Genomic DNA, 211868 nt, shown 5'->3' on the forward strand with positions numbered 1-211868 from the left:
GGCTGTACCAGATCTGGGCGTTCATCACGCCAGGCCTGCACAAGAACGAACGCCGCTGGACCTTGAGCTTCGTCAGCCTTGCCGTCACGCTATTTGTCGCCGGCGCGGTGATCGCGTATTTCATCGTCGACCAGGGCCTGGAGCTCCTTATGTCGATCGGCAAGGAGTATCAGATCGCCGCACTGTCAGGTCAGCTCTACTACAACTTCGTTCTGGCGCTGATCGTGATCTTCGGCGTGAGCTTCGAGGTTCCGCTCGTGGTCATCATGCTCAACCTGGCGGGTCTTTTGCGCTACGACCAAGTCAAGGACAAGCGCCGCATCATCATCGTGGCGCTGTTCATTTTCGCTGCGGTGATCACCCCGGGCCAGGACCCGTTCTCGATGATCGTCCTTGCGCTGTCGCTGTCTCTGCTCGTTGAGTTGGCTTTCCAGTTCTGCCGCATTCACGATAAGCGCGCGGGCAGACAGACAAGTGAGTGGGCATCGCTTGACGACGAAGAAGCCTCTGGCCCCATCGAAGCGCCCGCCCCAATCGGTGCCGCCTCTGGCCTGGGTACGGCAAGCACGATCGACCGACCGGCACCGATTCGCACTGACGCGGAAGCAGCGGACGGAGGCTATGGGGCGACGTCGATAAGCGGGCGTGCTGATACGCCGAACTTCTTCGACGACGTGCTCTGACCTTTAGGTTAGGGTGGTGGGCATGCACCTCGATGAGTTCCGCGCGAGCAAACCGTTTCCCCTCGACGATTTCCAGATCGAGGCGTGCGAGGCCGTCGAGGCCGACCGCGGCGTGCTCGTGTGCGCGCCGACTGGCTCCGGCAAGACCGTCGTCGGCGAATTCGCCGTGTCTCTGGCGCTCTCGCGCGGCACGAAATGCTTTTACACCACGCCGATCAAGGCGCTGAGCAACCAGAAGTACCACGACCTTGTCAATGAACACGGCGAGGATGCCGTCGGCCTGCTCACCGGCGACAGCAGCATCAACGGCAATGCCGAGATCGTTGTGATGACCACTGAGGTCCTGCGCAACATGATCTACGCCGAATCGCCCGCACTGGACCGTCTCTCGCACGTGGTGATGGACGAGATCCACTACCTGGCCGACCGCGACCGCGGCGCCGTGTGGGAGGAGATCATCCTCAACCTCGACGAATCTGCACGGATCATCGGTCTGTCGGCGACCGTGTCCAATTCGGAGGAATTCGGCGAATGGCTCGACGAGGTCCGCGGTGACACCGATGTGATCGTGTCCGAGAAGCGCCCCGTTCCGCTGAACCAGTTCATGATGGTGCAGCGCAAAATCATGCCGCTGTTCGAGCCCGGTTCGGACAAGGTGAACCGTGATCTGGAGCGCACGATCGAGCGCATCGAGACCGGCGCCGACGAAGGCCGCCGCGATTTCGAGGAAGGTCGCGGTTTCCGTTCCCGCTCGGGTGGTCGCCGAAGCGGCGGGAAGCGCTCGCAGGACCGCGTCCGCCCGGTGGGCCGCCCGGAGGTTGTGGAGGCGCTCAAAGGCCGGGACATGCTCCCGGCGATCGTATTCATCTTCTCCCGCGCTGGCTGCGACGGTGCGCTCTTCCAGTGCCTGCGCTCCCGCAAAGAGCTGACCACTCCGGAGGAAGCGGACCGCATCAAACAGATCGCCGATGAGGGCGTGGAAGGCATTCCCGAAGAAGACCTCGACGTCCTCAATTACCGCCAGTTGCGCACTGCGTGGTCGCGCGGTTTCGCGGCGCACCATGCGGGCATGCTGCCGGCGTTCAAGCACATTGTGGAGCAGCTCTTCGTGGAAGGCCTCGTTCGCGTCGTCTTCGCCACGGAAACGCTCGCGCTGGGCATCAATATGCCGGCGCGCACGGTCGTGCTGGAGAAGATGGTCAAATTCAACGGCGACGCCCACGTCGACCTCACGCCGGGTCAGTACACACAGCTCACGGGCCGTGCGGGCCGACGCGGTATCGATTCGATCGGCAACGCCGTCGTACAGTGGGCACCAGCGATGGATCCGCGCCAGGTCGCAGGGCTCGCCTCCACACGCACGTATCCGCTCATCTCGCTGTTCACGCCCGGCTACAACATGGCGATCAATATGCTGCAGATGAACGGCTTTGAAGACTCGATCAGGTTGATCGAGAAGTCGTTCGCCCAGTTCCAGACCGACCGCAGCGTCGTCGGGGAAGTGCGGAAGATCGAGCGGCAGAAAGGCAGCGTCGATAAGCTGCGCGCCGAACTCGACGCCGCTGTGGCCGAGCTCGGCTTCGGCGACTCTGACGGCGATATTGCTGCAGATCTCGTCGATTACACGCGGTTGCGCCGCGACCTCGCCGACGAGGAGAAGCGCGCGAAGAAGAATTCCATCGAGGAGCGCCACAAGGAAATCCAGAAAATTCTTGGCCGCCTTCAGGTCGGTGAGGTCATCGCGTTGCCGTCCAAGCGCCGCCCGGAGCTCGCTGCCGTCGTCGCGCCCGCCGGCAGAAAAGACGATCCGCGCCCGTGGATCACGACCGAGCGCGGCTGGTCCGGGCGTATCGACGCCGCGTCGTTCGGCAACGCCCCCGTCGTCGTCGGCCGGATCAAGGTGCCGCGCGATATCGCCCACAAACCGCGACGCCACACGCGGCGCGTCGTGCAAGAACTCACCCGCGGCAAGTTCCGCGCGCCGAAGAATTTGAAGGAAAACGCGCGGTCGCGCACGTCGAAAAAAGCGCTTGAGCTTCGCGACGCCATCCGCGCCCACCCCGTCCACTCCTGGCCCGCGGCCGACCGCGAACGGCTCGCCCGCCTAGGCGAGGACCTCGTGCGCGAAGAGCGTGCCCTTGCGAAAGCACAGGCGAACGTGGACACCCAGACCGACACTCTGGGCCGGATGTTCGAGCGCATCATCGGGCTGCTCACCGAAATGGACTACGTCGAGCTTGTCGACGGCGAGCCCACCGTCACCGAAGAAGGCGAGCGCCTCGCACGCATTCACAATGTCTCCGACCTGCTTGTCGCGCAGTGCCTGAAGCGCGGCATCTGGGACGAGCTGGATCCTGCGGAGCTGGGCGGTGTGGCGTCCATGTGCGTGTTCGAAAACCGCAAGGCCACCGGCGGCTACCCGGAAGCGGCCACCGATCGGATGGCCGACGCGATGAACGCCACGCAGCGCATCTACGGCGAGTTGGCCAGTGACGAGCAACGTCACCGCCTTCCTCCAACGAATATGCCCGACCCGGGTTTCGCCCTCTCGCTTCACCAGTGGGCCGCTGGCGCGCCACTCGGCTACGCCCTAGCAGCCGCCGCTGAGTCCGGCGCGGAACTCACGCCCGGCGATTTCGTCCGTTGGTGCCGCCAAGTGATCGACCTGCTCGAACAGATCGTCCAAACCGGCTATTCCGACGAGATCAAGCACAACGCCCGCCGCGCGGTCGAAGCGATCCGCCGCGGTGTCGTGGCGATCGGCAACTAGTCGCTGAGCTCATCTTCGAGGCGCTGTTGCAACGCTGCGGGAAGGAAATTCACTACCGCGAAGTGGGAGTTGCGCCCGAAGGGGTCGACGATGAGCGATTGCACGCCGACGATCTTTCCGTCTGCGAGCACCGGTCCACCGGAATCGCCCTTGATCGCCGGCGTCCGGTTGAAGATGATGCCAGCTGGCCGCACGAACGAACCCGTCCGCGAAATAGCGACAGGAAGCGGCATGATCAGTCTCCCGTCGCGGGCCTGCATCCGTTTCGCGCGTCCGCCGTACCCGAATGTGACCGTCGGAGTTCCAAGCGCCGGCGATGAACTCAACTTGGGAAATTCTCCATTGGTAGCATGCGGGAACGGTCGGGTGCGGACAATGGCGATATCTGTGCCGTCGACATGCTCGACACTGCGGATGGTGCGAATTCTCGCTCCCGCGCGAACAGCCGCGCCCTCGGCGTTCTCCCGGAAGAAGTGGTTGCAGGTCAACACGACGTCAGGCGCGAGCAGCGTGCCGCTGCAATACGCGCCGCGGGCGGAAATGCGTGTCAACGCGTCGGGAAACATGCTCACGATCGTAGGCGGAGAAGATCTAGCATGAAGGCATGTCCGATCCAGACCAGCCAGAGAATCTGCCCACCATCTTCTCGCCTGATGTCTACGCCCAGCGCTTGAGGCGTGTGCAGCTGGAAGTGCGCGAACACGGTCTCGGTGGCGCGATCATCGGCACCGGACCCGAGTTGGCGTATCTGACTGGATCGTGGACATCATCCCACGAGCGGCTCACCGCGTTAGTGGTGCCGCCAACTGGTCATGCCAAGCTCCTCGCGCCAGCGACTGATGCAACCGCCCTGGCCGCGGTAGGAGAGATGAACGGTATTGAGCTGGTCACGTGGCGCGATGGGGACAATCCCTATGCTCTTGCGGAACGCGCCTGCGGCAGCGGCACCGTGGCAGTGGGCTCGTCGCTTACCGCGGACCACGTCCTGCGCCTGCAGCAGACGTGCGGGGAGGTCCTGCTGGCCACCGACGTGCTCGCCGGCGCATTCATGGTCAAGGGATCTGAGGAGATCGACCAGCTTGAATTCGCAGCCCGCGCCATCGATCGCGTCCACGCGGAAGTCCCTCGGCTGCTCGAACCCGGCCGCACTGAACGTGACGTCGCGGCGGAGTTGGACTCTCTGATCTTGAGCGAGCATTCCCACACGGACTTCATCATCGTCGGATCTGGCCCGAATGGCGCCGATCCGCACCACGATTATTCTGACCGCGTCCTGCGCGTTGGCGATCCAGTGGTGGTGGACCTCGGCGGAACCGTGGGAGCCGGCTACCACTCGGACTGCACCCGCACCTATGTCGTCGGCGGCTTCGACAACGCCGACGCGGATTTCGCCCGCGCCTACGACACACTGCGTCGGGCGCAGGCCGATGCTGTGGCAGCCGCACGGCCCGGTATGACGGCGGGCGAGCTCGATGCGGTCGCCCGAGGCCGCATCAACGAAGCCGGTTATGGCGCATACTTCACGCATCGTCTCGGCCACGGCATTGGGATGGCCCTGCACGAGGAGCCGTTCATCATCGCCCGGAACGAGACCGAACTTGCCCCCGGCATGGCGTTTTCCATCGAGCCCGGAATCTACCTTCCCGGGAAGTGGGGCATGCGCATCGAGGACATCGTCGTGCTCGGCACCGACGGTGCGCGCCCGCTGAATACATCCGTGAAATAGCCGCCCGCATATAGTTGGCCACCATGAGCTCGCAGACGAACACGCACGGCACGGTCCTTCTGCTCGGCGGAACCAGCGATATCGGCGGGGAAGTGGCAGAACGCATCTGCCACGGCCGTCACGTGGTGCTGGCGGCACGGAATACGGGGGCGCTGGGGGACGTCGATAAGCGATTGCGCGATGCGGGCGCAACGAGCGTGCGCTCGCTCGAATTCGATGCAGCCGATCTCGCATCCCACCGCCTACTCGTGGAACGCGCCGCGGAATCGGGTCCGATCACCGACGCGATCGTCGCCTTCGGAATCCTGGGCGATCAGACGCGCGCAGAGCACGACGAAGAGCATGCCGCGCACATTGCCGTCATCGACTACGCCGCGCAAGTCAGCATGCTGACAGTGCTTGCCGACGTCATGGATCGCGGCCACATCTTCGCCTTCTCATCCATCGCTGGGTGGCGTGCCCGGCGAGCGAATTATGTGTATGGCTCGACGAAGGCTGGGCTCGACGCATTCTGTCAGGGGCTTGCCGACCGTCTCCACGGCACCGACCTGTCGCTGATCACCGCGCGTCCTGGTTTCGTGATCGGCTCGATGACCAAGGGCATGAAGCCAGCGCCATTGTCGGTGACCCCTGATGTGGTCGCTGACGCCGTCGTCGCGGCAATGGGGAAGGGGAGTCGCACGGTGTGGATCCCGCGCGGGCTTCAGCTCCTCGCGTGGGTGATGCGCTGCGTGCCACGCCCGATCTGGCGGCGGATGCCCCGTTAAGCCCGCACCGGCAGGTAGTCTGTGCGCATGCCGATTATCGCGTATTTCCTGATCGAAGCACTCGCGTTCTGGGGAGTGAGCCAGCTGGTTGGCGTCGGCTGGGCGCTCTTCGGAATTTTCGCGCTCATGCTCGTCGGTGCGCTGGCTGCCTCGCCCGCACTGCGCTCCGAGCTCGCCTGCGCCCAGGCCGGTAACGGGTCCGTCGGGCAGTTCGCCGGCGGCACCGCGCTCGTCGCTGCTGGCTGGGCGCTGGCGATTCTGCCGGGGTACGTCACCTCTGTCATCGGCTTGCTGCTGCTTCTGCGACCCACGCGCGAGCTCGTCCGCCGGTCCTTGGCGAAATCCCTGCAGAAACGTATCGAAGACTTCGGCGTCCAGGTGTACGACGCCTCCCCGATGAAACGCCGCAGTGCTTCCTATGGCACCTTCGGCGACGGTGCTGACGTCATCGACGCTGAACCTGAACCGTCCGATGAAGACATCTCGAAGTGGTCGGAAAATGCACGCCCTGAAGACTTCGGAGACCCGCAGAAATGACGACCGCTGCACGCACCGATTCACCCAGTTTCTCGCCGAGGCTCGCGAAAATCGCCCGTATTCTGCTAGCGGGACTCGGCGGCGTGGCCGTCTATTTCTCGTATGAGCCCCACGGCCTGGCTTTCATGGGCGTTTTGGGCATCGCGCTGTTCTACCTCGCGCTCGCACCGTGGCCGGCTATCCGTCATGGCTCTCACCCTCCCGCTAAGTTCGGCGCGTTGCTCGGTTTCCTCCACGGCTTCTGTGCCTATGTTTTGCTGCTGCCGTGGGTCGGCGAATTCGTCGGGGCGCTGCCGTGGATCGCGCTATCGATCACCCTTGCACTCTGGTCGATCGTGACGGGCCTGTTCGGTGTTCTTGTCGCGCGCTGGCGCTACGGTTTCATCGCTTTCGCCTTCGTCTATTCGGCTGTGGAATTCTTGCTCTCGTCGTTCCCCTTCGGTGGTTTTTCCTGGGTGCGTCTGGCGTGGGGTCAGATCAATGGTCCGTTGGCGAACTACGCCCCGTGGGGCGGACCAGCACTCGTGACCTTCATGACCGCGCTGCTCGGCGCGTCCTTCGGCGCCATCCTGCTGTCCTTTGCCGGCGATGAACGGCTGAAGAAGACGCCAGCGACGGCCACGACCGGAATCATCATCGGTCTCGGTGTTCTGGCCGGGCTGGGCGTGAATACTCCCGGCCCCACGACCGACGAGGTGAAGGTCGCCGCGGTGCAGGGCAACGTGCCGCGCATGGGCCTGGATTTCAACGCGCAGCGACGCGCTGTCCTTGCCAACCACGTCAATGTGACCAAGGACCTCGGCGCGAGCGGGGAGAACCCCGATCTGGTGTTCTGGCCCGAGAATTCCTCCGACGTGAACCCGTTCCGGGACAGGGAAGCTCGGGACTTGATCACTGAGGCGGTCGAGACTGTCGATGCACCCGTCCTCGTGGGCACCCTGACCAAGGACGAAGTCGGCGACCGCAACACCGCTGTCGTATTCGATCCGGACACCGGCGCTGGGGACATGCACCACAAGCGTTTCTTGCAGCCTTTCGGCGAGTGGATGCCCATGCGGGATTTCTTCCGCATCTTCTCCTCGTACGTGGATATGGCGGGCGATTTCAAGCCGGGAGACGGCGACGGAACCGTGCGGATGGGCGATCACGTCGTCGGCGTGGCCACCTGCTACGAAGTAGCATTCGACGCTGCCTACCGTGACGCGGTCAAGGCAGGCGCCCAGATTCTGACGACGCCGACGAATAACGCCACATTCGGCTTTACCGACATGACCTACCAGCAGCTGGCGATGAGCCGGATGCGCGCCATCGAGACCGACAGGGCAGTGGTGGTATCAGCAACGTCTGGGGCATCCGCCATCGTGCATCCCGACGGCGCCGTATCCCAGGAGACCGAGATCTTCACCCCCGCCTACTTGGTCGAGGACCTGCCGCTGCGCGATTCCGTCACTTTCGCCGTCCGCTACGGCCAGTTCATCCAGTGGCTACTCGCAGCAGCCGGCATTGCAGTCATGCTCGCGGCGAGCGTGGGTGCACGGCGCGGGTATGCTTCTATCAGGAGCCAGCAGCTGGCGGACACCGCGCAGGCTGACAACGACAATTAAGTGACCCAGACAGGGCGAAGGAAACGGAGACACACTGTGGCAGAGAAATCGACCGATTCGACTCTCGTGATCATCCCGACCTACAACGAGGTGGAAAACCTGCCTCTGATCATCGGTCGTGTGCGCGAGTCGAACCCGGACGTGGACATTCTGGTCGTCGATGACAATTCTCCCGACGGTACCGGCGATAAGGCCGACGAGATGGCCGCTGAGGACAGCCACGTCAACGTTATTCACCGCGAAGAGAAGACCGGCCTGCTGGGCGCCTACACCACGGGCTTCAACTGGGGGCTCGAGCGTGAGTACAACGTCCTGTGCCAGATGGACGCGGATGGCTCACATGCGCCGGAACAGCTGGTGCGCTTGCTGTCGGCAATCGACGAGGGCGCGGACCTAGTCATCGGTTCCCGCTACGTCGACGGCGGCGAGGCCGTCAATTGGCCGAAGAACCGTTACCTGCTGTCGAAGCTCGGCAACCTGTACATCTCCATGGCACTCGGCGACGATGTGGCGGACATGACCGCCGGCTACCGCGCATTCCGCCGAGAGGTTCTCGAAACGATCGACCTGGACACCTTGTCCAAGAAGGGCTACATCTTCCAAGTCGACCTCGCTGACCGCGCCGTCCAGGAAGGCTTCGATGTGCGCGAAGTGCCCATCACTTTTGTTGACCGCGAGCTCGGCGAGTCCAAGCTCGACGCGAGCTTCGCTGGCGAATCCCTGGCTGAGGTCAGCAAGTGGGGTTGGAAGCGTCGTTCCACTCAGCTCTCTGAGGTAGCCAGCGAGCTTGGACGTCTGGGCCGCTACCAGCTCGACGAGCTCGGCGTGAACAAGATTCCGGGCAAGGTCACTCGCGCTGCAGGTGTGGCCGGCGACCTGTTTGAAGAGGGCACCAAGCTTGCCAAGTACGAGCTGCAGCGCTTCATCAACAACCGCCACTAAGCCTGGCTAGTCCTACCCACACGCACGAAAACACCGGCAGGAAATCTCCTGCCGGCGTTGTGCTTTTCGGGGAAAAGAAGGAACGTCTACTTCGCGTTCTCCTGCGCTTCCTTCTGCTCCTTGGCAATGCGCGCTGCGGTACGGCGGCGCTTGCGCAGCTGCTCCAGGCGCTCCTCGAGCAGCTCGTCGAGCTCCTCAAGGCTGCGGCGTTCACGGAGCATGTCCCAGTGGGTGCGGGGCGGCTTCACCGGCTTGGATTCGACGCCTTCGCCCTCGACGAGGGTGCCCACCTGGCCGTTCTTGCACGGCCATTCTTCGGGAATCTCGGCATCGTCGGCGAACGGGATCTCATAGATCTCGCCGTTCGGGGTGCGGTATTTTGCCATCCTGCGCGGCGCGAGATCGTGGTCACGATCAGTTTCGTAGCTCACTGCGCCCATGCGGCTACCACGTAGCACCCGATCAGCCATGCTGCATCTATCCCTTCGTCGAAAATTCAGTCGCGAGCTTAAAGTATAACGGCCATAATCTCTAACGCGCCGACCGCGTGGTTTGTTCCGCGGAGTGGCTGTCGCGCCGCAGCAACGACTTTAAGTGGGGATATGATCGACAGCGATCATGAATCAGCACACTGACACTCCGCCGACCTGCCAATACTGTAGCAAGGAGATTCAGCTCGCACCGGGACGCGGTCGTCCGCGAAAATATTGCAGTGACTCGTGCAAGCAGCGCGCCTACGAGCAAAGACACCCCATATCGCCAGTTCAGAGGACTGCGCGGACAATTAGCGGGGAATCCTTGCGGGATAGACTCTTTGAGCTCCGGTGCGCTGCCGAGGATATTGCTACAGCATCGAGTGAGGGTGCGGAGCACACTGAGATTCAGTCTCTGTGTGACGAGCTGGTTACCATGGCTAAGAAGCTCGAGAGGCTGCAATAAGGCAATCAGAGAGGAATGCTCATGCGCACGCGCAACCAGAAACTCATTGTCATCGGCGGCGTGGCGGTCATCGTCGTGCTCGCGTTGTTGGCGTTGGTGCCGCTGTTCATTTCGCTCGTTTCGCACCCAGGTGTGAAGACCGACGGCATTGATGCGGACGGTGCGAAGGCAGCGTCGACCGATGTGGACGGCGAGTGGGTCGTCGCGACCAAACCGGGCAAGAACATGACATCGGCCGGGTTCACGTTCTACGAATTGCTGCCGGGCGATGAGCGGACCACATCGGGCTCCACACAAGAAGTGGAAGGCGAAATGACCATTGAAGGCGGCTCATTGACTGCCGGTGAGGTGACCGTGAATATGGGTAATATCGTCACGGATAAAGATGTTCGTGACGAAAATGTGCGTAGGAATATCCTTCACACGGAGAAGTATCCGGAATCCACATTCGTATTGACGGAGCCTGCGGATGTGTCACAGCTCCCGGAAGACGGATCTGCCGGCACAGTGACGCTCACTGGAGATCTGACCATTCACGGTAAAACGAACAGCATCACCCAGGAGTTCAACGCGCTGCGAACCGGAGACAATGTGATCGTCCATGCCGATGTGCCGATCAACCGCCTGGACTACGGAGTGGAGACGCCAGAATTCGTCGCGGCAAAGATCGCTGAGGATGGCGAGATCAATATCCGACTGAAGCTCGAAAAGAAGAATTAGCGCTCAGGCGCGGGCGCAAGAAGTGCTTGCTGCCTGCGCATTATCTATATCAGTCCGATAATGTACATTATGTCAATTAACGTTGAGGGGTGCCTGCCCGACCCTGCGCGGTGCTACGTGCGTGTGCGGATCTGCCTCTCCTACCTCACACCGCGGCGATGGCGATGCGTGAGGGTCAGCTGAACCACATCGAGCATGCCGGCATGGGCCATGGCTTCACGTAGCGCGAGCTGCCACATCCAGAGCCTGCGGTACACGGCATCAAAACCGTCGGCTGCGGCCTCGCGCAATTGGCTCTGGAAGACAGTCCGTTGGTGCTTCAGCGACAACTCCAGATGATCTGGCGCGTGGGTCTGCGCGACGACACGTAGCCCGCTGCGGGAATCCACGGTCTTCCGGATCTGATCCACGGTCTGATAGTTCAGCGTCGGCCAGATATACGCGCGCAACGATTCCAGCGCAGACTGTGCCGCAGGAGTCATCTTCCCCGTCGCGACCACGGTTTGGAGGGCGGCGCGGCCGGAGCGGGCCAACAGGCCGTCAATAAGCGAGAAATAATGCGCTTGAACGCGCGTGGGCATCGTCTCGAGGTGTTCAGCGGACACGACCGCGTCGTAGCGCGCTTTTCGGCGATCCATGCCCCGTGGCAGCCCCTCCACGACATTGAGGTGAACGGCGTCTTCTGCCCCGCCGAGCGTCAACCTTTCGCGCAACGTGCGTACGACTGCCGGGTCGGTGACGATCGAATCGACCGTGGCGCGGCGTCCTGCGGCGGCGATGGCCACAGCCCCGCCCGACGACGGCACTTCGGCGAGGTGTGTGCCGGGGCGGACCACCGCGGCGTCGAGAAGCATGCTCACGCTGCGAGCTTGCGCGTCAGCGAGATCGAGTTTCTCCGTCTCGAGCGGCGCGCTGTAGTTAGTCTCCGAAACAAAATAATTCTTCGGCTCCTTGCCGCGCCCCGCGCTCGGCGAATGTGATGGCACGCTCACCCGCTCCATCGTGGGCACGCCCGTCGCGAAATGACCGGCGAATGCGCTCATTCCGTCACCAGAGAACTTTGCGACGAGCTCCGGTGGCACCTCGCCCCCGCTGAAACGCGCCTCTCGGCCCAGCGTGGTCTTCGGATTGAACCCGACTTCCAGCAGCTTGCTCACGACATGCACAAGCGCATCGGGCGTTTCCGTGCGCCACTCTCCTGCCATGTACCCCTCAGCAAGGCCGATCCACCCATTGGCGGCAATCCGGTCGAACAACTCTGCATGATCAACGACGAGATCGGGCTCATTGTCGGGGTCCAGCTCTAATCCCGCGCGTGCGCACGCTCCCGCGAAAGCGGCCTCCGCCCGGCGGGCGCGCAAACCCATGAAACGTCCCATGGGCACTGATGCGATATTCGGCCACTGCTGAGCATCAACGGTTGTTAAGTGCATGGGGATCGCGGGGTTGTCGGACACGCCGTCTACCATAGACCGACGGCAGCCCGCCTCATGGGAGCCACGTCGCGCGGAGAATAGAAACGGGCGTATGATCTCAAGGCGGATAAGCGTGCAATTGCTACAAAGAGGAGTACAGATACATGTCGGATAAGCCCTACCGCCCCGCAGGAAACCGCCACCACGTCGTCATCATCGGTTCCGGCTTCGGCGGGCTTTTCGCAGCTCGCGAACTAGACGGCGCGGACGTGGACGTCACGTTGATTAGCCGCACCAACTTCCACCTCTTCCCGCCCCTGCTCTACCAGGTGGCCACGGGTCTGCTGTCCACTGGCGAGATCGCTACCTCGACCCGCCAGATCCTGGGCAAGCAGAAGAACACCGACATCGTCCGCGGCGACGTCACCGACATCAACCTTGACTCCAACACCGTCACCTTCGCAGAGGGCGAGTCCACCCGCACCTATGAGTACGACTCCCTCATCGTGGCCGCCGGTGCCGGCCAGTCCTACTTCGGCAACGACCACTTCGCCGAGTTCGCTCCTGGTCTGAAGACTCTGGACAATGCTCTGGAGATCCGCTCCCGCCTCGTCACCGCCTTCGAGCGCGCCGAGATCACGGAGGATCCGGAAGAGCGTGAGCGCCTGCTCACCTTCGTCATCGTCGGGGCAGGTCCGACCGGTGTCGAGCTCGCAGGCCAGGTCGCCGAGATGGCGCACCGCAGCTTCCGCGACGAGTACTCCAACTTCCGTCCGTCCAGCGCCAAGATCATTCTTCTCGACGGTGCGCCCCAGGTGCTCCCGCCGTTCGGCAAGCGTCTCGGCCGCAAGGCACAGCGCGAACTGGAGAAGATGGGCGTCACAGTCCGCCTGAATGCGATGGTGACCAACATCGACGAGACCACGGTCACCTACAAGGACATGAAGACCGAGGAAGAGACCACGATCGATTCCTACACCAAGATCTGGTCCGCTGGTGTGTCCGCTTCCCCGCTGGGCAAGACCGTCGCCGAGCAGGCCGGCCTCGAGGTCGACCGCGCTGGCAAGGTCCCGGTGAACGCCGACCTCTCTGTCGGAGAGCACCGCAACGTCTTCGTCGTCGGCGACATGATGAACCTGGACAAGCTTCCGGGCGTGGCCCAGGTGGCTATCCAGTCCGGCGAGTACGCCGCGAAGGCGATCAAGGCAGGCGTCGAGGAGAATCAGGAGCCGGACCAGCGCGAGCCGTTCTCCTACTTCGATAAGGGCTCCATGGCGATCGTCGGCCGCTTCCACGCTGTTGTGAAGATGGGCAAGGTTGAAATCGCCGGCTTCCTGGGCTGGATCATGTGGCTGCTCGTCCACGTGTCGTTCCTGGTGTCCAAGCGCAACCGCATCGTGTCCATGTTCACGTGGACGCTCAATGCGCTCACCCCGAAGCGCTACAACCTCCCGACCACTCTGCAGCAGATGCACGCGCGCACTGCCCTGCTGAATTTGGGTAAGGTGACTGACAACGACACCGAGAAGTTCTCGGAGTTGCGTGACACCAACGGCGAGAACTAGGCACCTCTTACCTCTCACTCAAGGACGGAGCATGGCGGGCATTGATATTCCCCTCCTGTTATTTATCGGGTTCGTCATTCTCATGGTGCTCACGTTCATTGGTGGGCTGGTGCTCTTAGCGCTCTTGCCCGGGGAATCGAAGGAGGAGCGCCGGCGCAGGCGACAGCGCGCGCGACGCAGGGCCCTTCTTAACCTAGGGTCTGACACACTGCTCGATTTCTACCGAAAGAAGGGGCCGCGTCTCTGATCCCAGTTGCGTGCTCAGCGGGCAGCGACTTGATCATTTTCATGCGCTGCACCTGCGACCGTGTCCAAGGCCACGGATCTCGGTGCACGTTTCACCGCGGGCGGGGCGTATGATCTGTTTAGTTCAAAGCCGGGGTGGCTGGGTTCGTCGATAAGCGAATGCCCGCCCACACTCCGGCTGCCCTGCCGCCGAGAATGTGAAGAAGGGGGTCGCTATGCCGCCGAAACTTCCTCTATCCCGCAATAAAGCCAAGGCGCAGACGAAGCAGGCCCATCGCCCCGTTCCGGTCCCGGTGGAACGCTCTGTCGATTTCTGCCGCGTGTTCGTCGAAGGCAAAGCCTTGCCGGGATCGATGCACTACACCGCCGCGATGGAGCGCGTGAAAGAAGCAGAAAACGGCTATGTGTGGCTGTCGTTGCACGAGCCGAGCGCCGACCAGATGGAGCGGGTCGCGCAAGAATTCGGCATCCACGACCTCATCGTGGAGGATGCGGTTGCCGCACACCAGCGTCCGAAGGTGGAGCGCTATGGCGAACAGCTTTTCTTTGTCATCCGTACTGTCACCTACCGAGACGACGAGGAAGTCTCGGACTTGCGCGAAATCATTTCGACCGGCGAGGTGCAGATGCTCGTTGGCGACGACTTCGTCATCACCATCCGCCATGACACGCAACTGCCGAACCTCACCCAAGAGCTGATCGAGGACCAGGAGATTTCATCACTCGGTCCCGCCGCGGTCGCATGGAAAGTCGCTGACCATATCGTGGAGAACTATATGAAGGTCACCACCTTCCTCTCCAGCGACGTCGACGAACTCGAGAACGAGGTTTTCACGCCGCGTCAGCTGATCAACATCGACAAAATCTACATGTACAAACGTGAGGTCTTGGAGATGCGCCACGCCACCGACCCGCTCGGCCCGGCATTGCGCTCCGGCCTGACCTTGAACAAGGACTTGCTGAGCAAACCGATTCGCTCGTACTTGCGCGATGTGCAGGATAACGCGATGATCGTCAGCGATAACGTCTCCGGATTCGACGAGCGGCTTTCATCGCTTCTCGACGCCTCCGTGGCCAAGGTCTCCATGCAGCAGAACTCCGACATGCGCACGATCTCCGCTGTTGTCGGCATGGCGGCGCTGCCGACCATGATCGCCGGTGTCTACGGCATGAACTTCGAGTACATGCCTGAACTCGCATGGCGGTTCGCCTACCCCGTCGTGCTTCTGGTGATGTTCGGATCGATGCTGGGCATGTACTGGTGGTTCCGCAAGAACCACTGGCTCTAGGCCTGCCGGGCTAAACTGCGCGAAATTGAGACGCTAGGCATCCATCACCATCGTGCGCAGGGAGCACACCGCGACGAGCTTGCCGTCCGAGCGCATCTCGGTGCGCCACAGCTGCGTGCGGCGGCCCACATGCACCGGAGTCGTCTCGGCCTCGATCACGCCGTCGGTGACGCTGCGCAGCAGATCGGTGCTGTTGTTCATTCCGACGACCGGGGCACCGGCGGCGAGGTAGCCGGCGAAGGACCCCATGGTCTCACCGATGGAGCAGAAAACTCCGCCGTTGACCACGCCGGCGGGCTGGTGGTGCTTCGGTTGCGCCTCAACCTCCGCGACGATCTTCTCGGGGCCGAAGGCCGTGAATTTCAGGCCGATAAACGAATCGAATTCGGTGCTGGCGGCGTTGAGTGCGGCGAGTTCCTCATCGTTGAGCTGGCGGTTCTGCAGGTGCTTGAGGTCGTTGATATCCATAGAAACTGACTTTAGCACCGAAACTAGTTCGAAATGCCGGACCAAGAAAAAGCTCCGGAAAATTTAGCTCCCCGGTTAGCTGAACACCCGATACCGCGTGCGTATGCTCAAGGGCATGACTTCGAATGACGCATCCCCCGCTACTGCAGCCACTGACGGAACTCCGACTACCGGCCAGGCACAGATCGGTGTCGTGGGCATGGCAGTGATGGGCTCCAATCTGGCCCGCAATTTCGCTTCCCGCGGCCACACCGTGGCTATTTTCAACCGCTCCCCGGAGAAGACCCGCGCGGTCATGGAGCAGTACGGCGATGAGGGCTCGTTCATTCCGTCGGAGACGATCGAGGATTTCGTCGCCTCCCTGGAGCGCCCGCGCAAGGCCGTGATCATGGTTCAGGCGGGCAAGGCCACCGACGCTGTCATCGACCAGCTCGTCGAAGCGATGGACGAGGGCGACATCATCATCGACGGAGGCAACTCCCTGTTCACCGACACGATCCGCCGCGAAAAAGAGGTCGCGGCGAAGGGCCGCCACTTCGTGGGCGCCGGCATCTCCGGCGGCGAAGAAGGCGCGCTGCGCGGCCCGTCGATCATGCCGGGCGGCCCGAAGGAGTCCTGGGAGACGCTCGGTCCCCTGCTCGAGGACATCTCCGCCAAGGTCGACGGCACCCCGTGCGTGACGCACATCGGCCCGGACGGCGCCGGCCACTTCGTCAAGATGGTCCACAACGGTATCGAGTACGCCGACATGCAGGTCATCGGCGAGGCCTACCACCTGTTGCGCTATGCCGCTGGCATTGAACCGGCGGAGCTGGCAGAGATCTTCTCCGAGTGGAACCAGGGCGACCTCGACTCCTACCTGATCGAAATCACTGCTGAAGTTCTGCGCCAGGTCGACGCGAAGACTGGCAAGCCGTTCATCGACATCATTGTCGACGCCGCTGGCCAGAAGGGCACCGGTCGCTGGACAGTCAAGGAAGCGCTGGATCTCGGCGTGCCCACCACCGGCATCGGTGAAGCGGTTTTCGCCCGCGCATTGTCGTCGGCGCTCGCTCAGCGCGAGGCAGTCAAGCAAACTGGGCTGCCGTCTGGCGAGACGGCGACGCTGGAGTCCCTCGGAGTGGACAAGGCTCAGTTCGTCGAGGATGTCCGCCGTGCGCTCTACGCCTCCAAGCTCGTCGCCTACGCGCAGGGCTTCGATGAGATCAACGCTGGCTCCAAGGAGTACGGCTGGGGCCTTAAGCCGCAGGATCTGGCCACCATCTGGCGCGGCGGCTGCATTATCCGCGCGAAATTCCTGAACCGCATCACCGAGGCATACAACAACGATCCGGAGTTGCCGTCGCTGCTGCTCGACCCGTACTTCCGCGGCGAGCTGGAAAACGGCCTGATCGAGTCCTGGCGTCGCGTGGTCATCACCGCAACGCAGCTGGGTCTGCCGATCCCGGTCTTCGCGTCGAGCCTGTCCTACTACGATTCGCTGCGCTCCGATCGCCTGCCTGCGGCATTGATTCAGGGCCAGCGCGATTTCTTCGGCGCGCACACCTACAAACGCGTCGACATGGAAGGCACCTTCCACACGACGTGGTCGGGCGAGCGCGAGGAAATCACCTACTAAACCGCACACGCCGCGGGGAGATCGGTAGACTCCCCTCGGTGCCTTCTTTTTCTGATTTAGGGCTGCCGCAGCCCATCGTGAACATCCTGGATGGCCAGGGCATTACCGAACCTTTTCCCATTCAGCAGGCTGCGATCCCAGCTGTGATCGACGGCCGCGATGTCCTCGGTCGTGGCCCCACTGGCTCCGGCAAGACGTTTACTTTCGGGCTTCCGATGCTCGCGCTCCTCGCCGGCAAACCTTCTCGCCCGGGGCATCCGCGCGGACTGATTCTCGCGCCGACGCGTGAGCTCGCCGCACAGATCCGCCAGCGTCTCGACGAGCCAGCAGCTGCCGTGAACCTCCGCGTCATCGAAGTCGTCGGCGGAGTGAACATCAACAACCACATTCGTTCCCTCGCCGCCCCCGTCGATGTTCTCGTGGCCACGCCCGGTCGCGCACAGGACCTCATCGACCAGGGGAAGCTCAGCTTCGACGCAGTCGAGATCACAGCTCTCGACGAAGCCGACCAAATGGCAGACATGGGGTTTTTGCCCCAAGTTCGAAAGCTTCTCGACGCCACGCCCGCCACCTGCCAGCGTCTGCTTTTCTCGGCGACGCTCGATGGCGACGTCGATAAGCTTGTGCGCCGTTACCTCGACGATCCCGTAACGCACTCGACTGCGCCCGCCGCTGCAGCCGTGGATTCCATGGAGCACTATCAGCTTCTTGTCGGCGACCGCGAGGCGCGCAATGCGATCGTCCCGCTTATCGCCGCGCGCGATGGAAAGACCATCATGTTCATGCGTACGAAGCACGGCGTCGACCGGCAGGTGAAGAAGCTGCGGCGCGTCGGCATCAATGCGCAGGGCCTGCACGGCGATAAGGGCCAAGGAGCGCGCACACGCGCCATCGAAGGCTTTGCCGACGGTTCCCTGCCCGTGCTCGTCGCCACTGATATCGCCGCACGCGGCATCGACATCAGCGACGTCTCTCTCGTCGTCCACATCGACCCGCCTGCTGAACACAAGGCTTACCTGCACCGCGCCGGCCGCACCGCGCGTGCCGGCACCTCCGGAACCGTTGTCACCCTCGTTATGGACGAGCAGCGCAAAGACGTCGACCAGCTCCTGCGCAAAGCCGGCGTGGAAGCAAAGAAAGTCAAGGTTACCGCCGACTCTGCCGAGCTTGCTAAGATCACGGGAGCGCGTGAGCCCAACGGCGAACCGCTCCCGCCGCCGGGCCAGACCACGGCACCCTCGACCTCGCGCCATCGGCGCGGGCGGCAACAACGCAACGCTCACACTCAGAAAAACCGCAACGGCAACGGTGGGCGCCGCCGGAAAAGGAGTTCCAGGCGCAACGAGCCTTAAACACCCATGGACATATTGATCTCCATTCTCGCCCTGATCGGCTTCGTGCTGCTCACGGCATCCACCGGCCTTTTCGTCGCGATCGAATTCGCGATGACGGGCCTTGAACGCTCCACCATCGAGTCGCACGTCCAGGAAAAGGGCGATAAGACCGCGCGCGCTGTGCAGCGCGACCACGGCAATCTCTCGTTCGTGCTCTCCGGCGCGCAGCTCGGCATCACCATCACGACGCTGGCGACAGGTTTTCTCGCTGAGCCCGTCCTCGCCCGGTTCTTCGGGCCGCTTCTTGAACTCGTTGGGTTGAGCGAATCAGCCGCACGCCCTGTCGCCTTAATCCTCGCCCTTATCGTGGCCACGACGCTGTCGATGGTCTTCGGCGAGCTCGTGCCGAAGAACCTGGCGATCTCCAATCCTTTGCACACCGCACGCTTCGTGGTTCCACCGGTGAACGCGTTCAACACTGTGTGCGCCTGGTTCATCAAGGGACTCAACGCGTCGGCGAACTGGTTCGTGCGCAAACTCGGTATTGAGCCGGCGGATGAATTGGCTTCTGCCCGTTCGGGCCCGGAGCTGGGCGCCATGGTGCGTAGCTCAGCTGAAGCCGGCGGATTAGATGCCGCGACCGCGAAAATGCTCGACCGCTCGCTCCAATTCGGCGAGACCACGGCGGAAGAGGTCATGTCGCCGCGCTCTACGGTCAACTCTCTTGACGTCGAGGACACCGTCAGCGACCTGATCGCCCTGGCCATCGAGACCGGACACTCCCGCTTCCCTGTCCGGCGCGGCGACCTCGACGACACCGTCGGGCTCGTGCACATCAAAGACGCTTTCTCGGTGCCTCGCGACGAGCGCGCCACGACCCTGCTCGGATCATTAGCGAAGCCGGTGTCCTTCGTGCCGGGCACTCTCGACGGCGATGCCGTTCTCAACCAGGTCCGTTCGGCAGGTTCGCAGATGGTTCTCGTCGCGGACGAATACGGCGGTACCCAAGGCCTTGTCACCATCGAGGATGTCGTCGAGGAGATTCTCGGTGAAGTCTACGACGAGCACGACGACCGCGAATCCGAGCGCGACTTCCACCGCTTCGGCTCTTCCTGGGAGGTCTCTGGTCTCGTCCGTCTCGATGAGCTGGCAGAACGCACCACCTACCTCGCTCCTGACGGCCCGTACGAGACATTGGGTGGGCTGTTCATGTCGGCCCTGGGCCGTGTGCCCCAGGTTGGCGACACAGTGCTCCTGCCAGTATCCGATAACGAAGTGCAGGACGATTTCGAGTCCGGTAACGCGGGTCGCTGGCTCGCCCGCGTCTCAGTGATGGAAGGCCGCCGACTGGATAAGGCGATTCTCACGCCTATCTCCGACGAGGATGCAGCGAGGTGGTCCGCATGAGCATTTGGGTAGCTGCACTTCTCATCATCGCGCTGCTTTTGGCCAACGCTTTCTTTGTCGCCATCGAATTCGCGCTGGTGTCTTCCCGCAAGGATCGCCTCGAGTCCATGCTCGCGCAGGGCAAAAAGGGCGCGCGCAGGGCGTTGACAGCGACCGAGAACCTGTCGATTTACCTGGCCGGCGCCCAATTCGGCATCACCATCGCATCGCTGATCCTGGGTAAGGTCGCCGAGCCGGCTATCGCGCACTTCCTCGAATATCCGTTCACGGAGCTCGGTGTGCCGGAGAACTTGCTGCACCCGATCGCATTCGTGATCGCCCTGCTGATCATCACGGTTCTGCACATTATTTTCGGCGAGATGATCCCGAAGAATATCGCGATCGCCGGCCCGGAAACTCTCGCCGTGTGGCTGACCCCGATGATGAATGTGTGGGTGAAGCTCACCCGCCCATTGATCTATGCGCTCAATGAGCTCGCTCGGTTCACGCTCAAGCTTGTTGGCGTGGAGCAGCGCGATGAGCTTGATTCCACTGTGGACCAAGAGCAGCTGGCGAATATGATCCAAGAATCTCGCCAGGAGGGCTTGCTGGACGCCGAGGAGACGGCCCGGCTCGCTAACGCCTTGTCTACGGAGCACCGCAGCTTCAAGGAAGTGATGATCCCCATCGACCAGGTGGTGACCATCCCCCATTCCCGCGGCGGTATTCCTCTTTCCGCGTTGGAGAAGGCTGTCCAGGAAACGGGGTATTCCCGTTATCCGGTGGAAGGTTCCGCTGGTGCACTGGTCGGGTATATCCACGTCAAGGACGTTTTGGACCTCCTGGAATCCGATGCGGCGAACCCGGTGATTCCGCAGAACCGTATCCGCAGGCTCAGCATCGTGGACGGTTCCGGCAGCTTGGACGATGCTCTCACCTCGATGCACCGCCGTTCCGCACACATGGCGCAGGTGCGCGATAACGGCGAGCTGGTCGGTGTGCTGGCGCTCGAGGACCTCATTGAGGAATACGTCGGCACCGTGTCCGACTGGACCCACGAGGACGATTGACCCAGGCTATGCAGCAGCTCACCCGCGCTCAATGGACCGACCGCATGAAGCGGCACGAGCAGCGTGCGCGCGAATGGATCGACCCTCACCTGCAGCGTCGCTCGCGCGGGGAGAAGCACCCGATCTGGGACTTTCTGTTCGACTATTACTCCATTCGCCCGTCGCGCGTGTTGCGGTGGCATCCTGGGCTGGACGCAACGCTTATCGACGCTACCGATGCACCCCACACCCACTGGCGCGATTACACGGTCAAGCAGGACGGCACTGTCTGCGCTGATGTCGATAGCTTCCTTTCGCACCGCGGCAATGCGATGGATAAGGTGCTTACCCTCCTGCGTGCCTCAGAAGATAACCGCGCCCAATTCGACTGTTTCGGCCTGCACGAGTGGGCCATGGTCTACCGCCAAGAAAACCACCGGCACCCGCTCCCCTTGCGTCTGAGTCAGAAGGAGACTGACGCGGTCGTCGAAAAGCACGATATCAAGTGCACCCACTTCGACGCGTACCGATTCTTCACTCCGCCCGCGAAGCCGTTGAATCTGACGGTCCTGAACAACACAATGCGTCCGGCCCACGAACAGGCCGGCTGCCTCCACGTCGGCATGGACCTTTATAAGTGGGCGGCAAAGATGGAGCCACTTGTACCCGGTGAGCTTCTTCTCGATTGCTTCGAGCTCGCCCGCGATATTCGCCTGCTCGACATGGAGGCCTCACCGTACGATTGCCGCGAACTTGGCTACGGCGTCGTGCCGATTGAGACCCCGGAGGGCAAAGCGGAGTACGTCGCCCGGCAGCGCGGTTTCACCGAACGCGCAAAACCCCTGCGACACCGCCTCGTCGCGATCCTTGAAGCGGTTCTTGAGGACTAAACTGGCCGGGAAGATGTCTGCTCGAAAGGGGCCCAAGCCATGGGACGGCACTCCACCGGAAAGAATAACTACTCTCTGTCCAAGGAGGTCATAGCGCTCCTTGTGGCCATCGCTCTGGTGATCGCTGCCGTTGTGGCATGGCTGTTCCTCCGCGATAACGGCGAGAACTCTGCCTCCGACGAGCAGGCCGAATGCGTCTCCGGCGATCTCCGCCTCCCCGTCGCCGCCGCGAGCAAAGCCGTGGGAGAGCAGCTTATCGACGACTACGCCGCCTCCAAACCCGTCGTCCGCGATTATTGCGTGAAACCGGAATATGTCGACTCAATCGAGGAAGCCGCCGCTTATGTCGCACCAGTCTCCCCGGTGACCACCGAAGAAGTCTCCGCTGCCGACCGCAGCTCCACCACTAACGACCCCGTCGCTGTCTACGCCTCGCCCGTCGGCACCGCCGCCGCTGATGCCGCAGCGCCTGCTCTCGAGACTGTCCTCTTCCCCACCGGCGAGCAGCCCGAAACGTCCGCCATCGTCGCACAGGCACTCGCCGAGAACGACGAAGCCGCTGCGAAGGCCCTCACCGAGCAGCGGGTCCAAGCCGTTGCATACGCTGCCACGGAAAAAGATAAGGCTGTGGCCACTACCGAAGACGCCGCACCGGAAGGCTTCACCTTCACTGCTCTCGACGGCAAAGAGCTGGTCTACGCCGCATTCCCTCTGAACACCACCAATGAGGTCAACGAGGAAGAGACCCGCGCTGCTCAGGCGTTTTCCGACTACAGCGGGAAGATGTTTATAGATGCCCACGGCGAAGCCGACACCAATCCGGCAGACGTCAGCGAACCGGTCTGGTCCGCTGCAAAGCCCCAGGGTGGAAAACGCATCACCGACCCGCAGGCCGTCGACGCTGACCAGGACATTGACGACAGTGCTGCAGCCGGCTCCCCAAGTGAACCGAACAAAACTCTCTTCTTGCTCGACACATCTGCCAACATGAGCGAGTTCAACGACCCGGCTGCTGAGGTCATTGACGCTGCCGTCGGCGACATCACCGGCGCAGGTCACGAGGTCGCGCTGTGGAACTACTCCTCACCGCTCACTCCGGGCGTGACCCAGGGTTACCGCACCAACGTCGGTTTCACCGGCGACGCCGACTCTGTCACCGGCACCGCCTCCCGGTTCCTCAACGACGGCCAGCCGCAAACCCGCGAGGCCGTCGGCGCGGCTGTCGACTATGCGGAGACGGAAGCAACCACCGACGCACCGGTACGCATCGTCCTCATCACGTCGGGCTCCGCCGATGCCGCCGACGAGTACGCCGTGCAAGCTCTCGACGAGGCCAAGGACAAGGGTGTATCGCTGTCCATCGTCCGGGTTGGCGACGGCGACACCGACGATCAGCTTGCCGACGCCGCCGAGTTCACCACCGATGCCCCCACCCCAGACGACCTCGACGCTGCGATCCGCGCTGCCGCTGGTCTGAAGTAGCCAAAGCAAAAGGGTGCGACTCCCCCAACTACGGGGAAGCCGCACCCTTAGAAACTAAAGGGAGTACGTGAGGCTCTTAGGAGCTGCGGCGACGACGGCGGTCAGCCAGCTCGTCGAGTGCGACAACGTTGTCGCCTTCGTCCTCGGTAGCGCCACCGATGCGCTCGGACGGGAAGGCGGAAATGGTGCCGGTGAGTTCCTTGACGATCTGCGGGACGGCGATGCCGAACACGCCCTGGCCACCGCCAAGGAGGTCGATGATCTCGTCGTTGCTGCGGCACTCGTAGACGGTGGTGCCGTCGGAGACGAGGGTGATCTCGGAGATCTCGTTGATACCGCGGTCACGCAATTTGTCGACTGCAAGGCGGATATTCTGCAGCGAGATACCGGTGTCGAGCAGGCCCTTGACGATCTTCAGGACCAGGATGTCCTTGAAGGAGTACAGGCGCTGGGAACCCGAGCCTGTGGCGTTGCGGATGGACGGGCGAACCAGGTCAGTGCGTGCCCAGTAGTCGAGCTGGCGGTAGGTGATGCCGGCAACCTGGCAGGCAATCGGCACACGGTAGCCGACCTCGTCGGAGGGCCCAAGGTCGAAGAGGGTCTCCTGAACAGGCGCTTCGGCACCGTCGGCGGCGGTGACGTTATCGATCGTACTCACGTAATTACTCCCATGAAGTTTAGGAAAGAGCCTAATGGCTATTTAAAGGCAAGCATATGCTGCGGTCAAGGGCACGGCGTTCAACACGCCGAAGTTTCAACCTCAACTTTAACTATAGGGTTGGTCTTTCCCACTGTCACCTTGAGTATCACCAGTACTTCCGAACCCCAGATCTTTCTCCTCGACGCCTAGTTCGCGCATGAGGTTTTCGAAGTCGAGGTCCGCCTGCTTATCACCGCTCGCAGAATTTCCGCGGCCAGCGTCTTCGCTTCCGCTGTCGTCTGCGAATTCCGACGTGAATTCGATGTCAAAATAGTCGGCGGCATCCTCCGCACTCAACCACAACGAAGCTTGATTCAGGACGTCCTCTTCTACCTCGAGAGGAATATCGAGCATGAGGGAAAGCACCAGCGCGTCGGTCGGGCGGCAGTCGAATTCGGCGCCGTCTTCCATGGTGACCTGCGCTAGGTACACACCGTTGTAGTAGCTGGTCAGTTCAATCGCAGCGACTCCGGCTGTGGACTGCTCGATGACATCTACCAGCAGGTTGTGGGTGTCGGGGCGGGCTGGTTCCCACTCCCCGATCCGGCCGAGTAGCTGAGCCCCGCCAACGGGTGAGAGCCAGATCGGCAGGAAACGCCGACGTTCTTCCCACAGTAGGACCGCGCAGAGGAAATTCTCGGGGCCGACGGGAAACACCCCGCACAGAGAAACAGGAACAGTGCTCATGATTGGTTAATTCAAACCGCGGCGAAGCTCGTTCTTCACCAGCGCTGCGTGGAGCGAGACGACCAGTGCCGTCATTTGCTGGCTGACCTCGCCGGCTTCTTGCTTGGCGGCAGCCCGACCCGACTTAGCGACGGGATCAGTGACCTGCTCGATCAGGTCCGCCTGACGGCTAGCGGACAGGCGGATGCGCTTCAGGTGACGAGAGTCCAAGCCGAAATCGGTCAACGAGACTGCGGTGGAGACAACTCGGACGTCATCGAGCGTGAACATGCCAGATGCGTCGGGAACAATCAGACCAGCGTCGATGCACTGGGCGACGACCTGCGGGTCGCACTCGGCCTGCTCGGCGATGTCGTCGTCGGTCAGGCGCGTGGCAGCCGGTGCAGCGAATTGCTCTGGGGCGATGAGCGGATCCGCAGTATTCTGGCCGTTCATCACCGCGGTGACCTTACCGGAATCCATGGCCTCGAGCTGTTCGCGGATCACCTTCAGCGGGAGATAATTATCGCGCTGCGTGATAAGGATGTAGCGGAGTCGCTCTACATCGGCTTCGGTAAAGCGACGGTACCCGGACTGGGTGCGCTCCGGGCTGATCAGGCCTTCGGACTCGAGGAAGCGAATTTTAGACACGGTGACATCCGGAAACTCCTCGCTGAGGCACTTGATCACCACGCCGATGGACATGGTCTTCGTGCCCGAGCGGGGTGCCTTGCTCGGCTTGGTCTTCCGGATTGCGCTCACAGTGTTCAACTCTGTCTAACTCTGATCAACAATGGCTAGTTTTAATCAGGATTTCCCTGAAAAACTTTCGGTGCGGGGCGAGAAAACCCCAACTGCTTCTTAGTCCTCGTCAGCGAGGAACACGAGGCGGAATTTGCCGATCTGGATCTCGTCGCCAGTGGACAGCGTCTGAGAGTTGCGCGGCTCGCGGTTGACGTAGGTGCCGTTGAGGGATCCCACATCGACGACCTCGAATTCGCCGTCGTTGCGACGGAATTCAGCGTGGCGACGGGAGACGGTGACATCGTCGAGGAAGATGTCTGCCTCCGGGTGGCGGCCAGCGGTGGTGGTGTCGCGGTCCAGCAGGAAGCGTGCGCCGGCGTTCGGGCCACGCTTGACCACGAGGAGTGCTGCATCTGCAGGCAGGCCATCAGCACCACCGACGTGGTCAGAGGCGGTGCTAGCTCCCGTCTCCATCTCTTTCAGAAGATCCGCACGGAAGACAGAGGTGGTTTCTACCTGTGCCTCCGGTGTACCGGTGTTCTCGCTCATCTCTTCTCCTGACGCTTTCGACGGATACAAGTTCAATTTAAGTCCACGATCATCATACTGACAACTGCCCCCAGCGCGCGGTCGGGACGCGTTTAGAAGGGCCGCGGCGTGGTCAACCGCGACCGCAGAATCAGCGGAAAATGCTGGCTATCCCGGATATTACGGAGTTTCCGCCGCCGGCGAGCGGGTTGTCGGAGACCATGTACGTCCACGTCGCGTTCGGGCGCTTCCATCCGGCGTCTGCAAGGTGTGCGCCGGCGTCGTCGATAAGCACTGCGTCGAAGGTGTCTACGGCGCGCTCGACGGCACGGTTGGCCAGCTCCTTGAATTCGCGGACGGCGATGCGGTGGAACTCGGTGATCGGCGTCTCGCGCGCGATGGCGCGGAGGTGGATCGATTCGCGCACGTCGTCCATGAGCGCGAGGTGTTCGGACCATTCGTCGTCGAGGTGGAACAGCATGATCTCGCGGGCTGCTTGTTCAAGGACGCCCCGATCGATCCCCTGTCCTTCGAGCTCCGCAGCGCGCGCGGGATTGCGTTCGGCGAGCTCGCGCCAGGCTTGATCGGTATCCAGCAGCGACGCACGACGCTTATCGACGATCTCCCTGTGGTCCGCCAACAACTGGTTGTACTTCCAGGTCTGCGCGTGGATCTCCAGCAGCTGGCCCTCGGTCACGCGCTGGCAGTGCTCGATGAAGTCCTGGACGCGTTTCGATTGGATGAGGCCGTTCTCGTCGGGCTGGGCGCTGACGCGCTCATCTGCGCCGCCGGCAGTGACGATATCGTCTTCGAGGGAGACAAAGAACACACTGAGTCCCGGATCACCCTGACGGCCAGCGCGCCCGCGCAACTGGTTATCCAGTCGCGCCGTCCGGTGGCGCGCGGTACCGATGACGGCGAGCCCACCGAGCTCGACGACGGCGTTGCGGTCGGATTCGTCGGCGCCGCCGAGTCGGATATCGGTGCCGCGTCCCGCCATCTGAGTAGACACGGTCACACGGTCCAGATCGCCCGCTTCGGCGACGATGCGCGCTTCTTCCGCGTCGTTTTTGGCGTTGAGGACATTCACTGTGACACCGCGCTTTTCCAGCGCTTCAGAAAGTGCCTCGGACTCTGCGACATCGTGCGTACCGACGAGGACCGGCTGGCCCGTGGAGTTGATGTGCGCAATCTCGTCGACGATCGCCGCGAATTTCTCATCCATCGTGGCGTAGATACGGTCTGCTTCGTCGAAGCGGCGCAACTCCTTAGCACGGTCGATGACGGAAACGTGGAGATCATAGAACTGACGCAACTGATCCGTCGCCTCCACTGCGGTACCGGTCATACCGCACACCAGCGGGTAACGACGCATGAGCGCCTGCAGGGTGATCTGGTCGAGAATGCGTCCACCTTCGGAAACATCCAGCCCTTCCTTGGACTCGACTGCCGCCTGCAGCCCGTCAGGCCAGCGCTGGAGCTCAGCGACGCGACCGCGGGAAGCGTCCACCAGATCGATCTTGCCGTCCTTGACGATGTAGTGGACATCTCGGATCAGCAGCGCCTTGGCATGGAGTGCGAGGTTCACGCGGACGAGGACCGTGCCGATATTCTCGTCGGAATACAGCGAGTCGATACCCAGAGCACGTTCCACTTTGGACGCACCGTCGTCAGTGAGGAACACATTCCGCCGATCGGAATCGATGGTGTAGTCCTTGCCTTCTACAAGGTGCGACACCGCCTCGGTGATCTGGCCGGTGGCTTGCTCCCCCGGTTTGGCGCCGGCGAGGACGAGGGGCACCAAGGCTTCGTCGACAAGCACACTGTCCGCTTCGTCGACGAGCGCGACATCGGCAGCGACCTGGACTGTCTGGTCGCGGTGCGTGATCTGGTTGTCGCGCAGGTGGTCGAACCCGATCTCCGTGACAGGCGCGTAGACAATATCGCTGCGGTAAGCGCGCACGCGGTCGTCGCGCGATGTTGCTTCCGTGACTGAGGCGACCGAGAGACCGAAGAACTCGACGAGCGGACGCATCCAGTCCGCATCGCGCGCCGCGAGGTAGTCGTTGACCGTGATGAGGTGCACACGCTTGCCGGTGAGCGCGAATCCTGTCGCAGCCATCGCACCGACGAGCGTCTTGCCCTCGCCCGTGGCCATCTGGATCACGTCGCCTTCGAGCAGGCGCAGCACTGCCTGGTTTTGCACCTCGAACGGTGTCATGCCGAGCGTGCGTGCCGACGCCACCGTCAGCACCGCCAGAAACTCCGGCTTCTTCTTGATCTGGCCGTCGGCGACCGTCTCCCGGACCGCCTCGACCAACTCCGCATCGCTGCGCTGCTCATAGTCGGCGATCAGACCGTGCGCTTGAGACACGATGCCCTTCGACTTCTTGTCGTTGCGCTCAGAAGATGAGCCCATCGCCTTCCAGAACCAGTCAAACTTGCCCATGGGGCAACTTTACGTGACCAGCCGATTACATCAATCACTCGGCCGTGCGGTAATCTATCCGACGTTCCGCGTACGGCATGCCCCGCACGATGAACAACGGGCTGTGGCGCAGTTTGGTAGCGCACTACACTGGGGGTGTAGGGGTCGCAGGTTCAAATCCTGTCAGCCCGACCATTTTCTCCCGCACTGAAAATCGTGTCGCACGGTTCTGCTAGTGCGGGTTTCGCTTTTTCAAGCGCCCTTGTTTCGAGAACTTCTTTGCGTTCTCGCCCTGTCTCCGGCCGATTCGTGATCAGATTCTCAGCGGCCCGAACAGCTGGTGCATCGCGCCTTTCCTGTTCGGTTCGTTCATCGCCCGGTACCCTCGCGGGGATCTCCAAAACGGTCTGCCCCGGACGTTGACGACCCGGCCCCGTTTTCGTCTCCACGGAGCGTCATCGTTCGTTCTGTTGTGGTACGTGCACAACATGGCCAGGTTGTTCATGTTGGTTTGTCCGCCCCGCGACCACGGCGTTATGTGGTGCACTTCGCAGTGGTCGGCACCACGCCGGCAATCGGGCACGACACACACCGGCGACACCGCACTAGCCAGCATGCGCTGCTTGTCGTTGGCGAATCTTTGGGCACGGTAGGCGTTGACGGGGCCAGCGTGGGCGTCGAAAAGCCCGACGTTCAGCTCCTCGCCGTGTACCCTTTGCAGATACTCGGCGCCGCTCATCGTGGTTCCGTTCGTGAGCGTGAGGATAACGTCATCGCCCTTACCATCGATGATGTCCACGTAGTCCGGCAGCGGGATCAACACGAACGGGCGCGGTGCCTCGGGAGCGACTCCCCCGCCCTTGTACAGCAGATCGATCAACGCGTCATACATCTGCGGGCTTGCAGGTCTCTGCGCGGTGACCTTTCGTCGCAACGCGGCTTCCAGTGCCGCTATGTCGTGCTCGTCACCCACTACCGAAAGTCGCATCTTTCCTTGCTTCGACTTGGAGATCCGCACGGCATTCTTCGGTACCGGCGCATCCTTAGCCGGGACTATCTCTTTCGCCCTGCGCTCAAGAGTGTCGTATTGCCCGCGGACACCGAGCAATTCGAACCGCAACGCCCATTTTTCGCCTTCGTCATCGATATGATTCAGCTTTTTCTCGATCAAGTGGAGCTGATCCGCGGTGAATCCCGCCGCGCGTGCGCACTCCACTGCCTTCCGCTGTTTCGCGGTCCACTTCGTTTTACCGAAGTAGACGTCGTTGACTTTCCCCCACTTCCTGACCATCGCCGGATCCAGGCCAGCATCAAGAGCTTTCTGACGGTCGAACCCCGCCAGAAAGTCCATCGGGCTCGCTAGCCCACTCAGCACCGAATCAAATGAAGTCACGCAACAAACGCTAAACCCATCGCGCAGCACTGCCAACCAGGCAGTTTCCAACCTGTGGAGAACGCGAAATTATCCACAGGGCGATTGGTGGGGTTGTTCGTCGATAAGCGAAATAGCGACGCGCAACGAGGGAAAACAGACACTCTTAGCGTGGTTCCAAAACCGCGAAATTTTTTCGCGTGTGCGGGACCGCGCGAAAGGCGAGGCATACTTAGCCGCCCAAAAGGGCGGAGTATGATTAGAGGTGAAAACCCCCCTTTATGAGGAAGGATCCGGTCATGGTCACCCGGCCGCAGCAAGGCGCGAGAGTGAACAAGGTGCGCTATGTCGCACCCGATGTGGCCCGAGGGCTGGCGCTGCTCGGCATTGTGATCGCGAATGTGCCGACGAATTGGCTGGCGACAAACGACGCGGCGCATTCGGGCTTCTTCGGCGGCACTGGGCCTGATCCGAGCATGCTCGACAAGGTGCTGATCGTCTTCCAGGCGATGTTCGTCCACGTGCGCGGATTGTCGATGTTCTCCGTACTGCTCGGAGTGGGCATCGGCATGATCCTGGGAAGTTTGTGGCGGCGCGGATTCACCAACCGGGCGGCGAAGATGATGATCGCCAAACGCTACTTCTTCTTGTTCTGCTTCGGCTTAGTCCACCTGATCTTCTTTTTCCCAGGGGACATTCTCACGGCGTATGGCATCTGCGGCATAATCATGGCGCTGTTCATCGGATTCAGCGATAGAACATTGCGGATCATCGCTGGAGTCTTGCTCGGCGCGTGGTGTGTGTGGTGCGTTCTCGGTGCATTGATGATCTTCATCAATGGCCCCGGTGCCCCGACGATCTCAATGGATATGTTCTATAGCCAGGCCAGCGCTACCTATATGGATCAGATGCTTAGGTCGCTGGGCATATTGAAAGAAATGGTTGTGCCCACGATTTTCATCTTCCCGATGATTCTCATTGGCTTCGTTTGGGGACGAGAACGGGTGATGGAGGACGTCGATAGGTACGCGAAGCGGTTGTGGGCCTGGGTGGTCGTGACCGTTCTGGTCGTTGTTTTCGTCGGCATTCCGTTCGGCCTGTCGTCGGTGGGCGTCCTCCCCTACGAGTGGGAGCCGGCTTTCGGGATTCTCAACCAGGCTTTCGGCCGACTGACCGGGCCGGGCATCCTCGCCGCGGTCATGCTGGCGATGCGCCCAATCCAGCGCCGCATCGCGCAAGGTGAAGCGATTCCGGGGTGGCTCAGCGCATTCAATGCCTTGGGTAAACGCTCGATGACGGGCTACCTCGGGCAGACCATCATTTTGTTCCCCCTCACGGCGATTTTCTTGCTCGGTATCGGGCACGGCTGGCCCATTGCAGCCCAGATGGCCCTCTCCACGGCCGTGTGGCTGGTGACTCTGCTGGTCGCCTGGATGATGGAGCGTCGTGGCATGCCGGGGCCATTCGAGAAGCTCCACCGGACCTTGTCGTACGGCAAGAACGGGCTCCCGCAGCACTATGAGCTCACGCCAAAAGAACGCGAGCGCGCACCGGAGAAGCTCAAGGTCGGCTACAAGCAGAAGATCAACGGCACTTGGCAGCTGGCACTTCCCTATCCCAAGGTGTCGCGGTAGGAGATACCGAAGAAGTCGAGGATCTGCCGGCTGGCTAGGTCATCGGTGGTGTTGTCGCCTGGGCCCTTGTCGCCGTCGGCACCGGGCCAGATGTGCGTGCTGCCGTCGAGTCGATAATGGCGTAGCTCGGCGTCGCAGCGGTTCCAGATGAATTCTTCGCCGGGGCGGGAGAATTTCTCGGTCGCCGGCTCAGGGGCGCAGTGGTTGCGTTCGGCGGCTTCTTCCATGACTTCCATGACCGGTTTGTAGTCGGCGTCGTGGCGGACCCCGCCGTCGTATTTGATGGTGTTGTCCTTGGTGCCGTGGAAGTCGATCTGCTTGGTAGGAATCGGCGCGCAGCCGTCGAAGACGGTGTTGTAGTAGGCAGCTGAAACAGTGGCGATCCCCGTGAGCTGGTGTGCGCGTTTGCAAGCGGTGTAGGCGGCGAATCCCCCGCCGTTAGAGTGCCCGGCGGCAAAAACGCGCGAGGGATTGATCGGGTATTTGTCGAGCATTTCCTGGCGCACGGCATCGAAAAAGTCGAGGTCTTCCTGCCCAGAGGTGACAGCATACGGCGCAGGGGCCCACGCGGTATTGGCGCCCTGCATGTACACCACGACGGCATTGGCTTTATTGAACTCGGTGATCTTGCGCATGGAGTCGTCGGTCATTTTGTAGCCGTGGAAGACGAAGAGCAGAGGCAGGTTTTCGCGGTCTTCAACCTCGGGCGGCGTCGTCACCATGTACTCGCGTTCGCGGTCGCCGACTTTAATTGTCTGAGCGAAGGTACTGGGGTCGCCGGTGAAATCGCCTTCGGCCTCGGCGATTTCTTCGCGCACTTCGTTGGTGGCGTCGTTGACTTGGAGGTCTTCTTCATTTTCTCCGCACGCGCCGAGACCGGCGATCGACAATAGCGCAACTGCGAGCGCGGCAGCTGGGCGAATGCGACGTTTCACGGGAATGCGAGTCATCTTTCGATCGAGGAGTTTAAAGCGGCGGGGTTTGGGACCCGCACGCGAACCTACGCCATCGTATTAGCGAAATGTGTTTTTCGCGTGGCGCGCCCGAAGGGTTCACACTGAATTCATCGACTGCGAGCAGGTAGATTTCTTCCCATGAACACGCACTCGGAGCCACGGCATTTCACACCGAGCGGCAAGGAAGCGCCCGGTTTCGCGGACGCCGCGGCGCGTGAGTTCACCGCTGGTGCTTTCGCTTCCGGCTCAGATGATTATGACGATGTGCGGCCGACGTATCCAGCAGACGTCGCAGCCCTCGTCAACAACGCACGCACGCTTATCGACGTCGGCGCCGGCACCGGCAAACTCACCTCCACATTGCTCTCACCCGGGCGGAAGGTCTGGGCGCTCGACCCGTCTCACAGCATGCTCGATGTTCTGCGGACTCGTTATCCCGAAGTTCCGGTCTGGCGCGCGACGGCGGAGGCCACCGGATTAGCGGATGATTCCGTCGACGCTTATGTGAGTGCGCAGACATGGCACTGGGTGGACACGAAACAAGCGAGCGCAGAAGCCGACCGGGTCGTCGCCCGCGGCGGGGCGCTCATGCTTTGCTGGAATACTCTCGACGTCTCCCACCCGTGGGTTCTTCGTCTCTCACGCATCAGCCACTCGGGGGACGTGCACCGGGAGGGCTTCTACCCCACGGTTCACGAACCATGGCAGCTTATCGACGAGCTCCGCATGCGCTGGTTCCAACCCGTCACCCCCGAGCATCTCTTCGCGCTGGCTCGGACTCGTTCATATTGGCTTAGGACGAACGAGAAAACTCGAGCTAAAGTCGCCGATAATCTGCGGTGGTATCTCTACGAGCGGCTCGGTTTCGATCGGGGGCAGCCGATCCCTCTTCCCTACCGCACTGATGCTTTCTACTACCGGCGGGCTGGCGAGCACTAATCGAGCATGTCGATTCCGAAGAAGCCAAGTATTTCTTCGGTGACATCGATGCCGCGCCCGCGTGCCCATACTCCCGCTGGCCATTCGTGGCTCATGCCTTCGACTGGAATGTGCACGGCACGGGCAAGATCGCCGTTGCGGCGCTCAAAAGCGTCGGTGACAGCTGTGGCTGCACGAATCAACCCGAGAGAGCCCCGGTCCTGCCCGTTGTAGGGAACGACGTCGTCCCAGGTGCCATGAATATTCAGGTAATCGATGGGTTCTCCGGCTGCGATCTCATCAAGGTCTGTGCGGATGGCCCCAGCGACTGTGGCGACGCCGGCATATTTCTCCGGTGCGCTCACCGCCAACGCGGTGACGAAGCCGCCGCCATTGGAAAAGCCTGCGAGATAGATCCGGTCACGGTCGATGGGATAGGTGGCGGGGAGGTCGGAGGTGATGGCGTCGATAAGCGCTATGTCTTCTTCGAGCGTTGTCACAGCGTACGGCGCGGGACTCCATGCGAGCCCCTGGCCAGTAGGTGCGGCGACGATGGCGTTCGCGGCACCGAGATTCGTGCCGATGAGAAAGTCGAGGCCGTTGTCGCCTTTGCCGTGGATCGCAAGCACGACCGGTAAGGGCTCGTCGAGCGCGACAGGCACGGAGCACTGATACGAGCGCTCGAGTCCGTTGACCGTGATTGTGCGGGCGATCCGGCGGCTGGCGGCCATCTAGCGTCTCCGCGGGTTGCGCTCGCGCACGCGGACAGCGAAGCGGACCGGGGTGCCGTGGTAGCCGAACTGCTCGCGGAATTTGCGCTCCAGGTAGCGGCGATAACCTCCGTCGAGGAAGCCCGTGGTGAACAGGACGATTGTGGGCGGACGGGTGCTCACCATCGTGGCGAAGAGGACCTTCGGCAGACGGTTATTCTTCATCGGCGGCGGGTTCGCAGCGATCGCTTCGCGCATCCAGTTGTTCAGCTGACCGGTGGAGATACGCTTGTCCCAGTTCTCCAGGGCGGTGATCATCTCTTTTTCGAGGCGGTGCAGGCCGCGGCCAGTCTCGGCGGAAATATTGATCTTGGACACCCACGGCAGCTGGTTGAGCTGCAAGTCGAATTCCCGGTCGAAATAGTAGCGCCGGTCCTCATCCATGAGGTCCCATTTGTTGAAGGCAATGACCATTGCTTTGCCCGCTTCGAGCACCATGGAGATGACGCGCTGGTCTTGCTCGGTGATCTCCTGGGAGGCGTCGATAAGCACAACGCACACTTCCGCAGCGTCGATCGTGCCGCGCGTGCGCAGCGATGCGTAGTACTCGTGCCCCGTCGCGTTTTTGACCTTCTTGCGCAGGCCCGCGGTGTCGATGAAGCGCCACAGCCGCTCGTCGAGCTGGATCAACTCATCGACCGGGTCGACGGTAGTGCCCGCGACATTATCGACGACCGCGCGCTTCGACTTGGAGAGCTTGTTCAGCAAGCTGGACTTGCCCACATTCGGCTTGCCGACGAGCGCGACACGGCGCGGCCCCTCCGTGATCGAACTGGCTGATTTCGGCGTTTCGGGGAAGACCTTCACGATCTCGTCGAGCACATCGGCACCGCCGCGGCCGTGAAGTGCGGAGACCGGCCACGGGTCCCCCAGGCCGAGCGAGTAGAACTCGGCGACATCGCCCCACTGGGACTCGGATTCGAATTTATTGGCTACGAGGAGAATGGGGACGTCGGAACGCTGGAGGTTGCGTGCCATGAACGCGTCTGAATCGGTGACACCGACGTGCGCGTCGACGACCATGACGATGACATCGGCGTCCTCCATCGCTGCCTCTGACTGGTGGGCGATAGACGCGTGAATGCCTTTCGCATCCGGATCCCAGCCGCCGGTGTCCTGCACCCAAAAACGCTGGCCATTCCAGTCGGCGAGGTAGCTCACGCGGTCGCGGGTCACGCCGGGGTGGTCTTCGACCACAGCTTCACGACGCCCCAAGAAACGGTTCACCAGAGTGGACTTGCCGACATTCGGGCGGCCGACGATCGCGACCGTCGGCAACGCTTCCTCGATGTGGCCGTCAGGGTTGATGCCGAAGGCCTGGCCGATTTCTTCCCACTCTTCATCGGTGTATTCGTTATCGCCTTCTTCGTCGTCTTCGTCGTCACCGAAGTCCGCAGGACCGAATTCTGACTCGTCGAATTCCTCGAGTTCGCCTTCAAAAGCCTCCTCGTAAGCCTCGTACTCGGAGACGACCTCACCGTCGTAATCGGCGGGATTGAAGTGGGTGTACTCGAATTCGGTCTCGCGCTCCTCGCGCGGTCGATTCTGCTCGCTCATCGCGCGCTCCTTTCAATGAGCGAGATCAGTGCGCCGATGACCTCGTCCTTATCCATGTCGGAGGTGTCGATGATCTCCGCGTCATCCGCCGGACGCAGCGGGCTCGTTGCGCGGGAAGAATCGAGCTCGTCGCGACGGACGACATCAGCCAGAACAGTGTCGTAGTCGACTTCGCGTCCCGCAGCAATGTCCTGGTTGTAGCGGCGCGTGGCACGCACCTCCGGGGAAGCGGTAAGGAAGGCTTTCGCTGGGGCGTCGATAAGCACGACCGTGCCGATATCGCGACCTTCGACGATCGCGCGGTGCGCTTCGCGTGCGAGCTTGCGCTGCAGCTCAACAAGGTTCGTGCGCACGTCGGGGATGGCGGAGACCGCCGAGACAATCTGCGTGACCTCGCGGCCGCGGATCTCGCCCGCGACATTCTCCCCGTCAAGAATGACCTCGGTGGAATCCGGATCATCGGAGATCTCCAACGGAAGGTCGCGTGTGGCGGCGACGACGGCTTCGGTATCCGCCGGGTCAATGCCCGCGCGCAGCACAGCGAGCGTGGCCACACGGTACATTGCGCCGGTGTCGACGTATTTCGCGTCGAGCTGCTTGGCCAAAGCACGGCACGTCGTCGACTTGCCGGTGCCGGATGGCCCGTCGACCGCGAGGATCAGTCCGCCGTCAGGCATATTCACAAGCTTCGCGCTCATTACATATCCACCGCCTTGTAGAGAGCCGTCAGCTCTGAGTCGTTGAGTGCACGCATCGCTCCCGGTTTCAGCTCACCGAGCTGGACCGTGTGGATCTTCGTGCGCACGAGGCGCTGGACCGGGAAACCCGCTGCCTTGAGCATGCGGCGAACCACGTGCTTGCGGCCTTCGTGGATCTCTAGGCGCACCAACGACTGACCCTGGTAGGTATCCACAATCTGGACGTAGTCGGCCTTGGCGATGCCGTCGTCAAGCTCTACGCCCTTCTTGAGCTCGCGGACCAGCGGGGGTTTCGCCTCACCGAGGACAGTGGCGAGGTAGGTCTTGGACACCTCGTACTTCGGGTGCATGAGGCGGTTAGCCAACTCGCCGTCGTTGGTGAGCAGCAACAGACCTTCCGTGTCGGCGTCCAGGCGGCCGACGTGGAACAGGCGCTGACCCGACACGATACGGTCTGCGACGAGATCGCCGACGCAAGGACGGCCGAGGTCGTCCTCCATCGTGGTGTGCATGCCGCGCGGCTTGTTCAGCGCGAAGTATTGGTGCTCTTCGTTGACGTTCACGCGCACGCCGTCGACGCGGATGATGTCCACGTTCGGGTCCACGCGCACGCCCTGTTTGCGGATGATCTTGCCGTTGACCTCAATGCGGCCCTCGTCGATCATCACCTCGGAGTGGCGGCGCGATGCCACGCCCGCTTGGGCGAGGACCTTTTGCAGACGGATACCCTCGCTTGTTTTGCGCTTCGGGGTGCTGCTGGGAGCGTCATCGCCGTCGTCAATCGCTTTGCCAAGCGGCGCGACGGGGTCTTCGCGCTCATCCCACCAATTATCGGCGAGCGGGTGCGGTTCTTGGTTCTGTTCAGCGTTCTTCGCGGCGTTTTCACGCCTATTGCTCAAGCTGACATTCTGGTGCTTAGCGGGCTTGGCGTTGGAGAGAAAGAACTTCTCGTCCTTGCTGTTGTCCGGTGTGCCTTCTCGGCGAGCGGGTGGGGTCATGGCTCCCCAAACTACCAGGCCTCTTCGATGGAATCGACTTCCGGAAGAAGCGGCGCCAAGTCGGGCAAGCGGTCGAGCGAATCGATGCCGAGCTGCTCGAGAAACAGTTCGGTAGTGACGTAGCGGTGCGCGCCCGTCGCCTCGTCCGGGTCGACTTCAGCGATGAGTCCGCGGAGTGTCAGTGTTCGGATCACTCCGTCGACATTCACGCCGCGCACGGCTGCGACTTGCGCACGGGTGACAGGCTGGCGGTAGGCCACCACGGCGAGTGTTTCCATCGCCGCGCGTGACAGTTTCGTGTGCGCGCCGTCGACAAGAAATGCCTCGACAGCGTCGGCATTTTCCGTCCGCGTGAAAAGGCGCCAGCCTTCAGATGTCTCGCGCACGTCCATGCCAGAGCCGCGTTGTTCGAGTTCGTCTGCCCATTGAGTGAGGCAAGCCGTGACATCTGACTCCGCGGCACCTAACGCGCCGCCGATATCTGCGGCGAGCGCCGGAGTGTCAATGACGAGCAAGATGGACTCGACCTGCGAGCGCAACTGACTCACCATCGGCATGGATCCGGATTCAGTCATGATGAAAGCCGTCCTTTTCTACTCCCAGTTCGCGGCGGCGACCACAGCCGGATCGACGTCCTTGCCTGTCCAGGAAATATCGAGCTGCCCCAATGCTTCTTCTTGCTGCGCATCAATAGCGTGCGCTTTGTAGAGTTCCAGCACCGCGAGGAAACGCCCGACCACTTCCATCGAACGCGTGCAATCACGCGTGAGAGCAGTGAACGTCAGCCAGTGCTGCGGCCCAGCGAGCTTGAGCGTGTCCAACAGCTTTCCCGCCTGCTCCGGCACGGAGACCGGCTGGATGTGAAGGTGATCGACTCGGACTTCCTCCGGCGGCTTCGGACGGAACACCGATGCCGCGAGTTCGGCGAAAGAACCAGGCGTGTGCCCCAGCGCGACGGGCGGGAGCACATCAGAGAAGGCCTCTTCCATGCCTACGGCACGCGGATAACGCCGGCGAGCACTCGCCTGCCAACGTTCGAACTGGTCCGCCACTTGCTGGTAGGCGCGGTACTGCAAAAGGCGCGCGAAAAGCAGGTCGCGCGACGACAGGAACTCGAGGTCCTCCTCCTCGTCGTCTCCGTTGCGCGGAAGCAGCCGCTGTGCTTTCAAATTGAGCAGCGTCGCCGCGGTGACGAGGAACTCAGTGATCTCGTCCAGCTCGGCGGTCTCACCCAATTGCTTGACGTAGGCGATGAACTCATCGGTCACTTCCGCCAACGCCACCTCGGTGACATCGAGCTTGTGGGAGCTGATCAAATTCAGCAAGAGATCGTACGGCCCCTCGAAATTATTCAGCACGAGGGTGAACCCGGTGATCTCCGGCTGATACCCCTCGCCCGCAAAGGCGGGGTCGCGCGGATCGATCTTTTCAGCTGTCGTCATACGGTCAGGAGGTGCGCTCGATGACTTCAAGGGCGAGGTTGCGGTACTGTTCCGCGCCGGGCGAATTCGGAGCCCAGGTGATGATGGGCTCGCCGGCCACGGACGTTTCCGGGAAGCGAACCGTGCGGGTGATCACCGTGTCGAAGACCCGGTCGCCGAAGACTTCCACGACGCGGTCCATCACCTCGCGGGCGTGAGTGGTGCGGCGATCGAACATGGTCACCAGAATTCCGACGATGTCCAGGTCGAAATTGATGCGATCGCGCACCTTCTCCACCGTGTCGGTCAACAATGCGAGCCCGCGAAGAGAGAAGTACTCGCATTCCATCGGGATGATGACGCCCTGCGAGCACGCCAGGGCGTTGACGGTGAGAAGCCCGAGCGACGGCTGGCAGTCGATGATGATGAAGTCATATTCCCCGCGCACAGGGCGCAGAGCGCGGCCGAGGGTTTGCTCGCGACCGACTTCATTGACCAACTGGATCTCCGCCGCAGACAGATCGATATTCGCCGGAACCATGTCCAAGCCGGACACATTGGTGTGCTTGATCGCGGCATGGATCGACGAGGTGTTGTCCAGCATGAGGTCGTAGACCGTGACCTGATCCTCGTCGTGGGTGACGTTCAAACCTGCGGACAGTGCGCCCTGCGGGTCAAGGTCGACCAAGAGGACCTTGCGGCCCTGCTCCGCCAAGCACGCACCGAGGTTGATCGAGGACGTTGTCTTGCCCACGCCACCCTTTTGGTTGACCATCGAGATGATGGTCGCGGGGCCGTGCTTGTCCAGAGGTTTGGGCTGCGGGAACTCACGCAATGGCCGACCCGTCAGCCCGACCTCCGGCTCCGAAGCGCTGAAAAGTCCGTCTTCTGTCACCGAGCCACTCCTTCGTTTCCTGCGTCACCCTGCGTCCGCAACGCTGTCAACGCGAACGATGTGCCTTGCTGTTGATGGTCATCTTACACGGCTGTCATTCGCCCGCAGTCACGAACGCGGATGCGAGGAGGTCCACACTTCACGCAAGTTTTCTGGTGTGACGTGGGTGTATATCTGAGTCGTCGTCACAGAGGCGTGACCGAGCAGCTCCTGGACTGTGCGCACGTCGGCACCCCCCTCCAACAAGTGCGTGGCGAAGGAGTGGCGCATCGTGTGCGGGGAGATCTCTTTGTCGAGGCCTGCTCGTGACGCAGCGTCCTTGATGATCGTCCACGCACTCTGCCGCGACAGCGCACCGCCGCGCTTGTTCAGGAACACGGCGTGGGACTTCCCCGCCGACAACGCCGGGCGCCCACGGACGAGATACGCCTCGAGAGCACGCTGTGCGGCGCCGCCTACCGGAACCACACGCTGTTTGTCGCCTTTGCCAGTGACCTTGATGAAATCGCGGGTCTCAGCAATATCGTCCACGACTAAGGCGAGCACCTCAGAGATTCGGGCACCAGTCGCGTAGAGGATTTCAAGCAGCGCCTTGTCGCGCAGTTGGGTGGGGGTCTCGTCGGGGCAGGCGTCGAGAAGCATGCCCACTTCGTCGATGCTGAGCGTGTCCGGAAGCTTCTCTCCGAGCTTCGGCGGGGACACGCCCGCCGCGACATCGGCTGCCACCACTCCCTCGCTCACCGCGAATTTGTGCAGGCCGCGCGCAACCACGAGGGCACGGCTTGCCGACGACGCCGCCAACCCCTTTTTCCCGTCTCCCCCGCGCCGCAGATCTGCGACATAGTCTTCAAGATCCGTCGATGCGACCTCGCCAAGGTCTGTTTTGCCAGTGTCTTCGAGCCAATTGAGGTATCTCTCGACATCGCGGCGGTAATTGCTCAGCGTGTTGTCGGATACGCCCCGCTCAACGGCGAGGTGGTCGAGCCAGAGCTGGCCGACTGTTCGTGCGTCCACACTGGAGACTTTCTATTTGATCTTCTTCATGTCGGGCGTGATCCCTTCCTCGCGGCGACGCCTCGGCATGTGCGTGGGACGCAGGTCGAAAAGCGTATCTGTACTGCGTGCTTCCGCCCTTCCGGCGAGTACCTCGGAGGCGGACAAAATGCCCGCGATGGCGATCGAGTTCGCAATACGGCCATTCATGACATCGGCGCGAGCCTCATCGAGCGGCACCCACGCGAAAGCCATGTCGGCCTCTTCCTCTTCTGGTTCTGGTCGCTCGGTCTCGGTGAGATCTGTGGCCAAGAAAACGCGCACTGCTTCTTCCGCGAACCCGGGAGAGGTGACCAAGTCGACGAGCACCGACCACTTCCCTGCCTTCAGGCCCGCCTCTTCGACGAGTTCACGCTGAGCGGTGACGAGTGCGTTTTCACCGTCGAAGTCGAGCAGGCCTGCGGGCAACTCCCACAGCCGGCGGCCGACGGTGTGGCGGTATTGCTCCACCATCGCGATGCGTTCGTTGGCGTCGACGGCGACCACAGCGACGGCACCGAAGTGTTCCACCACTTCGCGGGTCGCGGTTGACCCGCCTGGCATGGTGACGGTGTCGCGGCGGAGGGCGAGAATCGGGGCGTCGATAAGCAGCTCCGAGTCCGTCACCTCGAAACGGTGCCGCTGCGAATCGGACTTAGGTGCGGAATCAGACATGGTGCCCACGATAGCGCCGAGGTCAGTTCCCGCGACGCGACTCCGGCTTCGGAGCGGGCATATCCGCATTCGCATTCGACGCAGAACCGTACGCGCCGGAACCGCCGTTGATCTGCTCGGCGAGTGCGAGCACAGTCGAGATCCTGCCGGTCTCGGATTCCAGCGAGTCGACGGTGGAGACCTTCGACTTCTCGTCCGAACGCAGCTGCGCCAACGACCCCTTCTCGGCGGCGGCGCCACGGCGGCCGGCAAGCACAACAGAATCGCCCTTCGAATCGAGTGCGCGCGCGAAGTCAGCCATCACGGTCGCGGAGTAGACGCTGCTCTCGTCCTTATTGCCCTCCGCTTCTTCCTCGTTAAGCGTTCCGCCGGTGACCAGGATGATGCCCTGGACCGGCGTGATCGTCCCGTCGGCGTACTCGATGAATCCGGCATCGCGCAGCGCCTGCAGCACCACGGCACGGTCTTCGACGGTGGCGAGCGGCTGATCGCCCTTGGGGTCAAACATCAACGCCGCGCCGAGGGACTCACCGGCGTGCACACCCGGCTCCTGGTTGTCGACGGACAGCTGCGCGCCCGCCGGCAACGTCGTGGCGATAATGGAACGCAGTTCATCTGCACCTTCGGGGGACAAGAATTTATCGGTCAGCGTGATCTGGCCCGACGCGACGCCGCCGGCCTGCTTTGCCAACCAACTGGTCACTTCGACATCGTCAGCGTTGGCGTCCGGGGTACGGATCACCATGAACGGGCGCTGATCGAGCGCACCCTCGACGATCTTCGTCGACGTGTTCCCGAGCAAAGCGTTCGCCGCATCCACCTGACGCTGGGACTCTTCGTCGGCGGCAGTCTTCTTCCCGCCGTCCTCAGACGAACTTCCCGTGATGTGGTTGAAGCTGTTGTCTGCGATCGGTGCCATCGAGGGGGCGACGACGAGCGCGCCCAAAGCGATACCGGCCGCGATGCCCCACGCGAGGCCGCTTGCCACCAAACCCGGTGCTCCGGTCTTCTTCTTCGGCATGTTGAAGCGATTCCTCCCCTTTTAGCGCGAGAACAAGTTCTGGACGGTCAGTGCGAAGTTATTCCAGGTGTCGATGAGGTTGTCGACGAAGGAACCGTTGCCCATCAGACCGACAATGAGGATCACCGTGGCGACGGCGACCAGCAATCCGAGAATCGCCCACGCCCAAGCGATGCCCCTGCCGGAGGAGGACTTTTCGTAGAGATTCTCGATCACCCGCGAATCCACGATGCGGTTGCCCGCCTTCAAACGGGTGAGCATCGCTGCGGGCGTGGCGTCTTCGTCACCGGCGAAGATGCGGTCCAGATCCAGGTTGTCGCCCACGGTGACGATGGTCTCCGCGTCATGGAAGACCGCGAGCAAGATGGCGAGATCAGTGGGCGAATCCGTTGCCGCCGGGAACGTCACGGCACCGACGCCCAAGTCCTGGATCCGCTCCAGGCCTGCGGCGTGGCCGTCCGGGTCTGCCGGGAGAATCACGCGGGCATCTCCACGCAGATTGTCGTTGGAGATATCTGCCGGATCGCCCACGATGAAATCGCAGGAGTAGCCCGCATCCAGCAGGGTATCGGCGGCTGCGCCAACACCGATAATGACCGGCTGGAACTCGCGGATGAAATTGCGCATAGTCTCGATGCGCTCCCGGGTATCACCAGTCGGGCTGACGATGAGGACCTTGCGTCCCGCGATGACATCGCCGAGCTCGGGGACGCCGACGCCGTCGACAAGCAACGGCGATTCAGAATGAATGAACTCGATGGAGTTGCCGAAGTAGGCTTCCATGTGGTCGACCAGGTGCTGCTGCGATTCGTCGAAAGCGCTGTCGACCGTTGCACGGTCAAGCGCGTCAGCCTGCGCGATCGCTTTCTTGCCCGCGCGCACCTCGCCGTCCGCGGTCACGGAGCCCTTCTTGCCGTCGCGGAAAGAACCGCGCGTGGAAGCGCCGGCGTTTTCCAGCAGCGGAATTCCTGCGTCAAGAAGCAGCTGTGGACCATAATTGGGAATATTTCCGGAGGAGAACTTCGCGATATTCACCACCGCGCCAGGACGCTTTTCCACCAGCGCCTGAGCTTCGCGACGGCTCATGTCAGGCGCGTCGACAATCGCGATATCGCCGTCGTTGAATTTGCGCATGCCTTTGCCCTGTGGGGTGCAATCGCGCAAGGAACCGCTAATGGTCTCGGTGATCGCCGTTTTATCGGCGACCTTCTTGGCCGGCTGCTTTTCCAGCTGCTTTTCCGGTGCGTCTGCCTTGGAGGCGGTCACCTTCGTGCTGGTGGACGTGCTTCCGGAAGAGGACGCCTTCGTGCCGTTCTTCTCGGCGGAGGGAGTACGGGAAGTTGAGCTCATGGGTCATGATTCTGCCCGTCGGAGCAGGATATTCGGTGAAGGCGCGCGGAACAGGCGACAGAATTCACAGCGCGCGGCACCCCGCCGGAGTCTAGGCGCGGAACGCCTCCACATCGGCGCGAGCTTTCTCCAGAAGCTCAGCTGCGTGGGCGCGGCCCGATGCGGAGTCATCCATGCCGGCGAGCATCCGGGCGAGTTCGTCGACACGTTCGTCACCGTGCAGCTCTTTCACACCGGACGTCACCGTCTCGTCACCCACATTCTTGGCCACGTGCAAGTGGTTGTCGGCATAGGCAGCGACCTGCGGGAGGTGCGTCACCACAATCACCTGGTTGTTCAGGGCGAGGCGGGCAAGGCGGCGACCAATCTCCACCGCTGCCCGTCCACCGACTCCGGCGTCGACTTCGTCGAAGACCAAGGTCGCGCCACCACGTTGCGCGGAGAGAATCACCTCGAGCGCCAGCATGACGCGCGAAAGCTCGCCGCCGGACGCACTCGACGCGAGCGGCTGAGGTTCGAGAGAATCATTAGGGGCGAGCCGCAACTCAACTGCATCAGCGCCATTGCGGTCGTAGTCCTGCTTGTCGACGTTGACGGTGATCCGCGCTTTCGGCATGGCGAGGCCGCGCAATTCCTCAGTCACAGCTGTGCTGAGCTTTTCCGCCGCCGCAGTGCGCGCCTTGGTCAGTTTCTTCGCCCGCGACACCATGGCTTTGTTGTGCTCGGCGACCTTCTTCTTCAGTTGGTCAAGGGCCTCGGCGGAGGTGTCGATCGATTCAAGTCGGGCCTGCGCCTTGTCGCGCCACTTCAGTACACCGGCGAGATCCGGCGCATACTTCCGGGTCAAGCCTTTGAGTTCCTGCTGGCGCTGCAGGAGACGCTCGAGCTCTTCCGGGTCACTAGGCAATTCGGACAGGTACATGCCCAATTCACCGGACACGGAGGAGAGGACCGAGGCGACGTCGCTGAGCTGCTCCCCCAGCGCGCGCAGTTGCTCGTCGCTCGATCCGGTCAACGCCGCTGCAGCCCGGCCGACGAGATCGGAAGCGGTGTCCTCGTCAGCGCTGAATTCGCCGACGGCGTCCGCGCCGTCAATCGCGACGATCGCTTCCTGCGCTGCCTCACGTAAAGCGTCGACATCCTGAAGGCGGTTGACCGATGCGACCAATTCAGTGTCCTCGCCGACCTCCGGGGCGACATCATCGATCTCGCCCACAGCGAAGGTGAGCCGGTCCACTTCTTGGGCGAGCTCCCGGCGCTTCGTCACCCGCTCCTCGAGATCTCTCGATGCTTTCCGCCATGCGGTGAACGAGTCGCGGTAGCTCTCCTTGAGCGGCCCGATCTTCGGGTCGTAGGAGTCGAGTGCAGCAAGCTGCTCCGCTGGTGAGAGCAAGCGCAACTGGTCGTTCTGACCGTGAATCGTCAACAGTTCGCCGGTGAATTCGCTCAATGTCGCCGCCGGCACCGTACGTCCGCCGAGGTGCGCGCGAGAACGACCAGTGGCTTTCACTGTGCGCACAGCCAAGTATTCGCCGTTCTCGTCGGCGGCGGCACCGGTGTCGTCGATAAGCGTAGCGATTCTTTCGCGCGACTTTTCGTCCAGCGCGTCGGCGTTGAATGCCCCCTCAACTCCCGCCTGCTGTGCCCCGGTGCGCACTTTCGACGCATCCGCGCGCCCGCCGGTGAGCAGACGCAAACCGGTGACCACCATGGTCTTGCCCGCACCGGTCTCGCCGGTGAGCACGTTGAGGCCGCGGGCGAATTCGACATGCGAATGCGGGATGACCCCGAGGTTGTCGATCGAAATTTCTACGAGCATGCAGACCTTTGAGCTTGTCGGGCGTAAATAGCGTGTCAGTGCGCTTCGCGCCTGGTGACAGACTCAGAATACGAGTTATCGTCCTTGACCACGGGGCCGCGCCAACCATTGACCGGCAAGTGCAGCTTGCGCACGAGACGGTCGGTGAACGGGCTGTCGTCGAGACGCACGAGGCGCACCGGACGGTGGCCGTGAACGACCTCCAGGCGGGAGCCCGGCGGCATGTCCACCTGGCGGATTCCGTCGGCGACGACCTTCGCGTGCGTGGTGGTGATCAGAGATTCCACCGCGACCGTCGACTGCGGCGAGACCACGAGCGGCGTGGTGAACAGCGCGTGCGCATTATTGGGCACGACCAAAATAGCGTCGAGCTCCGGCCACAGGATCGGGCCGCCGGCGGAGAATGCGTAGGCTGTCGAGCCTGTCGGAGTAGAAATGAGCACACCGTCGCAGCCAAACGAGCTCACCGGGCGGAAGTCGACCTCCAAGATCGCGTCGAGAACGCCGCTGCGGTCGATATTTTCCAGGCTGGCCTCGTTGAGCGCCCAGCTTTCTCCCACGAGGTCATTATTGGAATCGTGGACGGTCAGATCGATGGTCATGCGGTCGACGACGCGATAATTGCGGTCGATGACGCGCCGGATAGCTGTCTCCAGGCTGTCTTCCTCCCATTCGGCAAGGAAGCCGATGTGGCCCAGGTTGATGCCCAGCACCGGCACGTCTTGTTCGCGCGCCATGCCGGCTGCGCCGAGGAAAGTACCATCACCGCCGAGGACGAGCACCAGCTCGCAGTCCTTCGCGGCGTCCGGCCCCGGGTCGACGGTGTCCAGCCCCGCCAGGGCCGGGTAGTTATCGGTGAACGGGACATCGCGGTCGCCGAGCAGCCGCACCGTCAGACCTGCTTCCAGTAGGAGCTCGGTCGCGCGGTTCGCGGACGCGATATTGCCTTCGCGGCGGGTGTGCGGAACGAGAAGGACAATACGGTCGCTGTTGTCGGCGGCGCCTACTTCCTCGGCGCCGCCTGCGTCGTGAACGACTTCTGCGGCCATTAGTTTTCCGGTCCTTCCTCTACTGCCCGGTGAATGATCCGGGCTAGTTCAGCGTCGCTCGGGGCGCTTGCGCCACCGTCGCGAACGAGCCATAGGAAGTATTCTACGTTCCCGCTCGGCCCGGGAAGCGGGGATGCGGTCGCTGCTCTGCAGCTAAGGCCCAGCTCGAGCGCCTTCCTCGCGACATCGAGCGTGACCTCCTCGCGCAGTTCCGGCGACCGCACCACACCGCCGCTGCCGAGCCGGTCTTTGCCCACCTCGAATTGCGGTTTGACCATGGGCAGAAGGTCCGCACCATCGGTCATGCACTCCGCGATCGCGGGCAGCACGAGTTCGAGCGAGATGAACGACAGGTCGCCGACCATCAGATCAGCGGGCCCGTCCATCAGCTCTGGGGTGAGGTGCCGGGTATTCGTGCGGTCGAGCACTTTCACCCGCTCGTCGTTCTGCAAACGCCACACGAGCTGCCCGTAGCCGACATCCACGGCAACGACCTCGCGCGCGCCGCGACGCAGCAGCACATCAGTGAAACCGCCCGTCGACGCCCCGGCATCCAACGCCCGCTTGCCGCTCACCTTGAGACCTTGCGGCTCAAACGCTTCCAACGCGCCAAGCAATTTATGCGCGCCGCGCGATGCCCAATCATCGTTGTCGTCTTTCGCGACTTTGATGGACACATCCGGCTCGACGATCGTGGCGGGCTTTTTGGCCACGAAGCCGCCGACTTCAACGCGTCCCGCCTTGATCCACTCCACGGCCTGTTCGCGGGAGCGCGCGATTTTGCGGCGGACGAGCTCGGCGTCAAGTCTTCTTCTTGCTGGCGGCATGCGCTACTCCCCGTCCTGTAGGGCCGATGCGAGCACGCCGTACGCTGCTTCGTAGCGCGCCAATTCGACGGCCAGTTCGTCGGTGACGACGACCTCTTCGCCGTTTTCATCTCGTTCCACGAGGTGGGGATCATCGGTGAGCGCTGCCGCGTATTGTTCGCGCACATCATCGACGGAAACGGACGGCGTGCGCGGATCGTGCGGCTTCGGTGCGGACGGTTTCATATCGCTCACCACCAGGCCTGGGTAGCGGCACGCGCAACATCGGAAGCAGGCTTGACGACGACTGAACCGTTGTCTCCCCCGTCTGCCCACACGACGAAGAGAACTGTGCGCAGGGCCTGAAGCGGACTCGACGACTCAGTGCCGCCGTCGAGTGTGACCTCGTCGCCGTTGCGCGTCGCGGTGAATCCGCCCTGCGGTGCTGGGCGGAGTTCGTCCACGTCCACGTCGTCACTGAGCACGCTCAGGTCTTCAGCGATGAACCTCGGCCGCTGAGCTGGCGGTGCAGCGATGAGCGCCAGCGGACCAGACACACCGGTGAGCACGTGGAGCGTGTCCATCTTCGCGGCGACACCGCCTGCGATATCGGTATCCAAACGGTCTCCGACGGCCAAGGGGCGGGATGAAGAGAGATTCGCCTTCGCGAGCTCGAACATCGCGGGCTCTGGTTTGCCCGCCGCCTGCGGGGTCACGCCGGTAGCGCTGGTCACTGCCGCGACCATCGAGCCGTTGCCAACCATGAGTCCGCGGTCCATCGGCAGTGTCGTGTCGAGGTTACTCGCGATATATTTCGCGCCCTGTGCAATGGCGAGAGCTGCTTCGGAGAGTTGGCGCCAACCGTTGTCCGGCGAATGGCCGTGAACAACGACCTTGGGGTACTCATCTGCAGAATCCACCGGAACGAAGCCGGCTTCCCGCACCAGGTCCGCGAACGAGGGCGCACCGATCACGAGAATCTTCTCGCCGGGTTGGGCGTGTTTCGTAGCCAACTGCACAGCGGCCTGCGCGGAGGTCAGCACGTCTGCCGATTCGCTTGGCAGCCCCATCGCAGTCAGTTTTGCAGCGACTTCCGACGGCGGCCGGGACGCGTTGTTGGTGATGTAGGAGGCAGATAGACCGGCATCCTTGGCCGCAGTGACGGCCTCCACTGCTTTCGGGATCGCGTTATCGCCGGCCCAAACGGTGCCGTCCAGGTCGAGCAATAATGCGTCGTAAAGCTGCGTGATTCTCACAGCAGGTCTCTCCCCTTCGTCAGCGCTACTTGAATTCCTTCAGGCGGTCGGCTGCGTCGGTCAGCTTGTCGGAATCGACCTTAGCCACGTGCTCGAACCACTGCTTGGCCTCGTCGGTGCGGCCAACCTGCGCGAGCGCGTCAGCGTACGCATAGGACAGGCGGATGTGCTCGAAGCTGTCGCCCTTCATCGTCGGATTGAGCTGCTGCAGCGTCGCCAACGCCGATTCGTGCTGGCCCATATCGTGGCGTGCGCCAGCCATGACGATGGCGAGCTCGATCGTCGAATCCTCGTCAAGCTCGCGCGCCTCTGGGCTGCGACCGATCTCGAGGGCCTTTTCCGGGCGGCCGAGACCGCGCTCCGCATCCGCCATGACGGCGAGCAGACCCGGGCCGCCACTCATGCGACGTGCAGCGCGCAGCTCGGAAAGCGCTTCCTTCCACTCCCCTGCGTGATACGCGGCGATGCCCGCTGCTTCACGCACGACACCGACGCGGCCAGCCCGGTTCTTCGCCGCGCGGGCGTGGCTGAGCGCCAGCTTCGGATCGTCCGCCATCCAGGTCGCAGCCATGATCATGTGCTTGGCCACGCGGTCGGCATTGTCCTTCGACAGAACACGCAGATCCTGCAGCACCGACGGGTCCAGATCCGCGACATCGATATCGTCCGGGATTGCCGGCTCGTTTTCTTTCTGAGCCATGCGGTCCTCGCGGAAGCCCTGGCGGTACGGGTTAGAGCGGTCGTGGCGCACCTTGTTGCCGCCGCGGCGGTCATCGCGCCGGCCATCACGGCGCCCGTCCCGCTTGTCGCCACCATGTCGGCGGTCGCGGCGATCGTCCCGATCACGGCCTCGGCCGCGGTCACGGTCACGGCCGGAGCCGCCGCCATTTCCACGGCGGTCGTTATCACGGTTGTCGTAGCTCATGCGTTCCACGTCCTCCCTAAGTGCCTGACCGGTTGATTAATTGGCGATCTTCACGCCGGCGAAATTCTTCTTACCGCGGCGCAACACGAGCCACTGGCCGTGCAGCAATTCGTCTGAACCCGGCTCCCAGTCCTCGGACTCGATGCGGGCGTTGTTGGCGTATGCGCCACCCTCCTTGATAGCGCGGCGGGCAGCGCCCTTCGAATCGACCAGGCCGGTGCCGACCATGAGATCGACGATCGTGCGAGGAGCACCCGGCTCAACAGTGAAGACGTCAGTCTCAGAAACTGCGGCGGCAAGTGTCGGCTCGTCAAGCTCGGAAAGCTCAGCGCGGCCGAAGAGTGCCTGGGAGGCGAGCTCCACTGCCTTGGTCGCCTCTGGGCCGTGGACGAGGTCGGTCATCTCGCGCGCCAGGCGCTTCTGGGCTTCGCGCTTGAATGGGCGCTCTGCGACCTCGGTCTCGAGCTCGTCCAGCTCCTCCTTGGTCAGGAACGTGAACCAGCGCAGGTAGCGGATCACATCGGCATCGGCGGTGTTGACGAAGTACTGGTACCACCGGTACGGGCTGGTCATCTCCGGGTCGAGCCACAGCGAGCCGCCGCCGGTGGACTTGCCGAATTTCTTGCCCTCGGAATCCGTCACGAGTGGCACCGTGAGAGCGTGAACAGCTTCGCCGTCCATGCGGCGGTTCAAGTCCACGCCCGCGACGAGGTTGCCCCACTGATCCGAACCGCCGACCTGCAGGGTGCAGTCGAGGCGGCGGCGCAGCTGCACGTAATCGTTTGCCTGCAGCAGCATGTACGAGAATTCGGTGTAGGAAATGCCGTCGTTGTCCAGACGGCGCTTGACGGTGTCACGTGAGAGCATCGTCGCCAACGAGAAGTGCTTGCCCACATCGCGCAGGAAGTCGACGACCGTCATGTCGTTCGTCCAGTCGGCGTTGTTGACCAGGGTGGCGGCGTTATCGCCGTCGAAGTCGACGAAGCGTTTCAGCTGGCCGGAGATGCGGCCGGCCCAGTCGCTGACGGTGTCGGCGGAGTTCATGGTGCGCTCACCCACGTCGCGCGGGTCACCGATCATGCCGGTGGCACCGCCGGCGAGCACGATCGGGCGGTGGCCCGCCTCCTGGAATCGACGCAGCATCAGCAGCGGAACAAGGTGCCCGGCGTGCAGTGACGGCCCCGTCGGGTCGAAACCGGCGTACAGCGTGATCGGCTGCTTCGTCGCCTCGTTGAGTGCGTCCAAATCAGTGGACTGATTGATCAGTCCACGCCACTGCAGTTCATCGATGATCGTTGCGCTGTCAGCCATAAAGCAGTTCCTTCAAGCCTCGTTCACTAAGGGAGTGGGTATTCACTATTCGGATTGGTGTGCCGCGAGAAAGCTAGGCGGCGGGGTACGGCTGCGCTTCGTCGATAAGCAGCACCGGGATGCCATCGTCGATGCGGTACGCGACACCGAGCCGGCGATTGACCAGCAATTGCTCCTCGGAAAGATATTCCAAAGGTCCCTTGTCCTGCGGGCAGGCAAGGATATCGAGAAGCTGCGGGTCAAGCGTCGGAGTGTCGGCCGTCATGGTCGTTCATCGTACCCTGCTTAGGTGTCCTCTAGGCCCGGTAGGTCGCCGAAGGCCTCTCGCAGCGTGCGAGCCTGCGAATCCATCGCCCGCAGATTCTGGTCGAGAATGCCCTGCCTGACTTTGTCCGCCGCCGACGTCAGCGTGCCCAGCGATCCGGACATGACCTTCACCGCCTCCGGGCTGCGGTACTGCGGTGCATCGAGGTAGGTCGTGACCACTTCCGGCAGATAAATATTGATGATGTCCCAGATATTCTGCTGGTGCTGCGGGGCCGAGTTGAGGTCGTCCCAATTTCTCAAGACGAAGCGCAGGGTTTTATCCAGCTCCCGCGCCTGCGGGCCGACAGGTTTCGGCGGGCGCACGTCGTACAGCGGTTTCAAAGCCTCGGTGAGCTTTCCATCCAATTCCACCGGCGCCGGCAGCATTGGCGTGCTGCTCGCACCGAGTTGCTTTCGCTCGGGTGACGGCGTCAACGCGACTCCTGCACCCCACGCCGCCGCTGCCGCGACTGGCCACAGGAAGCCGAGCCCGATAGCGAGGTGCAGCACAATCACTAGGACCGCAAGGGTCATTCCGACCAGGTTCTTGCGGGAGGTGAAAAAGCTCCCGCCACTTCCCTTACCGCTGTCAGAAGGGGAAGTATAAGGGCTACTGGTAACCACGGATCTCCTTGAATGCGTCGCTCAAATCGCCGTTGATCGCGTCGAAGACGGCACCGCCGGTGACGTCGGCAAGCTCTTCCATTTGGTCTGTCTGCGCCTCACCGTAGAGGATGACGAAGACTGGGATGCTTCCCTTGCCATTTGTTGCCGCGGCGTAGTCCTTCTTGAATTGGTCGAAGGAGCGTCCCGCAGTCATCGCGCCGTCGCTGAGTAGAACAATCGAGCTGATGCCGGAAGCCGGGTCGGTCTTTTCGGTGACCTCCATGAGAGTGTCGTAAATATTGGTCTTGCCAGATGCCTTTAGGTCGTCGACATAGGTCTGGAATTTCTGCTTCGCCGCAGCATCAGTGGTGCTGAAGGTGCCCGTGACCGGCTCATGCGGAGTGTCGGAGAAGGACTGGAACGTGACCTGCTCGCCGTCGCGCAGCGCGACGTTTCCGGTGTCCGTCGACGCAGAACCGTCGATGAAGGACGTCATGATCTGCTTCAGCGAATCCAGGCGCTCACCCTCCATCGAGCCGGAAGTATCCAGAACGAACGAGGTCGTGCCACGGCGGCGGTATTCGTTGTTGTACCGCTGCACCAGCGCGGCGACCGTCTCCTGGCTCGCCGGGAACGGCAGCTCAATCACGGTCTGGTCGCCGAGCTCCGCCGGGAGATTGTCGACATCTCCCACCGGACGTCGGAAGGAATCCGCGATCTCCTGCTGGTGATCCAACAGCCAGTCAGCCAACGCCTTGACCTGGTCCTGCGCACCTTCGTGCTTTGCATTAGTCAGCGTGGACAGCGGGTAATCGGCGGAGATGACACCATCGGCGGGCACGATCACCTCGATAGCCGCGCCGTCTTTGCGCATCTGTTGCAGGGTCGACTCGTAGTTCACGATCGCGTCGGCCTTGTCGGGGTCTTCTTGGAAAGATTCAGCGAGCCAACCGGAGGAACCGGAGACCATCGACTGCGCCTGGAAGAGCTCGTGCAGACGTGGGCCGACCTTCGCAATGTCTTCGTCCGACAGCGCCGAGCCCGTATCGGCCATCGCGGTCGCCACAGACACCAGCGCTGAGAAGCCGGAATTCGATGCCGACGGGTCCGTCATGCCGAAGGTGAACTTGCCCTCGCGCGCGGCATCAGCGAATTCGCCCCACGTCGGCTGCTTTTTGTCCCAGCCGAGTTCTTTCGCTTTCGACTCCTGCACGCCGAATGCGACGGGGCTCGTCGCGATCTTGGTCTCGTCAGCGAGTGCACCACGTGCGCCGATCAGATCCATGTAGCGGTTCGTGGCCAGCCATGTCGCGTCGATACCGTTGTCGTATTTGCCGTGTTTGAGGTCCTGCGAATTCTGCAAGGTACCGGCCGGGAACTCGAGACTGATCGGGAAGCCGAGCTCCTCTGACGCCTGCTGAACAAGCGGCTCAAGGTCCTTTAGCTCAGTAGCGGCGAGGATGCTCAGTTCTTCCCCGCTGCCGCTACCTTTCCCGCCACCGAAGCCGCCGCCACCACCGTCGCCGCTGCCAGTCAGCCCGCAGGCAGTGAGCGCAGCTCCGGTCAGAAGTGTCAACAGCAGTGCTAGTAGTTTTCTCATTTCTCCTGCTCCTCCTGGTTGCGGGGCGGCACGGTGCCGTAGCGCATGCCCACGCCTTCGATGAGTGATTCAAGTCGGTCGTAATTGGGCGGATCCACCGACGAGACGTAATTGGACGGCGGCGGCAGTTGTTTCTCTTCCAATGCCGTGGTCAGGTAATCGTTACTGGACGGACGGAAGCCGTGCTGGGCAGCGAGTTTCTGCAGCTGCTCATCGGTAGACAGCAGCCGGCCGAGCTCTTTGCCTTCTGCGCTGATGCCGACGAGTCCGTGGTTGGCCAGCACCGTCGGATCCAACTGCAGCAGCACCATGTCGTCTTTGATGCGCGAATTCGGCTTCATTTTCTCGCCAAGGAATTGCGCCTCGTAGACCAGGACCATGGGCGCTGATCCCATCCCTTGACTCAGGTAGTCGTTGAATGGCCCCGCGGAGGACGACTGGGTGTAGCCCTGGCCGGTGAAATATGGCGAGATTTGTTCAGTCAGCCATTTCACGTCGTTGGCTTTATCAGGTTCACGCTCACCGAACTGCCAAGCCAGGATGGACAGGAACATCGCCGCAGAGTTGGAAGTGCGGATATCCGTCGTGGAGATCTGCACATTGCGCGGCGAAGGGAAGGTATCGCCGAGATCGCGCCAACGCTTCCCTTCCTTGGTCAGGTCGATATAGGCGTTGACGTCCAGAATGTAGCTATCACCGTCGCGGCGCACCACACCTGCGCCTTCGAGCAGTTCCGCAATCGGCTGAAATGTCGCTACCGCCATCGGCGAGAAGAACGGGTAGTCGGTGGAATAGCCGGAGCCTTGGTCGGTGACTTTCTGCGTCGCCGGGCTCGACGACGGGAAGACGAAGTCCTGGTCTTCCAGCTTCACCTCAGTGGCGATTCGGCGCGAACCTGCGGTACTGACATTCACGGTGAAGCCGAGCTCCGCCAGACGCTCCACAACTTCCGGGTCCTCGAAGTACTCGCGTTTCTCGGAACCGATTACCCCGTGGATTTCTTTTGTGCCTTTGGCACCGAGGCCTCCCTCAGCGCCGCCGTCACCGCCGCCGAATCCGGGGATCACACCCCGTCCCATGAGGACCGCGGCAATAGCGACGATCGCCAAAATTATGCCGACGATGACGGAGCATCCGCGCCCACTGCTGTTGGAGCTTCCAGTGGCCTGTTGTGTGGTCATGGGCACAGTTTAAGGTGCCGTTCAGCCCCGCGCAGTGAAACAGACGGTGGCTAGGCGCCGCGCACGGGAGTCTGTGCCCACTCGCGCGCCGCGGCATTGGCGTCGTCGACACGCTTGCGCTGCTCCGCGACGCGAACAGCAGCGGTTCCGCCACGCGTGGAACGGGATGCCACGGCACCATCGATCGTGAGTACCTCACGCACATCAGGGGTGAGACGCTTATCGACGCCGGCGAGCTCCTCATCCGTCAGATCCACCAAATCCACCCCGCGGGCCTCCGCGATGCGGACGCAGGCGCCGGATGCTTCGTGGGCCTCGCGGAACGGCACGCCCTGGCGGACCATCCATTCGGCCAGGTCCGTCGCCAAGGTGAATCCCGCTGGCGCGAGTTCGCGCATGCGGTCTTCGTGGAATGTCAGCGTGGACACCAGGCCCGTCATCGCCGGAAGGAGGATGCGGAGCTGGTTGACCGAATCGACGATCGGCTCCTTGTCCTCCTGCAGGTCGCGGTTGTAGGCCAGTGGCAGGGCCTTGAACGTGGACAGCAGGCCAGTCAGGTTGCCGATGAGGCGGCCCGTCTTACCGCGTGCGAGCTCCGGGACATCCGGATTCTTCTTCTGGGGCATGATTGACGAACCGGTGGACCAGGCGTCGTCAAGCGTGACGTAGCCGAATTCCGGCGTCGACCACGCGATGATCTCCTCAGCCAGACGGGAGATATCCACGGCGATCTGGGCGAGCACGAACGCGCCCTCGGAGACGAAATCGCGTGAGGACGTGCCATCGAGGGAGTTGTCGGTGGCAGAGTCGAAACCGAGTTCCTCCGCGATCGCCTCGGGGTCGAGCTGCAGCGACGAGCCCGCGAGCGCACCGGAACCGTACGGCGAGACAGCAACGCGCCTGTCCAGGTCGCGGATGCGCTCCAGGTCGCGCAGCAGCGGCTGGGCGTGCGCCAGCAATGAGTGCGCGAGCAGGATCGGCTGCGCCGCCTGGAAGTGGGTCTTGCCTGGCATGATGGCATCCGGGTGTGCGCCAGCCTGGTTGGAGAGCGCTTCAACCAGATCACTCACGTCAGCCGCAACGTCACGGAAGGCATCGCGCACCCACATGCGGAACATCGCGGCGACCTGGTCGTTGCGGGAACGACCCGCGCGCAGACGACCGCCGAGCTCCGGACCGACGCGGTCGATCAGGCCACGCTCCATCGCGCCGTGCACATCCTCGTCGGTCGGAAGCGGGCCGAAGGAGCCGTCGGCGACGTCGCGGCCGAGCTGCTCGAGCCCGTCTAGCATCGCTTCAAGATCGGAATCGGTCAGAAGGCCCGCGCGGTTGAGCACCTTGGCGTGCGCCTTGGAGGCCAGCACGTCATACGGGGCCAGAATCCAGTCGAAGTGCGTGGACACCGACAGGGCGAACATCGCCTCCGACGGGCCGCCGGAGAAACGTCCGCCCCACAGGGCGCCTTCGTTCGTGCCGTGCTGCTTCATCTTTACTTCTCCTGGGCAGCTGCGTTAGCTGCTGCCCTGTCGCGCTTGTTGGCGATCTGGGAGGACAGGCCGTGAAGCTTGACAAAGCCCTTGGCGTGAGTCTGATCGAAGGTGTCGCCGGTGTCGTAGGTGGCCAGGTTGAAGTCGTACAACGAGTGGTTGGAGCGACGGCCGTTGACAGTGATGGAGCCGGCGTGCAGCACCATGCGGATATCACCGGTGACGTGCTCCTGGGTGGACTCGATGAAGGCATCCAGGGAGCGCTTCAGCGGGGCGAACCAGAGGCCGTCGTAGACCTCCTCGGACCAGCGGGCGTCGATAAGCCTCTTGTAACGGGCGAGCTCGCGCTCAACCGTGACATCCTCGAGCGCCTCGTGCGCGGTGATGAGTGCGACTGCGCCCGGTGCTTCGTAGACCTCGCGGGACTTGATGCCCACCAAACGGTCCTCGACCATGTCCAGACGACCGATGCCCTGGGCGCCGGCGCGACGGTTCATCTCTTCGATGGCCTCAAGGACAGTGACCTTGCGACCGTCGATCGCGACCGGCTTGCCGCCTTCGAAGGAAATGATGACCTCGTCCGGAGCGTTGCCCAGCGCCGGGTCCTCCGTGTAGGCGTAGAGGTCCTTTGTCGGCGGGTTCCACAGATCCTCGAGGAAGCCGGTTTCGACGGCGCGGCCCCACACATTCTGGTCGATGGAGAACGGCGATGCCGCGGACTGCTCAATCGGCAGATCCTTGCCCTCGGCGTACTCGATGGCCTTGTCGCGGGTCCACGCGTAATCGCGGGCCGGAGCGATGATCTCCAGGTCCGGGTCCTGGTTGACGAAGCCGACTTCGAAACGGACCTGGTCATTGCCCTTGCCGGTGCAACCGTGCGCGACGTGCGTGCCGCCGTGCTCCTTGGCTGCGTCGACGAGGTGCTTGACGATCAGCGGGCGGGAGATCGCGGAGACCAGCGGGTACTGCTTCATGTACATGCCGTTCGCCTTGATGGTCGGCAGGCAGTATTCCTCGGCGAACTCGTCGCGGGCATCCACGACGATGGACTCGACAGCGCCGCAATCCAGCGCGCGCTGGCGCACGGACTCCAGGTCCTCGCCGCCCTGTCCCAAGTCGAGGGAGACAGCGACGACCTCGCCGTCGGTCATTTCAGCCAGGTACGGGATGGCCACGGAGGTGTCCAGGCCGCCGGAATACGCGAGAACAACGCGGTTGGTCATGACAGTCAATGCTCCTTAATTCAGCAGTGTGAAATTCCAGGTCTAAAAATTCAGTTATCTAGCGTGGGGTTTCCAGCTAATCCTCATCGCTGGGCTCGTTTTGCACCTCGCCCATGAATTCAGCGGCGAGGTCGGCGCCAGTGAGCGGTTCGCGCGCGAGAACGAACACCGTATCGTCGCCCGCGATTGTGCCCACGACTTTTTCTAGTGCCACTCGGTCAATGTAGCTTGCCAGGTACTGTGCCGCGCCCGCAGGGGTGCGCAGCACGGCGATATTGCCGGTGTGGTCGATGGACACGACGAGCTCCGCGAGCATGCGGCGCAGCTTGTCGCGCGGGCCTTTCGGGGAAGCCTGGAAGGACTGGGCTTCCTCCCCCACCGCGTAATACGAGCGCCCGCCACCCGTGGGGCGCACCTTGCGCGCCCCGAGTTCGTCGAGGTCGCGCGACAACGTCGCCTGGGTGATGTCGATGCCCTCGTCCAGCAGCAGCTCGGAGAGCTGCACCTGCGACGACACACGCGTGTGGTCGAGAATGGCCAGGATCTTCGCCTGGCGCACGGCGCGTGAATTCGGTGTTGTCATCGTGTCTCCTCCACACACTCGTTCAGCGTCGCCTCAAGTGCGGCGACAGCGCGGTCAAGCTCCTCGTCCGTGATCGTCAGCGGCGGAGTCAGGCGCAGCACATTATCCGTCGGCGCATTCAGTATCACGCCATGCTTCAAGCCGACGCGCACCGCGTCTTTCGCCACCGGCGCCGACAAGACGACGCCCAGCATCAATCCGCGGCCGCGCACATGGTCGACGCCAGCAAGCTTATCGACGGCTCCCGCCAGCCCCTCGCCCTTCTCTTTCACCGCCACGCAGAATGCGTCGTCGACGCTATCCAGCACCGCATTGGCTGCCGCGCAGGCAATGGGGTTACCGCCGAATGTCGTGCCATGCGCGCCGGGGGTGAACAGCACTGCTGTTTTCGCGTTGGCGACCACCGCGCCGATCGGCATGCCGCCAGCCAGGCCCTTTGCCATGGTGACGATATCCGGCTGCACGCCCGACTGCGTGAACGCGAAGAAATCTCCGGTGCGGCCGACGCCGGTCTGCACCTCATCGACGACCATGAGAATCCCGTGCTCGTCGCACAATGCGCGGACATCCTTAAGGAAGCCTTCCGGCGCCGGAATCACTCCCACTTCGCCCTGGATCGGTTCCATAAAGATCGCCGCGACATCGCCCGCATGCTTGTCGACGAGCTCGCGCACATGCTCGATATCGCCGTAAGCGTAGTACTCGACTCCGGGCACCAGCGGCGCGAAAGGCTCGCGCTTGCCCGGCTGGCCGGTGAGCGACAGCGCGCCCATCGTGCGTCCGTGGAAGCCGTTCTCGGCCGCCAGCACCGTCGTCCGTCCGGTCAAGCGGGAGAGCTTGAATGCCGCCTCATTCGCTTCACCGCCGGAATTGCAGAAGAAGACTTTGGCCTCCGGGTCACCGAACTTCTCGCGCAGCCGCGCCGCCGCAGTCAAAGCCGCATCCGACCCGAAGAAATTCGAGATGTGTCCGAGCTGGCTCACCTGCGTCGACACTGCGTCGATAAGCGCTGGATGTCCGTGGCCCAGCGAGTTGACCGCAATGCCGGCCAGCATGTCGACGTAGTCGTTGCCGTCAGCGTCTGTCACCGTCGCGCCGTTTCCCTTGACGAGGTGGAGCTGCGGTGTGCCGTACGTATTCATGAACACGTCGGTCCACTTGTTCAGCGCATCCTGGTTGCCCATCACTGCGGATCATCCTTCCTGAACACAGTTCCGTCCGGATAGTTCTCTTTCTCATAATCGTCCGGCAGCACCATTGTGCCCACGCCGCCCATGGTGAGCAGCTCCAGAAGCACCGAGTGCGGTATCCGCCCGTCAATGACATGCGCTGCGTTGACTCCGCCTTCCACCGCAGTCATGCAGGCTTCCATCTTCGGGATCATGCCCGAATCCAGATCCGGCACCATGCGGGCGAGCTGACTGAACGTGATCTTGGACAGCAGCGAATCCTTATTCGGCCAGTCGGTGTAGAGGCCCTCTACGTTGGTGAGCACGACGAGACGTTCTGCTTTGAGCGCCGCGGCGAGCGCACCCGCCGCCGAGTCTGCGTTGACGTTGTACACATTGCCGTCATTGCCCGGGGCGATGCTGGACACGACTGGAATGCGGCCGGCTTCGATGATGTCCATGACCGCCGACGGGTTCACATCGACGATCTCGCCGACCAGACCGATGTCTTTCTTCTCACCATCGACCTCGACATAGCGTTTCTGCGCCGTGAACAGACCGGCGTCTTCGCCGGAGGTGCCCACCGCGTACGGACCGTGCGAGTTGATGCGTCCCAACAGGTCGCGGCCGACCTGGCCGAAGAGCACCATGCGGACGACATCGAGGATCTCCGGCGTGGTCACGCGGAAGCCGCCGATAAACTCACCGCCGTCGAGTCCCAACTGCCCCAGCATCGCGGTGATCTGCGGGCCGCCGCCGTGGACGACGACCGGCTTCGCGCCGACGGTGCGCAAAAAGACCATGTCCGCGGCGAAAGCGGACTTCAAGTCATCGTCGATCATGGCGTTGCCGCCGTATTTCACCACGACGATCTTGTCGCGGTAGTGCTGCAGCCACGGCAGCGCCTCAGCGAGGACGTGCGCGCGGTCCTGATTGCTCAAATTCAACAGTGAACCTCCGCTCCTACGTCGAGTATTCCGAATTGATTTCCACGTACGAATACGACAGATCCGTGGTGCGCACGCTCGCGCGTCCCGGCCCGCCGGTCCCAAGATCCACAAGGACCTCGATATCCGCGCCGCTGAGATCGACATCGCGCGCACCTGGAGCGCCGGTGCTGTCGACGCATACCGGGGTGCCGTTGAAAGACACAGTGATCTTCTCCGGGTCCATCTCAGCGTCCGCCATTCCGACAGCGGCGAGCACGCGCCCCCAGTTCGGGTCGGAACCGAACATGGCGCATTTGACCAAATTGTCGCGCCCAATGGTGCGCGCTGCATTGAGAGCCTGCGTGTTATCGGCGGTGCCTTCCACCGTGATGACGACGCGCTTGGTCACACCCTCCGCATCAGCTTGCAACTGGCGTGAGAGCTCCTCGCACAGCTCGATGACCGCCTCGGTGAACTCCTGGGAGGTCGGCTGCACACCCGATGCGCCCGACGACATCGCAATGACTGTGTCGTTGGTGGAGGTCGCACCGTCAATATCGAGCGTGTTGAAGGTTTCACCGGCCGCTTCACGCAGAGCCGAATCCAGCACAGCCGAACTCACCACAGCGTCGGTGGTGATGCATGCGAGCATGGTCGCCAGCGACGGCGCCATCATGCCCACGCCCTTCGCCATGCCGCCGACACTCCATCCATCGCGTGTGACAATGGCTTCCTTAGACACCAGGTCTGTCGTCAGGATCGCCTCCGCCGCGAGATGACCGTGATCGCCCAGGTTCTCCCCCAGCTTCGAAATGCCGGATCGGATCGTCTCCATCGGGAGCAGATCGCCGATCAGGCCCGTGGAGCACACCGCGACCTCAGACGGTTTCACACCGAGCTCGCGCGCCGTGGCCTCTTGCATCTCCACTGCGTCCCGGTCGCCCTGTGTGCCATTGCAGGCATTCGCATTGCCGGAGTTATAAACCACGGCGGAAAGCGTGCCGTTATTCAGTGCGTTGCGAGTGACCTTGACTGGGGCCGCAACGACCTTGTTTCGGGTAGTCACCGCAGCCGCGTCAAAGCGCGGGCCGTTGTTGACCACCAACGCCATATCCGGCTTGCCGGATTGCTTGATTCCTGCCGTGACTCCAGCCGCCGAGAACCCGGCGGGGGCTGTCACACCTGTCGTAGCCATGTCACATTCCTTTACTTCAAAAGCAGCCGCGCGATGAAAGGCGTCGACCCGTCTATGGCGCTACCGCCGCCAAGGGAAGACCGTCCGTCTCGGTGAATCCGAGGGCGAGGTTCATGCACTGCACCGCTGCCCCGCCGGTCCCCTTGGTGAGGTTGTCGATCACCGACGTGACCAGCAGAACACCAGCCGATTCATCGACCTCGACCTGCATCAGGCACATATTCGTTCCCACGATGTGCTGGGTCTGCGGCTGGCGCCCTTGCGGAAGCAGTCGCACGAATGGTTCGCCCGCATAGAACTCCTCGTAGGCAGCACGCGCATTCTCCTCAGTCACGCCCGGTTTCAACGGCGCGGTGACGGTGGAGAGAATGCCGCGCGTCATCGGTGCCAACACCGGTGTGAAACTCACCGACACCTTCTCGTCGGTCACCTCGGAGAGGTTTTGCACCATCTCCGGGGTATGGCGGTGCTTGCCGGCGGTGTTGTACGCCTTCACCGATCCCATCGTCTCAGCGCCAAGCAGGTCCACATTGGCCTTCTTTCCCGCGCCGGACACACCGGTCACCGAGACGACGTTGAACTTCGGCTCCACCAATCCTCGGGCAGCCGCCGGCAACGCCGCGAGCGTCGCACCGGTGGGAAAGCACCCGGGGATGGCGATCCGTTTGGCACTCGCAATCTCCTCGCGGTGCCCCGGCATTTCCGGAATTCCGTAGGGCCAAAATCCGGCGTGATCGGATCCGTAATATGCAGTCCAGTCTTCCGCGTTTCGGAGCCGGAAATCCGCGGCACAGTCCAGCACGAGTGTGGACTCCGGCAACACAGCGCCGATTTCAGCAGAGAACCCGTGAGGCAGTCCGAGGAAGACGACATCGTGCGCGCCCAGCACCTCGACGGCGGTCTCCTCGATCACGCGGTCCGCCAGTTGCGGAACGTGCGGAAGCACGTCAGCACCTAATTGACCGGCATTCGAGTTTCCGGTCAGTGAGCCGATTTCAAAGGTTCCATCGAGAAAGCGCGGGTGCCCGACGAGCAGGCGGAGGATCTCCCCGCCCGCGTAGCCAGTGGCTCCTGCGACTGCGACTTTGATGGTCATAGCGTCAGGCTACACAGCACCCGCGCCCTTTGCAAATAATTCAGCGCAAATAATTTTATGCGCGCATCTCTGCGCCGAATTCCTTCTTCGCTGCCTCTGCTGCGGCAAGCCGGCCTTCGGATGCTTCGTCCTCGGTAAGCGTGCGATCCGGCGCGCGGAACACGAGCCCGAATGCGAGCGACTTCTTTCCTTCACCCAGGGACTCGGAGCGGTAGACGTCGAAAAGCGTCACGCTCTCGATGAGGTCGCCGGCATTGTTCTCCAGCGTGCGACGCACAGACTCAGCTGGGATCTCCTCGTCCACGACCAGCGCGACATCCTGATGCAGCGCCGGGAAGGACGACAGCACCGGCGCAGGAAGCTTCTCCGCCAACGGCAGTGCGGTCAGGTCGATCTCCATCGCGCACGTGCGTGCGGGAAGGCCCAGTGCTTCGAGCACCTGCGGGTGAAGCTCACCGGCGTGGCCGACCACGAGGTCGCCGCCGTCGACCGCCACAGACAGTGCGGCACAACGGCCGGGGTGCCACGGCAGCTCTTCGGCGGAAGAGATCTGGAGATCTACTCCCGCGGCCCGTGCGACGACCTGGGCGGACTCGACGGCATCCGACCACGTGTAGGCGCGGCCGTCACCCCACGGGCCTTCGAGCTCCGTATTGCCCGTCGCCACAGTCGCAGCGTGAAGGTGCTGCAGCGGCAGCGAAGCGATGAGCTCTTCGATCTCGGCATCAGCCGGACGCTGAGCGACGCTCGGCATCGGCGAAGAAGCAGACGACTTGTAAGCGACCTGTGCGACGGAGAACAACGAAAGGTCGTTGCGTCCGCGCGCGACATTGCGGCCGACGGCTTCGAGCATTGCCGGCAGAAGCGTCGTCGCCAAGACTCCATAATCAGCGTCGAGCGGGTTCTGCACCGTGACAACGCGGCGACGGTCGTCGTCAGCCTCCAGGCCCCAGGTGTCCAGCACAGTATTGGACATGAACGGCGTCGGGATGACCTCCGCGTAGCCGGAGTAGGCCAGCGCGTGAGTGACAGCACGGCGACGGCGTTGCAGCGGCGAGAGGCCACGGCCTCCGCGCGGGGTCGGCAGCTCAAGCGGAATTTCGTCGAGGCCCCCAAGTCGGACGATCTCTTCGATCAATTCCACCGGCTCGTTCAGGTCGGTGCGCCACGTCGGCGGAGTCACGGAAAGAACGGTCTCGCCATTTTCCTCGGTCTGCTCGACAGAGCAGCCGACCTCCTCGAGGCGCTTGACCACGGTCTCAACCGAGTAATCCACGCCGATCAGCTCCGACGGCTGCGCCGCGCGCAGACGGATCGCGTCGGGCTGCGGTGCATCGCCGACGATCGTGCGCTTGTCGGTGACAGTTCCGCCCGCAATCGAAACGAGCAGCGCGCATGCCAGATCCAGGGCTACCTCGACGAGGGCGGGGTCGACGCCGCGCTCGAAGCGTCGAGAAGCTTCCGAGCTCAACTTGTGGTGGCGTGCGGAACGCGCGACGGTGAGCGAATCCCACGTCGCGGCCTCGAAGAAGACGTCGGTGGTGTCGTCGCCGATCTCGGAGGTCGTGCCGCCCATGATCGCGGCGAGCGACTGGATGCCATTGTCATCGGAAATGACCACATCACCCGGGGTGAGCGTGCGCTTGACGTGGTCGAGGGTCTCGAATTCTTCGTCACCAGAGGCATTGTGCACCCGCAGACCGCCAGCGATCTTATCCGCGTCAAAGGCGTGCATCGGCTGGCCGAGCAGCAGCATGATGTAGTTGGTCACGTCGGTCGCGGCGTTGACGGAACGGATGCCAGCGAGCATGAGCGCACGCTTCATCCAGAACGGCGCCTGCGCAGCCGGGTCGATGCCTTCGACCTTGCGAACACCGAAACGCAGCGCCTTCGTCGATTCTTCGACGGTGATCGGCAGAGCGTCGCCTGTGGGCTCCGGCACGGCAGACAGATCAATACCGCTGATCTGCGGCTCCACTGCCACGTCCTTGTACTCCAGCCCGAAGGCGGAGGCCACTTCCCTGCCGAGCCCGCGTGCCGAAAGCGCGTAGCCGCGGTCGGGAGTGACGTTGACCTCGAAAACAGTGTCGTCGAAACCGCCGAGCACCTCGCGGGCATCCTGGCCCGGAACACCTGCGTCCTCCGGCAGGACGATGATGCCGTCGCTCTTGGACGTGAATCCGAGCTCCGCCTCGGAGGCCATCATGCCGTTAGAGATGTGGTCGTAGGTCTTGCGCGCGGAGATCTCGAACCCGCCCGGCAGCACTGCGCCCGGCAGGGAAACGACGACGAGATCGTTCAGTGCGAAGTTGCGGGCGCCGCAGATAATCCCCTGCAGCTCGCCCGTGCCGTTGGCGTCGCCGACGTTGACCTGGCAGTAGCGGATCGGCTTCTTGAACCCGGTGAGCTCCTCGATCTCCTCGACCCGACCGACAACGAGCGGGCCAGTGACTTCCGGGAGCGGCTCGTAGCCCTCGGTTTCAAAGCCGACGCGCACGAAGCCAGCATCGAGCTCCTCGGAGCTCACGGACCAACCGGGGTTACCGGCGTTATTCAGCAGGGACGTCAACCATTTCTGAGAAATCAGCATTTTCTACTCTCCTTCAACCTTCCCTGTTACGCCTGAACACCGAATGGCAGCGTGAAGCGGACATCACCTTCGACCATGTCGCGCATATCCGTCAGACCGTTGCGGAACTGCAGCGTGCGCTCAATGCCCATGCCGAATGCGAAGCCGGAGTATTCCTCCGGGTCGACGCCAACAGCACGGAGCACATTCGGGTTGACCATGCCGCAGCCGCCCCACTCGATCCAGCCGGCGCCGCCCTTCTTATTCGGGAACCACACGTCCACCTCCGCGGACGGCTCGGTGAACGGGAAATAGTTGGTGCGGATGCGCGTCTTGGTTTCCGGGCCGAACAGCACCTTCGCCAGGTGGTCAAGCGTGCCGCGCAGGTGCGCCATCGTCAGGCCCTTGTCCACGGCGAGGCCTTCCACCTGGTGGAAAACCGGGGTGTGCGTGGCGTCGAGCTCATCAGTGCGGAATACACGTCCCGGGCACGCAATGTAGATCGGCAGTTCGCGCTCAAGCATCGTGCGCACCTGAACCGGCGAGGTGTGGGTACGCATGACCTGGCGGGAGCCTTCCTCGCCGACGTAGAACGTGTCCTGCAGGGTGCGCGCCGGGTGGTCCGGGATGAAGTTCAGCGCGTCGAAGTTGAAGTACTCGGCCTCGACCTCCGGGCCTTCGGCGACTTCCCAGCCCATGCCGACGAAGATGTCGGCGATCTGCTCGCTCAGCGTCGTGATCGGGTGCATCGCACCAGCCTGCGCACGCGACGTCGGCAGTGTGACATCGACCTTTTCCTCGCGCAGCTGCTGCTCGCGGTGCTCCGCCTCACGCTCGGCGTGCAGTTGGCTGTAGCGCTTCTCCGCGCGACCGCGCGCCATGTTCACGAAGCGGCCCGCGTCCTTGCGCTGCTCTTTCGGAATCGACCCGAGTGACTTGCGCGCCTGCATGATCGGCGACTGCTCGCCCAAATGCCCGCGCTTCGCCTCCTCCAGCGACGCCAGGTCCGGCGCCGCCTCAAAAGCAGCGATTGCCTCGTCCGCAGCCTTGTTCAGGGCGTCCTCGGTCAGTTCAATTTCGGTGCTCACTACACCCGCACCTTTCTTTCCCGGCAGCGATATAGAACGGTGACAAGCATACCTGCGCGGTCCCGCGTACCCCGCAGTGATCTCGAACAGCCAACTCGCAGTTGAAACATTGCCTAACTGTGGCCATGTTTTGCGCGTACTTACACATCAACCGGGGTGCCACCACAGAAATGTTTTTTAAAGTGCCTTTGCCGGTATCCCACGAGGGACAAGACATCCCCGGCTCCGCCCAGTACAGAGAAGGAAATTGAAATTGGGCACCCGTGAAAACAACACAGTGAATGGCGTCAATGAAGTTCCGAGAACTTTCGAGGGCCGCGTGCTGCCAAACCAAGCAGAGGATCCCGAAGACCAAGGTCTGATCTTCGACATCGCCACGATTGAGAACCGCTTGTCGCGGCGCAGACTGTTGGGCATCTTCGGCTTGGGCGCCGGAACGGCCGCGCTTGCGGCATGCGCCCCGAGCGCGAAGAACAACGCATCCTCAACTACGACATCGCCGACAAGCGCGTCGTCGGCCACGGCCACCAGTACAGCTGAAGACCTCACCGAGATGAACAGCGAAACGGCCGGGCCATATCCGGGCGACGGTTCCAACGGACCAGACGTTCTAGAGAAGGTCGGCGTTGAGCGCAGCGATATCCGTGGCTCGATCGGTGGTGGCGCAACCGCAAGTGGTGTGCCGCTGAAGTTGCGGATGAACATCGTCGACATGGTCAACAACAACTCCCCGATGGTGGGTGCCGCTGTCTATATTTGGCATTGCGACGCTGCCGGCCGCTATTCCATGTATTCATCCGGTCTAGAAGACGAAACGTACCTGCGTGGTGTCCAGGTCACCGGCAATGACGGATTCGTCGAGTTCACGACCATCGTTCCGGGGTGCTACGAAGGTCGCTGGCCCCATATCCACTTCGAGGTATTCCCCTCAGTGGACGATATCGCCGACAGCACTAACGCGATTCTCACTTCGCAGATCGCTGTTCCGGCAGAGGTCTGCGACGCGGTCTACGGGACTGACAACTACACCGATTCCGGAACGCCCTATTCCCGAATCACGCTGGAGACCGACAACGTCTTCGGCGACGGCTGGGAACAGCAAACCCCTGCGGTATCCGGGGATGTCCAAGCTGGCTACAACGCGACCATCGATGTCCCCATCGACACCACGACACCGAGTTCCGGCGGCGCTGTACCCGGCATGGGCGGCGGCCCCGGCGGTTCCGGTGGCCCCGGTGGCCCGGCAGGATCTGGTGGTGCCGCGCCGAGTGGTGCCCCCGTCCCGCCGAGTGCCTAATCCTCTGCGAGCGCCTTCGCCGACTCCCACAAGCAGATCGACGCGGCTGTGGACAGGTTCAGCGACTCGGCGGAACCCTGAATGGGAATGGAAACGGTGTAATCGGCGGACTCGAGGACGTCCCCGGGCAGCCCATGGGCTTCGTTGCCGAACAGCCACGCAGTGGGCTGGTTTAGCGCATCACCGGAATCGGCAAGGTTCACCTCGCCGTGCATGGTGGTCGCGAACGTCGATAAGCCTGCTGCCCGCAGTTGGCCGAGCACTCCCTTGATGTCGCGCTCGCGGGCGACCGGCACGTGGAACAGCGAGCCAGCCGAGGACCGAACGACTTTCGGCGACTCCGGGTCGACGGTGTCGCCGGCGAAGACGACGGCGTCGGCGCCCAGCGCGTCGACGAGGCGAATGATCGTGCCGGCATTGCCCGGGTCGTTCGTCTCCACGCACACCGCGACAAGCTTCGGGCGCCCTTTCAAAATCGCGCCGAGCGTCCACGTCACCGGCTTGCACACCGCGAAAATCCCCGTCGTGTGCACCGTGTCCGTCAGCGCCTGCGCAGCCTTGTCCGTGATCGCGTGCGTGAACACGTCCATGTATCCCGCCGCCGTCACCACATCCGCGAAACGGTCCGCCGCCGCCTCCGTCACAAACAGGTCCGTCGCAGCACCCGTCGCCACAGCCGCCTCGACGGAGTTCTCCCCTTCCGCCAAAAAAGCTTTCGCTTTACGACGCCCCGCCGCCCTGTTCAACTTCCCCGCGTTGACCACCCGAGGAGTGCGTTCAGTGAAAGGCTGAGAGAAATCGAGGCTCATGCTGACCCAGCGTATAAGCAGCATCACGCAAGCGCTATTACGCTATCCGTGTGACATCGTTGCGCCAGTGGATCAAGGCGTTCCCCGAGTCGCCGGCACCACGCCGGTGGATTATCGCGGGGAGCGCCGTTGTCGTGTGCGTTGTTCTCGGCGTTACCCTGCTCGTTCCGGAAGGTCGCGCCGACGAAACAACCCAGACACTGTTCCACACCGCCGTCGTGATCGTTGCCGCACTCGCTGTCATCTCGCCCCTCCCCGCGGCGATTGGATTCGGCTTCCTGCTCCAAATATCTGCGATGCACGGAACCTTCCAGAGTCCGCTCATTTTCTTCAGCACCCTGGGCATCGTCTCGATACTGGCCCTAGTCGAAAGACCTCCTGTCAGCGGTGTCAGCGCCGCCATCCTCTGGTACTTGGCACTCACTGGTTTCGGCAACGGCCAATTCCTACCCGACGATGCGGAAACCGCCGCAATTCTCGGCGGTCTACTCTTCGCCGGATGGGTCGGCGGGTTCACTATCCGCGAGGCACTAGCAGGAAAGAGACAAGAATCCCGGCGGTTCAAACGTCAGCTCGCGGAAGAACGCGAGCGCGCCGTACGAGCACTTCACGGCTCTGTCGCTGCTTCATTGACATCAGTAGTCCTGCGAAGCGAGTCAATGGCGATGAACAGCAGCGAAAAATCACGCGAGTCCTCGTTGCTCATCGCTGAGGATGCACGTCGGGCCATGCGCGAAGTGCGCGAACTCATTCGGTTCATGCGCACTGATGAGGCCGCTGCCTCCGACAACCCACTTGCGAACGGCCCTGACGAACTGATTGAAAGCATCTCCGCCATCATCAACGTGATGCGCAGCCACGGGTTCACCGTCATTGAGTCGGGTATTAACGAGCAGGTACTCGACGGAGCTTCGTTGCACAACGGATACACGGTTCTCCGCGAAATCAATACCAACGCCCTCAAATACGCTGAGCGAGCGAAGCCGATCATCATCGCAGCAGTGCGTGACGACGACACCCTCACCCTCGCCATCCAAAACACGGTTTCCGGCCGTGAACGAGACGTCCAGATGACATCCGGCATCGGATTGGACGAAGCGATCAGCTTAGTGAAGCGAGAAGGCGGGAAGCTGACCTTCAACCAAACTGGCGACCAATGGCGGAGCGAGCTGACTCTGCCCTTGGGCAAAAACTCGCACTAAAGGAACGAAAGTATATTTCCCCAAGTCACAGGTGGATACTTTCGTCCACACTTTCGTTCAGTACCCGGAATATAGTTGTATCCTGCGTGGTCCAGACGGATAATCAAGGCCTACGCCGAATACACTGGGCCGCCAACCAATAAATTCACTGTCATTTTCCTGGAAGGACATCAACTCATCATGAAGAAGATCTCTACCACCACTGTCGCAGCCATTACCGCCGCCGCCGTCGCTCTCGCTCCGGCGGCTTCCGCAACCACGTCCACCGCTATCGTCGACACCCCAGAGACCACTACCGTCACCCCGATCAACGACGATGCCGAGCCGACCCTTGGCTTCTACTCCGGCGCCATGGGCAACATGTTCAAGTGCGGCGGCGCCATCGCCAAGATCTGGTGCCGCACCAAGTAAGCACACGTTCCCATTTTTGATCACGTTAGGTTTCTATGAGTAGTGGTGATGACCAGAACATCCGCATCTTCCTCGTCGACGACGACCCGCTCGTGCGCGATGTCCTGAACCGCTACCTCACTTCCGCTGACGGCATTGATGTCGTCGGCACAGCATCGAGTGGTCCGGAGGCCCTCGAGCTCATCGACCCGGAGGTGATCGACCTCGTTCTCTCGGATGTCTACATGCCCGAGATGGACGGGCCGAGCCTGCTCGGTCGCCTCAATCAACTTCCGAAGACGCCGGCCTTTCTCGCGATCACCTCGCTGGAGAACGACCGGAAGATGCTCGATGTTCTGGCCCAAGGCGGGCGCGGATACATCCTGAAGAGCCAGCCGCCGGAAGAGATCGTTCTTTCTGTGCGCCAGGCCGTCACCGGCGGAACAGTCGTGTCCCCTGCCGCGATGACGAAACTCGTGCGCTACATCTCTCCCGAAGACACGCCCGTCGAATCCGCACCACAACAGCGGACCTACCCCGACGGCATCACCGACGGTGAAATCGATGTCCTGGAGCTCCTCTGCGAAGGGTTGAGCAATTCCGATATCGCACGCCGTCTCAACTACTCCGAATCGACGGTGAAAAAGCACGTTTCGCGCTTGCTCACTCTCTACGGGGTGTCATCGCGTCTCGATCTCGTCGTGCACGTTCTCGGCGGCAAATAACTCACCCGTATACACGGGCCGTCTTCTACTTACACTTTCGTTCCTTTCCGCAGGTCGCTCCGCAGCCCCGCGGAACGAAAGTCCCTGACCTGCAAACTTAGGTACCAAGAGGCTTGTTTTTCCTTGTTTGTGCTCTGTGCACGGCTTAGGTTGAACGTCATCAGCGTCCAACCGATCACTGACAACGATCACAGCCGGGGAACCATCCCGGTATGCGCTGCCGAAGTATTCAACACGAGAAAGGAAGAACCTGTCATGGCCCGCTACACCCGCCGTGCAGCTGCTGCCGCACTCGCAGCACTGATGACCGCAACCGCCGCTGCAAACCCCGCAACCGCTGCGACCCTCGAAGAGTCCGCTCCGGAGACCCCGGCAACCAACGCCAAGCTGCCGATCATCCACACCTACCGTGGCAGCGACCACCTCAAGGCAAACGTCCTCAACCCGCGCCCGGTGTGCAACTCCACCGAGGACTACCGCACCGTCGTCTACAAGGTGACCGATAACTTCCTGCCGGTTGGCACCATCTCCACCACCAACCTGTCCGACAAGTCCATCCCGCTGCAGCAGGAGCTGTCCCGCACCCAGAACATCTCCGCAAGCATCAACGGCTCCAAGACCGAGACCCTCGAGCTCGGCGGCCAGGCTTCCAAGAAGGGTATGCAGGGCAGCATCGGCTACTCCCTGGCTAAGTCCCTCGGCTGGGATGTCTCCGGCTCCCTGAGCTGGACCGTCGGCCAGCAGATCGGCCCGTACGACGTCCCGGCTGGCAACACCGGTGAGGCTTCCTACGGTTTCCGCACCGTCACCATGACCGGCACCCAGCAGCGTTGCAAGCCGAACGGCACCTGGGCTACCCCGACCGCTTGGGTTGCCAACATGCCGGTCAAGAACGAGGTCCGCGTCAAGAATTACGACACCCCGGCTGACTCCTGGGCACCGAACAAGGGCGCACAGGTCACCAAGCCTGTCGACAACCCGAACCCGGCATACCACTCCGACGTGGAGAAGATGAACGAGGGCGAGACGCTCGACGACGTCAACAAGGTCAAGGACAACGACTCCGAGGACGTCACCAACAAGAAGATCGACGTGAACGCTCCGAAGCCGGAGGCTGACAAGGACGCTAAGGCTGACAAGGACGCCAAGGCTGACAAGGAGAACAAGGACGCCAAGGCGGACAACAAGGACGTTACCGTCGAGGCTGTCGCCGACACTGAGACCAAGAAGGTCGAGGACTCCAACAAGCCGGCAGCTGATGCCCAGAAGCTCGACATCGAGCCGTACTTCACCACCTCCAGCTCCAAGGCTGAGGGCTTCGCAGGCTCCGTCGCTCTGCGCGCTAAGAACGTCGGCACCGACCGCTACTGGGGCGAGTTCCCGGCGATCACCTTCCGTGTCGAGGTCCGCACCGAGGACGGCCCGAAGGGCGTTGACCGCCTCATCACCACCACCAAGGCTAACGGCGCTCACATCCGCGACATGGGCTACAACCACGACAAGGGCGTCCGCACCTTCGAGGTCACCCTGTCCAACCCGGTCAACGCTGGTGACGACGTCCTGCTCGGTGCCTTCTCCTTCGGCGACGGCAACACCAAGGAAGGCCGCCTTACCAACTACATGACGGTCACCCAGACCGGTCGTCTCGCCGGCGACAACTCCACCGGCAACGACCAGAACGTTGACTCCCGCAAGGCCACCGTCAACGACTTCGGCAAGCCGCATAACGGCCTGTTCTAAGGGGAGCACAACCCCGCGAAGATTGCTTCAACCTGTCCGCACGCACTGCGTGTGGGCAGGTTTTCGCGTTATTGATGGCTAGTCGTCTGGTATGGGCGTCCGGTCCAAAATCTCGGCGATGGCCGTAGCGGGCACGACTGTCTTTTTCGCGTCTAAATGAATGAGCTCGCCCATGGCTTCTGTCCATTCCGCAACCACGACCCGGTGGCCCTTCATCGTCGTTTCAATCAGGCCTCCATCGACATTTCCTCCGGCGACAATCACGAGCACAAAAGCGATGTCCCCTTCGTTGACGAACCGCGCCGCTTCCGCCAGAGCATTGATCGAACGGTGGCGGGACAGCTCCTTCAGACCGAGGTTGTGATCCACAAACGTGCCCTGCTGCGTCACACTCAAAGTGCCGTTCCAATATTTAATGTCCGCGACGACGACTCCGCCACGGGTGGAGATAATCTCGCCCACCTGAAGGGATTTCTCCTTCTCGGCTTGCTCGATCAGAGAGCCCAGAAAACGGTTCCTTTCCCGCGCCTGCGGAGTGGAAAAATCCAAACCGGAGAAGATGACCGGTTTGACCGCCCGCAATTCATTTTCCCGCACCCGCGTCAACGAAGAGCTTTTCCCCGGGCGGATATCGACATCGTGGGCAATCTGCACCTCGAATGGAAGCGCATTCTCCAGATCCAATCCGACCTGCTGTCGGCGGTAGAACGCCTCAGCGTACGTCTTCATGTGTGGGTGAGCATCAAGCCCATTGAATGTTCCGCGCCGAGCTTGCTTCACCAGCGGACTCAATTTCTCGACGCTTCGTGCATTCCGTGCGCGCTTTTTCACCCACCAGAATTGAAACCGCAGAATGAAGCCGAGGGCGACAATCGTGACCACAGCCATGAATCCACGAGAAAGCCAGTGCCCCCACCCGGCATCGACGATCACGGCAATGACATTGACTATCAGCGCGAAAGAAGCCCACAGCCCTAAAACGGCGAGATGGTATTTGACGTTGAAGCGCAGAGACGCTTGTGCGGCTTCAATGCGGCGCCACTTCTCGGCAGGATCCGCCGGATCGAACCTCTCTGGATCACGCGAGGAGGCCTGGACCGCACGCTCAAAGAAAAACCACGCACCAGACGACGGCGGTTTCCCTACGCGCAACGCCATGAGTGCCCCAACCTTTCCCGCCGCCGCTCAAAAAATCGCTAATCGGCCCGCCCCACGGCAGCACGCTGAGCCGAGCACAGACAATTACAGCACAACGCCCCGCTGTCCCGGGGTGAAACCGGGAGCAACGGGGCGTCGATAAGCGAAAAGCTCTTAGGCGGCCTTCGGAGCGTTGACGTCCTCCGGCAGAGCGTTCTTTGCAACCTCGCAGATAGCGGAGAACGCAGCGAAGTCGTTCACAGCCAGGTCAGCGAGAATCTTGCGGTCCACCTCGACCTCGGCCAGCTTCAGGCCGTGGATGAGACGGTTGTAGGTGATGTCATTCATGCGGGCCGCAGCGTTGATACGCTGGATCCACAGCTTGCGGAACTCAGACTTACGGGCGCGACGATCGCGGTACGCGTAGGTCTGGGAGTGCAGCCACTGCTCCTTCGCCTTGCGGTACAGGCGGGAACGCTGGCCGCGGTAGCCCTTAGCGGACTTCAGAATGTCGCGACGCTTCTTCTTGGCGTTAACTGAGCGCTTAACACGTGCCACAGTGATACTTCCTTACTTGTGAGAGATGTAGGTGTTTATTTCTGAAGGCAGGCGCTCTATTAAGCCTTGCCGAGGAGACGCTTGGTGCGCTTGACATCGCTCTTAGCGACGTCGGTGGTGCCGGAGAGCTTACGACGACGCTTCGCCGACAGCTTCTCGTTCAGGTGGCGCTTACCAGCCTGCTCGCGGCGCAGCTTGCCGGAACCGGTGACCTTGATGCGCTTTGCGGTGCCCTTGTGGGTCTTCTGCTTCATAGTGGTAAATCCTTTAGCTTTACTCGTTACGCTGGCTGGGCCAGCGGAACTCTACTTCTTACCCTTGCGAACGGGCCCAAGAACCATGGTCATGTTGCGGCCGTCCTGCTTCGGACGGGACTCGACCTGGCCGACCTCCTGGATGTCCTCGGCGAGGCGCTCCAGCAGGCGGTAGCCCAGCTCCGGACGCGACTGCTCGCGGCCGCGGAACATGATGGTCACCTTGACCTTGTTGCCCTTCTCCAAGAAGCGCTCAACATTGCTCTTCTTCGTCTGGTAGTCGTGCTCATCGATCTTCGGACGGAACTTCTGTTCCTTGACCACCGTCTGCTGCTGGTTCTTACGGGACTCGCGGGCCTTCTGGGCCTGCTCGTACTTGTACTTGCCGTAGTCCATGATCTTGCACACCGGCGGCTTCGCGTTCGGAGCGACCTCGACCAGATCGAGGTCGGCTTCGTACGCGAGCTTGCGTGCATCATCGGTACGGACAATTCCAACCTGCTCGCCGGACGGGCCGACAAGACGAACTTCCGGAACGCGGATGCGTTCGTTGATCCGAGCTTCAGCGCTGATGAGAACTCCTAGGGGTGAGAAAGACGTGTGCTGTTCGCTACCGAATCGCTTGTGCAGCGCTCCCTCACAACAAAAACCCACGTTCCATCAGCTTTGCTGTGGGACGTGGGAGTTTATCCTCAACACGGCAGTCAGCGCACATCTCGTGCGTTTCGTACCGTTGTTTTGACCCTTAGCCTTCCATCACTGGCGGCATCAGGTGGGAGAAACTCCACTTGCAACCCGCGCGCTTTGCGGCGCGTCAGGCGGTAGTGCGTTAGACGATAGCACTCTTGTATCGCTGGTCAAAATCTTCGTAAATTTCAAGGTGAGCCGGGAACCTTTTGCCCCACTCGCACCGTCTAACAGATACATATTTAACTGCGAGGAGGATCATGAATATCAACGACCAGCGCATCGCCCATATCAAGAACTCACTAGTCGAGTTGCGCTCCACCACAGTCCACGCGCAACAGCTTATCGACGACATCTCTCTCACCCTCACCCACCTCAACTCCCCCGTCACGCCTGATCATCCCGGCGGCGGAGCTCCGCCCGGCCCATCACGTCCACCTACTCCACCGGGACCGCGGGGCCCAGCCGGTCCCCCTGCCCAACAGGGCGGCTCAACTTCGCTGAAGGCCTTGCGTGGCGGGCCACGTCCTGCTCACCCCGGTCCCGGTCCGGCTGGTCACTCTCCTGCCCAAGGTCCCGCTGGCCCTGGCCAGGGTCCCGCCGGGCCCGCCGGCCCACGTCCGGTTGGCCGCCCACTTCCCGGTCACGCGGCTCCACGGCAGGATCTGCCACCTAACCCTTACCGGCCACCGCAGGTGGGTCCACCGCCGCAGGGTCCGCGTCCAGGTCCTCGCCCGCGGCCACAGCAGGGTCCGCCGCAGCAGGGCCCGCGGCCACAGCAGGGTCCGCAGCAGGGCCCGCCGCCTCGGGGTCCGCAGCAAGGTCCGCCACCACAGGGTCCGCGTCCGGGTCCGCAGCAGGGCCCGCCGCCTCGGGGTCCGCAGCAAGGTCCGCCGCCTCGGGGTCCGCAGCAAGGTCCGCCACCACAGCAGGGCCCACCGCAACAGGGTCCTCGCCCGGTTCCGCCGGTGAACCCGAAGCAACATCCGCGGCAGGGCCAGCAGGAAGGCCCGTCGCAGCAAGGCCAGCAGGAAGGCCCGTCGCAGCAGGGCCAGCAGGAAGGCCCTTCGCAACAGGGTCCTCGCCCGGTTCCGCCGGTAAACCCGGACCAACAGCCGCAGCAGAGTCCGCCTCCACAAGGCGTTCAACTAGCTCCGCAGCCAGCTCCTCCGCATAGCCAGCCACCCGCGTTCGTTCCCCGGCAGCCGTTCAAACCTGTGACCCCGCCTTTGACCACCGAACAGAAGGTCATTCGCGCGGCGGCCGTGCTCGGTTCGATCATCACATTCATCGGCGCGTGCTTCGGTGTCGCCCTCGCTATCCAGTCCGGGCTCCTCGGCCCTATCGGGCGGACCGTGGGTGCGTTCCTCCTCGCGCTCGTGCTCCTCGGTATCGGTATCAGGATCGATCTCCGCCGAGGCGCACAGCCGGGTGTCACTGCTCTCTATGTGACGTCGTATCTAATCATCGTCGCCGACTTGCTTTATATGACCGGCTCACAGCAGTGGCTATCATTCACTGGCTTATGTTTCGCGGGCGTGACAGTGTGGACAGCATTCCTTGCGCTAGCCATGTGGCGGAGGAACCTGTGGCTCGTGCTGAACATGTGCATTGCATATTTCTTCTATGGAGTCCCGATTTTCGACGGGGACGTCATCAATGTCCTCGCCTTCGTCCCGCCGTTGTTAGCTCTGGCCTTAACGTGGTTCATTCCTTCGGATAGGACTCCAAAACTAGCGCTGTCCACTCGATTTGCCACGGGCATTCTGATGTTCCGCGACCTCGTGATGCTTTCGTTTCTTTCCTCGTTGGACTATGACGTGACATTCGCGGGCCTTGTCGTTTACGTCGGTGTCTTTCTTTTCATTCTTAGCGAGCGCTACTTCCCGATCCGATTTTCAGGGCAAACTGAACGCATTTCGATGGCCGTCCTCGCTCCTGTATTCCTGATTGTCACTTCCTACTTCGTGGTCGGACAGGTATCCCTGTGGATACCCGTAGCGGTCACGTTCGCCGCGACGGTTACCGTCGCAGTGCTCTGGTTCGACGTCAAAGACCAAGAGCAAATGCGCCTTGGCAATATTTTCCTTGCTTCGTGGCTGGGGTTTTTCGCCTTCACGTTCTTGCCGGTCGTCCTAAGCACTTCCGGCCGCTACTCACACCTCGGCAGTACGCAAGCGACCGGGGTCGTCCTCTTCCTTCTCGCGTTCACCGCGGTGCTGGTACTACTGCGCCTTCGCCCTCTTCTGCCCCGCGTTCCGCTTCTCTCAACTTGGTTAGCCAGCCTTTTCTGCATCACCGCATATCTGCTCCCGGGCATTTTGAGTCCAAAATTTGCGCGCGGGACAGTAGTTGCAAACCTAATTGTCGGGTTGGCCCTGCTCGCTTTCCTTGCTTTCGCAGCCATTTACATCTGGAAGTGGCGCGAGATCGAAACTGTCGAAAGAAGAGTCTTTGCCGGCGCAGCTCTTTGGTTCTCCACCATGGCTGTCGTAACAACGTCCACCGCCGTCGGCGAACTCATCTCCCCGAGCTGTGTCCGCAGCATTTTCCAGGGAACCTCGGATGTATCCGATAATTCATGTTCCTTCCCGGAGGGGTACGAAGTCGGTTTCTTTGTGGGCCACATGATCGTTTCGATCTCCTTGATGGCCCTTGCATCCTGGTTGCTGATCAAACGTCCGAAGCCAGGCTCTGACTCGAAGGCCGCCCGCGTTACCGGTCTCGTCTTCGCGGGCGTGGCGACAGGAAAACTCGTCCTATTCGATATGGCCTCGCTCAGCGGTATCCCGCGTGTCATCGCATTCGTGGTTTGCGGTCTTCTGCTCATCGCGGTGGCTGTCCTCGGAGCGCAGCGTAACAGCAACGGTAACGGCGGACACGCTTCCGGCCCGAGCGGTAGCTTCCCCCCGTTCACGGACGGTGCTCCGATTCCGCCGGCTGGCCCCGCCGGAGATCCGCAACCTGTTGGTGCCCCGGCTCCCGTCGACTCTCACGGCCAGCACACTCCGATCCAGGTGAGCACCGAGCCCGGGCCTGAAGTGCAAAACGAGCAGCAGACCGCACCGGAGGCAGAACAGCGACAGCCGGACCAAGCTCCCGACCAACAGCCCGCACCGGAACCAGTGCAGCAACAGCCGGATCAAACTCCCGAACAGAAGCCTCCGCAGCACCCTGCACCGGAACCGGAGCAGCAAGAGCCGCAGGAATCCGCGGCAACGAACAACCCGGCAGACAAGCAGGACGGTCAGCCGAATTAACGGGGCGGGGCTACTTCCCCGGAAGGACGTCGGCGAGGAACTGGCCGGTGAAGGAACCGTCGACCTTCGCGACGTCCTCCGGGGTGCCCTGGGCAACGACGGTTCCACCGCCGGAGCCGCCCTCGGGACCCATGTCGATGATCCAGTCTGCGCATTTGATCACATCGAGGTTGTGCTCGATCACCAGCACTGAGTTGCCCTTGTCGACCAGGCCGTTGAGAACGTGCATCAGTTTGCGGATGTCCTCGAAGTGGAGGCCGGTCGTCGGCTCATCAAGGATGTAGATGGTGCGACCGTTGGAGCGCTTCTGCAGTTCGGCGGCCAGCTTCACGCGCTGAGCTTCGCCGCCGGACAGAGTCGTGGCGGACTGGCCGAGGCGGACGTAGCCCAGGCCGACGTCGCAAAGCGTTTTCAGATAACGGTGAATCGAGGTGATGGGCTCGAAGAATTCGGTGGCCTCGCTGATGGGCATGTCGAGGACCTCGGAAATGTTTTTGCCCTTGTAGTGCACCTCGAGCGTCTCACGGTTGTAGCGCGCGCCGCCGCACATCTCGCACGGCACGTAGACGTCTGGGAGGAAGTTCATCTCAATCTTGATGGTGCCGTCGCCGCGGCACGCCTCACAGCGTCCGCCCTTGACGTTGAACGAGAAGCGCCCGGCCTTGTAGCCGCGGACTTTCGCCTCTTGTGTCTCAGCGAAAAGGGTGCGGATCTTGTCGAAAACGCCCGTGTACGTCGCTGGATTCGAGCGCGGGGTGCGGCCAATCGGCGACTGGTCGACCTGCACGAGCTTGTCCAGGTGCTCGAGCCCGTCGACCTTCTTCACGCGTCCCGGAACCTGGCGGGCGCCGTTGAGACGGTTCTGGAGAGTCTTCGCCAGAATCTGATTCACCAGCGTCGACTTGCCGGAGCCAGACACGCCAGTCACGGCAGTCAGCACGCCGAGCGGCACATTCACGGAGACATTATCGAGGTTGTTCTCGCGCGCACCGACGATCTTCAGCATTCGTTGCTTATCGACGCCGCGCCTTTCCCCCGGCACCTCAATCTCCTTGCGGCCCGACAGGTAATCGCCGGTGAGCGAGTTCTTGGCTTTCTCGATGCCTTTCGGCTCACCCTGGTAGACGATTTCGCCGCCGTATTCGCCGGCGAGGGGGCCGACATCGACGAGCCAGTCGGAGGCGCGGATGGTGTCCTCGTCGTGCTCGACGACGACGAGAGTGTTGCCGATGTCCCGCAGCTTCTGCAGCGTCGCGATCAGGCGCTGGTTATCGCGCTGGTGCAGGCCGATCGACGGCTCATCCAGCACGTAGAGAACACCCGCAAGGCCAGATCCGATCTGTGTGGCCAAGCGGATGCGCTGCGCTTCGCCGCCGGACAGGGTTCCCGCGGAACGCGACAGGGTCAGGTAGTTCAAGCCGACGTCGAGCAGGAAGTGCAGGCGCGCCTGGATCTCACGCAGCACGGCGCCGGCGATCATCTCCTCGCGGTAGCCGAGCACCAGGTTGTCCAGGTACTCCGAAGCGTCTTCGATGGACAGCTCCGTCAACCCCGCGATGGACTTCTCGCCGTGAGTGGTGGAATCCAAGCGCACCGCGAGAATCTCCGGTTTCAGACGCGTGCCCTTGCACGTCGGGCACGCCACTTCACGGGTGTACGCGAGGTAGCGCTCCTTAGCGTGCTCGGATTCAGACTGCTCGATCTTGCGCTGCAAATACCCCTTCACGCCTTCAAAGGCGGAGGTGAAAGAACGCTGCCGGCCGTAGCGGTTCTTGTAGCGGACGGAGACTTTGGTTGACGTGCCGTCGATAAGCGCCTTGCGGTGCTTCGCGGGCAAAGACGACAACGGCTCGTGCGGATCGAATCCCTCCGCCTTCGCCAGCGCAACGACGAGCTTTTCGAAATAGCCCTTATTCGGCGAGGAATTCCACGGCTGGAACGCATCGACCGCAGGAGCATCCGGGTCGGGAATCACGAGGTCCTCGTCGATCTCGGAACGCGTACCTAGGCCGTCGCATGCCGGGCACGCGCCGAACGGCGAGTTGAAGGAGAACGCGCGCGGCTCGTACTCCTCCACCGACAGCTTGTGGCCATTCGGGCAGGCAGTCTTCTCGGAGAAGACCTCGACGCGCGCTGGGTCGTCCTGCTCGCGCTCGACCCAGTCGAAGGCGACGAGCCCGTCGGCGAGCTTCAGCGCAGTCTCGACAGAATCCGTGAGGCGCTGCTTCTGGCTCTCTTTGACGGTCAGGCGGTCGACCACCACGTCGATATTGTGCTTGACCTGCTTCTCCAGCTTCGGCGGATCAGACAGCTGATGCGTCTCGCCGTCCACCGTGACGCGCGCGTAACCCTGCGCCGACAAATCCGCGAACAGGTCGACGAATTCGCCCTTGCGCTTGCGCACGATCGGCGCGAGCACCTGGAATTTCGTGCGCTCCGGCTGCTCCATCACCCGGTCGACGATCTGCTGCGGCGTCTGGCGCTGAATCACCGCGTCGCACACCGGGCAGTGTGGCGTGCCGGCGCGTGAATACAGCAGACGCAGGTAGTCGTAGATCTCCGTAATTGTGCCCACCGTGGAGCGCGGGTTGCGGTTCGTCGACTTCTGGTCAATGGACACGGCTGGACTAAGCCCGTCGATGTATTCCACATCCGGCTTGTCCATCTGCCCTAAGAACATGCGCGCGTACGAGCTCAGCGACTCGACATACCGCCGCTGCCCTTCCGCGAAGATCGTGTCGAACGCCAGAGACGACTTGCCGGAACCCGACAGCCCCGTGAACACCACCATCTTGTCGCGCGGCAGCTCCACGTCGACACCTTTGAGGTTGTGCTCGCGCGCACCGCGCACCGTCAATTTCTCAGCCACGTTCAATCCTTCCCACGGCGTCTCTTCGAACAAACCTACCAACACCATTCCAACTACTCTTGGGTGCCATGAATTCCCTCAAGCTCCACCACGTTTCCGTGTCCAGCATGGACAACAATTGCTACCTCATCAGCTCAGGTGACCAGGGCTTGCTTATCGACGCCGCCGCCGAGCCCTCCACCCTTCTTTCCTTGGCCGAATCCGCCGGGGTACAAATCACCGACGTTCTGACGACACACCGTCACTGGGATCACGTCGGCGCCTTGGAAGAGGTGCTCGCCAAGACTGGGGCGACGCACTGGGCGTCCCACCTCGACGCCCCTGCCCTACCTGTTCCACCGGATGAGGAGCTCAACGAAGGCGACGAGCTTTCGTTTGCCGGCCACGCGCTGCCCGTCCACATCCTCCGCGGGCACACCCCCGGCGGCGCCGCAGTCGTCGCGGAGATCGACGGCGAAATCAACCTGTTCGTCGGCGACTCGCTCTTCCCCGGCGGCGTCGGCAAGACCCACAGCGAAGGTGATTTCGTGCGCCTGTTCAACGACGTCAAGGAACGGCTTTTCGACGTCTACCCCGATTCCGCCATCGTCAGGCCCGGCCACGGCGATCCCACCACTCTCGGTGCCGAACGCCCCAACCTGGATGCCTGGTGGTCACGCCGCTGGTGAAAATTCCAGCACCACTGACTCTCCACAATGTCTACAGTGGAGGGGGAACATCCGCTGATTGAAGTAAGGAAAAAGTGAGTATGATCCGCAAACTTGCTCGTCCAATGCTCGCCTCTGTGTACATCGCAGACGGCGTGAAGACGGTGACGAATGCGTCCGAGTACGCAGGCGACGCCGAGCGTGTCGTCGACACCCTTAAGTCCGTGCTGCCCAGCCAGTACGCGCAGTACATTCCGTCTGACCCGGAGACCGTAGCCAAGATCAACGGTGGCCTGAAGATCGGCGCCGGCAGCACCTTCGCCCTGGGCAAGGCTCCGCGCCTGTCCGCTGGTCTGCTCGCGGCCTCCACCGTGGGCACCCTGCTGGGCCGCAATGCTTTCTGGGAGGCCAAAAACGAGGACGACAAGCAGCGTCGTCGCAACGGCGCGATGACCAACGTCGCTCTCCTTGGCGGTGTCCTGCTCGCGAGCGCGGACACCGAGGGCAAGCCGGGCCTGGCATGGCGCGCGCAGGATGCTGCGAAGCGCAGCAAGAAGAATATCCAGCAGGCACTGCCGACCCAGTCCGAGACCGACAAGGCCAAGAAGAAGGCTTCCGAGTGGTTCCAGGACACCGCTGAGACCGTCTCCGAGCGTGCTCAGGAAGTCGCCGACCAGGTCACCGACTACGTCGACGACAACAAGGACGACTGGAAGAAGACCGCCACCAAGTTCGCCGACAAGGCAGCTGACCGCGCATCTTCCCTCGCAGACGATGCCACCAACTGGGCCGAGGACACCTACAAGGACGCCAAGCCCTCCAAGATCGAGAAGGTCAAGACCAAGCGCAAGGTCAAGGGCCTCGTGGGCGACCTGCAGGACAATGTCGAGGGCGGCCTCGACGACCTGCTCCCCTCCAAGATCGAGAAGTTCAAGGCGAAGCGCAAGGTCAACAGCGTTGTCAGCGATCTGCAGGACAACCTCGACGATCTGGGCCCCTCCGAGTGGGAGAAGTTCAAGGGCAAGCGCAAGGTGAACAAGGCTGCCGACAAGGCACAGGACAAGGCTCAAAACGCCATCGACGTCCTGCAGGAGGCCTTCGAGAAGCTCGACGCTTCCCCGTCCTGGTGGCAGAAGCGCAAGTGGAAGAAGAAGGCTAAGAAGGCCGAGAAGAAGGCCAACAAGTTCGTGAAGAAGGCAGAGAAGAAGCTCAGCTAAGCCTGGCGTTCACTGACCTTCAGCGTTCGGGCCCCGCGGCAGGGAATACTCCCTGTCCCGGGGCCGTTCGTTATTTGGGAACGCACAACCCGCGGTGAAAGGAGATTCAGGTTGCCGCAGATGGGATCAGCGCCGGACACACGTGCCGAAGAGCAACGCCACGTGGACACGCTCTTCGCGCATTTGGACCGTGAAGTCGCCGCGGCCAGTGCACGGTTGGAGGAAGTTCAGCGCGCCGTCGACCCCGATAACCCGGACGCGGACGCTCTCGTGCGCCGCGAGACCGAGTACCACGCGCTCAACGCGAAGCTCGACGATCTCAATGTCGCGGAAACCGGCCTCGTCTTCGGGCGTATCGACATTGCCGACGACGACCCTGAAAACCCCGTCCCCAGCCGAGGCGACCTGGACCGTCGCTATATCGGACGCATGGGCATCGATGACCGCGCGGATAACTACCGCACTCTCCTACTCGACTGGCGCGCACCCATGGCTCGCCCTTATTACTTGGCGACGACGGCGCATCCGGAGGGCGTCGAAAAGCGCCGCAATATCCGCATGCGCGGCCGGACGGTCGAAGCTGTCGACGATGAAATCCTCTCCGGCGACCACGCCGACACAGCAACCCGCACTACCGACGTCGGCAGCGAAGCAGCTCTGTTGCGCGCGATGAATTCGCCCCGCACCGGCCACATGCAGTCGATCGTGGAGACCATCCAGCGCGAGCAAGACGAGATCATCCGCGACCCGACACGCGGCGTCCTCGTTGTGGGCGGCGGTCCCGGCACCGGCAAGACAGCTGTAGCGCTGCACCGCGTGGCGTATTTGCTGTACACGTGGCGCGACCAGTTGGCCCGCACGGGCGTGCTCGTCGTCGGCCCGAACCGGACATTCCTGGACTACATCTCACGCGTCCTGCCTGAACTCGGCGAGACGGGCGTGGTGCTCAGCACCGTCGCCGACCTCGTCCCCGGCATCACGCCGACTGGCTCGGACTCGCTCGTCGCACGTGAAGTCAAGGGAACCGAAGAAATGGCGATCATCCTCAAACGCGCCGTGCAGAACCTCCAGACGGTCCCCGAGAACGATATTGACCTGCGCATCGACGGCATTGACATCGCCGTCACGCCCGCCATGATCACCGCCGCACGCACTCGTGCGCGCCGCTCGCGCAAACCGCACAACGAGGCGCGCGCATATTTCGCGGATCACCTCACCCAGCTCATCGCGGAGGCGCTCGCCGAGAAGATCGGTGCGGATCCCCTGGGCGGGACCAACCTTCTTTCAGAGGCAGACGTCGACCAGTTGCACGACGATCTGGCGGAGGAAGGGCAGGTTGCAGGGATTGTCGACAAGCATTTTCCTGAACTCGACGCTCCTGCCGTTCTCGCAGGTCTGTTGGGCTCCCGCGACGCGATCGCGGCCGCCGCGCACGACTACGACGACCTCACGCGCGACGCGTTGTTCCGCACCGACGGGTGGGCTTTCACGCCCGCGGACACAGCGCTTATCGACGAGCTCTACACCCTCACCGGCCTTCCCACCCCCTCCGACGAAGCCGAAAAAGCCGACAAAAAGTGGCGGGAACTCGTCGCGGACGCCGAAGACGCGCTGGACATCCTCGCGTCCTCCGCCAACACCGATACCGACGACGAATTCGAAGCCGAGGTGCTCTCCGCCCACGACATTATCGACGCTGAGACCCTAGCCAGCCGCCAACGCGAAACCGACGTCCGTTCCACCGCTGAGCGCGCGCGAGCCGATCTGAGCTGGGCGTACGGCCATGTCATTGTCGACGAGGCGCAAGAACTCACCCCCATGGAATGGCGCATGGTGTTCCGGCGCTGCCCGTCCCGGTGGATGACTCTGGTGGGCGACCCCGCGCAAACGTCCTCGCCCGCCGGTGTCGAGAGCTGGGCCGAAACCCTGTCTCCCTTCATCGGCGGCCGGTTCCGTTTCCACGAGCTCACCGTCAACTACCGCACTCCCGCCGAGATCATGGAATACGCCCACGATATCCTCGCCGAAATCGACCCCGGCGCCGCTCCTGCCGTGACCGTCCGCTCCACCGGCGAACCCGTGCGCCTCCTGCCCGCAGGAACCGATCCAGGAGCTGTCCGCTCCGAACTCGAGTCGCGGGGCGGGCTGACCGCTGTTGTGACCGTCGATAACGTCGGCGCCGTCAAAGGACTCGAATACGACCACGTCGTCGTGGTGGATCCCGACACCATCATCAACGCCTCGCCCCAGGGGTGGCAAGACCTCTACGTCGCAGTCACGCGCGCGACGCAGACCCTGACGCTCATCGGATAGCGCGCACCCTTTTCCCAGTTCGGCTCGGCTGCAGCCGGCGAAACGCGCGGGATAAGCGCGCGGCTGTACTCGCCGTCGCGCGGGGCTAGCTAGGCGACAGTGTGGACGATCATCACGTCGCAATCCGACTGGCGGGCGACATCAGCAGGAACGGAGCCGAGCAGACGACCGGTCAGGGAGTTGATGCCTCGGTTGCCCACGACGAGCAACTCGGCGTCGTAATCGGTGACGATACTCATCAAAGCTTCAACGGGAGTGCCGGGGCGCACTGCGGTCTCGACGTTGTCCAGGCCAGTCTCCTTCGCGCGCTCGACTGCGGAGGACAGGTTCTCGCGTGCAGTGTCGTCGCCGAGGATGGTGTTGGAATCCTGGCGCAGAGCGGACGAGGCCTCTTCTTCGGACTCGTAGTAGGCGCAGCCGATGACGAGCTTGGCGCCGAATGCGCCGGCGAGCTCAGCCGCGCGCTCAACGGCGAGCAGGGAGGACGCAGATCCGTCCGTACCGACAACGACGGTGTTGTAGTTCATAGCCATGATGCACCTTCCGGATTGACACGTTGTCCTCGCCTTTCGTGGTCCGGCTGCGCCGTGTTCCCGAAGGCGGTACTCCAGGCCACTATATACCGGCTTCTTTCACGCCGCGGAGCTCCTTGCGCAGATCGGCGATCTCGTCGCGCAGTCGCCCGGCCAGCTCGAATTTCAGCTCGCGGGCGGCGCTGGTCATCTGGGTGGTGAGGTCGTCGATAAGCTGTTGAATCTCGTCTTGCGCCATGGACGATGTGTCGCGGCCTTCGAGCATGGATGTCTCGCTGGAGCTGGACGCCTCCTCGTCGTCGCTGCGCTCGTAGACCTCGTCGAGGATGTCGGCGATCTTCTTGCGCAGTGGCTGCGGGTCGATGCCGTGCTCTTCGTTGTAGGCGATCTGCTTGGCCCGGCGGCGTTCGGTCTCGTCGATGGCGGCCTGCATGGATTCGGTGATGTCGTCGCCGTACATGATGACTTCGCCGGAGACGTTGCGGGCTGCGCGGCCGATAGTCTGGATGAGCGATTTCGTGGAGCGGAGGAAGCCCTCTTTGTCGGCGTCGAGGATGGCCACGAGGGAGACCTCCGGAAGGTCGAGGCCCTCGCGAAGGAGGTTGATGCCCACGAGCACGTCGAATTCGCCGAGGCGGAGCTGGCGCAGCAGCTCCACGCGATGCAGCGTGTCAATGTCCGAGTGCAGGTACCGCACCTTGATTCCGTTGTCGAGGAAGTAGTCGGTGAGGTCCTCAGCCATGCGCTTAGTCAAGGTGGTGACCAGGACGCGCTCGTCCTTCTCGGTGCGCTCGCGGATCTCGTGGATGAGGTCGTCGATCTGGCCCTTCGTCGGGCGGACAGACACCTTCGGGTCGACGAGGCCGGTCGGGCGAATGACCTGCTCGACGAATTCGCCGCCGGCAGCCTCGAGCTCGTAGTCGCCCGGCGTTGCCGACATGTAGACGGTCTGGCCGACGCGGTCCTCGAATTCGTCGAAGGTCAGCGGGCGATTGTCCACCGCAGACGGCAGGCGAAACCCGAACTCGACGAGGTTACGCTTGCGGGACATGTCGCCTTCGTACATGCCACCGATCTGCGGGACGGTCACGTGGGACTCGTCGATGATGGTGAGGAAGTCTTCCGGGAAATAGTCGATCAGCGTCGCCGGAGCAGACCCCGCCTCGCGGCCGTCGATGTGGCGTGAGTAGTTCTCGATGCCGGAACAGAACCCCACCTGCTGGATCATCTCCAGGTCGTATTCGGTGCGCATGCGCAACCGCTGCGCTTCGAGCAGCTTGCCGCGGTTCTCCAGGTCCTCGAGGCGGTCAGCGAGCTCGAGCTTGATCGCCTCGATCGCCTTTTCCATGCGCTCCTCAGTGGCCACATAGTGCGTCGCCGGGAAGATGCGCAGCTCGTCGCGCTGCTCGAGCACATCACCGGTGAGCGGGTGGATGTAATACAGCGAATCCACCTCGTCGCCGAAGAACTCCACGCGCACAGCGACTTCCTCGTAGGCCGGGATGATATCCACGGTGTCGCCTTTCACACGGAAGGTGCCGCGCTTGAAGTCAATGTCGTTGCGCTCGTATTGGACGTCGACAAGCAGGCGCAGGAAGCGGTCGCGCTCGATCTCCTCGCCGACGCGCAACAGCAACGAACGGTCAAGGTACGACTGCGGCGTGCCCAGGCCGTAAATGCACGACACGGAGGAAACAACGACCACGTCGCGTCGGCTGAGCAACGCGGACGTCGCCGAGTGGCGGAGACGCTCGACATCGTCGTTGATCGACGAATCCTTCTCGATATAGGTGTCCGTCTGCGCGATATACGCCTCGGGTTGGTAGTAGTCGTAGTACGAGACGAAGTACTCGACGGCGTTATTCGGCAGCAGCTCGCGCAGCTCGGTTGCCAGCTGCGCCGCGAGCGTCTTATTCGGCGCCATCACCAGCGTCGGGCGTTGCTGCTGCTCGATCAGCCACGCCGCGGTCGCCGATTTACCAGTACCGGTCGCACCCATGAGCACGACGTCGGGCTCCCCCGCGCGCAGACGTTTGTCCAGCTCGGCGATCGCTTTCGGCTGGTCGCCCGACGGCTCGAATTCAGACTCGACGGTGAACAGCTTCTCGGTGCGCTCCACCTCCCCCACAGGGCGGAATTCAGAGTGCGACAAAACGGGGTGCTCAGCAGCAAAAGCCATGCACGCCAGTCTAGGTCAGTTTCGCTTTTCGCTTATCGACGCCCCGCGCCAGTTGCTACGCGTCACTCTCGTCCATCGGACGGTCGAGGTCGATCCCCGGTACGGCGCTCGTAGCGTTCCAGATCGGCAATCATTTTCGACATGAACATGAACTCGAGCACATTTTCTCCCACCGCCAGCCGGATAACGCTGCCATCATCCAGGTCCCAATCGGCGCCCTCCTCGTACAGCGGAGTTCCCGTCGGTGCAAAGCCGATGCATTCGGTAATGCTCTGTTTTACCTCGGGGAAGGCCGCGCGTACCGCAGCCTGGGTCGCGGCACCTCGCTCTTTGATCGTGTCAGAGACACGCGCATTGAAGCGCGAAAGTTCACCGCGCATCTCGTTCACGGCCGCTAGTGGCAAATTGATGTCGTAGTTGGTGAATCCACCGCGCCTACGATTCTTCTCCCAGTTGAGTTGCTCGTACAGGGCCGGGAATTCCTCGAATGGAATCGGCTTTGGCGCGTCCCGCAAGAGCGTGACCAAAGGGCAAAGTTGTTCTTTGGCAACGGCGTTGAGAGTTGTCACTGCTCTTCCTTACCTCAATCAGCCCGGGACATGCACGCCAGTCTAGGTCAGTTTCGCATTTCGCTTATCGACGCCCCGCGCCAGTTGCGATACCCTTCGTCCCCCAGTCAAAATATTGCGACTTACTTTCAGCTGCACTTAAGGTTGTGTGTATGGTCCTCCGACATTCGCACACCGCAGCTCGCGCCGCCATCACGGCGGCGGGACTACGGCACGCGGATGTGGCTTCATATTTGGGGATCGATGCCAGCAAGCTCTCCAAGTCGCTCTCAGGGGTACGGCGCTTCAACGCCGTCGAACTGGAGCGCTTAGCGGAGATCACCGGTGTCACCGTGGACAGTCTGAAGCCGCTGTCTCACACCGATCACGACTCGGCTGCTCACTCGCGTGAGGCCGAGTGGGCTGCCCGTCGCCGCGCGATTGCCGCAGCCGCATGGCCACTGTTCGCAGCGAACGGCTACCAAGCGGTCAAGGTCGCTGACATTGCGCGGGAGGCAGGAGTGTCCAGCTCCGCTGTGCACTACTACTTCCGCTCCAAGAATGATGTCTTCCTCGCCACTCTCGATCTTTGCTCGGAGCAGGCGGCGGAAAGGAGGGCAGGGGTGGCGTCGATAAGCGATCCTGCCCAGCGTCTCGTGCGCTTCGCGCAAATCCAGCTCGACGGTTCGGCGGAAGCCATCCGCGAGTTGACGACGTGGGCGCAATTTTGGGCATCGTCACCGATGTTCGAAGACGGGAAAAAGCGACCGCCCTGGCGTATAGCCGCTGGGACGAGCAACTGCGCGCCATCGTGCTCGAGGGCATGGCGTCCGGCCAATTCGCCGTCGACGAGCCCGACGAGATGTTGGGCGCAGTCACGGCGATGATCGACGGACTCGGTGTGCGCATGCTCACCGGTGCCTTGTCCGCCAGCGACGCCGCAGCCGCAGTGACGGACTATCTGAATACGTGGATGACAGCGCCTGCTGTCTCTGTGAAGGAGAACGCATAGACATGGTTGAACTTTCCCGCCGGCAGTTGCTCGGCGCCGCGGCGGTGGCAGGATCAGCGACCGCGTTCGCGGCGTGCTCGCCGACGATGCCGGCTGAAAACATCGACACGTCGGGCCCGCCGCGCAAAGGCGGCACACTGCGCGTCGGACTCGTGGGCGGCTCTACCGCCGACACCGTCGACGCACATATTCCGGCTAGTACCAGCGACGCCGCCCGCGTGATCAATCTGTACGAACCCCTCGTGCGCCGCGGCTACGAATACGAGCTGGAAAACCGCCTCGCCGAGAGCTTCGAGCCGAATGAGGACGCCTCCGAGTGGACCATCCGGCTGCGTGAGGGCGTGAAATTCTCCGACGGCCGACCGGTGCGCCCTGAGGATGTGATTGCCACCTACGAACGCGTCGCCGACCCAGACGACCCGAAGAACGGTGCCGGCTCCATCGCGCACATCGAGGCGATGAACGTCGTCGACGACCGCACGCTGACGATCTCCCTGTCGCGCCCCGATGCGACCTTGACGGAGGCGCTCGCCGAGTACCAGATGGGCATCGTCCCTGAAGATTACGACCCCGAGAACCCGATCGGTGCCGGCCCTTTCAAGCTGGTCAATTTCTCCGCTGGCCGCGAGACCATCATGGAGCGCAACGAGCACTACTACCTCGGCCCCGCCAACCTGGATCGCGTCGAGGTCGTCGACTTCTACCAGGAAGACGCGATGCTCAACGCGCTCCTGTCATCGCAGGTCGACGGCATCGGCGCGCTCAATCACGCGCTTGTCCGGGTCATCGAAGCGGACCCGCGCATGCACGTCGTCAGCTCCGAATCAGGCATGTGGCTCCCCTTCACCATGCGCGTCGACCATGAGCCTTTCGACGACGAACGCGTCCGCCAGGCCATGCGCCTCGCGTGCGCGCGTCCGGGCTTGGTCGACCAAGTCTTCTCCGGCGAAGGCCAGGTCGGCAACGACATGTTCGCGCTCTACGACCCCGCGTACCCGCACGAATTCCCCCAGCGCGAGCAAAACATCGAAGAAGCAAAGAAATTGCTTGCCGACGCCGGCTACCCCGACGGCATCGACGTCACCCTCGCCACCTCTGAGATCGCTTCCGGTGCTGTCCGCGCCGCGCAGGTGTTCACGGAGCAGGTGCGCGACGCCGGCATCCGCGTGAAGATCGACCAGGTCGACTCCACCACCTTCTGGGCCGACGGCAACTACCTGTCCTACCCCTTCTCCCAGACCTTCTACTACACGCGTAACTTCCTCGAGCAGGTCAACCGCTGCGCGACCGAGGAAGCGCCGTTCAACGAAACGCACTGGGTCGACGACGAGTTCACCGCCCGCGTTGAAGCCGCCCGCGGCATTGTCGACGACCGCGAGCGCGCCAAAGAGATCAAGGAGCTCCAGCGCGAGTTCTACGACCGTGGCGGCTACATCATCTGGGGTTTTCCCAACCAGGTGGATGCGTACCACAACTACGTGGTCGGAGCGCGACCCCATACAAGTGGCGTGGCGTTGTCCCAGGCGTTGTTCTACGACATGTGGATTGCGGAGGCATAGACAATGGGCAAACTCATCGCTCGCCGACTCGGCTTGAGCATCTTCATCCTTCTCGCAGTGTCGGTGATCATTTTCTGCGCCACGCTGCTTCTGCCAGGCGACCCCGCCCGCGCCATCCTGGGCCAGCAAGCCACACCGGAGCGAATCGCCGCGCTGGAAGCCGAAATGAACCTGGACAAAAACCCCGTCGAGCGCTACTTCCTATGGCTCGGCGGTGTGCTGACCGGCAATTTCGGCACATCCACCACCACTGGCGGACCAGTCTCCGAACTCCTCGGTGAGCCTCTGGTCAACTCCTTGGTTCTAATGGCGCTGGCTGCCATCGTCGCGATCCCGCTCGGCATTCTCGTGGGCATCTACGCCGCCTGGTGGCGCGGATTCCGCCGCGACCGCGCGATCACGTGGGTCACGCTGATCCTGGCTGCGATGCCGGAGTTCGTCATCGGTATCTTGCTCGTCACCGTGTTCGCGACCTCGGTCTTCCAGGTTCTGCCGGCGGTGACAATGTCGCAACCGGGCGCGTCGGTGTGGTCGTACCCGTCGCAGCTCGTGTTGCCGACGCTGACCTTGGCGCTCGTCGTCAGTCCATATATTGCGCGTATGACCCGCGCCACGATGATCGAGACCCTCGACTCCGGCTACGTCGAAATGGCCCGCCTCAAAGGCGTGCCTGAACGGCGCGTCATTTTCCGCCACGCACTCCCCCACGCCATCGGCCCCATCGCACAGGTCGTCGCGATCCAGCTCGCATGGCTTGCCGGCGGCATCGTCGTCGTCGAGTACCTGTTCCGCTACCCGGGCCTCGGCGTCGCCATGATCGACGCCGTCAATTACCGCGACGTCCAAGTTGTCCAGGCAGTCACTCTCCTCATCGCCGCCGTCTACGTCGTGGTCAACCTGCTTGCCGACGTCATCGGCATCATGGCCAACCCGAAGCTAAGGAGCAACTAATGACCCAGCCACACAACCCTGGCTCCGAGTCCGTAGAGTCGCTCGAGCCAACGGAAACGCTGCACGCTGACAAGGCGGCGGCGTCCGAACCCGCTGCCACCGACGTCCGCACCGGCGACGAGCTCAAAGCCTCCCTGTCCAAACCTGACCCGCTGCTCAAACGCATCTGGGCGCAGTCGGAAGGCAAGGTCGGCATGGTGCTTACCGGCGCGGTGCTCCTCGTCGCACTCGTCGGCTACTTCTTCGCCGAACAGCTCACCGGCTACTCCACCACCGAGTTCTTGGGCCTGCCCTTTGTGTCTGACGGGGTCTTCGGCACCGATAACCTCGGGCGTTCCGTCGCCTCACGCTTTGTCGGCGGCGGCCTGATCCTGCTCATCACGGCTTTCCTGGCGACGGTGCTGGGCATGGTCGTGGGCACGATCCTCGGCATGATCGCCGGCTACGCAGGTGGCGTGACCGACGCCGTGATCATGCGCATCAACGATGTCTTGCTGGCATTCCCGCAGCTGATCTTCGCCATGCTGGCGATCGTGATTTTCGGGCCGTCGGCCACTGTCCTGGTGCTCGTGATCGGGTTGACCCACGCCCCGCGTATCGCCCGCGTGGCACGCTCGGCAACGCAGGCGGTCACCAACGAGGACTACATCCGCGCCGCCCAGATGTACTCAGTGCCGCACTGGAAGATCCTCACCCAGGAAATCCTGCCGAATATCACCGGCCCGCTGTCCGTCGAGGCAGGTCTGCGCTTGACGTACTCCATCGGTTCGATCGCCTCCCTGTCCTTCCTGGGCCTCGGCATCCAGCCGCCTGCCGCGGACTGGGGCCTCATGATCAATGAGAACCGCATCGCCCTGTCCATTCAGCCGTGGGGCGTGGTCCTGCCGGTCATCGCCATCGCGATCTTGACCATCGGCACGAACATGCTTGCCGACGCCACTGCCCGCGCCACCGCCTCCACCGCCACCCCCGTCAAGCGCACCGGCGAAACGACCCCGAGCGAGCGCCACGACAAGGTTCAGCCCATCATCAACGAAGACACCCGCAGCCGAACCACCAAGGCTGCCCCGAAGGAGAACGCATGACCACCTCGATTAATGCGGACGGCAAGGGGCCGAAGAAGGAGTCGCTATGGGCGTCGACAAGCCGCCAAGGCGAGTACGTGCCTCCCGTGCGTAACGACGACACCCTCGTTCTGCGCATCCGCGATCTCCGCCTGGCGACCTACAGCGGCACTGAGATCCTCCACGGCGTCGACATCGACCTGTACCGGGGCGAAATCGTCGGCCTGGTCGGCGAATCCGGCTCCGGCAAGACCACCGCGGGCCTCGCTGCTTTGGGCCACGTCCGCACCGGTCTGAGGATCACCGACGGCACCGTCACGCTGCATTCCCGCGACGGAAAGACCACCGACGTCCTCTCCCTGAGTGAGGACGAGGTCCGCGACGTGCGCGGCTCCCGCGTCGCATACATCCCGCAGGACCCGGCGCTCAGCCTCAACCCGGCGATGCGCGTCGGCGACCAGATCCGCGAAGTTCTCGACATCCACAACTACGGTTCCAGCTCGTCTGAGCGCGCCGAACGCGTCCGCGAAGTCATGCGCGACGTCGATCTGCCCGACACCGACGAGTACCTGGCGCGCTGGCCGCACCAGCTCTCCGGCGGGCAGCAGCAGCGCGTGGGCATCGCCATGGCATTCGCCATGTACCCCGATGTGTTGATTCTCGACGAGCCGACCACCGGCCTCGACGTGACCACCCAGAACCATGTCCTGAATACGATCCGCACCATGACGAAGAAGAACGACGTCGCCTCGCTCTACATCACCCACGACCTGGCTGTCGTCGGCGAGCTCGTCGACCGCGTCATCGTGATGCTCCGCGGCGATATCGTCGAGGAAGGCCCCTACAACGCGGTCCTCTACAACCCGAAGCACGCCTACACCCGCAAACTGCTCGGCGCGATCCCCGACTTGGAAGGCGACAAGGACATCGCGGGCAACGACCGCTGGGACAACTCCTGGGCCGAAGTCCACGGCGACCCTGCGGCATCCGCTGAAACCCCGCTTCTCCAGGTCCGCGACCTCGAAATGGCGTACGGCGACAACAAGGTGCTGCACGGCATCGACCTCGCCATCGAGGCCGGCGAATCCACGCTGCTGCTCGGCGAGTCCGGCTCCGGCAAGACCACTCTCGCGCGCTCCATCGCCGGACTCAACCCCGGCTACACCGGCGACGTGCTGCTGCGCGGCAAAGAACTCGCGCATTCGAGCCGCGACCGCACCCTCGAGCACCGCAAGGACGTGCAGTACATCTTCCAGTCGCCGTTCTCGTCGCTCAATCCGCGGCGCACGATCGGCGAATCGATGAGCGTCCCGCTCGTCATGGCGGGCGAACTCACCCGCGATGAGCAGCGCGACATCGTCGAGGAAGCGCTCGAGGCTGTGCAGCTGGACCGCAGTTTCTACGACCGGCGCCCGGGCGATTTGTCGGGCGGCGAACGCCAGCGCGCCGCGATCGGCCGCGCCCTCGTCAACGCCCCGTCGGTCCTGGTGTGCGACGAGATCACCTCAGCACTCGACGTATCGGTGCAGGCGTCGATCCTGCGGCTGCTGGCAGAGCTCCGCTACGAACGCGGTCTGTCGCTGCTGTTCGTCACGCACAATATCGCGCTCGCCCGCCATATCGCGACGCGTGTGGCTGTGCTCAACAAGGGCGTCATCGTCGACGACGGTCCGGTAGACGACGTCCTCGACAACCCGCAGCACGAGTACACGCGCAGCTTGCTCGCGAATATCCCGTCGCTCTAGCCGCCGGGCCCCGTGGGTGATGCGGGGTGTGTATATCCGCAGGCGGAGGACAACGCCGTGGCACACACCCCGCAGCGCGTCAAAGCCGCCCGCGAGCGCAGCAAGAGGAGATCAAGGAGCTCCAGCGCGAGTTCAACGACCGCGGCGGCCTGGTCTACGCATCAATCTCGTCCATCGGACGGTCGAGGTCGATCCCCGGTACGGCGCTCGTAGCGTTCCAGATCGGCAATCATTTTCGACATGAACATGAACTCGAGCACATTTTCTCCCACCGCCAGCCGGATAACGCTGCCATCATCCAGGTCCCAATCGGCCCCTTCCTCGTACAGCGGAGTTCCCGTCGGTGCAAAGCCGATGCATTCGGTAATGCTCTGTTTTACCTCGGGGAAGGCCGCGCGTACCGCAGCCTGGGTCGCGGCACCTCGCTCTTTGATCGTGTCAGAGACACGCGCATTGAAGCGCGAAAGCTCACCGCGCATCTCGTTCACGGCCGCTAGTGGCAAATTGATGTCGTAGTTGGTGAATCCACCGCGCCTACGATTCTTCTCCCAGTTGAGTTGCTCGTACAGGGCCGGGAATTCCTCGAATGGAATCGGCTTTGGTGCGTCCCGCAAGAGCGTGACCAAAGGGCAAAGTTGTTCTTTGGCAACGGTGTTGAGAGTTGTCATTGCTCTTCCTTAACTCAATCAGCCCGGGACATCGATTTGTAGGCTTGATCGAAAGTACCCTGTCCAGGACCAGTCCGCTCAGGCAAGATCGCGCATTCGAGCCGCGACCGCGCCCTCGAACACCGCAAGGACGCACAAGTACACGCGCAGCTTGCTCGCGAATATCCCGTCGCCCGCTGGGTAGGGTGGGCAGTGCATGACCGCCGGCGACGCACAGGAGGACAACGCCGTGGCACCCCCCATCCCCCACCCCGCAACGACTGATCTCAAACCGTTGCCGGTTCCGCCGCTCGACGAGACCCTCGACGCCTACAGCCACGCGCTTAAAGCGGTACTCCACGACAGCGAGCTCGAGCACGCCCGCGCGGTTGTCGAATCGTTCCGCACAGGCGCCGGTCCGCGCCTCGACGCACAGCTGCGCGAGCGCGCCTCCGAGCGCGAAGCAGCGGGCACCAATTGGCTTAACGACGAATGGTATTCCTCCTACCTCACCACCCGCTCCCCCCTCACTCTGGCGTCGAATGTCGGCTTCCAACTGGCCTTCCCGGGCGCTGATGACATAAGCGGGCTCGACCGCGCTGTCGATATCATTCGCCGCGCCGCGTCCGTGCACCTCGCGGCTGCGTCGGGCGACACTGCAGAGGATGTCGACGGCCGCGGCAACCGCATCACCATGAACCAGTGGTTCGTCTACACGGGCGGAATCAGGCATCCGGATAAGGGGGAAGACGCGGTCGTCGCTACGCAATTGGGCGCTGCGAACCGCGAGATCGGCGTATTCGTCGACGGACGTCTGTTCGCTCTTCCCGTCAGTGACGCCGACGGTGTCGTATTCTCCGCCGCTGCTCTTCGCGCTGGCCTCGAAAAAGTCCGCACGCACGAAGCTGCAGCCCTCGATTTCAACGCACCGTCCCTGCTCGGTTCCGGAGTTCTCGCGGACCTTTTCCCGGCGATCCTCGAACAGGGCGATAACCGCGCGACCTACCAGCGCCTCACCGACATGCTTTTCACGGTCGAGCTGCAGTCGAACGGATCGGCAACGTCGAGCGATGCCGAGCGCATCCGCGAAGCCACGTTCGCCCCGCGCGGCGCGTGGGTGTACAAGCCGCTGAGCTATCTCGTCGACCTCGACAGCGATTGGGTCACCGTCCATGTCGAGCACTCGTGCCAGGATGGCGCGACGCTGGTCACCGCTGTCACGCGTATGCAGGACGCCGAGCTTCCCGCAGGAGCGTCCGTCGACGCCGAGCCTGCGGAGCTGACCTGGGAGCTCGACGACACAACGACGCAGCAGATCACGACCCACCTGGAAACCTTCAAAGCGCAGGCCGGCACCCTCCGCACGGACATCGTCACCGTTCCGCACGACATTCCGGCGGACCTGCCGTTCAAGCTCAGCCGCGACGCGTCAGCCCAGCTCACCATGACCATCGCGCAACAGCTCACCTACGGACACGTCCGCGCGGTGTACGAAGCCGTCGACATGCGCGAGTTCCGCGCCGGGCGCACCGAGTGCCTGCGCGCCGCTACGCCCGAAGCGGTCGCTTTCGCAGACAAGCTTATCGACGGCACCGCCTTACCCGACGACCTCCGCTCCGCCCTCGACGCCCACCGCGCTTGGGTGAAGCGCTGCAAGTCCGGCAACGGTGTCGACCGGCACATTCAGATGATGGCCACCATCGACGACTCTGGCTCTTCTGATCCGTTCTTCACGGACCGCGCGGCGACCGCCGCACGCCGGGATTTCCTGTCCACCACCTCCATCGGAGGCGCGAACCAAATCGTGCGCTACTGCTTCGCGCCGACGCTTCCGGAAGGCTTCGGCATCTCCTACACTCCACTTCCCGAAGACACCGAGTTCTGCATTTCCTGGAACACCACCACCGCTGAGCAACCCGAGAAATTCCGAGCGAATCTCGGCAAAGCAGCTGCGCTGTTCTGGGAGTTTTGCGAGGAGTTGAGCTGACAATGAAGAAGATTGGACTCACCGGCGGGATCGGCAGCGGCAAATCGACGGTAGCGAAGCTACTGGCGGAAGCCGGTTTCAAAGTCGTCGACGCCGACCAAATTGCCCGGGAGATCATGGAGCCGGGCTCACCCGTCCTCGACGACGTGGCTGATGCGTTCGGGGCCGATGTGATCCGGGAAGACGGGACGTTGGATAGGGGGAAATTGGCGGGAAGGGCGTTCGTCGATAAGCGTGCTACTGAAAAGCTGAACTCGATCACCCACCCGGCGATCCGCGCGGAGTCCGAGCGTCGATTCGCCGACGCGGAAGCTGCTGGCGAACCTGCGGTCGTGTACGACATGCCGCTGCTCGTCGACATCGGCATGCACCGCGACATGGACCTCACCGTCGTCGTGGACGTCGACGCCGACGAGCGCGTCCGCCGTCTCGTAAGCTCGCGCGGCCTCGATGAAGCCGATGCCCGCGCGCGCATCGCGCAGCAAATCGACGATGCCACGCGCAAGGCCGCAGCCGATGTCATCATCGACAATAACGGCGCTATCGACGCGCTCAGACCGCAGGTCGATGAGCTGATTGCGCGCCTTAAGGCCTGAAGTTTCGCCCATTAGTCGGATAACGTTCAGAGCCACGCTACGTCCCATTCATCTCCTCGTTCTAATGTCACTCGCCATGGGAACGTGGGACATCGGGCCGTTCGACAACGACCCCGCAGTGGACGCCGTCGCAGCGCTTGCCGACGGCTCCTTCAGCATGGACCAGTTCCGCTTCGACTGCGGCCGCGGCCCCCTGGGCACCGATGAAGCCGAATCCGTCATCGCTTTAGCAGCCGTCCTGAACGGGCACGTCCCCTCCGAAGCACTCGCGTCCGCGCTTCGTTTCCCGTTCACCCTCGACGACCGCCGCTGGATCCGCCGCCGCGCCAACCAGGCCCTCCGCCCCGGCAATTCCGAGCTCTACGACCTGTGGGAAGACGCCGGCGAACTCGACAATTGGCTGGCCGAAACCAAGAAATACGTCGCCTGAACTGCCCCCGCTGAGCGTCAACCTGCTTTCTTCCCAGGACACCTTTAGACTTGCCACTTATGCCAGTGGACCAAGTCGACCCGCTCATCACCTCGATCTACGAATGGATGGATGTCTCCGGTGTACTGCTAATGGGCATCATCGGCGGCACACTCGCACGTCAACGCGGCTACGACATCGTCGGGTTCTTGTTCATCGCCATGCTCTCGGCGCTTGGAGGAGGCATGATCCGCGATGTCCTCATCAACCAAGGCACCGTCGCCGCCATGAGCCAGCCTGAGTACCTGATCCTGGCGTTCACTGGCGCGCTGATCGCCCGCTTCGTCTATTTCAAGGGCAAAGCGTGGGAGTTTCTCCAGTCTCACGGCGACGCCGTCGTTTCTGCCCTGTGGGCCGCCACCGGAGCATACAAGGCGATCCATTACGGTTTGCCCGTACTGCCCACCATCATGATGGGCGTGTTCACTGCCACCGGCGGCAGCATGATCCGCGACGTCGTGACGGGCCGTGAGCCCAGCGTCTTCGGCGGCAACCAGCCGACCGTGCTTCCGGCGGTCGCATGCGCTGTGATCGTCCTGATCGGCAACTCGACCGGGCACCTCGCCCTGTCCATGGTGCTGGGCCCGGTCACCAGCTTCGCGTTGTTCCTCTTCGGCTATTACGGAAACTGGCGGGTCAGCCAGGACCCGGACTTCGCACCTGTGAACGCCACTGTCAACGCGACCGCTACTCAGGTCGTCTCACTTGCTCGAAAGGCCGAGAACCGCTCCCGCGCGGTGGCTCGAGAACTAGAACCGAAAGGCTTGCGTGCCTGGCGACACCGCCAAATGGAGAAAGCCCTCCAACGCCGCATTGAAGCTGAGATCCGCAAAGGTAAGCGGCCGGCGGAGGCTCGGAACGATGCCGACGAGTTCCTCACCGAGTTCACTACCCAGTTCCCTGTCATCGATTCTGAGACTCTCGCAGATGCCGGCGTTGAAATCCCGGCCGAGGAAGAGAACATCTTCGAAGGCATCGGCGTCGACATCGAGGGTGACTCCTACGATGCCGACAACACCGAGCCTGACCCAGCCGAGATCGAAGCAATGCATGCGGACATGCTGGATATCATCCTCTCCGATCCAGCGCTCACCGATGAACTCATCGAACGCCTAGTGGAGCGCTACAAGCAGAGAGACACATAAACCTTTAGGCGTGCGGAAGTGGCCGTGGGGTGTGGTGGCCCCTCGGCTATGTTCCGAACAGCAGGTGCATCGCACCGTATTGGTGTGTGCTGTTCGCCACTGGTGTTCCGCGCGGTGAAACCCATATCGGTGTCCCATCGCGCACCTGTATTCGACCCCTGTTTGTCCGGTCAGGGTCATCGTCGTTGGTGCGGTTGTGATACCTGCACAACACCGACAGGTTATTCATATTCGTCGGCCCACCCCGGGCCCACGGAGTGATGTGGTGGACTTCGCAGTTATCGGCAGCATGCCGGCAATCCGGCACAGGACACGTCGTCAGTGTTGCTCGGGCGAGGTCTCGTTGTTTCTTATTGGCGAACCGTTTCGTGTTGTACAGGTTCACCGGCCCTGCCTGCGGGTGGAACAGTGCCACCTCAAGGTCTTTGGAATGATGGTGCATCAAGTACTCCGCACCAGTCATCGTGGTGCCATCAGACAACCCCAAGATGGTGTCATCCCCTTCGCCGCCGAGGATCGAGATGTAATCCGGCAACGGGATCTGGACCAGCGGGCGTGGAACAGCATCAGCAACCGCACCATCCTTGTGCAGCAAGTCATGGAATGCCTCGTACATCTGCGGGCCCTCAGGACGGTTAGCGTCGAGGTTTTGGCGCAGCGCGTACTCAAGGGCAGCGATATCACGCGCATCACCAGTAGCACTAAAAGTGCGCTTACCTTTCCGCTCCTTACCGAACCGCATCGACGACTCCGGTGCTGGTGTATCCACCTCAGGAACGATGTCTTTGGCGCGGCGTTTCAACGTCTCGTAGTTCCCGCGCACAGACAACAACGCGAGGCGGATCTTCCACTTTTCTCTTTCGGTGCCTAGGGGGCGGACTTGTTGTTCGATGAGCACCAATTGATCCAGTGACTTCGCCGTCTGGCGGGCGACACGCACAGCATTAGCCTGCTGGCGGGAAAACCGAGTATTTCCGTAGTAGACCTCGTAGACGCCTTTCCAATCGGCAACGCGGGTGGGGTTGGCGCCGGCATCGACAAGCTGCTGGGCGTTGAAACTCCCCAGCAAGTCGATGGCATTGCCCGCGCCCACATGCGCCGCGAATTGGTTCATGACACAAACGTTAAACCGATCGCAACCCACAATCCACCAAACAATGTCTACTTCAGTAGACAACCACGGAGGCGCGGGGCGTCGATAAGCATGCAAAAAGACCCGCACCGAAGTGAGGGCCTGTGATGCTAGGCGTTAGTTGCCTGCGAGCTTCTCGCGCAGAGCTGCGAGCTGCTCGTCGGACGCGAGGGAGCCACCCTGCTCAGCCTCACCAGCGGACGGAGCTGCCGGAGCTGCAGCCTCGCCGGAGGTGGAGCTGTAGTTGGTCTCGCCCTCGCCGGCTGCCTCTGCCTCTGCGGCGGCAGCGCGGTGACGCTCGATCTGAGCGGTGTGAGCCTCGTGCAGGCGGGCAGCCTCGGCGTAGCGAGCCTCCCACTCCTGACGAGCCTCGTCGTAGCCTTCCATCCACTCGTTGGTCTCCGGGTCGAAGCCCTCCGGGAAGATGTAGTTGCCCTGCTCGTCGTAGGAGTCGGCCATGCCGTAGCGGGACGGATCGAACTCCTCGGAGTAGTCCTCGTCAGCCTGCTTGAGGGACAGGGAGATGCGACGACGCTCGAGGTCGATGTCGATGACCTTGACCATGACCTCTTCGCCGACGTTGACAACCTGGTCCGGCACCTCGACGTGGCGCTGAGCCAGCTCGGAGATGTGGACGAGGCCCTCGATGCCCTCCTCGACGCGGACGAACGCGCCGAACGGGACGAGCTTGGTGACCTTGCCCGGGACGATCTGGCCCACAGCGTGGGTGCGGGCGAAGACGCGCCACGGATCTTCCTGGGTGGCCTTCAGCGACAGGGAGACGCGCTCGCGGTCGAGATCGACGTCGAGCACCTCGACGGTGACCTCGTCGCCGACGGTGACAACCTCGGATGGGTGGTCGATGTGCTTCCAGGACAGCTCGGACACGTGGACCAGGCCGTCAACGCCGCCAAGGTCGACGAATGCGCCGAAGTTGACGATGGAGGAAACGACACCCTTGCGGACCTGCCCCTTCTCCAGCTGGTGGAGGAAGTCGGAGCGGACTGCGGACTGGGTCTCTTCGAGGTATGCGCGGCGGGACAGCACGACGTTGTTGCGGTGCTTGTCCAGCTCGATGATCTTGGCTTCGAGCTCCTGGCCGATGTACGGGTCCAGGTCGCGGACGCGACGCATTTCGACGAGGGATGCCGGCAGGAAGCCGCGCAGGCCGATGTCGAGGATGAGGCCGCCCTTGACGACCTCGATGACCGTACCGGTGACCGGCTGGTCGTTCTTCTGCAGCTCTTCAATGGTGCCCCAGGCACGCTCGTACTGCGCACGCTTCTTGGACAGAAGCAGGCGACCTTCCTTGTCCTCCTTGGTCAGGACAAGTGCGTCGATCTCATCGCCGACTTCGACGACCTCGTCGGGGTCGACATCGTGCTTAATGGAGAGCTCGCGGGTCGGAATGACGCCTTCGGTCTTGTAGCCGATATCGAGGAGGACCTCGTCGTGGTCGACCTTGACGACGGTGCCGGTGACGATATCCCCATCGTTGAAGTACTTGATGGTCGCGTCAACTGCGGCGAGAAAATCCTCAGTGCTGCCAATGTCGTTGATGGCAACCTGCGGGGTAGTAGAAGTGGGCATAGGTTATGTTGCTCCGAAATGGATAGGAGATAGCGGTTGGACATGAGCGCATCTCTCGAAAAAAGCAGCTTATCGACGCCCCAAAAGAGGCCTTACTAGCTGGGATTTCGATCTCGCCCCCGCCGTGGGCGGCCCTCCTATTACAACCGAGGCCACGTGGGCAGCGTAGATACGCCTTTGCGAGATTAGTTGATTTCCCCAGCTTGGGCAAACTTTGATCCGGTGCGTCGCGCGGAGGATTTTCATGCGCTCCTGTGTAGGACACGTGGCGCGAATTCACCATTTTCCCACCAATTTCTTTATTCTTATACAGTCAACCAAATTTGATAGTGCCCACAGGGCACGTAGGTGGTGTTTTTATGTTGAAGCGCGGTATCGGTATCGGCTTCGCTTTCATCGGTGTCGTTGTGGGCGCCGGTTTCGCTTCCGGCATGGAGGCGTTCCAGTACTTCGTCTCATACGGCGACATGGGCATGTGGGGCATTGTCCTCGCCAGTGTCGTCATGGCTTTCGCGGCGGTGGCTTTCCTCGCCTTCGGTTCCTATTTCCAGGCAACTGAGCACACGCGTGTGTTCGGCGAAGTCTCGGATGGCCTGTCCTCGAAGATCATGGACTGGTCGGCAATCGCCTGCATGTTCAGCGTGGGCTTCGTGATGTTCGCAGGTGCCGGCTCGAACCTCGAACAAGCATATGGCTGGCCGATCTATATCGGCGGTGTGGCCATGCTGATCATCATGCTGCTGGTGGGCCGGCTGGATGTGGACAAGATCTCAGTGGTACTGGGGCTGGTCACGCCGCTGCTCATCATTTTCGTCCTGATTGCTTCGATTTGGACGTTCACGCACACGAGCGTGGACTTTGCGTCGCAAAGCGATTGGGCGCAGGAGAACGTCCAGGGCGCGACAGGCGCTCCGACCTGGTGGCTCGGCGCGCTGAACCACACCGGCCTGAACGCACTGTGCACTGTGTCGATGGCGATCGTGATCGGCGGCGATAATTTCGACAACAAGTCGGTGCGCATCGGCGGCATGGTCGCGGGTTTCCTGTACGCGGCGATGCTGGCGCTGCTCGTGATCACGCTGTTCATGGAGGCTGACAAGGTCAACGGCGACGACCTGCCGCTGCTGACCGTGCTTTTCAATATCAATCCGGCACTGGGCCAGGTGATGACGTGGGTCATCTTCCTCATGGTGTTCAACACGTGCCTGGGCATGATCTACGCGCTCGCGAAGCGCTTGACGCGTAAGAACCCGGACAATTTCTACAAGGTCTACGTCGGCGCATGCCTCGTCGGCTTCGTGCTGTCCTTCATTGGCTTCAAGCCGCTCGTGGCCAACCTGTACCCGATCCTGGGTTATCTTGGCCTGTTTGTGATTGCGGTGCTGGTCTACCAGTACTTCCGCTACCGCGATCGTCTGGACCGCGAGGGCGAGCTGCGCACAGCGGCTGTCGACCTGGTCACCGACGAGGAGAACCTCGATCCGGACAGCGAGTTCGCGGACATGTCGCTCGACGAGCTGGCTGAGGAATCCATGCTTGACGACGACGAGTTCCACGAAGCCCTCGAAGCCGAGGTCGATGACGAAAACGCCAGCGCAGAGACCGCTGGCGGTACTGAATCTTCAGGCTCCACGAAGATCTAGGAGGTTTCCCCTCCCCCTTTGTATTAGCCCGGGGTGCCGCGCTTTTGGCGCAGGCTCCCGGGCTAATGTGCTGCTTCGTCCCAGTTGGTGCCAGTTCCGGCCGAAACTTCCAGCGGGACACGCAGGGTGATGGCTCGGTCCATTTCCTCCTCGACGATCGCTTGGACCTGCTCGAGCTCGCCGGGGGCAACCTCGACGACGAGTTCGTCGTGGACCTGGAGGAGGACGCGGGATTGCAGGGGTTCGGCGCGGGAGGCGTCGTTAAGCGCGGCGTCGACGCGGATCATCGCGACCTTGATGATGTCGGCGGCGGTGCCCTGAATAGGAGCGTTGAGCGCGGCGCGTTCGGCGTTCTCGCGCGCGATGCGATTGTCGGAGGTCAGCTCGGGCAGGTAGCGGCGACGGCCGAAGACGGTGGAGGTGTAACCGTCACGACGGGCCTGTTCGACGACGTCATCGAGATAGCGCTTCACGCCGCCGAAGCGCTCGAAATAGGACTCCATGATCTTCTTGGCTTCCCCGGCGGGGATGCCGAGCTGGTTGGACAGGCCGTATGCGCTCAAGCCGTAGACGAGGCCGTAGCTCATAGCCTTCACGCGGCGGCGGAGTTCGGGGGTGACGTCGTCGATCGGCACGTCGAAGACGCGAGAACCGACGAAGTTGTGCAGGTCCTCCCCCTTCTTGTACGCCTCGATGAGGCCGGGATCCTCGGAGAGATGCGCCATGACGCGCATTTCGATCTGGGAGTAGTCGGCGGTGAGCAGGCACTCGTAGCCATCGCCCACGGTGAATGCGGAACGAATACGGCGGCCAGCTTCGGTGCGGACCGGGATATTCTGCAGGTTCGGCTCAGTGGAGCTCAGTCGCCCGGTGGACGCGACGGTCTGGTTGAAGGTCGTGTGGATGCGCCCATCGTCGTGGACGGATTTGATCAGCCCTTCAATGGTGGATTTGAGCTTTTGCCATTCGCGGTGCGCGAGCAACTGGTCCAAGAACGGGTGCGGGTTCTTCGCCGCGAGCGCCTCGATCTCCTTGGCGGCGGTGGAATAACCGGTCTTGGTTTTCTTCGTCTTGGGCAGCTCGAGTTTGTCGAAGAGAACGACGGAGAGCTGCTTGGGGGACGAGAGGTTGAGATCGGGTTCGTCGACAAGCGTGCGTGCTGTCTCTTCGGCGTCGGCGACTTTCTGCGCGATCTCTTTCAGCTGGGCTTCTAGGACATCGGTGTCGACCGCGATGCCAGTCTCTTCCATCTCGGCGAGGATGGTCACGAGCGGCAATTCGAGGTCAGCGTAGAGCTCGTAGGAGTCAATGGTGCGGAGCTCCTCGCTCAAATGCGCGGCGAGCTCGAGGATGGCGAGGGCGGAATCGAGGTCGGCGGTGTCGTCGTCAAGCAGGCTGAGTTGGTCGCTGGATGCCGCGAGTTGGCGCTGCAGGTGGCGCTGGTAAACGTCGGCGAGGTCGTATGTGCGCTGGCCGGGGCGCAGCAGGTACGCGGCAATGGCGGTGTCGTGCGCGATGCCGCGCAGCGTGATCCCGCGCCCGCGCAGCATGTGCCATGCGGCCTTGGCGCTGTGGAGGTATTTCGGCGCGTCGGATTCGAGCCACGCCTTGAGCGCGGTGTCTTCCTCTGGCGTGAGGTCACTCAAGCGCTTGCAAACGCCGTGCCGCTGCTTATCGACGACCCCCAGCGCCCACGCGTCCCCGCCCGCCGGCGTGGCGTCGCCCTGGATAAAAAGGGCGAGGCCTTGACCCTCGCGGGCTGCAAGCCATGTGTCGAGCGCCTCGTCGTCGACGGTGAGCTCCGGCAATTCCTCTGCCTGTGTTTCGGCCGCGGCTCCGTCGGTGGGAACCGCAGCGAGCACGCGCTCGCGGAGGTTGACGCCGAATTCGAGGTCGTCGAATGCCGTTGCCACGGCAGTGACGTCGGCGGGCTTGAGCTCGAGTTCGTCCGGACCGACGGGCAGCTCGAGGTCGCGCACCATCTGGGTGAGCTCGCGGTTGAGCTGGACCTGCTCGATGCGCTCGCGGAAATTGTTGCCGGCCTTGCCCTTGATCTCCTCGGCATGCTCGATGAGGCTATTCAAGTCTCCGTACTGGACGATCCACTTGGTGGCCGTCTTCTCCCCCACGCCCGGAATATTCGGCAGGTTATCCGACGGGTCGCCGCGCAGCGCCGCGAAATCCGGATACTGCGCGGGCGTAAGGCCGTATTTCTTTTCCACTTCCTCCGGCGTGAAGCGCGTCAACGTCGATACTCCGCGCGTCGGGTACAGCACCGTGACCTTGTCGTTGACAAGCTGCAGGTAATCGCGGTCGCCGGTGACGATGACCACCTCATAGTCATCCTGCGCCTGCGTGGTGAGCGTGGCCAGGATGTCGTCCGCCTCGTAGTTCTCCTTGGTGAGCGTGACGATGCTCAAGTCCCCCAGCACATCCTGGATGAGCGGCACCTGCCCCTTGAATTCCTCCGGTGCTGCCGCGCGCTGCGCCTTGTACTCCGGGAAACGCTCCGTGCGGAACGTCTGGCGTCCGATGTCGAACGCCACGGCGACGTGCGTGGGCTGCTCGTCGGCCAAAATATTCGAGAACATCGACAAAAAGCCGTACACCGCATTCGTGTGCTGGCCGCCGGAGGTGGAGAAATTCTCCGCCGGCAGGGCGTAGAACGCACGGAAAGCCATCGAGTGTCCATCGATGAGCAGCAGGCGTTTCGGTGCAGAGGTCGCGGAAGCATTAGAGGGAGTCACGCCGTCCCACTCTACCTACGGCGCCGGGCCTGAAGGCCCATGTGCACGAAGAGCGGTTCCGGGCCGGGTGCACACATACTGCAATTCACAATGAGCTATTTCTCACATCGGTTTTTCTCCTCAACGTGGCCCGTGCCGTCGGCCCGCTCAATAGGCTAGATAACGTCTTAACGGCCCATCGCAGGAATCATTCACATGGTTTTCATCATTCTCGCTGCCGCCGCGATCGCGGCTGTCGGCTATTTCATTTTCAAGAAGGTCCATGCCGCCTCGGCGATTTTCGCCGTTGGAGTGCTCTTGCTGATGATCGCTGCCGCAACTGGGCGGATCGACCACTCGGCCGCGGAGATCGAAGCGACCGGCAATGCCTTCTACGACGAACTACTGATCATCGAGTCCCTATTCAAGTCCCGCTATTCCGGCACCGGCATGGCCATCATGGTGCTCTTCGGATTCGTCGGATACATGCGCCACATCGGAGCTGACGCGAAAACTGTCGTCGCGCTATCCAAGCCACTGCGGAAATTCCACGGTTCCTACTGGCTCGTGCCGATCGGATTCCTCGTCGGAACACTATTGTCGCTCGTCGTTCCATCGGCGGCGGCTCTGTCGCTGCTGCTCGTGGCGACACTCATGCCGGCCCTCATCGCCGCCGGGCTTTCTCCGCTGACAGTAGGCGCGATCATCGTGACCTCCTCCACGATTGCACCGTCCCCGCTGGAGGCGGGCCTGATTCAAGGTGCGTCGTTGACGGATATGACAGTCACCGAATTCGTATTCGGCAATGTCGCGAAAGCGACGGTCCCGTCCCTGATCGTCGTCGCCGTCACCCACACGTGGTGGCAGCGCCACTGCGACATCAAGGACGCGGCCAAGAAGCAAGCCGAATTGAGGTCCGGCGGGGCAGGTTCACCGGATGGCGCCGATGACACCGAGGCTGCAAGCGCAGCCGCCGAGCAGGAGGCTGAATCCGACCGGCGAGTGCGCGAGGCCGTCGAGCGCGCCCAGGGCCTGCCCGGCTTTTACGCGGTGCTGCCGTTACTGCCCCTGATCTTGATCATTATTTCTGCGCTGCTGAATCGCTTCGGCGTCCTTGATTTCGAAGCGCACATTCTCCCCGTCACGGTGGTCTCCCTCATGATCACGATGATCATCGAGGCCATCAGGCTCAAGAGCGTCGAACACGCCGTAGATTCGTTCAAGGAATTCTTCAACGGCCTTGGCGAAGCCGCCGCCGGGGTGGTGGCGCTCATCGTGGCCGCGGCGATCCTGGTCGAAGGCATCACGCAAATGGGCGTTATCGAGGGCCTGACATCGCTCGCCCAGCATTCGTCCGGCGCCGCTGCGCTGATGGTCGTCATCTTTGTCGCGGCCACGGGCCTAATGGCCCTATTGACAGGGTCCGGGGTCGCCCCGTATTTCGCCTTTTCCGAAATGGTCCCCGGGCTCGCGACAGAAACCTCCATTCACGCCCCGCAGATGCTGACGTCCATCTGGTCGGCCTCCAACCTCATGCGCCAAGGCTCCCCCGTCAACGCAGCGGTCATCGTTGTCTCCGGCGCCTTGGAGGTCAACCCGATTGACCTCGTACGTCGCACAATGGTGCCGATGGTTGCCGGCACCGTCGCCTCTGTGGTGTTCTCCTTCCTTCTCATCGGTTGAACTCCGTGCTCCGTCATCGGGTGAGCACCCTACCGCCCGGGGGGCGTGTGCCGCGGGTGCCTGCGCCGCCCCCCATATGGTCGCTGGGCGGGGCGATTCTCGTGTCGCGCTCCGGCTGCTATATACTTTCCCGTCGATGCCCCAGTAGCCCAATTGGCAGAGGCAACGGATTCAAAACCCGTCCAGTGTGAGTTCGAGTCTCACCTGGGGCACAACTAATCAGCCGATAATCACCCGGTAGCCAGCTGGCTCCTCCTGCTCCGCATCCGTGGCAGCGCGGGTCTACGCTTCCCCTTGTGAGTGAAAAGCAGCAAGGGCGCGCCGATGCCCACGACGCGATTGTCGTCACCGGCGCGAAAGAGAACAATCTCCGCGATATCTCCGTCTCCATTCCGAAACGCCGTTTGACGGTGTTCGCCGGGGTGTCCGGTTCGGGCAAGTCGTCTCTGGTCTTCGACACGGTCGCGGCGGAATCGCAGCGTCTGATCAACGAGACGTACTCGACGTTCGTGCAGGGGTTCATGCCGTCGATGGCCCGGCCGGACGTGGTGGGGTTGTCGGGGGTTACGGCGGCGATCGTCGTGGACCAGTCGGCGTTGGGCGCGAATGTGCGCTCCACGGTGGGCACGGCGACGGATGTGACTCCCCTGCTGCGGGTGCTGTTTTCGCGCATCGCGGAACCGCACGCTGGCGGGCCGGGCGCATATTCCTTCAATGTCCCCAGCGTGTCGGGCGGCGGTGTGCTGACGGATGCGACGGGCAAGAAGACGGTGCGCAAGAACTACACGCGCACCGGCGGCATGTGCCCGTCGTGCGCGGGTACGGGACGCGCGGCGAAATTCGACGAAGCGGAGGTCGTCGATGACGCGCTTTCGCTTGACGACGGCGCCATCCTCGCCCCCGGCTTCAAGCCCGGTTCCTGGCAGTTGCGCGCCTACTCCGAATCCGGCAAATACCCCACGGACGTCCCGGTCGGCCAATTCACGGCGGAGCAGCGCCATGCACTTCTCTACGGCGAGCAGGAGAAAGTCCAGTATCTCGGGTTCAACACCACCTACCAGGGCCTCATCCCCAAGCTCGAGGGGTCGCTTTTGAGCAAGGAGAAAGAAGGCCTCCAGAAAGCGGCCCGGGAATTCGTGGACCGGGCTGTCACCCAGGTGGAGTGCCCGGCTTGCGGCGGCACCCGCTTGGTGCCGCACGCGTTGGAGTCCACGATCAACGGCAAGAATATTGCTGAGCTCTGCGCCATGGAGGTCAGCGATCTGGCGGAGTGGTTCAGCACGGTGGATGCGCCGGAAGTGGCGCCGCTTTTGGCGTCGATACGCGAGGCTTTGGCGAATTTCGTGGCGATCGGGCTCGGCTACATCGCGCTCGACCGGCCGAGCTCGACGCTCTCCGGTGGTGAAGCGCAGCGTGTGAAGATGATCCGCCATTTGGGTTCAGCGCTGTCGGACGTGACGTACGTGTTCGACGAGCCGACCGCGGGCCTGCACGCTGCCGATATCGACCGGCTCAACGACCTGTTGCTCGCGCTGCGCGACAAAGGCAACACGGTACTCGTGGTGGAGCACCGCCCGCAGACGATCGAGATTGCGGACCATGTCATCGAAATGGGGCCGGGTGCTGGTGCGGACGGCGGCCAGGTGGTGTGCGAAGGAAGCGTCGATAAGCTGCGCGGAGCCGGGACCCGGACCGGTGAGAGCCTCGCACTCGGTGTGGATCTCAAGGACGAGCCGCGTGAACCGTCGGGGTGGTTGAAGATCCGTGGGGCGGACGAGAACAACCTCGCGGGAATCGACGTCGACATTCCCACCGGCGTCCTCACTGCCGTCACTGGCGTGGCGGGGTCCGGCAAGTCCTCGCTGCTCAGCGCACTGAAAGCAACGGCGCTTATCGACGATGCCGTCTGGGTCGACCAGTCCCCCATCTCCGGCTCCCGGCGCTCCAACCCGGCGACGTTCACCGGCGCGCTCGACCCGATCCGCAAGGCGTTCGCCAAAGTGTCGGGCGAGCCCGCATCAATGTTCTCCCCGAACTCCGACGGCGCCTGCCAGCACTGCAAGGGCGCGGGCGTGGTCTATGTGGACCTCGGGCTCATGCAGGGTGTCGACGTTCCGTGCGAAGTGTGCGAGGGCAGGCGTTTCGACGACGCCGTGCTGGTGCACACCCTCGGCGTCAAGAATATCGCCGAGGTCCTGGCCATGCCCGCGGCGCAAGCGCAGCCGTTCCTGAAGGAGAACAAGGTGACGGCGGCGGCGAAGATGTGCGGCCATCTGGTGGATGTGGGACTCGGTTATGTGACGCTGGGTCAGCCGCTGACCACGCTGTCTGGTGGCGAACGGCAGCGTCTCAAGCTCGCAGCCAGCCTGAAGAAGCCCGCCCCAGCCTACGTGCTCGACGAGCCGACGCACGGACTGCACCTGACCGATTCGGCGCGCCTAGTGGAGCTCTTCGACCGGCTTGTCGACGGCGACGCCAGCGTCATCGTCGTCGAGCACAACCTCGCGGTGATCGCGCGGGCTGACTACATCGTCGACCTCGGACCCGGGGCAGGATCTGCCGGCGGCCAGGTGGTGGCGTGCGGGACGGTGAGGGATGTCGCAGATAAGCACAACGAGACCGGCTCCATGACCGGGCGCTATCTGGCCGGCGCTAATACGTCTGCCCCCTATCTTCCGCGAACCAGCCGGTAACCCACGCCCGGTTCGGTGAGCAGGTGGTGGGGCCGGGTCGGGTCGCTTTCGATCTTGCGGCGAATCTGGTGGGCGTAGACGCGCAGGTAATTCAGTTCACGGCCGTAGCCCGGCCCCCAGATGGCGCCGAGTAGTTCGTCGTGCCGCACGAGGGCCCCGTCGGCCTTGGCGAGCGTGCTGAGCATGCGCCATTCCGTCGGTGTGAAATGCAGTTCACCGCCACCTTTCGTGGCGCGGGATTCGGCGAAATCGAGCACGAGGTCGTCCGCGACGAACGACGGGACGACAGACGAGACGACTCCGCTGTTGCGCAACGACGCCCTCACGCGCGCCATCAGCTCCTCCACGCCGAAGGGCTTGGTGACGAAGTCGTTGGCACCGTCGTCAAGCGCTTCAACGATGTCTTCCGCTTGGTCGCGGGCCGAAAGGACGATGATCGGCACGGCCGAGGTCTCCCGCACGCGGCGCAGGACCTCTGTGCCGTCGATATCGGGCAGCCCGAGGTCGAGGATCACAAGCTGCGCCGGGTCGGCAGACATTTCATCGAGTGCGTCCGCGCCGCAGCTGACGCATACGGATTCGTACCCGCGGGCGCGGAGGTTGATGCGCAGTGTGCGCAGCAAGGTGGCGTCATCATCGACGACGAGAATCTTGGTCATTGGTGCTCCTTAAATTGTCTCCGCTTGCGCAGCTGGGGGTGCAGGCATGGTGACCGTCATCGTCAGGCCTCCACCAGGGGTTTCAGATGGGGTAACCGCACCGTGCATCGCTTCCGCGAGTCCGCGTGCGACAGCGAGTCCAAGTCCGACGCCATCGCTTGTCGACGTATCCCCTTTTCTCTGGAACGGCTGGAAGATCGCTTCCCTGTCTTTGCGTTTCACGCCCGGCCCTGAATCGACAATTTTGATGGAAGCACCTGTTTCGGCAGGCCCAGTCCCCACACGAATGGAGCCAGAGCGCTGATAACGCAGCGAATTCTCCAACAGGTTCGTGACAACACGTTCCAGCAGTCCCGCATCGACATACGCCAGCGCCGCTTCGTCTGAAGGCAGGTACGCAACCCGGTCTGGTTCGCTGACTTGGGAGATGTACTCGGGCAGAAGCTCCCGAAGATCGTAGACATCCGGCTTGGCCACGAGTGCACCTACCTGCAGACGGGACATGCCGAGCAGATTTGTGATGAGTTTGTCCAGCTTATTCGCGCTGAATTCGATCGATTCCATGAGCTCCTCGCGCTCTTCAGCCGTGAAGGTCACGGCGGTGCTGCGCAGGCTCTCAATTGAGGCCATGATGCCTGCTAGCGGTGTCCGCAGGTCATGGGATACAGCGGACAAAAGCGCTGTGCGAGCTTTATTGTCCTGCTCCAGATCGTGGGCAGTTGAAGCCGACTTCTCCAGCGCGTCCTTTTGCAGAAGGGCCCGTGCGTACACGGCGCAGGCGCTGATCAGCCGCCGGTTCTCAGCTGAAATATCTGCTGGTTGAAGAATCAATTCGTGTGTGTCGTCAATCGCGTCGTGTTCACTTTCGCCGATCTTCTTCAGATCAAAGGCGGCCGTGCTTTGCACTATGTCGATGTGGCCCCGCTGAGACAGCTTTTCGACGACGGCAGCGCCCTCCAGCCCGCACATCTCCACGATCTGGTCGAGCAGAATGCGGAACTGGTCGGTCGAGCCCAACAGCACGTTGGTCATGTCTGCCATCGCGGTCGCCTCTGTTTGGGCAACACGCGCCTCATGTAAGCGGAGCGCGTAGCGGTTCACCAAGGATGCCACGATGATGGCGACGCTGACCGAAATGAGCAGAGCAACGGTGTTCGCTGGGTGCTGAATAGTCAACGTGCCGTACGGGGGTGTGAAGAACCAGTCCGCGAGCAAGGACCCTAAAACGGCGGCTGTGATTGACGGCCACAGTCCGCCGACGAGGGCGACTACGACCGCAATCAACAAGAAGAGCGGAGACACCAACGCGAGATTCGGGTGAACCTGGAATGCGAGGGAGATGGCTGTCACCAGGACTGGAAGGATGAACGCCAGAACGAATCCTTGTTTCACACGCTGCCCAGGCAGCGCCCGCGTGCGATTGCGGCCGACCTGCGAACCGCCGTCGGCAAGCGCGACTACGTGCGTGTCGATCTCTTTGGAACTCTCGATAATGGCTTCGCTGAAACCGCGCGAGAAGAGTCGCTGCCACGTAGGACGTCGGCTAGTACCAATGATGATCTGACTGGCATTGCAACCGCGCGCGAAATCTAGGACGGATTGGGCCGGGTTTTCTCCGGTGACTGTGTGGAAGGTCCCGCCGAGCTCTTCGGTGAGTTGACGCAACCGGGCGATGTCCGGAAGCGTGGCTCCCGACAATCCGTCGGACCGGGTAGCGAAAACCGCAAGGAGCTCGCCGCCCACTCCCCTTTTCGCGATGCGGGCTCCGCGCCGCAAGAGCACCTCGCTGCCCCGGCCCCCTGACAGAGCGACGACGACGCGTTCACGGGTCGGCCACGACTTTTCGATGCTGTTGTCGTTGCGGTACCGCGCTAGAGCCTCGTCCACTCGGTCAGCTAGCCACAGCAGCGCGAGCTCACGGAGCGCAGAGAGGTTGCCTTCCCGGAAGTAGTTCGTCAACGCGGCGTCGATCTTCTCCGGTTTGTAAATGTCACCGTGGGCCATTCGCTGCCGCAATGCCTCAGGGGACAGATCGACGAGGTCGATTTGGTCCGCTGCGCGAAGCGCGCCGTCAGGGATCGTCTCGTTTTGAACGACTCCAGTGATGGTCTCAACGACATCGTTGAGCGATTCGATGTGTTGGACATTGACGGTGGAGATGACGTCGATCCCGGCGTCGAGTAGCTCTTCAATGTCCTGCCACCGCTTCGCGTTGCGCATTCCGCGGGGATTGGTGTGCGCCATTTCATCGACGAGCGCGACATCCGGATTCCGTCTGAGAATGGCGTCGAGATCCATCTCCGGAATCATCGTGCCTTTGTACTCGACCTCTGTTCGAGGCACGACTTCGAGCCCCTCCACCTGTTTCAAGGTGAATGCTCGACCGTGTGTTTCGACGAGGCCGACCACCACGTCCTCCCCCGCCTCCGCGAGTCGGTGCCCTTCAGTGAGCATGGCGACAGTCTTGCCCACGCCGGGCGCGCCGCCAAGAAAGACGCGTAGTCGACCTCTCGTCATGGTGTCAGCTTTCGTAGGACAGGGAGTAGTTCAGTTCGTTGACGTTGACGGTATCCTGCCCGAAGAATCCGAACAGGGCTTTGTCGGTGTGATCTTCAACGAGCTGTTCCACATCCTGTTCGCTCATCCCCCGGGCCTGAGCCACACGGGGCACCTGCCACAGCGCGTACTCCGGAGAAATGTGCGGGTCGAGGCCGCTCGAGGAAGCAGTCAGTGCCTCCGGCGGGACGGGTCCGGCACCGGGGTTCGCTGCCTCAAGATCCTGCCTGCGTTCCTCCATGAGGTCCTTGAGGTCCTCCGACTCCGGCGACAGATTGCTGCCGCCCGATGACTCGCCGTCCCAATCCGCGGCGGACGGACGGGGCTGGAAGAATTCAGGGCCACCGGCCGGCTGAGCGATGAGCTTCGAGCCGACAACTTCGTCACCGGCTTTTTGTAGAGAGCCATTAGCTCTCGCCGGCATGGCCAAACCAACAGCCACCATGAACAGCGGATACACGACGCCGAGAATGATGGTGAGTACGACAACGGCGCGGAATGCGGCGCCTGACTGACGGAGTGTATTCATTTCTGTCACATCCCTGGAAGAAGTTGAATAATGAGGTCGATGGCCTTGATCCCGATGAACGGGGCGACGATTCCGCCGAGGCCGTAGATAAGCAAGTTGCGGTTAAGCAGGGCTCCTGCCGACAGCGCCCGGTATTTCACGCCCTTCAGCGAAAGCGGAATCAATGCGACGATGACCAGAGCGTTGAAGATGACGGCACTGAGCATCGCCGATTCTGACGAGTGCAGACGCATGATGTTGAGGGCATCCAAGCCTGGGAAGATGCTCACGAACATCGCCGGGATAATGGCGAAGTACTTGGCCAGGTCGTTGGCGATAGAGAACGTCGTCAACGCGCCGCGGGTGATCAACAGCTGTTTACCGATGGCCACGATGTCGATCAGCTTCGTCGGATCCGAATCGAGGTCGACCATGTTGCCCGCTTCCTTAGCCGCGGACGTACCGGTATTCATGGCCACGCCGACATCAGCCTGCGCGAGAGCCGGAGCATCGTTCGTTCCGTCACCGGTCATCGCCACGAGGTTGCCGCCCGCCTGCTCTTTTTTGATCAGACGCATCTTGTCTTCCGGTGTGGCTTCGGCCAGGAAGTCGTCGACACCAGCTTCTTTCGCGATGGCAGCTGCAGTGACGGCGTTATCGCCTGTGATCATCACGGTCTTGATGCCCATTTCGCGCAATTGCCCGAAACGTTCGGTAAGGCCTGGCTTGACCACGTCCTTCAGGTGCAGCACGCCGAGGACACGAGGGGTCTGGCCCGCGGGCTTCTTCGCGACGACGAGCGGGGTGCCGCCAGATGCCGACACCGATTCGACGATCTCGTCGACGTCAGCGGCGACTCGGCCTCCTTCAGCCGTGACCCACGCCTGCACCGCCGAGCTGGCGCCCTTACGTACCTGGGTGCCGTCCGGAAAATCGACACCGGACATGCGCGTGTTGGCCGAGAACGGAACGAACTCGGCGCCCTCTCGGGTCAGAGCAGTGGCATCGGTCCCGGAGAGATTCTCAAGTCCATCGCGGTCGCTGAGTTCGTTGATGTAGTCGATGATGGAGCGGCCTTCTGGAGTTTCGTCGGCAAGCGAGCTCAGCCATGCCGCTTCAACCATCTCCGCACGTTGCGCGCCCTCCACTGCAATGAGATCGGACGCGCGGCGGTTGCCGTACGTGATCGTGCCGGTCTTATCCAGCAGCAACGTCGACACATCGCCGGCTGCCTCGACTGCGCGGCCCGACATGGCGAGAACATTGTGCTGGACCAGGCGATCCATGCCCGCGATGCCGATGGAGCTAAGGAGAGCGCCGATCGTCGTCGGAATGAGGCACACGAGAAGAGCGACCAGCGCGATGAGGGACAGTTTGTGGCCGGAGTAGATGGCCATCGGTTGGATCGCCGTCACTGCAAGAACGAAGAGGATGCTCAGCGTGATCAGGAGGATGTTCAGCGCGATTTCATTCGGGGTCTTTTTGCGTTCCGCGCCTTCGACGAGGGAGATCATCCGATCGATGAATGTCTCGCCAGGCTTCGAGGTGATCTTGACGACGATGCGGTCGGACAGCACAGTCGTGCCACCTGTGACGGCACTGCGGTCGCCGCCGGATTCGCGGATGACCGGCGCAGACTCGCCAGTGATCGCAGATTCGTCGACGGTAGCCACACCCTCGATGACATCGCCGTCACCGGGTATCTGCTGGCCTGCCTCGACAACGACCAGGTCACCGATGGTCAGCTCAGAGCCAGCTACTTCCGTCTCGGAGCCATCAGCATTGAGGAGGCGCGCCTTAGCGTCGGTACGCGTCTGCCGGAGCGCGGACGCTTGCGCCTTGCCGCGGCCTTCGGCGACAGCTTCGGCCAGGTTGGCGAACAAAATGGTCGCCCACAACCAGACCGTGACGCTGATCGAGAACAGAGTTGGGTCGAGCACTGCCAACACGGTGGTCAGTACAGCACCGATCCACACCACAAAGATGACGGGTTGCCGCACCAGGTTCGCCGGATTGAGCTTCTTCAGCGCGTCGACGAAATTATCGCCGAGCTGGCTGCCCAGCGACCGCTTCGTGGTGCTGGTGGATGCGGCGGGAGCGGGTGTTTGAGTAGCTGTTGTCATGAGAGTGCCTCCGCGATTGGGCCGAGCGCGAGCGACGGCAGGAAGGTGAGCCCGGCGACGATGAGAATCACGCAGAGCAGGAGAACGGTGAAGGTGACGTTGTGGGTGGGCATGGCTCCGGAGTTGTCCTCACGCCTTCTCTGCGAAGCAAACGCACCGGCGAGCGCAACCATGAGGGCGATCGGCGCGAAGCGTCCGACGAACATTGCGAATGCAATGGTGAGGTTCAGGTAAGGAGTGCCTGCGCTGAGTCCGGCGAAGGCCGAACCGTTGTTGTTGGCACCGGATGTGTAGGCGTAGAGAACCTCACTCAGGCCGTGCGGGCCGGTGTTGTTCATGGATTCGCGCACACCCGGGATCAATACAGCGATGCCCGTGAGCAGGAGCACGAGGGCTGGCATCACGATTGCGGAGAGCGCTGCGAGCGTGATTTCGCGCCTGCCGATGGTTTTACCCAGCACCTCGGGGGTACGGCCGATCATCAGGCCGGCGATGAAGACGGACAGCACGACGAAGGTCAGCATGTTGTACATACCTGTGCCCACACCGCCCGGTGAGACTTCGCCGAGCATCATGTTGAACATCACGAGTCCGCCGCCGAGCGGGCTGTATGAATCGTGCATCGAGTTGACGGCACCTGTGGAGGTACCGGTAGTCGTCGTGGCGAAGATCGCCGACCACAAGACACCGAAGCGGGTTTCTTTGCCCTCGAGGGCTGTCAGCGGGCGAGCGCTCTCAGCCCAAACGAGCAAAGCAGCGGAAACTGCCCACAGGATGAGCATCGCAGCCGTCAATGCGCGGCCCTGACGGCGGTCCTTCACGAACAGGCCGTAGGTCACGGGGAGGGAGAACGGGATGAGCAAGACGAGCAGAATCTCGAGCAGGTTGGTGAATGCGTTCGGGTTCTCGAAAGGATGGGCCGAGTTGGCGTTGAAGATGCCACCTCCGTTTGTGCCCAGCATTTTGATCGCTTCTTCGGAGGCGACCGACCCCGTCAGAATCGTCTGGTCGCTACCGGTGATCGTGGTGGCGTGAATCGGATCGGCGAGGTTTTGGACGACACCGCCGACCATGAGCAGGAACGCACCCACAATCGAAATGGGAAGCAGGATGCGGATGGATGCGCGGACCAGATCGACCCAGAAGTTGCCGACAGTCCCGGAACCGGTGCGCGCCAGCCCGCGGAACAAAGCGATAGCAACAGCAATACCGGTGGCTGCAGACACGAAGTTCTGCACCGTCAAGCCGGCCATGCCGACCACGTAGCTCGCACCGGTTTCACCGGAGTAGCTTTGCCAGTTCGTGTTGGTGGTGAAGGACACTGCCGTGTTCAAGGCTGTGTGCCAGTCCTGGGAGCGACCGAATGCCCACGGCAACATGCCCTGCGCCATGATGATTACCCACAGGAAGAGGACGGAGAAGATGCCGAAGGCAATGGACGCGATCGCGTAGGAAGTCCACCGCATTTCGTTGTCTGGATTGACCCCGATGAGTTTGTAGATGACCTTTTCGACGAGGTTGTGTTTCTTATCAGTGAACGTTTTGTACATGAACGTGCCGACGGGCACGCGGAGGGCTGCGAGAAGGAGGATGACCAGCAGCAGCGCGCAGATTGTCTGGATGATTAACGGCATGGCAACCTCAGAACTTTTCGGGGTTGATCAGGGCGTACACGAGGTAGCCGAGCACTCCGGCACTGAGGATGGCTCCGATGATGTCTTGAGTCATAGGGACTAAATAACCACCGCTTTCGGCTCCATTTTCGCCGCATAATTCATTCCTAAGGCGTCTTAACGAAGTTTTAATGCCTCCCCGATGTGACTGGATATCCCATCCAGTTATATAGTGCCCCTATGCATTCGGATGAAACACTTTCTCGCCTCGCCATTGACCTTGTGGCGGCGGGCAGCCACTTCACACGGGCGACGTTCCAGGCGTCGGGAAGCAAGCTGTCGTACGTCGCGTTGCGCGTGCTGGCGGCGCTGGAGCGCGAGCCGGGGTTGCGCATCGGCGAACTCGCGCGGCGCGAAGGAATTGCGCAGCCGTCAATGAGCCAGGTGATGAAAAGGCTCGTCACCGAAGGGCTCGTTGCGCGGGAGCCATCGCCTATCGACGCCCGCGCTTACGACCTCACCATCACCGATGCCGGGAGTGCGGCGGTGAGGGAATTCCGGGAAGCGTCGACACGCGAGCTGGTGCCCGTTTTTCGCGGCCTCTCCCCTGACCAAGTGGACGCTTTGATCCAGGCTACGGAGATTCTTCCCGGCCTGTCGCAACGCCTCCGAACAACCACGGAACTTCCACGAAAGGACGCGAATGAGTAAGACCAACCCGGAAAATATCTTCAAACAACCGATCGCTGTGTGGGCGATCGCCTTCGCTTGTGCGGTGTCGTTCATGGGGATCGGCCTCGTCGATCCGATTCTGCCGGCGATCAGCCGGGAGCTCGATGCCTCGCCGACGCAGACGATGCTGCTGTTCACCAGCTACCTGCTGATTACGGCCCTGGCGATGTTCTTCAGTGCTTTCATTTCTTCCCGCATCGGGGTAAAGAAGACGTTGTTGACAGGGCTCGCCCTGATCGTCGTTTTCGCGTTCCTATCGGGCGCGGCTGGATCGGTGGATGCAATCATCGGTTTCCGCGCGGGTTGGGGCCTGGGCAATGCACTGTTCATTTCGACGGCGCTGGCTGCGATCGTCGGTGCAGCATCAGGCGGCGCGAGCCAAGCGGTGATTCTCTACGAGGCAGCCATCGGCATCGGCATGGCTGTGGGACCTCTGCTCGGCGGGCTGCTCGGCGAGATCAGCTGGCGCGGGCCGTTCTACGGCACGGCAGGACTGATGGCCATCGGTTTCATCGCCATCGCGACGCTGCTGCGCAAACCCGCGAATAAGCCCGCACCCGTAACGTTTACCGCAGGATTGAAGGCCCTGCGCGAACCGGCACTGCTCACGCTGGGTGCGGTGGCATTCTTCTACAACTACGGATTTTTCACCCTGCTCGCCTACTCGCCGTACCCGATCGACGAGGCGGCAGCTGCGTCAGGAAGCGAATTCGGAGCAACCGAACTTGGCTGGGTCTTCTTTGGTTGGGGCTTGGCATTGGCAGTGTCGTCGGTATTCGTCGCGCCGCGTTTGACGCAGAGCTTTGGGCTGATGCCGGTCATCTGCACGGTGCTCATCGGATTCGCGATTCTGCTCGCCGCACTCGGCTTTACGGTAGATCATCTGAGCACACTGATCGTGCTGGTCATTCTCGCAGGCTTCTTCAGCGGCATCTTTAACACCGTGCTTACTGAGGCAGTCATGGAAGCCACCGATCTGCCGCGCAATGTGGCGTCGTCGACCTATTCGGGGCTGCGCTTTTTGGGCGGCGCCATCGCCCCGGCGATCTCTGGGCCGGTGGCAGTGGCTTTCGGTTCCGGCGTTCCCTACTGGGCGGGCGCCGGAACGCTGGCGGTGTCCCTGATCATCCTCGTCGCTGGCCGGGGCGCACTGAAGAGGCTTCTCTAGGGGTTCCTGGCGGTATTCCTTCTCGATATAAAACGCCGGGCCACCGCGGTACTCTAAAACCATCCCGGGTCACCGAATCACACGGTGACCCGGGATTTTTCGTTGCTAAACCCGGAAGTTCTTGTCGCAAACAACTAACACACTGTAAAGCTTCCTTGTCATTCTGAAGCTTAGTGTTTACACTTTGTAAATGAAGGGAGGCAACATGAACACAGTCCGAAAATGGCGGCGCTGGCACGAGCTGTCACAGCAGGAGCTCGCTGACCGCGTCGGCGTCTCCCGGCAGACCATTGCCAACATCGAGCGGAGCAACTACTCACCTTCCGTCTACTTAGCGCTCGATATCTGCCGTGAGTTCGAAAAATCAGTGGAAGAGATTTTTGGCCAGGAAGAGGAGAAATAATGTTCAAAAAGTTCGGAGACTCCATAGTCAATTACGTAGACGACACTGCCACCGACGAATTCGAGGCCGCGACGTACCACAAGGCAAACTCGGTGGGGTTCTACACCTCGCTTATCGGCATGGCACTTGTCGGCGCGGTTCTCGCTTGGGTGCTGCCGGGCCAGGAAGCGCTGTGGTCGGGCATCGTGCTGGTTATCCCGATTATCGGCAGTGTGGCTGGTGCCCAGTGGATGCGCAGGTACGTCGCGTCGCCGGTGGTCCGCTTTCACGACACCCCGCGCAGCTTGCTGATCACCTACTTCGCTCTGTGCGCCGTGTGGCTTGCAGGTCTCATCGTCACCGGGGGGTTCGACCCCTCAGGAGGCATTGACAACGCCGGAGCCATCGGCGCGGTGGTCGGTGCGGTGGTTGGTGCGCTGTTCGCAGGAGCGATCTTCGGCCGCATCAGCACTAAGCGCCGCCAGCGCGACCAGGCGCGGCTCAACGCCGAGGCGGAAGACTAACGCCACGCCGGGGCATCCCCCAAAGTACGTGAAGTCTCGAGGCACCTTTCCGGTTCAGTCTCGAGACTTTTCGTATGCGCCCCTGGCGCGGATTGTTTAGGGGTGTTCGGGGGCGGGGGCGCCGTCGATAAGCTTGGCTTGCTCCCATGTGCCGGCGGCGACCATGGAAGCCTTGCGTTCCACCCAGAAATCGGCGTTGCGGATGCCGAGCGCCTCCGGATCGAACTGCGGTTCGTGCCCGGCCTTCTTCTGGCGGCGGTAATCCCACAGGCACTTCAGCGCGGGGACCTGGATCACGAGGATCGCGAGGATATTCAGCCACGCGGTGGTGCCCACACCGATATCGCCGAGCGCCCACGCGGTGCCCGGCGTGGTGGTGGCGCCGATCCAGACGGAGACGAGAATGAGCACGCGCAGGAACCAGATGACCGCGGTACGGGCCTTCTCGCTCTTGATCCAACGGTTGAGGTAGGTGAAGTTCACCTCGGCCATGTAGTAGTAGGCGACGATCGTGGTGAACGCGAAGAACAGGACAGCGAATGCGATGAAGCTGCCACCGAGTCCCGGCGAATAGAAATCCAGCGCCGACTGGACGAATCCGGGGCCCACCTCGACATCGCCGTCGATCGAGCCGTTGTAGATGACCGGACTATCTTCGTCACCGCCACTGTGCACACGGAACATATCGGTGGAGATGATGATGAACGCCGTCGCGGAACAGACCAGAAGCGTATCGACGTACACCGCGAAGGCTTGCACGAAGCCCTGCTTCGCCGGGTGGGAGACCTCCGCCGCGGCCGCGGACTGCGGGCCGGTTCCCTGCCCTGCTTCGTTGGAGTAGATGCCGCGTTTGACGCCCCACATGATCGCGACGCCGAGCATGCCCGAAAACGCCGCTTCCTTATCGAAGGCCGACCGGATGATCAGGCCGAAGACCTCCGGGATCTGCGACCCGTTGGCGAACAGAACGACGATGGCGACGAAGATGTAGATGACCGCCATGAACGGCACGACCATGGACGCGAACCAGGCGATGCGCTTGACGCCGCCGATGATGATAATGCCCAGCAGAACCACCATGGCCACGGCGGTCACCCAGGTGGGAACGGACCAGGCGTGCTCGACGGAGGTGGCCAGACCGTTGGCCTGCACTCCGGGCAGGAAGTACGAGGTAGCCAGAATCATCGACACAGCGAAGACGATGGCGTAGACCAACGCGAACGGGCGTGCGGCAGTATGGCGGTACGCCTTCTCGATGTAATATGCCGGGCCACCGCGGTATTCGCCTGTGTCCTGGTCCTTCTCCTTGTAGATCTGGGCCAGGCAGCACTCGACGTAGGAGGTCGCCGAGCCTAAGAAGGCCACGATCCACATCCAGAACACCGCGCCCGGGCCACCGAACGCGATCGCGGTGGCCACGCCGCCGATATTGCCGACGCCGACGCGTCCCGCCAACGAGATCATCAGCGACTGGAACGACGAAATGCCGGCCGCAGAGTCCTCACCCGACTTCAGTTGCCGGATCATGTCCGGGAAACACCGCACCTGGAGGAAAAGCGTCACGCACGAGAAGTACACCCCGGCGCCGAGGCACAAGAACACGAGCCAGTTCGACCAGATCGCGGCGTTGACGCTATTGATGATATTTTCCATGGCGTGGCCTTCCAATCTCATCGTCATCCACACGCCGCAGAAGCCCGGCTAAAAGAACTCAACGGATCCGTCCACTCGGAACATTCCGCGAAAGCGACCGCACATCCCAATATTTAAGAGAACGACGCATCGCTGAGATTCCTTAGCGTATGAAAATGTTTCTTCGAATATAGGCGGAGTGGAGATTCAACTTTTGCGTTTTGGACAAATTCTTCGTTTTTAATCCGCCCGAAAGGCTGCCGGGAACACGAAAAGACCGGCCCCGAATATGAGGTGGAACCGGTCTAGTCAGTTATTGCGCCCCAAACCTACGGCGTGAGGCTACGCTGCGAGCCTGGTTACTCGGAAGCGCCAGTCGCAGGGGCCGAAGGCGCGACGCCATCACCAGCGGTCGACGGCTCAGGCTCGGTGTCACTGCCCTCCGTCGTCGTAGGTCCAGCCGGCGCATCTGTCTTCGCAGGAATGCACGCCGTGAGCGTTCCGACGAGACCGGCGAGAGCGAACGCGCCAGTGAAAGCGCCGACACCTGCGGCGATCTGCTCTTCAGAAACATTCAGGCCCGGCATCTGGCTTGCGGCAGCCTTCATCGCGTTCTGGATTGACTCGAAGCCTGGGATTTTGAAGACATTAGCCAGCAGCACCGGAGTCAGAATCACGAGCGGGATACCGGTACCGACGAGACTAGCGACGCACCGCGGGTCTTCGATCCCGCCTTTACCAGCAGTCTTCTTCGAAGAGCCCCCGCCGAGGCCGCCAAGTGCGCCTGCTCCTGCGGATTCACCGCTCTTGCTGCTGCCCTTGAGGCCCAATCCGTTCGGAAGAACGTCGACACGTCCGTCTGCCCGGTTGTCCTTGGCATTTTCTTTCACATTGTCCTTGACATTGTCTTTGACATTGTCGTGAACATCGACAGTAGCGGTGGCCTTGCCGTTGTCAGTGATTGTGGCCTTGCCGTTGTCAGTGATTGTGGCCTTGCCGTTGTCGGTGATCGTGACCGAGTTACCCTTGCCGTTGTCGTGGACCTCAACGTTGTTGTCGTGGACTTCGACCAGCGGCGGAAGCTTCAGGTTGCCCAGCACTGGGCCGAGAGCAGAAATGATCGGGCCCAGTGCGGAAGTGATTCGGCCGAGGATCCCACTCGGCTTGGGCTTCGGCGGGGTCGCGGTGAGCTTCAAAGTGCGCTCGATCGTGGACCCGTCCTTTTTGATGGTGATCGGCAGGTCCTTATCCACCGGGTTTTCACCGGTGAAATTGTTCGGCGCGGTGACGCGGAGCGTGCCGTTCTCATTCTTCACCGACCACTGATTCAAGCCCTTCACCGATACAGCGGCATCCACGGGGACAGTCACTTTGGGAACATCCTGCGACGTACCCGAAGTGAAATCGACTGCCGCACGCTTGTCGAGCCCTTCGATGCTGTCAGCCCAGCTCAGATCTGCTTCATCGATGACATTCACTTTCAAGGTCTCGGTGGAAGTCTCCCCGCCTTTGGGGGTGAACTTGACCCGAATATCCTGCGTGCCCGATTTGAAGGCTGCTTCGCTCTGCGGACGGATCAAAACGAGCGTGCCGTTGTCGTTGCGAAACTCCCAGTTGAAAATCGTAGTGCTGGCGGGCTCGATATTGTCTTCCGGGTCGAGCTTCAGGCCTTTGACCTTCGCTTCCTTCTTCTCCCAGAAATTCTCGGTTTCATAGGTCTCGTTGAAAACGGAAGTGCCAGCCGCTTCGTTGACAGCTACTGGCTCGGCCGGTGCATCATTGGGTACCTCCGCGGCATCAGCATCAGCATCTGCCGCGGCGTCTGCCTCTGCACCACCGTCCGGTGCTTCAGCAACTGGTTCTTCCTTCGCCTCAGCGGCAAACGCGGTGAGGGACGAACCGCCAGGAAAAGCTGCGGTGATGGGGGCCACGAGAATGAGGCTGAGGGCGCCTGCCGCGATGACTGTGCCGCGGGAACGGGAGGGGGAAAACATGACGAGTCCTTTTCGGTCAAGGGCCGCGATCCATTCCGGAAACCGGCGGGGATGCAGCGCGCACGGTGAAAGTTGCTCACAGCTTGTAGAGCAAGACTCATTAGAACATCCCAGAAAGTTTTGCGCTGGATATTGACTAATATTCGTTCCTGCAGTGAACAAAATTTCGCTCGACTTCGCCCACGCAGTACCCCCCCCGCGCTTTCGGCGGAGTGCGGGGCGCTAGGGTTGGTAGGCGTGGCAGCCCGGACGACTAATTGGCTGCGGCGGTACGATGCCATGTGCAATTCCGCCGCCAGCAGCGTCATCAGCACTTATTCGACGAGCTTCAACCTTTCCAGCCGCCTGCTGCCGGCACGCGAACGCCGTGATATCCACAACCTTTACGCGGTGGTGCGCATCGCCGATGAAATCGTCGACGGCACAGCGGAACAAGCCGGCGCAATGGAATTGGCGGCGGTCTTAGACGCCTACGAACGCCAGGTGCTCGCGGCGCCGGACTCACGTTTCCACACCGACCCAGTGATGCACGCATACGCGAGAACTGCTCGTCGCTGCGAGTTTGACAACGAACTCCTAGAAGCTTTTTTCGCGTCCATGCGGCGCGACCTCGCATCCCAACGCTATTCCCAGCCAGAATTGGAAGACTACGTCTATGGGTCCGCTGAAGTGATCGGATTGCTGTGCCTCGATGTCTTCCTTGCGGACAAGACAGTCGACCCCGCACAGCGCATCACGATGGAAAACGGAGCGAAACGCCTTGGCGCGGCATTCCAGAAAGTGAACTTCCTTCGCGACATCGCGGAAGACACGCATGATCTCGGCCGGGTGTATTTCGCTACCCACGGGATATTGGACGATGCCGCCAAAGCAGAGATCGTCGCTGAGATTCGTGGAGACCTCGCCGCCGCGCACGAGGCAATCGGGCTTTTACCGCTTTCAGCGCGCGCGGCAGTCACCGCCGCGGCGAACCTGTTCATAGAACTGACGGACATGATCGATGCCATGCCCGCCGAACGGCTGAGCACAACCCGTGTGAGCGTACCGACGCACCGGAAAGCCCTCATCACAGCCCAAGCAGTCGCACGTGCGATCGGGGGAAAACAGAAGTGAAAAAGAATCCGGACACGGCGATTGTCATCGGCGCTGGTGCGGCGGGCCTTGCTACCGCTGCTCTGCTGGGGCGCGAAGGATTCGACGTCACCGTCATCGACCGCATCGACGAGATTGGCGGCCGTGCCGGCGAATTGACCGTCGAGAGATTCCGGTTCGACACCGGACCATCGTGGTACCTGATGCCGGATGCTTTCGACCACTTCTTCGCGCTATTCGGTAAACGCACGGAAGACATGCTCGAGCTCGTGGATCTCTCCCCTGCCTACCGCTTGTTTCCAGAAAAGCAGGAGCTTATCGACGTCCCGTCCTCCCCCGCCGACACCATCTCCCTGTTCGAGTCCATCGAGCCCGGTGCTGGCGAGAAACTCCGTGACTACCTCGCCAGCGCCGGTGAAACGTACGAGCTCGCCCTCAAATACTTCCTCTACACCACGTTTTCCACACCGGCGGGATTCGTGGCGCCGGAAATCCGCACCAACTACAGGAAGCTGGTGAGGCTGTTGGGGGAAGGGCTGGAAGGGTTCGTCGATAAGCAATTTGCTGATGTGCGTTTGCGGCAGATGCTCGCGTACCCGGCTGTGTTCTTGTCCTCGCATCCCGCGCGCACGCCGGCGCTGTACCACCTGCTCAGCCACACCGATTTGGTGCAGGGCGTGAAATACCCACTGGGTGGCTTCGCTGCTGTGATGCGCGCGTTCGAGTCTCTGGCCTGCGAACACGGCGCCGATATCCAACTCTCCACGGAAGCGACGGCGATTCATGTCGACGGGCGGCGCGCGACGGGAGTGAGCGTACGACGGTCCGACGGCACTGCCGATGAGCTCGCCGCTGATTTCGTTGTGTCCACCGCCGACCTGAAATTCACCGAGACTCGGTTGCTTCCGCGAGACAAACGCACGTATAACGAGCGCTATTTCGCGGCTCGGAATCCGGGTTTGAGCTGTGTGTTGCTGATGTGCGGCGTGGACGGCGAACTGCCGGAACTCGCGCACCACAACCTGCTGTTCAGCAAGAATTGGAACGTCGATTTCGACGCGGTCTTTGACGGGCCGCATGCTGCGCGTCCGCTCGATGCCTCGCAATCGATCTACGTGTCCAAGCCCTCCGCTACCGATCCTTCGACCGCGCCTGCGGGGTGCGAGAACCTCTTCGTGCTCATCCCGACGCCTTCAGCGCCCGACCTCGGGCACGGCGATGCGTACCGCGAAAAAGCAAGCCCACGCGTCGACGCCATAGCGGACGCGGCCATCGCGCAAATTGCCGAATGGTGCGCAATCCCCGATCTCGAATCGCGCATCTGCGTGCGCCGTACACTCGGCCCGGCGGATTTCGCGGAACGCTACCACTCGTGGTCAGGCGGTGCGATCGGCCCCGCTCACACCTTGAAGCAGTCGGCGTTTCTGCGCGGGCGCAACGCCTCGCGGAAAGTCGACAACCTGCTTTATGCCGGCGCAACAACGCTGCCTGGCGTTGGCGTTCCGATGTGCCTCATCTCAGCGGAGAACGTGATCAAACGGCTCCGCGGTGACATGTCCTCGGGCCCGCTGCCCGAAGATATCTAGGCTCGGGGTTGTCTTAGCGTCCCGGACGCGGGGCTGGTGCCGGTGCGGGGGCCGGAGCCTGCTCCTGCGACGGATGCTCTGCACGCGGCTGCGGACGGTCCTCGCGGATCGGTGCCTTGCGCGAAATGATCCACTGCGCGCCGTCTTCGAGCATCCGGCCACCGTACTGGGTGTGGTTGTACACGCTGAACAGCAGTGGGAGCGTCGTCGGCGAGCGCTCAGCCACGATGGCAGCGAACTCCGTCATCGGTACCTGGCCGCGCAACGCCGCCATGCGCAGGAACGGGTTGACGTGGTTGCGCCACTCAGCCGGAAGCGCGCAGATCGGATCGTCCTTCCGGCACACATCGAGCACGCGCGAGCCGAGCTCGCCGTAGCCGCCCTTCAGCTCTTCGAGCGCACCGCGGTCATCGCGCGTCGCTCCTGCTGCAAAGGAGCCACCGTTGTCCGCAAGGTGAGGGTTCGAGATCAACACGGCGGAGTTGACCTTCTTCGCCGGCACCGGACCGCGGCCGTGACCGATATTGTTGATCAACTTGGCACCGATATCTGCGCCCTCGGAGTAGCCGGTAATGCTGAATGTCGCCTTCGGGCACATGCTCGCGAGGCGGCGCATCGTTCCGGAGGCCTCCCAGTAACCTTTATTCGACGAATCGTTGTAGCTGTACAGCGTGAAAGGTCTGGCTACATAAGTGATCCAGACAGGCTGGATCTTGCCGCGGGTCGCACCGTGAACGCGGGTGGCCACCTCCGTCACCTTCGGCCCGATCGGCGCCTTCTCCGGCAGGAACGACGCAGTATTGCCGCCGCCCGGAATGGTGATCAAGAACTCCTCGGAGCACTTATTCACATTCGGAGATTCGATCAAGGAACGCAGGTCCTGCGCCTGGGCAGGCGTCGCGCACGCAGCAGCGAGACCGACAGCCGCTGCAGCCGCGGCGACAAATTTCTTCCACATGGAGGGCAGCTCCTTGATTCGAAAAGACGGAAAGAGCGAGTAAGAGCGCTCGTAAATTTTCCTGTGTAAGCGTCGCTTATCTTAAGACATTTTGAATCCCAATACTCGCTACACCCTGACATACCGCAGCGCACGGAGGCGCGTGGAACTGGGGGCTCTTAAGTGCTCTTATCTACTGCTAAGGCACCGTTCACGCGAATTCCACACAACCGTAATACCAGGTACACTCACCGCCATGCGTAAAAAGATTGCTTCCTCCATCATCGCTGCTTCCCTCACCATCGCCGCGGTCCCGACCATTGCTCCGGCCACCGCTACCGCTCAGATCAACCTCGCTGCTACCGCCGGCGCCGCTGGTGACCGCGGGAAGGCCAATAGCGACGCCGTAGGCCGCGGCATCGAAAAGGCCTTTGACCCGAAAGAGTCCTCCTCCGTCCCGGAAGGTTCCGGTTTCAAGGGGTTCATGAAGATGCTCTTCGAGCCCTATAAGCAGATGTTCGACAGCAATCTGGAGACCAGCTCCCAGGGCGTGACCCGCACGATCATCAACTACGTCATCATCGCCGCGGGCGTGACCGTCATCGGCCAGGCCATCCAGATGGTCATGGCGAATATGCCGCGGTAACCAAGGCTTGGAAGATACCGACGGCTAATCGCCGCGAAGGGCCGCGCACATCCGCGCGGCGCTTTTTTAATTTTTCACTACAGAGCATAGTATGCTTTCCGCTATGTTCACCCGTGTCAAGACCGCTGCCGTGTGCACCAGCCTCCTCCCCGTGGCTATGCTCGCTGGCTGCGTGACCAATACCGAGGGCGGGAACCCTGAAGGATGGGAGGAGATCACCCCCGCTGCGGTTCCCGAGATCGCGGCGATGGTGCCGGAAGATATTCAGGCTTCCGGTCGTCTCACCGCCGGCGCCAATCCCCCATTCGCGCCGTTCGAGTTCAAAGACTCCCAGGGCAACCTCATCGGAATGGAAATGGATCTCGGTCGCGCCGTCGCGAGCGTCATGGGACTCGAATTCGCCCCGCAGGAGCAAGACTTCGCCATGATCCTTCCCGCCGTTCAGGCTGGAACGCTGGATACGGGAATGTCGGGCTTCACTGATTCGGAGGAGCGCCGGGAGAACTTCGACTTCGTCAATTTCCTCTACGCCGGCATTCAATGGGCGGCGCAGCCCGGAGCGGATGTCGATCCTGCACATCCGTGCGGCCTGACCGTCGCGGTCCAGCGCACGACTGTCTCGGAGACAGACGACGTCCGCCCTAAGGCGGAAAAGTGCGAAGAAGAAGGCAATCCTATGACGATCCTGTCGTATGACACGTCGGACAACGCGGCACTTGCCGCTCTCGTCGGCCGCGCTGATGCTTTGAGCGCCGATTCCCCTGTCACGGCGTGGGCTGTGAACCGTTCCGACGGCAAGATGGAATTGGTCGGCGACATGTTCGACGCAGCGCCGTACGGCTTCGCCGTACCGAAGGATTCCCCCTTGGGGCCGGCAATGGCCGCTGCCATGCAGCACCTCATCGACACTGGCGAATACGAACGCATTCTCGCCCAGTGGGGCGTGGAGACAGGCTTGCTGGAGCAGGCGCAGATCAACGAACAGCCTGTAGGAGGGCAGTGAGAATGAGCACCCCGATAACGAAGCGGTCATCGCGGCGGAAACCCGAGCGGATCGAGGCGAAGCCCCTGCGCCACCCAGGTCGCTGGGTCGCCGCCGCAGTCCTACTCGTGCTGTTCGCCCTGTTCGTTTTCGACGCGGCACGCCGTGAGGCTTACGGCTGGGGCACGTACTGGGCGTACCTTTTCGACACCCGGATTCTGATCGCCGCCGGCCACACCCTGGCCATCACCGTGCTGTCCATGATCATCGGTGTCGTGCTCGGTGTGATCCTCGCCGTGATGCGCATGTCACCGAACCCGGTATTCAAGTCCATCGCGTGGCTGTACCTGTGGGTCTTTCGCGGCACCCCGATTTATGTGCAGTTGGTCTTCTGGGGCTTGCTCGGCGCGATCTACCAGTCGGTCAACCTCGGTTTCACGGAAGTGTCCCTCGAAGCCCTGACTTCCTCTGCATTCGCGCTCGCTGTCATCGGGCTGGGGTTGAACGAGGCGGGCTACATGGCGGAGATCGTCCGCTCTGGCATCAACTCTGTGCCGGAAGGCCAAATCGAGGCGTCGAAGGCGCTCGGCATGGGATGGGGCCTGACCATGCGCCGCACCGTGCTGCCGCAGGCAATGCGCATCATCATTCCGCCGACGGGCAACGAGTTCATCTCCCTGCTGAAGACGTCCTCCCTCGTTGTCGCTATCCCCTACTCCTTGGAGCTCTACGGCCGTTCGCAGGACATCGCCGCCGCACTGTTCGAGCCGGTTCCGATGCTGCTTGTCGCCGCAACTTGGTACTTGGTGATCACGTCGATTCTGATGGTCGCCCAGTTCTACTTGGAGCGCTATTTCGACCGCGGCGTCACCCGCGAACTGACCGCCCGCCAGCTGGCTGCGCTGACTGATGCCGAAGGCAAGGCCCCGAACAACGTCACCGTCGTGGAAAGGAACCGTTAACCATGGCTGCTACCGCTAGCTCTCCCACTTCCGGCACCCCGATGGTGCAGGCGGTCGACGTGTGGAAGTCTTTCGGATCCTTGGACGTGCTCAAGGGCATCGATCTCGAGGTCCATCCCGGTGAAGTCACGTGTCTGATCGGCCCGTCCGGTTCAGGTAAGTCCACGTTTTTGCGCTGCGTTAACCACTTGGAGAAGGTCACTGCAGGCCGTCTCTACGTCGACGGCGATTTGATCGGCTACCGCGAAAAAGACGGCGTGCTGCACGAGATTTCCGCGAAAGATGCCGCCCTGCAGCGCCGCGAGATCGGAATGGTCTTCCAGTCTTTCAATCTCTTCGGGCACCGCACCGTCTTAGAGAACATCATTGAGGCGCCGATCCATGTCAAGGGCGAAAAACCTGAGGACGCGAAGAAGAAGGCCATGGAGCTCCTCGAGCAGGTCGGCCTCGCGCACAAGGCAGATGCCTTTCCCGTGCAGCTTTCCGGCGGCCAGCAGCAGCGCGTCGCTATTGCGCGCGCGGTCGCGATGGATCCAAAGCTCATGCTTTTCGACGAACCCACCTCCGCCCTCGACCCCGAGCTTGTCGGTGAGGTGCTCCGTGTGATGAAGGATCTCGCTGCCAGTGGCATGACCATGATCGTTGTCACCCATGAGATGGCGTTCGCCCACGAGGTCGCCGATACTGTGGCGTTCATGTCGGAAGGCACGATCGTGGAAAAGGGATCGCCGCAGCAGGTGCTGGATAACCCGCAGCACGAACGCACCAAAGAATTCCTGTCCTCGATCTTCTAGATCGCGCAGGAAAGCTAAGCAGCGACGTCGTCCTACCCGAACAGACCAGTGGCGCCGCGCACCAGTGCGGTCGCGCCGCCGAGGGCTGCGAGCAGCAAAGCGATGCGGTGGGCAGTGGTCCGGGAGATCCGGGGCACCAGCTTCACTCCGGTGACGATGCCGAGCACCATGCCGAGTGCCCCGGCACCCCAGATCCAGGCATTCACTCCAGCGAGGTCGGCAGCGCCGGAAAATTCTTTGATGGTGAATGAGATAATCCCGCTGACGAAGAAAATCGGCTGCAGCGTCGCGGCATAGACCCGCTGCTCCCACCGCGCCGCCTGCGCATAGACCGTGATCGCGGGCCCGGCGATGCCGGCGAGAGTGTTCATGAATCCGCCGATCACGCCCGAGATCACCGCTGGTACGGGACCGTGTGGCTCAGGGACGAACCGTTTGCCGAAAGTCACGAGCGCAAGGGCCAAAAGAAGCAGCGCACCGACCAGCACGAGCACCACGTCAGGTTCCACAGCGCGGATCAGAAGCGCTCCGGGAACCGCACCGAAGATCAGTGCCGGGGCGATCAGCCAGAATTTGCGCCAGTCAATGTCGGCGCGCATATTAACGCTCGTGATCAACGCATTCGTGGCTGCGAGCACGTTGACCACGAGGATGCCCTCGACTGGCCCGAGAATCAGGGAAAGCACCGGGCCGGCGAGGAGCCCAACGCCCATACCGGCGATGCGCTGGAAGCACGCACCGATTCCGACAGACAGGAAAACAGCGAGGACGGTCAGTCCCGCGCTCATCCTTTGTACTTGGCGTTCATGGCCTCGACCACGCAGTCGGGAACGAGACCGGAAACATCGCCGCCGTATTTGGCGACTTCCTTGCAAAGCGACGACGAGATGTAGCCGTATTTCTCATCGGTCATGAGGAAGAACGTGTCCACGCCAGACAAGTGGCGGTTCATCTGTGCCATGGGCAGCTCGTAGTCATAATCCAGTGAGGATCGCAGACCTTTGACCAGCGCACCGACCTTATGCGCGGTGGTGTAGTCAACGAGCAGACCGCCCCAGGTGTCCACCGAGACATTGGGGAAGTCTGCGGTAACCTCCCGGATGAAATTCATGCGCTCCTCGATGGAGAACAACCCAGTCTGCTTATTCGGGTTCGCGGTGACGAGCACGATCACCTCGTCGAAGCTGCGCGCGGCGCGAGTGAAAATGTCCAGGTGGCCGTTGGTCACCGGGTCGAAGGAACCGGGGCAGACCGCTTTCGTCATCGTTGTTCTTTCTCGTTGAGTACGTCTCTAGTTATCGTCTAGTTCTGCACGGCTGAACGTCGCCATGTCCATACGAGCTATACCGTACAGTCGTTTCTTCAGCTTCTGGCCAGTCGGGGTGAAGCCACGGGGCCAGTTCGTCTCCGGGCTTTCACGGTGGCGTTCAATCACCACTGCTGCTTCATCGGCGAGAAGAGGGATCAGGGCGTCCAGCATTTCAGCGACGGCGTCGTCTGGCAAGTCGTACGGCGGGTCTGCGAGAACCAGGCTGAAGTGCTCGCGCGGAGCACGCGGAACGTAATCGGAGACCTTCGCCTGCTCGACGGTCACGTGCGGGTGCCCCACAACGTTCATGTTGTGGCGGATGATGTCCACGGCTTTCGGGTTGGATTCCACAAGCACGACCTCGTCGGCACCGCGGGACGCGGCCTCGAGCCCGAGCGCACCGGAACCGGCGAATAAATCGAGCACCCGCTGTCCCGCGAAACCGAAACGGACCTGTAGCGAAGAGAACAGTCCTTCCCGTGCGCGGTCGGATGTGGGCCGCGTTCCCTCCGGGGGAACTTTGATTGTGCGTCCGCGGGCCTCGCCCGAAATGATTCGGCTCATGGGCTCAACTTTAACGCCCAGGCCCTCTAGCTCTTCTCCAGGTACTCGAATTCTTCGAGGATCTCGTTGTCGGCGACAGTGCGGGCCAGCTCCGGATCGCGGGCGACGACGGCTTCTGCGTCATCGTAGGCGCGCTGAATGATCTCGTAATCCTCAACGAGGTTGAGCAGTTTCAACTGACGTTCGTTGCCGGACTGATGTGTGCCCAGGACATCACCTTCCTGGCGGTTTTGCAGGTCGAGTTCGGCGAGCTGGAATCCATCGGAGATCGCTGCGATCTGCCGGACGCGCTCAAATTGCGGAGTCTCTGCCTCGGCAAAGGTATGGAACAGGCACAACGACTGGTGCCCGCCGCGGCCCACGCGGCCACGGAGCTGGTGCAGCTGCGATACCCCGAAGTGCTCCGATTCGCGCACCATCATCACGGTCGCATTCGGCACATCGACGCCGACCTCAATGACTGTGGTGGAGACCAGCACGTCGATCTCGCCAGCGGCGAAGGCCGACATGACATCGTCTTTGTCCTCGCCTTTCATCCGGCCGTGGAGAACGCCGATATTCAAGCCTCTGAAGTGGGTCCGCCCAAGCAGATGGGCGATCTCGAGGACACCGCCGGGGCCGTCGATACGCGGACACACGATGTACGCCTGGTGCCCGGCGGCGACCTCCTCCTTGATTTTCTGCCACGCGCGCTCGATCCACGTGTCCATGAACTCGGGCACGATCGACGACTGAATCGGCTTGCGGCCGCCGGGCAACTCGCGCAGCGTGGACACAGCAAGGTCGCCGAAGACGGTGATGGCGATGGTGCGCGGAATCGGCGTCGCCGTCATGACCAGCAGGTGCGGTGTGCTCTCCCCCGCTTTGTCGCGCAGTCGGTCGCGTTGCTCGACGCCGAAGCGGTGTTGCTCGTCGACGACGACGAAACCGAGCTTGAAGAAGTCCACGCTGTCTTGAATGATCGCGTGTGTTCCGACGACGATGTCGGCGTCGCCGTTCATGATGGCGAGCAGTGCTTCCTGTTTTTGCACGGTCGACATCGAGCCGGTCAGCGCCACTACGCGAGCGTGGACGCCTGTGCGCATGAGAGTTTTACGCAGTGATTTCTCGTGCTGGAGCGTGAGCACTTCTGTCGGCGCGAGCAGCGCGCATTGCATGCCGTTGTCCACGGCTTGGAGCATGGCGGCGAGCGCCACGATGGTCTTGCCGGAGCCGACCTCGCCCTGCAGCAGGCGACTCATGGGCGTAGTGCTGTCCATATCGGCAGAGATCTCGCCGAAGACACGCTCTTGGCCGTCGGTGAACGCGAACGGGAGGTTAGAGAGCATTTGGCTTTGCGACGCCCCGTCCGCGCGCGGCAGCGCCGTCGCCGTGCGGTGACTGGCATCCACGCGACGCAGCGCCATGATGAGCGCAACGCGCAATGCCTCGTTGTATTTGAGCCGTTCCCGGGCTGCGTCCGGCCCATCGGACGTCGGATTGTGGATCTGGCGGATCGCGTCGTCCAGCGAAATGAAGCCGTCCGGGGTGAAGCCGAGTGGTTCCTCCACGGGCGGCAACGTGTCGAGCACCGCGTTGACCGCGCCCATGATCGTCCACGTGGAGAGGTTCTTCGTGGCTTTGTACACAGGCAGCCATTCGCGGCCGGAGAGAATCTCGTCCGGGTCGCCGAAGACAGAAAGCTGCTTCATCGAGCCCGTCGCCCCGCCTTTTGGCTGCGGCCGCTCCCCGCTTCCTCCCTTGAACTTAGGTGCGTCGAGAATGAGGAAGTCTGGGTGCTGCAACTGCGGCTGCCCGTTGAAATAGCTCAGCTTGCCGGTGAACATCGCGCGGACACCGCCGTACAGCGCACGCGGTGCGTATCGCGCGCTGAAGAACGTCGCGGATATGGTGTCGTACCCGTCGGAGATCTCCACTTTGAAGATCGGCTTCTTACCGCGAATAGTGCGCGTGGACATGACCGTGCCGATGAATGTGATGCGGTCATCAGGAAGAGCGCCTTCGAGCGCGCTGCCATTGCCGTAGCGCAGATATTTGCGCGGGTAGTGCTCGAGGAGCCCTTCGGCTGTCTCAATGCCGAAAGCTTTCGCGATCGCGCGGGCGGGACGCGTTGGGATGATCAGGTTCAGCGGCGTGGTGTAATTGATCCCCAGCACTGCTTATTCCACCCCGATTTGGCCGATGGTGCCCAAACCATCCGCCGGGTACACGAGTACTTCCGCGTTGAGGGTCTCCTGGAGCGCGTCGGGGTCCAGCTCCTCAGCAGCATTAGAATCGAGCAGCAGCGTGACCAGCTCCCCGCCTGCGTCGAGCATTGCACGGCATGCCTTATCGACGGCGCGTTGCACCGTTTCTTCCTCCGCCAGCACCTCATCGACTGGTGCGACCACCGTGATGTTCCCGCCAGCGGTACGCACGACGTCAGCGGCGCGCATGTCCGCTGCTGCTTCATCCATCTGTGCGGCTGCTGCTTCAAGCGGTAGGCGCGGATCGTGGACAGCCAGCGCCGCGATGCCGCCGACGAGGCTCATGGTGGACAAAATAGCGGCCTGCGCGCCCTCTGATTTCACGGCCTCCGCGATCTGCTTCAGCTCGTCTGGCCCTGCATGACCATTGGGCAGCACGACGAGTTCGCGAGCATCTGCAGCTGCAATCGCCTCTGTGATCGCCTCGCTCAAGCCGCCTTCAGCTGTGACGGAGACGGCCCCTGCCTGGCGATAGAATTCCGCGATGGACCCTTCCGGAGTCATGGCGACGATGATGCGCGCGGAGGCCGGGGAATCACTGGCAGGAAGCGCATCCGGCAAAACTTCTAAGCGCAGATCCGACACCGCGCCGAGTTCGTAAGCACGCTCGATGACCGCCCCGGCATTGAGCGAATGAATGTGGATCTGTGCCTCGGTGTCAGTAGCGCGGGCGATGACGAGGCTCGTTCCCATGCCCGCCAGAGCGTTTTCCAGCTCGTCGACGGGGCCGGTGAAGAAGAACATGACCTCAAGCCAGCCGGCATGCCCGTGCGATTCGCTCGATTCTTTTTCGCCCTCCGCCGCGGAGTCCGCCCCAGAATCCGTCGCAGAGGCCGCTGCAGAGGCTGTCACCGATGCGAGGCTGGACGGATCCGGTATATCGGACCCGCGCCCTGCGACTTCATCGCGCAAGGCGGTGAGCAACAAGACCAAACCGCGGCCACCAGCGTCAACGACCCCTGCGTCCCGCAATTCGGCGAGCTGCGACGGAGTCTGCTCCAATGCTTCCTCTGCCGCGGTGACGGCGGCGGAAGTGACCGCATCCAGCGGAGACTCGCCGGCCGCCCCGCCCAACGCTTCCTGTGCGGCGATAGCTGCCTTTCGCAGCACAGTCACGATGGTGCCTTCTACCGGATCAGTGATGGCGCGCTCGACGTAGACAACGGCGTTGCTCAACGCGTCGGCCACGCTCGCGGCGTCTAAGTCGCCTTCAGCTGCCGCCTGGGCAACGCCGCGCAGTACCTGGGAGAGCACGACTCCGGAATTGCCGCGCGCCCCCTTGATGCTTCCTACTGCCAAGGCCGATGCGATGTCGGCGCAACTCGCCGGGGACTCCACTGTTTCGGCGTTCTCGAGGGCCGCCGACATCGTGTGGGCCATATTCGAGCCAGTGTCCGAATCCGGCACCGGAAAGACATTGAGCCTGTTGATTTCCTCGCGGTGGACTCTCAATACCTGCACGGTACGGCGCGCCCACGACAGCAGTAGGACACCATCGATCACCGCAGGATTAGTCATGGGGCCTAACTTTACAGTGCCCAGTCCACACCGTCCGCGCCCTGCGCCCGCAGCGCTGCATTAGCGCGGGAGAACGGGCGGGAGCCGAAGAAACCCCGGCGTGCCGACAGCGGCGACGGGTGCGCGGATTCGATGCAGGGAGTCTCGCCCAAGAAACGCTTCGCTGTCTGCGCGTCACGGCCCCACAAAATGGCCACCAGCGGTGCATCGCGTTCGGCGAGTGCGCGGATCGCCGTCTCAGTGACCTTTTCCCACCCTTTGCCGCGGTGGGAACCAGGCTGACCGGGTGCGACGGTGAGCACGCGGTTCAACAGCAAGATGCCCTGCCCCGCCCACGACGATAAATCGCCATCGGAACGCGGCGGAATGCCCAGATCATCCTTCAGTTCAGCGTAGATATTTATGAGCGAGCGGGGCGGGGCAACGCCTGGTTGCGTCGAAAAGCTCAAACCCATCGGATGGCCCGGTGTCGGGTACGGGTCCTGGCCGACGATGAGCACGCGCACGTCATCAAACGGGTCCTGGAAAGCGCGGAGAATATCGTTGCCCGCTGGCAGGTACGCGGGCTGGGCGCGGAGGAAATCGCCCAGCTGATGGATATCGTCTTCCACTGGAGCGAGCGGTTCCGCCCACGACGGATGGACCGGCAGACTCATGCGAAGCTCTCCCATCCCCCGCCGTACTCCGGGGTCTCGCCGTCGACTGTCACTGCGACCTCATCATCAGAGCTTGGCTTCGACGTGGTGCCGATGGTGTGGAAGCCGACTGGGGCATCACCGCTGATCGTTCCCAGCAAGGTGTGGTCCTCCCCGCCCTCGTAGACCCACTTCCACGGGTCGCAGTCAAGGAATTCGCCGGCGTTGATCAACAGCTCATCCGGGGCGATCGTGGAGGAATCGATATCAATATTCACGCCGGACCGTGCCGCCAGAAGCGTCAGATCATGAAGCAGACCATCGGAATTATCAGTCATGCTCGTCGCGCCAGCGGAGCGGGCAATCACCCCGCTGCCGGGCGCGATCTCTGGGGCCTGATATGCCTCAACGAGCGGGACGAATTCCTCCGGAATGTCGCGGCCGGACTCGAGCAGCGCCAAACCAGCCGCCGAGTAGCCGATCTTTCCGTGGGCAACGAGTTTTTGGCCTGCACGCGCGCCGTCCAAGGTCAGGGCCCAGCGGTTGCCGCCCAGCGAACCGATCGCGGTGACGGACAGGACCAAGCTGTCGCCCGAGGTGACATCGCCGCCGACGAGCTCCGCAGCATATTTGCCCACCTCATCGCCAATCCCACGGGCGAGATCGGTCACTACCGCGACGGGCAAATCCTTTGGGGCTGAAAGGGACAACAGCGCCGCGAGTGGTCGTGCGCCCATCGCCTCGATGTCCGCGAAATTCTGCACGATCGCCTTACGGCCGACCTGCCGTGGCGTGGTCACATCCCAACGAAAGTGACGCCCCTCCACGAGCATGTCGGTGGTGGCCACAACCCGCGAATTAGGCGAGGATCTGTGCAGCACCGCTGCATCATCACCGTTGATCGACGACGGTGTCACGTCCACGATGGACTGAATCACGGCACGCTCCCCGACATCCCCGAGCGTAGGTCCGCCCGATGGAAAACCAGTCTGAATCACGGTCGATGAGCGCCTTTCCTTCGTTGGTGCTGCGATGCGACGTTCCAGCCGCGGAACGCCCTAATACAATGAGCCGCTATGACCACCAGCAGGACGACCACGGAACTCCCCGCCGACCACAGCGACCAGGACACCGACACAGTCATGCGGCGCCCGCTCATCCTTCTCAGCCTCGGACTTGCTCTGTTACTCGTCGCCGGTGTGCTGATCGGCTCCAAGCTGTACCTCAAGCAGCTTAACAACCAGCCGGTGGCCTTGACGGAGTTACCGTCGCCCGACGCTGACTCACCCGAGTGCGCGTCCCTGATCGAATCTCTTCCTGACGAAGTCGCCGGCCACCGGCGGGCGACATTGGCTGATCCCAAACCAGCTGGCGCGGCAGCATGGCAGACGTCTTCGACCGACCGCGTGACACTGCGTTGCGGCGTCGATGCCCCCGTGCAGTTCACTGAACTCACCTCCACCGAACAGATCCGGGGCGTGGAATGGATGAAGGTCAGTGACCCGACGCCAGAGTCGAACCTGACCACGTGGTTCACCGTGGACCGCTCCCCCGTTGTTGCGGTCACTGCCGATAACCCCGCTGAATCAGGCTCGCCGGTGGAGGATATAGATCTCAGCGCCCTGCCTCAGGCAGATCCCGCGCCGGGGAAGGCGCCGTTGGCGGAGCTGGAGGCGTCGATAAGCGATGGCTCTGGCGATGTCTGCCGTGAGTTGGTGGCCGCGTTGCCCGCTGATCTCGCTGGCGGCTATACGCGTCTCGATGTCTCTGGGGTGGACGGGCTCGGGGAGAATGCTGCCGCGTGGGGCGCTGAAGGGCTGGAGCCTGTGGTGCTGAAGTGCGGTGTCACCCCGCCGCCGAGCTACGAAGCTGGCGCGCAGTTGACTCAGGTCAACGATGTGCCGTGGTTCGAAGAGACCAGCAGCAATGCCGCCTCGCAGGCGACTGTGTTGTATGCGCTGGGGCGCGCTGCTGAGATCGCCGTGTCCGTCCCTGTGGGTGCGGGTGATGGCGCGCTGACGAACCTCTCGGACGCTATTTCGCAGACCGTTCCAGCGCAGTAGCGATCAGCGTTTCCAATAGCTCGCCGTACGTCATGCCGGCGGCGAGGAAGACCTGCGGGTACATCGAGATCGACGTGAAGCCCGGCATGGTGTTGACCTCGTTGAGCATCGGCCCAGATTCGGTGACGAAGAAGTCGACGCGGGCGAGGCCTTGGCAGCTCAGCGCGCGGAATGTGGTGAGCGCGAGATCGGCGAGCTGTTCGTTGAGCTCCTCGTCGTAGCCCGCGGGAATGGTCGCGGTGACAACGTTGTCGAGGTATTTGGTCTCGAAGCCGTAAAAGCCTTCGTCCGAGTCGGCCGTGCCGTTGAGCTTCGCCGGCGGGGAGGCGACGAGCTCGCCGTCGGGGCGCTCCAGCACGCCCACTTCCACCTCGTCGCCGATCAGCTCGGCTTCGATGATGACTTTGGTGTCGTACTCGCGCGCCGCATTCACCGCGCGATCGAGGTCCTCCCAGGCCGTGACTTTGGTGATGCCGATCGAGGAGCCTCCTCGCGCCGGCTTCACAAAGACCGGCAGCCCGAGGTACTCGCGCACCTCGTCGTCGACTGCTGCTGTGTCAACACCGTCATGAAGAATGAATTCCCGCGTGACCGGCACCCCGGCAGAACGCGCGATGGTCTTGGTGAACTCCTTGTCCATGGAGCACGCCGACGACAACACGCCCGGGCCGACATACGGCACGCCAGCGAGGTCGAGCAATCCCTGGATCGTTCCGTCCTCGCCGTAGGTGCCGTGCAGCACCGGGAAGACCGCGTCCACGGTGGCCAGAACCTCGCCGGTATTGGGGTCGTAGAACTCGCCGCGGCGCGTGGGGTTCACAGATAGTGCGACCTCGCGCCCACCGTCGACGGTAGGCAGTGTCGAATCCCCGACCGGGTCGGTCGAGCCCGCCACCCACGTGCCGTCTTTGGTGATCCCCACCGGGTAGATCTCGTACTTCTCACGGGGAAGTTCCGCCATGATGGCGCCGGCGGAAATGCAGGAAATGGAATGTTCGGAGGACATTCCACCGTAAATGACGGCGAGTGTGATCATGGTGACCACACTACAAGCCGTTATTCGGATTTCTTGGAACGGCCCATCAGCGCGGCAATCATGTCGTCGACGCGCAGATCCTTGTGGCAGACCGAGAACACCGCTTCCGTCAGCGGCATGTCCACGCCATTGTCAAGGGCGAGCTCGTAGATACTCTGCGAGCTGGTCACGCCCTCCGCGACCTGGCCGTTGGTGGCCTTGCGCGCCTCATCTAAGGTCATGCCACGGCCGAGACGCTCACCGAAGGTGCGGTTGCGCGACAGCTTCGAGCCGCAGGTAGCGACCAGGTCGCCCAGGCCGGCCAGGCCGGCGAATGTGCGCTGGTCCGCGCCGAGCTGGATGCCGAGACGGGTGATCTCCGCAAGCCCACGGGTGATCAAGGTGGCTTGGGTGTTCTCCCCCATTTCCTTGCCGGCGGCCATTCCGCATGCGAGGGCGATCACGTTCTTGCACGCGCCGCCGATCTCGCAGCCGACCACATCGGTGTTGGTGTACGGGCGCACATAAGTCGTGGCGCAGGCAGCCTGGACGAGCTTTGCCCGGTTCAGGTCCGAGCAGGCAATGACGGTGGCTGCGGGCTGCTCATCGGCGACTTCACGAGCGAGATTCGGGCCGGTCAGCACCGCGATGCGGGACGGGTCAATGCCGGTCACTTCCGCGATGACCTCACTCATGCGCTTATAGGTACCCGCTTCGATGCCTTTGGAGATGGACACCACAGTCGATTCGCTCGGAATGTGCGGCGCCCAGTTAGCGAGATTCTCGCGCATCGTCTGGCTCGGCACCGCGGGAACGACGATCTGCGCGTTCTCGATGGCGGCTGCAGCGTCGTCGGTCGCCTCGATGGCCTCCGGCAACACGATCCCGTCCAAGTAGTCTGCGTTGATCCGCGTCTGCTGGATCGCGTTCGCCAATTCCGTGCGGCGTGCCCACAGGCTCACGGAATTGCCGGCGTCAGCGAAGACTTTCGCCAACGACGTGCCCCACGAACCTGCGCCCAAGACTGCGACCTTGACCATGTGCGCGCCGCCTTTCTTTTCACTTGCTCTCGATTGATGTCCGCACGGCCCCGGCACGTGTTTCGGGCCCGAACGGATTTGTGCTCGTCACAGTGTAAAGCACCACGAAACCGAATTCAGGGTTATGCGCACCCGCACCAGATGCGGGACAATGGCCACCATGGGCAAGAAGTCACATATGCACGAAGAGGATAAAGACCTCAAGGGAGAGATGTTCCTCACTGGCCGCCACCAGGGGATTCCGGCTAAACCGGACGAGGAATTCAAGCGCACCACACTCGCCGCGGGCGCAGTCCTGTGGCGCGGAAAGCTCGACGATCCCAGCACGATCGAGGTCGCGTGCATTCACCGCCCGCGTTATGACGACTGGTCACTCGCCAAAGGCAAGGCCGACCCGGGCGAGTCCCTAGTGACCACCGCCGTCCGGGAAATCAAGGAAGAGACCGGCTACGACATCCGCTTGGGCAAACTGCTCGGCAAGACCATCTACCCGGTCAAAGACACCACCAAGGTCGTTTATTACTGGACGGGCGAGGTTACCGGCGGCGAGTTCGAAGCCAATGAGGAAGTCGACGAGATCCGGTGGCTGTCGATGAAAGAGGCCAAGGATCTCATGTCCTATGACCTCGACCGCCAGGTCTTGGCAAAGGCGGAGAAGCGCTTCGGTGTGCCCGCCACCGCCCGCATTCTGTACGTGCGCCATGCCCGCGCCCACGAGCGCGAGAAATGGTCCGGCGACGATAACCTCCGGCCGTTGGATAAGAAGGGCCGCCGCCAGTCGGAGATGCTCGTGCCCATGCTCGCGCCGTTCCACCCAGACCGCATTTATTCCGCGGTTCCGGATCGCTGCCAGGCCACGGTCGCTCCGCTTGCCGACGAACTGAATCTGCCCGTCGAGGTGGATGAGCGTTTCGGCGATGAGGCGTGGTTGTCCGATATGGTCGGTGCGCAAAAGGCGATCACTGACATCATCGGTCAGGGCGGCGTGAGCGTCGTGTGCGCTCAGGGCGACATCATCCCGAATATGGTCGCGTGGCTGTCTGCCACCGGCCGTCTGCCCATCGACGGCGATATCAAGGCGAAGAAGGGCTCCGTCTGGGTCTTGTCCTTCAACGAGGGCCGGCTCACCGGCGCCGACTATTTGCCGTCGGCGCTGCCGGTCCGCTAGTTCACACCGCCGGTTTGAACGCCGGCCGTGCATCCTCATAGCGTTCGATGGCGCTCTCGTCGCGCATTGTCAGCCCAATATCGTCGAGGCCTTCCATGAGACGCCAGCGGACGCCTGGGCAAGCTGCTGGGTAAGACGGTGTACCCCGTCATGGACAGCACGAAGGTGGTCTACTACTGGATCGCTCAGGTTCTCGGCGGCGAGTTCGAGCCGAACGACGAAGTCGACGAGATCCGCTGGCTCACCTTCGACGATGCCAAAGAAATCATGTCCTACGACCTCGACCGCCAGGTTCTGACGAAAGCGGAGAAGCGCTTCCGCCTCCCGGCGACGAGCCGCATCCTTTATGTGCGCCAGGCGAAGGCGCACGACCGCGAGAAGTGGTCAGGCGACGACAACAAACGCCCCCTGGACAAGAAGGGCCGCCGCCAGTCGGAGATGCTCGTTCCAATGCTCGCTGCCTTCCACCCGGAGCGCACTTACAGTTCGTTTCCGGACCGCTGCCAGCAGACCATCGCGCCGCTTGCCGACGAGTTGAACATGCCTGTCGACGTCGACCTGCGTTTCGGTGATAACGCGTGGCAGTCAGACCCGGCCGGTGCCAAGCAGGCTTTCCGAGCTGTCATCGATCAGGGCGGCACGAGCGTCATCGTGGCCCAGGGCGACGTGATGCCCAACATGATCCAGTGGCTCTCAGAGAACGGCCGCCTGCCGATCGACGGTGAGATCAACTGCAAGAAGGGCTGCGTGTGGGTGCTGTCCTTCAACAACGGCGAGCTGACCGGCGCCGACTACATGCCGACAGCCCTGCCGGTGCGGTAGAAATTAAGCGTCTGGGTGCGCTGCCTCGGCTTGCTGCAGTTTCTTCGGCCCGCCGAACGCTTCCCAGGTGAGGTAGCGCCAGCCTTTCTCCAACGGCCCCTGGCCGAAGCGACGCAGCCACAGCCAGCTGAGCACAGCTTGGATGACGAGCATCACTGCGGCGACCGCGAAAGCTGTGTAGAAGTCTTCGTTCGTTGCTCCCGCATCTTCACGTGGATATCCCAACAGCAGGCCGCTTCCGATGATCACCAACGTCGCCAGAATGTAGTTCGTCAGAGCCGTTCGGCCCAGCGACGCGAACATCGCTCCGAGCGCGGACCGCAGGGGCGTGCGCAGCAGGACATACACCAGTGCCATCCACATGGCTGCGTAGATTAGGCCAGTCGCTGCAGCAACGTAGCTATATGCGACCGTTCCAAGACTCCGGTACTGGAGGTAGCTCATTCCCAGCGTCAGCGGAACCAGAACCAGCAGTGCCATCGCCGCCGGTTTCGGGTTCTCGTCCAGGGCCTGCGGTAGCCCCCACATAGCGAATGCGAATCCGAGCAAGAGCAAGCCGGGAATGAGAACGATTCCTCCGAACGGCGCCCCGAGCAAAGTCAGCGCAATCCCTCCGACGGTGGCCAATGTGCGTCTGAGTTTCAAATCGGAGACGAAAGTGAGCGGGTACAAGAACACAAAGCCGAAGGCTGAGTAGTACAGCAGCGCCTCCCCGGGGTGGAGGATCTGGTGCACGATTCCGAGCAGAAAAAGAGGCAGCAGCCGCCGCCACATGACGGACTGCGCCATCATCCCGCGTCGGCGAGCCCCATCGACGATCAGTGCGAATCCAATCCCGAAGAGAAATGTGAACGCTGCGAAGAAGCGCTGGTGAGCAAGGAGCTCTAGCGCCCAGAACGCCCCTTTATCCCCGTCCGGCCCCGGATAGAGGAGCCATTGTTGTTGAAAGTTCACGAAAGCAATCCCGCACAGTGCGATACCGCGAATAACATCGAGCGAGAGCATTCTCGCGCTTGGCGTTTCGCTCATTCTCTGGCCTTTCTAGACGTCGATAGCTGGCTTGTACGCGGGCCGCTTTGCTTCGAAGTCCTCGATCGCGCCCTCATCACGCAGGGTCAGGCCGATGTCGTCGAGGCCTTCCATGAGGCGCCAGCGGATGTAGTCGTCGATCTCGAAAGTGAAGGTGTTCTCCCCCACCGTCACAGTCCGGTCCTCGAGGGACACCGTGACCACCATACCGGGGTTTTGCTCGAGCTGCTTCCAGATCAGCTCGATGTCGGATTCAGTCATTTGGCCGGCGAGCAGGCCTGCTTTGGAGGTGTTACCGCGGAAGATGTCGGCGAAGCGCGGGCTGAACACGGCCTTGAAGCCGTAGTCCATGAGCGCCCACACGGCGTGCTCGCGAGAGGAGCCGGTGCCGAAGTCTGGGCCGGCGAAGAGCACGGAACCGTTCTTGAACGCATCCTGGTTCAGCACGAAGTCTGCTTCGTTGTTACGCCAGTTGGAGAACAGACCGTCCTCAAACCCGGTGCGGGACACGCGTTTCAAGTACACGGCCGGAATGATCTGGTCGGTGTCCACATTGGAACGGGTCAGCGGCACGCCGACGCCGGTGTGGGTGGTGAACTTTTCCATGATTGCTCCTTAGAGGTCTGCCGGGGACGACAGGTGGCCGGTGATCGCGGTGGCCGCCGCGACGAGCGGGGACACAAGGTGGGTGCGGCCGCCGGGGCCCTGGCGGCCCTCAAAATTGCGGTTCGACGTCGATGCACTGCGCTCGCCCGGCTTCAGCTGGTCCGGGTTCATGCCCAAGCACATGGAGCAGCCGGCGGTGCGCCAATCTGCACCGAAGTCGCGGAAGATCTGGTCCAGACCCTCCTCTTCCGCCTGCTGTTTCACCATGGCGGAGGAAGGAACGACCATCATGCGGGTCTCCGGGTGAATGGTCTTGCCCTTGATCACCTCAGCTGCCGCGCGCAGATCCTCGATTCGGGCGTTGGTGCACGACCCCAGGAAGACAGTGTCGATCTTGATATCGCGCAGAGGCGTGCCCGGTTTGAGATCCATGTACGTCAGCGCCTTTTCCGCTGCCGCCTTGAGCGTGTCATCGCCAAAGGAATCCGGGTCCGGCACGGACTCCGCCAGTGGCAGTCCCTGACCGGGATTCGTGCCCCAAGTGACAAATGGCGTCAGCGCGGAGCCGTCGATCTCGACAACGGTGTCGAATTCCGCCCCCTCGTCCGTCGGCAAGGTCTTCCAGTACTCGACAGCGTCGTCCCAGTCTTTGCCCTTCGGCGCGAATTCGCGGCCTTTGACGTACTCGAAGGTCTTCTCGTCGGGCGCGACCATACCGGCGCGCGCGCCGCCTTCGATGGACATATTGCAGATGGTCATGCGCGCTTCCATGGAGAGCTTCTCGATGGCCTCACCGCGGTATTCAATGATGTGGCCGGCGCCGCCGTTGGTGCCGATCTTGGCGATGATCGCGAGGATCAGGTCCTTGGCCGTCACGCCCGGCTGCAGCTCGCCGGAGACTTCCACCGCCATGGTCTTGAACGGCTTGAGGGGCAGCGTCTGGGTGGCCATGACGTGCTCGACCTCGGAGGTGCCGATGCCCATGCCGATGGAGCCGAATGCACCGTGGGTGGAGGTGTGCGAATCGCCGCACACGATGGTCATGCCCGGCTGCGTGATGCCCAGCTGTGGACCGACGGTGTGCACGATGCCCTGCTTCACATCGCCCATGGAGTGCAGGCGCACACCGAATTCCTCGCAGTTCTTGCGCAGAGTGGACACCTGGGTGCGGGACGTCAGCTCCTCGATCTCGAGCAGGTTGCCCGACTTGATGCCCACGGTGGGGACATTGTGATCTTCGGTGGCCAGGTGCTGCTGCGGGCGACGGATGGTGCGGCCCGCCATACGCAGCCCGTCGAATGCCTGCGGGGAGGTCACCTCGTGGAGGAGCTGGAAGTCAATGTAGATCAGGTCCGGGTCACCGTTCTCGCCCTTCGTGATCACATGGTCGCGCCAGACTTTCTCCGCCAGCGTCAACGGCTGTGACTGTTCCGCCATAGTCTCTCCTCTCAGACACCCAGCAATATTCCATAATGCGGGATAGACGTTTCCATTTAATGAGACACTCTAATACACGGCAGCCTCCTCCCGCACGCGACCTCGGGAAGTTTTCAAACAGCCCAGGGACCATATAGTGAGATGTTATGATCCACGCCGTGGGAATTATTGAGGGAGATTCAGTGGAGAATTCAACGGAAAATAGCTCGGGAATCAAGGTTCTCGACCGTTCAATCGCGATTATCGACGCGATTGCGGCCGGCGAGAAGACCCTCTCCCAACTCAGCGCCGACACCGGCCTGCCGCGCGCGACGACGCACCGCCTCGCCACGGCCCTGGAAATCCACCAAGTTCTCGTCCGCACTGACTCCGGCGCGTGGACAATCGGCCCAGCGCTCGCCCGCTACGCGGCCTCTGCCCCGTCGCAGATCATCGATGCCGCCAAACCGGTCATGGCCGACCTTGTACATGCCACCAACGAATCCGTGCAGCTCTATGAACTCACCGGATCGTCCCGCACCTGCGTCGCAGCAATCGAACCGCCGAGCGGCCTGACGCACACCGTGCCCGTCGGCTCCCAACTCCCCCTCGACCGCGGATCCGCCGCGAAGATCTTCGCCGCGCACAAGCTTGTCGACGCCCCCTTCCCCGACGAAGAAATGGTCACTGTGCGATCCACCGGGCTCGCTGAATCCGTCGCCGAGCGCGAAGTAGGCCTGGCCAGTGTATCCACCCCCATCTTTGGCAAGAATGGCACCGTGCTCGCTGTTTTATCCATCTCCGGCCCCGTCGAGCGCCTCAAGCCCTCCCCCGCCGACAAGTGGGGCAAAGATCTGCTCGCCGCCGCGAAGAAACTCACGCAAGCGATCTAGGTGATCTAGGTCTGTCCAGGGCACATGCACCCCCACTTATCCACCTCGGTGGGGACTAATGTGCGTCAATCGCGTCGAGTTCCGCTTCAGGCCACACCACATTCTTCGCCAGCGGAATCTGGTGCGAGGCGCTCTCCAGGATGTGCATGAAGTACCCGGCTGTGTTCGGGATGGCGATGATGTCACCCGGAGCGACGCCTTCCGGAAAACGGATTTTCCGCCGGAGAATCACTTCGTCCTCGATGCAGTAAGCACCGACAAGAAAGGCCTCCACTGGCTCGCGCCCATCGTCTTTCCCATCGTTCCGCTTCACCAGCACTGGATCGATGAGGAAATCATCGGAGGTAGTCCGGCACTGGGTCCGGTTCATCTCCGCTCCCACGAGCGGCAGGCCGTCAGAGCGGGTCTTGGTGAAAGCCACGCGCGTGAGAATCACACCGCATCCGTCGAGAAGCGAACGCCCCGGTTCCAAATGGAGCCGCAGCCCACGCTCACGCAGGCCCTGCGCAATCCCGCCGGAGAGCACCTCCGTCAACCACTCACCTCGCGTCGGATTCTGCCAGTACGGATAGGTGTTTCGTAACGGATCAGACTTCCATGTGAACGGCGTCGCGTAGCCATCGCGCTGCTGCTCAATCGCGTGCTGGTAGTCGTGCCACTGCTCCTCATGAGCGAGATAGCTCATTGGCACGCCGCCGCCAATGTCGATGAATTCCGGCACGTGACCGGACTCCCGTAAATGGTCGCACAGTGTCATGCATTCCCGCAGCGCTGTCTGCCTGTCTGCCGCCGCGTATCCGTGCAGGTGCGCATGCACACCGACGACATCCACATGCACTGATGTGTGTTTGAGATGCGATGCCCACGCTTTAAGCCTTTCGCCGAAACGAGTCGGCGGCATTGAGTCCGGATCAGGTGCGAGTCGGGGTGCTACCCGTGCAACGGAACCCGCCGCGCAAGCTAGCTGCTCAACGCGGTCGTACTCATCGCGGTTATCAACGGAAATGACGACTCCGTTGTCGACGGCTAATTGCAGCAACCGGTCGGGTTTGATGGCGGCGGACAAGATGATGCGGTCACCGGGCATACCGCGTTCGAGAACCTGCCGTAGCTCGTTCTCGCTGGCTACATCAACGCCGTTTCCAGTGTCGCGGACGGTGTCGGCGAAAAGAAGCGCCTTATTGGCCTTCCGTGCATAGAACACCTTCGTCTCCACCCCCGCGGCTGCGCCTGCTCCCACGAGCTCGTCGATATTCGACCTCATCGGCCCCGCATTCAGCACGTTGACGGGACTGCCGAAACGGTCCAGCAGACTCGCGCACGCGTCTTCGTCGCTAAGCAGCTTCTCCGACCACTCGAATGTGGTCGCCTCCAACGGGGGCATGCCGTGAACTCGCCCGGCATCCTCTAGCGCTGCCGCACTGACACGGTCGGCCCACTTCTCCACCACATCGTGTTCACTGCGCCGCAGCGTATCGTGCCCGAGAATCAACCCCTCGTTCATTCGTCCCGCCGCAGCAATATGCCGCTGGCCGTCAAGCGTTCCGTCGCCGCCGACATGGAGCGCATTCGTGCCGGCGTAGCGGTGCCCGATGCCCTGCTCGACGAGATTGCCGACCAACGTGCCCTCCACCACCCCGGGCGGGGCAAGCACTGCATCGATGACGACTGTGGCCCCGACATCAACAGCCACGGTCCGAAGATCCTCGCCGCCGCGCGACATCGCGTCGCACCGGATCCTGCCGCTATCAATGAGCGAGAGCACCTCCTGCGCCGAGCTCACCGGCGGGCCGAAAGCCACCCGCTCCATCGTCCGAGTGAATGCGTGGAAATCGGCTCCGCCGAGAGATTCGTGGCCACCGAATGAAGCGCGCTCGACCAAACTGTCGTACGTGTCCCTGAACGCGAGCGCGACAGCCAGGGCCGCCGTCCACGGCCGATCGCCCTTCGCCGCGGCCAGTGACTCACGCAGTTCTGCGACGGGGTCACCCGTGAAGTCAGTGCCGTCCAGCACCGCGTGAATATCCGCCATAGTCGCGTCACCGCCGGCGATACGTGCGATCTGCGCCGAGCACTCCGCAAGTATCTGTTTCAGTTCGTCGAGGTCAGCACAGTGCGCGATCGCCTCGGCTGCGCTATCGATATATGGGCGCGCCTGACGCTCCTTCTGCGAATCGAGATACGCCTTGACCTCCATGAACCTGCCCGAGCGCGTCACCGGGTAGAACGTTGCCGCTTTGGCGTAGCGGACAATGTCAATGAACGTCAGTGCTGCACCGCGCACGAGCGCGACATCTTCCTCCCCAACCTGATCGAGATTGGCGGCCGGGTAGGCCGGCGCGATGACGCGAAGGTCTCCCATCTCCTCGTGCGTAAGCGAGCCTGGCCAATCGTGCGCATGGCCGGTCGCGATGAGCACCTCGTCATAGAAATGCCCTTGCACCTCGACGCTGTCCCCGTCCGGGCGTACCGAGTCGACTCGCTCGAAGCAGAAGCTCACGGTGCTGCGCCGTGGCGCGTGCTCGGCCAATGCGTTCCAAGAGTCTTCGAGGAGCGTGCCGACAATGCGCCTTGGCGGAAAATCCCCCGCATACTCGTCGTGAGGATCGACCACTCCAAGCTGCGTCTCAACGATGCCTTTCGGCGCGTTGAGTACCCACTGCGCGGGAAGATCCTGAGCAAATGCACCAAGAGCAGAAGCATGGGACAAGGGCACGTCGCTGTACACAGTCAGATCGATCGCACCGCCGCGTTGCCGTGCACGCTCCATCAGTGACTCCGCCGCCCACAGGCCCCGGGGGCCTGCGCCGATGATCGCTACCTTCACTGCAGCGCCTCACTTCCTAGGTTTTCTGCCACCCACTCGTCGTTGTACACCGTATCGAGGTAAGCGCGGCCATCGTCGTGAAAGATTGCCACGACATCGCCTGATACGCCCTCCCCCACAAGTTCTTCGACTGCGTGGGCGACAGCTCCCCCGGATGCTCCTGGAACGAATCCGGACGAGCCTGCTAGTTTCCGGGCTGCCCGCACGGCTTCTGAAGCTCGCACGCGGATCACACGGTCGGGATGGACGTCCCGCGAAAGATCTGGTGTCACCCCGGCCCCGTATCCGGGAAGCAATCGGGGCCCGCGTTCACCGCCGAAAAGCACCGATCCTTCTGCGTCGACCGCCACCACTGATGTGTCATACCCGTGAGTGCGGATATGCCGCATACAACCGCCGATCGTTCCCGTTGTGCTCACCGCTGCGACGAGCACATCGGGAGCCCGCCCGAGCTTATCGACGATTTCCGCCATCGTCCCTCCATCGTGAGCATCGAATGCTGCCGTGTTGGAGTATTGGTCCAGATTCAGCGCCCCGAGCTCCTCTTTGAGTTCAGCAACACGTTTCCGTCGGGCCACGAGCCAATCCCCCGTCTCAGGATCAGGCTCATCGACCGGGTGGAGGATACCCCCAAGCGCGCTGATCATCGCCAGCGTGGAGGAATTCGTGCGCTGATCGACCACACAGTGGAATTCCCACCCGCCGACGGCAGCCTCGCGCGCGAGCGCGACTCCCAGGTTTCCGGAGCTCGACTCCACGACTCTCATGCCGGACCTGAGAAGACCTTCTTTCTCGGCCGCGCGCACGAGAGCATGCGCAGTACGGTCTTTCGCGCTACCGCCTGGATTGAACGACTCAAGTTTCCCCCACACGCGTGCCCGTGCACCGCCGCTTTGAGTTTCACCGAAGCTTCCCAACCGAACTAGCGGAGTCGTGCCGATCGCATCGAGTATGCCGCACCCTGTCGTAGCCATAAAGCAGATCTTATGCGAATAGTGGGGGCTAGGCTTGCCGGCATGACAGAAGCAACACCCAGTCACGCGGTATTGTGCCCAGCGGTGCACATCTTGAAGGCAGACCCCTCCTTCGCAGACAAACCCGAGCTCAAGGAAGCCTTGGATGCTGGTGTCCCACTGGAACACGCTCAAGTCCGTGGCTCGGGAAGCGGGTCCATCACCAGAACACCATTCGTTGGGTATGCATAAGGAGAACCTGGATCATGAGCCGAGATGTCATGCGCAAGCTGTTGCCTGATGCACTGATACAAGAGTTCTGCTCCATCGGAGCCGACCTAGACTGGGCGCAGGGCTCAGACGCCACCCAACGCCACTTGGCATCTCTGGGATGGATCATCGTCGATGACCTGTCGATGAAGTACGGGGACATGCCAGCTTCAGTCGCGGGCGGTGAAGCTTGGACCTTGACGATCAATGCAATGCACACACGCTGGGCTTTGGATGTCGACACATCCCAAGGTGCAGGAGCAGCACGTATCCGACACGTCATCAGGCTCGTTCAGGACACCTTGGGGACAGCGCCGGACCCCATCAAGCTCGACACGGGAAAGTTTGCGGCACGCTGGCTCCTGCCGTCCGGAACATCGGTACTCGTGGAGGAATCACACCTTCGGTACCTCTCCGTCGACAGCACCGAGGCAGAACGCTTCCGGTTGGAGAGGCCCCACAAGTACGCGCAGTATCTCGACATGGAGGAACGAGAAACAAGCCGCCACGACCTCGGACAACCACATGCTTCGGCCGATGGCCGCTACGACGCCGGCATCCAGATCCGGCGCGAGGTCATGGGCGATGACTTCGTCGACGCGGCGCTGAGCCGTTCCGCTGGGACCGACGGCGAGGAGCTCCAGCAGCACATCACAGCGACAGTGTGGGGCTCGGTGTGGACCCGCGACGGGCTGAGCCGCCGGGACCGCAGCTTGCTCAATATCGGCATGCTGGTCGCTTTGCGCGCCACGGAGGAATTGCGCGGGCACATCCGCGGCGCACTGGCCAACGGACTCACCCGCGAAGAGATCACGGAGGCGATCATCCACTCCTCCGGCTACTGCGGCGCACCCGCTGCCCTGTCCGCAATGAAGGTAGCGCAGCAGGTGCTCGAAGACGAACTCGGGCCTAAGGCTTGATGCTCATCCCGTCTTGAGCAACTAAATCGTTGGCGGAGATGAAATAGGTCTCCATCGTCCCGTCGACGACCGCCATCTTGTCCGACAACTCGTCGGGCAATCCGGCACCGGCCGAAGCGAGCTGCTCGCGCACATCTTCTGGAGCCCACGAGGCATCGATTGTGATCGGAATGGGGAGCCTGACCCCGGCGATTTCCGAGGTGATGGTCATCTTCGCCACGATGATATGGAAGTTCCCGTTCAACGTCGTGATCTTGCCCGGCCCGGTGCGCTGCCAGATGTCTTCCACGCCTGCGGCGGAACCCGGGAATCGCACGCGGAGGTTATCGAGCTCAACCCGGTCCGCATCGATCCGGATCGCGGGCTTGGTTCCTTGCGCCGTGTCGACCTGGACATACGACATCTTCACGTTTCCCAAGAGCCGTGTGGAATCCGACTGCACCGTGAATGTCTCTCCCGTGGGCGTGCGCATCCCCGGAATCGGACCGGGCGGATCGAAATCGAAACCGCCGATTTTCCGCGGCACGATGTCTTTGCCCTGCAACTGCGGAGGAAGTTCAAGCCCGCCGGGAATCTCCGGCGGCTTGGCACCTGCCCCGTGTCCCGGTCCATTTTTACCAGGCGCCGGAGGCAGCCCAGGCACCCCCGGAATCTCCGGCGGGGGCAGCTGGGGCGGTGCCGGTAGGCCCGGCACTCCGGGCACCTCAGGCAGCGGCGGGAATTGCGCTGCGGCGATCCACGGTGCGGCGACTGAGACGCCTGCTGTGAGAGCTGTGGTCAGAAAAATCGCGCCCAGCTTATGTGTCAGCCGCGATCCCATGCCCCCTCCTTCATCGACCCCGGCCCCGTTTCTACAACTTCCACCGATTCCGGTTCCGATTCTGACTCCGCCTGCGGCTCCTGGTCGAGGTCTTCGTAAACGCCGAATTCCTCATCGTCGTCGCGAGCGGACTCGGAAGATTCCCCTTCCAGTTCCTCATTCAGAGATCCCTTCGCAGGCTGCGCGTCGGGCGACCACGACAACGCCCACGCCCCGCCGAGCAGAGCGAGCAGTGTGCCGAGAAGAAAGCCTCCGAGATTCGACGTCGGCAATGCCACCAACGCGAGAATCATCGCGGTGATGCCGGTGAGAATCCGCGAGTCGCCCTTCGACCACGTCATCACGCCGCAGGTGATCAGGAGGACGCCGATCAGCAGCGTCGAGACGCCAGAGATGGTGCTGACCTGAATCTGAATATTGGAAACCTCGAACGACAGATAGGCCGGAGTGAGAATGACGATGCCGCCGAGAATCATCAGTAGACCAGCACCGAAGGGACGTTCCTTCCGCCACTGTCCGAAAGACTTTCGTGTTTCTCGATCGTTAGCAGGCATTTTCACCTTCCTTGACCACGCCGATCTTGCCATTGGCCGCGGTTAGCGAATCAGCCGAAATAGACGTCGCGTGAATCAGTTGATCTGTCGCGTCCAAGTGCGACATCGAGATGCCGAACGCACCCGGTTCAGCATCATCTGACAGTTGCCGCGCGTCGACACCGATCTGGGGGTTGGTCATCGTCATGGTGCCGCTCAGGTCTTTCGCACCGATGAGCAGGTTCGTCGCCTTCGTGTTCGGCCCATCCACCGTCATCTGGAAGCGGCGGTCGCCCAACCCCGGCAGCTTGATCGGGGCCGACATACACAGGTCCGTGATCGTTGCTTCCTTGAGCTTGAGACGTGAGACGGCCAGGTCGCCGTCCTCCATCGACTCACGGTCGACGAAGAGGCTGAATTCTTCCGCTTCAATGCCGCCGACTTGTTGGGTGAAGATCACATTCGACAGCGCCAGACCGGCTGTGACACCGCTTTGCGCCATGGCGACGCCCTCCCCGGCTAAGACTAAGAGCCCTACGCCCGCGATGGCGGCGAATCGGAGTTTTTTGGTGTGGCCCACTGGAGCACCTCTCGGTCACATCGACGAAATAGTTCCTTAGGACTAACAAACTACTCTTCTAAACGTGATCCGTCTCACTATTTTTCGGTGTTTCCCGATTTCCGACCGAAAACCCCAAAAAGTCCGGCACCACTGAGCAGTGAAGACTGCGTGGTGCCGGACTATTTCAGTATTTCTTTGTACCCCGTACGGGATTTGAACCCGTGTTACCGCCGTGAGAGGGCGACGTCCTAGGCCGCTAGACGAACGGGGCTCGTTCGCTGTTGATTGCGACTTGATAAATGTAAAGGACAGTCGACAAAGAACCAAATCGACTGGTCAGAACATCTATTTCGGGTACACCAACGGAGTGGTGATGCGCAGGCCAACGGTATCGCCGACCTCCGGCTTCGGATCAGCCGCCATGCGGGCTCGAAATTCCACGCCACCGGCCTCGAGATTCACCGAATAGCTGCTCACCTCGAACAGCACGGATGTCACGGTCGCCTCCACATCGCCTTCAGCGGCGGACACGACGTCGACTGCATCGGGAAGGACAGCGACGGTGACCGCCGCGCCGTCGTCACGCATTCCTGCGTCGCTGATGGAGCTCACCTCGCCACGCATCCACGTCAGAGCCGGCTTATCGACGACCACCTCTCCCCCGTGCACCGTGCCGTCGAGAAGCGTGGCGTCGGAGATGAACGATGCCACCCATGCGCTTGCGGGCTGGGTGACCACGGCGTGCGGGGTGTCGAATTGCTCGAGTGTTCCGTCGCGCAGCACAGCGATGCGGTCGGCGATCGCGATGGCTTCTTTCCGGTCGTGCGTGACATGCACCGTGGTCAGCTCATTGTTGCGGGTCAGCGAGACGATCTCGCGGCGCAGCGCATCGCGCAGGGGTTCGTCGAGGGCGGACAGTGCTTCGTCGAGAAGCAACACGCGCGGTTCCGCGACAATCGCGCGGGCGAGCGCCACGCGCTGCCGTTGGCCGCCCGACAACGTCGACGGTTTGCGCTTTCCGTACCCCGCGAGGCCGACGGTCTCGAGTGTGCGCTCCACGCGGCTGGCGACCTCGCTGCGCTTCACACCCGCGCGGCGCAGCGGGTACGCGACGTTGTCCGCGACGCTCATGTGCGGCCAGACAGCGTGCTGCTGAAAGACCATGCCCATGTGGCGCTTCTCCGGCGGTGTTGCCGAGACGTCCTCACCGCCTAACGCGATGGTGCCCTCGGACGGGTCGATGAAACCCGCGATGGTGCGCAATAGCGTCGTCTTTCCCGAGCCGGACGGTCCGACGAGCGCGACGAATTCGCCGCTGGGAATATCCAGCGTGATGTCGCCCAGTCCGCGTGTGCCGTCCGGGAATGTGACGCCGAGGTGATCGATACCGATGTCGCTCATCATGACTCCTTAGCGGGATTGCGCACGGTCAGCGCGAGGGCGGCGATGCCGATCGCCACGAACATGAGCGCGAGCGCGGACGCTTGGTTGTAATTGCCGGACTGCTGCAGATTGAACAGCTGCACACCGATCGTGGTCGTGCCGGGGGCGACGAGCAGGATCGAAATGGTCAGCTCGCGCACGGCTGTCACTGCGACGAGCACAGCGCCCGAGGCGACCGCCGGTAGCGCCATCCGGCCGGAGGTGTCCCACATCGCGCGGAGCCGGCCCGCACCAGAGACCTGCGCGGCCTCCTCCACCGCCGCCGGTACCTTCCGCAACGGCGCGCGGACGGCTTGGAGCACCATGGAAGTGAACGCGCAGACATAGGCGAACAGAATCACCCAGCGGGTGTTGTACATGTCCGTGTAACGCGAGACGATCACCCAGCCGACGCCGATGATCAATCCGGGCAGCGCCGACGGCAGGAGGGTGACCAAGCTCAGCGCCGTATTCGACCGCGCCTGGGTGCGGGTGACCAACAGCCCGATCGCCCAGCCGAAGAGCCCGCACAGCAGCGCTGCCCCGGCGGCAAGGGTCACCGAGTTGATGAAGCCCTCCTGCACGCGGGGATTCGCCAGCGTGCGCGAGAAATTGTCGAGGGAGATCGTCTCCCACGTCAGCGGCACGCCCGGGGCAGGCAGGAACGCGCGACGCGCCAAACCCAGCACGGGCCCCAGGGTGATCGCCAATGCGATGATCCACGTCACCACGGTCACCGGCCACTTCGCATTGCCGAGCGAGAGCTTCATCGTCCCGCCGCCGCTCACCGTCGACGACGCTCGCCTGGACACCAGGTAATCTGCCACGACGGCGCCGATGCCCAACAGCATGAGCACAGCACCCACGGTGGACACCACCTGCAGCGGATTGCTCACCGTGCCGGATTCCATGAAGCGGTAGACCATCGTGGCCAGCGTCTCGAAGCGCACGGGCGAACCGATAATCGACGGAATGCCGAAATCTGCCAGATTCGCCACAGCCGTCAGCGTGAAAGAGCTCAGCAAGGCCGGGCCCAACAGAGGAATCGTCACCGTGCGCAGCACCGTCCACGTGCCTGCGCCGCCGACGCGCGCGGCGAGCTCCAAGTCGGAAGGAATCGACCGCAGCGCAGCCGCCACAATCACGTACACCAGCGGGTAGGAGTGCAGCATCATCAGGAAAATGATGCCGTCGGCGCCGTACATGTCCCACAGCGGGCGCCCGAACACCGCGTTGAGCCCTTGATTACGCCCGAAGAGCTGCAGCCACGAAATCGCGCCAACGAACGGCGGCACGAGCAGCGGCGAAAGCAGAAACAGCCGCAGCGTGCCCGCGCCCGCAATATCGGTTCGTTCCAGCAGGACCGCGACAGCGGTTCCAACGAGCACAGCGCTTATCGACGACGCCAGTGTCGTGTACACCGAATTCCACGTCGCCGCGGCAAGGCCCTGCTCCACTAGGACCGGAAACTGGTTGCCGCCGAGCGCGAGAGAGATGACCATTGCCAGCGGCGCGATGAAGATCGCTGCCGCCAGCAGCCAGATGCCCAGCCGCGCGAAAGCGACGCCGCCGGAAGAAAACCGTGTGCCCACTATGTTTCGACTCGTCCGTTTGAGTGACCGTGACAGATGCACGGGAAGGCCTGGGATGGTCTTCCCGCTGTTTTACTTGACTGCGTTCTGGAAGAACTCGACGGAACGCTCGCGGTCGTTCGACAGAGTCTCATCGTCGACGGTCATGAGCTCGATCTCCTCGAGCTTCGGTGCGTCGCCCGGGGTGCCCACGGAGTCGACGACCGGCAGGTAGTTCTGCTCGACAGCGATCTTCTGCGCTTCCTCCGACAGGATGAAGTTAATGTAGCGCTGGGCTGCTTCCTTCTTCTCAGAATCCTTGAACACGGCGATCGGCTCGGTGATGTACGGGGAGCCCTCGGTGGCGTAGACCTCCTTGATCGGAGAGCCCTTGGCCGCCAGGTCGCGCACCAGGTAGTCCACGACGACACCGACCGGGTGGCCGCCGCCGGCGATCTCCTGGGAGGTCGGGCCGTTGGAGGCCGCGATCATCGGCTTATTCTTGCCCAGGTCGCTCACCCAGGTCTCACCGAGTTTCTCGTTGTTCATCCACACCGTCGCGTTGAATGCCGCGGCGCCGGAGACAGCCGGGTCCGGCATGACGATCTTGTCCATGAATTTCTCGTCCGTCAGGTCCGCCCAGGAGGCCGGTGCATCAGCCTGATCGATGACATCGGTGTTGTACGCGATGACCGTCGGGATGAGGCGGGTTCCCACATAAAAGCCGTCGGCATCGACGACCTCCTCGAGCACGCCGTCCGTCTTCACATCGTCGAATTTGGCCAGCAGGTCCTCGGACTTGAAACCTTCGAAGGTCGGTGCATCAGCGGCCCAGATGATGTCGCCCTCGACCTTGCCGGAGGACTTCTCCGCGTCGATACGCGCCTTCAGATCGCCAGTGCCCGCGCGGTAGACCTCGACCTCGACATCCTGGTTCGCCTTCGTGAACGCCTGGTTGATCTCATCGACCTTCTCCTCCGGCTCGGAGGTGTAGACGGTGATGACGGTCTTCTCGCCGGACTTCTCTGCGGTGCTGTCGCCGTTTCCGCCTGCGGCAGCATCATCGGTGCTCGGCTCGGAACAGCCTGCCAGAGCGATTGCTGCAGCGCCGCACACGGCGATCAGGGACAGGGGCTTACGGGAAATGCGCATGACAGTGTCGTCCTCTCAGATAGTTCTCAGACGGCGCTCACCGTAGCACCGACCGCCCCACCCCGCTTGCCAAGTGACGTATTCCGCACCTAGCTGTCGCGCATCTTCTCTCTGCGCATATCCAGCGCGATAGCGATGCCGATGACGGCAGCGTGGACATTCTCGTCGAGCCCCGGTTCGAATACAACGCGGTACGTGGTCTTGCCCATCAGCGCCCTGCCCATGCCGGAGAATTCCGCGTCCACGCGAGCGATCGTGCGCCCCTGGCACGTCAACGCGTAGTTGAGTTGGAAGGGCTCTCCTTTGATTTCCACCTGCGGGTAGCCCGCGATATCCACGTCGTATTTCGCGCCGATCCAGGAGAAGCGCTTGGTGATGTGCGCGAGTACCGTGTCGCCTCCGGTCTGGGGGTCGACGCGGTGCACGCTGTACTGGTCGCGAATGAAATTCACCGGATCCTCGATCGCCAGCACTGGTGCACCTGCCGGATCGAATACTTCGACCCCGCGGGACGCTTTGAAGAAATCACTGAGTTTCAGAGTCTGCCGCGCGAGGCCGAGTTGTGTGCCCCGTGCGTCGGAAATGGTGAATTCGTCGCGGCCGATCGCCTTGGACTGGGAGATAACGAGTTCGTTTGTGTGCAGCATGGCGGCCAGCATAACGAAAACCTCCGGCCCGCTTCTGCTTTGAAGCCGACCGGAGGTCCCGTTTTGTATTTTGTACCCCGTACGGGATTTGAACCCGTGTTACCGCCGTGAGAGGGCGACGTCCTAGGCCGCTAGACGAACGGGGCAAAGGACTTTATGTCCAGCAATTCAATAAAGTTTCATCTCTACTGAACTGCAGCTGGCCTACCAGGACTCGAACCTAGAATGACGGTACCAGAAACCGTAGTGTTGCCAATTACACCATAGGCCATCGTTTCTCAGCGCTTCCTGCGTTGTGCGGGTTGCTCTGAACAACGACGATTACTATAACCACACCGGCGATACGGGACCAAATCAGCTGGTCAACAGCAGTGAAAAGGCCACCAGTAATCACACCGGTGTGATTAGCGGTGCAGGCTGCGCAGCCTACTCACCGGAGGCGGGCACGAACGGGGTCTGCTCCCGCGCGGAACGCAGGCGAGCCAGGGTTGATTCGCGACCGAGCAGCTCCATCGACTCGAACAGCGGCGGCGAGACGGCTGCACCGGACACAGCCACGCGCAGTGCACCGTAGGCCTTGCGGGGTTTGAGGCCGAGATCGTCGATAAGCGCACCGCTGAGCGCGTTCTCGATATTCTCCGTCGTCCATTCGCTGATCCCCTCGAGTGCAGCGATGCCCGCGTCGAGCGGTTCGATGGCGTCTTCCTTGAGGTTCTTCTTCGCCGACTTCTCGTCGAGCGTGAGTTCCGCGTCCGGGATGACCAAGAACTTCAGCAAGTCATAGGCGTCCCCGAGCATCTTGATGCGGGTCTGCACGAGATCGGCTGCGACGGCGAATTTGTCCTCCGGGTAATCCGCCGGGAAGTCCGTGTACTCGCTCAAGTACTCGCGCAGGCGGTTCTTGAAGTCCTCCGGCTCGAGCATGCGGATGTGGTCGGCGTTGATTGCCTCGAGCTTCTTCTGATCGAAGCGCGCCGGATTGGCCAGCACATCGTTGATGTCGAAGGCCTTTACGAACTCATCGACTGTGAAGATGTCCTGGTCCGCAGACAGCGACCACCCGAGAAGGGCGAGGTAGTTGATCATGCCCTCGGGAATGATGCCGTTGTCGCGGTGATTGAACAGGTTCGATTCCGGATCACGCTTGGACAGCTTCTTGTTGCCCTGCCCCATCACGAACGGCATGTGGCCGAATTCGGGCGTGAAGTCAGTGACCCCGATGCGCTGCAGAGCTTCGTAGAGAGCCAGCTGACGCGGGGTGGACGAAAGCAGGTCTTCGCCGCGCAGCACGTGCGTGATGCCCATGAGCGCGTCGTCGACGGGATTGACCAGGGTGTACAACGGGGCACCATTGGAGCGCGCCACGACATAATCCGGCTGGGTGGATGCCTTGAATTCCACGTCGCCGCGAACCAGGTCGTGCCACTTCCAATCCTTCTCCGGCATGCGCAGGCGCCAGACCGGCTCGCGGCCCTCCGCCTTGAACGCCGCGACCTGCTCGTCGGTGAGATCGCGGTCGAAATTGTCGTAGCCGAGCTGCGGGTCGCGGCCGGCGGCGATGTGCCGCTCCTTGACCTCATCGGCCGTGGAGTACGCCGGGTAGACCTCGCCAGCTTCGATCAGCTTGTCCAGGATCTCCTTGTAGATGTCCATGCGCTGGGACTGGCGGTACGGCTCATGCGGTCCCCCCTTGACCACACCTTCGTCCCATTCCATGCCGAGCCACGTCAGCGAATCGATGATCGCCTGGTAGGACTCCTCGGAATCACGGGCGGCATCCGTGTCCTCGATGCGGAACACCAGGGTGCCGCCGGTGTGTCTAGCTTGCGCCCAATTGAAAAGCGCCGTCCGGACCATCCCCACGTGGGGCGTTCCGGTCGGCGAAGGGCAAAAACGTACTCGTACAGGTGCGTCAGTCATGCACCCAACTGTAGCGCGCTACAGGTCGGCTGATTTCGTGGGCAGCTTATTTGCTCACGCGGGACAGTACTGCCCACATATCGTTCACAGTGGACGGGTTGTACCACCAGAAGTGGTTCGACCCGTGAACCTTGATGGCCTGCACCGGCTTCTTGCATCCGGTGGCCGAGACACGGGTGGCATTATTGCTCAGCGGAGCCTTGTTGATACGGCCGATATTGCAGCCGTTGCGGCGCTCGTACGAGCTGAACAATTCCGGCACGCCCAGGTAACGGGTGCCGCGGCGGACACCGCCGTGGTAGTTCATGAGCGTGTCGTTCGAGCCGTGGTAGGCCAGGAACGCGACCGGGATGTTCTGGCAGTTGGAATTCACCGGCCAGTAATACGCGCCGGACACACCGGCGACACCTGCGAAGAGGTCCGCCATGTGGCAGGCAGACACGGCAGCCATGCCGCCACCGGTGGACATGCCGGTGGCATAGATACGGCGGCGGTCAATGTTGTAGTAGCGCTGCACGTCGTTGATCATCGCGCGAACGAAGCGGATGTCCTCGCCGGGACGGGTCGCTGATGTAGCAGAACCCTCCCACGAAGTGCCGATCGCACGCGGGTAGACGATGATCGCGTCACGGCCCACATTCGATTCGCGCAGGCGGGAGTAGTTCCGGAAATTCTCCGTCGAGTCCTGGTACGCCGAGTACCCCACCATCACCGGGGTCGGACGCGATGCGTTGTAACCGTGCGGCACCCAGATCAAGTACGAACGGTTACCCACACGGATCTCACCATTGTGCCCCGGAGCCACCGGCTGCCCAGCAGTCGCACGCCACGGACCCGATGCCGGCTTCGCTGCGGGAGCCGAAGGCTGCCCCGGAGCCGGGAACGGGTTATACGGCACAGAGGAACCTGACAGCACCGCGTCGTTGACCTGGCGCGCCATATCGTTCCATGCGCGGTTGGCGTCATTGGCGGCACCAGCAGCAGCCTGCTGGACCGCATTCGCTGCATTGCTGGAACCGGCAGTCAGCTGATCGACATTCGGGATGCCCTGGGCTTGGGCGGGGGCTGCGGCGATGCCGACTGCCATGAGCATGCTGGCGGTGGCACCCACGATGCGTCGGCACCAAAGGGAGGCGGATTTCATCTGCGGCCTTTCAGGAAAATAAAAGAGTTGAGGCAGAAAGTAGGCCGTCGAGGAGCGCTCCATCGCTTACCCCCAACAGTCACTTGCGTAACACTAGCCCCAGGCAAACCTTGCTGCAATAAAACTTCAAAAACCGCTGGGTTTTTTCTGAAATCACCTGAGCAGCGCCGGTACTTCCCGCCCGACCCCCCTGCCCTGAACCGACTCCCGACCCCGCACTAGAATCGGCACACATGTCATCTCCCAGACCCGACTCCGCGCCTGATTTTCTCCTGTCCCGCGCGGACGGTTCTGTGCGCACACAAGGCTCAAAGATGAGCTTTATCGACGCCTGGGACGCCATTGCTGCACTCGACCGCGGCGAGGTCCCCATTGTCGTCGGCGCACTCCCCTTCGACCGCGATGCACCCGCCGCGCTGACCGTTCCCCAGCGCATCATTCGCGAACCCGGTCCCCTTGAGCCCCACGCCTACTACCGAACCGGCGACGGCGCCCGGCTTTCCGCCCGAGTCACGGGTTATGACCCGGAACCGCACGAGCATCTCCGCCGCGTGGAAGCAGCCGTGGCCACGATCAATGACTCATTATTGGACAAGGTCGTGCTTGCTCGCGCCGTGGACATCGGTTTCGACGAACCGGTCGACCCCCGGACGGTCGCCGCGCGCCTGATCGACCTCTCCCGGACCCGCGACGGCTTCATCGCCGACCTCGCGCCCGCAGGAAAACACGGGCACATGATCGTCGGCTCCTCCCCGGAGCTGTTGATCAAACGCAAGGGGCTAGCAATTTCCTCGTATCCCCTCGCCGGGTCCGCCGCGCGTATTTTCGACGATCCCGCCGCCGACGAAGCCGCCGGTCAAGCGCTGGCCAATTCCACCAAGGATTTGGACGAGCACGCGTACGTCGTCGAGCACATCCGCGACATCCTCGCACCGCTTTGCGACGAACTATCCATCCCCTCCCGCCCTGTGCTGACCAAGACGAATGAGATGTGGCACTTGGCCACCCCGATTACCGGCACACTGCGCGATCCCGCCCCGAATGCGCTGGATCTGGCTGCCCGGCTCTACCCCACCCCGGCTGTCTGTGGCTCCCCACAGCACGCCGCTGAGGCATTGATCACCACCGCCGAATCGGACCGGTCCTTCTACGCCGGAACCGTCGGTTGGTGTGATCAAAGCGGCGATGGCGAATTCATGGTGACCATCCGCTGCGCCGAAGTCAATGGCGACGGCACCTCTGCCCGCGCATGGGCAGGCGGCGGACTCGTCGCCGCCTCCGAGCCGGAGGCTGAGCTCGCGGAAACCACCGCGAAGCTGCGCACGATCCAGCGCGCGCTGGGCCTTTAACCAGCGTTTAGGCGCGCTCCACCGGGTTGCGGAGTGTGCCGATGCCTTCGATCTCGACCTCGATCGTGTCCCCCGGCACCATTTCCGCGGTGCCCGCCGGCGAACCCGTGCAAATCACATCGCCCGGCAGCAGCGTGTAAGCCGACGTGATGAACTCGATGATCTTGCCCAGCTTCCAGATCATCTGGTTCGAATTCGAATCCTGCTTCGTCTCCGTGGCGCCGTCGTGCGTCAGGTGCGCCTTGATCGGCAGGTTGTCGAAGTCGAATTTATCCAGGTCAGTCTCGATCCATGGGCCCAGCGGGCAGAACGTGTCAATGCCCTTTGCACGGGCCCACTGTCCGTCGGTGAACTGCAGATCGCGGGAGGAGACATCGTTGACGATGGTCACGCCCCGCACGACCGACTTCCAGTCTTCCGCCTTGACGTTCTTGCACGGCCGGCCAATGACGAGAGCGAGCTCGCCCTCGAATTCGACGCGTGTGGCAAACTCCGGGATCTTGATTGCCGCATCCGGCCCGATCACTGCTGTCGGGGGCTTGAGAAACAGAGTCGGCGGCAGGTGCTCCGAGGACTGCTTGAACACCTCGGCCACGTGGTCGGCGTAGTTACGGCCGATTGCCACTACCTTGCTGGGAAGCATCGGGGCGAGCAGGCGCACATCTGCGAGCGCCCATTCCTTGCCCGTGTACTCCGGCTCCGTGAACGGAGTCGCTTTGATTTGCTTCGCAGTCGTCGCGTCATCGTCGATGACCGCGAAGGTCATTCCCTCAGGTGTGGCAATTCGTCCATAACGCATGCCAATGAGCATACGCCACCGTGGACTCTCACCGCTTAGGTATAGCCTTTCAATTCTGAATTATTGATAGCTGACAAACCACGGGCGTGGATTGACCGTGTTGTACGTCTGATCCGGCGTGAACATCGGCATGTCCTCATCGATGAAGTTCTTCCATGCCATGAAGAACTGTGGCTGCAGATCCTCGCGCATCACATTCCACGTATCGAATTTCTGTCCCGGCGAGCCATGTCCGTCTGCGTGCAGGATGAACGACAGCTCCGGCGCAGACGTGTCGATATTCTGGCGGTCCGGCAACATCGCCACCTGGAACTGGTGCACGATCAATGCCTTCTGCGGCAGACCGTTCTCACGAGTGAGGTTCGCCAGCCATTCCGTGGCCTCATTGATCTCTGCAGCGGAAGCGGAGCCGACCTGCGCCGCCGGCTGCTGCCCCGGTTGGAGTTTCCACTCGGCGTCGAGCGCCAAGCCCACATTCGGGCGCTTGAGCAGCTCCTCGTAGCGAACTGCCTGCTCCTTGAAGGTCGTCAGACCCGGCTGCAGGTCGATGACGGCATAGCCGTCCGCCTCAGTAATGGCGTCGATATACGGGATCAGTTCTTCCGGATCCGATTCGTTGGTGAAGTTCCCGTCATCGCCCGGTGACGAGGACGCGACAGTGGCAATGACCTCGAAGGCGGGGATGATCTTCTCGTCGGTGAGCTCTTGGTACTGGCGCGCCCATTCCTTCACCACGCCTACAGCTTCGGCCGGCGGCTTCTCGCCCATCTGGCCCAGCGCGGGACCGGACGGGTGACCATACGTGGCGATCATGCGGCGTCCCGGGAACACGAGTCCGCCACCGCCCGGCAACTCGCCGTTCTTGGCCAATTCGATCGTGGTCTGGAACCGCTCGCTGCTGCCGAATTGGCGGCCGAGCGCGAGCGCCTTCTTGCCGTTGACCTGATCCATCGATTCCTTGGTCACGCGCGGATCCGCGTAGGACAGCACCGTGACCGGAAGCTTGTTTGCCGCCGTCGCCGCCGCGGCGAACGAGGTCAGCTCGGTGGCGAAGATCGGGACTTCGCCCTCACCACTCTTGTCGGCCTCACCTGCATGAGCGCGGGCGTGGTCGACGATCGCCTTGATCTCGGCATCCTTGTCCGCCGTCACCGGTTGGGTGTCGGCGATGAGCTGAGTGTCTTCGCCGTCCGCTTCTTCGCCAGCCTTCTGCCCCACATTGATCACGCGTGTGGCGCCGAGACGCTCAATCTCCGCATCGACCGCCGCGGTGGCCTCGGCGGAGCTGTAGCGGATGAGCATCGGCGCGCCGAGTTCTACAGCGATGGCTGCCGCCTTCAGCTGATTCTCCCGGTCAGGCGCTGCGACAACGACTGTGTCGGATTCGGGGAAGAATTTCTGGGATACTTCGGCTCCTGTGCCGTCTGGGTCGGCAATGACGGCGGACCCGTCCGACACCAAGGAAGCCGCGAAGCTGTCCTTTTCGGCGGTGGCAGATGAGTCCTCCCCCTGTTTCCCGTCACCTCCGATGGCAGAGCAGCCTGCAAGCAGCATCGTGGTGGCCGCCATTACTGCGGCGGTCGTGGTGAACCGGGAAGTCGAACGCATAACGAAAACCCTACTTCAGGGATTCCGCAATACGGGTTCCGACCCTTTCCGTGAAGCTTCCAGTTTCCGTAGCATCATTGCCAGTTTCATTCGCAGCATCCTTCCGGCCCGAGACATCCGCGGCGACGGCGTCTTCGATGCGAACGGCAGAAGCTTCGTCGTCAAGCCAACGAAGCATCATGGCCACGGAGAGAATCATCGCGGTCGGGTCAGCCAGACCCTTGCCTGAGATATCCGGTGCGGAACCGTGGACCGGCTCGAACATCGACGGATTGGTCCGGGACGCATCGATATTGCCGGAGCACGCCAGACCCACGCCGCCGGCGACCGCACCGGCGAGGTCGGTGAGAATGTCGCCGAAGAGATTGTCGGTGACGATCACGTCGTAGCGCGACGGGTCGGTGACCATGTAAATCGTGGCCGCGTCGATGTGGTTGTAGTCGACCTCGACCTCCGGGTACTCCTTTGACACCTCGTCGACGGTGTTCTGCCACAGTGCGCCCGCGTTGGTGAGCACGTTGGTCTTGTGCACGAGCGTGAGCTTCTTGCGGCGCGCCATCGCGGTCTCGAAACCGTGGCGGACGAGACGCTCGACGCCGTAGCGGGTGTTCTGCGAGACCTCGCATGCGACCTCGGCCGGTGTGCCTTGGCGCAGGGTTCCGCCGTTGCCGGCGTACAGGCCCTCGGTTCCCTCACGAACCACAACGAAGTCGATCTCCCCCGGGTTCGCCAGCGGGCTTGTCGCCGTCGGGTACAGCTTCGACGGACGCAGGTTCACGTAATGGTCGAGCTTGAAACGCAGCGGCAGCAGCAGACCGCGCTCCAACACACCAGCCGGGACGCGCTCCGGGTCGCCGATCGCACCGAGCAAAATCGCGTCGTGCTCGCGCAGGCTCGCCAAATCCTCGTCAGTCAGCAGCTCGCCGTTGCGCAAGTACCGGCGCGCACCGAGGTCATACTCGGTGAGCTCCACGTCTCCGCGCACTGCGCGCAGAACCTTGAGCCCTTCTTCCATCACCTCGGGACCGATGCCGTCCCCTGCAATAACCGCAATTTTCATGCAGCTCAGCTTAACAACAACGGGAACCTGGATTGGCTTCTTGACGAGCCCAACGTGCTTTCCAGAACTCCCGTTCCGTCATCAGTTCTGCCTCCGGATGATGCGTGCGCTGATGGGCGCAATACTTCGCGTAGTCGTTATCCCCCATCAGCTCCTTGATGTACCAATCCATCCACCTGAATGTCGAGACGGCGCCGCGAGCGAGAGCACCCATCAGTGCCCCGCTCCCGACGGTGAATTCAATTCGAGGCCGTATTCCCTCGCCACCGCTTTTTCTTCCGCCGAAGCGAACATTCCACGCGGGGTGAACAAGGTGGACGTGACCTCCGGTTCCTCGTGAGTTTCAATCGCTTCGCCCCGCTTGTGCGCCTGTACAGCGCGCACGCACACCACCACCGTGGCGACAACCACGATGATCACCAGGACAGCGAAGAAGATAGACAGGATGCCCTGAATCATGGTGTTGCGCACAACGATGTCGATTTCTTCCGGGCTTTTCGCCGCCTGGAACATCTCTAGGCCCTGATCGCGCGCTTCCTTGTACTTCGAGTGCTGCGCGAAATAGCCGATCGCGGGATCGTCGCTGAATATCTTCTGCCAGCTCGCCGTCATTGTGACGATCAGGTCCCAGACGAGCGGCACGAGCGGAATCCACGCCCACTTGAACAACCCGTTCTTGAACACGATCGCGGTGACGAGGCACAGCGCGATCGCCGCGAGGAGCTGGTTGGCAATGCCGAAGAGCGGGAAGAGCACGTTGATGCCGCCGAGCGGGTCAGTAACGCCCATGACCAGGATCGCGCCCCACATGCCGCAGACCAGCACAGTGGAGATCCAGCTACCCACACGCCAGGACGGGTCTTTGAACTTCTCCAGGCCGGAGATATTGCCGATCATGTCACCCATCATGAAACGGGCGACGCGGGTGCCTGCGTCGATGGCGGTGAGGATGAACAGGCCCTCAAACATGATGGCGAAGTGGTACCAGAATGCCTGCATGCCGGGGTGTCCGACGATATTGGTCATGATCTCGGACATGCCGATCGCGAATGTCGGCGCGCCACCGGTGCGCGACACGATGCTCGGCTCCCCCACTGCCTCGGCCAGGGCGGTCAGCTGCTCTGCGGAGATTCCCTGCCCCGGGATATTCAGCCCGTTGACGAACTCAGCCGCCGTAGTTTCCTCGCCGCCGGTCTTCGCCTTCGGGGAGTTGATGGCGAAGTAAATATGCCGGTCGAGCACCACGGCAGTGATCAGCGCCATGATGGCCACGAAGGACTCCATCAGCATGCCGCCGTATCCGATGGCGCGAGCGTGCGTCTCCTTTTCCAGCAACTTCGGGGTCGTGCCAGAGGAGATCAGAGCGTGGAAGCCCGACAACGCACCACAGGCGATGGTGATGAACAAGAACGGGAACAGGGTGCCCGAGAAGACCGGTCCCCCGCCCTCGCGGCCGAAGACGGCGACGGCCGGCATGTGCACTTCAGGGCGGTCAATCAGAATCGCCAAAGCCAGCATGACGATGACGCCGATCTTCATGAAGGTCGACAGGTAGTCACGCGGAGCCAGCAGCAGCCACACCGGCAGAACGGAAGCGATCACACCGTAAACGAGGATGCAGACAGCCAGCGTGGACTTAGACAGGGTGAACAGCTCTGCACCCCAGGAAGTCTCGGCCACGTATCCGCCGCCGAGAATCGCCGTCATCAGCAGCACCACACCGATCGCGGAGACCTCTGCCACGCGGCCAGGCCGGAGGAAGCGGCCGTAAACGCCCATGAACAACGCGATCGGAATCGTCATCGCGATGGAGAACACGCCCCACGGAGACTCCGCCAAGGCGTTGACCACGACCAGCCCAAGCACAGCGATGATGATCACCATGATGACCATGGTGGCGATGCTGCCGGCGACACCGCCGATCCGGCCGACTTCCTCTTTGAGCATCTGCCCCAAAGAGCGCCCGCGGCGGCGCTGCGACACGGCGAGGACGAGGTAGTCCTGCACCGCGCCAGCCAGCACCACGCCGATGATGATCCACAGCGTGCTAGGCAGGTAGCCCATCTGCGCGGCCATGACCGGACCGACCAGAGGGCCAGCACCGGCAATCGCCGCGAAGTGATGACCGAACAGAACGCGGCGGTCCGTGGGGACGAAGTCCGTGCCGTCGTTGACGTATTCCGCCGGGGTTGCACGGGTATTCCGTGGTTTGACCACCTTGTACTCGACGAGACGGGCGTAGAGACTGAAGCCGATAATGTACGTGCCGATAGCCGCGAGAACGAGCCACACCGAATTGATGGTCTCACCACGATGCAGCGCGATAGCGCCCCATCCGAGCGCGGCGAGGACAGCGGAGAAACCGATCACAATGCGCTCAACAGTGCCGATCACTTTCTTCGGCTTCACGCCGACGACATGCTCTTTGCCGTCGGGCGTCCTCGTGATTTCGAGTCTTTCGCGCGGTACCACGCCCGCTTCAGGCTGATCGCGATCAACTGCGGTAGTCAAAGTCGCCCCCCTTTAGTTAGGTTAGGAAAATTACGTGCATTAATACTCGCACATGCGCGGGAGCGGGCGCAGAAAAAATCCCGGATTAATTCAAATCCGGGATAACTTTCTTTCGCTACTTCGTATCGATCGAGCTAGACGCCGTAATCAGCAGCGAATTTTTACGGGCGAAGCCTAGTCGAGCACGAGCTGGAAGCAATCCGCCTCGAGGGAATTCGCGATGGCAGCCTCGAGCTCGGCCGGGATCTCAGCTTCGACGCGGAGAATGAGGAATGCGCCGTCGCCCTTCGCGGACTGAGTCAAGGCTGCGGCCTCGATATTGATTCCTTCGTTGCCGAGCTGCGCGCCGACGTTGCCGAGAGCGCCGGGCTTGTCGGTATACGACAGGAACAGGTTGCGGCCCTGCGCGCGCATGTCCACGCCGCGGCCGTTGATGCGCACGATCTTCTCCACGCGCTCCAGTCCCGTCAGCGCACCTTCGACAGTGGCGGATTCACCGTTCGCGGACACGACCTGCACCTCAAGAGCAGAGCGGTGATCGCGAGACTCGTTGGCCACGCCAGTCTCGAGATCGAGGCCGCGGGCCTCGGCGATCGCCGGTGCGTTGACGAAGGTGACCTGCTCCTCGACAATGCCGGAGAACAGACCGCGCACAGCGGACAGACCCAGAGTCGACGGGTCCTCGGTGGACAGCTCGCCGCGGGCGGTGACGCGGAGGGCCACCGGTGCGTCATCAAGCAGCTTGCCCGCCAGCAGGCCGAGCTTTCGCGCGAGCTCGAGCCACACGGCGACTTCCTCGCCCACGGCACCGCCGACGACATTGACGGCGTCCGGAACGAATTCGCCGGCCAGCGCCTTCAGGACAGAACCAGCGACATCCGTGCCCGCACGGTCCTGCGCCTCGCTTGTCGACGCCCCCAGGTGCGGCGTCACCACGACCTCTTCAAGGGCGAACAGCGGAGAATCCGTGCACGGCTCAGTGGCGTACACGTCGAAGCCGGCGCCGCGGATGGGGCCGTTTGCGATGGCGTCGGCAAGCGCCTGCTCGTCGACAAGCCCTCCGCGCGCGGCGTTGATGATGATCTGGCCTTCCTTTGCCTTGGCCAGCAGCTCCGCGTTGAACATGCCCTGCGTCTCTTTGGTCTTCGGCAGGTGAATGGTGACGAAGTCTGCGCGGGAGACAAGTTCCTCCAGCTCCACGAGTTCGACGCCGAGCTGTGCCGCGCGCGACGGGTTCGCGTACGGATCGTAGGCGATGATCTCGGTCTCGAATGCGGCGAGACGCTGCGCGAACAGCTGGCCGATGTGGCCGAAGCCGACGATGCCGACCGTCTTGCCGTAGATCTCCACGCCCTTGAACGAGGAGCGCTTCCACTCGCCGTCGCGAAGCGTCTTGTCCGCGGCTGGAATCTGGCGGGCCGTGGACAACAACAGAGCGATCGCGTGCTCGCATGCCGAGTGGATATTCGACGTCGGCGCATTCACGACCATCACGCCGCGCTGCGTTGCCGTATCGACATCGACGTTGTCCAGACCCACGCCTGCACGTCCGACGATGCGCAGGTTCGGTGCAGCCTCGAGCACCTCGCTGTCCACCGTGGTCGCCGAACGCACGAGCAGGGCCTGTGCCTCCGGCACCGCTGCGAGCAGCTCCTCGCGGTTCGGACCGTCAACCCAACGCACCTCCACGGAATCCCCCAGAGCGTCCACTGTGGACTGGGCGAGCTTGTCGGCAATGAGAACGACTGGCTTGGCTTCGGGGTTGGACACGGGTGCGGTCACGGCGCTCATCTCCTACTGCGTAGTGGCTGATATTGAGTATTGATTCATTAAACCTTAATCCGGCGATTGCGGGAGCGAGGAAATATTATTTAAATCCCCCGGCTGAATTTTCTCTTCCGCTTCCCGGATCCGCTGCGCGAGCTCCACGCTCGTGCCGAATGCCTTGCCCAACGCGACCAACGGCCGTTCAGCAAGTCCGGCAGTGAGCACGAGCGTCAAGTGGCTGTTCCGTGGATCCGGTTCGTCCGTCATATAGACGGTCGCCCCGAAAGCTCGCGCGGTGGCAATCGCCGCCAACGAACTCTCCGGCCATGCGATCACCTGCGGTGCCATCGCCGCGTCTTGCCGGGAGCGCACGGGCACCACGCCGGGTTTCGCGTCTTCGGCGACATGCTGATCCGAGCCGTATCCAGCGCGGAGCCACATCGGCTCACCGTCAGCCAAACCCGCCACAGCCGCTGCGGCGTCCTCCGGGCGCTGGACCTCTCGCTCCGCGAATTGCAGAGCAGTCGCTTCCTCCAGCGCTTCCTGATCGCCCGGGTCCTTGATGACCGTCAGTTTCTCCGTGTACCCCAGCACCGGTACCTTCCCCACCGCGTAGACCGTGTGGGTGGACATGCGCTCGATCTCGCGGATCACATCTGAATGCTTCTCGCTCCGATAAATCAGCATCGGCGCATGCGCCACTACTGCCAGCGATGCTGCGCGCAGCTGCGCAGCGGGAGTCTCATCGGCGAGGATGAGCACCTCCGAGGACGGGAAGAACAACTCGCTGGTGGCGAAACCATCTGGATCATCCATCACCACCGGATGCGGTTCAAAGCGGTCCGAGACATGCCGCGACTGGTTCACGGTGCGGGCATCTTGCAGCATGCGGTCGACCTGCGGCTCATCTTCCCCGTCTTCGCCGGCGCACCCGGCCAGCAGCAGCGACGCGGAGGCCACTACTGCGGCGAGCTGAATCCCGCCGCGTTTGTTGGTTCCGGTCATTCAGTGCCGCTTTCTGCCCCATCCCCTGCGTCATCGCTGATCACGGGTTTATCCATAGCGTACTCGATGATCCCCACCAAACGGTCGCGGCGATCCACGAAATAGGCCTGCCAGTTAGAGGTGAACAGGTAATCCGGTTCGAGTTCGTGGGTGGCAAGGACTGTGTCGAATTCCTCGTCCTCCATGATCGCCTTGGACTGCAAGCGGGAGAGATAGCGCTTCGGGTCCGCATCCTCCATGATCGCTTCAGTGCGCTTGCCCAACGGGGTCCGGTTCAACACCGACTCTGCCAAGTCCGGATCGACGCCCTTGCCGCGGCAGAAACCGTCCGGGAAAACCTGATGGAAGCCCGGCTGCAATTCCTCGACTGTCTCGGCGGTGAAAGTCTTGCCGGTGCGCCAATCGCGGGCACCGCGTGCCATCAACAGGGAGAACAAGCCACGGTACACGCCGGAATCCGCGCGGGCGCTGATCAAGCGGGACTCGTTGAAGAAGGCATCTTCGACCGTCTTCGGAACCGTATCGGTCTCCCCCTTTGCCCACGGGGTGACCTGATCGACATCCGAGCCAGCACGGATCGACGGAGCGTGCGCGCCGTAGAGTTCCCCGAAAACGCCATTCCAGTACCACTGGTTGATGCGGTCCCACGTGGTCTGCTGCTCAAGGCACCCTTCCTCCCAGGACAGGCGGGCCAAGATCACTGCCAGCGGCACCAGCTGGTGGGAATACGGCACCTGGTCAACGGTGAAGATGCACCGATCCGACAAGAATTCCGCGGCACGCTCGAAAGCCGCGAGCAAATCGCGCGAGGCCCAGAGATAGTCGTGCAGGCTCAGGTTCAAAATATCGCCGCGGTGGCCGCGTGCCGGTCCCGTCGTGCTGGTGACCAGAAGCGAGACACCACGCAGGAAGCGCACACGGTCAATCTCGTCGAGCGCAGCATGTTCGCGCAACACCGCCTCGGTCTTTTCCCAGTGGGCGGCGAGCGAGAATTCCGGATCTTCGAGCGCGAACACCGCGGTGAGAAGCTCGAAGACATCCATGGACACGCCGGAAGAATTCGCCTGCGCGAAGATCTGGCCCACACCGATCTGGGAGGTGCCTCGATCGAGGCGCGTCATGGGCAGGTCGTAAGCGGCGAGCGGACGCAGGATGCGCCGGTGGAATTCCTTCACATCTTCGCGGATTGCCGGGTCGTCGGTGCTCGCAGCCATGTCGAAGAGCAGGTCGTTGCCCTCCTCCCACAACAGCGAGGAGACCGGCACGATGAAATTATCGAGCATGGTCTGGCGGCCGGTCACGCCCCCGTCGATAAGCGGGCCGAAATGCGAGCGCACGATACCGTCATCGTCGACTGCGAACACAGCCTCCGTCGGCATCGGGTCTGCAGCGACCGCCGCGCGCACGTCGACGAAGAAGCGGCGGAAAATGCGTCGCCCGCGGAAGTCGAGGACTTCAATCCGCCCGTCGCCCTGCATAGACAGGTACAACGAGGACAGTCGCTGCTGCCCGTCGAGAAGCAGCAGACCAGGCTGCTCCCCGGTCTCCGGCGCGCCTTGCAAGGGACGGGGACGAAAACGCATGGGCTCGTTGCGCGTGTCCAGCGCCAAGAGCGTTCCCACCGGGTAGCCGCGCAGCACCGACGCCAACAGCGTGCGCGTGCGGTCCACATCCCATAGGTAGGTGTGCTGGAAATCCGGCGTTTGCAGTTCGCCCCGCTCAGCGCGCGCGAACAGATCGGTCAAGGAGTAGCTCGGCGTGGTAAACCCCATGACCCCAACTTTAGATCACTCGCGGTCACCGTGAGGGGCACAATAAACCTCGTGCTCAAAGTGCCCGGGCCCTTCAATTTGAATGGTCGCGTGCTCAATTCCGAGCTCCCGCAACCGCCCCTGCGCGCGATCCAGCAACTGCCCGTGATCCGCCCGCGTAATCAGGTGCACCGTGCACAGCACGTCACGCCCGCCGGCCGACCACAGGTGCAGGTCATGAATCGCATCCACACCATCCAAAGCCACCAGCGCGTTCCCCACGTTGACCGGATCGATCCCCGCTGGGACGCGTTCAAGCAGCACGCTTATCGACGCCTTCAGCAACCCCCACGCCCTTGGCAGCACCAACCCAGCGATGATGAGCGAGGCCACAACGTCCGCACCGGTGAATCCTGTCACCGCGATGACCACACCGGCGGCAATCACAGCGACTGACCCGAGCAAGTCGACCATCACGTGAAGGAATGCCCCCTCGATATTCACCGAGTGCTCTCTTTGGGACTGCAGCACCAGCGCCGACACCACGTTCGCGATCAGGCCGACCACCGCCACGATGATCATCGCCCGCGTCTGGACCTCCTCCGGGCTCCCGATGCGCTGCACCGCCTCCACAACGATCCACACCGAGATCGCCGCCACCATCACAGCGTTGAACGCCGCGGCTAGAACCTCTGCGCGCCGGTACCCGAACGTCGCGTACGGCGACACCGGTTTCCGCCCCACAGCCACCGCGACCAACGCGATGATCAACCCTGTCGCATCCGACAACATGTGCATCGCATCGGCCATGAGCGCCATCGACCCGGACAGCCAGCCACCGATCAACTCCGCGAAGAACACCACACCGGTAATCGCCAACGCCGTCCCCAGCGCCCATAGCGGGGCGTCGCTGACGTTATGGTCGTGGCTGTGGCTGTGTCCATGGTCGTGCCCGTGCCCGTGGCCGTGACTGTGTTCCGTCATGGTTACCACTGTATGACAGTTTGACGCTTAATGAAAAGGGAATGAAAACGCACTGATCGCGCGATCTTTCGCCTCACCTGCACAGACCATGGTGTGCACCACTTCAAACATGACCTGGATCGACATGAACGTGACACAGAACACGTCGACGGCTCCGAAATGCTGTTACTGTGGGGCGCTGACTGTTCAAGCACGGTCTGTTAGATAACAACCTTATTAGAAAGGTGGTCACATTATGACCAGCAAGAACCCGAACGACCCGACCAACAAGCTGCCGAAGGAAGCCGCTGACCGTCTCGCACACGGCGAGCGCGTCACCGACAAGCTGAACGACACCCGCATCGGCGACAAGATCGACGAGCCCCGCATCGGCGACAAGCTGAACGAGACTCGCGTCAGCGAGGAGCGCATTAAGCCGGCTGACAACACCGCTACCCGCGAGGTCCGCACCAACTCCCGTCCGACAACCACCGGCGGCTCCACCGCTGTCGAGGAGAGCGAAGGCGGCAGCGGCTGGTGGAAGTGGCTGCTCGGCCTGCTGGCCCTGGTGCTTCTCGGCCTGCTGATCTGGTCCCTGGTCAAGGGCGGCGGCGACGACGAGTCCACCGGGGGCTCCACCGAGGTCACCGGCACCACCACCGTCGACGTGACCACCACCGCTGGCGATGCAGCTGGCGACGCTACCGGTGCTGCTGGTGATGCAGCTGGCGACGCAACCGGTGCTGCTGGCGATGCAGCCGGCGACGCTACCGGTGCTGTCGGCGACGCAGTTGAGGGCGCTGGCGACGCTGCCGGCAACGCTGCTGACGCTGCTGGCGATGCAGCGGGCGACGCAACCGGTGCTGTCGGCGATGCAGTCGGCAACGCCACCAACTAAAAACGGTTAGCCGGTTCCATCCGGCAGCCGCCTCGCGCCGCCTCAACTCGACGCACCCCAACCCCGCGATTCCCGCTCCAGGGACGCGGGGTTCGTTCGTGTCTGCGACCGCCTCCAAATATGACAGCCAACAGATTCACCGAAGTTCGCTGCGCCCATTCCTGGCACTCCGATTCCCGTTGCCCCGCAATAGCGCCGTGGATGCTGCCCTTCTCGTCAAGCGGACACACTTTCGTCCATTAACCCGCTGTCCTACCCAGACCGCTTCGACAAATGCCTATAAACCTAGCCCCGCACACAAACAATTTGACACGCTCCAAGGACTTCATTTTAAGAAGTACCCCCGACCTGAGCTTCAGGCCTAGCCCTCAAAGTTGTCTTCCAAAGTCTCTATTCCGAAAAGCGAGCAATCCGATAACTAAGACACACATCACCCCCGCAGCAATACTAAGGGCGGAAGCACCCCAAAGACTCAGCACTGCCCCACCGAGCACACCGCCGACACCTACACCAAAATTGAAGATAGTAACGAAAAAGGACTGCGCAATGTCTGCCAAGTCACCTGCGTTTCTCGCCAAAGCGGTCTGCAGAACTGTCGGTGCACCACCAAATCCAAATCCCCAGACGATAATTCCAAAAATGAAAAGATGGTTGGAAGCTGCCGGTACCGACAAAAGCAAGAACCCTATAAGCATCAAGGCGCCCAGGATTAGACCAGTCAGAAACAACCTCTTATCTACAGCGAAAGCAGTAAGTAAAATACTGATCCCCGCAGAAATCCCGAAGAATAGAAGTACGATATCTACGCCAAGGGCTATTTCCGCAGCACCGGTTAGAGGCTGAATGTACGTGTAGACCATATTATGCGCTACTGTCCAGCCAAAAAGCGCTGCAAGCACCCCAATCACACCAGGCATCAAAATCGATCTCTTCAGAACTTTGACCCCTGGGGCTCCTCCAACAAGTCCCGGCCGGTGAGGAAGCGCATAAGAAATCCAAAACACCAGAACGATGGATGTAACCGTCAACATGCCCAGCATCATTCTCCAACCAAAGTGCTGACCTCCTAATGCACCAAGCGGGACTCCAAAGGCTAAGGCGAAAGGCTGACCAAAACCGATAATCGCAAGTGCGCGACCTTGGTTTTCCGAACTGACTAGACTCCGAGCGTAATTTGCCACAAGGCCCCAAATGACGCCTCCGGCCATTCCGGAAACAAACCTAGAAAGAAAAGCTATCCACAAATGCGAAGTAAGAGCAGTGAGAGCGTTGAAAATCCCAAGCCCCAAGATAGCTATAACCAAAAGGTTCTTACGCTGCATTTTTCGAGTTGCTGTCATCACCGGTATTGCAGCTACCACAGATCCAGCAGCATAAGCGGTCAGAAACTGCCCTACTTTTCCCGTTGTTGTTTCAAAGGACTCAGCCATATCAACCAGAACCCCCGTAGGAATGGTCTCAGTCATTATGGCCAAGAAAGCGGCAAACGATAACCCGGTCAATTGTAGGACTGGTATATCTGCTTTTGAATTCCGATTTGACACGTTTGGCAATAGTCGATCCCCTTTAAAATGCTCACGGTCCGGTCCTCCTAGACTCGGAGCGCAAGCAGCGCAGATTCTAGATTCCTATCTCCCTCTATGCGCTTCCCAATCTTGTGCTTCCACAAAATACGTATCGAATTCATCTTCTCGACGAGCAAGCTCATCTTCAGGGACCTTGCCACTCATTATCCCGCCCAAGATTCGGAAGTACTCAAACCGCTCCACCCCGGGTGCGATAGTTACCAGTACATCAGCATCGCTACCCTTAGCGGCTCCAAAAGCATGAGGAACACCCGGAAGAACCAATGCACAGTCACCCGCACTTAACTGGTGTATTTGGCCATCCTCCCAAAACTCAAGCTCTCCTCTAGAGACGTAGAAGAACTCACACGAGATTTTATGAAAATGTGGGGCAGCTCCCTCGCCTCCATCAAAAAGTTGAATATTTTGCACACTCACATTCCCTTTTGCATCCGAGGCATCCACCAGCAACCTCGCCTTTGGGAGGCGAGAGGAGCAAGCATCTGCCACTATTTCGGGTTCAAAAATTATCATCCCACATCTCCTTAGGTTGTTCGCTAACGAACTATATAGTTCGCTACCGAACTTCTTTTGTCAAGAGCTACACTAAGTTTCAACACCCCGAAAGGAACAAATATGGACTCCATCTCCGCAGCCATGGACAAATGGACAAAAATAAATTCCCACGTCGATGTGGACGCAATGGAAACAACTCTTCGCCTCACCCATCTTTTAAGAGCAATCGAAAACGAAGTGACCGTCATCCATGAACAAGCTCAGTTAGCTCCAGGCGACTTCGATGTTCTAGCAACAATCCTCCGCCAGGAAGACGTCACCCCGGGACAACTTTCACAAACCTTACTTCTGTCCAAGGCCGGAATAACCGGAAGACTTCACAAGCTAAAAAAGCAGGGACTCATTGAGGAAAAAATCAACCTCAGCGACAAACGAGGAAAAACCCTGACACTAACGCCCGAGGGACACGACCGAATAATGTCCACCGTAGAAGCCCACGCCGCAGCTGAGCGGAAAGCCTTCAACCACCTGTCCAGTAGGCAACAAGGTGAACTGCTCGAATTGCTACGATCCTGGAGCAAAGAAAGCTCGACCTAAACCGCAAGGTGTGTTGGTGAAGTTGTATCGTTAGCTGGTCTGGCGTGCTGATATTAGGATGATTCCACTTATCTCGAGGGGATAACCCAGCCTCAGGTCTGAAATACCGCCAGGGGCGTGCTGGTGTACTAACTTCCTAGGGTCACGATCCCAAAGCAATCCGGAGAAAAGTACCCCTCCGGCCAGTTACCCTCAACAAATCTGTCACGAATTAAATCTCGAAGGGCGGGATCAATCTCCCCCGTGCAATTACGAACAAGATCAACTCGCCAAAGTTCCCGTTCTCGCCCCAGAAGACCATGACACAGCCGACCAAGAAACAGGACGACCGGCCTTCTACGACAACGCTATCCCAAGAGAACACCAACACAACATAGGAATCCGCAAAGGCCCCGTGCAGTAAAGCAATGTCCGCCCGGCGGCACGCCGTGCGGACATTGCATTTGTTTATTTACCTGGAATTGAAAACCGCCCGAGGGATCCCTCGGGCGGTGAACCGCTGCCTGTGATTTAGCGGGCGGTGTCGTTCAGAGGATTCTGAACCCAGCTCATCATTTCGCGCAGCTGAGCACCGGTCTTCTCGATCGGGTGCTGAGCAACCTTGTCGCGCAGACCCTCGAGCTCCTTGTTGCCGCCGTCGACATTCGCGATCAGTCGATTGGTGAACTCACCGGACTGAATATCCTTGAGGACCTCACGCATGCGATCCTTGGCACCCTCGTCGACAACGCGGGGACCGGACAGGTAGCCACCGAACTCCGCGGTGTCAGAGACGGAGTAGTTCATGTTGGCCAGGCCGCCCTCGTAAATGAGGTCGACGATGAGCTTCATCTCGTGGAGGCACTCGAAGTAGGCCATCTCAGGCTCGTAGCCGGCCTCGGTCAGGACATCGAAGCCATTCTTGATCAGTTCCTCCAGGCCACCGCAGAGAACAGCCTGCTCACCGAAGAGGTCGGTGACGGTCTCAGCTTCGAAGGTCGTCGGGATGACGCCGGCGCGTGCGCCACCGATGGCGGCGGCATACGACAGAGCCAGCGCCTGGCCGTTGCCAGTCGGATCCTGCTCGACGGCGATCAGGCACGGAACACCCTTGCCGTCGGTGAAGGTGCGGCGAACCAAGTGGCCCGGCCCCTTCGGGGCGACCATGGCGACGGTGATGTTGTCGGCCGGGTCAATGAGCTTGAAGTGGATATTCAGGCCGTGGCCAAAGAAGAGGGCATCGCCGTCGTTCAGGTTCGGCTCGATGTCATTCGAGAAGATCTCGGCCTGAGAGGTGTCCGGGGCGAGCAGCATGATCACATCGGCCCACTTTGCAGCCTCAGCGTTGGTCTTGACCTCGAAGCCGGCCTCGCGTGCCTTGTCGGCAGACTTGGAGCCGTCGCGCAGGCCGATGACCACCTCGACGCCGGACTCGCGCAGGTTCTGCGCGTGCGCATGCCCCTGGGAACCGTAACCGATAACTGCGACCTTGCGTCCCTGGATGATGGACAGATCAGCGTCGTCGTCGTAGAAGACTTCAATTGCCATGAGCGAAGCACTCACCTTTCTGTTGATTGCTGTGCGCCGGAGCGCTGTGCACATTCTGAGTTTTATAGAACGTGTCCCGCATATTGGGCGACAAGTTTCACTATACGGGACACGGACGAGTTTGTGTGGGATCTCGGCCCGTTTTTAGGAGGCCCCGGGCTAAAGGGCCGCTACTTGGAAGATGCCATCGTCTTCGGTCCACGATTCAGAGCGACACGACCAGACTGGACCAGCTCGCGCACCCCGAATGGCTCGAGCACATCGAGGAACGCGCGAAGCTTGCTCGTCGTGCCAGTCGCTTCAATCACCACAGACTCTGGAGCGACGTCGACAATACGGGCCCGGAAGATGTTGGCGGCATCGACGACCTGCGGACGGTTGCTGTTATTAGCGTTGACCTTGACCAGCATCAAGGAGCGGGCGATGGTGTTCTCCTCCTCGAGGCGCACGACCTTGATCACTTGGACCAGCTTGTTCAACTGCTTGGTCAACTGCTCGACGGCGTGCTCGGAGGCGTCGACGACGACCGTCAGACGGTTAATGCCCTCGGTCTCGGTCTTCGCGGATGTGAGCGAGACCAGGTTGAAACCGCGACGGGTGAACATCGCAGTCACGCGGGTGATGATGCCGTCAACGTCCTGCACCAGAACGGACACGACGCTACGGGTGACATCGTCATAGATGGGATTGTTGTTCATCATTATTTTTCCTCCGCTTCGGTCGGAGCATCGGCAAAACTCTCGGTCACGGTCTCGTGGATGTCGGCGGGGGATTCGCCGGCGGACATGTCTTCGTCGAAAAGCGGGCGCAAATCGCGCGCGTACTGGATTTCCGAATTGGAACTGCCGGCGGAGATCATGGGCCACACCTGGGCATCCTCGCCGACGACGAAGTCGATGAGGACCGGGCGGTCGTTGATCTCGCGGGCGCGCTTGATGGCGGGCAGAACCTCTTCCTCGGTGGTGACGCGAATGGCTTCAGCACCGAGCGCGCTGGCCAAGCCGAGGAAGTCCGGGATGTAGGTCTCGTCCTGGTGCAGCTTGGTGTGCGAGTAGTGGCCGTCGTAGAACAGGGTCTGCCATTGGCGGACCATGCCCAGGTTGCCGTTGTTGATCAGGGCGACCTTGAACGGGAAGCCTTCAACAGCCGCGGTGGTGATTTCCTGGTTGGTCATCTGGAAGCAACCGTCACCGTCGATGGCCCAGACTTCCTTGTCGGGGCAGGCGGCTTTCGCGCCGAGTGCGGCCGGGATGGAATAGCCCATCGTTCCCAATCCACCAGAATTGAGCCAGGTGCGCGGGTGCTCGAAGTCGAGGAACTGTGCGGACCACATCTGGTGCTGGCCGACACCGGCAACGTAGATGGCCTCTGGGCCGACTTCCTTGGACAGGGTCTCGATGACGAACTGCGGCGACAGCGTTCCGTCGGCATGCTTCTCGTAGCCGCGCGGGAAGCGCTCCTTCATATCGCCCAGGTAGTCCTTCCACTCCCCGATCTTAGGTGCGGAGACCTTCTTGCCCTTCTTGAACGGCTCGGCGAGCTGACTCAGGACTTCCTTGGCGTCGCCGACGATCGGGACGTCCACGGGTCGGATCTTGCCGATCTCAGCGGGGTCGACATCGGCGTGGATCACCTTGGCGTCGGGGGCGAAGTGCTCGGGGTCGCCGGTGACGCGATCGTCGAAACGCGCACCGATGGTGATCAACAGGTCCGCCTTCTGCAGGGCTGCCACGGCGGGGACCGTGCCGTGCATGCCGGGCATGCCCATGTTCAGCGGGTGATTCGTCGGAAATGCACCGAGCGCCATGAGCGTAGTCACGACAGGAACACCGGTGAGCTCCGCGAACTTGAGCAGTTCTTTGGAAGCGTTTGCCTTGATGATGCCGCCGCCGGCATAGATCACCGGGCGCTTTGCCTTGGCGATCATCTTCGCGGCCGAAGAGATCTGGCGGCCGTGCGGAGTCGTCGTCGGCTTGTAACCGGGCAGGTCGATGACTGGCGGCCACGCGAAGTCGATCTCGGCGTTCTGGACATCCTTCGGGAAGTCGACCAGGACGGGTCCTGGCCTACCGGTGCTGGCGAGATGGAAGGCCTCGGCGAGCGCCTGCGGGATCTCCTCCACGTCGGTCACCATGATGCTGTGCTTCGTGATCGGCATGGTGATGCCGCGGATATCGGCCTCCTGGAACGCATCGGTTCCCAGCAGCGGGGTTCCCACCTGGCCAGTAATGGCCACGATCGGCACCGAGTCGAGGTACGCATCGGCTAGTGCGGTAACGAGGTTGGTCGCCCCGGGGCCTGAGGTAGCCACGCACACGCCGACTTTTCCGGACGCCAACGCGTAGCCTTCAGCGGCGTGTCCACCGCCCTGCTCATGGCGTACCAAAACGTGGCGCAGCTGTTTCGCGGCAAACAGGGCGTCGTAAAGCGGAAGGACCGCTCCCCCTGGAATGCCGAAAACGATCTCGGTGCCCAGCTCTTCGAGGCTGCGGACGATGGCTTCCGCGCCTGTCATCCGCTCTACCTGTTTCTTCTGTGACGCTGCCACTTTTCCGAACTCCTTTGATGAGTTGTCAGCACTCTGGTGATCTACGAAAAACGCCCCCGCTCTAAATCCTTAGGCGGGGGCGCTTGTCGTTCGACGTCTACGTATGCAAGTACGTCGCGCGAGGGACAAGCGCCGCGCGAATCACTGCTACTAGGTCGATGAAGATCATGACTTGAGGATACACATTTCCCAGGGATCTATAGGGAAAATGAGGATAATCTGGAACTGCTATGCCTTTCTCACTTATTCTCGAAAACATATGGCGGTGGTTGGCCGGCACCGGAATCAACCTCGCACTCCTCATTGTCGTCGCGATGCTCGTGCCGCGTGCAGGCCGTCTCGCCAACCGTTATGTCGAGCGCCAGATAGCGGACTCGAAGGACTCGGACGAAGGCAAGTCTTCGCTGGCCATTGCCGGTGTGGTCATTTATATCGTCCAGTTGCTGGCGTTCTTTTTGATCCTCGTTTTCTTCCTCCAGCAGATCGGCTTCTCGCTCGCCGGCGCGGCCATTCCGGCCACGGTTGTTTCCGCCGCAGTCGGTTTCGGCGCGCAGTCCATCATTTCTGATTTCTTCGCGGGCTTTTTTATTCTCACCGAGAAGCAATACGGCGTCGGCGACCTTGTCACGTTCCAAATCAACGGCACGGAAATCACGGGCGACGTCATTCAGATCACGATGCGCGCCACGCAGATCCGCACACTCGAGCAGAACACGGTGACCATCCCGAATTCGACGGCGCAGGTGTGCATCAACAATTCCAATATCTGGTCTCGGGCACTGGTCGTCGTGCCTGTCCCACTTGCTCGTTCGCGCGATGTCGATGAAGTGATCGCGCGAGCCGAGCGCGCCGCGCGCAAGGCGTTGGCGAACCCGGAGATCGCACCGCTGATTCGCGGCGAGTTGTTGTCGCAGCCGGGCATCCAGATCAATCCGCCAAACACGGTCGGTATGCCGTGGACGCTGGATGTTCGCTTCATGGTGCGGTGCGCGCCTGGCGACCAGTTCCCCGTTGAGCGTGCACTGCGCGTCCATATTCTCGAGGAATTCTTCGACGAATACGGTTCGCAGACAGCGACGCAACCGCTTGACGACGATGCCACGGAGGCCTTCCCCGCCGTTTCCGCCAGCCGCTACAAGTCCGGTTGGGCCGAGGATTATTCCGAAGCAGCTCAAGCCGGCGCCGGGAGCACCGCTGTGACGTCTGCTCCCAATGACAAGCAGGCCACAGATGTCCCCGGGCCGAGTTCCGGTGTGGGCACGAACCCGGACCCTGAACTGAACGACCACGAGGAAGTCGCGGCGGAAAAAGATCCCGCCGCGAATCCCGCTGGGCAGCAAACGCATCATGCACTCGGCACGTTCGGCGGCCGCGTGAGAGCATCGACGGGTCTGCTCATCGCGCTGCTCCTTGGTCTGCTCCTCCTTCGCGGTATGACGTTGGAGGGTGAGACCAGCGAAGCTCGGTCAGGCATTCTCGCGCCGCCCCGCCCGACTACCTCGTCGGCTGAGGCAACCACGCCTCCTCCCAGCGATTCTTCGGGTGAGCCGACCCAGACAGATGCCCCGCACGAAGAAACCACCGGCACCGAGCAACCGGGAAACGGAGACTCCACTGAGCCCGCACCTGCCCCAGCTGCACCTTCCGGAGCGCAGGAATCAGAGCAGCCGCGTTCGCAGGAGCAACCGACTGAAAGCACCGACCCCTCCGAGCCGGCCAGCGAACCAGCGGAGCAAAGCGCCCCCGCTTCTACCCCGGGGGAGAACTCAGGCCCAGGCCCCCGATAGCATGACACCATGACTTTCGCTCCGGACCGCACCCACGTTCTCGCGGCGGTGCTCATGACTGGCATCGCTCTCATCGGAATCTCCTGGGCTCCGCTCAAGCTCGGCTGGCTGCTCATTTTCCCGATTATTTTCATCGTGTGGGTATTCACCGCTAAGACCCGGGTGGACGATAACGGCATCACCGTGTCCTACCTGTTCAAGAAGAATGCGCACCTGCCGTGGGATCAGCTCCGCGGAATCGGTTTCGAAGGGTCCAGCGCCAAAGTCGCCACCGTAAACGGCGAGGAGTACACGCTGCCCGGAGTAACGTTCAATTCATTGCCGGATCTCGCGGAAGCCTCCTCGGGCCGCATCGCGGACGTGATCACGCAGGCCTCTGAGGCAGCGGACGGAATGATGGAGGTCACCGACCAGGAAGGAAATTCCATCCTGGTCACTCCTGAGGAATACGAGGAGCGCACCGCCGCCGGCGAAAAGCTTTCGAAGCCTGCTACGGGCACCAGCGAAAGCCGCAAAGAATGAAAGAACTGTAAAGATGACGAGGACTGACACACATGCCTAACTCAATCCCGCTTCGTTCCCGCGTCACCACTGTCGGCCGCCAGGCAGCCGGCGCCCGCGCACTGTGGAAAGCCACCGGCACGAAGGACAATGAATTCGGGAGGCCGATCGTGGCCATCGTCAACTCGTACACCCAGTTCGTGCCCGGCCACGTGCACCTGAAAAATGTCGGCGATATCGTCGCGGAAGCTGTCCGCGAGGCCGGCGGCATTCCGAAGGAATTCAACACCATCGCCGTCGATGACGGCATCGCGATGGGCCACGGCGGCATGCTGTATTCCCTGCCCAGCCGCGAGATCATCTCCGACTCCGTCGAGTACATGATCAACGCCCACACCGTCGACGCGATGGTGTGCATCTCCAACTGCGACAAGATCACCCCGGGCATGCTCAATGCGGCAATGCGGTTGAATATCCCGGCCGTGTTCGTCTCCGGCGGCCCGATGGAGGCCGGCAAGGCCGTGGTCATCGACGGCATCGCGCAGACCGGGACGAAGACCAACCTCGTCGACGCGATGTCCAGCTCCGCCAACGACGCAATTTCTGACGAAGACTTGGACCGCATCGTCGAATCCGCATGCCCCACCTGCGGCTCGTGCTCCGGCATGTTCACGGCGAATTCGATGAACTGTCTGACTGAGGCACTCGGCCTGTCGCTGCCGGGCAACGGCACCACCTTGGCTACCCACACCGCACGTCGCCGACTGTTCGAGCGCGCCGGCGAGGCTGTCATGGACATCGCGCGCCGCTACTACGGTGAGGGCGACGAATCGGTGCTGCCGCGCAGCATCGCCACCCGCGAAGCCTTCCGCAACGCCATGGCACTGGACATGGCCATGGGCGGATCCTCTAACACGATCCTGCACACCCTCGCCGCCGCCCAGGAGGGCGAAGTCAACTTCGACCTGAAGGACATCGACGAGCTTTCCCACGAGATCGCCTGCATTTCCAAGGTCGCCCCGAACGGTGACGCCCACATCGAGGATGTCCACCGCGCCGGCGGTATCCCCCGCATCCTGGGCGAGCTGAACCGCGCCGGTCTGCTCAACACCGATGTCCACTCCGTGGCGTATTCGAATCTGCAGGACTGGCTCGACGACTGGGATATCCGCGGCGGCAAAGCCACTGAGGAGGCCATCGAGCTCTTCCACGCCGCGCCCGGCGGGGTGCGTTCCTCTGAGGCGTTCTCCCAGTCCAACCGTTGGGATGAGCTGGATACCGACCCGGTTGGCGGTGTCATCCACGACTTCGAACACTCCTTCACCTCCGACGGCGGGCTCGTCGTCCTGCGCGGCAACCTTGCCGAGGACGGAGCGATCCTGAAGACCGCCGGCGTCGAGGAAGAGCTGTGGGAGTTCTCCGGCCCCGCACGCGTTGTGGATTCGCAGGAGCAGGCGGTGTCTATGATTCTCGCCCGCGAAGTCCAGCCTGGCGACGTGGTGGTCATCCGCTACGAGGGTCCCGCCGGCGGACCGGGCATGCAGGAGATGCTCCACCCGACGTCCTTCCTCAAGGGCGCAGGTCTGGGCAAGGTCTGTGCCTTGATCACGGACGGCCGTTTCTCCGGCGGCACGTCGGGCCTGTCCATCGGGCACATCTCCCCCGAGGCGGCCCAGGGCGGGCTGATCGGCTTGATCGAGAACGGCGACACGATCCGCATTTCAGTGCGCGACCGCAAGCTGCAACTCGAGGTCGACGACGATGTCCTGGACCGCCGCCGTGCGGAGATGGAGCTGCGGGACAACCCGTTCACCCCGAACCGCACCCGCCACGTGACCAAGGCGCTGCGCGCCTACTCGAAGATGGCCACGTCGGCCGATAAGGGCGCAGTGCGTCGCGTGGACTAGCGTTGTAGGGCACGCCCCCGTACTACCCACAGGATCACAACATGCCGCTTCTTCTTTTGCTCGGCGTCGTGCTCGGCGCGATCAATCTCGGCCAAAATCTGCACTTCGCGGTCAACGAGACGCTTCTCGACGTCGGCGTTTTCCGCGATGCCGGCGCAGCCTTAATCAACGGCGACCCGTTGTACGAGGGCTTTCCCACCCGAAGCGGTTTCGCGTTCATTTATCCGCCGTTCGCTGCCCTGCTCTTCGTTCCCCTGACCTGGGTTCCGGAAGTCGCGATGGACATCATGTGGAACTGCTCCATCATCGCCGCGCTCTTCGGCATCATCGCGATGGCGTGCCACCGCCTGGGCTTGCGCCCGTGGTGGGCGTGGGCAGCTGCTCTGACAGGCTTTGCCACCTGCCTAGACACGGTGTACATGAACCTGTACTACGGGCAGATCAATATATTTCTCGTGTTCCTGGTGGCAGCGGATGTACTGGGCTACACCCCGAAGGCGATCCGGGGCTTGGGCATCGGCATTGCCGCCGGGATCAAGCTCACCCCCGCGGCCTACGCCGTGATCTTCCTAGCACGCAAGGACTGGTGGTCGGTCGCGCGCTCGGCAGGCTTCTTCCTGCTCACCGCGCTCATCGGTTTCGCATTCCGCCCGCGTGAATCGCTGTACTTCTGGACGGAGGAATTCTTCAAAACCGACCGCGGTGGCGATGTGCATTACCCGCCAAACCAGGGCCTCGGCGGGATGCTGTCGAGGGGGCTGGTGGACGTGGGAATCGTCGACAAGCTCTCCCCTGTCTTCCTCCTCGTCTTCGCCGCAGCGACGATCTTCATCGCATACCGGCTGGAAGAGCGCGGCCGCAGCGTCGAGGCCCTGCTTGTGACGGTGTTGGGCATTTCCCTGGGCGGGCCGTTCGCGGTGTCCCACCATTGGGCGGGCATCGTGCTGGTGCTGCCGCTCATCTTCGCGGTGCGCGAGCAGGGCTTGCGTGTCCTGCTTGCTGTCGCCGCGGGTGCATGGATCGTGCCGGGCTACGAACTGGTGCCCGAGGAAGAGGCGCAGAACTTCGAGTGGCCGTTGTGGTTCAACAGCAATGTCATCGGCCTGATGGGCCTGGCAATCTTCGTGGCGTACCTGATCCTCGCCATCGGCGGGCGCTTGAGCGCCGAAGTGCTAGGCGAAGACCCAGAGCAGGACCGCAGCGGCGATGCCGAGCGCGGCGCAGATCCACGAGCTGACCATCGGGCGGCGCGTCCAGCTACGGCTGTAGTCGATGCCGAACAGGCCCGGACCGGTGAACTGAACGGCTAGCGCCATGCCCGCCAGGGCGATCGCCAGCCAGACCGACGGCTCCCACGCGAAGATATCGCTCGTGGACTCGGATGTCATCACCGCGTTGATAGCTGTAAAGCCCGTCGCGGCGACAGCGACCATCGACGCGACCGGTGTGAGCAGACCAAGAACGAGGAACACGCCCGCACCCAGCCCCATGGACGGCAGCGCGATCGCGAGTAGATGCGGGTAGTTGTACGACGCCAGCTCGTCCTCCAGGCCCGCGAGCCCCGCGTTGCCGCCGAGCTGGAACAGGACCGCCAGAGACGTCAGGATCAGCACGCCACCGAGCACGAGACGCAGAATCAGCAAGCCGACGTCGATCGTTCCGCGGCCGATCGGCGGCTGCGGCTGGGGTGCGCCCGCGACATCCGCATTGGACGCAGCGCTTTCTTGCGTCAGGCTCTCCGCCCCCTCCGTCGTATGCAGTGTGCCCGCCGTGCTCACGGTGCTGGCTGCCACCGGTTCTTCAACCGGTTGCTTCACCGCGGGTTCAGCACTGGGGGCAGGTTTCGCGACCGCATCAACGGCCGGCTCGTCGACCCGATCGACGCTAATGTCAACGGGCTTGTCGCGCGGTGCGCTCTTCGGCGCCGCCGGAAGGACCTCCGTCGGGGCGGCCTTACCGGTGCGGGTATAGACATTGGAGGCTGGCACCACCTCCAGATCGTCCAGATCGTCGAGGTGGTCCAGATCGGTGACGTCCTCGAGCTTTCGCGACTTATTCGCGGACGTGTCTACGGGCTTTTTGCTGCCTTTATCACTCATGCTTTCAAATTTAAGGCAGGAAAACACCGCGATCGGACTGCCACGCAGGGACTTCTACGTGGACAGATCCAGAAATAATCCCCGCGGTTAACCGCGGGTGCGCGAGGCCGTCGCCCCAGCCCAGATATTGATGCCGGCATCGTGGGCGATATCGTCGATAAGCGAAAGCTCTTCGTCGCTGAACTCGAGGTTGTCGACGGCGTCGAGGTTCGCGTCGAGCTGCTCCACGCTGGACGCGCCGATGAGTGTGCTGGTGACCGTGCGCTCTGCCTGGTCGCGCAAGACCCACGCGATGGCCATCTGCGCGAGCGTCTGGCCGCGCTTGGCAGCAACCTCGTTGAGCTTGCGCGCCATAGCGATATTGTCTTCGCTCAGCATGCCCTCGCTCAACGACTTGCCCGCAGCGGCGCGGGAATCAGCCGGGATTCCGTCCAAATAACGGTCAGTGAGCAGGCCCTGAGCCAACGGAGAGAACGCGATGACGCCTAGACCGCTCTCCGCCGCGGACTGAAGCAGGGAGTAACCGTCCTCGCCAGGCTCTTCGATCCACCGGTTGACCATGGAATAACTGGGCTGGTGAATCAGCAGCGGACAGCCCTCTCCCGCCATGATTTCAGCAGCCTCGGCGGTGAGCTCCGGCCCGTAAGAGGAAATACCGACATACAGCGCCTTGCCCGATGCCACGATGTCGCGCAACGCGTACATCGTCTCCTCCAGCGGGGTATCTGGGTCCGGGCGGTGGTGGTAGAAAATGTCCACGTAGTCGAGCCCGAGCCGGTCGAGCGACGCATCCAGCGAGGACATCAGGTACTTGCGCGAACCCCCGAAACCGTACGGGCCTTCGTGCATGTGCCAACCCGCCTTCGACGAAATGATGAGCTCGTCTCGGTGGGCGGCGAAGTCCTCGGCGAGGATGCGCCCGGCGTTGAGTTCCGCTGACCCGGCGGGTGGGCCATAATTATTGGCGAGGTCGAAGTGCGTGACACCTCGGTCGAAGGCACGGCGCATGATTGCTCGCTGGGTCTCAATCGGCTTGTCGTCGCCGAAGTTGTGCCAGAAGCCCAACGAGACCGGCGGGAGTTTCAGGCCAGAATTTCCCACTCGGCGAAACCAGTCGTCCCCATTGCGGTCATAACGGTCCTGAGCTGCAGTGTAGGCATCCATATGCGCCCATTGTGCCACAACTTTGTTACTCTCACTCCGATCGTTATTTTCTCTTATTCCCCCCTACACAAAGGTTCTTCGATGAAGAAAACCCTGAAAGTGGCCATGGCGCTCGTCGGCCTCACAGTCGGCGCCGGCTTCGCCTCCGGCCAAGAAGTCATCCAATACTTCCTCTCCTTCGGCTACTGGGGCATCGTCGGTGCCGCCGTCGCCGGCGCCGCGATCGCGATCTTCAGCGCATTCGTCTACCAGCTCGGCTCCTACTACCTGGCCGACAACCACAGTGTCGTCTTCGAAAGTGTGTCCCGCCCCCTGCTGGCGAAGTACATGGACTACACCACGATGTTCACCTTGTTCTGCATCGGCTTCGTCATGGTTGCCGGCGCGGGCTCAAACATGGAGCAGCAATTCGGCTTCCCAACCTGGATCGGCTCCGCGATCATGGTCGGGCTACTCGTGCTGTCCGGGTTCCTCGACGTGGACAAGCTGACCAACGTCATCTCGCTGATCACGCCGCTTCTGGTCGTCTGCATCATCGGCGCATTCATCATCACGATGATGAACATGCCGGACAACCTCGGCGAACTCAATGAGCTTGCCCAGACTAACCAGCACGCATCGGGCACCTTCGGCAACTGGTTCATCACCGCCATGAACTACGCCACGCTCGTGATGATCATGGATTGCTCCATGATGCTCGTCTTCGCCGGCTCCCACATGAACCCGGCTCAGACCGGCAAGGGCGGCCTCCTTGGCGGCATCATCTTCGCGGTCCTGCTGATGATCCTGGTGTTCATCCTGTTCTTCAACATGGAGCACGTCATGGGCGCGGACCTGCCGCTGCTCAAGGTCTTCGACACCATGCACCCGGTCATCGGCACCGGAGTTTCGATCGTCATCTACCTCATGATTTACAACACCGCTGTCGGCCTGTTCTACGCCCTCGGACGCCGCCTGAGCCACGATAAGCCGGAGAAATTCCGTCCCTACTACTTCATCGTTGTGGCGATCGGCTTCGCGCTGTCCTTCATCGGCTTCGCGGACCTGGTCGGCTGGGTGTACCCGCTCCTGGGCTACCTGGGTCTCATTCTGGGCATCGTCATGGCTGTCGCTTGGTTCCGCGACCGCAAGAAGATCCAGGACGAGACCGGCCGTCGCGAGCGTCTCGCCGAGCTGGCGGAAACGCAGCTCCACCCCGAATCCGACAACCTGTCCGCAGACGAGCGCAACGAGGTCGACAACCTGACTAAGGATTCGAATATCGAAGACCAGAACCTCTGGCACTCCGTCCAGGAGGAAGTCGCTGCCGACCTCGACGCGGACGATTCCAACGAGTTCAGCTTGAAGGATGTCCCCGCCCTCGACCCGGATTCTGATTCCTACGGCGGCGCCCCTGAATCGAAGGGCGATTCCATCGACTGGAAGTCCTACGAGGAGATGTACAAGACCGGCGAGTTCCCGGCTATCAAGCCTGAGAAGAAATAGCTTTTCGCTTCTCGACGCCGCCCCCCTGCACTGGTTCGGGGGCGGCGATTTTCATGGCTGCTCCCGCTACCGCCAGAGCAGCCACCCCCCGGAAACGCGAAAGGTAACAATCAAACGGTAACCCCGCCCTGTTAGGTGCACCTTTTCGGACACACCGGCCCAGGTTCGAGCATTATTACCGTTTGATTGTTACCTTTCGCCGAATCGAAGCCTCAGCGACTAGTCCGCGAGCTTCTTCGCGATGATCTCGTTAATGGACTTCGGATCGGCCTTGCCCTGCGTCGCCTTCATCACCGCGCCAACGATCGCGCCGGTGACCTTGGTGTTGCCGGCCTTGTACTTCTCCACGATGTCCGGGTTGGCGGCCAGGGCTTCGTCGACGGCGGCCTCAATGGCGCCGTCGTCACGCACGACCTCGAGGCCACGCTTCTCGACGACCTCGTCGACATTGCCCTCCCCTTCGATGACCCCGTCGATGGCCTGGCGGCCGAGCTTGGTGGTGAGCTTGCCTTCCTTGACCAGCTCGACCACGCGGGCGACATCGGCCGGGGTGACGCCGAGTGCGTCAAGGTCGCGGCCCAACTCATTGCCCTTTCCGGCGATATAGGAAACCCACCATGCGCGGGCTTCGTCCGGCGTCGTGCCGGCCTCGACGGTGTCGACGATGAGGTCGAGCGCACCGGCATTGACCAGGTCGCGGAATTCCTTCTCCGGCAGCTGCCACTCCTCCTGGATGCGTGCACGGCGCACCCACGGAAGCTCCGGCAGGGTCGCGCGAATCTCTTCGACCCACTCTGGCTTCGCGATGACGGGCGGCAGATCCGGGTCATTGAAGTAGCGGTACTCGCTGGCCTCTTCCTTCGGGCGACCCTTAGACGTGGAGCCGTCGGACTCCTGGTAGTGGCGGGTTTCCTGGACGATCTTACCGCCGGCCTCGAGCACACCGGCGTGACGCTGCATCTCGTATCGCACAGCCTGCTCGACGGACTTCAGCGAGTTGATGTTCTTGGTCTCGGTGCGGGTGCCGAATTTCTCCTGTCCCTTCGGACGGAGCGAAACGTTGGCATCACAACGCATCGAGCCCTGATCCATGCGCGCATCGGACACGCCAAGCGCCTTGACCAGCTCGCGCAACGCACCGACGTACGCGCGGGCGACCTCCGGGGCACGTTCGCCGGCACCCACGATCGGCTTGGTCACGATCTCGATCAGCGGGATGCCCGCACGGTTGCAGTCCACCAGCGATGCCGTCGCACCGGAAATGCGGCCGGAGGCGGAACCCAGGTGGGTCAGCTTGCCGGTGTCTTCCTCCATGTGGGCGCGCTCGATCTCCACGCGCCACTCAGTGCCGTCGTCGAGCACGACATCGAGGTAGCCGTCGTAGGCGATCGGCTCGTCGTACTGCGAGATCTGGTAGTTCTTCGGCTGGTCCGGGTAGAAGTAATTCTTGCGCGCGAAACGGGAGGATTCGGCGATCTTGCAGTTGAGCGCCAAACCGATCTTGATCGCCCACTCCACACCCTTGGCGTTGACCACCGGCAGCGCGCCCGGCAGCCCGAGCGAGACCGGGTCGACGTTGGTGTTCGGTTCCGCACCGAAGTGGGCGGACGAGGTGGAGAACATCTTGGTCTCCGTGGACAGTTCCACGTGTACCTCGAGACCCATCACCGGGTCGTACTTTTCCAGGACATCGCTGTAATCCATCAGGTCGTACGCAGTCATGGTTGCCAAGTGTAGTGCCCCCGCACGCACGCCGGGACGATAGCTCCTCTTACGCTTCCACCTGCGCCTTGTCCGGCTGCCCGGACTGCTCCTTTTTGTCCTTTGCGCGGAAAAGCAGCGCCAGGATCGCACCGGAAATGTTGTGCCACACGGAGAACACCGCGCCCGGCAGCGCGGCCAGCGGGCTCAGGTAGGCCGCGGCGAGGGTGGCCGCCATGCCGGAATTTTGCATGCCGACCTCGACAGCCATCGTGCGCGAAGATGCCTCCGGCTGCCCCGTCACCTTTCCGGTGACATAGCCGAGTATGTAGCCCAGACCGTTGTGCAGCACGACCGCGACCAGCACGATGAGCCCCGCCTGCGCGAGCTTGTCGTGCGAGCCCGCCACGACGATGGCCACGATCATCGCGATCGCCAACACAGAGACCCACGGCAGCGTCGGCAGCACCGCCGCGACAAATCGCGGAGCAAGCAGACGGACGAGCAAGCCGAAACCGACCGGCAGGATGACCATCTTCACGATCGACCACGCCATCGGTCCCGCACTGACATCCATGTGTTCACCCGCCAGCCACAACGTGAGCAGCGGAGTGAAGATCGGAGCGAGCAGCGTCGACACCGTGGTCATTGTCACCGACAACGCGACATCGCCGCGCACCAGGTAGGACACGACATTCGATGAGGTCCCGCCCGGCGCGCAGCCGACCAGGATCACGCCCGCGGCGATCTCCGGCGGCAGGCGCAGCGCCCACGTCAGCGCGACAGCCGCCAGCGGCATGATCACGAACTGCGCGAGCACACCAATTACGACCGGCAGAGGTTTCTTGGCAACGAAGACGAAGTCCTTGCCCGTCAATGTCAGTCCCATGCCGAACATGACGATGCCGAGCAGCCACGTCGTCCAGCCGGAAATCGGCTCGACGGCACCAGGCGCGGCGAAACCGACGATTCCGCCCGCGATCACGAGGAGCGGGAAGCCGAGCGTCGCGACGAAAGCCGAGCGCTCCTCGGCGTGCTTCTTCTGTTCCATCTCCGTTGATTCCATAATGTGGACTATAGCGTCCATACTGTGGAATACGCTCACTGGGGTGGGTGCGTCGACTCCAACACCTCGCGGTAGCTCGCCGCCAGCGTTCCAACAGTCTCGTGCGCATTCAGTCCACTCGGGTTGCCCACCACCCACACGGGCACGCCCGCGATCGCCTCGGGTTGCAATCCGCGCCGCGCTTTCCGCCTCCCGAATGCGTCGCGGTACGCGCCGACGCCAGCGAACATCACGGCCCCGGGGCGGTGCTTATCGACGACACCCTCGAGCCTCTCCCCTCCTTCCACCAACTCGTCTCTGGTCAGGTCGGACGCTCTCGGCGTCATCCGGGCCACGAGGTTGGTGAAGCCGATCCCGCGCTGCGCGAGTATCTGCGAATCCTTTTCCGACAGTCCCCCGCTCGCATGCACCCGGTACGGCGTGATCCCCGCTTTTTCTAGCGCGGGCCAGAAGCGGTTGCCCGGGTGCGCGAATGGCGCATCCACCTCTTCGGACAAGGTACCCGGGTTGATCCCGACGATGAGCAGCCGACAAGGATCCGGAATTCGGTCGTGCATTATTCCGACCTTAGCGAGCATTGCCGGGGAGATACGGGGACATGACGGGACATACGGGGACTACATTGAACGTATGTGGACCGATGAAGTGCAAAAACTCAAGCAGGAACGAAACGCCGTCATTCTGGCGCATAACTACCAGATCCCGGATGTCCAGGACATCGCGGACTTCACCGGCGATTCTCTGGCATTGTCACGCATTGCCGCGGACACGGACGCAGATGTCATCGTGTTCTGCGGCGTGCACTTCATGGCGGAGAGCGCGAAGATTCTCAGCCCGGACAAGACAGTCCTGATTCCGGACGAGGCCGCCGGGTGCTCCCTGGCCGATTCGATCACCGCGGAACAACTGCGCGAGTGGAAAGACGAGCACCCGAACGCAGTGGTGGTCAGTTACGTCAACACCACGGCGGACGTGAAGGCTCTCACCGACGTTTGTTGCACGTCGTCCAACGCCGTCGATGTGGTGAACTCCATCGACCCGGACACGGAAATCCTCTTCTGCCCCGATCAATTCCTCGGTGCCCACGTCAAGCGCCAGACCGGCCGCGACAACATCCGCGTCTGGGCAGGCGAGTGCCATGTTCACGCCGGCATCAACGGCAAAGAGCTGGCCGACCAAGCAGCCGCGCACCCGGACGCTCCCTTGTACATCCACCCGGAGTGCGGCTGCGCAAACTCCGCCATCTATCTCGCCAGCGAAGGCGTCATTGACCCCGAGCGCGTCCACATGCTCTCCACCGGTGGAATGCTGGACCAGGCGGACCGCGACACGCACGGCACCGTCCTCGTGGCTACTGAGGTGGGCATGCTCCACCAGCTGCAGAAGAAATCGCCGCTGGCGGACTTCCAGCCAGTCAACCCCCAGGCATCCTGCAAATACATGAAGATGATCACCCCGGAAAAACTCGTGGCCAGCCTGAAAGACATGCGCGACGAAGTCACCGTGCCCGAGGACATCGCTGCGAAGGCGCGCCAGTCGCTGGAGCGCATGATCGCCATCGGCAATCCGGGCAGCGGGGAGTGACACCAGATGAATCCACCGCTGAATAAGGACACCACGCTGCGTCTCATCCGCCTCGGCCTCGAGGAAGATTTCGCGCACGGACCCGACGCAACATCGGAGGCGACTGTCGACACCGATGCCCTGCTCACAGCCCACGTGGTCCCGCGCGCAGCGGGCGTGGTCGCCGGACTCGACGCTCTCGTGTGGACCATGCACGAGGTCTCCCCCGACATCCAGGTCGAAGTCCACGCATCCGACGGCGACCAGGTCGCACCGGGCGAGCGTCTCGGCACAGTCACCGGCCCGGCGCGTGCGGTCCTGTCGGCGGAACGCACGGCGTTGAATCTGCTCACCTACGCCAGCGGCATCGCCACCCGCACCCACGAGTGGACCCAAGTGCTTGCAGGAACCGATGCCAAGGTCCGCGACTCCCGCAAAACCCTGCCCGGCTACCGCGACTTAGCCAAGTACGCGGTGCGATGCGGCGGCGGAGTCAACCACCGGATGAGCTTGGGCGATTCCGTGCTGATCAAGGACAACCACGCCGCCAGTGTCGGCAGCGTCGCAGAAGCCTATCGACGTACCTCCGAGACTTTCCCCGATCTGCCCCGCGAGGTGGAAGTGGATGACCTGGATCAGCTCGAAGAGGTCCTGGCATTCGCCCCGGATCTGGTGATGCTGGATAATTTCGGGGTGGAGGGGACGCGGGGGGCCGTCGATAAGCGGAATGCTCTTTCGCCAGAAACGTTGCTGGAATCCTCGGGCGGTTTGACGCTCGACCGCGCCCGCGCCTACGCGGAGACCGGCGTGGATTTTCTCGCGGTCGGCGCGCTCACGCACTCGGTTGCCATCCTCGACATCGGACTCGACGCCGTACAGCAGTGATAGCCGCCGTCATGTATCGTGATCGGCGTTATGAATGATTTGAAATCCTCCCGAGCACCCGTTGTGCTCGGGCTTATTCTTTTATTCCTCGTCGCCGCCGCCCTGGTCTTTCCGCGCGTTGTCGACGCCACCACGACACCCGAAGAGTCCCAGGTGCCCGACAACCCTGTGGAGTTGGGCAGCATTGGCGTGCCCGACGAGAACGGCGGGCAGCTTGTGTGCAGCAACCCGTCGGGCTTCGCGGAAAGCACGAAGACGTGGGATTGCGATTCGACGCGCATTCTTGGCCGCTCCGAACCGGCACCCAACAACGCAGAGAAAGCCCTCGCCCGCTTCTACCGCAGAGTGACACTCGACCGGAACGTGGAAACCGGCAACGTCGAGTCCCCGCGTGAAGGCGTGCATGTGAAGCGCACCGAGGCAGACGCCGAACGCACTCTCGTGGCCGTCTCCATTGCCGACGGGCAGACCACCCGCTACTTCTCTTTCGGCGGGGACGACGCAGAAGAGCTCGCCCAGCGTTTGATCGACTCCGCTGACGTGAACACTGATAGATCCGCTGACGATTCCGAGGAAACGGAGGGCGACTAGTGACCGACAAAATGAACCTCATCCTCCGCATCGCAGGAATCCTGATCCTCCTCGCCTCCGCTGTCTGGTCGGCTATCTACTTCAGCCAGCTCCCCTTCAACGCAACGATCGCGGCAATGAGCGCATTGCACGGGGCGTTGTGGTTACTGCTGGCGTGGCTTCTGCTGCGCAACCACCCGGGTCGCCCTGTTCATTCCTCTCCCGCCTTCATCTTCGCGGGGTTCGTCTCAGGTATGGCTCTGTGCGCCCCTTCAGTGACCACGAATGAATCCATCATCGCCTTCAAGGATTGGCTGGGCTTGGGCAGTTTGGAATTCACTCTGCTGACCCCCACAGCCGAGGAGTTATTCAAATTCGCCACGGTGTTCATCCTGAGCACCATGATCTTCCGCATCCGCCGCCCCATTGAGGCCGTGACCATCGCGATTGCCGTCGGTTTCGGCTTCGCGGCGCTGGAGAACGCCACCTACATCTTGAAAGCGGCGCTCGACAACCTCAACTCCGATGTCGAGGGCTCGCTCATGGGGTATGCCGCCCGGACCGTCCCTGGACCATGGGGCCACTCGCTCTACCTCGGTCTCTCGGCATGGGGCCTCGGCGTCTTCTTGTGCCGCACGGACAAATCCCTCGGCTGGCGCATCGGCCAACTGGTCATCTGGTACTTCCTCGGATTCGCCATTCACTCGTTCTTCAACGCTTCAACCGAGCTACCCGGCGAGATCGCCCCGCTGGTGGCGTTGATCGCGGTCATTGCGTTCACCTGGATCGGCGGAATCTGGCTCTACCTACGCACCCGCAAGATCGGCCGCCGAGACATCGCGGAGACGACTGAGGGGACTGAAGTCGCAGCTTCCGCACCGACTGTTGAGGAAGCTTCAGCCTGAGAAGCCAGGCAGCGGTCTTAAGCTCGCAGTCGCGCCTCGAGCGAGGTCTTCACCTCGGGCCACTCGGTGTCCAAGATGGAGTAGACGCACGTGTCGCGCACAAGGCCGCTTTTCAAGATCTTGTGGCGGCGCAGCACTCCGTCGAGCTTGGCGCCGAGGCTCTCGATGGCCGCGCGCGACTGGCGGTTCATGAAGTGGGTGCGGATCTCCACGCGCAAGCAACCGAGGTCGTCGAAAGCGCGCTGGAGCATGAGCATCTTTGCCGCCTTATTGAACGGCGCACCCTGGGCCTCTTTGGTGATCCACGTCGACCCGATCTCGATGCTCCGGTTCGCGGGATCAGGGTGGAAGAACGTGGTCACGCCGATGGCGTTGCCGGCCGGGTCGACGATCGCCCACGGGGCGCGCTCGCCGCGCTCCTGATCGGCGAGGTTCTTCTCAATGTATTCCGGCACGCCGCCAGGCGTGGGAATGTGGTCCTGGTACCACAGGTCACACAAGTCCCCGACGGCTAACGCCAGAGCCGCCGCATGATCGAGGCTCAACGGTTCGAGAGTGACCCACTGGTTGCTCAGGGTGGGGTTATCGCAAAAATTCACTGCGTCCTCCGGAAATAGTCGACGGTCCGTGCCACGCCTTCGTCGAGGCTGACGGTGGGCTCCCACCCGAGAACCTCCCGTGCACGGGCATAGGAAAGGGCGGAGCGGGGGACGTCGCCAAGCCGTGGGGGGAAATCTTCCGGCGTATCGGGCGCACCCGCATGTTTCGCTACCAAGCTGTGCAGCTCGCGGTCGGTGGTCTCCACTGAGGTGCCGATATTGAAGCGTGTGCCGTCGCCGCGCTCACCCGCCGCGAGAACGAACGCGCGCGCAACGTCGCCGACATAGACGTAGTCACGGGTATTCGTTCCTCCGCCGAAGATCTTCGTCGGATTGCCGCGCAGGAGATTCTCCGCGAAAATCGCCACGACCCCGGCTTCGCCGTGCGGGTTCTGCCGCGGGCCGTACACATTCGCCGGCGCGATGAAACTCGCTTGCATTCCGTACAGGTGGCGGTAAATGCCCAGGTATTGCTCACCAGCGAGCTTCGACGCGGCATACGGCGAGTGCGGATCGACAGGGAAGGACTCGTCGACCGGAAATTCGCTCGGTGCGCCGTAAATCGACCCGCCGGACGAGGTGTGCACGATCTTGCGCACGCCAGCCTTCCGCGCGGCTTCCGCGACATTGATCGTGCCCAGAATATTCGCCTGCGCATCGAGGATCGGGTCTTCGACGGATTTGCGCACGTCGATCTGCGCGGCGAGGTGGAAGATCACTTCAGGAGCAAGCTTATCGACGACGTCTCCTAGCCCCTTATCCCCCACGTCCCCCTCGACGAGCTCCACTGCAGTCTGGTGGCTGATGTTTTCGAGCCGCCCGCTGCTCAAATTGTCCAGCACGGCGACCTCGTGGCCTGCCATGACGAGCTGATCGACGAGATGAGATCCAATAAAGCCGGCACCGCCGGTGACGAGAGTGCGCACGCCGTGATTCTAACCGACGGCTATCCGAACATAGACCGCGCGGTCCGAATGCGGCGCTCAGGCACGCGCTTGAGGTTCTCCACCGCGTCGGCAAGCGGGACGAGCGTGATGTCCTCGCCGCGCAGCGCGACAGTCATACCGAAATTGCCCTCGTGCGCCGCGCGAGCCGCATGCACGCCGTAGCGGGTAGCCAGCACGCGGTCGTACGCCGTTGGGGTGCCGCCGCGCTGCGTGTGGCCGAGCACCGTTGTGCGCACGTCGTAGCCCAGGCGGCGGTGAATCTCGTCGCCGATGATCTGGCCCATGCCCTTGAACGTCTTGTGGCCGAACTCGTCCTCTTCGCCAAGGCCCGCGTCCATCGTGCTTTCCTTCGGCACTGCACCCTCAGCCACGACGATGATGCCGTATTTCTCCCCCATCTGGAAGCGGCGTTCCATCGCCTTGCAGATGTCCTCGATATCGAAGGGGTCCTCCGGGATGACCGTGTAGTGCGCGCCGCCGGCCATGCCCGCGTGCAGTGCGATCCACCCAACGTGGCGGCCCATGACCTCGACGATAAGGATTCGGTTGTGCGATTCCGCAGTGGTGTGCAGCCTGTCGATCGCGTCCGTGGCCACCGACACCGCGGTGTCGAAACCAAAGGTGTAGTCGGTGGCGTTGACGTCGTTGTCGATCGTCTTCGGCACGCCGACCACCGGAATGCCATTGTCTGAGAGCCACTTCGCACCCTTGAGCGTTCCCTCGCCGCCGATCGGGATCAACGCGTCGATGCCCGCGTCTGCGAGATTGCTCTTGATCTGGTCGATGCCCGCCTTGAACTTATCCGGGTGCAGGCGGCCGGTGCCCAGAATCGTTCCGCCGCGCAGCAGAATCGAGTCGATGAATGCATCGTCGTACAGGTCCTGGCGCAGGTCGTCCATGAGTCCCACCCAGCCGTCCTGATAACCGACGACAGTGGAACCGAACTCCGAGCTAGCAGTGCGGACAATGGCGCGGATGACAGCATTGAGACCGGGGCAATCGCCGCCGGAAGTGAGTGTGGCAAGACGCATGGGACCCAGATTAGCGTGATTGGGCGGTGCTGTCCGGCTCTCAGGCCGTCGCCGAGCTTCGAGCGCGCAGCGGAACCGACGCGAGTGCGCCGACGAGCATCGCTCCTAGCGGCAGCGCCACCGCCCACCCGGCGGTGTCCGCGATCTCCCCACCGGCCAGCACCATGCCGACGAGCGCGACACCGAGCACGCTGCCCACCTGCCGCGCCGTGTTATACAGACCCGAGGCGGCGCCAGTCTGGTGCTCCGCGATACCCCGCATCGTCACCGCCGCATTCGGCGCCCACACGAAGGCCCCGCCGATGCCGAGCAGCGATGTGACAGCCATGAACCACCACACCCCCGCCGACGCCTCGATCAACGCGATCGCCAGCCCCAGGCCCGCCGCGCAGACCGTGAATCCGGCGATGCAGAGCTTGCCCGGGTCGCGCCTATCCGTCAGGTACCCGGCGACTGGGGTGAGCACGAGCGCGAAGACCGACATCGGCGCGGTAATCAGACCGGAAGCCGTGGGAGATGCGCCAGCGACGGTCTGCAGCCAGTACATCAGCGGAATGAACATCGACGCGACGGTGAACCCCATCGCCGCCACACCCACCGCGCCGAGGGCGAACGACCGGTCGCGCAGAAGCTCCACCGGTAAGAAGCCGTGGTCCCCCCCGTTGCGCGCCGCCACAACGAGCGCCACAAGCGAGACCACACCTAAGACGACCACGATCCACTGCCCGAACTGGATGCCGTAGACCAAGCACCCGAGCCCGCCGAACGACAGCAGCACAGGGACCAGATAAACCCGCTGCTGCCCCGCCGGGAGCTTCGGTAAGGCGGCAAGTCCCGCGACCAGCGCAGCTGAACCGAGAGCCGCCTGCACGAAAAATGCCGCACGCCAGCCGGAGAATTCCGCGATTGCGCCACCGGCTACCGGCCCGATGAGCGAGGCGACCGAGCCGATCACGCCCCACACAGCGAATGCGCGCCCCTGTTTATCCTCGCTGAAAACCCGCGGAATCAACCCGAAAGCTTGCGGCAGGAAGACCGCGGCACCGAAACCCTGCAGGCCACGCGCGGCCACGAGTGAGCCGAACGACCACGACGCGCCCGCAAAGACGAGCGCGGCGACATAAACCGCCAACCCGATCAGGAAGACCCGGCGCTGCCCGTAGGCGTCGCCAAGCCTGCCCGTCGCGGGCATGGGTGCCACGGTACACAGGAGGTACACGCTGGTCAGCCACACCGCATCGCCGACGTCGAATGGCAGCAGCGGAGTGATCACGGGCATGAAGCCCTGATCGATCAGAACCAGAAAATACCCCGCAGCGAGCGCTGCGAGGGTATTCCAGGGATTAACGGCGGGCTTCAAAAGCGGCAGCCACGCGGTAAAGACGCTCATCGGCGAATGCCGGAGCGATGAGCTGCAGGCCGACCGGCAGCCCCGTGTCGGAGGCGGTGCCCGCCGGAACGGACATGCCCGGCAGACCAGCCAGGTTCAGCGGCAGCGTGAACAGGTCGAAGTTGTACATCGCCAGCGGGTCGTCGACCTTGTCGCCGAGCTTGAACGCCGTGGTCGGCGTCGCCGGGCCGGCGATGATGTCCACCTGCTCGAAGGCCTTGGCGAAGTCCTGCGCCACGAGCGTGCGGATACGCTGCGCCTGCAGGTAGTACGCGTCGTAGTAGCCGACAGACAGGGCGTAGGTGCCCAGGATGACGCGGCGCTTGACCTCTTCGCCGAAGCCTTCGCCGCGGGTGAGCGCCATGACTTCCTCGGCAGAGTGCTTTCCGTCGTCACCGACGCGCTGGCCGTAACGCATGCCGTCGAAACGCGCGAGATTCGAACTGACCTCGGAGGTCTGGATCAGGTAGTACGCACCCATGACGTGGGCGAAATTCGGGCAGTCAACCTCGACGATTTCTGCACCCTGGGATTCCAGTTGCGCAATCGCCTTATCGACGGCCTCTGCCACCCCACTTTGCGTTCCCTCGCCACCGAATTGCTTCACGCGTCCGACTTTGACACCGGTGAGGTCGCCGGAGGCACCCTCGCGGGCCGCGGCGACGACCGGGCTGACCGGACGGTCGACGCTGGTGGCGTCGAATTCGTCGTGGCCAGCAATGACCTCGTGGAGCAATGCGGTGTCGAGCACGTTATTCGCGCACGGGCCGCACTGGTCGAGCGAAGACGCGTTGGCGATCATGCCGTAACGGGAGACCGCGCCGTAGGTCGGCTTCACGCCGACAGTGCCGGTCAGGGACGCCGGCTGGCGGATCGAACCGCCGGTGTCGGTGCCGATGCCCAGCGGGGCCTGGCCCGCAGCGAGTGCTGCGGCGGTACCGCCGCCGGAACCACCCGGGGTGCGGTCCAGGTCGTGCGGGTTGCGGGTGACCTTGTAGGCCGAGTTCTCCGTCGAGGAGCCCATGGCGAACTCATCGAGGTTGGTCTTGCCCAAAATCGGGATGCCAGCTTCACGGATCTTGGTCACGATCGTCGCGTCGTACGGGCTCATGTAGCCCTCGAGCATCTTCGATGCAGCCGTCGTCGGCGCATCAGTGGTGACAAAGAGGTCCTTCAGCGCCAGCGGCACACCCGCCAGCGGGGAGGCCGGAGCTTCGCCTGCCTTCACAGCGGCGTCGACCTCGTCGGCCGTCTTCAGCGCTTCCTCGGCACCGACGTGGAGGAAGGCACCGATGGTCTCATCGGTCTCGGCAATGCGGTCCAAGAATGCCTGGGTGACCTCGCGGGAGGTCACCTCACCGGCCTGGATCTTCTCCGCCAGGACATGCGCCGGCAGACTGGTCAAGCCTTCTGCAGGAATGGTGTAGTCGGCCATTAGTCTTCCTCCCCCAGGATCTGCGGAACCATGAAGCGGTCATCCTCCACCTCGGGCGCCTGGTCGAGGGCCTGCGCCTGGGTGAGGGTGGTGCGCTGGACGTCGTCACGCATTGCCGCTTCCACGCTGTGCGGGTGACTCATCGGCTCAACGCCTTCGGTGTCCACTGCCTGCACTGCGGAGACGGCCTCCACGATGGTGTCCAGCTGTCCTGCGAGCTGGTCCAGCTCCTCGTCGCTGACGGCGATGCGCGCCAACCGCGCGATGCCTGCGACCTCCTCGCGGGAGATTCCTGAGGCTTCAGCCACGTTGTCCCACCTTCTTCAATCCTCGGGTTGCGGTTAACGCGCCTTATCTTACGTCACGCCGCCACGCTTACCCGCGAGCGGTAAGACGCACCGGTAGCGATGCCCAGCCGCCCACCGGATGGATCTCGCGCTCCCCCTCGCCCGCGTGCGAAAGCTCCACGGCTGCGCACAACTCTTCGGTGAATGCCTGCAGTTCGATCATCGACAGTTCTTTGCCGGGGCACGCGTGCGGGCCGGCGCCCCACACCAGGTTCTGCGCGGCGTTCGCGTCCGAGTCGAAGCCGTCGACATCGGCGAAGGTGTCCGGGTCGCGGTTGGCGGCCGTCCAGTGGATGCGCACTTTCTGCCCCTCCGGCAGCTCGACATCGCCGAGGGAGACCGGGCACGTGGTGACGCGACGGTTGCTCACGAACGGGGAATCCGCGCGCAGGATCTCGTCGGCGATCGCCGTGAATTCGGCACGGGAGACACCCTGCCCCAAACGGTCCTTCAGCTCTGGGTGCTCGATCAGCGCCTCGATAATGACGCCAATGCAGTACGCCATAGAGCTCAGATCGCCGGCAGTCCAGTTACGCAGCACGGAGACAATCTCTTCGAATTCCAGCGGGCGACCGAGGCTCTCGTCGCGCACGAGGCGTGACGTGACCGAATCATCGGGGTTCTCAAGCAACGGCGCGACGACGGAGCGGATGATGTCGTCGAAACGCTCCGCGACCGCGGCAGTGCGCTCAAGCTGTCCGGAACGCGTCGCCGCGTTATTGTCCGCGACCCACGCGACGAGTTCGTCGTTGATGTCTTCCGGCCAGCCCAGCCATGCCGTCATCGCGCGCACCGCGTACTGCGCGCCGATGTCGCCGACCGCATCGACGGTCTCTTTCGCAGCCGCGTCGCGGATGATCTCGCGGGCTAACTCACGGAAGTCCGGCTCGAGATGCTCGACTGCCGGCGCGTCGAGGTATTGCTCGATCATCGCGCGGACCTTGGTGTGCTCCTCACCGTCAAGGCCGTTGGGCAACTGCATGAACCGCGACACTGCGGAGGAATAGCGCTGCGGGTCTTCGGCCACCTCGCGGGCGAGGTCGTGTCCGGCGACGACGACCTCGTCGCCGTCCTTTGCCACCTTCGTGCCTTCGCGGAGAAGATTGTCGCCGTACGCCCGGGGTTCAGTCCCTGCAAGCGCGGTTTCTAGCAGTTCATCGGTATGCAATTTCTGCCTCCTATCGAAAGCGCGTTCAGTCCATCACCCGATGGTACGCCCGCGCCCGGTACCCCTCATTGCTATAAATAGGGCCATGTCCTACCTGATCCGCGTCGTCCTCCCCGACACCCCCGGCAGTCTCGGCGAGCTCGCCGAGGCCTTCGGCATGCTCGACGCGAATATCAAGTCCGTCGACATCGTTGAATCGACCTTCGCCGACGAAAAGGCCGTGGTCACTGACGATATCGTGGTCGAGCTGCCCACCGGAACCATGGTCGATTCACTCATCACCGCCGCCGCGTCCGTCGACGGCGTCGAGGTCGATTCGATCCGCCCGTTCACCGGCCGCGTCGACCGCCGCGAGCAAGTGCAGATGCTCGCCCGCGTCGCCAACCAGGTACGCGACCTCCCCGCCGCAATGCAGGAGCTCGTCTCCGTCATGCCCCTTGCCTTGACTTCCTCGTGGGCCATCGTCTTGCGCGACACAGGTGATAGCAGCGAGCGCGTCGCCGCGTCCCAGGCAGCACCGGGAGACGACGGTTCAGCGCCCGTGCTTATCGACGTCTCCGAGGCCCGCATCCTCCGCGACGACACCGACACGTGGGTACCCGAATCCTGGTGGATGCTCGATTCCACCTTGGCCGTCACTCCCCTGGCCACGACCGGCCTATACATGGTGGTCGGCCGCACCGGAGGCCCCGACTTCCTCGCCTCCGAGGTCACACACATCGGCGACCTCGGCGCTATTGTCGGTGCTCTCGTCCGGTAGAAGACGCGTAAGCTACCGCATCCATCTGCAATTTTCGCCCGCGGTGATCGGCCGTTCATGCTTACTATGAACAGGGAAACTCTCTCCCCCAAACACACCTCACACCATGGAGTCGAAAATGCGCACCAGCTTCGCCACCCTTGTCATCGTCGCTGCTCCCCTCCTCACACTGACCGGCTGCTCGTTCACGCAGTCCATTGACCAGTCGGAGGTCGAGACCCAGATTTCCGATAGCCTCGAGGAGCAAGTCGGCCAGCGCCCTGATTCCGTCGAGTGCCCGGGCGATCTCGATGGCGAGGTTGGCGCCACGATGCGCTGTACGCTGACCGCCGGAGACACGAAGATCGGTGTCGACGTCGAAGTCACCAGCGTCGAGGGCAACAAGGCGGAATTCGACATCAAGGTCGACGACCAGCCGATGCAGTAGCAGCCCGGCGCGTTCTAGTCTGCTTTCCGGTCTCCAGCAGCTGCTCGAACTGGGCTTCGCCCAGAATCGTGATGCCCAAGTCCCGGGCCTTCTGCTCCTTCGAGCCGGCGTTCTCACCGACAACGACATAGTCGGTCTTCTTGGACACAGACCCCGACGCCTTACCTCCGCGCGTGAGGATCGCCTCCTTGGCGGTCACGCCAGCAGCGGCCCACTTATCGACGATCTCCACGTGCCAGCCCACCTCGAACCAGTCCTTGAAGGATTCGGCGATGATGGTGCCCACGCCGTCACTCCCCTGGACATGACCGGCCTATACATGGTGGTCGGCCGCACCGGAGGCCCCGACTTCCTTACCTCCAAGGCCACCCACACCGGCGACCTCGGCGCCATTGTCGGCGCGTTGGTGCGTTAGGCCCGCTCCCAGGAGCCACCACCCCACACAAGCGATTTCAAAGCGCGCTCCGGCGCGCTTTTTCATTGCTGCAACACCGAGCAGCTCAAGAATCCTCGACAGTTATAAAAGTATTTTATATTATTGGAACTGTGGACCAGCAGACTTCTACATTTTCTCAAACTTATTCCAGTGTTTTGGAACGGCTCGGGGCTCTCGAGGGGCGCGTCGCGGCCTTGGAATCCCAAGCATCATCGTCCGGCAGCACCTCCCCGCTCACCCGCGCCACCGGCGACTACTGGGTCGTCGACGGAGTAGAGGCATCCCGGCCGCAAGCTGGAGCGCAGGCTGGAACAGATAACGGGCCAGATAGTGGCGCGCTCGTCTTCGGAGGTTCCGTCCGTATCAACGGCCGCGAATACGCGTACCAGTGGCAGCGCGAAACTGATTATCTGCTGGACCACGAATGGGACGAGTACACCGAGCGAATCGCCGCTATCGCGCACCCTATCCGCGGAGCGATCCTCCGCCGGCTCCTCACGAAACCTGCCACAGTCGCGGAACTCGTGGAGGAAGCAATAGTTTCTTCCACCGGCACCGGCTACCACCACTTGGGGGCCCTGCAGGACGCGGGGTGGGTCGCCAAGCTCAACGGCCACTTCGAGGTGCGCCCCGCCCGCGTCGTCCCACTGTTGACCATCATCGCAGCAGGAGAAGATCACTGATGACTACTAAGCAAAACAACCGCAACCACCAAAGGCATTTCGGTCCCGCAGCGCTTGTCGTCGCCGGGGTCGCCGCTCTCGCGACACTTTCATTGCTCATCGCTTTCGGGCCCCGCCCCATCGCGTTGGCAACGCAGCATACCGGCGAGGAAGAAACCTCCACGCTGTTGGAATCAGGCGCCGATCCAGGCTCCAACGAGCTCGCCGCTTTCATCAGCGAAGACGGGGAGGTCCGCTTCGGCGGGCTGGGTGCAGACGAGAACACTGAGTTTGAAATCGGCTCTCTCACCAAGACGTTCAACGGCGAACTCGCCCGCCAGCAGATCGAGGCTGGCACCCTGCGCCTCGACACTCAAGTCCAAGACATTATTGACGCCGCCGGCACGCCCATCGCTGATGTCACCGTCGAAGAGCTTCTCAACCACACATCCGGATTGTCGCGGCTCGAAAGTCTCGGTCTCCCGCAGTTCCTCTCCATGATGGTGCGCGACGGCGGGAACCCGTACCGCGGAGATACCCCAGAGGATATTTTCACTGCTGCCACTAATCCGAAGTTGAAACTAAAGGGCCGCGGCGAGGAGAACTACTCCAATTTCGGCCATGCACTGCTCGGTCAGTTGCTCGCCAAGAACGCAGGTATGAGCTACGACGAGCTCCTTCGCACGAAGATCCTCGAACCCGCCGGCATGACTTCGACGTTCCTCGCCTTGCCCGGAACCGCCGACGGTCATCCGCAGGGACTTACTTTGGCCGGCCGTCCCGCGGAACGGTGGGAAATGAATGGCTGGGCGCCCGCTGGCGCGATTCGCTCCACTGCCAAGGACATCGCGAAGTACGTCGACTGGATCTCCGCGCACGGTGGCCCGGATCTCGGCTGGGCTGAGTTGGAGGACGACGGAACGGCATACACCTTCCACAACGGCGGCACCGGGGGCTACAGCACGATGCTCGTCTGGGACCCGGCGAATCCCCGGCGCGCCGCCTTCGTGGCCAATTCCAGCGAAGCGAGCGTCGATGACCTCGGCATTACTCTGTTGAAAGGAACCCAGCGATGATCAATTTGCTACTCACGATCGCTATTCTCGCGCTCGCAACGTTCACTGCGGTGCGCGGAGTGCGCTCCCCCATTGTCGGGCTTATCGACGCCGTCTTCACCGTCCTCATCGTCTTCCTCCTGGCCCGCGGAATGAGCTGGAATACCGACTTGCCCGTATTTGTGTGGTGGTTGCTCGCTCTCTGGGGCGCAGCCCTCGTCGGGTTCCAGGCTGCCCGTGTGGCGGCACGCCCACAGAGCACCGGTGAGCGCCGCACCGGCTAAACGCGATTGCCCACTACACCACGCCGGTCTCCAGCAGCTGCTCGAACTGGGCTTCGTCCAAAATCGTGATGCCCAAGTCCCGGGCCTTCTGCTCCTTCGAGCCGGCGTTCTCACCGACAACGACGTAGTCGGTCTTCTTAGACACGGACCCCGACGCCTTACCTCCGCGCGTGAGGATCGCCTCCTTGGCAGCATCGCGCGAGTAGTTCTCTAAGGTGCCGGTGACCACGACGGTCAGGCCCTCAAGCGTTTGGGGTGCGGCGTCTTCGACGTCGTCTTCCATGGTCACGCCAGCAGCGGCCCACTTATCGACGATCTCTACGTGCCAGTCCACCTCGAACCAGTCCTTGAAGGATTCGGCGATGATGGTTCCCACGCCGTCAGTCTCCGCGAGCTCCTCCACCGAGGCCGCGCGCAGCGCGTCCATGGATTTATAGCGCGCCGCCAGTGCACGTGCTGCCGTCGGGCCGACGTGGCGGATCGACAGCGCCACGAGCACCCGCCACAAGTCCGTGGTCTTGCGCTCCTGCAGGTTTTTCAAAAGCTTCTTGCCCGACGCATTGATCTGCCCGTCTTTCCGCGTGTACGTAGACGACTTTTCTACGTCGTCGGAGGACAGCGAGAAAAGGGTGGATTCGTCGATAAGCACGCCCGATGCGATGAGGTCGTGTGCGCCCTTCTCGCCGAGCGCCTCGATATCGAACGCCCCGCGCGAGGCGATGTACTCCAGGCGTGCGCCGAGCTGCGCCGGGCACGAGCGGGTATTCGGGCAGCGCCAGTCCGCGTCGCCCTCTTTCGCGGGCGCGAGCTCCGTGCCGCACGCCGGGCAGTCCTTCGGGAAGACGAATTCTCGTTCGGTGCCGTCGCGCAGATCCGCAACGGGGCCGAGCACCTCCGGAATGATCTCGCCGGCTTTGCGCACCACGACCGTGTCGCCAATGAGCACGCCTTTGCGCTTGACCTCCGTCTGGTTGTGCAGCGTGGCCATCGACACGGTCGAGCCTGAGACGAACACCGGCTCCATGACCGCATACGGCGTCGCGCGGCCCGTGCGCCCGATGGAGACCTCGATATCCAGCAGCTTCGTGGTCACCTCCTCCGGCGGGTACTTATACGCGATCGCCCAACGCGGCGCGCGCGAGGTGAAACCGAGCTGACGCTGCGACGCGATGTCGTCGACCTTGATCACCACGCCGTCCATCTCATGGATCGCGTCGTGGCGGTGGTCTGCCCAGTAGCTCACTGCGTCCTGGACGTCCTGGGCGGTCTCCGCGCGCTTGGTGTACTCGCTGACCGGCAGCCCCCACGACGCGAGCTTCTCGTACGCGTCATGCTGCGTGGCGAATTCAACGCCCTCGCGCGCGCCGATACCGTGGCAGATCATGCGTAGCTTGCGCTTGCGCACCGCCTCTGGATCCTTCTGCCGCAGGCCTCCTGCAGCCGTGTTGCGCGGGTTCGCGAAAGGCTTGCCGCCTTCCTTTTGCCGCAGCTCGTTGAGCTCTGGGAAATCCTCCGGGCGGATGAACACCTCGCCCCGAACCTCCACCAGCGCCGGCACATCGCCCGTCAGCTCATGCGGGATGTCCTCGATGACCTTCGCGTTGGCGGTAATGTCCTCGCCGACCCGGCCGTCGCCACGCGTAGCCGCACGCACGAGCGTGCCGTTCTCGTAGACCAAGTCGATCGACAGCCCGTCGATTTTCAGCTCCGTCAAGTACGGCCCCGGCGTCTTCGCCAGCCAATCCGCGAGCTCCTCGGCTGAGAACACATTGTCCAAGCTCGTCATCGGCTCGAGGTGCTCGACGTCCGCGAACGCCGTATTCGCCGTCGGCGCGCCGACCTCCTTCGTCGGTGAATCCGGAACGGCCAGCTCCGGGTGCTCCTCCTCGAGTTTTTGCAGCGCACGGAACATCTCGTCGAATTCCGCGTCAGTGATCACCGGGTCGCCGTTGTAATACAGATCCCGGTGGTGGCGGACCTCCTTCGCCAGGTCAGTCCATTCGCGGAGGAGGTCCTTGTCCACGGTGCCGTCGTTCGCAGGGGCGTTGTTCTCAGTCACAGGGTTCCAGTTTAGAGCCGTGCCCATTAGATTGGGTGGTGCTGTTGCAAAGTTGGGGCAGTAGGAAGAGCGACGTGAAATAATCACAGCCATGGGTATCTTCTCCGGTCGTCATTTCCCCCGTGACATCATTCTGTGGGCAGTGCGGTGGTACTGCCGCTACGGGGTGAGCTACCGCGATCTGGAGGAAATGATGACCGAGCGGGGCGTGCCGGTCG

General features: G+C 62.3%; 186 protein-coding genes, 5 tRNA genes and 6 pseudogenes (1 of these 197 running past the window's edge). 77 read left to right on the top strand and 120 right to left on the bottom strand.

The window, feature by feature from the left end:
• Together tatC and M3G19_RS01170 are read left to right on the top strand one after the other, a co-directional pair.
• On the top strand, nt 1-683 hold the 3' portion of the coding sequence (tatC, locus tag M3G19_RS01165; RefSeq protein ID WP_259900004.1) for a twin-arginine translocase subunit TatC. Its footprint begins 289 nt before the window's first position; the window shows 683 of its 972 coding nt (coding positions 290-972); the start codon falls outside the window, past its left edge; the stop codon is at nt 681-683.
• Nucleotides 684-705: 22 nt separating this feature from the next.
• On the top strand, nt 706-3453 hold the full coding sequence (locus M3G19_RS01170) for a DEAD/DEAH box helicase (protein ID WP_396121725.1): 2748 nt from the start codon (nt 706-708) through the stop codon (nt 3451-3453).
• Here M3G19_RS01170 and M3G19_RS01175 read toward each other — a convergent pair.
• Nucleotides 3450-4019 (bottom strand): serine protease, encoded by a 570-nt coding sequence (locus tag M3G19_RS01175; RefSeq protein ID WP_259900015.1) that lies wholly within the window; start codon nt 4017-4019, stop codon nt 3450-3452. The two genes, M3G19_RS01170 and M3G19_RS01175, sit on opposite strands and share 4 nt — an antisense overlap.
• Before the next feature lie 38 nt (nt 4020-4057).
• Here M3G19_RS01175 and M3G19_RS01180 point away from each other — a divergent pair, with 38 nt between their 5' ends.
• From M3G19_RS01180 to M3G19_RS01200, 5 genes are read left to right on the top strand one after another with little or no spacing between them, the layout of a single operon-like run.
• Entirely contained in the window at nt 4058-5179 is a 1122-nt protein-coding gene (locus tag M3G19_RS01180) for a Xaa-Pro peptidase family protein (protein WP_259900017.1), read from the top strand.
• A 23-nt stretch (nt 5180-5202) separates the two neighbouring features.
• Nucleotides 5203-5946: an SDR family oxidoreductase gene (locus M3G19_RS01185; RefSeq protein WP_259900019.1), complete on the top strand. Its 744-nt coding sequence runs from the start codon at nt 5203-5205 to the stop codon at nt 5944-5946.
• A gap of 27 nt (nt 5947-5973) precedes the next feature.
• Nucleotides 5974-6483 (top strand): FxsA family protein, encoded by a 510-nt coding sequence (locus M3G19_RS01190; protein ID WP_259900021.1) that lies wholly within the window; start codon nt 5974-5976, stop codon nt 6481-6483.
• Nucleotides 6480-8087 carry an apolipoprotein N-acyltransferase gene (lnt, locus tag M3G19_RS01195; RefSeq protein ID WP_259900022.1) on the top strand — a complete coding sequence of 536 codons (1608 nt, stop codon included), beginning with the start codon at nt 6480-6482 and terminating at the stop codon, nt 8085-8087. Before M3G19_RS01190 ends, lnt begins: the two co-directional genes overlap by 4 nt.
• Before the next feature lie 36 nt (nt 8088-8123).
• Nucleotides 8124-9029, top strand: coding sequence for a polyprenol monophosphomannose synthase (locus M3G19_RS01200; RefSeq protein WP_259900023.1), 906 nt, complete (start codon nt 8124-8126; stop codon nt 9027-9029).
• An 86-nt stretch (nt 9030-9115) separates the two neighbouring features.
• Here M3G19_RS01200 and M3G19_RS01205 read toward each other — a convergent pair whose 3' ends face one another.
• A complete protein-coding gene (locus tag M3G19_RS01205; protein WP_259900025.1) occupies nt 9116-9499 on the bottom strand; it encodes an RNA polymerase-binding protein RbpA in 384 nt (127 codons plus the stop codon).
• 148 nt (nt 9500-9647) lie between these two features.
• Between M3G19_RS01205 and M3G19_RS01210 the strand changes: the two genes are divergently transcribed.
• Together M3G19_RS01210 and M3G19_RS01215 are read left to right on the top strand one after the other, a co-directional pair.
• Nucleotides 9648-9968: a hypothetical protein gene (locus tag M3G19_RS01210; protein WP_259900026.1), complete on the top strand. Its 321-nt coding sequence runs from the start codon at nt 9648-9650 to the stop codon at nt 9966-9968.
• Between the two features lie 21 nt (nt 9969-9989).
• A complete protein-coding gene (locus M3G19_RS01215; RefSeq protein ID WP_259900031.1) occupies nt 9990-10688 on the top strand; it encodes a YceI family protein in 699 nt (232 codons plus the stop codon).
• A 140-nt stretch (nt 10689-10828) separates the two neighbouring features.
• Here the strand turns inward: M3G19_RS01215 and M3G19_RS01220 are convergent, their stop codons facing one another.
• Nucleotides 10829-12145 (bottom strand): cyclopropane-fatty-acyl-phospholipid synthase family protein, encoded by a 1317-nt coding sequence (locus tag M3G19_RS01220; RefSeq protein WP_259900033.1) that lies wholly within the window; start codon nt 12143-12145, stop codon nt 10829-10831.
• Nucleotides 12146-12267: 122 nt separating this feature from the next.
• Here M3G19_RS01220 and M3G19_RS01225 point away from each other — a divergent pair, with 122 nt between their 5' ends.
• Both M3G19_RS01225 and M3G19_RS01230 read left to right on the top strand, forming a co-directional pair.
• On the top strand, nt 12268-13668 hold the full coding sequence (locus M3G19_RS01225; RefSeq protein WP_259900034.1) for an NAD(P)/FAD-dependent oxidoreductase: 1401 nt from the start codon (nt 12268-12270) through the stop codon (nt 13666-13668).
• 461 nt (nt 13669-14129) lie between these two features.
• Nucleotides 14130-15203: a magnesium and cobalt transport protein CorA gene (locus M3G19_RS01230; protein WP_259900035.1), complete on the top strand. Its 1074-nt coding sequence runs from the start codon at nt 14130-14132 to the stop codon at nt 15201-15203.
• A gap of 33 nt (nt 15204-15236) precedes the next feature.
• Here the strand turns inward: M3G19_RS01230 and M3G19_RS01235 are convergent, their stop codons facing one another.
• Nucleotides 15237-15671, bottom strand: coding sequence for a PaaI family thioesterase (locus tag M3G19_RS01235; protein ID WP_259900036.1), 435 nt, complete (start codon nt 15669-15671; stop codon nt 15237-15239).
• 115 nt (nt 15672-15786) lie between these two features.
• Here M3G19_RS01235 and gndA point away from each other — a divergent pair, with 115 nt between their 5' ends.
• Genes gndA through M3G19_RS01265 form a run of 6 tightly spaced genes read left to right on the top strand, consistent with a single transcriptional unit; the run spans nt 15787 to nt 23430 of the window.
• Nucleotides 15787-17289 (top strand): NADP-dependent phosphogluconate dehydrogenase, encoded by a 1503-nt coding sequence (gene gndA, locus M3G19_RS01240; protein ID WP_259900038.1) that lies wholly within the window; start codon nt 15787-15789, stop codon nt 17287-17289.
• 38 nt (nt 17290-17327) lie between these two features.
• Nucleotides 17328-18641: a DEAD/DEAH box helicase gene (locus M3G19_RS01245; protein WP_259900040.1), complete on the top strand. Its 1314-nt coding sequence runs from the start codon at nt 17328-17330 to the stop codon at nt 18639-18641.
• 6 nt (nt 18642-18647) lie between these two features.
• The gene (locus tag M3G19_RS01250) at nt 18648-20030 is read left to right on the top strand and encodes a hemolysin family protein (protein WP_259900041.1); all 1383 of its coding nucleotides are present in this window, start codon (nt 18648-18650) and stop codon (nt 20028-20030) included.
• A complete protein-coding gene (locus M3G19_RS01255; RefSeq protein WP_259900042.1) occupies nt 20027-21079 on the top strand; it encodes a hemolysin family protein in 1053 nt (350 codons plus the stop codon). Before M3G19_RS01250 ends, M3G19_RS01255 begins: the two co-directional genes overlap by 4 nt.
• Nucleotides 21080-21087: 8 nt before the next feature.
• On the top strand, nt 21088-21948 hold the full coding sequence (locus M3G19_RS01260; RefSeq protein ID WP_259900043.1) for a 3-methyladenine DNA glycosylase: 861 nt from the start codon (nt 21088-21090) through the stop codon (nt 21946-21948).
• Between the two features lie 39 nt (nt 21949-21987).
• Nucleotides 21988-23430: a vWA domain-containing protein gene (locus tag M3G19_RS01265; RefSeq protein WP_259900044.1), complete on the top strand. Its 1443-nt coding sequence runs from the start codon at nt 21988-21990 to the stop codon at nt 23428-23430.
• A 76-nt stretch (nt 23431-23506) separates the two neighbouring features.
• Here the strand turns inward: M3G19_RS01265 and M3G19_RS01270 are convergent, their stop codons facing one another.
• The 5 genes from M3G19_RS01270 to secA2 all read right to left on the bottom strand — a co-directional run bounded on the left by M3G19_RS01270 (nt 23507) and on the right by secA2 (nt 28517).
• The gene (locus M3G19_RS01270) at nt 23507-24079 is read right to left on the bottom strand and encodes a MerR family transcriptional regulator (protein ID WP_259900231.1); all 573 of its coding nucleotides are present in this window, start codon (nt 24077-24079) and stop codon (nt 23507-23509) included.
• A gap of 117 nt (nt 24080-24196) precedes the next feature.
• Nucleotides 24197-24817, bottom strand: coding sequence for a bifunctional nuclease family protein (locus M3G19_RS01275; RefSeq protein WP_259900045.1), 621 nt, complete (start codon nt 24815-24817; stop codon nt 24197-24199).
• Between the two features lie 6 nt (nt 24818-24823).
• Nucleotides 24824-25558: a MerR family transcriptional regulator gene (locus M3G19_RS01280; protein WP_396121726.1), complete on the bottom strand. Its 735-nt coding sequence runs from the start codon at nt 25556-25558 to the stop codon at nt 24824-24826.
• A gap of 99 nt (nt 25559-25657) precedes the next feature.
• Nucleotides 25658-26089, bottom strand: a complete 432-nt coding sequence (gene odhI, locus M3G19_RS01285; RefSeq protein ID WP_259900046.1) for an oxoglutarate dehydrogenase inhibitor Odhl — start codon at nt 26087-26089, stop codon at nt 25658-25660.
• A gap of 130 nt (nt 26090-26219) precedes the next feature.
• Nucleotides 26220-28517: an accessory Sec system translocase SecA2 gene (secA2, locus tag M3G19_RS01290; protein ID WP_259900048.1), complete on the bottom strand. Its 2298-nt coding sequence runs from the start codon at nt 28515-28517 to the stop codon at nt 26220-26222.
• Nucleotides 28518-28614: 97 nt separating this feature from the next.
• On the opposite strand from secA2, the gene M3G19_RS01295 reads away from it, so the two are divergent.
• Nucleotides 28615-28691: transfer RNA gene (locus M3G19_RS01295), tRNA-Pro, on the top strand.
• A gap of 118 nt (nt 28692-28809) precedes the next feature.
• Here M3G19_RS01295 and M3G19_RS01300 read toward each other — a convergent pair.
• Entirely contained in the window at nt 28810-29889 is a 1080-nt protein-coding gene (locus tag M3G19_RS01300; RefSeq protein WP_259900050.1) for an HNH endonuclease signature motif containing protein, read from the bottom strand.
• Nucleotides 29890-30149: 260 nt separating this feature from the next.
• Between M3G19_RS01300 and M3G19_RS01305 the strand changes: the two genes are divergently transcribed.
• Nucleotides 30150-31502 carry a DUF418 domain-containing protein gene (locus M3G19_RS01305; RefSeq protein WP_259900051.1) on the top strand — a complete coding sequence of 451 codons (1353 nt, stop codon included), beginning with the start codon at nt 30150-30152 and terminating at the stop codon, nt 31500-31502.
• Here the strand turns inward: M3G19_RS01305 and M3G19_RS01310 are convergent.
• Nucleotides 31481-32452, bottom strand: a complete 972-nt coding sequence (locus M3G19_RS01310) for a PHB depolymerase family esterase (RefSeq protein ID WP_259900055.1) — start codon at nt 32450-32452, stop codon at nt 31481-31483. The genes M3G19_RS01305 and M3G19_RS01310 overlap by 22 nt on opposite strands.
• Nucleotides 32453-32596: 144 nt before the next feature.
• Here M3G19_RS01310 and M3G19_RS01315 point away from each other — a divergent pair, with 144 nt between their 5' ends.
• Nucleotides 32597-33397 carry a class I SAM-dependent methyltransferase gene (locus M3G19_RS01315; RefSeq protein ID WP_259900056.1) on the top strand — a complete coding sequence of 267 codons (801 nt, stop codon included), beginning with the start codon at nt 32597-32599 and terminating at the stop codon, nt 33395-33397.
• Here the strand turns inward: M3G19_RS01315 and M3G19_RS01320 are convergent.
• From M3G19_RS01320 to pheS, 31 genes are all read right to left on the bottom strand, one after another.
• A complete protein-coding gene (locus M3G19_RS01320; protein ID WP_259900058.1) occupies nt 33394-34107 on the bottom strand; it encodes a PHB depolymerase family esterase in 714 nt (237 codons plus the stop codon). The two genes, M3G19_RS01315 and M3G19_RS01320, sit on opposite strands and share 4 nt — an antisense overlap.
• Nucleotides 34108-35703, bottom strand: coding sequence for a ribosome biogenesis GTPase Der (der, locus tag M3G19_RS01325; protein WP_259900060.1), 1596 nt, complete (start codon nt 35701-35703; stop codon nt 34108-34110).
• Nucleotides 35700-36401 carry a (d)CMP kinase gene (gene cmk, locus M3G19_RS01330; protein ID WP_259900072.1) on the bottom strand — a complete coding sequence of 234 codons (702 nt, stop codon included), beginning with the start codon at nt 36399-36401 and terminating at the stop codon, nt 35700-35702. The genes der and cmk overlap by 4 nt, the downstream gene beginning before the upstream one ends.
• A complete protein-coding gene (locus tag M3G19_RS01335; protein ID WP_259900073.1) occupies nt 36401-37399 on the bottom strand; it encodes a pseudouridine synthase in 999 nt (332 codons plus the stop codon). The genes cmk and M3G19_RS01335 overlap by 1 nt, the downstream gene beginning before the upstream one ends.
• An 11-nt stretch (nt 37400-37410) precedes the next feature.
• Complete coding sequence (scpB, locus tag M3G19_RS01340; protein WP_259900075.1) at nt 37411-37974, bottom strand: SMC-Scp complex subunit ScpB; 564 nt, start codon at nt 37972-37974, stop codon at nt 37411-37413.
• Between the two features lie 18 nt (nt 37975-37992).
• Entirely contained in the window at nt 37993-38841 is an 849-nt protein-coding gene (locus M3G19_RS01345; RefSeq protein ID WP_210571990.1) for a ScpA family protein, read from the bottom strand.
• Nucleotides 38842-38845: 4 nt separating this feature from the next.
• Nucleotides 38846-39715, bottom strand: coding sequence for a ParA family protein (locus M3G19_RS01350; RefSeq protein WP_210571991.1), 870 nt, complete (start codon nt 39713-39715; stop codon nt 38846-38848).
• Nucleotides 39716-39823: 108 nt separating this feature from the next.
• A complete protein-coding gene (xerD, locus tag M3G19_RS01355) occupies nt 39824-40729 on the bottom strand; it encodes a site-specific tyrosine recombinase XerD (protein WP_259900077.1) in 906 nt (301 codons plus the stop codon).
• A gap of 12 nt (nt 40730-40741) precedes the next feature.
• A complete protein-coding gene (locus M3G19_RS01360; RefSeq protein ID WP_259900078.1) occupies nt 40742-41422 on the bottom strand; it encodes an NUDIX domain-containing protein in 681 nt (226 codons plus the stop codon).
• A 22-nt stretch (nt 41423-41444) separates the two neighbouring features.
• Nucleotides 41445-42443 carry a copper transporter gene (locus M3G19_RS01365; RefSeq protein WP_259900079.1) on the bottom strand — a complete coding sequence of 333 codons (999 nt, stop codon included), beginning with the start codon at nt 42441-42443 and terminating at the stop codon, nt 41445-41447.
• Nucleotides 42444-42464: 21 nt separating this feature from the next.
• On the bottom strand, nt 42465-43793 hold the full coding sequence (steA, locus tag M3G19_RS01370) for a putative cytokinetic ring protein SteA (protein ID WP_259900080.1): 1329 nt from the start codon (nt 43791-43793) through the stop codon (nt 42465-42467).
• Between the two features lie 91 nt (nt 43794-43884).
• On the bottom strand, nt 43885-45612 hold the full coding sequence (gene recN, locus M3G19_RS01375; RefSeq protein ID WP_259900081.1) for a DNA repair protein RecN: 1728 nt from the start codon (nt 45610-45612) through the stop codon (nt 43885-43887).
• Nucleotides 45613-45647: 35 nt separating this feature from the next.
• The gene (locus tag M3G19_RS01380) at nt 45648-46661 is read right to left on the bottom strand and encodes an NAD kinase (RefSeq protein ID WP_259900082.1); all 1014 of its coding nucleotides are present in this window, start codon (nt 46659-46661) and stop codon (nt 45648-45650) included.
• Complete coding sequence (locus M3G19_RS01385; RefSeq protein WP_259900083.1) at nt 46661-47488, bottom strand: TlyA family RNA methyltransferase; 828 nt, start codon at nt 47486-47488, stop codon at nt 46661-46663. The genes M3G19_RS01380 and M3G19_RS01385 overlap by 1 nt, the downstream gene beginning before the upstream one ends.
• 3 nt (nt 47489-47491) lie before the next feature.
• Nucleotides 47492-47713, bottom strand: a complete 222-nt coding sequence (locus M3G19_RS01390) for a hypothetical protein (protein WP_259900084.1) — start codon at nt 47711-47713, stop codon at nt 47492-47494.
• Nucleotides 47714-47718: 5 nt separating this feature from the next.
• Complete coding sequence (locus M3G19_RS01395) at nt 47719-48723, bottom strand: HAD-IIA family hydrolase (RefSeq protein ID WP_259900085.1); 1005 nt, start codon at nt 48721-48723, stop codon at nt 47719-47721.
• A 25-nt stretch (nt 48724-48748) separates the two neighbouring features.
• A complete protein-coding gene (locus tag M3G19_RS01400; RefSeq protein ID WP_259900086.1) occupies nt 48749-49648 on the bottom strand; it encodes a M48 family metallopeptidase in 900 nt (299 codons plus the stop codon).
• Nucleotides 49649-49684: 36 nt separating this feature from the next.
• Nucleotides 49685-50959, bottom strand: coding sequence for a tyrosine--tRNA ligase (gene tyrS / locus M3G19_RS01405; RefSeq protein WP_259900087.1), 1275 nt, complete (start codon nt 50957-50959; stop codon nt 49685-49687).
• 73 nt (nt 50960-51032) lie between these two features.
• Nucleotides 51033-51224 carry a Trm112 family protein gene (locus M3G19_RS01410; protein WP_259900088.1) on the bottom strand — a complete coding sequence of 64 codons (192 nt, stop codon included), beginning with the start codon at nt 51222-51224 and terminating at the stop codon, nt 51033-51035.
• Nucleotides 51225-51244: 20 nt separating this feature from the next.
• Entirely contained in the window at nt 51245-51799 is a 555-nt protein-coding gene (locus M3G19_RS01415; RefSeq protein ID WP_259900089.1) for a hypothetical protein, read from the bottom strand.
• A gap of 76 nt (nt 51800-51875) precedes the next feature.
• Nucleotides 51876-53471: a VWA domain-containing protein gene (locus M3G19_RS01420; RefSeq protein WP_259900090.1), complete on the bottom strand. Its 1596-nt coding sequence runs from the start codon at nt 53469-53471 to the stop codon at nt 51876-51878.
• The gene (locus M3G19_RS01425) at nt 53468-54652 is read right to left on the bottom strand and encodes a hypothetical protein (RefSeq protein WP_259900091.1); all 1185 of its coding nucleotides are present in this window, start codon (nt 54650-54652) and stop codon (nt 53468-53470) included. Before M3G19_RS01425 ends, M3G19_RS01420 begins: the two co-directional genes overlap by 4 nt.
• A 50-nt stretch (nt 54653-54702) precedes the next feature.
• A complete protein-coding gene (argH, locus tag M3G19_RS01430) occupies nt 54703-56139 on the bottom strand; it encodes an argininosuccinate lyase (protein WP_259900092.1) in 1437 nt (478 codons plus the stop codon).
• 2 nt (nt 56140-56141) lie between these two features.
• Nucleotides 56142-57362, bottom strand: a complete 1221-nt coding sequence (locus tag M3G19_RS01435) for an argininosuccinate synthase (protein WP_259900093.1) — start codon at nt 57360-57362, stop codon at nt 56142-56144.
• Between the two features lie 76 nt (nt 57363-57438).
• Nucleotides 57439-57945 carry an arginine repressor gene (locus M3G19_RS01440; protein ID WP_259900094.1) on the bottom strand — a complete coding sequence of 169 codons (507 nt, stop codon included), beginning with the start codon at nt 57943-57945 and terminating at the stop codon, nt 57439-57441.
• On the bottom strand, nt 57942-59129 hold the full coding sequence (locus M3G19_RS01445) for an acetylornithine transaminase (RefSeq protein WP_259900095.1): 1188 nt from the start codon (nt 59127-59129) through the stop codon (nt 57942-57944). Before M3G19_RS01445 ends, M3G19_RS01440 begins: the two co-directional genes overlap by 4 nt.
• Entirely contained in the window at nt 59129-60061 is a 933-nt protein-coding gene (gene argB / locus M3G19_RS01450) for an acetylglutamate kinase (RefSeq protein WP_259900096.1), read from the bottom strand. The genes M3G19_RS01445 and argB overlap by 1 nt, the downstream gene beginning before the upstream one ends.
• Before the next feature lie 16 nt (nt 60062-60077).
• On the bottom strand, nt 60078-61238 hold the full coding sequence (argJ, locus tag M3G19_RS01455; protein WP_259900097.1) for a bifunctional glutamate N-acetyltransferase/amino-acid acetyltransferase ArgJ: 1161 nt from the start codon (nt 61236-61238) through the stop codon (nt 60078-60080).
• A gap of 52 nt (nt 61239-61290) precedes the next feature.
• Nucleotides 61291-62334 carry an N-acetyl-gamma-glutamyl-phosphate reductase gene (gene argC / locus M3G19_RS01460; protein ID WP_259900098.1) on the bottom strand — a complete coding sequence of 348 codons (1044 nt, stop codon included), beginning with the start codon at nt 62332-62334 and terminating at the stop codon, nt 61291-61293.
• Between the two features lie 55 nt (nt 62335-62389).
• Nucleotides 62390-64924, bottom strand: a complete 2535-nt coding sequence (gene pheT, locus M3G19_RS01465; protein ID WP_259900099.1) for a phenylalanine--tRNA ligase subunit beta — start codon at nt 64922-64924, stop codon at nt 62390-62392.
• Nucleotides 64925-64950: 26 nt separating this feature from the next.
• Nucleotides 64951-65991 (bottom strand): phenylalanine--tRNA ligase subunit alpha, encoded by a 1041-nt coding sequence (pheS, locus tag M3G19_RS01470; RefSeq protein WP_259900100.1) that lies wholly within the window; start codon nt 65989-65991, stop codon nt 64951-64953.
• Nucleotides 65992-66244: 253 nt separating this feature from the next.
• Between pheS and M3G19_RS01475 the strand changes: the two genes are divergently transcribed.
• Entirely contained in the window at nt 66245-67288 is a 1044-nt protein-coding gene (locus M3G19_RS01475; protein WP_259900101.1) for an intradiol ring-cleavage dioxygenase, read from the top strand.
• Here M3G19_RS01475 and M3G19_RS01480 read toward each other — a convergent pair.
• Entirely contained in the window at nt 67285-68097 is an 813-nt protein-coding gene (locus tag M3G19_RS01480; RefSeq protein WP_259900102.1) for an RNA methyltransferase, read from the bottom strand. The genes M3G19_RS01475 and M3G19_RS01480 overlap by 4 nt on opposite strands.
• A gap of 50 nt (nt 68098-68147) precedes the next feature.
• Here M3G19_RS01480 and M3G19_RS01485 point away from each other — a divergent pair, with 50 nt between their 5' ends.
• The 4 genes from M3G19_RS01485 (at nt 68148) to M3G19_RS01500 (ending at nt 72154) form a co-directional block, all read left to right on the top strand.
• Entirely contained in the window at nt 68148-69299 is a 1152-nt protein-coding gene (locus M3G19_RS01485) for a sensor histidine kinase (RefSeq protein ID WP_259900103.1), read from the top strand.
• Nucleotides 69300-69479: 180 nt separating this feature from the next.
• The gene (locus tag M3G19_RS01490; RefSeq protein ID WP_259900104.1) at nt 69480-69710 is read left to right on the top strand and encodes a hypothetical protein; all 231 of its coding nucleotides are present in this window, start codon (nt 69480-69482) and stop codon (nt 69708-69710) included.
• Between the two features lie 35 nt (nt 69711-69745).
• Nucleotides 69746-70414: a response regulator transcription factor gene (locus M3G19_RS01495; protein WP_259900105.1), complete on the top strand. Its 669-nt coding sequence runs from the start codon at nt 69746-69748 to the stop codon at nt 70412-70414.
• 255 nt (nt 70415-70669) lie between these two features.
• A complete protein-coding gene (locus M3G19_RS01500) occupies nt 70670-72154 on the top strand; it encodes a hypothetical protein (protein ID WP_259900106.1) in 1485 nt (494 codons plus the stop codon).
• 78 nt (nt 72155-72232) lie between these two features.
• On the opposite strand, the gene M3G19_RS01505 is transcribed toward M3G19_RS01500, so the two are convergent.
• The 5 genes from M3G19_RS01505 to M3G19_RS01525 all read right to left on the bottom strand — a co-directional run bounded on the left by M3G19_RS01505 (nt 72233) and on the right by M3G19_RS01525 (nt 75975).
• Nucleotides 72233-73312: a hypothetical protein gene (locus tag M3G19_RS01505; RefSeq protein WP_259900107.1), complete on the bottom strand. Its 1080-nt coding sequence runs from the start codon at nt 73310-73312 to the stop codon at nt 72233-72235.
• 153 nt (nt 73313-73465) lie between these two features.
• Nucleotides 73466-73849 (bottom strand): 50S ribosomal protein L20, encoded by a 384-nt coding sequence (gene rplT, locus M3G19_RS01510; protein ID WP_076598499.1) that lies wholly within the window; start codon nt 73847-73849, stop codon nt 73466-73468.
• Nucleotides 73850-73908: 59 nt separating this feature from the next.
• Complete coding sequence (gene rpmI / locus M3G19_RS01515) at nt 73909-74103, bottom strand: 50S ribosomal protein L35 (protein ID WP_259900108.1); 195 nt, start codon at nt 74101-74103, stop codon at nt 73909-73911.
• 51 nt (nt 74104-74154) lie between these two features.
• Nucleotides 74155-74733: a translation initiation factor IF-3 gene (gene infC, locus M3G19_RS01520; protein WP_210572271.1), complete on the bottom strand. Its 579-nt coding sequence runs from the start codon at nt 74731-74733 to the stop codon at nt 74155-74157.
• Nucleotides 74734-75462: 729 nt separating this feature from the next.
• Nucleotides 75463-75975, bottom strand: a complete 513-nt coding sequence (locus M3G19_RS01525; RefSeq protein WP_259900109.1) for a hypothetical protein — start codon at nt 75973-75975, stop codon at nt 75463-75465.
• A 44-nt stretch (nt 75976-76019) separates the two neighbouring features.
• Here M3G19_RS01525 and M3G19_RS01530 point away from each other — a divergent pair, with 44 nt between their 5' ends.
• Complete coding sequence (locus M3G19_RS01530; protein WP_259900110.1) at nt 76020-78050, top strand: DUF2339 domain-containing protein; 2031 nt, start codon at nt 76020-76022, stop codon at nt 78048-78050.
• A 10-nt stretch (nt 78051-78060) separates the two neighbouring features.
• Here M3G19_RS01530 and uvrA read toward each other — a convergent pair whose 3' ends face one another.
• The gene (gene uvrA, locus M3G19_RS01535) at nt 78061-80919 is read right to left on the bottom strand and encodes an excinuclease ABC subunit UvrA (RefSeq protein ID WP_259900111.1); all 2859 of its coding nucleotides are present in this window, start codon (nt 80917-80919) and stop codon (nt 78061-78063) included.
• 68 nt (nt 80920-80987) lie between these two features.
• Between uvrA and M3G19_RS01540 the strand changes: the two genes are divergently transcribed.
• The 3 genes from M3G19_RS01540 to M3G19_RS01550 all read left to right on the top strand — a co-directional run bounded on the left by M3G19_RS01540 (nt 80988) and on the right by M3G19_RS01550 (nt 85096).
• Nucleotides 80988-81587 carry an MBL fold metallo-hydrolase gene (locus tag M3G19_RS01540; protein WP_259900112.1) on the top strand — a complete coding sequence of 200 codons (600 nt, stop codon included), beginning with the start codon at nt 80988-80990 and terminating at the stop codon, nt 81585-81587.
• An 80-nt stretch (nt 81588-81667) separates the two neighbouring features.
• Nucleotides 81668-82783, top strand: coding sequence for a DoxX family membrane protein (locus M3G19_RS01545; RefSeq protein ID WP_259900113.1), 1116 nt, complete (start codon nt 81668-81670; stop codon nt 82781-82783).
• A gap of 120 nt (nt 82784-82903) precedes the next feature.
• Nucleotides 82904-85096, top strand: coding sequence for an ATP-binding domain-containing protein (locus tag M3G19_RS01550; RefSeq protein ID WP_259900114.1), 2193 nt, complete (start codon nt 82904-82906; stop codon nt 85094-85096).
• 89 nt (nt 85097-85185) lie between these two features.
• Here M3G19_RS01550 and M3G19_RS01555 read toward each other — a convergent pair whose 3' ends face one another.
• The 3 genes from M3G19_RS01555 to M3G19_RS01565 all read right to left on the bottom strand — a co-directional run bounded on the left by M3G19_RS01555 (nt 85186) and on the right by M3G19_RS01565 (nt 88377).
• Nucleotides 85186-85629, bottom strand: a complete 444-nt coding sequence (locus tag M3G19_RS01555; protein WP_259900115.1) for a universal stress protein — start codon at nt 85627-85629, stop codon at nt 85186-85188.
• An 82-nt stretch (nt 85630-85711) separates the two neighbouring features.
• A complete protein-coding gene (uvrB, locus tag M3G19_RS01560; RefSeq protein ID WP_259900116.1) occupies nt 85712-87808 on the bottom strand; it encodes an excinuclease ABC subunit UvrB in 2097 nt (698 codons plus the stop codon).
• A gap of 62 nt (nt 87809-87870) precedes the next feature.
• Nucleotides 87871-88377, bottom strand: coding sequence for a DUF6301 family protein (locus tag M3G19_RS01565; RefSeq protein ID WP_259900117.1), 507 nt, complete (start codon nt 88375-88377; stop codon nt 87871-87873).
• 152 nt (nt 88378-88529) lie between these two features.
• Between M3G19_RS01565 and M3G19_RS01570 the strand changes: the two genes are divergently transcribed.
• The 6 genes from M3G19_RS01570 to M3G19_RS01595 are packed head-to-tail and all read left to right on the top strand — an operon-like array spanning nt 88530 to nt 94687.
• Nucleotides 88530-89243 (top strand): TetR family transcriptional regulator, encoded by a 714-nt coding sequence (locus tag M3G19_RS01570; protein ID WP_259900118.1) that lies wholly within the window; start codon nt 88530-88532, stop codon nt 89241-89243.
• Nucleotides 89180-89368 (top strand): hypothetical protein, encoded by a 189-nt coding sequence (locus M3G19_RS01575; RefSeq protein ID WP_259900119.1) that lies wholly within the window; start codon nt 89180-89182, stop codon nt 89366-89368. The genes M3G19_RS01570 and M3G19_RS01575 overlap by 64 nt, the downstream gene beginning before the upstream one ends.
• A 2-nt stretch (nt 89369-89370) precedes the next feature.
• Nucleotides 89371-90927: an ABC transporter substrate-binding protein gene (locus M3G19_RS01580; protein WP_259900120.1), complete on the top strand. Its 1557-nt coding sequence runs from the start codon at nt 89371-89373 to the stop codon at nt 90925-90927.
• Between the two features lie 3 nt (nt 90928-90930).
• On the top strand, nt 90931-91878 hold the full coding sequence (locus M3G19_RS01585) for an ABC transporter permease (RefSeq protein ID WP_259900121.1): 948 nt from the start codon (nt 90931-90933) through the stop codon (nt 91876-91878).
• A complete protein-coding gene (locus M3G19_RS01590; RefSeq protein WP_259900122.1) occupies nt 91878-92963 on the top strand; it encodes an ABC transporter permease in 1086 nt (361 codons plus the stop codon). Before M3G19_RS01585 ends, M3G19_RS01590 begins: the two co-directional genes overlap by 1 nt.
• Nucleotides 92960-94687 (top strand): ABC transporter ATP-binding protein, encoded by a 1728-nt coding sequence (locus M3G19_RS01595; protein WP_259900123.1) that lies wholly within the window; start codon nt 92960-92962, stop codon nt 94685-94687. The genes M3G19_RS01590 and M3G19_RS01595 overlap by 4 nt, the downstream gene beginning before the upstream one ends.
• Nucleotides 94688-94848: 161 nt before the next feature.
• On the opposite strand, the gene M3G19_RS01600 is transcribed toward M3G19_RS01595, so the two are convergent.
• Complete coding sequence (locus M3G19_RS01600; RefSeq protein ID WP_259900124.1) at nt 94849-95355, bottom strand: DUF6301 family protein; 507 nt, start codon at nt 95353-95355, stop codon at nt 94849-94851.
• Between the two features lie 196 nt (nt 95356-95551).
• On the opposite strand from M3G19_RS01600, the gene M3G19_RS01605 reads away from it, so the two are divergent.
• The 4 genes from M3G19_RS01605 to M3G19_RS01620 all read left to right on the top strand — a co-directional run bounded on the left by M3G19_RS01605 (nt 95552) and on the right by M3G19_RS01620 (nt 99531).
• Nucleotides 95552-97321 carry a choline/carnitine O-acyltransferase gene (locus tag M3G19_RS01605; RefSeq protein WP_259900125.1) on the top strand — a complete coding sequence of 590 codons (1770 nt, stop codon included), beginning with the start codon at nt 95552-95554 and terminating at the stop codon, nt 97319-97321.
• 2 nt (nt 97322-97323) lie between these two features.
• Nucleotides 97324-97917 (top strand): dephospho-CoA kinase, encoded by a 594-nt coding sequence (coaE, locus tag M3G19_RS01610; protein ID WP_259900126.1) that lies wholly within the window; start codon nt 97324-97326, stop codon nt 97915-97917.
• Between the two features lie 76 nt (nt 97918-97993).
• A complete protein-coding gene (locus M3G19_RS01615) occupies nt 97994-98347 on the top strand; it encodes a DUF4259 domain-containing protein (RefSeq protein WP_259900127.1) in 354 nt (117 codons plus the stop codon).
• Nucleotides 98348-98406: 59 nt separating this feature from the next.
• A complete protein-coding gene (locus M3G19_RS01620) occupies nt 98407-99531 on the top strand; it encodes a trimeric intracellular cation channel family protein (RefSeq protein ID WP_259900128.1) in 1125 nt (374 codons plus the stop codon).
• Between the two features lie 46 nt (nt 99532-99577).
• On the opposite strand, the gene M3G19_RS01625 is transcribed toward M3G19_RS01620, so the two are convergent.
• Nucleotides 99578-100645, bottom strand: coding sequence for an HNH endonuclease signature motif containing protein (locus M3G19_RS01625; protein WP_259900129.1), 1068 nt, complete (start codon nt 100643-100645; stop codon nt 99578-99580).
• A 135-nt stretch (nt 100646-100780) separates the two neighbouring features.
• Nucleotides 100781-102253 carry a 30S ribosomal protein S1 gene (gene rpsA / locus M3G19_RS01630; protein ID WP_259900130.1) on the bottom strand — a complete coding sequence of 491 codons (1473 nt, stop codon included), beginning with the start codon at nt 102251-102253 and terminating at the stop codon, nt 100781-100783.
• A gap of 359 nt (nt 102254-102612) precedes the next feature.
• Between rpsA and M3G19_RS01635 the strand changes: the two genes are divergently transcribed.
• Nucleotides 102613-103896, top strand: a complete 1284-nt coding sequence (locus M3G19_RS01635) for a hypothetical protein (protein ID WP_259900131.1) — start codon at nt 102613-102615, stop codon at nt 103894-103896.
• 62 nt (nt 103897-103958) lie between these two features.
• On the opposite strand, the gene polA is transcribed toward M3G19_RS01635, so the two are convergent.
• A complete protein-coding gene (gene polA / locus M3G19_RS01640) occupies nt 103959-106577 on the bottom strand; it encodes a DNA polymerase I (protein WP_396121730.1) in 2619 nt (872 codons plus the stop codon).
• A 261-nt stretch (nt 106578-106838) separates the two neighbouring features.
• On the opposite strand from polA, the gene dcuC reads away from it, so the two are divergent.
• The 3 genes from dcuC to M3G19_RS01655 all read left to right on the top strand — a co-directional run bounded on the left by dcuC (nt 106839) and on the right by M3G19_RS01655 (nt 110998).
• A complete protein-coding gene (dcuC, locus tag M3G19_RS01645) occupies nt 106839-108305 on the top strand; it encodes a C4-dicarboxylate transporter DcuC (protein ID WP_259900133.1) in 1467 nt (488 codons plus the stop codon).
• Between the two features lie 138 nt (nt 108306-108443).
• Nucleotides 108444-108517: transfer RNA gene (locus M3G19_RS01650), tRNA-Leu, on the top strand.
• Nucleotides 108518-108601: 84 nt separating this feature from the next.
• The gene (locus M3G19_RS01655; RefSeq protein WP_259900134.1) at nt 108602-110998 is read left to right on the top strand and encodes an excinuclease ABC subunit UvrA; all 2397 of its coding nucleotides are present in this window, start codon (nt 108602-108604) and stop codon (nt 110996-110998) included.
• On the opposite strand, the gene M3G19_RS01660 is transcribed toward M3G19_RS01655, so the two are convergent.
• From M3G19_RS01660 to kdpF, 6 genes are read right to left on the bottom strand one after another with little or no spacing between them, the layout of a single operon-like run.
• Nucleotides 110974-111657: a response regulator gene (locus M3G19_RS01660; protein WP_259900135.1), complete on the bottom strand. Its 684-nt coding sequence runs from the start codon at nt 111655-111657 to the stop codon at nt 110974-110976. The genes M3G19_RS01655 and M3G19_RS01660 overlap by 25 nt on opposite strands.
• Nucleotides 111658-111666: 9 nt before the next feature.
• Nucleotides 111667-114174 carry a DUF4118 domain-containing protein gene (locus M3G19_RS01665; protein ID WP_259900136.1) on the bottom strand — a complete coding sequence of 836 codons (2508 nt, stop codon included), beginning with the start codon at nt 114172-114174 and terminating at the stop codon, nt 111667-111669.
• A gap of 4 nt (nt 114175-114178) precedes the next feature.
• Nucleotides 114179-114742 (bottom strand): potassium-transporting ATPase subunit KdpC, encoded by a 564-nt coding sequence (gene kdpC / locus M3G19_RS01670; RefSeq protein WP_259900137.1) that lies wholly within the window; start codon nt 114740-114742, stop codon nt 114179-114181.
• Nucleotides 114743-114747: 5 nt separating this feature from the next.
• Nucleotides 114748-116844, bottom strand: coding sequence for a potassium-transporting ATPase subunit KdpB (gene kdpB / locus M3G19_RS01675; RefSeq protein ID WP_259900138.1), 2097 nt, complete (start codon nt 116842-116844; stop codon nt 114748-114750).
• Nucleotides 116841-118478, bottom strand: coding sequence for a potassium-transporting ATPase subunit KdpA (gene kdpA / locus M3G19_RS01680; RefSeq protein ID WP_259900139.1), 1638 nt, complete (start codon nt 118476-118478; stop codon nt 116841-116843). Before kdpA ends, kdpB begins: the two co-directional genes overlap by 4 nt.
• A gap of 7 nt (nt 118479-118485) precedes the next feature.
• Nucleotides 118486-118572, bottom strand: coding sequence for a K(+)-transporting ATPase subunit F (kdpF, locus tag M3G19_RS11925; RefSeq protein ID WP_367117271.1), 87 nt, complete (start codon nt 118570-118572; stop codon nt 118486-118488).
• Between the two features lie 125 nt (nt 118573-118697).
• On the opposite strand from kdpF, the gene M3G19_RS01685 reads away from it, so the two are divergent.
• The 4 genes from M3G19_RS01685 to M3G19_RS01700 all read left to right on the top strand — a co-directional run bounded on the left by M3G19_RS01685 (nt 118698) and on the right by M3G19_RS01700 (nt 121263).
• Nucleotides 118698-119168 carry a MarR family winged helix-turn-helix transcriptional regulator gene (locus tag M3G19_RS01685; protein ID WP_259900140.1) on the top strand — a complete coding sequence of 157 codons (471 nt, stop codon included), beginning with the start codon at nt 118698-118700 and terminating at the stop codon, nt 119166-119168.
• Nucleotides 119161-120357: an MFS transporter gene (locus M3G19_RS01690; protein ID WP_259900141.1), complete on the top strand. Its 1197-nt coding sequence runs from the start codon at nt 119161-119163 to the stop codon at nt 120355-120357. The genes M3G19_RS01685 and M3G19_RS01690 overlap by 8 nt, the downstream gene beginning before the upstream one ends.
• 190 nt (nt 120358-120547) lie before the next feature.
• Nucleotides 120548-120760, top strand: coding sequence for a helix-turn-helix transcriptional regulator (locus tag M3G19_RS01695; RefSeq protein WP_259900142.1), 213 nt, complete (start codon nt 120548-120550; stop codon nt 120758-120760).
• Nucleotides 120760-121263 carry a hypothetical protein gene (locus M3G19_RS01700; protein ID WP_259900143.1) on the top strand — a complete coding sequence of 168 codons (504 nt, stop codon included), beginning with the start codon at nt 120760-120762 and terminating at the stop codon, nt 121261-121263. Before M3G19_RS01695 ends, M3G19_RS01700 begins: the two co-directional genes overlap by 1 nt.
• A 96-nt stretch (nt 121264-121359) precedes the next feature.
• On the opposite strand, the gene M3G19_RS01705 is transcribed toward M3G19_RS01700, so the two are convergent.
• Nucleotides 121360-122916, bottom strand: a complete 1557-nt coding sequence (locus M3G19_RS01705) for a sodium:alanine symporter family protein (RefSeq protein WP_259900144.1) — start codon at nt 122914-122916, stop codon at nt 121360-121362.
• A 338-nt stretch (nt 122917-123254) separates the two neighbouring features.
• The gene (locus M3G19_RS01710) at nt 123255-124889 is read right to left on the bottom strand and encodes a hypothetical protein (protein WP_259900145.1); all 1635 of its coding nucleotides are present in this window, start codon (nt 124887-124889) and stop codon (nt 123255-123257) included.
• Nucleotides 124890-125168: 279 nt separating this feature from the next.
• Here M3G19_RS01710 and M3G19_RS01715 point away from each other — a divergent pair, with 279 nt between their 5' ends.
• Nucleotides 125169-126002, top strand: coding sequence for a phytoene/squalene synthase family protein (locus M3G19_RS01715; protein ID WP_259900233.1), 834 nt, complete (start codon nt 125169-125171; stop codon nt 126000-126002).
• The gene (gene crtI, locus M3G19_RS01720; protein ID WP_259900146.1) at nt 125999-127567 is read left to right on the top strand and encodes a phytoene desaturase family protein; all 1569 of its coding nucleotides are present in this window, start codon (nt 125999-126001) and stop codon (nt 127565-127567) included. Before M3G19_RS01715 ends, crtI begins: the two co-directional genes overlap by 4 nt.
• Nucleotides 127568-127580: 13 nt before the next feature.
• Here the strand turns inward: crtI and M3G19_RS01725 are convergent, their stop codons facing one another.
• Entirely contained in the window at nt 127581-128525 is a 945-nt protein-coding gene (locus tag M3G19_RS01725; protein ID WP_259900147.1) for a cutinase family protein, read from the bottom strand.
• A gap of 235 nt (nt 128526-128760) precedes the next feature.
• Between M3G19_RS01725 and M3G19_RS01730 the strand changes: the two genes are divergently transcribed.
• The 4 genes from M3G19_RS01730 to M3G19_RS01745 all read left to right on the top strand — a co-directional run bounded on the left by M3G19_RS01730 (nt 128761) and on the right by M3G19_RS01745 (nt 131888).
• The gene (locus tag M3G19_RS01730) at nt 128761-129150 is read left to right on the top strand and encodes a hypothetical protein (RefSeq protein WP_259900148.1); all 390 of its coding nucleotides are present in this window, start codon (nt 128761-128763) and stop codon (nt 129148-129150) included.
• A gap of 103 nt (nt 129151-129253) precedes the next feature.
• Nucleotides 129254-130153, top strand: coding sequence for an ABC transporter substrate-binding protein (locus M3G19_RS01735; RefSeq protein WP_259900149.1), 900 nt, complete (start codon nt 129254-129256; stop codon nt 130151-130153).
• A gap of 2 nt (nt 130154-130155) precedes the next feature.
• A complete protein-coding gene (locus M3G19_RS01740; protein WP_259900150.1) occupies nt 130156-131094 on the top strand; it encodes an amino acid ABC transporter permease in 939 nt (312 codons plus the stop codon).
• Between the two features lie 41 nt (nt 131095-131135).
• Nucleotides 131136-131888, top strand: a complete 753-nt coding sequence (locus tag M3G19_RS01745; protein ID WP_259900234.1) for an amino acid ABC transporter ATP-binding protein — start codon at nt 131136-131138, stop codon at nt 131886-131888.
• Nucleotides 131889-131920: 32 nt separating this feature from the next.
• On the opposite strand, the gene M3G19_RS01750 is transcribed toward M3G19_RS01745, so the two are convergent.
• From M3G19_RS01750 to M3G19_RS01780, 7 genes are read right to left on the bottom strand one after another with little or no spacing between them, the layout of a single operon-like run.
• Nucleotides 131921-132676 carry a sulfite exporter TauE/SafE family protein gene (locus M3G19_RS01750; RefSeq protein ID WP_259900151.1) on the bottom strand — a complete coding sequence of 252 codons (756 nt, stop codon included), beginning with the start codon at nt 132674-132676 and terminating at the stop codon, nt 131921-131923.
• A complete protein-coding gene (gene coaD, locus M3G19_RS01755) occupies nt 132673-133152 on the bottom strand; it encodes a pantetheine-phosphate adenylyltransferase (RefSeq protein ID WP_210572142.1) in 480 nt (159 codons plus the stop codon). Before coaD ends, M3G19_RS01750 begins: the two co-directional genes overlap by 4 nt.
• A gap of 27 nt (nt 133153-133179) precedes the next feature.
• Nucleotides 133180-133761: an RsmD family RNA methyltransferase gene (locus M3G19_RS01760; protein ID WP_259900152.1), complete on the bottom strand. Its 582-nt coding sequence runs from the start codon at nt 133759-133761 to the stop codon at nt 133180-133182.
• 26 nt (nt 133762-133787) lie between these two features.
• Nucleotides 133788-135917, bottom strand: a complete 2130-nt coding sequence (locus M3G19_RS01765; protein WP_259900153.1) for an ATP-dependent DNA helicase RecG — start codon at nt 135915-135917, stop codon at nt 133788-133790.
• A gap of 3 nt (nt 135918-135920) precedes the next feature.
• Complete coding sequence (locus tag M3G19_RS01770; protein ID WP_259900154.1) at nt 135921-137525, bottom strand: DAK2 domain-containing protein; 1605 nt, start codon at nt 137523-137525, stop codon at nt 135921-135923.
• Between the two features lie 11 nt (nt 137526-137536).
• On the bottom strand, nt 137537-138181 hold the full coding sequence (locus M3G19_RS01775) for a uracil-DNA glycosylase (protein ID WP_259900155.1): 645 nt from the start codon (nt 138179-138181) through the stop codon (nt 137537-137539).
• Nucleotides 138178-139158, bottom strand: coding sequence for a thiamine-phosphate kinase (locus M3G19_RS01780; protein ID WP_259900156.1), 981 nt, complete (start codon nt 139156-139158; stop codon nt 138178-138180). Before M3G19_RS01780 ends, M3G19_RS01775 begins: the two co-directional genes overlap by 4 nt.
• A gap of 78 nt (nt 139159-139236) precedes the next feature.
• Between M3G19_RS01780 and M3G19_RS01785 the strand changes: the two genes are divergently transcribed.
• Complete coding sequence (locus tag M3G19_RS01785) at nt 139237-140223, top strand: DUF3515 domain-containing protein (protein ID WP_259900157.1); 987 nt, start codon at nt 139237-139239, stop codon at nt 140221-140223.
• On the opposite strand, the gene M3G19_RS01790 is transcribed toward M3G19_RS01785, so the two are convergent.
• Together M3G19_RS01790 and M3G19_RS01795 are read right to left on the bottom strand one after the other, a co-directional pair.
• Nucleotides 140195-141259, bottom strand: a complete 1065-nt coding sequence (locus tag M3G19_RS01790; RefSeq protein ID WP_259900158.1) for a D-alanine--D-alanine ligase family protein — start codon at nt 141257-141259, stop codon at nt 140195-140197. The two genes, M3G19_RS01785 and M3G19_RS01790, sit on opposite strands and share 29 nt — an antisense overlap.
• 20 nt (nt 141260-141279) lie before the next feature.
• Nucleotides 141280-142278 carry an NAD(P)H-dependent glycerol-3-phosphate dehydrogenase gene (locus tag M3G19_RS01795; RefSeq protein ID WP_259900159.1) on the bottom strand — a complete coding sequence of 333 codons (999 nt, stop codon included), beginning with the start codon at nt 142276-142278 and terminating at the stop codon, nt 141280-141282.
• A gap of 178 nt (nt 142279-142456) precedes the next feature.
• Here M3G19_RS01795 and M3G19_RS01800 point away from each other — a divergent pair, with 178 nt between their 5' ends.
• Complete coding sequence (locus tag M3G19_RS01800; protein WP_311198326.1) at nt 142457-143446, top strand: bifunctional NUDIX hydrolase/histidine phosphatase family protein; 990 nt, start codon at nt 142457-142459, stop codon at nt 143444-143446.
• Nucleotide 143447: 1 nt separating this feature from the next.
• Here the strand turns inward: M3G19_RS01800 and M3G19_RS01805 are convergent.
• A pseudogene (locus M3G19_RS01805) lies at nt 143448-143555 on the bottom strand (3-isopropylmalate dehydratase small subunit); the annotation flags it as partial.
• A gap of 2 nt (nt 143556-143557) precedes the next feature.
• Between M3G19_RS01805 and M3G19_RS01810 the strand changes: the two are divergent.
• Nucleotides 143558-144268 (top strand): annotated as a pseudogene (locus tag M3G19_RS01810) (histidine phosphatase family protein); the annotation flags it as partial.
• 3 nt (nt 144269-144271) lie between these two features.
• Here the strand turns inward: M3G19_RS01810 and M3G19_RS01815 are convergent.
• The 3 genes from M3G19_RS01815 to leuC all read right to left on the bottom strand — a co-directional run bounded on the left by M3G19_RS01815 (nt 144272) and on the right by leuC (nt 147340).
• Nucleotides 144272-145222 (bottom strand): DUF418 domain-containing protein, encoded by a 951-nt coding sequence (locus M3G19_RS01815; protein WP_259900161.1) that lies wholly within the window; start codon nt 145220-145222, stop codon nt 144272-144274.
• 87 nt (nt 145223-145309) lie between these two features.
• Nucleotides 145310-145903, bottom strand: coding sequence for a 3-isopropylmalate dehydratase small subunit (gene leuD / locus M3G19_RS01820; RefSeq protein ID WP_005290383.1), 594 nt, complete (start codon nt 145901-145903; stop codon nt 145310-145312).
• A 9-nt stretch (nt 145904-145912) separates the two neighbouring features.
• The gene (leuC, locus tag M3G19_RS01825; RefSeq protein WP_259900162.1) at nt 145913-147340 is read right to left on the bottom strand and encodes a 3-isopropylmalate dehydratase large subunit; all 1428 of its coding nucleotides are present in this window, start codon (nt 147338-147340) and stop codon (nt 145913-145915) included.
• A gap of 146 nt (nt 147341-147486) precedes the next feature.
• Here leuC and M3G19_RS01830 point away from each other — a divergent pair, with 146 nt between their 5' ends.
• Entirely contained in the window at nt 147487-148212 is a 726-nt protein-coding gene (locus M3G19_RS01830) for an IclR family transcriptional regulator (RefSeq protein WP_259900163.1), read from the top strand.
• Between the two features lie 55 nt (nt 148213-148267).
• Here the strand turns inward: M3G19_RS01830 and M3G19_RS01835 are convergent, their stop codons facing one another.
• On the bottom strand, nt 148268-151039 hold the full coding sequence (locus M3G19_RS01835) for an FAD/NAD(P)-binding protein (protein WP_259900164.1): 2772 nt from the start codon (nt 151037-151039) through the stop codon (nt 148268-148270).
• Complete coding sequence (locus M3G19_RS01840; protein WP_259900165.1) at nt 151036-152013, bottom strand: pyridoxal-phosphate dependent enzyme; 978 nt, start codon at nt 152011-152013, stop codon at nt 151036-151038. Before M3G19_RS01840 ends, M3G19_RS01835 begins: the two co-directional genes overlap by 4 nt.
• Nucleotides 152014-152840: 827 nt before the next feature.
• On the opposite strand from M3G19_RS01840, the gene M3G19_RS01845 reads away from it, so the two are divergent.
• Nucleotides 152841-153182, top strand: coding sequence for a carboxymuconolactone decarboxylase family protein (locus M3G19_RS01845; protein WP_259900235.1), 342 nt, complete (start codon nt 152841-152843; stop codon nt 153180-153182).
• On the opposite strand, the gene M3G19_RS01850 is transcribed toward M3G19_RS01845, so the two are convergent.
• The 12 genes from M3G19_RS01850 to M3G19_RS01905 all read right to left on the bottom strand — a co-directional run bounded on the left by M3G19_RS01850 (nt 153172) and on the right by M3G19_RS01905 (nt 162902).
• On the bottom strand, nt 153172-154002 hold the full coding sequence (locus tag M3G19_RS01850) for a hypothetical protein (RefSeq protein ID WP_259900166.1): 831 nt from the start codon (nt 154000-154002) through the stop codon (nt 153172-153174). The genes M3G19_RS01845 and M3G19_RS01850 overlap by 11 nt on opposite strands.
• Nucleotides 153987-154556 (bottom strand): DUF6114 domain-containing protein, encoded by a 570-nt coding sequence (locus tag M3G19_RS01855; protein WP_259900167.1) that lies wholly within the window; start codon nt 154554-154556, stop codon nt 153987-153989. The genes M3G19_RS01850 and M3G19_RS01855 overlap by 16 nt, the downstream gene beginning before the upstream one ends.
• The gene (locus M3G19_RS01860) at nt 154546-155115 is read right to left on the bottom strand and encodes a DUF6230 family protein (RefSeq protein WP_259900168.1); all 570 of its coding nucleotides are present in this window, start codon (nt 155113-155115) and stop codon (nt 154546-154548) included. The genes M3G19_RS01855 and M3G19_RS01860 overlap by 11 nt, the downstream gene beginning before the upstream one ends.
• Before the next feature lie 180 nt (nt 155116-155295).
• Nucleotides 155296-155368 (bottom strand) — tRNA-Glu (locus M3G19_RS01865).
• Between the two features lie 74 nt (nt 155369-155442).
• Nucleotides 155443-156498 (bottom strand): ABC transporter ATP-binding protein, encoded by a 1056-nt coding sequence (locus tag M3G19_RS01870; RefSeq protein WP_259900236.1) that lies wholly within the window; start codon nt 156496-156498, stop codon nt 155443-155445.
• Nucleotides 156498-158021 (bottom strand): iron ABC transporter permease, encoded by a 1524-nt coding sequence (locus tag M3G19_RS01875; protein WP_259900237.1) that lies wholly within the window; start codon nt 158019-158021, stop codon nt 156498-156500. The genes M3G19_RS01870 and M3G19_RS01875 overlap by 1 nt, the downstream gene beginning before the upstream one ends.
• Nucleotides 158022-158183: 162 nt before the next feature.
• Complete coding sequence (locus M3G19_RS01880; RefSeq protein ID WP_259900169.1) at nt 158184-159242, bottom strand: ABC transporter substrate-binding protein; 1059 nt, start codon at nt 159240-159242, stop codon at nt 158184-158186.
• Between the two features lie 89 nt (nt 159243-159331).
• Entirely contained in the window at nt 159332-159889 is a 558-nt protein-coding gene (locus M3G19_RS01885) for an LURP-one-related/scramblase family protein (RefSeq protein ID WP_259900170.1), read from the bottom strand.
• Between the two features lie 73 nt (nt 159890-159962).
• Nucleotides 159963-160035, bottom strand: a tRNA-Glu gene (locus M3G19_RS01890).
• A gap of 53 nt (nt 160036-160088) precedes the next feature.
• Nucleotides 160089-160160 (bottom strand) — tRNA-Gln (locus tag M3G19_RS01895).
• A 155-nt stretch (nt 160161-160315) separates the two neighbouring features.
• Nucleotides 160316-161809 carry a glutamate--tRNA ligase gene (gltX, locus tag M3G19_RS01900; protein ID WP_259900171.1) on the bottom strand — a complete coding sequence of 498 codons (1494 nt, stop codon included), beginning with the start codon at nt 161807-161809 and terminating at the stop codon, nt 160316-160318.
• A gap of 46 nt (nt 161810-161855) precedes the next feature.
• The gene (locus M3G19_RS01905) at nt 161856-162902 is read right to left on the bottom strand and encodes a PHB depolymerase family esterase (protein WP_259900172.1); all 1047 of its coding nucleotides are present in this window, start codon (nt 162900-162902) and stop codon (nt 161856-161858) included.
• A 284-nt stretch (nt 162903-163186) separates the two neighbouring features.
• Here M3G19_RS01905 and M3G19_RS01910 point away from each other — a divergent pair, with 284 nt between their 5' ends.
• Nucleotides 163187-164302: an isochorismate synthase MenF gene (locus M3G19_RS01910; protein WP_259900173.1), complete on the top strand. Its 1116-nt coding sequence runs from the start codon at nt 163187-163189 to the stop codon at nt 164300-164302.
• 7 nt (nt 164303-164309) lie between these two features.
• Here the strand turns inward: M3G19_RS01910 and M3G19_RS01915 are convergent, their stop codons facing one another.
• The 9 genes from M3G19_RS01915 to M3G19_RS01955 form a co-directional block, all read right to left on the bottom strand.
• A complete protein-coding gene (locus tag M3G19_RS01915; protein WP_259900174.1) occupies nt 164310-165101 on the bottom strand; it encodes a fumarylacetoacetate hydrolase family protein in 792 nt (263 codons plus the stop codon).
• 60 nt (nt 165102-165161) lie between these two features.
• A complete protein-coding gene (locus tag M3G19_RS01920; protein WP_259900175.1) occupies nt 165162-166709 on the bottom strand; it encodes a cell wall-binding repeat-containing protein in 1548 nt (515 codons plus the stop codon).
• A 10-nt stretch (nt 166710-166719) separates the two neighbouring features.
• The gene (locus M3G19_RS01925) at nt 166720-167769 is read right to left on the bottom strand and encodes a 3-isopropylmalate dehydrogenase (protein ID WP_259900176.1); all 1050 of its coding nucleotides are present in this window, start codon (nt 167767-167769) and stop codon (nt 166720-166722) included.
• A 10-nt stretch (nt 167770-167779) separates the two neighbouring features.
• A complete protein-coding gene (locus M3G19_RS01930) occupies nt 167780-167983 on the bottom strand; it encodes a YbdD/YjiX family protein (protein WP_259900177.1) in 204 nt (67 codons plus the stop codon).
• A complete protein-coding gene (locus M3G19_RS01935; protein ID WP_396121731.1) occupies nt 167983-170241 on the bottom strand; it encodes a carbon starvation CstA family protein in 2259 nt (752 codons plus the stop codon). Before M3G19_RS01935 ends, M3G19_RS01930 begins: the two co-directional genes overlap by 1 nt.
• A gap of 213 nt (nt 170242-170454) precedes the next feature.
• Entirely contained in the window at nt 170455-172062 is a 1608-nt protein-coding gene (serA, locus tag M3G19_RS01940) for a phosphoglycerate dehydrogenase (RefSeq protein WP_259900179.1), read from the bottom strand.
• Between the two features lie 54 nt (nt 172063-172116).
• Nucleotides 172117-173052 (bottom strand): hypothetical protein, encoded by a 936-nt coding sequence (locus M3G19_RS01945; protein WP_259900180.1) that lies wholly within the window; start codon nt 173050-173052, stop codon nt 172117-172119.
• The gene (locus tag M3G19_RS01950; RefSeq protein WP_259900181.1) at nt 173049-174824 is read right to left on the bottom strand and encodes a DUF262 domain-containing protein; all 1776 of its coding nucleotides are present in this window, start codon (nt 174822-174824) and stop codon (nt 173049-173051) included. Before M3G19_RS01950 ends, M3G19_RS01945 begins: the two co-directional genes overlap by 4 nt.
• 15 nt (nt 174825-174839) lie before the next feature.
• Nucleotides 174840-175787 carry a cation diffusion facilitator family transporter gene (locus tag M3G19_RS01955; RefSeq protein WP_259900182.1) on the bottom strand — a complete coding sequence of 316 codons (948 nt, stop codon included), beginning with the start codon at nt 175785-175787 and terminating at the stop codon, nt 174840-174842.
• A 235-nt stretch (nt 175788-176022) separates the two neighbouring features.
• Between M3G19_RS01955 and M3G19_RS01960 the strand changes: the two genes are divergently transcribed.
• Entirely contained in the window at nt 176023-176664 is a 642-nt protein-coding gene (locus M3G19_RS01960) for a hypothetical protein (RefSeq protein WP_259900183.1), read from the top strand.
• Nucleotides 176665-177032: 368 nt separating this feature from the next.
• Here the strand turns inward: M3G19_RS01960 and M3G19_RS01965 are convergent, their stop codons facing one another.
• Both M3G19_RS01965 and M3G19_RS01970 read right to left on the bottom strand, forming a co-directional pair.
• Entirely contained in the window at nt 177033-178208 is a 1176-nt protein-coding gene (locus M3G19_RS01965) for an MFS transporter (protein ID WP_259900184.1), read from the bottom strand.
• Nucleotides 178209-178292: 84 nt separating this feature from the next.
• On the bottom strand, nt 178293-178763 hold the full coding sequence (locus M3G19_RS01970) for a cupin domain-containing protein (RefSeq protein ID WP_259900185.1): 471 nt from the start codon (nt 178761-178763) through the stop codon (nt 178293-178295).
• Between the two features lie 102 nt (nt 178764-178865).
• On the opposite strand from M3G19_RS01970, the gene M3G19_RS01975 reads away from it, so the two are divergent.
• Both M3G19_RS01975 and M3G19_RS01980 read left to right on the top strand, forming a co-directional pair.
• On the top strand, nt 178866-179342 hold the full coding sequence (locus M3G19_RS01975) for a MarR family winged helix-turn-helix transcriptional regulator (protein ID WP_259900186.1): 477 nt from the start codon (nt 178866-178868) through the stop codon (nt 179340-179342).
• A 244-nt stretch (nt 179343-179586) separates the two neighbouring features.
• Nucleotides 179587-179745 (top strand): annotated as a pseudogene (locus tag M3G19_RS01980) (IS256 family transposase); the annotation flags it as partial.
• A 107-nt stretch (nt 179746-179852) separates the two neighbouring features.
• Here M3G19_RS01980 and ilvC read toward each other — a convergent pair.
• The 3 genes from ilvC to M3G19_RS01995 form a co-directional block, all read right to left on the bottom strand.
• Nucleotides 179853-180869: a ketol-acid reductoisomerase gene (gene ilvC, locus M3G19_RS01985; RefSeq protein WP_210572192.1), complete on the bottom strand. Its 1017-nt coding sequence runs from the start codon at nt 180867-180869 to the stop codon at nt 179853-179855.
• Nucleotides 180870-181039: 170 nt separating this feature from the next.
• The gene (ilvN, locus tag M3G19_RS01990) at nt 181040-181567 is read right to left on the bottom strand and encodes an acetolactate synthase small subunit (RefSeq protein WP_210572302.1); all 528 of its coding nucleotides are present in this window, start codon (nt 181565-181567) and stop codon (nt 181040-181042) included.
• A 2-nt stretch (nt 181568-181569) separates the two neighbouring features.
• Entirely contained in the window at nt 181570-183384 is a 1815-nt protein-coding gene (locus tag M3G19_RS01995; RefSeq protein WP_246874866.1) for an acetolactate synthase large subunit, read from the bottom strand.
• Between the two features lie 263 nt (nt 183385-183647).
• Here M3G19_RS01995 and M3G19_RS02000 point away from each other — a divergent pair, with 263 nt between their 5' ends.
• The 4 genes from M3G19_RS02000 to M3G19_RS02015 are packed head-to-tail and all read left to right on the top strand — an operon-like array spanning nt 183648 to nt 188922.
• A complete protein-coding gene (locus M3G19_RS02000) occupies nt 183648-185204 on the top strand; it encodes a mechanosensitive ion channel domain-containing protein (protein WP_259900187.1) in 1557 nt (518 codons plus the stop codon).
• A 9-nt stretch (nt 185205-185213) separates the two neighbouring features.
• Nucleotides 185214-185726, top strand: coding sequence for a PH domain-containing protein (locus M3G19_RS02005; RefSeq protein WP_259900188.1), 513 nt, complete (start codon nt 185214-185216; stop codon nt 185724-185726).
• A 32-nt stretch (nt 185727-185758) separates the two neighbouring features.
• A complete protein-coding gene (gene ilvD / locus M3G19_RS02010; protein ID WP_259900189.1) occupies nt 185759-187612 on the top strand; it encodes a dihydroxy-acid dehydratase in 1854 nt (617 codons plus the stop codon).
• A 41-nt stretch (nt 187613-187653) separates the two neighbouring features.
• Nucleotides 187654-188922, top strand: a complete 1269-nt coding sequence (locus M3G19_RS02015; RefSeq protein ID WP_259900190.1) for a glycosyltransferase 87 family protein — start codon at nt 187654-187656, stop codon at nt 188920-188922.
• 102 nt (nt 188923-189024) lie between these two features.
• On the opposite strand, the pseudogene M3G19_RS02020 reads toward M3G19_RS02015, so the two are convergent.
• Both M3G19_RS02020 and M3G19_RS02025 read right to left on the bottom strand, forming a co-directional pair.
• Nucleotides 189025-189711 (bottom strand): annotated as a pseudogene (locus M3G19_RS02020) (DoxX family membrane protein); the annotation flags it as partial.
• Nucleotides 189712-189798: 87 nt separating this feature from the next.
• Entirely contained in the window at nt 189799-190875 is a 1077-nt protein-coding gene (locus M3G19_RS02025) for an aldo/keto reductase (RefSeq protein WP_259900191.1), read from the bottom strand.
• Between the two features lie 81 nt (nt 190876-190956).
• Here M3G19_RS02025 and M3G19_RS02030 point away from each other — a divergent pair, with 81 nt between their 5' ends.
• Nucleotides 190957-192360 carry a hypothetical protein gene (locus M3G19_RS02030; protein ID WP_259900192.1) on the top strand — a complete coding sequence of 468 codons (1404 nt, stop codon included), beginning with the start codon at nt 190957-190959 and terminating at the stop codon, nt 192358-192360.
• Nucleotides 192361-192579: 219 nt separating this feature from the next.
• On the opposite strand, the gene gatB is transcribed toward M3G19_RS02030, so the two are convergent.
• The 3 genes from gatB to M3G19_RS02045 are packed head-to-tail and all read right to left on the bottom strand — an operon-like array spanning nt 192580 to nt 195684.
• Nucleotides 192580-194082 carry an Asp-tRNA(Asn)/Glu-tRNA(Gln) amidotransferase subunit GatB gene (gene gatB / locus M3G19_RS02035; protein ID WP_259900193.1) on the bottom strand — a complete coding sequence of 501 codons (1503 nt, stop codon included), beginning with the start codon at nt 194080-194082 and terminating at the stop codon, nt 192580-192582.
• 49 nt (nt 194083-194131) lie between these two features.
• The gene (locus M3G19_RS02040; RefSeq protein ID WP_259900194.1) at nt 194132-195127 is read right to left on the bottom strand and encodes a bile acid:sodium symporter family protein; all 996 of its coding nucleotides are present in this window, start codon (nt 195125-195127) and stop codon (nt 194132-194134) included.
• 35 nt (nt 195128-195162) lie between these two features.
• Nucleotides 195163-195684, bottom strand: a complete 522-nt coding sequence (locus M3G19_RS02045) for a mismatch-specific DNA-glycosylase (RefSeq protein WP_259900195.1) — start codon at nt 195682-195684, stop codon at nt 195163-195165.
• Between M3G19_RS02045 and nadA the strand changes: the two genes are divergently transcribed.
• From nadA to M3G19_RS02065, 4 genes are read left to right on the top strand one after another with little or no spacing between them, the layout of a single operon-like run.
• The gene (nadA, locus tag M3G19_RS02050) at nt 195647-196711 is read left to right on the top strand and encodes a quinolinate synthase NadA (protein ID WP_396121727.1); all 1065 of its coding nucleotides are present in this window, start codon (nt 195647-195649) and stop codon (nt 196709-196711) included. The two genes, M3G19_RS02045 and nadA, sit on opposite strands and share 38 nt — an antisense overlap.
• Before the next feature lie 6 nt (nt 196712-196717).
• Nucleotides 196718-197575: a carboxylating nicotinate-nucleotide diphosphorylase gene (nadC, locus tag M3G19_RS02055; RefSeq protein ID WP_259900197.1), complete on the top strand. Its 858-nt coding sequence runs from the start codon at nt 196718-196720 to the stop codon at nt 197573-197575.
• Nucleotides 197576-197605: 30 nt separating this feature from the next.
• Entirely contained in the window at nt 197606-198166 is a 561-nt protein-coding gene (locus M3G19_RS02060) for a hypothetical protein (RefSeq protein WP_259900198.1), read from the top strand.
• Nucleotides 198166-199050: a PrsW family intramembrane metalloprotease gene (locus M3G19_RS02065; protein ID WP_259900199.1), complete on the top strand. Its 885-nt coding sequence runs from the start codon at nt 198166-198168 to the stop codon at nt 199048-199050. Before M3G19_RS02060 ends, M3G19_RS02065 begins: the two co-directional genes overlap by 1 nt.
• 17 nt (nt 199051-199067) lie before the next feature.
• Here the strand turns inward: M3G19_RS02065 and M3G19_RS02070 are convergent, their stop codons facing one another.
• The 7 genes from M3G19_RS02070 to M3G19_RS02100 form a co-directional block, all read right to left on the bottom strand.
• Nucleotides 199068-199649, bottom strand: coding sequence for a GNAT family N-acetyltransferase (locus tag M3G19_RS02070; RefSeq protein WP_259900200.1), 582 nt, complete (start codon nt 199647-199649; stop codon nt 199068-199070).
• Entirely contained in the window at nt 199646-200575 is a 930-nt protein-coding gene (locus M3G19_RS02075) for an NAD-dependent epimerase/dehydratase family protein (RefSeq protein WP_259900201.1), read from the bottom strand. The genes M3G19_RS02070 and M3G19_RS02075 overlap by 4 nt, the downstream gene beginning before the upstream one ends.
• A 20-nt stretch (nt 200576-200595) precedes the next feature.
• Nucleotides 200596-201627 (bottom strand): ATP-dependent 6-phosphofructokinase, encoded by a 1032-nt coding sequence (locus M3G19_RS02080; RefSeq protein ID WP_259900202.1) that lies wholly within the window; start codon nt 201625-201627, stop codon nt 200596-200598.
• A gap of 40 nt (nt 201628-201667) precedes the next feature.
• A complete protein-coding gene (locus tag M3G19_RS02085; RefSeq protein ID WP_259900203.1) occupies nt 201668-203017 on the bottom strand; it encodes an MFS transporter in 1350 nt (449 codons plus the stop codon).
• Nucleotides 202971-204452 carry an Asp-tRNA(Asn)/Glu-tRNA(Gln) amidotransferase subunit GatA gene (gene gatA, locus M3G19_RS02090; RefSeq protein ID WP_259900204.1) on the bottom strand — a complete coding sequence of 494 codons (1482 nt, stop codon included), beginning with the start codon at nt 204450-204452 and terminating at the stop codon, nt 202971-202973. Before gatA ends, M3G19_RS02085 begins: the two co-directional genes overlap by 47 nt.
• On the bottom strand, nt 204452-204760 hold the full coding sequence (gatC, locus tag M3G19_RS02095; protein ID WP_210572216.1) for an Asp-tRNA(Asn)/Glu-tRNA(Gln) amidotransferase subunit GatC: 309 nt from the start codon (nt 204758-204760) through the stop codon (nt 204452-204454). The genes gatA and gatC overlap by 1 nt, the downstream gene beginning before the upstream one ends.
• Before the next feature lie 67 nt (nt 204761-204827).
• On the bottom strand, nt 204828-205967 hold the full coding sequence (locus tag M3G19_RS02100) for a cytochrome P450 (RefSeq protein WP_259900205.1): 1140 nt from the start codon (nt 205965-205967) through the stop codon (nt 204828-204830).
• 85 nt (nt 205968-206052) lie between these two features.
• Here M3G19_RS02100 and M3G19_RS02105 point away from each other — a divergent pair, with 85 nt between their 5' ends.
• Entirely contained in the window at nt 206053-206727 is a 675-nt protein-coding gene (locus tag M3G19_RS02105; RefSeq protein ID WP_259900206.1) for an amino acid-binding ACT domain protein, read from the top strand.
• A 118-nt stretch (nt 206728-206845) separates the two neighbouring features.
• Nucleotides 206846-207154: a DUF4333 domain-containing protein gene (locus tag M3G19_RS02110; protein ID WP_259900207.1), complete on the top strand. Its 309-nt coding sequence runs from the start codon at nt 206846-206848 to the stop codon at nt 207152-207154.
• Here M3G19_RS02110 and M3G19_RS02115 read toward each other — a convergent pair.
• Nucleotides 207126-207449: pseudogene (locus M3G19_RS02115) on the bottom strand (BRCT domain-containing protein); the annotation flags it as partial. The gene M3G19_RS02110 and the pseudogene M3G19_RS02115 sit on opposite strands and share 29 nt — an antisense overlap.
• 335 nt (nt 207450-207784) lie before the next feature.
• On the opposite strand from M3G19_RS02115, the gene M3G19_RS02120 reads away from it, so the two are divergent.
• The 3 genes from M3G19_RS02120 to M3G19_RS02130 are packed head-to-tail and all read left to right on the top strand — an operon-like array spanning nt 207785 to nt 209591.
• Nucleotides 207785-208273, top strand: a complete 489-nt coding sequence (locus tag M3G19_RS02120) for a helix-turn-helix transcriptional regulator (RefSeq protein ID WP_259900208.1) — start codon at nt 207785-207787, stop codon at nt 208271-208273.
• Nucleotides 208273-209328 carry a serine hydrolase gene (locus tag M3G19_RS02125; protein WP_259900209.1) on the top strand — a complete coding sequence of 352 codons (1056 nt, stop codon included), beginning with the start codon at nt 208273-208275 and terminating at the stop codon, nt 209326-209328. Before M3G19_RS02120 ends, M3G19_RS02125 begins: the two co-directional genes overlap by 1 nt.
• Nucleotides 209325-209591: a hypothetical protein gene (locus M3G19_RS02130; protein ID WP_259900210.1), complete on the top strand. Its 267-nt coding sequence runs from the start codon at nt 209325-209327 to the stop codon at nt 209589-209591. Before M3G19_RS02125 ends, M3G19_RS02130 begins: the two co-directional genes overlap by 4 nt.
• Before the next feature lie 13 nt (nt 209592-209604).
• On the opposite strand, the gene ligA is transcribed toward M3G19_RS02130, so the two are convergent.
• Entirely contained in the window at nt 209605-211650 is a 2046-nt protein-coding gene (gene ligA / locus M3G19_RS02135; protein ID WP_259900211.1) for an NAD-dependent DNA ligase LigA, read from the bottom strand.
• Nucleotides 211651-211741: 91 nt separating this feature from the next.
• On the opposite strand from ligA, the pseudogene M3G19_RS02140 reads away from it, so the two are divergent.
• Nucleotides 211742-211868 (top strand): annotated as a pseudogene (locus M3G19_RS02140) (IS6 family transposase); the annotation flags it as partial.

The sequence above is a fragment of the Corynebacterium sp. p3-SID1194 genome (assembly GCF_025144155.1).
Taxonomy (GTDB): Bacteria; Actinomycetota; Actinomycetes; order Mycobacteriales; family Mycobacteriaceae; genus Corynebacterium.

Coding starts and splice junctions, on each gene's coding strand:
- M3G19_RS01170 (WP_396121725.1), top strand. CDS start 706: ATGCACCTCGATGAGTTCCGCGCGAGCAAACCGTTTCCCCTCGACGAT.
- M3G19_RS01175 (WP_259900015.1), bottom strand. CDS start 4,019: ATGTTTCCCGACGCGTTGACACGCATTTCCGCCCGCGGCGCGTATTGC.
- M3G19_RS01180 (WP_259900017.1), top strand. CDS start 4,058: ATGTCCGATCCAGACCAGCCAGAGAATCTGCCCACCATCTTCTCGCCT.
- M3G19_RS01185 (WP_259900019.1), top strand. CDS start 5,203: ATGAGCTCGCAGACGAACACGCACGGCACGGTCCTTCTGCTCGGCGGA.
- M3G19_RS01190 (WP_259900021.1), top strand. CDS start 5,974: ATGCCGATTATCGCGTATTTCCTGATCGAAGCACTCGCGTTCTGGGGA.
- lnt (WP_259900022.1), top strand. CDS start 6,480: ATGACGACCGCTGCACGCACCGATTCACCCAGTTTCTCGCCGAGGCTC.
- M3G19_RS01205 (WP_259900025.1), bottom strand. CDS start 9,499: ATGGCTGATCGGGTGCTACGTGGTAGCCGCATGGGCGCAGTGAGCTAC.
- M3G19_RS01210 (WP_259900026.1), top strand. CDS start 9,648: ATGAATCAGCACACTGACACTCCGCCGACCTGCCAATACTGTAGCAAG.
- M3G19_RS01215 (WP_259900031.1), top strand. CDS start 9,990: ATGCGCACGCGCAACCAGAAACTCATTGTCATCGGCGGCGTGGCGGTC.
- M3G19_RS01225 (WP_259900034.1), top strand. CDS start 12,268: ATGTCGGATAAGCCCTACCGCCCCGCAGGAAACCGCCACCACGTCGTC.
- M3G19_RS01230 (WP_259900035.1), top strand. CDS start 14,130: ATGCCGCCGAAACTTCCTCTATCCCGCAATAAAGCCAAGGCGCAGACG.
- M3G19_RS01235 (WP_259900036.1), bottom strand. CDS start 15,671: ATGGATATCAACGACCTCAAGCACCTGCAGAACCGCCAGCTCAACGAT.
- gndA (WP_259900038.1), top strand. CDS start 15,787: ATGACTTCGAATGACGCATCCCCCGCTACTGCAGCCACTGACGGAACT.
- M3G19_RS01250 (WP_259900041.1), top strand. CDS start 18,648: ATGGACATATTGATCTCCATTCTCGCCCTGATCGGCTTCGTGCTGCTC.
- M3G19_RS01255 (WP_259900042.1), top strand. CDS start 20,027: ATGAGCATTTGGGTAGCTGCACTTCTCATCATCGCGCTGCTTTTGGCC.
- M3G19_RS01260 (WP_259900043.1), top strand. CDS start 21,088: ATGCAGCAGCTCACCCGCGCTCAATGGACCGACCGCATGAAGCGGCAC.
- M3G19_RS01265 (WP_259900044.1), top strand. CDS start 21,988: ATGGGACGGCACTCCACCGGAAAGAATAACTACTCTCTGTCCAAGGAG.
- M3G19_RS01275 (WP_259900045.1), bottom strand. CDS start 24,817: ATGAGCACTGTTCCTGTTTCTCTGTGCGGGGTGTTTCCCGTCGGCCCC.
- odhI (WP_259900046.1), bottom strand. CDS start 26,089: ATGAGCGAGAACACCGGTACACCGGAGGCACAGGTAGAAACCACCTCT.
- secA2 (WP_259900048.1), bottom strand. CDS start 28,517: ATGGGCAAGTTTGACTGGTTCTGGAAGGCGATGGGCTCATCTTCTGAG.
- M3G19_RS01305 (WP_259900051.1), top strand. CDS start 30,150: ATGAGGAAGGATCCGGTCATGGTCACCCGGCCGCAGCAAGGCGCGAGA.
- M3G19_RS01310 (WP_259900055.1), bottom strand. CDS start 32,452: ATGACTCGCATTCCCGTGAAACGTCGCATTCGCCCAGCTGCCGCGCTC.
- M3G19_RS01315 (WP_259900056.1), top strand. CDS start 32,597: ATGAACACGCACTCGGAGCCACGGCATTTCACACCGAGCGGCAAGGAA.
- M3G19_RS01320 (WP_259900058.1), bottom strand. CDS start 34,107: ATGGCCGCCAGCCGCCGGATCGCCCGCACAATCACGGTCAACGGACTC.
- der (WP_259900060.1), bottom strand. CDS start 35,703: ATGAGCGAGCAGAATCGACCGCGCGAGGAGCGCGAGACCGAATTCGAG.
- cmk (WP_259900072.1), bottom strand. CDS start 36,401: ATGAGCGCGAAGCTTGTGAATATGCCTGACGGCGGACTGATCCTCGCG.
- M3G19_RS01335 (WP_259900073.1), bottom strand. CDS start 37,399: ATGACCCCACCCGCTCGCCGAGAAGGCACACCGGACAACAGCAAGGAC.
- scpB (WP_259900075.1), bottom strand. CDS start 37,974: ATGACTGAATCCGGATCCATGCCGATGGTGAGTCAGTTGCGCTCGCAG.
- M3G19_RS01345 (WP_210571990.1), bottom strand. CDS start 38,841: ATGACGACAGCTGAAAAGATCGATCCGCGCGACCCCGCCTTTGCGGGC.
- M3G19_RS01360 (WP_259900078.1), bottom strand. CDS start 41,422: ATGTCTGATTCCGCACCTAAGTCCGATTCGCAGCGGCACCGTTTCGAG.
- M3G19_RS01365 (WP_259900079.1), bottom strand. CDS start 42,443: ATGCCGAAGAAGAAGACCGGAGCACCGGGTTTGGTGGCAAGCGGCCTC.
- steA (WP_259900080.1), bottom strand. CDS start 43,793: ATGAGCTCAACTTCCCGTACTCCCTCCGCCGAGAAGAACGGCACGAAG.
- recN (WP_259900081.1), bottom strand. CDS start 45,612: ATGCTCGTAGAAATTTCGATCGACAACCTCGGGGTCATCCCGCATTCG.
- M3G19_RS01380 (WP_259900082.1), bottom strand. CDS start 46,661: ATGGCCGCAGAAGTCGTTCACGACGCAGGCGGCGCCGAGGAAGTAGGC.
- M3G19_RS01385 (WP_259900083.1), bottom strand. CDS start 47,488: ATGCCGCCAGCAAGAAGAAGACTTGACGCCGAGCTCGTCCGCCGCAAA.
- M3G19_RS01390 (WP_259900084.1), bottom strand. CDS start 47,713: ATGAAACCGTCCGCACCGAAGCCGCACGATCCGCGCACGCCGTCCGTT.
- M3G19_RS01400 (WP_259900086.1), bottom strand. CDS start 49,648: ATGAGCTACGACAACCGTGATAACGACCGCCGTGGAAATGGCGGCGGC.
- tyrS (WP_259900087.1), bottom strand. CDS start 50,959: ATGGCTGACAGCGCAACGATCATCGATGAACTGCAGTGGCGTGGACTG.
- M3G19_RS01410 (WP_259900088.1), bottom strand. CDS start 51,224: ATGACGGCCGACACTCCGACGCTTGACCCGCAGCTTCTCGATATCCTT.
- M3G19_RS01415 (WP_259900089.1), bottom strand. CDS start 51,799: ATGACCCTTGCGGTCCTAGTGATTGTGCTGCACCTCGCTATCGGGCTC.
- M3G19_RS01420 (WP_259900090.1), bottom strand. CDS start 53,471: ATGAGAAAACTACTAGCACTGCTGTTGACACTTCTGACCGGAGCTGCG.
- M3G19_RS01425 (WP_259900091.1), bottom strand. CDS start 54,652: ATGACCACACAACAGGCCACTGGAAGCTCCAACAGCAGTGGGCGCGGA.
- argH (WP_259900092.1), bottom strand. CDS start 56,139: ATGAAGCAGCACGGCACGAACGAAGGCGCCCTGTGGGGCGGACGTTTC.
- M3G19_RS01435 (WP_259900093.1), bottom strand. CDS start 57,362: ATGACCAACCGCGTTGTTCTCGCGTATTCCGGCGGCCTGGACACCTCC.
- M3G19_RS01440 (WP_259900094.1), bottom strand. CDS start 57,945: ATGACAACACCGAATTCACGCGCCGTGCGCCAGGCGAAGATCCTGGCC.
- M3G19_RS01445 (WP_259900095.1), bottom strand. CDS start 59,129: ATGGGCAACCAGGATGCGCTGAACAAGTGGACCGACGTGTTCATGAAT.
- argJ (WP_259900097.1), bottom strand. CDS start 61,238: ATGGCTACGACAGGTGTGACAGCCCCCGCCGGGTTCTCGGCGGCTGGA.
- argC (WP_259900098.1), bottom strand. CDS start 62,334: ATGACCATCAAAGTCGCAGTCGCAGGAGCCACTGGCTACGCGGGCGGG.
- pheT (WP_259900099.1), bottom strand. CDS start 64,924: ATGCTGATTTCTCAGAAATGGTTGACGTCCCTGCTGAATAACGCCGGT.
- M3G19_RS01480 (WP_259900102.1), bottom strand. CDS start 68,097: ATGAGCCTCGATTTCTCTCAGCCTTTCACTGAACGCACTCCTCGGGTG.
- M3G19_RS01490 (WP_259900104.1), top strand. CDS start 69,480: ATGAAGAAGATCTCTACCACCACTGTCGCAGCCATTACCGCCGCCGCC.
- M3G19_RS01495 (WP_259900105.1), top strand. CDS start 69,746: ATGAGTAGTGGTGATGACCAGAACATCCGCATCTTCCTCGTCGACGAC.
- M3G19_RS01500 (WP_259900106.1), top strand. CDS start 70,670: ATGGCCCGCTACACCCGCCGTGCAGCTGCTGCCGCACTCGCAGCACTG.
- M3G19_RS01505 (WP_259900107.1), bottom strand. CDS start 73,312: ATGGCGTTGCGCGTAGGGAAACCGCCGTCGTCTGGTGCGTGGTTTTTC.
- rpmI (WP_259900108.1), bottom strand. CDS start 74,103: ATGAAGCAGAAGACCCACAAGGGCACCGCAAAGCGCATCAAGGTCACC.
- M3G19_RS01540 (WP_259900112.1), top strand. CDS start 80,988: ATGAATTCCCTCAAGCTCCACCACGTTTCCGTGTCCAGCATGGACAAC.
- M3G19_RS01545 (WP_259900113.1), top strand. CDS start 81,668: ATGATCCGCAAACTTGCTCGTCCAATGCTCGCCTCTGTGTACATCGCA.
- M3G19_RS01550 (WP_259900114.1), top strand. CDS start 82,904: ATGGGATCAGCGCCGGACACACGTGCCGAAGAGCAACGCCACGTGGAC.
- M3G19_RS01555 (WP_259900115.1), bottom strand. CDS start 85,629: ATGGCTATGAACTACAACACCGTCGTTGTCGGTACGGACGGATCTGCG.
- uvrB (WP_259900116.1), bottom strand. CDS start 87,808: ATGGCTTTTGCTGCTGAGCACCCCGTTTTGTCGCACTCTGAATTCCGC.
- M3G19_RS01570 (WP_259900118.1), top strand. CDS start 88,530: ATGGTCCTCCGACATTCGCACACCGCAGCTCGCGCCGCCATCACGGCG.
- M3G19_RS01575 (WP_259900119.1), top strand. CDS start 89,180: ATGGCGTCCGGCCAATTCGCCGTCGACGAGCCCGACGAGATGTTGGGC.
- M3G19_RS01580 (WP_259900120.1), top strand. CDS start 89,371: ATGGTTGAACTTTCCCGCCGGCAGTTGCTCGGCGCCGCGGCGGTGGCA.
- M3G19_RS01585 (WP_259900121.1), top strand. CDS start 90,931: ATGGGCAAACTCATCGCTCGCCGACTCGGCTTGAGCATCTTCATCCTT.
- M3G19_RS01590 (WP_259900122.1), top strand. CDS start 91,878: ATGACCCAGCCACACAACCCTGGCTCCGAGTCCGTAGAGTCGCTCGAG.
- M3G19_RS01595 (WP_259900123.1), top strand. CDS start 92,960: ATGACCACCTCGATTAATGCGGACGGCAAGGGGCCGAAGAAGGAGTCG.
- M3G19_RS01600 (WP_259900124.1), bottom strand. CDS start 95,355: ATGACAACTCTCAACACCGTTGCCAAAGAACAACTTTGCCCTTTGGTC.
- M3G19_RS01605 (WP_259900125.1), top strand. CDS start 95,552: ATGACCGCCGGCGACGCACAGGAGGACAACGCCGTGGCACCCCCCATC.
- coaE (WP_259900126.1), top strand. CDS start 97,324: ATGAAGAAGATTGGACTCACCGGCGGGATCGGCAGCGGCAAATCGACG.
- M3G19_RS01615 (WP_259900127.1), top strand. CDS start 97,994: ATGGGAACGTGGGACATCGGGCCGTTCGACAACGACCCCGCAGTGGAC.
- M3G19_RS01620 (WP_259900128.1), top strand. CDS start 98,407: ATGCCAGTGGACCAAGTCGACCCGCTCATCACCTCGATCTACGAATGG.
- M3G19_RS01625 (WP_259900129.1), bottom strand. CDS start 100,645: ATGAACCAATTCGCGGCGCATGTGGGCGCGGGCAATGCCATCGACTTG.
- rpsA (WP_259900130.1), bottom strand. CDS start 102,253: ATGCCCACTTCTACTACCCCGCAGGTTGCCATCAACGACATTGGCAGC.
- M3G19_RS01635 (WP_259900131.1), top strand. CDS start 102,613: ATGTTGAAGCGCGGTATCGGTATCGGCTTCGCTTTCATCGGTGTCGTT.
- polA (WP_396121730.1), bottom strand. CDS start 106,577: ATGGCTTTCCGTGCGTTCTACGCCCTGCCGGCGGAGAATTTCTCCACC.
- dcuC (WP_259900133.1), top strand. CDS start 106,839: ATGGTTTTCATCATTCTCGCTGCCGCCGCGATCGCGGCTGTCGGCTAT.
- M3G19_RS01660 (WP_259900135.1), bottom strand. CDS start 111,657: ATGACCAAGATTCTCGTCGTCGATGATGACGCCACCTTGCTGCGCACA.
- M3G19_RS01665 (WP_259900136.1), bottom strand. CDS start 114,174: ATGACGAGAGGTCGACTACGCGTCTTTCTTGGCGGCGCGCCCGGCGTG.
- kdpC (WP_259900137.1), bottom strand. CDS start 114,742: ATGAATACACTCCGTCAGTCAGGCGCCGCATTCCGCGCCGTTGTCGTA.
- kdpB (WP_259900138.1), bottom strand. CDS start 116,844: ATGACAACAGCTACTCAAACACCCGCTCCCGCCGCATCCACCAGCACC.
- kdpA (WP_259900139.1), bottom strand. CDS start 118,478: ATGCCGTTAATCATCCAGACAATCTGCGCGCTGCTGCTGGTCATCCTC.
- kdpF (WP_367117271.1), bottom strand. CDS start 118,572: ATGACTCAAGACATCATCGGAGCCATCCTCAGTGCCGGAGTGCTCGGC.
- M3G19_RS01685 (WP_259900140.1), top strand. CDS start 118,698: ATGCATTCGGATGAAACACTTTCTCGCCTCGCCATTGACCTTGTGGCG.
- M3G19_RS01690 (WP_259900141.1), top strand. CDS start 119,161: ATGAGTAAGACCAACCCGGAAAATATCTTCAAACAACCGATCGCTGTG.
- M3G19_RS01695 (WP_259900142.1), top strand. CDS start 120,548: ATGAAGGGAGGCAACATGAACACAGTCCGAAAATGGCGGCGCTGGCAC.
- M3G19_RS01700 (WP_259900143.1), top strand. CDS start 120,760: ATGTTCAAAAAGTTCGGAGACTCCATAGTCAATTACGTAGACGACACT.
- M3G19_RS01705 (WP_259900144.1), bottom strand. CDS start 122,916: ATGGAAAATATCATCAATAGCGTCAACGCCGCGATCTGGTCGAACTGG.
- M3G19_RS01710 (WP_259900145.1), bottom strand. CDS start 124,889: ATGTTTTCCCCCTCCCGTTCCCGCGGCACAGTCATCGCGGCAGGCGCC.
- M3G19_RS01715 (WP_259900233.1), top strand. CDS start 125,169: ATGTGCAATTCCGCCGCCAGCAGCGTCATCAGCACTTATTCGACGAGC.
- M3G19_RS01725 (WP_259900147.1), bottom strand. CDS start 128,525: ATGTGGAAGAAATTTGTCGCCGCGGCTGCAGCGGCTGTCGGTCTCGCT.
- M3G19_RS01730 (WP_259900148.1), top strand. CDS start 128,761: ATGCGTAAAAAGATTGCTTCCTCCATCATCGCTGCTTCCCTCACCATC.
- M3G19_RS01735 (WP_259900149.1), top strand. CDS start 129,254: ATGTTCACCCGTGTCAAGACCGCTGCCGTGTGCACCAGCCTCCTCCCC.
- M3G19_RS01740 (WP_259900150.1), top strand. CDS start 130,156: ATGAGCACCCCGATAACGAAGCGGTCATCGCGGCGGAAACCCGAGCGG.
- M3G19_RS01745 (WP_259900234.1), top strand. CDS start 131,136: ATGGTGCAGGCGGTCGACGTGTGGAAGTCTTTCGGATCCTTGGACGTG.
- M3G19_RS01750 (WP_259900151.1), bottom strand. CDS start 132,676: ATGAGCGCGGGACTGACCGTCCTCGCTGTTTTCCTGTCTGTCGGAATC.
- coaD (WP_210572142.1), bottom strand. CDS start 133,152: ATGACGAAAGCGGTCTGCCCCGGTTCCTTCGACCCGGTGACCAACGGC.
- M3G19_RS01760 (WP_259900152.1), bottom strand. CDS start 133,761: ATGAGCCGAATCATTTCGGGCGAGGCCCGCGGACGCACAATCAAAGTT.
- M3G19_RS01770 (WP_259900154.1), bottom strand. CDS start 137,525: ATGACTAATCCTGCGGTGATCGATGGTGTCCTACTGCTGTCGTGGGCG.
- M3G19_RS01775 (WP_259900155.1), bottom strand. CDS start 138,181: ATGAGTCTGCCGGTCCATCCGTCGTGGGCGGAACCGCTCGCTCCAGTG.
- M3G19_RS01785 (WP_259900157.1), top strand. CDS start 139,237: ATGACCACCAGCAGGACGACCACGGAACTCCCCGCCGACCACAGCGAC.
- M3G19_RS01790 (WP_259900158.1), bottom strand. CDS start 141,259: ATGATCACACTCGCCGTCATTTACGGTGGAATGTCCTCCGAACATTCC.
- M3G19_RS01795 (WP_259900159.1), bottom strand. CDS start 142,278: ATGGTCAAGGTCGCAGTCTTGGGCGCAGGTTCGTGGGGCACGTCGTTG.
- M3G19_RS01800 (WP_311198326.1), top strand. CDS start 142,457: ATGCACGAAGAGGATAAAGACCTCAAGGGAGAGATGTTCCTCACTGGC.
- leuD (WP_005290383.1), bottom strand. CDS start 145,903: ATGGAAAAGTTCACCACCCACACCGGCGTCGGCGTGCCGCTGACCCGT.
- leuC (WP_259900162.1), bottom strand. CDS start 147,340: ATGGCGGAACAGTCACAGCCGTTGACGCTGGCGGAGAAAGTCTGGCGC.
- M3G19_RS01830 (WP_259900163.1), top strand. CDS start 147,487: ATGATCCACGCCGTGGGAATTATTGAGGGAGATTCAGTGGAGAATTCA.
- M3G19_RS01840 (WP_259900165.1), bottom strand. CDS start 152,013: ATGGCTACGACAGGGTGCGGCATACTCGATGCGATCGGCACGACTCCG.
- M3G19_RS01845 (WP_259900235.1), top strand. CDS start 152,841: ATGGGCGATGACTTCGTCGACGCGGCGCTGAGCCGTTCCGCTGGGACC.
- M3G19_RS01850 (WP_259900166.1), bottom strand. CDS start 154,002: ATGGGATCGCGGCTGACACATAAGCTGGGCGCGATTTTTCTGACCACA.
- M3G19_RS01855 (WP_259900167.1), bottom strand. CDS start 154,556: ATGCCTGCTAACGATCGAGAAACACGAAAGTCTTTCGGACAGTGGCGG.
- M3G19_RS01870 (WP_259900236.1), bottom strand. CDS start 156,498: ATGAGCGACATCGGTATCGATCACCTCGGCGTCACATTCCCGGACGGC.
- M3G19_RS01875 (WP_259900237.1), bottom strand. CDS start 158,021: ATGGTCATCTCTCTCGCGCTCGGCGGCAACCAGTTTCCGGTCCTAGTG.
- M3G19_RS01880 (WP_259900169.1), bottom strand. CDS start 159,242: ATGCGCATTTCCCGTAAGCCCCTGTCCCTGATCGCCGTGTGCGGCGCT.
- M3G19_RS01885 (WP_259900170.1), bottom strand. CDS start 159,889: ATGCTGCACACAAACGAACTCGTTATCTCCCAGTCCAAGGCGATCGGC.
- gltX (WP_259900171.1), bottom strand. CDS start 161,809: ATGACTGACGCACCTGTACGAGTACGTTTTTGCCCTTCGCCGACCGGA.
- M3G19_RS01905 (WP_259900172.1), bottom strand. CDS start 162,902: ATGCTCATGGCAGTCGGCATCGCCGCAGCCCCCGCCCAAGCCCAGGGC.
- M3G19_RS01910 (WP_259900173.1), top strand. CDS start 163,187: ATGTCATCTCCCAGACCCGACTCCGCGCCTGATTTTCTCCTGTCCCGC.
- M3G19_RS01915 (WP_259900174.1), bottom strand. CDS start 165,101: ATGCGTTATGGACGAATTGCCACACCTGAGGGAATGACCTTCGCGGTC.
- M3G19_RS01920 (WP_259900175.1), bottom strand. CDS start 166,709: ATGCGTTCGACTTCCCGGTTCACCACGACCGCCGCAGTAATGGCGGCC.
- M3G19_RS01925 (WP_259900176.1), bottom strand. CDS start 167,769: ATGAAAATTGCGGTTATTGCAGGGGACGGCATCGGTCCCGAGGTGATG.
- M3G19_RS01930 (WP_259900177.1), bottom strand. CDS start 167,983: ATGGGTGCTCTCGCTCGCGGCGCCGTCTCGACATTCAGGTGGATGGAT.
- M3G19_RS01945 (WP_259900180.1), bottom strand. CDS start 173,052: ATGACCGGAACCAACAAACGCGGCGGGATTCAGCTCGCCGCAGTAGTG.
- M3G19_RS01950 (WP_259900181.1), bottom strand. CDS start 174,824: ATGGGGTTTACCACGCCGAGCTACTCCTTGACCGATCTGTTCGCGCGC.
- M3G19_RS01955 (WP_259900182.1), bottom strand. CDS start 175,787: ATGACGGAACACAGTCACGGCCACGGGCACGGGCACGACCATGGACAC.
- M3G19_RS01960 (WP_259900183.1), top strand. CDS start 176,023: ATGACCAGCAAGAACCCGAACGACCCGACCAACAAGCTGCCGAAGGAA.
- M3G19_RS01970 (WP_259900185.1), bottom strand. CDS start 178,763: ATGATAATTTTTGAACCCGAAATAGTGGCAGATGCTTGCTCCTCTCGC.
- M3G19_RS01975 (WP_259900186.1), top strand. CDS start 178,866: ATGGACTCCATCTCCGCAGCCATGGACAAATGGACAAAAATAAATTCC.
- ilvC (WP_210572192.1), bottom strand. CDS start 180,869: ATGGCAATTGAAGTCTTCTACGACGACGACGCTGATCTGTCCATCATC.
- ilvN (WP_210572302.1), bottom strand. CDS start 181,567: ATGAACAACAATCCCATCTATGACGATGTCACCCGTAGCGTCGTGTCC.
- M3G19_RS01995 (WP_246874866.1), bottom strand. CDS start 183,384: ATGACAGGCGCGGAAGCCATCGTCCGCAGCCTCGAAGAGCTGGGCACC.
- M3G19_RS02000 (WP_259900187.1), top strand. CDS start 183,648: ATGCCTTTCTCACTTATTCTCGAAAACATATGGCGGTGGTTGGCCGGC.
- M3G19_RS02005 (WP_259900188.1), top strand. CDS start 185,214: ATGACTTTCGCTCCGGACCGCACCCACGTTCTCGCGGCGGTGCTCATG.
- ilvD (WP_259900189.1), top strand. CDS start 185,759: ATGCCTAACTCAATCCCGCTTCGTTCCCGCGTCACCACTGTCGGCCGC.
- M3G19_RS02015 (WP_259900190.1), top strand. CDS start 187,654: ATGCCGCTTCTTCTTTTGCTCGGCGTCGTGCTCGGCGCGATCAATCTC.
- M3G19_RS02025 (WP_259900191.1), bottom strand. CDS start 190,875: ATGGATGCCTACACTGCAGCTCAGGACCGTTATGACCGCAATGGGGAC.
- M3G19_RS02030 (WP_259900192.1), top strand. CDS start 190,957: ATGAAGAAAACCCTGAAAGTGGCCATGGCGCTCGTCGGCCTCACAGTC.
- gatB (WP_259900193.1), bottom strand. CDS start 194,082: ATGACTGCGTACGACCTGATGGATTACAGCGATGTCCTGGAAAAGTAC.
- M3G19_RS02040 (WP_259900194.1), bottom strand. CDS start 195,127: ATGGAATCAACGGAGATGGAACAGAAGAAGCACGCCGAGGAGCGCTCG.
- nadA (WP_396121727.1), top strand. CDS start 195,647: ATGAGCAGCCGACAAGGATCCGGAATTCGGTCGTGCATTATTCCGACC.
- M3G19_RS02045 (WP_259900195.1), bottom strand. CDS start 195,684: ATGCACGACCGAATTCCGGATCCTTGTCGGCTGCTCATCGTCGGGATC.
- nadC (WP_259900197.1), top strand. CDS start 196,718: ATGAATCCACCGCTGAATAAGGACACCACGCTGCGTCTCATCCGCCTC.
- M3G19_RS02060 (WP_259900198.1), top strand. CDS start 197,606: ATGAATGATTTGAAATCCTCCCGAGCACCCGTTGTGCTCGGGCTTATT.
- M3G19_RS02080 (WP_259900202.1), bottom strand. CDS start 201,627: ATGCGTCTTGCCACACTCACTTCCGGCGGCGATTGCCCCGGTCTCAAT.
- M3G19_RS02085 (WP_259900203.1), bottom strand. CDS start 203,017: ATGAGCGTCTTTACCGCGTGGCTGCCGCTTTTGAAGCCCGCCGTTAAT.
- gatA (WP_259900204.1), bottom strand. CDS start 204,452: ATGGCCGACTACACCATTCCTGCAGAAGGCTTGACCAGTCTGCCGGCG.
- M3G19_RS02105 (WP_259900206.1), top strand. CDS start 206,053: ATGTCCTACCTGATCCGCGTCGTCCTCCCCGACACCCCCGGCAGTCTC.
- M3G19_RS02110 (WP_259900207.1), top strand. CDS start 206,846: ATGCGCACCAGCTTCGCCACCCTTGTCATCGTCGCTGCTCCCCTCCTC.
- M3G19_RS02125 (WP_259900209.1), top strand. CDS start 208,273: ATGACTACTAAGCAAAACAACCGCAACCACCAAAGGCATTTCGGTCCC.
- M3G19_RS02130 (WP_259900210.1), top strand. CDS start 209,325: ATGATCAATTTGCTACTCACGATCGCTATTCTCGCGCTCGCAACGTTC.